Origin of the sequence: Bacillus sp. PS196, assembly GCF_037963555.1 — a bacterium.
GTDB lineage: Bacteria > Bacillota > Bacilli > Bacillales > Bacillaceae > Bacillus > Bacillus subtilis.
Genome location: NZ_CP150159.1, coordinates 2,012,945 through 2,243,630, shown reverse-complemented (window position 1 = coordinate 2,243,630; position 230,686 = coordinate 2,012,945). Strand labels below are relative to the sequence as shown.

225 protein-coding genes, 1 tRNA gene, 1 other RNA gene, 12 pseudogenes and 2 riboswitches (2 of these 241 cut by a window edge) are annotated in these 230,686 nt (G+C 41.4%); of the genes and pseudogenes, 167 read left to right on the top strand and 72 right to left on the bottom strand.

All coding sequences use genetic code 11. The features are described 5' to 3' along the window. The 12 genes from eda to exnP form a co-directional block, all read left to right on the top strand. Positions 1-517, top strand: the 3' portion of a protein-coding gene (gene eda / locus NST79_RS11490; protein ID WP_029726795.1) for a bifunctional 4-hydroxy-2-oxoglutarate aldolase/2-dehydro-3-deoxy-phosphogluconate aldolase. It extends 74 nt beyond the left edge of the window; the window shows 517 of its 591 coding nt (coding positions 75-591); the start codon falls outside the window, past its left edge; its stop codon occupies positions 515-517. Between the two features lie 44 nt (positions 518-561). After that, positions 562-1,554, top strand: a complete 993-nt coding sequence (gene kdgT, locus NST79_RS11485; protein WP_015714144.1) for a 2-keto-3-deoxygluconate transporter — start codon at positions 562-564, stop codon at positions 1,552-1,554. 112 nt (positions 1,555-1,666) lie between these two features. Beyond that, positions 1,667-3,172 (top strand): carboxypeptidase M32, encoded by a 1,506-nt coding sequence (gene ypwA, locus NST79_RS11480; RefSeq protein ID WP_212060683.1) that lies wholly within the window; start codon positions 1,667-1,669, stop codon positions 3,170-3,172. 140 nt (positions 3,173-3,312) lie between these two features. Then, positions 3,313-3,412: riboswitch (purine riboswitch) on the top strand. Positions 3,413-3,502: 90 nt separating this feature from the next. Further along, the gene (gene xpt, locus NST79_RS11475) at positions 3,503-4,087 is read left to right on the top strand and encodes a xanthine phosphoribosyltransferase (protein ID WP_015714142.1); all 585 of its coding nucleotides are present in this window, start codon (positions 3,503-3,505) and stop codon (positions 4,085-4,087) included. Then, positions 4,084-5,400, top strand: coding sequence for a xanthine permease PbuX (gene pbuX / locus NST79_RS11470; protein ID WP_015714141.1), 1,317 nt, complete (start codon positions 4,084-4,086; stop codon positions 5,398-5,400). The genes xpt and pbuX overlap by 4 nt, the downstream gene beginning before the upstream one ends. 72 nt (positions 5,401-5,472) lie before the next feature. After that, the gene (bpsA, locus tag NST79_RS11465) at positions 5,473-6,570 is read left to right on the top strand and encodes a type III polyketide synthase BpsA (protein ID WP_250629461.1); all 1,098 of its coding nucleotides are present in this window, start codon (positions 5,473-5,475) and stop codon (positions 6,568-6,570) included. A 3-nt stretch (positions 6,571-6,573) separates the two neighbouring features. Further along, entirely contained in the window at positions 6,574-7,080 is a 507-nt protein-coding gene (bpsB, locus tag NST79_RS11460; RefSeq protein WP_004398552.1) for an alkylpyrone methyltransferase, read from the top strand. Positions 7,081-7,150: 70 nt separating this feature from the next. Beyond that, positions 7,151-7,240, top strand: coding sequence for a Fur-regulated basic protein FbpC (gene fbpC / locus NST79_RS11455; RefSeq protein ID WP_100069434.1), 90 nt, complete (start codon positions 7,151-7,153; stop codon positions 7,238-7,240). Between the two features lie 175 nt (positions 7,241-7,415). Then, complete coding sequence (gene dynA / locus NST79_RS11450; RefSeq protein WP_212060681.1) at positions 7,416-10,997, top strand: dynamin family protein; 3,582 nt, start codon at positions 7,416-7,418, stop codon at positions 10,995-10,997. A gap of 64 nt (positions 10,998-11,061) precedes the next feature. Beyond that, positions 11,062-11,319, top strand: a complete 258-nt coding sequence (locus tag NST79_RS11445; protein WP_003230757.1) for a YpbS family protein — start codon at positions 11,062-11,064, stop codon at positions 11,317-11,319. A gap of 74 nt (positions 11,320-11,393) precedes the next feature. Beyond that, positions 11,394-11,540 (top strand): hypothetical protein, encoded by a 147-nt coding sequence (locus tag NST79_RS11440; RefSeq protein ID WP_003230761.1) that lies wholly within the window; start codon positions 11,394-11,396, stop codon positions 11,538-11,540. A gap of 99 nt (positions 11,541-11,639) precedes the next feature. Continuing rightward, entirely contained in the window at positions 11,640-12,530 is an 891-nt protein-coding gene (exnP, locus tag NST79_RS11435; RefSeq protein WP_003230763.1) for a 5'-3' exonuclease ExnP, read from the top strand. Between the two features lie 7 nt (positions 12,531-12,537). On the opposite strand, the gene sspL is transcribed toward exnP, so the two are convergent. From sspL to NST79_RS11420, 3 genes are read right to left on the bottom strand one after another with little or no spacing between them, the layout of a single operon-like run. Further along, positions 12,538-12,666 (bottom strand): small, acid-soluble spore protein L, encoded by a 129-nt coding sequence (gene sspL / locus NST79_RS11430; RefSeq protein WP_003218255.1) that lies wholly within the window; start codon positions 12,664-12,666, stop codon positions 12,538-12,540. A 41-nt stretch (positions 12,667-12,707) separates the two neighbouring features. After that, positions 12,708-13,106: a reverse transcriptase-like protein gene (locus NST79_RS11425; protein ID WP_015251853.1), complete on the bottom strand. Its 399-nt coding sequence runs from the start codon at positions 13,104-13,106 to the stop codon at positions 12,708-12,710. Beyond that, positions 13,106-13,795, bottom strand: coding sequence for a queuosine precursor transporter (locus NST79_RS11420; protein ID WP_014477139.1), 690 nt, complete (start codon positions 13,793-13,795; stop codon positions 13,106-13,108). The genes NST79_RS11425 and NST79_RS11420 overlap by 1 nt, the downstream gene beginning before the upstream one ends. 82 nt (positions 13,796-13,877) lie before the next feature. Here NST79_RS11420 and NST79_RS11415 point away from each other — a divergent pair, with 82 nt between their 5' ends. Both NST79_RS11415 and NST79_RS11410 read left to right on the top strand, forming a co-directional pair. Continuing rightward, positions 13,878-14,558: a ribonuclease H family protein gene (locus tag NST79_RS11415; protein WP_212060678.1), complete on the top strand. Its 681-nt coding sequence runs from the start codon at positions 13,878-13,880 to the stop codon at positions 14,556-14,558. Next, entirely contained in the window at positions 14,551-14,733 is a 183-nt protein-coding gene (locus tag NST79_RS11410; RefSeq protein WP_004399003.1) for a zinc-finger domain-containing protein, read from the top strand. The genes NST79_RS11415 and NST79_RS11410 overlap by 8 nt, the downstream gene beginning before the upstream one ends. Positions 14,734-14,760: 27 nt before the next feature. Here the strand turns inward: NST79_RS11410 and NST79_RS11405 are convergent, their stop codons facing one another. Then, complete coding sequence (locus NST79_RS11405) at positions 14,761-15,030, bottom strand: DUF2564 family protein (protein WP_004398863.1); 270 nt, start codon at positions 15,028-15,030, stop codon at positions 14,761-14,763. Between the two features lie 155 nt (positions 15,031-15,185). Here NST79_RS11405 and degR point away from each other — a divergent pair, with 155 nt between their 5' ends. Continuing rightward, the gene (degR, locus tag NST79_RS11400; protein ID WP_003230774.1) at positions 15,186-15,368 is read left to right on the top strand and encodes a transcriptional regulator DegR; all 183 of its coding nucleotides are present in this window, start codon (positions 15,186-15,188) and stop codon (positions 15,366-15,368) included. A gap of 51 nt (positions 15,369-15,419) precedes the next feature. On the opposite strand, the gene cspD is transcribed toward degR, so the two are convergent. The 4 genes from cspD to metA form a co-directional block, all read right to left on the bottom strand. After that, positions 15,420-15,620: a cold-shock protein CspD gene (cspD, locus tag NST79_RS11395; RefSeq protein ID WP_003230776.1), complete on the bottom strand. Its 201-nt coding sequence runs from the start codon at positions 15,618-15,620 to the stop codon at positions 15,420-15,422. A 15-nt stretch (positions 15,621-15,635) separates the two neighbouring features. Then, positions 15,636-15,782 (bottom strand): hypothetical protein, encoded by a 147-nt coding sequence (locus NST79_RS11390; RefSeq protein ID WP_123373170.1) that lies wholly within the window; start codon positions 15,780-15,782, stop codon positions 15,636-15,638. 79 nt (positions 15,783-15,861) lie between these two features. After that, entirely contained in the window at positions 15,862-17,010 is a 1,149-nt protein-coding gene (locus tag NST79_RS11385; protein WP_015483359.1) for a diglucosyl diacylglycerol synthase, read from the bottom strand. Between the two features lie 230 nt (positions 17,011-17,240). Next, on the bottom strand, positions 17,241-18,146 hold the full coding sequence (gene metA / locus NST79_RS11380; protein WP_004398721.1) for a homoserine O-succinyltransferase: 906 nt from the start codon (positions 18,144-18,146) through the stop codon (positions 17,241-17,243). Positions 18,147-18,488: 342 nt separating this feature from the next. Here metA and NST79_RS11375 point away from each other — a divergent pair, with 342 nt between their 5' ends. From NST79_RS11375 to NST79_RS11325, 11 genes are all read left to right on the top strand, one after another. Then, a complete protein-coding gene (locus NST79_RS11375) occupies positions 18,489-18,971 on the top strand; it encodes a glutathione peroxidase (RefSeq protein WP_212060670.1) in 483 nt (160 codons plus the stop codon). A 15-nt stretch (positions 18,972-18,986) separates the two neighbouring features. Further along, the gene (gene hdhQ, locus NST79_RS11370; protein WP_072173277.1) at positions 18,987-19,604 is read left to right on the top strand and encodes an Mn(2+)-dependent (deoxy)ribonucleoside pyrophosphohydrolase; all 618 of its coding nucleotides are present in this window, start codon (positions 18,987-18,989) and stop codon (positions 19,602-19,604) included. 59 nt (positions 19,605-19,663) lie between these two features. Further along, entirely contained in the window at positions 19,664-20,797 is a 1,134-nt protein-coding gene (locus NST79_RS11365) for a conserved virulence factor C family protein (RefSeq protein WP_042976329.1), read from the top strand. Between the two features lie 288 nt (positions 20,798-21,085). Further along, complete coding sequence (gene ilvD / locus NST79_RS11360; RefSeq protein WP_009967560.1) at positions 21,086-22,762, top strand: dihydroxy-acid dehydratase; 1,677 nt, start codon at positions 21,086-21,088, stop codon at positions 22,760-22,762. A gap of 106 nt (positions 22,763-22,868) precedes the next feature. After that, positions 22,869-23,303: a bacilliredoxin BrxA gene (brxA, locus tag NST79_RS11355; RefSeq protein WP_003230794.1), complete on the top strand. Its 435-nt coding sequence runs from the start codon at positions 22,869-22,871 to the stop codon at positions 23,301-23,303. 41 nt (positions 23,304-23,344) lie between these two features. Further along, complete coding sequence (locus NST79_RS11350; protein WP_003230795.1) at positions 23,345-24,118, top strand: class I SAM-dependent methyltransferase; 774 nt, start codon at positions 23,345-23,347, stop codon at positions 24,116-24,118. A gap of 259 nt (positions 24,119-24,377) precedes the next feature. After that, complete coding sequence (locus tag NST79_RS11345) at positions 24,378-24,989, top strand: YpjP family protein (RefSeq protein WP_009967559.1); 612 nt, start codon at positions 24,378-24,380, stop codon at positions 24,987-24,989. A gap of 17 nt (positions 24,990-25,006) precedes the next feature. Beyond that, positions 25,007-25,540 carry a phosphatidylglycerophosphatase A gene (locus tag NST79_RS11340; RefSeq protein ID WP_087961595.1) on the top strand — a complete coding sequence of 178 codons (534 nt, stop codon included), beginning with the start codon at positions 25,007-25,009 and terminating at the stop codon, positions 25,538-25,540. A gap of 83 nt (positions 25,541-25,623) precedes the next feature. Continuing rightward, a complete protein-coding gene (locus tag NST79_RS11335) occupies positions 25,624-26,418 on the top strand; it encodes a thymidylate synthase (RefSeq protein WP_024572096.1) in 795 nt (264 codons plus the stop codon). Further along, positions 26,415-26,921 (top strand): dihydrofolate reductase DfrA, encoded by a 507-nt coding sequence (gene dfrA, locus NST79_RS11330; protein ID WP_088326321.1) that lies wholly within the window; start codon positions 26,415-26,417, stop codon positions 26,919-26,921. The genes NST79_RS11335 and dfrA overlap by 4 nt, the downstream gene beginning before the upstream one ends. Further along, positions 26,922-27,542 (top strand): hypothetical protein, encoded by a 621-nt coding sequence (locus NST79_RS11325; protein ID WP_004398497.1) that lies wholly within the window; start codon positions 26,922-26,924, stop codon positions 27,540-27,542. 38 nt (positions 27,543-27,580) lie between these two features. On the opposite strand, the gene NST79_RS11320 is transcribed toward NST79_RS11325, so the two are convergent. Both NST79_RS11320 and NST79_RS11315 read right to left on the bottom strand, forming a co-directional pair. Continuing rightward, positions 27,581-28,222, bottom strand: coding sequence for a hemolysin III family protein (locus NST79_RS11320; RefSeq protein WP_004398522.1), 642 nt, complete (start codon positions 28,220-28,222; stop codon positions 27,581-27,583). A gap of 20 nt (positions 28,223-28,242) precedes the next feature. Continuing rightward, the gene (locus tag NST79_RS11315) at positions 28,243-29,238 is read right to left on the bottom strand and encodes a sigma-54-dependent transcriptional regulator (protein WP_004399025.1); all 996 of its coding nucleotides are present in this window, start codon (positions 29,236-29,238) and stop codon (positions 28,243-28,245) included. A gap of 248 nt (positions 29,239-29,486) precedes the next feature. Here NST79_RS11315 and ilvA point away from each other — a divergent pair, with 248 nt between their 5' ends. The 7 genes and pseudogenes from ilvA (at position 29,487) to NST79_RS11280 (ending at position 34,765) form a co-directional block, all read left to right on the top strand. Then, positions 29,487-30,755, top strand: coding sequence for a threonine ammonia-lyase IlvA (gene ilvA, locus NST79_RS11310; RefSeq protein WP_003230803.1), 1,269 nt, complete (start codon positions 29,487-29,489; stop codon positions 30,753-30,755). A gap of 85 nt (positions 30,756-30,840) precedes the next feature. Beyond that, complete coding sequence (locus NST79_RS11305; protein ID WP_004399020.1) at positions 30,841-31,092, top strand: DUF2535 family protein; 252 nt, start codon at positions 30,841-30,843, stop codon at positions 31,090-31,092. 147 nt (positions 31,093-31,239) lie between these two features. Beyond that, a complete protein-coding gene (scuA, locus tag NST79_RS11300) occupies positions 31,240-31,821 on the top strand; it encodes an SCO family protein (RefSeq protein WP_212060668.1) in 582 nt (193 codons plus the stop codon). 77 nt (positions 31,822-31,898) lie between these two features. Continuing rightward, on the top strand, positions 31,899-32,666 hold the full coding sequence (locus tag NST79_RS11295; RefSeq protein ID WP_003245956.1) for an SGNH/GDSL hydrolase family protein: 768 nt from the start codon (positions 31,899-31,901) through the stop codon (positions 32,664-32,666). Between the two features lie 9 nt (positions 32,667-32,675). Continuing rightward, positions 32,676-33,239 (top strand): YpmS family protein, encoded by a 564-nt coding sequence (locus tag NST79_RS11290; protein ID WP_015251867.1) that lies wholly within the window; start codon positions 32,676-32,678, stop codon positions 33,237-33,239. A gap of 12 nt (positions 33,240-33,251) precedes the next feature. Continuing rightward, entirely contained in the window at positions 33,252-33,446 is a 195-nt protein-coding gene (ypmT, locus tag NST79_RS11285) for a protein YpmT (RefSeq protein WP_003230808.1), read from the top strand. A 70-nt stretch (positions 33,447-33,516) separates the two neighbouring features. Beyond that, positions 33,517-34,765, top strand: a pseudogene (locus tag NST79_RS11280) (MATE family efflux transporter). A 49-nt stretch (positions 34,766-34,814) separates the two neighbouring features. Here NST79_RS11280 and NST79_RS11275 read toward each other — a convergent pair. Beyond that, positions 34,815-35,240, bottom strand: a complete 426-nt coding sequence (locus NST79_RS11275) for a MarR family transcriptional regulator (protein ID WP_004398634.1) — start codon at positions 35,238-35,240, stop codon at positions 34,815-34,817. A gap of 131 nt (positions 35,241-35,371) precedes the next feature. Here NST79_RS11275 and msrA point away from each other — a divergent pair, with 131 nt between their 5' ends. Both msrA and msrB read left to right on the top strand, forming a co-directional pair. Continuing rightward, a complete protein-coding gene (gene msrA, locus NST79_RS11270; protein ID WP_003230812.1) occupies positions 35,372-35,905 on the top strand; it encodes a peptide-methionine (S)-S-oxide reductase MsrA in 534 nt (177 codons plus the stop codon). Beyond that, the gene (gene msrB / locus NST79_RS11265) at positions 35,906-36,340 is read left to right on the top strand and encodes a peptide-methionine (R)-S-oxide reductase MsrB (protein ID WP_014480061.1); all 435 of its coding nucleotides are present in this window, start codon (positions 35,906-35,908) and stop codon (positions 36,338-36,340) included. Between the two features lie 43 nt (positions 36,341-36,383). Here msrB and NST79_RS11260 read toward each other — a convergent pair whose 3' ends face one another. Beyond that, a complete protein-coding gene (locus NST79_RS11260; protein WP_032722019.1) occupies positions 36,384-37,409 on the bottom strand; it encodes a nucleoside-diphosphate sugar epimerase/dehydratase in 1,026 nt (341 codons plus the stop codon). 370 nt (positions 37,410-37,779) lie between these two features. On the opposite strand from NST79_RS11260, the gene NST79_RS11255 reads away from it, so the two are divergent. Then, a complete protein-coding gene (locus NST79_RS11255; RefSeq protein ID WP_212060660.1) occupies positions 37,780-38,928 on the top strand; it encodes a phytase in 1,149 nt (382 codons plus the stop codon). 70 nt (positions 38,929-38,998) lie between these two features. On the opposite strand, the gene cgeB is transcribed toward NST79_RS11255, so the two are convergent. Both cgeB and cgeA read right to left on the bottom strand, forming a co-directional pair. Next, positions 38,999-39,952: a spore maturation protein CgeB gene (gene cgeB / locus NST79_RS11250; RefSeq protein WP_015251872.1), complete on the bottom strand. Its 954-nt coding sequence runs from the start codon at positions 39,950-39,952 to the stop codon at positions 38,999-39,001. 6 nt (positions 39,953-39,958) lie between these two features. Further along, complete coding sequence (gene cgeA, locus NST79_RS11245; protein WP_003230824.1) at positions 39,959-40,360, bottom strand: spore crust protein CgeA; 402 nt, start codon at positions 40,358-40,360, stop codon at positions 39,959-39,961. 204 nt (positions 40,361-40,564) lie between these two features. Here cgeA and cgeC point away from each other — a divergent pair, with 204 nt between their 5' ends. The 14 genes from cgeC to NST79_RS11175 all read left to right on the top strand — a co-directional run bounded on the left by cgeC (position 40,565) and on the right by NST79_RS11175 (position 50,995). Beyond that, positions 40,565-40,870 carry a spore maturation protein CgeC gene (cgeC, locus tag NST79_RS11240; RefSeq protein WP_033884741.1) on the top strand — a complete coding sequence of 102 codons (306 nt, stop codon included), beginning with the start codon at positions 40,565-40,567 and terminating at the stop codon, positions 40,868-40,870. Between the two features lie 64 nt (positions 40,871-40,934). Then, positions 40,935-42,215 (top strand): spore maturation glycosyltransferase CgeD, encoded by a 1,281-nt coding sequence (gene cgeD / locus NST79_RS11235; protein ID WP_015251875.1) that lies wholly within the window; start codon positions 40,935-40,937, stop codon positions 42,213-42,215. Positions 42,216-42,243: 28 nt separating this feature from the next. Continuing rightward, entirely contained in the window at positions 42,244-43,023 is a 780-nt protein-coding gene (gene cgeE, locus NST79_RS11230) for a spore maturation N-acetyltransferase CgeE (RefSeq protein WP_003230830.1), read from the top strand. A gap of 79 nt (positions 43,024-43,102) precedes the next feature. After that, positions 43,103-43,216 (top strand): YhzE/YjcZ family sporulation protein YoyG, encoded by a 114-nt coding sequence (yoyG, locus tag NST79_RS11225; protein ID WP_003218179.1) that lies wholly within the window; start codon positions 43,103-43,105, stop codon positions 43,214-43,216. Further along, a complete protein-coding gene (locus NST79_RS11220) occupies positions 43,210-43,365 on the top strand; it encodes a hypothetical protein (RefSeq protein WP_003230835.1) in 156 nt (51 codons plus the stop codon). The genes yoyG and NST79_RS11220 overlap by 7 nt, the downstream gene beginning before the upstream one ends. Beyond that, a complete protein-coding gene (locus NST79_RS11215) occupies positions 43,346-44,668 on the top strand; it encodes an aspartate aminotransferase family protein (RefSeq protein ID WP_212060658.1) in 1,323 nt (440 codons plus the stop codon). Before NST79_RS11220 ends, NST79_RS11215 begins: the two co-directional genes overlap by 20 nt. A 17-nt stretch (positions 44,669-44,685) precedes the next feature. Beyond that, complete coding sequence (locus NST79_RS11210) at positions 44,686-45,375, top strand: CoA transferase subunit A (protein ID WP_003230839.1); 690 nt, start codon at positions 44,686-44,688, stop codon at positions 45,373-45,375. Further along, positions 45,360-46,013 carry a 3-oxoacid CoA-transferase subunit B gene (locus NST79_RS11205; RefSeq protein WP_015251878.1) on the top strand — a complete coding sequence of 218 codons (654 nt, stop codon included), beginning with the start codon at positions 45,360-45,362 and terminating at the stop codon, positions 46,011-46,013. Before NST79_RS11210 ends, NST79_RS11205 begins: the two co-directional genes overlap by 16 nt. Before the next feature lie 8 nt (positions 46,014-46,021). Next, complete coding sequence (locus NST79_RS11200; RefSeq protein ID WP_015251879.1) at positions 46,022-47,332, top strand: peptidase; 1,311 nt, start codon at positions 46,022-46,024, stop codon at positions 47,330-47,332. Continuing rightward, positions 47,310-48,134: a putative beta-lysine N-acetyltransferase gene (gene ablB, locus NST79_RS11195; protein ID WP_212060656.1), complete on the top strand. Its 825-nt coding sequence runs from the start codon at positions 47,310-47,312 to the stop codon at positions 48,132-48,134. Before NST79_RS11200 ends, ablB begins: the two co-directional genes overlap by 23 nt. Before the next feature lie 28 nt (positions 48,135-48,162). Continuing rightward, positions 48,163-49,578, top strand: a complete 1,416-nt coding sequence (gene ablA / locus NST79_RS11190; RefSeq protein WP_004399420.1) for a lysine 2,3-aminomutase — start codon at positions 48,163-48,165, stop codon at positions 49,576-49,578. Next, positions 49,575-49,853 carry a YokU family protein gene (locus tag NST79_RS11185; protein WP_004399539.1) on the top strand — a complete coding sequence of 93 codons (279 nt, stop codon included), beginning with the start codon at positions 49,575-49,577 and terminating at the stop codon, positions 49,851-49,853. The genes ablA and NST79_RS11185 overlap by 4 nt, the downstream gene beginning before the upstream one ends. An 86-nt stretch (positions 49,854-49,939) precedes the next feature. Further along, positions 49,940-50,164 (top strand): YozE family protein, encoded by a 225-nt coding sequence (locus NST79_RS11180; RefSeq protein ID WP_003231160.1) that lies wholly within the window; start codon positions 49,940-49,942, stop codon positions 50,162-50,164. Between the two features lie 150 nt (positions 50,165-50,314). Continuing rightward, positions 50,315-50,995 carry a hypothetical protein gene (locus NST79_RS11175; RefSeq protein WP_014477102.1) on the top strand — a complete coding sequence of 227 codons (681 nt, stop codon included), beginning with the start codon at positions 50,315-50,317 and terminating at the stop codon, positions 50,993-50,995. On the opposite strand, the gene NST79_RS11170 is transcribed toward NST79_RS11175, so the two are convergent. Beyond that, a complete protein-coding gene (locus tag NST79_RS11170) occupies positions 50,992-51,135 on the bottom strand; it encodes a hypothetical protein (RefSeq protein ID WP_003231164.1) in 144 nt (47 codons plus the stop codon). The two genes, NST79_RS11175 and NST79_RS11170, sit on opposite strands and share 4 nt — an antisense overlap. 118 nt (positions 51,136-51,253) lie before the next feature. On the opposite strand from NST79_RS11170, the gene NST79_RS11165 reads away from it, so the two are divergent. The 3 genes from NST79_RS11165 (at position 51,254) to yodL (ending at position 52,493) form a co-directional block, all read left to right on the top strand. Then, a complete protein-coding gene (locus tag NST79_RS11165) occupies positions 51,254-51,430 on the top strand; it encodes a YozD family protein (protein WP_003231166.1) in 177 nt (58 codons plus the stop codon). Positions 51,431-51,506: 76 nt separating this feature from the next. Next, positions 51,507-52,118, top strand: coding sequence for a phosphatidylglycerophosphatase PgpB (gene pgpB / locus NST79_RS11160; RefSeq protein WP_004399336.1), 612 nt, complete (start codon positions 51,507-51,509; stop codon positions 52,116-52,118). A gap of 60 nt (positions 52,119-52,178) precedes the next feature. Then, a complete protein-coding gene (yodL, locus tag NST79_RS11155; protein WP_004399431.1) occupies positions 52,179-52,493 on the top strand; it encodes a shape determination protein YodL in 315 nt (104 codons plus the stop codon). Positions 52,494-52,532: 39 nt separating this feature from the next. Here the strand turns inward: yodL and NST79_RS11150 are convergent, their stop codons facing one another. Next, complete coding sequence (locus NST79_RS11150; protein ID WP_003231174.1) at positions 52,533-52,658, bottom strand: hypothetical protein; 126 nt, start codon at positions 52,656-52,658, stop codon at positions 52,533-52,535. 201 nt (positions 52,659-52,859) lie between these two features. Between NST79_RS11150 and deoD the strand changes: the two genes are divergently transcribed. Together deoD and ldcB are read left to right on the top strand one after the other, a co-directional pair. Beyond that, positions 52,860-53,561, top strand: coding sequence for a purine-nucleoside phosphorylase (deoD, locus tag NST79_RS11145; RefSeq protein ID WP_003241589.1), 702 nt, complete (start codon positions 52,860-52,862; stop codon positions 53,559-53,561). Between the two features lie 82 nt (positions 53,562-53,643). Next, on the top strand, positions 53,644-54,465 hold the full coding sequence (gene ldcB / locus NST79_RS11140) for a D-alanyl-D-alanine carboxypeptidase family protein (RefSeq protein WP_212060654.1): 822 nt from the start codon (positions 53,644-53,646) through the stop codon (positions 54,463-54,465). A gap of 70 nt (positions 54,466-54,535) precedes the next feature. Here ldcB and NST79_RS11135 read toward each other — a convergent pair whose 3' ends face one another. Continuing rightward, positions 54,536-54,787 carry a hypothetical protein gene (locus NST79_RS11135; RefSeq protein WP_003231182.1) on the bottom strand — a complete coding sequence of 84 codons (252 nt, stop codon included), beginning with the start codon at positions 54,785-54,787 and terminating at the stop codon, positions 54,536-54,538. 87 nt (positions 54,788-54,874) lie between these two features. Continuing rightward, complete coding sequence (locus NST79_RS11130) at positions 54,875-55,576, bottom strand: class I SAM-dependent methyltransferase (RefSeq protein WP_015251882.1); 702 nt, start codon at positions 55,574-55,576, stop codon at positions 54,875-54,877. Positions 55,577-55,728: 152 nt separating this feature from the next. On the opposite strand from NST79_RS11130, the gene ctpA reads away from it, so the two are divergent. Next, entirely contained in the window at positions 55,729-57,129 is a 1,401-nt protein-coding gene (ctpA, locus tag NST79_RS11125; protein WP_003231186.1) for a carboxy-terminal processing protease CtpA, read from the top strand. A gap of 33 nt (positions 57,130-57,162) precedes the next feature. Here the strand turns inward: ctpA and NST79_RS11120 are convergent, their stop codons facing one another. Both NST79_RS11120 and NST79_RS11115 read right to left on the bottom strand, forming a co-directional pair. Continuing rightward, complete coding sequence (locus NST79_RS11120) at positions 57,163-58,653, bottom strand: sodium:solute symporter (RefSeq protein WP_212060652.1); 1,491 nt, start codon at positions 58,651-58,653, stop codon at positions 57,163-57,165. Then, positions 58,653-58,853, bottom strand: a complete 201-nt coding sequence (locus tag NST79_RS11115; RefSeq protein WP_003231189.1) for a DUF3311 domain-containing protein — start codon at positions 58,851-58,853, stop codon at positions 58,653-58,655. Before NST79_RS11115 ends, NST79_RS11120 begins: the two co-directional genes overlap by 1 nt. A gap of 183 nt (positions 58,854-59,036) precedes the next feature. Between NST79_RS11115 and NST79_RS11110 the strand changes: the two genes are divergently transcribed. Both NST79_RS11110 and NST79_RS11105 read left to right on the top strand, forming a co-directional pair. Beyond that, entirely contained in the window at positions 59,037-59,948 is a 912-nt protein-coding gene (locus tag NST79_RS11110) for a ring-cleaving dioxygenase (protein WP_212059732.1), read from the top strand. Between the two features lie 15 nt (positions 59,949-59,963). Next, a complete protein-coding gene (locus tag NST79_RS11105) occupies positions 59,964-60,566 on the top strand; it encodes an alpha/beta hydrolase (RefSeq protein WP_014480039.1) in 603 nt (200 codons plus the stop codon). A 42-nt stretch (positions 60,567-60,608) separates the two neighbouring features. Here the strand turns inward: NST79_RS11105 and NST79_RS11100 are convergent, their stop codons facing one another. Continuing rightward, positions 60,609-61,217 carry a nitroreductase family protein gene (locus tag NST79_RS11100; protein WP_014477092.1) on the bottom strand — a complete coding sequence of 203 codons (609 nt, stop codon included), beginning with the start codon at positions 61,215-61,217 and terminating at the stop codon, positions 60,609-60,611. Positions 61,218-61,346: 129 nt separating this feature from the next. Between NST79_RS11100 and yodB the strand changes: the two genes are divergently transcribed. Then, complete coding sequence (gene yodB, locus NST79_RS11095; RefSeq protein ID WP_004399427.1) at positions 61,347-61,685, top strand: transcriptional regulator YodB; 339 nt, start codon at positions 61,347-61,349, stop codon at positions 61,683-61,685. Positions 61,686-62,072: 387 nt separating this feature from the next. On the opposite strand, the gene NST79_RS11090 is transcribed toward yodB, so the two are convergent. Further along, positions 62,073-62,462: a tautomerase family protein gene (locus NST79_RS11090; RefSeq protein ID WP_014477090.1), complete on the bottom strand. Its 390-nt coding sequence runs from the start codon at positions 62,460-62,462 to the stop codon at positions 62,073-62,075. Positions 62,463-62,826: 364 nt separating this feature from the next. Between NST79_RS11090 and NST79_RS11085 the strand changes: the two genes are divergently transcribed. After that, the gene (locus tag NST79_RS11085; RefSeq protein WP_212059734.1) at positions 62,827-64,161 is read left to right on the top strand and encodes a gluconate:H+ symporter; all 1,335 of its coding nucleotides are present in this window, start codon (positions 62,827-62,829) and stop codon (positions 64,159-64,161) included. Positions 64,162-64,245: 84 nt separating this feature from the next. Further along, a complete protein-coding gene (locus NST79_RS11080) occupies positions 64,246-64,482 on the top strand; it encodes a hypothetical protein (protein ID WP_004399366.1) in 237 nt (78 codons plus the stop codon). Positions 64,483-64,516: 34 nt separating this feature from the next. Here NST79_RS11080 and gerT read toward each other — a convergent pair whose 3' ends face one another. Beyond that, complete coding sequence (gene gerT / locus NST79_RS11075; protein ID WP_003231207.1) at positions 64,517-64,990, bottom strand: spore germination protein GerT; 474 nt, start codon at positions 64,988-64,990, stop codon at positions 64,517-64,519. Positions 64,991-65,088: 98 nt separating this feature from the next. Between gerT and rarD the strand changes: the two genes are divergently transcribed. From rarD to bshB2, 4 genes are all read left to right on the top strand, one after another. Beyond that, on the top strand, positions 65,089-65,985 hold the full coding sequence (gene rarD, locus NST79_RS11070; protein WP_015251889.1) for an EamA family transporter RarD: 897 nt from the start codon (positions 65,089-65,091) through the stop codon (positions 65,983-65,985). Positions 65,986-66,060: 75 nt separating this feature from the next. Continuing rightward, on the top strand, positions 66,061-66,339 hold the full coding sequence (locus NST79_RS11065) for a hypothetical protein (RefSeq protein WP_003231211.1): 279 nt from the start codon (positions 66,061-66,063) through the stop codon (positions 66,337-66,339). After that, positions 66,336-66,686: a YojF family protein gene (locus NST79_RS11060; RefSeq protein WP_003231213.1), complete on the top strand. Its 351-nt coding sequence runs from the start codon at positions 66,336-66,338 to the stop codon at positions 66,684-66,686. The genes NST79_RS11065 and NST79_RS11060 overlap by 4 nt, the downstream gene beginning before the upstream one ends. Before the next feature lie 18 nt (positions 66,687-66,704). Next, positions 66,705-67,370 (top strand): bacillithiol biosynthesis deacetylase BshB2, encoded by a 666-nt coding sequence (gene bshB2, locus NST79_RS11055; protein WP_003231215.1) that lies wholly within the window; start codon positions 66,705-66,707, stop codon positions 67,368-67,370. 25 nt (positions 67,371-67,395) lie between these two features. Here bshB2 and rsbRC read toward each other — a convergent pair whose 3' ends face one another. Together rsbRC and NST79_RS11045 are read right to left on the bottom strand one after the other, a co-directional pair. After that, positions 67,396-68,244 carry an STAS domain-containing protein gene (gene rsbRC / locus NST79_RS11050; protein ID WP_212059735.1) on the bottom strand — a complete coding sequence of 283 codons (849 nt, stop codon included), beginning with the start codon at positions 68,242-68,244 and terminating at the stop codon, positions 67,396-67,398. 15 nt (positions 68,245-68,259) lie between these two features. Next, positions 68,260-69,618: an MATE family efflux transporter gene (locus tag NST79_RS11045; RefSeq protein ID WP_212059736.1), complete on the bottom strand. Its 1,359-nt coding sequence runs from the start codon at positions 69,616-69,618 to the stop codon at positions 68,260-68,262. Between the two features lie 265 nt (positions 69,619-69,883). Between NST79_RS11045 and cdaS the strand changes: the two genes are divergently transcribed. From cdaS to odhB, 8 genes are all read left to right on the top strand, one after another. Beyond that, entirely contained in the window at positions 69,884-70,507 is a 624-nt protein-coding gene (cdaS, locus tag NST79_RS11040; RefSeq protein ID WP_072174170.1) for a cyclic di-AMP synthase CdaS, read from the top strand. Positions 70,508-70,742: 235 nt separating this feature from the next. Then, positions 70,743-71,960 (top strand): macrolide family glycosyltransferase, encoded by a 1,218-nt coding sequence (locus NST79_RS11035; protein WP_212059737.1) that lies wholly within the window; start codon positions 70,743-70,745, stop codon positions 71,958-71,960. A gap of 379 nt (positions 71,961-72,339) precedes the next feature. Then, entirely contained in the window at positions 72,340-73,584 is a 1,245-nt protein-coding gene (gene cwlS / locus NST79_RS11030; protein WP_004399265.1) for a D-gamma-glutamyl-meso-diaminopimelic acid endopeptidase CwlS, read from the top strand. A 92-nt stretch (positions 73,585-73,676) separates the two neighbouring features. After that, complete coding sequence (locus tag NST79_RS11025; RefSeq protein WP_015251895.1) at positions 73,677-74,267, top strand: superoxide dismutase family protein; 591 nt, start codon at positions 73,677-73,679, stop codon at positions 74,265-74,267. A gap of 63 nt (positions 74,268-74,330) precedes the next feature. Beyond that, on the top strand, positions 74,331-75,245 hold the full coding sequence (locus NST79_RS11020; RefSeq protein ID WP_010886530.1) for a MoxR family ATPase: 915 nt from the start codon (positions 74,331-74,333) through the stop codon (positions 75,243-75,245). A gap of 10 nt (positions 75,246-75,255) precedes the next feature. Beyond that, positions 75,256-77,172 carry a nitric oxide reductase activation protein NorD gene (locus NST79_RS11015; protein WP_116316642.1) on the top strand — a complete coding sequence of 639 codons (1,917 nt, stop codon included), beginning with the start codon at positions 75,256-75,258 and terminating at the stop codon, positions 77,170-77,172. Between the two features lie 228 nt (positions 77,173-77,400). After that, positions 77,401-80,235 carry a 2-oxoglutarate dehydrogenase E1 component gene (gene sucA, locus NST79_RS11010; RefSeq protein ID WP_049141172.1) on the top strand — a complete coding sequence of 945 codons (2,835 nt, stop codon included), beginning with the start codon at positions 77,401-77,403 and terminating at the stop codon, positions 80,233-80,235. A 15-nt stretch (positions 80,236-80,250) separates the two neighbouring features. Then, a complete protein-coding gene (gene odhB, locus NST79_RS11005) occupies positions 80,251-81,504 on the top strand; it encodes a 2-oxoglutarate dehydrogenase complex dihydrolipoyllysine-residue succinyltransferase (RefSeq protein WP_014477077.1) in 1,254 nt (417 codons plus the stop codon). Positions 81,505-81,553: 49 nt separating this feature from the next. Here the strand turns inward: odhB and NST79_RS11000 are convergent, their stop codons facing one another. After that, positions 81,554-82,519 carry a bile acid:sodium symporter family protein gene (locus tag NST79_RS11000; RefSeq protein WP_004399225.1) on the bottom strand — a complete coding sequence of 322 codons (966 nt, stop codon included), beginning with the start codon at positions 82,517-82,519 and terminating at the stop codon, positions 81,554-81,556. Between the two features lie 218 nt (positions 82,520-82,737). Between NST79_RS11000 and NST79_RS10995 the strand changes: the two genes are divergently transcribed. Continuing rightward, positions 82,738-84,075: a sodium-dependent transporter gene (locus NST79_RS10995; protein ID WP_014477075.1), complete on the top strand. Its 1,338-nt coding sequence runs from the start codon at positions 82,738-82,740 to the stop codon at positions 84,073-84,075. Positions 84,076-84,108: 33 nt separating this feature from the next. On the opposite strand, the gene NST79_RS10990 is transcribed toward NST79_RS10995, so the two are convergent. The 3 genes from NST79_RS10990 to dhaS all read right to left on the bottom strand — a co-directional run bounded on the left by NST79_RS10990 (position 84,109) and on the right by dhaS (position 88,430). Next, the gene (locus NST79_RS10990; RefSeq protein WP_003231240.1) at positions 84,109-84,954 is read right to left on the bottom strand and encodes a superoxide dismutase; all 846 of its coding nucleotides are present in this window, start codon (positions 84,952-84,954) and stop codon (positions 84,109-84,111) included. Continuing rightward, positions 84,944-86,842 carry a prenyltransferase/squalene oxidase repeat-containing protein gene (sqhC, locus tag NST79_RS10985; RefSeq protein WP_212059739.1) on the bottom strand — a complete coding sequence of 633 codons (1,899 nt, stop codon included), beginning with the start codon at positions 86,840-86,842 and terminating at the stop codon, positions 84,944-84,946. Before sqhC ends, NST79_RS10990 begins: the two co-directional genes overlap by 11 nt. Positions 86,843-86,942: 100 nt before the next feature. Then, entirely contained in the window at positions 86,943-88,430 is a 1,488-nt protein-coding gene (gene dhaS / locus NST79_RS10980; RefSeq protein WP_212059747.1) for an aldehyde dehydrogenase family protein, read from the bottom strand. Between the two features lie 229 nt (positions 88,431-88,659). Between dhaS and NST79_RS10975 the strand changes: the two genes are divergently transcribed. Together NST79_RS10975 and NST79_RS10970 are read left to right on the top strand one after the other, a co-directional pair. Beyond that, the gene (locus NST79_RS10975) at positions 88,660-88,863 is read left to right on the top strand and encodes a DUF6501 family protein (RefSeq protein ID WP_003231245.1); all 204 of its coding nucleotides are present in this window, start codon (positions 88,660-88,662) and stop codon (positions 88,861-88,863) included. Positions 88,864-89,216: 353 nt separating this feature from the next. Next, positions 89,217-89,561, top strand: a complete 345-nt coding sequence (locus tag NST79_RS10970) for a PH domain-containing protein (protein WP_003220141.1) — start codon at positions 89,217-89,219, stop codon at positions 89,559-89,561. 85 nt (positions 89,562-89,646) lie between these two features. Here NST79_RS10970 and NST79_RS10965 read toward each other — a convergent pair whose 3' ends face one another. After that, positions 89,647-89,880 (bottom strand): hypothetical protein, encoded by a 234-nt coding sequence (locus tag NST79_RS10965; RefSeq protein WP_003231251.1) that lies wholly within the window; start codon positions 89,878-89,880, stop codon positions 89,647-89,649. A 4-nt stretch (positions 89,881-89,884) separates the two neighbouring features. Continuing rightward, on the bottom strand, positions 89,885-90,148 hold the full coding sequence (locus NST79_RS10960) for a hypothetical protein (protein WP_004399338.1): 264 nt from the start codon (positions 90,146-90,148) through the stop codon (positions 89,885-89,887). Positions 90,149-90,214: 66 nt separating this feature from the next. Between NST79_RS10960 and yocM the strand changes: the two genes are divergently transcribed. Beyond that, positions 90,215-90,691, top strand: a complete 477-nt coding sequence (gene yocM, locus NST79_RS10955) for a salt stress-responsive protein YocM (protein ID WP_003231255.1) — start codon at positions 90,215-90,217, stop codon at positions 90,689-90,691. Here the strand turns inward: yocM and NST79_RS10950 are convergent. After that, positions 90,678-90,905, bottom strand: coding sequence for a hypothetical protein (locus NST79_RS10950; protein ID WP_015383862.1), 228 nt, complete (start codon positions 90,903-90,905; stop codon positions 90,678-90,680). The two genes, yocM and NST79_RS10950, sit on opposite strands and share 14 nt — an antisense overlap. A 77-nt stretch (positions 90,906-90,982) precedes the next feature. On the opposite strand from NST79_RS10950, the gene NST79_RS10945 reads away from it, so the two are divergent. The 6 genes from NST79_RS10945 (at position 90,983) to NST79_RS10920 (ending at position 96,110) form a co-directional block, all read left to right on the top strand. Further along, positions 90,983-91,315, top strand: coding sequence for a hypothetical protein (locus NST79_RS10945; RefSeq protein ID WP_003231257.1), 333 nt, complete (start codon positions 90,983-90,985; stop codon positions 91,313-91,315). A 74-nt stretch (positions 91,316-91,389) separates the two neighbouring features. Beyond that, positions 91,390-91,881, top strand: a complete 492-nt coding sequence (locus tag NST79_RS10940; RefSeq protein ID WP_212059749.1) for a TraR/DksA family transcriptional regulator — start codon at positions 91,390-91,392, stop codon at positions 91,879-91,881. 151 nt (positions 91,882-92,032) lie between these two features. After that, positions 92,033-92,659, top strand: coding sequence for an FMN-dependent NADH-azoreductase AzoJ (azoJ, locus tag NST79_RS10935; RefSeq protein ID WP_003231260.1), 627 nt, complete (start codon positions 92,033-92,035; stop codon positions 92,657-92,659). Positions 92,660-92,895: 236 nt separating this feature from the next. After that, positions 92,896-93,082: non-coding RNA, 6S RNA (gene ssrS / locus NST79_RS10930), on the top strand. 141 nt (positions 93,083-93,223) lie between these two features. Next, positions 93,224-94,999 (top strand): DNA helicase RecQ, encoded by a 1,776-nt coding sequence (gene recQ, locus NST79_RS10925; protein WP_212059751.1) that lies wholly within the window; start codon positions 93,224-93,226, stop codon positions 94,997-94,999. Positions 95,000-95,246: 247 nt separating this feature from the next. After that, the gene (locus tag NST79_RS10920; RefSeq protein WP_003231267.1) at positions 95,247-96,110 is read left to right on the top strand and encodes a 3D domain-containing protein; all 864 of its coding nucleotides are present in this window, start codon (positions 95,247-95,249) and stop codon (positions 96,108-96,110) included. A 610-nt stretch (positions 96,111-96,720) separates the two neighbouring features. On the opposite strand, the gene desR is transcribed toward NST79_RS10920, so the two are convergent. The 5 genes from desR to NST79_RS10895 all read right to left on the bottom strand — a co-directional run bounded on the left by desR (position 96,721) and on the right by NST79_RS10895 (position 101,328). Continuing rightward, on the bottom strand, positions 96,721-97,320 hold the full coding sequence (gene desR / locus NST79_RS10915; protein WP_004399356.1) for a two-component system response regulator DesR: 600 nt from the start codon (positions 97,318-97,320) through the stop codon (positions 96,721-96,723). An 18-nt stretch (positions 97,321-97,338) separates the two neighbouring features. Beyond that, positions 97,339-98,451 carry a two-component sensor histidine kinase DesK gene (desK, locus tag NST79_RS10910; protein ID WP_014477063.1) on the bottom strand — a complete coding sequence of 371 codons (1,113 nt, stop codon included), beginning with the start codon at positions 98,449-98,451 and terminating at the stop codon, positions 97,339-97,341. Positions 98,452-98,569: 118 nt separating this feature from the next. Then, complete coding sequence (gene desE / locus NST79_RS10905) at positions 98,570-99,628, bottom strand: fatty acid desaturase DesE (protein ID WP_003231272.1); 1,059 nt, start codon at positions 99,626-99,628, stop codon at positions 98,570-98,572. Positions 99,629-99,789: 161 nt separating this feature from the next. Continuing rightward, positions 99,790-100,767 (bottom strand): LD-carboxypeptidase, encoded by a 978-nt coding sequence (locus NST79_RS10900; protein WP_038429120.1) that lies wholly within the window; start codon positions 100,765-100,767, stop codon positions 99,790-99,792. Positions 100,768-100,830: 63 nt separating this feature from the next. Then, the gene (locus NST79_RS10895; protein ID WP_014477061.1) at positions 100,831-101,328 is read right to left on the bottom strand and encodes an N-acetyltransferase; all 498 of its coding nucleotides are present in this window, start codon (positions 101,326-101,328) and stop codon (positions 100,831-100,833) included. A 170-nt stretch (positions 101,329-101,498) separates the two neighbouring features. On the opposite strand from NST79_RS10895, the gene NST79_RS10890 reads away from it, so the two are divergent. Then, entirely contained in the window at positions 101,499-102,281 is a 783-nt protein-coding gene (locus NST79_RS10890; protein ID WP_212060162.1) for a VLRF1 family aeRF1-type release factor, read from the top strand. Positions 102,282-102,417: 136 nt separating this feature from the next. Beyond that, entirely contained in the window at positions 102,418-102,954 is a 537-nt protein-coding gene (locus NST79_RS10885; RefSeq protein ID WP_003231280.1) for a DUF420 domain-containing protein, read from the top strand. An 88-nt stretch (positions 102,955-103,042) separates the two neighbouring features. Here the strand turns inward: NST79_RS10885 and NST79_RS10880 are convergent, their stop codons facing one another. Continuing rightward, the gene (locus NST79_RS10880) at positions 103,043-103,720 is read right to left on the bottom strand and encodes a lysozyme family protein (RefSeq protein ID WP_003231283.1); all 678 of its coding nucleotides are present in this window, start codon (positions 103,718-103,720) and stop codon (positions 103,043-103,045) included. 193 nt (positions 103,721-103,913) lie between these two features. Here NST79_RS10880 and czrA point away from each other — a divergent pair, with 193 nt between their 5' ends. Further along, entirely contained in the window at positions 103,914-104,237 is a 324-nt protein-coding gene (gene czrA, locus NST79_RS10875; RefSeq protein ID WP_003231284.1) for a Zn(II)-responsive metalloregulatory transcriptional repressor CzrA, read from the top strand. 26 nt (positions 104,238-104,263) lie between these two features. Here the strand turns inward: czrA and csk22 are convergent, their stop codons facing one another. After that, positions 104,264-104,809, bottom strand: a complete 546-nt coding sequence (gene csk22 / locus NST79_RS10870) for a mother cell-specific sporulation protein Csk22 (RefSeq protein WP_212060160.1) — start codon at positions 104,807-104,809, stop codon at positions 104,264-104,266. Between the two features lie 205 nt (positions 104,810-105,014). Between csk22 and NST79_RS10865 the strand changes: the two genes are divergently transcribed. From NST79_RS10865 to csaA, 7 genes are all read left to right on the top strand, one after another. Then, complete coding sequence (locus NST79_RS10865) at positions 105,015-105,956, top strand: YafY family protein (protein WP_212060158.1); 942 nt, start codon at positions 105,015-105,017, stop codon at positions 105,954-105,956. Positions 105,957-106,009: 53 nt separating this feature from the next. Further along, the gene (locus tag NST79_RS10860) at positions 106,010-106,492 is read left to right on the top strand and encodes a GyrI-like domain-containing protein (protein WP_033884023.1); all 483 of its coding nucleotides are present in this window, start codon (positions 106,010-106,012) and stop codon (positions 106,490-106,492) included. A gap of 76 nt (positions 106,493-106,568) precedes the next feature. Next, positions 106,569-107,270 (top strand): MBL fold metallo-hydrolase, encoded by a 702-nt coding sequence (locus tag NST79_RS10855; RefSeq protein WP_003231294.1) that lies wholly within the window; start codon positions 106,569-106,571, stop codon positions 107,268-107,270. A gap of 5 nt (positions 107,271-107,275) precedes the next feature. Further along, positions 107,276-107,851, top strand: coding sequence for a TetR-like C-terminal domain-containing protein (locus NST79_RS10850; protein ID WP_004399277.1), 576 nt, complete (start codon positions 107,276-107,278; stop codon positions 107,849-107,851). Positions 107,852-107,928: 77 nt separating this feature from the next. Then, a complete protein-coding gene (locus tag NST79_RS10845) occupies positions 107,929-108,672 on the top strand; it encodes a GNAT family N-acetyltransferase (protein WP_128737940.1) in 744 nt (247 codons plus the stop codon). A 14-nt stretch (positions 108,673-108,686) separates the two neighbouring features. Further along, complete coding sequence (locus tag NST79_RS10840; RefSeq protein ID WP_128738621.1) at positions 108,687-109,412, top strand: helix-turn-helix domain-containing protein; 726 nt, start codon at positions 108,687-108,689, stop codon at positions 109,410-109,412. Positions 109,413-109,476: 64 nt separating this feature from the next. Next, positions 109,477-109,809 carry a chaperone CsaA gene (gene csaA, locus NST79_RS10835; RefSeq protein WP_014480003.1) on the top strand — a complete coding sequence of 111 codons (333 nt, stop codon included), beginning with the start codon at positions 109,477-109,479 and terminating at the stop codon, positions 109,807-109,809. Positions 109,810-110,058: 249 nt separating this feature from the next. Here csaA and NST79_RS10830 read toward each other — a convergent pair whose 3' ends face one another. Next, complete coding sequence (locus tag NST79_RS10830) at positions 110,059-111,495, bottom strand: flavin monoamine oxidase family protein (RefSeq protein ID WP_212060156.1); 1,437 nt, start codon at positions 111,493-111,495, stop codon at positions 110,059-110,061. A 128-nt stretch (positions 111,496-111,623) separates the two neighbouring features. Between NST79_RS10830 and NST79_RS10825 the strand changes: the two genes are divergently transcribed. The 11 genes and pseudogenes from NST79_RS10825 (at position 111,624) to NST79_RS10775 (ending at position 122,252) form a co-directional block, all read left to right on the top strand. Beyond that, a complete protein-coding gene (locus NST79_RS10825; protein ID WP_212060154.1) occupies positions 111,624-112,190 on the top strand; it encodes an SMI1/KNR4 family protein in 567 nt (188 codons plus the stop codon). An 87-nt stretch (positions 112,191-112,277) separates the two neighbouring features. Continuing rightward, positions 112,278-113,993, top strand: coding sequence for a ribonuclease YeeF family protein (locus NST79_RS10820; RefSeq protein ID WP_080529421.1), 1,716 nt, complete (start codon positions 112,278-112,280; stop codon positions 113,991-113,993). A gap of 8 nt (positions 113,994-114,001) precedes the next feature. Then, positions 114,002-114,499: an SMI1/KNR4 family protein gene (locus tag NST79_RS10815; protein ID WP_080530061.1), complete on the top strand. Its 498-nt coding sequence runs from the start codon at positions 114,002-114,004 to the stop codon at positions 114,497-114,499. A gap of 120 nt (positions 114,500-114,619) precedes the next feature. Beyond that, positions 114,620-116,068 carry a Cthe_2314 family HEPN domain-containing protein gene (locus tag NST79_RS10810; protein WP_080529420.1) on the top strand — a complete coding sequence of 483 codons (1,449 nt, stop codon included), beginning with the start codon at positions 114,620-114,622 and terminating at the stop codon, positions 116,066-116,068. 333 nt (positions 116,069-116,401) lie between these two features. Next, the gene (locus NST79_RS10805) at positions 116,402-117,514 is read left to right on the top strand and encodes a RapH N-terminal domain-containing protein (RefSeq protein ID WP_080529419.1); all 1,113 of its coding nucleotides are present in this window, start codon (positions 116,402-116,404) and stop codon (positions 117,512-117,514) included. Next, positions 117,514-117,645 (top strand): hypothetical protein, encoded by a 132-nt coding sequence (locus tag NST79_RS10800; protein ID WP_273796633.1) that lies wholly within the window; start codon positions 117,514-117,516, stop codon positions 117,643-117,645. Before NST79_RS10805 ends, NST79_RS10800 begins: the two co-directional genes overlap by 1 nt. A gap of 672 nt (positions 117,646-118,317) precedes the next feature. Next, a complete protein-coding gene (locus tag NST79_RS10795; protein ID WP_080529418.1) occupies positions 118,318-119,121 on the top strand; it encodes a septation ring formation regulator EzrA in 804 nt (267 codons plus the stop codon). 76 nt (positions 119,122-119,197) lie between these two features. Further along, on the top strand, positions 119,198-120,331 hold the full coding sequence (locus NST79_RS10790) for a hypothetical protein (protein WP_080529417.1): 1,134 nt from the start codon (positions 119,198-119,200) through the stop codon (positions 120,329-120,331). Continuing rightward, positions 120,324-120,599 carry a DUF2651 family protein gene (locus NST79_RS10785; RefSeq protein ID WP_059335910.1) on the top strand — a complete coding sequence of 92 codons (276 nt, stop codon included), beginning with the start codon at positions 120,324-120,326 and terminating at the stop codon, positions 120,597-120,599. The genes NST79_RS10790 and NST79_RS10785 overlap by 8 nt, the downstream gene beginning before the upstream one ends. 256 nt (positions 120,600-120,855) lie before the next feature. Then, the gene (locus NST79_RS10780; RefSeq protein WP_080529416.1) at positions 120,856-121,149 is read left to right on the top strand and encodes a YolD-like family protein; all 294 of its coding nucleotides are present in this window, start codon (positions 120,856-120,858) and stop codon (positions 121,147-121,149) included. Beyond that, a pseudogene (locus NST79_RS10775) lies at positions 121,142-122,252 on the top strand (Y-family DNA polymerase). The gene NST79_RS10780 and the pseudogene NST79_RS10775 overlap by 8 nt, the downstream one beginning before the upstream one ends. A 54-nt stretch (positions 122,253-122,306) precedes the next feature. Here NST79_RS10775 and phrK read toward each other — a convergent pair. The 3 genes and pseudogenes from phrK to NST79_RS10760 form a co-directional block, all read right to left on the bottom strand. After that, the gene (gene phrK / locus NST79_RS10770; RefSeq protein WP_212059429.1) at positions 122,307-122,429 is read right to left on the bottom strand and encodes a PhrK family phosphatase-inhibitory pheromone; all 123 of its coding nucleotides are present in this window, start codon (positions 122,427-122,429) and stop codon (positions 122,307-122,309) included. Continuing rightward, positions 122,426-123,541, bottom strand: coding sequence for a Rap family tetratricopeptide repeat protein (rapK, locus tag NST79_RS10765; protein WP_212059427.1), 1,116 nt, complete (start codon positions 123,539-123,541; stop codon positions 122,426-122,428). Before rapK ends, phrK begins: the two co-directional genes overlap by 4 nt. Before the next feature lie 143 nt (positions 123,542-123,684). Next, positions 123,685-123,858: pseudogene (locus tag NST79_RS10760) on the bottom strand (phage holin); the annotation flags it as partial. A gap of 612 nt (positions 123,859-124,470) precedes the next feature. Here NST79_RS10760 and NST79_RS10755 point away from each other — a divergent pair. After that, positions 124,471-124,574, top strand: a pseudogene (locus tag NST79_RS10755) (hypothetical protein); the annotation flags it as partial. A gap of 37 nt (positions 124,575-124,611) precedes the next feature. Here NST79_RS10755 and NST79_RS10750 read toward each other — a convergent pair. Further along, positions 124,612-124,872: a hypothetical protein gene (locus tag NST79_RS10750; RefSeq protein WP_010886526.1), complete on the bottom strand. Its 261-nt coding sequence runs from the start codon at positions 124,870-124,872 to the stop codon at positions 124,612-124,614. Positions 124,873-124,992: 120 nt separating this feature from the next. On the opposite strand from NST79_RS10750, the gene NST79_RS10745 reads away from it, so the two are divergent. The 3 genes from NST79_RS10745 to NST79_RS10735 all read left to right on the top strand — a co-directional run bounded on the left by NST79_RS10745 (position 124,993) and on the right by NST79_RS10735 (position 127,504). Continuing rightward, on the top strand, positions 124,993-125,394 hold the full coding sequence (locus NST79_RS10745; protein WP_250629446.1) for a hypothetical protein: 402 nt from the start codon (positions 124,993-124,995) through the stop codon (positions 125,392-125,394). A gap of 421 nt (positions 125,395-125,815) precedes the next feature. Next, positions 125,816-126,697: a hypothetical protein gene (locus NST79_RS10740; protein ID WP_337993164.1), complete on the top strand. Its 882-nt coding sequence runs from the start codon at positions 125,816-125,818 to the stop codon at positions 126,695-126,697. 117 nt (positions 126,698-126,814) lie between these two features. Next, positions 126,815-127,504: a hypothetical protein gene (locus tag NST79_RS10735; protein WP_250629445.1), complete on the top strand. Its 690-nt coding sequence runs from the start codon at positions 126,815-126,817 to the stop codon at positions 127,502-127,504. A 239-nt stretch (positions 127,505-127,743) separates the two neighbouring features. On the opposite strand, the pseudogene NST79_RS10730 reads toward NST79_RS10735, so the two are convergent. The 5 genes and pseudogenes from NST79_RS10730 to NST79_RS10710 all read right to left on the bottom strand — a co-directional run bounded on the left by NST79_RS10730 (position 127,744) and on the right by NST79_RS10710 (position 131,536). Then, positions 127,744-128,545 (bottom strand): annotated as a pseudogene (locus NST79_RS10730) (ATP-dependent DNA ligase). A 9-nt stretch (positions 128,546-128,554) separates the two neighbouring features. Then, a pseudogene (locus tag NST79_RS10725) lies at positions 128,555-129,117 on the bottom strand (SOS response-associated peptidase); the annotation flags it as partial. 180 nt (positions 129,118-129,297) lie between these two features. After that, the gene (locus NST79_RS10720) at positions 129,298-129,663 is read right to left on the bottom strand and encodes a hypothetical protein (protein WP_071577897.1); all 366 of its coding nucleotides are present in this window, start codon (positions 129,661-129,663) and stop codon (positions 129,298-129,300) included. Positions 129,664-129,693: 30 nt separating this feature from the next. After that, a complete protein-coding gene (locus NST79_RS10715; protein WP_339225753.1) occupies positions 129,694-130,611 on the bottom strand; it encodes an SAR2788 family putative toxin in 918 nt (305 codons plus the stop codon). A 19-nt stretch (positions 130,612-130,630) separates the two neighbouring features. Continuing rightward, positions 130,631-131,536 (bottom strand): S8 family serine peptidase, encoded by a 906-nt coding sequence (locus NST79_RS10710; RefSeq protein ID WP_212059728.1) that lies wholly within the window; start codon positions 131,534-131,536, stop codon positions 130,631-130,633. Positions 131,537-132,202: 666 nt separating this feature from the next. Here NST79_RS10710 and NST79_RS10705 point away from each other — a divergent pair. The 7 genes from NST79_RS10705 to NST79_RS10675 all read left to right on the top strand — a co-directional run bounded on the left by NST79_RS10705 (position 132,203) and on the right by NST79_RS10675 (position 137,338). Further along, the gene (locus tag NST79_RS10705; RefSeq protein ID WP_339225752.1) at positions 132,203-133,036 is read left to right on the top strand and encodes a DUF3895 domain-containing protein; all 834 of its coding nucleotides are present in this window, start codon (positions 132,203-132,205) and stop codon (positions 133,034-133,036) included. Positions 133,037-133,149: 113 nt separating this feature from the next. Further along, positions 133,150-133,320, top strand: a complete 171-nt coding sequence (locus tag NST79_RS10700; protein ID WP_212060364.1) for a hypothetical protein — start codon at positions 133,150-133,152, stop codon at positions 133,318-133,320. Between the two features lie 70 nt (positions 133,321-133,390). Beyond that, entirely contained in the window at positions 133,391-133,771 is a 381-nt protein-coding gene (locus NST79_RS10695; RefSeq protein WP_250629457.1) for a UPF0715 family protein, read from the top strand. A 78-nt stretch (positions 133,772-133,849) separates the two neighbouring features. Then, on the top strand, positions 133,850-134,293 hold the full coding sequence (locus tag NST79_RS10690) for a hypothetical protein (protein WP_212060361.1): 444 nt from the start codon (positions 133,850-133,852) through the stop codon (positions 134,291-134,293). Between the two features lie 91 nt (positions 134,294-134,384). Next, entirely contained in the window at positions 134,385-134,612 is a 228-nt protein-coding gene (locus tag NST79_RS10685; RefSeq protein WP_212060368.1) for a helix-turn-helix transcriptional regulator, read from the top strand. Between the two features lie 319 nt (positions 134,613-134,931). After that, positions 134,932-136,293, top strand: a complete 1,362-nt coding sequence (locus NST79_RS10680) for a hypothetical protein (protein ID WP_339225750.1) — start codon at positions 134,932-134,934, stop codon at positions 136,291-136,293. Positions 136,294-136,417: 124 nt separating this feature from the next. Further along, the gene (locus tag NST79_RS10675) at positions 136,418-137,338 is read left to right on the top strand and encodes a hypothetical protein (RefSeq protein WP_212060357.1); all 921 of its coding nucleotides are present in this window, start codon (positions 136,418-136,420) and stop codon (positions 137,336-137,338) included. 13 nt (positions 137,339-137,351) lie between these two features. On the opposite strand, the gene NST79_RS10670 is transcribed toward NST79_RS10675, so the two are convergent. After that, positions 137,352-137,531, bottom strand: a complete 180-nt coding sequence (locus tag NST79_RS10670) for a hypothetical protein (protein ID WP_103032419.1) — start codon at positions 137,529-137,531, stop codon at positions 137,352-137,354. A gap of 65 nt (positions 137,532-137,596) precedes the next feature. On the opposite strand from NST79_RS10670, the gene NST79_RS10665 reads away from it, so the two are divergent. The 6 genes and pseudogenes from NST79_RS10665 to NST79_RS10640 all read left to right on the top strand — a co-directional run bounded on the left by NST79_RS10665 (position 137,597) and on the right by NST79_RS10640 (position 140,113). Further along, on the top strand, positions 137,597-137,848 hold the full coding sequence (locus tag NST79_RS10665) for a hypothetical protein (RefSeq protein WP_212060355.1): 252 nt from the start codon (positions 137,597-137,599) through the stop codon (positions 137,846-137,848). 3 nt (positions 137,849-137,851) lie between these two features. Beyond that, a pseudogene (locus NST79_RS10660) lies at positions 137,852-138,064 on the top strand (hypothetical protein). 9 nt (positions 138,065-138,073) lie between these two features. Beyond that, positions 138,074-138,202 (top strand): hypothetical protein, encoded by a 129-nt coding sequence (locus NST79_RS10655; RefSeq protein WP_212060353.1) that lies wholly within the window; start codon positions 138,074-138,076, stop codon positions 138,200-138,202. Between the two features lie 806 nt (positions 138,203-139,008). Beyond that, positions 139,009-139,338 (top strand): HIT domain-containing protein, encoded by a 330-nt coding sequence (locus tag NST79_RS10650; RefSeq protein ID WP_029318060.1) that lies wholly within the window; start codon positions 139,009-139,011, stop codon positions 139,336-139,338. Positions 139,339-139,371: 33 nt separating this feature from the next. Then, entirely contained in the window at positions 139,372-139,656 is a 285-nt protein-coding gene (locus NST79_RS10645; protein ID WP_029727212.1) for a hypothetical protein, read from the top strand. 100 nt (positions 139,657-139,756) lie between these two features. Further along, the gene (locus NST79_RS10640; RefSeq protein WP_004399488.1) at positions 139,757-140,113 is read left to right on the top strand and encodes a hypothetical protein; all 357 of its coding nucleotides are present in this window, start codon (positions 139,757-139,759) and stop codon (positions 140,111-140,113) included. A gap of 33 nt (positions 140,114-140,146) precedes the next feature. On the opposite strand, the gene NST79_RS10635 is transcribed toward NST79_RS10640, so the two are convergent. Beyond that, the gene (locus tag NST79_RS10635; RefSeq protein ID WP_080529405.1) at positions 140,147-140,485 is read right to left on the bottom strand and encodes a helix-turn-helix transcriptional regulator; all 339 of its coding nucleotides are present in this window, start codon (positions 140,483-140,485) and stop codon (positions 140,147-140,149) included. 171 nt (positions 140,486-140,656) lie between these two features. Between NST79_RS10635 and NST79_RS10630 the strand changes: the two genes are divergently transcribed. From NST79_RS10630 to ppsA (NST79_RS10620), 3 genes are all read left to right on the top strand, one after another. After that, positions 140,657-140,896, top strand: a complete 240-nt coding sequence (locus NST79_RS10630; protein ID WP_326225622.1) for a TM2 domain-containing protein — start codon at positions 140,657-140,659, stop codon at positions 140,894-140,896. Between the two features lie 631 nt (positions 140,897-141,527). Then, on the top strand, positions 141,528-142,169 hold the full coding sequence (xynA, locus tag NST79_RS10625) for an endo-1,4-beta-xylanase XynA (RefSeq protein ID WP_015714073.1): 642 nt from the start codon (positions 141,528-141,530) through the stop codon (positions 142,167-142,169). A 458-nt stretch (positions 142,170-142,627) separates the two neighbouring features. Continuing rightward, the gene (ppsA, locus tag NST79_RS10620; RefSeq protein WP_212059613.1) at positions 142,628-145,228 is read left to right on the top strand and encodes a phosphoenolpyruvate synthase; all 2,601 of its coding nucleotides are present in this window, start codon (positions 142,628-142,630) and stop codon (positions 145,226-145,228) included. 299 nt (positions 145,229-145,527) lie between these two features. Here ppsA (NST79_RS10620) and NST79_RS10615 read toward each other — a convergent pair whose 3' ends face one another. Then, a complete protein-coding gene (locus NST79_RS10615) occupies positions 145,528-145,791 on the bottom strand; it encodes a hypothetical protein (protein ID WP_015251940.1) in 264 nt (87 codons plus the stop codon). A gap of 113 nt (positions 145,792-145,904) precedes the next feature. Between NST79_RS10615 and NST79_RS10610 the strand changes: the two are divergent. The 3 genes and pseudogenes from NST79_RS10610 to NST79_RS10600 form a co-directional block, all read left to right on the top strand. Next, positions 145,905-146,057 (top strand): annotated as a pseudogene (locus NST79_RS10610) (hypothetical protein); the annotation flags it as partial. A 418-nt stretch (positions 146,058-146,475) separates the two neighbouring features. Continuing rightward, a complete protein-coding gene (locus NST79_RS10605; protein ID WP_212059612.1) occupies positions 146,476-146,835 on the top strand; it encodes a DUF3221 domain-containing protein in 360 nt (119 codons plus the stop codon). 107 nt (positions 146,836-146,942) lie between these two features. After that, positions 146,943-147,032, top strand: a pseudogene (locus tag NST79_RS10600) (SMI1/KNR4 family protein); the annotation flags it as partial. Positions 147,033-147,294: 262 nt separating this feature from the next. Here NST79_RS10600 and bla read toward each other — a convergent pair. Then, positions 147,295-148,215, bottom strand: a complete 921-nt coding sequence (gene bla / locus NST79_RS10595; RefSeq protein ID WP_033883975.1) for a class A beta-lactamase — start codon at positions 148,213-148,215, stop codon at positions 147,295-147,297. 255 nt (positions 148,216-148,470) lie between these two features. Here bla and NST79_RS10590 point away from each other — a divergent pair, with 255 nt between their 5' ends. Together NST79_RS10590 and NST79_RS10585 are read left to right on the top strand one after the other, a co-directional pair. After that, on the top strand, positions 148,471-149,103 hold the full coding sequence (locus NST79_RS10590; RefSeq protein ID WP_015251945.1) for a type 1 glutamine amidotransferase family protein: 633 nt from the start codon (positions 148,471-148,473) through the stop codon (positions 149,101-149,103). Positions 149,104-149,366: 263 nt separating this feature from the next. Continuing rightward, on the top strand, positions 149,367-149,798 hold the full coding sequence (locus NST79_RS10585) for a hypothetical protein (RefSeq protein ID WP_038429093.1): 432 nt from the start codon (positions 149,367-149,369) through the stop codon (positions 149,796-149,798). A gap of 172 nt (positions 149,799-149,970) precedes the next feature. Here NST79_RS10585 and NST79_RS10580 read toward each other — a convergent pair whose 3' ends face one another. Continuing rightward, complete coding sequence (locus tag NST79_RS10580; protein WP_212059611.1) at positions 149,971-150,849, bottom strand: DMT family transporter; 879 nt, start codon at positions 150,847-150,849, stop codon at positions 149,971-149,973. A 100-nt stretch (positions 150,850-150,949) separates the two neighbouring features. Here NST79_RS10580 and NST79_RS10575 point away from each other — a divergent pair, with 100 nt between their 5' ends. Continuing rightward, positions 150,950-151,822: a LysR family transcriptional regulator gene (locus NST79_RS10575; RefSeq protein ID WP_004399248.1), complete on the top strand. Its 873-nt coding sequence runs from the start codon at positions 150,950-150,952 to the stop codon at positions 151,820-151,822. Between the two features lie 117 nt (positions 151,823-151,939). On the opposite strand, the gene NST79_RS10570 is transcribed toward NST79_RS10575, so the two are convergent. The 3 genes and pseudogenes from NST79_RS10570 to NST79_RS10560 form a co-directional block, all read right to left on the bottom strand. Beyond that, positions 151,940-152,734 carry a DUF817 domain-containing protein gene (locus NST79_RS10570; RefSeq protein WP_029318070.1) on the bottom strand — a complete coding sequence of 265 codons (795 nt, stop codon included), beginning with the start codon at positions 152,732-152,734 and terminating at the stop codon, positions 151,940-151,942. 105 nt (positions 152,735-152,839) lie between these two features. Beyond that, positions 152,840-153,093: pseudogene (locus NST79_RS10565) on the bottom strand (helix-turn-helix transcriptional regulator). 9 nt (positions 153,094-153,102) lie between these two features. After that, a complete protein-coding gene (locus NST79_RS10560; protein WP_015251949.1) occupies positions 153,103-153,585 on the bottom strand; it encodes a DUF2975 domain-containing protein in 483 nt (160 codons plus the stop codon). A gap of 354 nt (positions 153,586-153,939) precedes the next feature. Between NST79_RS10560 and NST79_RS10555 the strand changes: the two genes are divergently transcribed. From NST79_RS10555 to NST79_RS10545, 3 genes are all read left to right on the top strand, one after another. Next, entirely contained in the window at positions 153,940-154,851 is a 912-nt protein-coding gene (locus tag NST79_RS10555; RefSeq protein WP_015714063.1) for a VanW family protein, read from the top strand. Between the two features lie 100 nt (positions 154,852-154,951). After that, complete coding sequence (locus NST79_RS10550) at positions 154,952-155,449, top strand: hypothetical protein (protein ID WP_128992967.1); 498 nt, start codon at positions 154,952-154,954, stop codon at positions 155,447-155,449. A 102-nt stretch (positions 155,450-155,551) separates the two neighbouring features. Then, positions 155,552-155,791, top strand: coding sequence for a hypothetical protein (locus NST79_RS10545; RefSeq protein ID WP_010886525.1), 240 nt, complete (start codon positions 155,552-155,554; stop codon positions 155,789-155,791). On the opposite strand, the gene NST79_RS10540 is transcribed toward NST79_RS10545, so the two are convergent. Beyond that, complete coding sequence (locus NST79_RS10540) at positions 155,750-156,106, bottom strand: hypothetical protein (RefSeq protein WP_080265378.1); 357 nt, start codon at positions 156,104-156,106, stop codon at positions 155,750-155,752. The genes NST79_RS10545 and NST79_RS10540 overlap by 42 nt on opposite strands. A gap of 313 nt (positions 156,107-156,419) precedes the next feature. Here NST79_RS10540 and NST79_RS10535 point away from each other — a divergent pair, with 313 nt between their 5' ends. The 5 genes from NST79_RS10535 to NST79_RS10515 all read left to right on the top strand — a co-directional run bounded on the left by NST79_RS10535 (position 156,420) and on the right by NST79_RS10515 (position 159,717). Beyond that, entirely contained in the window at positions 156,420-157,175 is a 756-nt protein-coding gene (locus NST79_RS10535; RefSeq protein ID WP_029318075.1) for an N-acetyltransferase, read from the top strand. A gap of 39 nt (positions 157,176-157,214) precedes the next feature. Beyond that, positions 157,215-157,370: a hypothetical protein gene (locus NST79_RS10530; protein WP_128484048.1), complete on the top strand. Its 156-nt coding sequence runs from the start codon at positions 157,215-157,217 to the stop codon at positions 157,368-157,370. Between the two features lie 24 nt (positions 157,371-157,394). Continuing rightward, entirely contained in the window at positions 157,395-157,883 is a 489-nt protein-coding gene (locus tag NST79_RS10525; RefSeq protein WP_212059610.1) for a DUF4944 domain-containing protein, read from the top strand. Between the two features lie 122 nt (positions 157,884-158,005). Beyond that, positions 158,006-159,184: an oxalate decarboxylase family bicupin gene (gene oxdD / locus NST79_RS10520; protein WP_212059609.1), complete on the top strand. Its 1,179-nt coding sequence runs from the start codon at positions 158,006-158,008 to the stop codon at positions 159,182-159,184. A gap of 227 nt (positions 159,185-159,411) precedes the next feature. Continuing rightward, the gene (locus NST79_RS10515; RefSeq protein WP_151262287.1) at positions 159,412-159,717 is read left to right on the top strand and encodes a hypothetical protein; all 306 of its coding nucleotides are present in this window, start codon (positions 159,412-159,414) and stop codon (positions 159,715-159,717) included. Positions 159,718-160,024: 307 nt separating this feature from the next. On the opposite strand, the gene NST79_RS10510 is transcribed toward NST79_RS10515, so the two are convergent. Together NST79_RS10510 and NST79_RS10505 are read right to left on the bottom strand one after the other, a co-directional pair. Then, positions 160,025-160,705, bottom strand: coding sequence for an SOS response-associated peptidase (locus tag NST79_RS10510; RefSeq protein ID WP_151262286.1), 681 nt, complete (start codon positions 160,703-160,705; stop codon positions 160,025-160,027). Positions 160,706-160,961: 256 nt separating this feature from the next. Further along, positions 160,962-161,999, bottom strand: coding sequence for a polysaccharide lyase family 1 protein (locus tag NST79_RS10505; protein ID WP_004399365.1), 1,038 nt, complete (start codon positions 161,997-161,999; stop codon positions 160,962-160,964). Positions 162,000-162,171: 172 nt separating this feature from the next. Here NST79_RS10505 and NST79_RS10500 point away from each other — a divergent pair, with 172 nt between their 5' ends. Both NST79_RS10500 and exlX read left to right on the top strand, forming a co-directional pair. Next, the gene (locus NST79_RS10500) at positions 162,172-162,849 is read left to right on the top strand and encodes a YoaK family protein (RefSeq protein WP_038429085.1); all 678 of its coding nucleotides are present in this window, start codon (positions 162,172-162,174) and stop codon (positions 162,847-162,849) included. A gap of 269 nt (positions 162,850-163,118) precedes the next feature. Beyond that, the gene (gene exlX, locus NST79_RS10495; RefSeq protein ID WP_212059608.1) at positions 163,119-163,817 is read left to right on the top strand and encodes an expansin EXLX1 family cellulose-binding protein; all 699 of its coding nucleotides are present in this window, start codon (positions 163,119-163,121) and stop codon (positions 163,815-163,817) included. A 36-nt stretch (positions 163,818-163,853) separates the two neighbouring features. Here exlX and hpaB read toward each other — a convergent pair whose 3' ends face one another. Further along, positions 163,854-165,305, bottom strand: coding sequence for a 4-hydroxyphenylacetate 3-monooxygenase, oxygenase component (hpaB, locus tag NST79_RS10490; protein ID WP_212059606.1), 1,452 nt, complete (start codon positions 165,303-165,305; stop codon positions 163,854-163,856). Positions 165,306-165,629: 324 nt separating this feature from the next. Here hpaB and NST79_RS10485 point away from each other — a divergent pair. Next, positions 165,630-167,304: pseudogene (locus tag NST79_RS10485) on the top strand (methyl-accepting chemotaxis protein). A gap of 115 nt (positions 167,305-167,419) precedes the next feature. Here the strand turns inward: NST79_RS10485 and NST79_RS10480 are convergent. Together NST79_RS10480 and NST79_RS10475 are read right to left on the bottom strand one after the other, a co-directional pair. After that, positions 167,420-167,713 carry a YozQ family protein gene (locus NST79_RS10480; RefSeq protein ID WP_212059604.1) on the bottom strand — a complete coding sequence of 98 codons (294 nt, stop codon included), beginning with the start codon at positions 167,711-167,713 and terminating at the stop codon, positions 167,420-167,422. 42 nt (positions 167,714-167,755) lie between these two features. Then, complete coding sequence (locus tag NST79_RS10475; RefSeq protein WP_014477000.1) at positions 167,756-167,878, bottom strand: hypothetical protein; 123 nt, start codon at positions 167,876-167,878, stop codon at positions 167,756-167,758. Positions 167,879-167,946: 68 nt separating this feature from the next. Here NST79_RS10475 and NST79_RS10470 point away from each other — a divergent pair. Next, a pseudogene (locus tag NST79_RS10470) lies at positions 167,947-168,064 on the top strand (hypothetical protein); the annotation flags it as partial. Between the two features lie 88 nt (positions 168,065-168,152). Continuing rightward, the gene (locus tag NST79_RS10465) at positions 168,153-168,557 is read left to right on the top strand and encodes a UPF0715 family protein (RefSeq protein WP_015714052.1); all 405 of its coding nucleotides are present in this window, start codon (positions 168,153-168,155) and stop codon (positions 168,555-168,557) included. A 372-nt stretch (positions 168,558-168,929) separates the two neighbouring features. On the opposite strand, the gene NST79_RS10460 is transcribed toward NST79_RS10465, so the two are convergent. Both NST79_RS10460 and NST79_RS10455 read right to left on the bottom strand, forming a co-directional pair. Further along, complete coding sequence (locus NST79_RS10460) at positions 168,930-169,223, bottom strand: hypothetical protein (RefSeq protein WP_003231432.1); 294 nt, start codon at positions 169,221-169,223, stop codon at positions 168,930-168,932. Between the two features lie 66 nt (positions 169,224-169,289). Beyond that, positions 169,290-171,332 (bottom strand): molybdopterin oxidoreductase family protein, encoded by a 2,043-nt coding sequence (locus NST79_RS10455; RefSeq protein ID WP_212059602.1) that lies wholly within the window; start codon positions 171,330-171,332, stop codon positions 169,290-169,292. 148 nt (positions 171,333-171,480) lie between these two features. After that, positions 171,481-171,572, top strand: a riboswitch (SAM riboswitch). Positions 171,573-171,655: 83 nt separating this feature from the next. Between NST79_RS10455 and NST79_RS10450 the strand changes: the two genes are divergently transcribed. The 7 genes from NST79_RS10450 (at position 171,656) to NST79_RS10420 (ending at position 179,162) form a co-directional block, all read left to right on the top strand. Beyond that, positions 171,656-172,690, top strand: a complete 1,035-nt coding sequence (locus NST79_RS10450) for a 2-hydroxyacid dehydrogenase (RefSeq protein ID WP_015251962.1) — start codon at positions 171,656-171,658, stop codon at positions 172,688-172,690. Positions 172,691-172,707: 17 nt separating this feature from the next. Then, positions 172,708-174,171, top strand: coding sequence for an FGGY-family carbohydrate kinase (locus NST79_RS10445; protein ID WP_212059600.1), 1,464 nt, complete (start codon positions 172,708-172,710; stop codon positions 174,169-174,171). 93 nt (positions 174,172-174,264) lie between these two features. Continuing rightward, positions 174,265-175,509 carry an MFS transporter gene (locus NST79_RS10440; protein WP_212059598.1) on the top strand — a complete coding sequence of 415 codons (1,245 nt, stop codon included), beginning with the start codon at positions 174,265-174,267 and terminating at the stop codon, positions 175,507-175,509. A gap of 405 nt (positions 175,510-175,914) precedes the next feature. After that, the gene (locus NST79_RS10435) at positions 175,915-176,466 is read left to right on the top strand and encodes a MarR family transcriptional regulator (RefSeq protein WP_015251964.1); all 552 of its coding nucleotides are present in this window, start codon (positions 175,915-175,917) and stop codon (positions 176,464-176,466) included. A 15-nt stretch (positions 176,467-176,481) separates the two neighbouring features. Next, positions 176,482-177,420, top strand: coding sequence for an ABC transporter ATP-binding protein (locus tag NST79_RS10430; protein WP_014479987.1), 939 nt, complete (start codon positions 176,482-176,484; stop codon positions 177,418-177,420). 9 nt (positions 177,421-177,429) lie between these two features. Beyond that, positions 177,430-178,176, top strand: a complete 747-nt coding sequence (locus NST79_RS10425) for an ABC transporter permease (RefSeq protein ID WP_015251965.1) — start codon at positions 177,430-177,432, stop codon at positions 178,174-178,176. Then, positions 178,170-179,162: an ABC transporter permease gene (locus NST79_RS10420; protein WP_015251966.1), complete on the top strand. Its 993-nt coding sequence runs from the start codon at positions 178,170-178,172 to the stop codon at positions 179,160-179,162. The genes NST79_RS10425 and NST79_RS10420 overlap by 7 nt, the downstream gene beginning before the upstream one ends. A 140-nt stretch (positions 179,163-179,302) precedes the next feature. Here NST79_RS10420 and NST79_RS10415 read toward each other — a convergent pair whose 3' ends face one another. The 3 genes from NST79_RS10415 to NST79_RS10405 all read right to left on the bottom strand — a co-directional run bounded on the left by NST79_RS10415 (position 179,303) and on the right by NST79_RS10405 (position 181,025). After that, positions 179,303-179,836 carry a GNAT family protein gene (locus NST79_RS10415; protein WP_015251967.1) on the bottom strand — a complete coding sequence of 178 codons (534 nt, stop codon included), beginning with the start codon at positions 179,834-179,836 and terminating at the stop codon, positions 179,303-179,305. 43 nt (positions 179,837-179,879) lie between these two features. Then, positions 179,880-180,650 (bottom strand): hypothetical protein, encoded by a 771-nt coding sequence (locus NST79_RS10410; protein ID WP_015251968.1) that lies wholly within the window; start codon positions 180,648-180,650, stop codon positions 179,880-179,882. Positions 180,651-180,716: 66 nt separating this feature from the next. After that, a complete protein-coding gene (locus tag NST79_RS10405) occupies positions 180,717-181,025 on the bottom strand; it encodes a DUF948 domain-containing protein (RefSeq protein ID WP_212059596.1) in 309 nt (102 codons plus the stop codon). A 152-nt stretch (positions 181,026-181,177) separates the two neighbouring features. On the opposite strand from NST79_RS10405, the gene NST79_RS10400 reads away from it, so the two are divergent. The 4 genes from NST79_RS10400 (at position 181,178) to proB (ending at position 184,708) form a co-directional block, all read left to right on the top strand. Beyond that, on the top strand, positions 181,178-181,894 hold the full coding sequence (locus NST79_RS10400; protein ID WP_032721974.1) for a 3-ketoacyl-ACP reductase: 717 nt from the start codon (positions 181,178-181,180) through the stop codon (positions 181,892-181,894). A gap of 292 nt (positions 181,895-182,186) precedes the next feature. Continuing rightward, positions 182,187-182,555: a helix-turn-helix transcriptional regulator gene (locus NST79_RS10395; RefSeq protein ID WP_212059594.1), complete on the top strand. Its 369-nt coding sequence runs from the start codon at positions 182,187-182,189 to the stop codon at positions 182,553-182,555. Positions 182,556-182,702: 147 nt separating this feature from the next. Further along, on the top strand, positions 182,703-183,596 hold the full coding sequence (proC, locus tag NST79_RS10390; RefSeq protein WP_010886524.1) for a pyrroline-5-carboxylate reductase: 894 nt from the start codon (positions 182,703-182,705) through the stop codon (positions 183,594-183,596). After that, positions 183,593-184,708, top strand: a complete 1,116-nt coding sequence (gene proB / locus NST79_RS10385; RefSeq protein WP_212059584.1) for a glutamate 5-kinase — start codon at positions 183,593-183,595, stop codon at positions 184,706-184,708. Before proC ends, proB begins: the two co-directional genes overlap by 4 nt. Before the next feature lie 51 nt (positions 184,709-184,759). On the opposite strand, the gene gltC is transcribed toward proB, so the two are convergent. Further along, entirely contained in the window at positions 184,760-185,662 is a 903-nt protein-coding gene (gene gltC / locus NST79_RS10380) for a glutamate biosynthesis transcriptional regulator GltC (protein WP_004399246.1), read from the bottom strand. 146 nt (positions 185,663-185,808) lie between these two features. Here gltC and gltB point away from each other — a divergent pair, with 146 nt between their 5' ends. Together gltB and gltD are read left to right on the top strand one after the other, a co-directional pair. Continuing rightward, positions 185,809-190,371, top strand: a complete 4,563-nt coding sequence (gltB, locus tag NST79_RS10375; RefSeq protein WP_212059583.1) for a glutamate synthase large subunit — start codon at positions 185,809-185,811, stop codon at positions 190,369-190,371. A 16-nt stretch (positions 190,372-190,387) separates the two neighbouring features. Next, entirely contained in the window at positions 190,388-191,869 is a 1,482-nt protein-coding gene (gltD, locus tag NST79_RS10370) for a glutamate synthase small subunit (protein ID WP_014476983.1), read from the top strand. A gap of 56 nt (positions 191,870-191,925) precedes the next feature. Here gltD and NST79_RS10365 read toward each other — a convergent pair whose 3' ends face one another. Beyond that, positions 191,926-192,915, bottom strand: a complete 990-nt coding sequence (locus NST79_RS10365) for a zinc-binding dehydrogenase (RefSeq protein WP_014479971.1) — start codon at positions 192,913-192,915, stop codon at positions 191,926-191,928. Positions 192,916-193,042: 127 nt separating this feature from the next. Here NST79_RS10365 and yofA point away from each other — a divergent pair, with 127 nt between their 5' ends. Further along, positions 193,043-193,900: a LysR family transcriptional regulator YofA gene (yofA, locus tag NST79_RS10360; protein ID WP_003231468.1), complete on the top strand. Its 858-nt coding sequence runs from the start codon at positions 193,043-193,045 to the stop codon at positions 193,898-193,900. Positions 193,901-194,000: 100 nt separating this feature from the next. Here yofA and ggt read toward each other — a convergent pair whose 3' ends face one another. Next, positions 194,001-195,764, bottom strand: coding sequence for a gamma-glutamyltransferase (ggt, locus tag NST79_RS10355; protein WP_003231470.1), 1,764 nt, complete (start codon positions 195,762-195,764; stop codon positions 194,001-194,003). A gap of 182 nt (positions 195,765-195,946) precedes the next feature. Between ggt and NST79_RS10350 the strand changes: the two genes are divergently transcribed. The 3 genes from NST79_RS10350 (at position 195,947) to NST79_RS10340 (ending at position 197,164) form a co-directional block, all read left to right on the top strand. Then, positions 195,947-196,177: an excisionase family DNA-binding protein gene (locus NST79_RS10350; RefSeq protein WP_003231472.1), complete on the top strand. Its 231-nt coding sequence runs from the start codon at positions 195,947-195,949 to the stop codon at positions 196,175-196,177. A 316-nt stretch (positions 196,178-196,493) separates the two neighbouring features. Then, on the top strand, positions 196,494-197,039 hold the full coding sequence (locus NST79_RS10345; protein ID WP_003231473.1) for a site-specific integrase: 546 nt from the start codon (positions 196,494-196,496) through the stop codon (positions 197,037-197,039). Positions 197,040-197,091: 52 nt separating this feature from the next. After that, positions 197,092-197,164 (top strand) — tRNA-Arg (locus NST79_RS10340). A gap of 93 nt (positions 197,165-197,257) precedes the next feature. Here the strand turns inward: NST79_RS10340 and iseA are convergent. After that, a complete protein-coding gene (gene iseA, locus NST79_RS10335; RefSeq protein ID WP_004399558.1) occupies positions 197,258-197,803 on the bottom strand; it encodes a DL-endopeptidase inhibitor IseA in 546 nt (181 codons plus the stop codon). A 285-nt stretch (positions 197,804-198,088) separates the two neighbouring features. On the opposite strand from iseA, the gene NST79_RS10330 reads away from it, so the two are divergent. The 7 genes from NST79_RS10330 to ppsD form a co-directional block, all read left to right on the top strand. Continuing rightward, on the top strand, positions 198,089-199,480 hold the full coding sequence (locus tag NST79_RS10330) for an MATE family efflux transporter (RefSeq protein WP_212059582.1): 1,392 nt from the start codon (positions 198,089-198,091) through the stop codon (positions 199,478-199,480). A gap of 133 nt (positions 199,481-199,613) precedes the next feature. Continuing rightward, positions 199,614-200,591 carry an aldose 1-epimerase gene (galM, locus tag NST79_RS10325; protein ID WP_015714037.1) on the top strand — a complete coding sequence of 326 codons (978 nt, stop codon included), beginning with the start codon at positions 199,614-199,616 and terminating at the stop codon, positions 200,589-200,591. 33 nt (positions 200,592-200,624) lie between these two features. Beyond that, positions 200,625-202,100, top strand: coding sequence for a D-alanyl-D-alanine carboxypeptidase/D-alanyl-D-alanine-endopeptidase (gene dacB / locus NST79_RS10320; RefSeq protein ID WP_128441663.1), 1,476 nt, complete (start codon positions 200,625-200,627; stop codon positions 202,098-202,100). 381 nt (positions 202,101-202,481) lie between these two features. Further along, positions 202,482-210,167: a plipastatin non-ribosomal peptide synthetase PpsA gene (gene ppsA, locus NST79_RS10315; protein ID WP_339225835.1), complete on the top strand. Its 7,686-nt coding sequence runs from the start codon at positions 202,482-202,484 to the stop codon at positions 210,165-210,167. 24 nt (positions 210,168-210,191) lie between these two features. Continuing rightward, positions 210,192-217,874, top strand: coding sequence for a plipastatin non-ribosomal peptide synthetase PpsB (gene ppsB, locus NST79_RS10310; RefSeq protein WP_212060047.1), 7,683 nt, complete (start codon positions 210,192-210,194; stop codon positions 217,872-217,874). A 16-nt stretch (positions 217,875-217,890) separates the two neighbouring features. Further along, positions 217,891-225,558, top strand: a complete 7,668-nt coding sequence (ppsC, locus tag NST79_RS10305; RefSeq protein ID WP_339225834.1) for a plipastatin non-ribosomal peptide synthetase PpsC — start codon at positions 217,891-217,893, stop codon at positions 225,556-225,558. Positions 225,559-225,582: 24 nt separating this feature from the next. Beyond that, a protein-coding gene (gene ppsD, locus NST79_RS10300; RefSeq protein WP_339225833.1) for a plipastatin non-ribosomal peptide synthetase PpsD crosses the window boundary here: on the top strand, positions 225,583-230,686 show its 5' portion. 5,696 nt of this gene lie beyond the right edge of the window; 5,104 of the gene's 10,800 nt are visible here — the first part of the coding sequence; the start codon lies at positions 225,583-225,585; the stop codon falls past the right edge of the window.

Sequence of the window (230,686 nt, the reverse complement as noted above, 5' to 3'; positions counted from 1 at the left end):
GGAGGCCTGTCAGCAGATTGAGAGTTTATTAGATAAAGGGATTCGTGCAGTTGAAGTGACGTATACGACCCCCGGGGCATCAGATATTATCGAATCCTTCCGTAATAGGGAAGATATTTTAATTGGCGCGGGCACGGTCATCAGCGCGCAGCAAGCTGGGGAAGCTGCTGAGGCTGGCGCGCAGTTTATTGTCAGTCCGGGTTTTTCAGCTGATCTTGCTGAACATCTATCTTTTGTAAAGACACATTATATCCCCGGCGTCTTGACTCCGAGCGAAATTATGGAAGCGTTGACATTCGGTTTTACGACATTAAAGCTGTTCCCAAGCGGTGTGTTTGGCATCCCGTTTATGAAAAATTTAGCGGGTCCTTTCCCGCAGGTGACCTTTATTCCGACAGGCGGGATACATCCGTCTGAAGTGCCGGATTGGCTTAGAGCCGGAGCTGGCGCCGTCGGAGTCGGCAGCCAGCTGGGCAGCTGTTCAAAAGAGGATTTGCAGGCTGTTTTCCAAGTGTAAGTGGAATTGTTTTTTCATAACCGGAGGATGGGAGAATCCACAATATGAAAATCAAGGCGACAATTGAACGGGTACCTGGCGGAATGATGATTATTCCGCTATTTCTTGGAGCGGCGCTCAACACGTTTGCGCCTGGAACAGCGGAGTTCTTTGGAGGGTTTACGGGTGCTTTGATTACCGGAACGCTGCCGATACTGGGTGTTTTTATCTTTTGCGTAGGAGCAACGATTGATTTTCGTTCTTCAGGCTATATCGCAAGAAAAGGAATCACGTTATTATTGGGGAAGATCGGATTTGCGGCGCTGCTCGGCGTGATCGCAGCGCAATTTATACCTGACGAAGGCATACAATCCGGCTTTTTTGCAGGCCTTTCTGTTTTAGCAATTGTCGCGGTAATGAATGAAACGAACGGCGGACTGTATTTGGCGCTCATGAATCACATGGGAAGAAAAGAGGATGCGGGCGCTTTCGCCTTTATCAGTACAGAATCTGGTCCTTTTATGACCATGGTGACGTTTGGTGTGACGGGACTTGCCGCATTCCCATGGGAAACGCTGGCAGCGACAGTCATCCCGTTTTTACTTGGATGTATACTTGGAAATCTGGATCATGATCTCAGAGACTTATTCAGCAAGGTTGTGCCGGCGATCATTCCATTTTTCGCCTTTTCGCTCGGCAATACCTTGAATTTTGGAATGCTGATCCAATCAGGGCTGCTCGGCATTTTTATCGGAGTTTCTGTCGTCATTTTATCGGGCAGTTCTTTGTTTTTGCTTGATCGTTTTATTGCGCGGGGAGATGGTGTCGCGGGAGTGGCCGCTTCTTCTACGGCAGGGGCGGCTGTAGCCGTGCCATATGCATTAGCGGAAGCGAATGCCTCATTTGCGCCAGTTGCTGAGTCGGCAACTGCAATTATCGCGACAAGCGTTATTGTCACCTCGCTCTTAACCCCGCTGGCAACAGTGTGGGTAGATAAAAAAATCAAGCAGAAAAAGCGGAGAACACCTCCGCCAAAAAATCAAATGACGATCAACTGAATAAAAAGGCTGCCATAAAAACATACCGGCAGCCTTTTATACAAACAATTTGACTTTCATACCCCCTTCCATTAGCCTGTAATGGAACGGCTAGAATAGGGAGGGAATGGATATGGAGATACATACATATGAAAAAGAATTTTTTGATCTTTTAAAAAGAATCTCACATTACAGCGAAGCAGTTGCGTTAATGCACTGGGACTCCAGAACAGGCGCGCCGAAAAACGGCTCAGAGGATCGTGCCGAAAGTATCGGCCAGCTTTCAACAGATATATTCAATATCCAAACATCAGATCGAATGAAGGAGCTTATCGATGTCCTGTATGAACGATTTGATGACTTGTCGGAAGATACGAAAAAAGCAGTGGAACTGGCGAAAAAAGAGTATGAAGAGAATAAGAAAATCCCTGAGGCTGAATACAAAGAATACGTGATTCTGTGTTCAAAGGCAGAAACAGCGTGGGAGGAAGCGAAAGGAAAATCTGATTTCAGCTTGTTTTCTCCTTATTTAGAACAGCTGATTGAATTCAATAAACGTTTTATTACGTATTGGGGATATCAAGAGCATCCTTATGATGCATTGCTTGATTTGTTTGAGCCCGGCGTCACGGTAAAGGTGCTTGATCAGCTGTTTGCTGAGCTGAAGGAAGCGATTATCCCTCTTGTTAAACAGGTGACAGCTTCCGGAAATAAACCAGATACAAGCTTTCTTACAAAAGCGTTCCCGAAAGAAAAGCAAAAAGAGCTCAGTCTGTATTTTTTACAGGAGCTTGGCTACGATTTTGATGGCGGAAGACTTGATGAAACCGTTCATCCGTTTGCAACTACGCTGAATCGGGGAGACGTTCGGGTCACGACGAGATATGATGAAAAAGATTTCCGGACGGCGATCTTTGGCACCATTCATGAGTGCGGGCACGCGATTTACGAGCAAAATATTGATGAAGCACTCAGTGGCACGAACTTGTCAGACGGCGCATCAATGGGAATTCATGAATCGCAATCATTATTTTACGAGAATTTTATCGGTCGCAACAAGTATTTTTGGACACCGTACTATCAGAAGATTCAAGAAGCATCACCTGAACAGTTCAAGGACATCTCCCTGGATGATTTTGTCCGGGCAATCAATGAATCAAAACCTTCATTTATCAGGGTCGAAGCGGATGAATTAACGTATCCTCTTCATATCATCATCCGTTATGAAATTGAAAAAGCGATTTTTAGCAATGAAGTGTCTGTGGAAGATCTGCCGTCGCTTTGGAATCAAAAATACCAGGATTATTTAGGGATTACACCGCAGACCGACGCAGAGGGGATTTTACAGGACGTCCATTGGGCAGGTGGAGATTTCGGCTACTTCCCATCCTATGCGCTCGGCTACATGTATGCGGCTCAGCTGAAACAAAAAATGCTTGAGGATCTCCCTGAATTTGACGCTCTCTTGGAAAGAGGAGAGTTCCATCCGATAAAGCAATGGCTGACGGAAAAGGTGCACATTCACGGAAAACGGAAAAAGCCGTTAGACATTATTAAAGATGCAACAGGAGAAGAGCTGAATGTTCGCTATTTAATTGATTATTTATCAAACAAATATTCAAATCTCTATCTGTCATAATCAAAAGCCTGGCGGCGCGTCGTCAGGCTCTTTTATATCGAATCCCCTTGAAATACGAATGATATCTAAAAAAACAAAAATAAAGTTCGGGAATTTTTATTTTCAGCCTATGCAAGAGATTAGAATCTTGATATAATTTATTACAATATAATAGGAACACTCATATAATCGCGTGGATATGGCACGCAAGTTTCTACCGGGCACCGTAAATGTCCGACTATGGGTGAGCAATGGAACCGCACGTGTACGGTTTTTTGTGATATCAGCATTGCTTGCTCTTTATTTGAGCGGGCAATGCTTTTTTTATTCTCATAACGGAGGTAAGACAAGATGGAAGCACTGAAACGGAAAATAGAGGAAGAAGGCGTCGTATTATCTGATCAGGTATTGAAAGTGGATTCTTTTTTGAATCACCAAATTGATCCGCTGCTTATGCAGAGAGTTGGTGACGAATTTGCGTCCAGGTTTGCAAAAGACGGTATTACCAAAATTGTGACAATCGAATCATCAGGTATCGCTCCCGCTGTAATGACGGGCTTGAAGCTGGGTGTGCCAGTTGTCTTCGCGAGAAAGCATAAATCGTTAACACTCACCGACAATTTGCTGACAGCGTCTGTTTATTCCTTTACGAAACAAACAGAAAGCCAAATCGCAGTGTCTGGGACCCACCTGTCGGATCAGGATCATGTGCTGATTATCGATGATTTTTTGGCAAATGGACAGGCAGCGCACGGGCTTGTGTCGATTGTGAAGCAAGCGGGAGCTTCTATTGCGGGAATTGGCATTGTTATTGAAAAGTCATTTCAGCCGGGAAGAGATGAACTTGTGAAACTGGGCTACCGAGTGGAATCTTTGGCAAGAATTCAGTCTTTAGAAGAAGGGAAAGTGTCCTTCGTACAGGAGGTTCATTCATGAGAAATGGATTCGGCAAAACGCTGTCTTTAGGGATTCAGCATGTTCTTGCCATGTATGCCGGCGCTATTGTTGTTCCTCTGATTGTTGGAAAAGCAATGGGACTGACTGTCGAGCAGCTGACTTACTTAGTATCGATTGATATTTTTATGTGCGGTGTGGCTACCCTTCTGCAAGTGTGGAGCAACCGATTTTTTGGGATCGGGCTTCCGGTAGTGCTTGGATGTACCTTTACAGCTGTATCGCCAATGATTGCGATTGGATCTGAATATGGGGTTTCAACAGTTTACGGCAGCATTATCGCTTCAGGCATTCTTGTCATTTTTATTTCATTTTTCTTTGGAAAGCTCGTATCGTTTTTTCCGCCGGTCGTGACAGGCTCTGTTGTTACGATTATCGGTATTACATTGATGCCGGTTGCCATGAATAACATGGCCGGCGGAGAAGGAAGTGCAGATTTCGGAGATCTCTCCAACCTTGCTCTTGCTTTTACCGTGTTGAGTATCATTGTGCTTCTGTACCGTTTTACAAAAGGCTTTATCAAGTCCGTCTCGATTTTGATCGGTATTTTGATTGGCACCTTCATCGCTTATTTTATGGGGAAAGTTCAATTTGATAATGTTTCGGATGCGGCAGTTGTTCAAATGATTCAGCCATTTTACTTCGGCGCGCCGTCTTTTCATGCAGCGCCTATCATTACGATGTCCATCGTTGCAATTGTCAGCCTTGTGGAGTCAACTGGTGTTTACTTTGCTTTAGGTGACCTGACAAACCGCCGTTTGACAGAGAAAGATTTGTCTAAAGGCTATCGAGCTGAAGGACTGGCTGTGCTTCTGGGCGGTATTTTTAACGCTTTTCCTTATACGGCATTCTCTCAAAATGTCGGGCTTGTTCAGCTCACAGGGATCAAAAAAAATGCCGTCATTGTGGTCACAGGTGTGATACTAATGGCATTTGGGCTGTTTCCAAAGATCGCTGCTTTTACGACCATTATTCCATCCGCTGTTTTGGGCGGTGCAATGGTGGCGATGTTTGGAATGGTGATCGCTTACGGAATTAAAATGCTCAGCCGCATTGATTTTGCGAAACAGGAAAATCTGCTGATTGTTGCCTGCTCAGTGGGATTGGGGCTCGGTGTGACCGTTGTGCCGGATATTTTCAAACAGCTTCCGAGTGCCTTAACGCTGCTTACAACGAATGGCATTGTGGCGGGTAGCTTTACTGCAGTCGTCTTAAATATTGTATATAACGTTTTTTCTAAAGCTAAAAAAACAGAACAAGAAGCTGACCTCGCTGAACAAAAAACAGCAGTCTAACTCCGCCGCGGCGGAGTTTTTTTGCATATAAAAAAGATTGTTGCGGCACAATGTATGCAAAGAGGTGATCGCATGGCGTTTATTTTATCCATTGGAACAAGTCTTCCTGCGTATAATGTAAACCAAGAGAAAGCGGCCGAGTTCGCCCGCTATATGTTTCAGCATTCTTTTAAGGATATTGACCGGCTGTTATCCTCCTTTAAAAACGGGCAAATCTATTCGAGACAGTTTGTTAAGCCGATTGAATGGTATAAAGAGGGGCACAGCTTTGAAGAAAAAAATCAAATATACATAGAAGAAACACTTAAACACAGCAGAGCGGCTGTTCGTGAGTGCCTCTCTCATCCGGAATTTTTTCAAGAAGCCATTCCTTATGAGAAAGTGGAAGCTGTTTTTTTCGTCTCCAGTACAGGTCTTTCCACACCGAGTATCGAGGCGCGGCTTATGAATGAACTTCCGTTTTCTCCATATACGAAGCGGATTCCGATTTGGGGGCTTGGCTGTGCAGGAGGAGCCAGCGGACTTGCGCGTGCAGCCGAATACTGCAAAGCGTATCCTGAGGCTTTTGTGCTTGTCATTGCTGCCGAGCTGTGCAGCCTGACATTCCAGCCGGAAGATAAAACGAAAAGCAATCTGATCGGCACCTCGCTTTTTGGTGACGGCATTGCCGCAGCTTTATTATGCGGAGAGAAGGCGGACCGCAGGGTGTCAAAGCTGAAGCTTGCGCCGAAGATAATGGACGCCCAATCTGTTTTGATGAAACAATCAGAAGATGTCATGGGCTGGGACTTTACCGATCAAGGATTCAAAGTCATTTTTTCACGAGACATTCCGACCTTGGTGGAAAAATGGCTCAAAACAAATGTACAGATTTTTTTGGACAAACATAAGCTGTCATTCCATGATATCAGTGTTTTTTTGGCGCATCCAGGCGGAAAAAAAGTGATCGATGCATACATCAAAAGTCTCGGGCTGTCGTCAGAAAAGCTTTCATCTGCGCAAAGCATTTTGCAAAAGCACGGAAATATGTCTTCAGCCACAATCTTGTATGTGATCAAAGACCATCTGCAGAACGGACATAAAAAGGAAGCTGAACGAGGACTGATTGGCGCATTAGGGCCGGGTTTCTCATCAGAGTTGCTATTATTCAGCTGGGAAAAGGGGGCCTGACTCATGTTTTGGTTGTTGATCGCCATTCTCATTGTTCAAAGAGCAGCAGAAATGGCAGTGGCCAGGCAAAACGAACAAAAGGTAAAGAAGCAAGGAGCAATTGAATTTGGCGAGAGCCACTATCCGTATATCATTACGATGCATATCCTTTTTTTCCTGTCCTTAATTGCCGAGGTGCTGCTGATGAATAAACAGCCGTCCAGCTGGTGGCTCGGTATCGCTGCAGTGATTTTAAGCGTACAGATCGTACGGTATTGGGCGCTTTGTTCCTTAGGGGCATATTGGAATACGAAAATCCTTGTTGTTCCAGGTGTAGAGCTTGTAAAAAAAGGTCCATATAAATGGATGAAACATCCAAACTATGCCGTTGTTATCCTCGAAATTTTGCTGATTCCGCTGCTTTATCAAGCATACGTCACCATGTGTCTGTTTTCCATTTTCAATGCCGTGTTGTTAAGCGTCAGAATTCGCGCAGAAGACAAAGCATTACAGGAATACAGCGTAAAATAGCGATTGAAAATCATTCTCAACCATGTTAAAATGGATTTGAAAAAGATTCTCAATCAGGATGGTGAAGCAAATGACAATGCTGTTTTTGCTTGGAGCGGTTTGTACATATAGTGTATTAATTGGTTTTGTATTAAAAGGAATCTCTAATAAATCTGTTTGATGAATCTGGAACTTGTAAAAGTTGCAGATTTTCTTTTATAGAAGCTGCCGTAATGGCGGCTTTTTTCTATTCTCCTAAAGAAATTTGGTTTATTCTTGTGTAAAATGAAAAGGGAATGAATTCAGATCTTTCGAAAAAGGTTCACAATTGAAACGGCACAAAGGGGTTCAGACTTATGACAGATCAAAACAGAAAAGAGCTTTTGCATAAAACCGGGGAACTTTATAAGCAATTTATTGAGAATCAAGATGAACAAAGGGCTGCTAAACTGGCTGCGGTCATGAAAAAAGCGGCTGATGAAGAGGTTTATATCGCGTTTACCGGGCATTATTCAGCGGGGAAATCGTCACTGCTGAACTGCCTGTTAATGGAGAATATTTTGCCGACAAGCCCGATTCCGACAAGCGCTAACCTTGTTGTGATCAGAAACGGGGAAAAGCGAGTTCGGCTTCATACAACAGACGGAGCGTGTGCTGAGCTGGAAGGGGCTTACCAGAAAGACAAGGTGCAGCAATATTGTAAAGACGGGGAACAGATTGAAAGCGTCGAAATTTTTGACAGGTATACTGAGATCGATTCCGGGGTTGCGTATATTGATACTCCAGGGATAGATTCAACAGATGATGCTCATTTTCTATCGGCTGCTTCTATTCTTCACCAAGCGGATGCGCTGTTTTACGTCGTTCACTATAATCACGTGCACGCTGAGGAAAATGTAAAGTTTCTCAGATCAATAAAAGAAAGCATTCCGAATGTGTATTTTATCGTCAATCAAATTGACCGCCATGATGAGACGGAGACGAAATTTGGAGACTATCAAGCGCAGGTAGAGGAGATGCTTTGCAATGAAGGGATTTCAAGGGAAGCGCTCTATTTTACGTCAGTAACAGAACCGGATCACCCGTTCAATCAGATGGGGGCCCTGAGAGAAGAGTTAAGAAGAATAGAACAGCAATCAAAAAGCAATATGCAAGCTTTAACGGAACAAAAAGTCCGTAATCTGCTAAAGGAACATACGGAAATGCTGAAGAAAGACGAAGCAGGCGCTCCGAGTTTCGCTGAACAGCTTAATATCCAAACTGGACTGGTCCAATCGCTGCGTGATCAATTGGATGTGGCCGAAAAACAAACGACTGAGGCAGAGAAGAGGATGCAGGAAGAAATCAATCTTATTTTAAAAAACGCCAACCTGACGCCTTTTGAAATGCGTGAATTGGCGGCTGCATTTTTAGAATCACTAGAGCCTTCCTTTAAAACCGGCTTTTTCTTTTCTAAAGCGAAAACTGCACAGGAAAGAGATAAAAGGCGGAATGCTTTTTTCTCTGATGTGGCAAAACGAACAGAGGCCGAAGCGGATTGGCATATAATAGACACGCTTCATAAACTCGCCAAGGCATTTGATGTCTATACCGCTGAAAGTGAAAAGCTGATTCAGGCCTATCGCACACCGCTTGATATAAGCATCATTGAACGCGCGGTCAAGCATGGTGCAGCCTTTTCTTCTGAATATGTATTGCAATATACAAAAGATTTGGCAGAGCTCATCCGGAAAGAGGCGAAAAGAGAAGCCGCAGACATCATAAAGGTGCTCTCCGCTATGGTGAAAGAGCGTGTTTCCAAAGATGTGCAAACAATTAACGACCGGCTCGTCCAAGAATCAGAAAAACTTGTCTTTCTTCAAGAACAGGCGCGTTTAGAGAATAATGCCCGAGAGAAAACCGATCGCCTGTGGGCCATTTGGGAAGAAGAAGCCGCATGCCCAATGCATATAGACACAGAATGGTTTAAATCGAAGAAAACAAGAGTGGCGGCTCCAGAGCAGAAACAAGGCCGAAGCCAGCTGACGGCGCAGCCGATGCCGAAATCAGAAATCAAAATGGAACAAGAAATGCCGCTTCAAGACCAAATCAAACGCTTTTACACTTTGTCTGACCTTTTAAGCGAATGCAGCATGTTGTTAAAGCAAACTTCAGCGTTTCGTGAAAGGGTGAAAAGGCTTGAGGAACGGAAATTTACACTCGCTCTTTTTGGAGGCTTCAGCTCGGGGAAATCATCATTTGCCAATGCGCTTGTCGGCGAAAGAGTGCTGCCATCTTCACCAACGCCAACCACAGCGACAATTAACAAGATCACAAAGCCAATCAATGGCAACTTAAACAAAACAGCGGATGTAGTGTTTAAGACAGAGGATGACATAACGGCTGAAATTTTGCAGCTCACCGGAATACCAAAGGAACCGGCAGGCCGTTCTTTCACAGAGAAGTGGGAAAAGGCAGTCAAAAAAAACAGGCTGCAGGAAGAACACGTGAAATTGATCAGCAATTTCCTGCTTGCATATGAGAAGTATCAGCAGTATATACAGGAACAGAAGAAATTAACGATTCCGCTATCTGAATTAAAGCCGTATGTAGCAGAGGAAACAACGGCCTGTGCTGTGAAAGAGGTAACGGTCTACTATACATGCCCGCTCACTGAAAAAGGGATTACGATTGTTGATACACCCGGCGCGAGCAGCATGAATAAACGGCATACAGAACTGGCATTCCAATATATCAAAGATGCCGATGCATTTTTTTATATGACTTATTATCAGCACTCTTTTTCAAAAGGAGACCGTTCATTTTTGCGAAAGCTTGGACTTGTGAAAGAATCGCTCAGCATGGATAAAATGTTTTTTATTATTAATGCTGCAGACCTTGCAAAAGATAAAACAGAACTCGAAACAGTGACCGATTATGTCAGCGCAGAGCTTGTAAAAGAAGGGGTTTATGAACCGCAGCTCTTTACCGTATCAAGTAAGGAGGAACTGGTGGGAAAACCGGAGTCATTTTACAATCAGTTCTCAAAAGTAAGAAAACACTTAGACCGGTTTATCGAAGTGGACGTAAAAAAAGCGTCAGCAGCGCAGCTCAGTTCGGAGGCAGACAAACTATGCGAAACCGTTTTTCAGCTTCACCAATCCCAGCATCAGTCCCGAGAAGAGAAGGAAGCGCAGAAACAGCGCCTTATGCTGTCATTTGAGCGGACAGCGGCCGATATCGAGAAACGGCGGAACTCAAAAACCATCATTGAAAAAGTAAAAAAAGATACAAGAGAGCAGCTATATCACATTGCACAGCGATTATCATATTTTGCAAATGATTTATTAAAATCGGCATTTCATCCTGGACTGCAAAACGGGGATTGGAAAAAGAACGTCAGTAAAGCGATGACAACAGCCTTACATGAATATCAATTTGAATATATTCAGGAAATCAAAACGCTTGATGTTCGCATGAGCGGTTTCATCGAACGGCATATCAATGAAGAATGGCTGGATCAATTTCAAAAAACATTAAACGAGGACGGTTATTTTTCCGTTTATGCGGGTGATCAGCATTCGAACGGCATACAGTTGAAGGAAGTTGAACCGGAAATAGAAGAACGTGCTTTTGAGCAGGAACTAAAAGAGGTCAAATCACCGAAGCAGTTTTTTGAGCAGAAAGGAAAAGCGGCCTTTATCGAAGCTGTACGGATGAAACTTACGAAAATCACAGAGGCATGGATAAAAAATGAAGAAGAAAGCCTGATCTCTCATTACACAGCTCACCTCAGACGCTTACAGGAAGATATGGGTGAAAAAGCAATCGCGCAAATAACGGATCAAAAAGAGACATATTTAAGAGGATATGCGGAAGGGGAACATGCGAAAGAGATTGAAATGGCGTACCAGGCGTGCATCTCCTGGAAAAATTCAGACAATACAATAAAAATGTAAAATTCAGTTGGCTTGTATTTCAAGTCATGATAGACTAAATAGAAAAAAGCGAGATGAACGATTAATGTCAGAGGTACATAAAGCAATTTCAGCACATTCATCAAAACAGCACGAGCATATCAAAGCATTTATGCGTCTTGAAAATATGCGTGAATTGGCGATTGAAGAAGCTGTTGCTAAATGCAGAAACGATGAGCCTTATACTACAGATGCAATTAATGAAATTACCGAGCAAATGAATCAGCTCGCTAAAAAAGGCATCGTCCCGACAAGACGGCTTGTATCAAAAGAAATGGTCAGAGAATACGTAAGCCGCATGTAAGCTGGATGATCCTGTCGCGAGTGAACCTCCTGCCGGAAGCATATACTATATGCATCCGACGTAAGGGGGGATTCATGTTGGGCAGAACAAAGCTCGGAAACAGAAATGCACAGGCGAATAACAATGCCAAAAAGAAAAACGGATTTCAAACCCATTTTGACTCTTACGCAGGACGCGAAGCTGAAAAGCTGATCGCCAGCAACAAAAGACACAACGATTGATAAATATCCAAACAGTATCTCTAATTAAAGAGATACTGTTTTTTATTTTTGGGCTGCTTATGATAAAATAGAAGGAATGAAAGAAAAGGGAGTTATTTGATGAATAATAATAAACTATTGCTGGTTGACGGCATGGCTCTTTTATTCCGGGCCTTTTTTGCCACGGCCGTACATCGCAACTTTATGATAAATGACAGCGGGGTGCCGACGAATGGCGTCAACGGCTTTTTAAAGCATTTGATTACAGCTGTGGAAACATTCCAGCCGACACACGTCGTCTGCTGCTGGGACATGGGGAGCAAAACGTACCGAAATGACTTGTTCCAAGATTATAAGGCTAACCGCAGCGCGCCGCCTGTGGAGCTGATTCCGCAGTTTGATTTGGCAAAGGAAGCAGCCGCAGAGCTTGGAATTATGAATATTGGCTTTGCCGGCTATGAAGCGGATGACTGTATCGGTACTCTTGCCGATTTATTTGCGAATGAAGCGGACATTACGGTCGTAACAGGAGACAGAGATTTACTTCAGCTGTTAACGGATAAAGTAAGCGTTGCTTTGCTTCAAAAAGGAATCGGAAATTATAAAGTCTATACAAAAGAGACTTTTTATGAAGAAACAGGCGTAATGCCGAAGGCTTTGATTGATATTAAAGCGCTTATGGGAGATTCCAGTGATAACTATCCCGGAGTCAAAGGGATTGGAGAAAAAACAGCCTACAAACTGATTCGTGAATACGAAACGATTGACCGTTTATTGGAAAATCTTTCTCTTCTTCCAAAAGGACAGCAGGGAAAAATTCAGCAAGGTTTAAGCGATTTGGAGATGTCGAGGAAGCTTGCGGAAATTCATTGCTCAGTGCCGCTGGCCTGCACACTGAAAGACGCTTTATTTACTTTGCAAATGGAGCAGGCGGCTGACATGCTTCGCCGCCACCAAATCAAAGGAATTGAGCGTATGCTTGAAAAGCTGAACGCTAGAGAGATCGTTTAGATCTTCTCTAGCGTTTTGTATTGCTTTTTTTTGCTCTCTCCTCAAGCTCTGTTTTAGGGTCATTATGTGTATTGCCTTCCAGGTCGCCTTGCGGAGTAACACCGCCGGTCAGCCGGCCTTTATCTTTCTTTTTCATGTTAGTTCACCTCGCCATTAGGATGAACCAATGATCAAGATTTAATTCTTTTCATTCAGCCGAATCGCTTCTTTTGCCAGAAGATCGGCTTTTTGGTTTTGCTTGCCCGGTATCCATTTGATGAAAAAAAGAGGGAATGCCGCTTTTAATCGGATGATTTCTTCTACGAACGGTTGAAACGTTTTATTTTTAACCATTTCAAGCTCAGTGGCGCGTTCCACAATATCTGAATCGGTTCGAAAGGAAACCGATTGATACCCGCGCGTTGCACATAGCTTCATCCCTTCAATTAATGCAAGAAATTCCGCTTCTTGATTTGTATGCACTCCGATTGGAATAGAGAAGGATTCTGCTGTTCCCTCATGTTTGATAAAAATGCCGATACCGGAAGGTCCGGGATTACCAGCGCTTGCGCCGTCTACGTATATTTCTGTAGGCATTATGAACTCCTTTCATCTTTAGGTATCATTTTTTTGGCTGCATAAGCATAAGGCAATGAAATCAAAGATACCGCAAACTTAATCAAATATGTAGAAATAAAAATATGAAGCCACACGCCTGCCGGATAAATGCCGAGAAAGGCGACTGCAGTGAATATGAATGTATCAAACAACTGGCTGACTGCTGTACTGCCGCCGTTTCTGAGCCATAAAAGCCGATCAGAAGGAAATATCCTTCTAATTGCCGAATATACATAAACATCCAGCGTTTGGCTGAAGATAAAGGCAAGCAGACTTCCTAACGCAACTCGCGGAAGGAATCCGAAGATCGTTTCCAGCGCTGTTTGTGATATGTCGCTGGAAGCCGGTTCGAAAAGCAGCACGCCCTGCATGACAAATGTCAGCGTCAGGAGCGTTGAGAATCCGAGCCATACCGCTTTTCTGGCTTCAGCTGGCCCGTATTTTTCATTCAGCACATCTGTCGCAAAAAAGATTGTGCCATACATCACATTCCCAAGTGTCGCTGTTAAGCCAAACAGTTCGACTGTTTTGACGACTTGGAGGTTGGCGCAGACTGTCGCAAAACCGATCCAAACAAACAGCCCCATTTTGCCAAATCCTTTATAAAATAAAAGAACAATGATAAAATGAATGATCGCAAAAAAGATCCAAAACGAATTATTAAACAAGATGAAAAAGCTTCCTTTCCGGGGTAAGATTGGTTTGATTATAGCATATGCCCGGCAACTAATGAATGGTAAGGTGATTGTAATGAAGCTCAGACCGCATTTGAAAATAGAAGCAAAAGGAACGGGATCCGTCTCATTTTTTAGCGAAGACTGGCTGACAGCACAGCAGGCACGTATGCTTGCCAGAGAACTTGGCCGTTTTCCATCCATGAAGGAGCTAGAGTTCGAAGACGAGAAAGGCGGCAGCTGGACGCTGAAGGATTTGGAAAAGCTGACAGAGGAGCTTGCTCAAGAGCCTGATGACATTACTGTTTATTTTGACGGCAGTTTCGATAAGGAGAGCGAATTGGCCGGTCTCGGGATCGTCATCTATTATTCATTGGGAGGAACCCGGCATCGCTTGAGAAAAAATAAAAGCTTCCGGCTGAAAACCAATAATGAAGCTGAATACGCAGCGCTTTATGAAGCAATAAGAGAAGTAAGAGAGCTTGGGGCAAGCAGAAATTCAATTACAATCAAAGGGGACTCGCTTGTTGTGCTGAATCAGCTTGACGGCAGCTGGCCTTGTTATGATCCATCTCATAATGAATGGCTGGACAAAATAGAAGCACTCCTTGAATCGCTGAAGCTTACTCCAACCTACGAAACAATACAACGAAAAGACAATCAGGAAGCTGACGGCCTCGCTAAAAAAATTCTATCCCATCAATTCGTAGAAAGCCACACGAAATTAGACCGTAACGGAGATGACGATATTGGATAAGAAAATGATCTTTAAAGAACTGACAGAACTGCACGATGAATATTGCAAGGACTGTTTTATTAAGAAGCAGTTTCGCAAAGAATTTGGCAAAACTTATGCGCATTCATTTTGTATCAATAAATGTACGGTTGGTGAAAAGCTGAAACAATACGGAGATGTCTTAACCAATCACTAAAAATAAAAACCGCAGAAGCTGCGGTTTTTATTCTTTGAATTCATCGAGCTGATGCTCGCTGTCATCTAGCAGCTGCTGTTGCTGCTTTACAAATTCAGGATCATCGAGAGCTGCCAGCTCTTCAGATTGTGACAGTTCTCTAGCATCCTCAATGGCTTGGTATGCAGAGTCAACTAATGTTTTGCTTTGGCCTCTCGTCGCAGCTCCTGTTGTTTTCTGCGCTGTTTCCACCGCTAGTTCCAGCTGCCGCTTATCCGTAAAGCCAGTCTGATCCTCATTATGAAATTCTGAAGTCACCAAAAACACCTCCGCCATTATTTTGCAGAGTTTTTTTGAAATTTATGTACCAAAATAGAAAAGAAAATAAAAATAAGCCGATATAACTATTGAACCAGAATAAATAGGACTGTTTTACTATTTGAGGTATCTTGATAGAGAAGGGGAACGCAGCTATGGATGATAAAGACTTGAAGTTGATCCTTCACAAAACATTTATAGAAATATACAGTGATTTAGAAGAACTGGCGGATATCGCGAAAAAAGGAAAACCATCAATGGAAAAGTATGTTGAAGAGATTGAACAGAGGTGTAAACAAAACATTTTGGCGATTGAAATCCAGATGAAAATCAAATAGGAGAGGCGAATGCCTCTCCTCTATTTGTCATCTCATCATCATGTATTGAGTTTAGAGTTTTACAACATTAGAAGCTTGAGGTCCACGATTACCTTCGACAATTTCAAAAGAAACTTCTTGTCCTTCTTCTAATGATTTGTATCCATCTCCTTCGATAGCTGTGAAGTGAACAAATACATCGTCTCCGCCTTCAACTTCAATGAAGCCGAATCCTTTTTCGTTGTTGAACCATTTTACTTTACCGTTTTGCATATTGCTTAATTCCTCCTAGTACTGTAGCACCCATGTGCTAAAAAAAATTTTGTCATCATCTAACTTTGATTCATTGTTAAATGATGGTTCAACTATACACCATCTGGGAGCACCCGTCAAGTTTCGAAACGGCTTATTTTTCAAAAGAAGGGCAAGTTTCATAAAAAATGTAACCGCTTTTATTAATGGCTGAATATAAATAAAAAGAGCACACGATTTTCGTATGCTCTCAAGTACGCCATTAAGATAGTGCTTTGGCTTTTTGTTTGGCAGTCATCATTTCTGATTCCTTCAGGATATCCTCTAAAATCACTTCAGAGGAGTTTGCTAAATGAAGGTCCTTAATGTTTTTCTTCATGCGATGCAAGGTATCTTCATCTGCAAGAAGGGAAGTGACTGACTCGAGAATCTCTTCATGACGGTTCACAACGATGGCAGCTCCGCGGTCTTCAAAGAAGTTTGCATTTTCTTTTTCCTGGCCAGGCACGGGTTTGTACAGAATGACAGGCACTCCAATGGCTGTGGCTTCTGTCAAAGTAATGCCGCCGGGCTTGGTAATCATGCAATCTGTGATCCGAAATAGCTCATCAATGCGCTCCACATAGCCCAGAACTTTTAATTTGTCACCATTTTCCGCCTCAAGCGCACTCAAAGATTCTTTTAAAGCCGTATTTTTCCCGCACACGACAACCACTTGCACTTGGTCATCCTTGACAAGGTTTTCGCACAGCTCTTTTACGTTCTTTAATACACCGTGAGCACCTGCCATGATCAGAAGCACTTTTTTGTTTGGTGAAAGATTGTACTTTTTATATATCGGGCCAACCGGCATGGATTCTTCAAATTGCGGCCTGATTGGAATTCCTGTGATTTTTACGTTGCTTGGATGAGTGCCGATCTCCAGCAGTTTTTCCTTCACGTAATCTGTCGCCACATAATATTTATCCACGTTTTCGTGAACCCAAATTTTATGAAGACAAAAATCAGTCATAACGTTGAAGGTAGGAATGACTCTTCCAGTTCGGCGTCTGTATTCCGGCACGACGATCATCGGAAATGTATTAATAATAATATCGGGCTGATGTTCATCGACAAGTTCGCCCAATCTTTTATTACCCATTTTAAAGTAAATATTGAATTTACGTTTATTATAGATTTTGTCAACTCCGTAATAAAACAAACGATAAAACTGTTTCCCGATTGAGAAGCTTTTTAAATAAAGGTATTGAGTTACCTCTGAAACAATCGGATTTGACTCTTGGTACAAATTAGAAACTGTTACATGCTGAAAGCCGAGCCGTACACATTGTTCATAAAGTGTTTTGGCTACCTGCACATGTCCATTTCCGTAATTTGCAGTCAAAATTAATACTCTTTTATTGGTATTCAAGTAAATTCACCTCAATGTAATCAACAACAAGCAAGCTTCATGCATCGTAAGGAGTTATTGTCTATACATAAACATAACACAAATACATAATCGAATTATTAATGCAGTGAAAAAGTTAAGCTAATTTTAAATGATTTGGATTCCAGTATTTTAAATTTTTGTTATACGCAGACTGAATCAGATGTATTTTATCATATTTTTTGCTCAGCGTATCACTAAAAAAAGAAAAATTAGTCCCATTCATAAGGAGTTTCCTGGTAAACGTAATAATTCAGCCAATTCATAAACAATAATGTGGCATGCGCTTTCCAGCGATTCACTGGCTCGTTGCTGCCTTTTGCAAAATAATGTTTAGGCGCCTCGACAGTAGAAAGGTTTCGTTCCAAATCTCTTTCATACTCTTGAAGAAGCGTATTTGTATCATATTCAGGGTGCCCTGTCAAAAAGACTTGTTTTTCGTCTTTGGACACAATTAAGCAAACCCCGGCTTCCTTTGATGCGGTAAGAATGTTTAACTCGGGCACTGCTTGAAGCTGTTCCATATTTATATCTGTATGCCGGGAATGCGGCACGTAGTATAGCTCGTCAAAACCTCTTACCAATCTTTCGTGTTTTGAAAGAACGGTATGTTCGAACACACCGAAGATTTTTTTCGGCATTTGAATTTTTTCCACACCGTAATGGTAGTACAAACCTGCTTGAGCACCCCAGCAAATATGCAAGGTTGAAGTGACATTTGTTTTGCTCCACTCCATGATTTCCTTGAGCTCTTCCCAATATGAAACCTCTTCAAACGCCAAATGCTCGATCGGCGCACCGGTGATAATCATGCCGTCAAACCTCTTGTGACGGATATTGGAAAAAGTCGTGTAAAATTCGTCAAGGTGTTCTCTCGCAGTATTTTTCGGCGTGTGTGTGCTTGGGATTAAAAATGTGAAATGAACCTGTAAAGGCGAATTTCCAAGCAATCTGAGAAGCTGAGTCTCTGTTTGGATTTTTTTCGGCATCAAATTTAATATAATAATTTTTTGCGGCCGGATATCCTGATGAAATGCTCTGCTTTCATCCATTACAAATATATGTTCACTTTCAAGCACCTGTTTTGCCGGCAGGTGTGTTGGTATATTAATAGGCAACGTGCCACCTCCATTATTTCCCCGTTTAATTTTCTTCATTATAGGAATTTTCACGCCAATTTTCAATCTATCTATACGTGTTGAGGGGGAAACAACAGAAAACTCTTTAAATAAAACGCACTGACACGCCTTTTGGTTTCACAGTAAAATGATTTTCCATGATGTCAGAGGGAATTGTAATGTTTTATAGAATGATAAGATAAAAAATGAGCCATATGAATTGATAATGAACGGACGCTTATATCGTTAGGTTTCTTATGAGTTCTTAATTGATGTTTACATTTTGAATTGCGATTTAAAAAAGGTAAAATAATCAGCACCAGGGACATAGGAGGGACTTACATGTCTATTTATCATATGAAGGTACGTACAATCACAGGGAAAGACATGACACTTCAGCCTTTCGCGGGAAAGGTACTGATGATCGTGAATACAGCAAGTAAGTGCGGTTTTACTTCCCAATTGAAGCAGCTGCAGGAATTATATGATACATATCAGCAGGAGGGGCTGGAGATCTTAGGGTTCCCCTGCAATCAATTCATGAACCAAGAGCCTGGTGAAGAGGCTGACATACAGGAATTTTGTGAAACAAATTACGGTGTTACATTTCCTATGTTTTCAAAAGTGGATGTAAACGGGAAAAACGCCCACCCGCTGTTTGTGTATTTGACAGAACATGCGAAAGGGATGCTGGGAACTAAGGCGATCAAGTGGAATTTCACGAAATTTATAGTGGATAGAAATGGAGAAATCGTTGGCCGTTATTCACCAAATACAAATCCGAAAGAGCTGGAAAACGATATCGTGAAGCTATTAGAGCACTAAAAAGAGGGTGTTTTTGTGAAGGAATTGAAGCAGGCAGAGCAAATCAGGACATGGGTTCAATCTATCCTGACTGACGAAAGCTCTGGACATGACTGGCATCATGTATCAAGAGTAGCAGATCTTGCAGCGTATATTGGAGAAAAGGAAAAAGCGGATTTGTTCATTGTTGAAACAGCGGCTTTGGTTCATGATTTAATTGATGTGAAGCTGCCTGACACGGTCAGGCTTTCTGTGAGCGAAGTATATGATCAGCTCGTTTTTTTCGGAGTAGGAAAAGAGAATGCTGACAGGGTGATTCATATTATAACAAGGATGTCCTTTCGAGACAGGGAAAAGCTGGCGAAGGAGCCGCTCTCAATTGAGGGAAAAGCCGTACAGGATGCTGACAGACTTGATGCGATTGGTGCTGTCGGCATTGCGAGAGCTTTCATGTTTGCGGGCGCAAAAGGGCATGGCCTTTATGGAGATGAGCAAAGCGCATACGCTCATTTTTTTCATAAGCTGCTGCGGCTGAAAGATATGATGAATACAGACACTGCACGGGAACTGGCAGAAGAAAGACACAATTTTATGCTTCAGTTTGTCCGCCAATTAGAAAAAGACATACCCGGGATTGATGCCGAAACGTCGTAATAGAAGGCTTGGAGCGACTATGATAGAATAAGTCACAGATATGCTATAGGAGGACGATCATGAAGATAAAATCAATTGAACCTACACCAAGCCCGAATACAATGAAAGTCATCTTAACGGAAGAGCTTCCGGCGGGCAAAAGCAATAACTATAAACCTGAGCAAGCAGAAGGCGCACCGCCTGTTATAGCGGAAATCCTTAAAATAGATGGAGTTAAAGGGGTCTATCACGTCGCAGATTTTCTTGCTGTTGAACGGAATGCAAGATACGACTGGAAAGACATTTTACCGCAAGTCCGCACTGCATTTGGGATGGAAAGTGCTGAAAGCGCAGAAGAAAATCGTTCTGATCAAGAATCTTTTGGAGAGGTAAAAGTTTTTGTGCAGATGTTCAGCGGCATTCCTATGCAAGTTAAATTAACCGATGGAGAGCGGGAAGAACGCTTCGGCTTACCTGAACGCTTTCAGCAGGCGATCTTAAAACTTAGATCTGAAGCTTCCAATGTTGTGTTTGAGCGGGCTTGGAAAGAACAAGGTGTCAGATTCGGTGACTTTGATGAAATCGGCCATGACGTGACAGAAGAGCTTCAGGCGGCATACAGTGATGAACGGCTGAAACGACTGACTGAAGCAGCCGCTCAAGGAAAGGGCGAAGCAAAACAAGCTGTACAGCGCAAAGCGTATAAAGTAACGCTTGACATGCTGGATGATGAGGACTGGAAAAAGCGTTATGCACACTTGGAACAGATGGATCCGAAAGAAGAGGATATCCCGGTTTTACAGAAGGCATTGGATGATCCAAAGGTGTCCATCAGAAGACAGGCTGTTGTGTACTTAGGAATGATTGAAACACCTGATGTTCTTCCTCTATTGTATAAAGCACTTGAGGACAAAGCTGTATCAGTCAGAAGAACGGCCGGAGACTGCCTGTCTGATATCGGCGATCCTCAAGCCATTCCTGCTATGATCAAGTCGTTAAGCGACTCCAGCAAGCTTGTTCGCTGGCGTGCGGCCATGTTCCTGTACGAAGTCGGCGATGAAAGTGCAATTGAAGCTTTGCGCGCTGCCGAAGATGACCCCGAATTTGAGGTCAGCCTTCAAGTCAAAATGGCGCTTGAACGTATTGAGCATGGAGAAGAAGCAAAAGGTTCTGTTTGGAAACAAATGACGGAAAGCAGAAAAAAAGGCGAATAGAAATAAAAAAGGTGCAGATCATGCACCTTTTTTATGTGAATTCACTTTTTATAAAAATTATTTCGAATATTGTTGAAAAATATCCGAAAACTATTTATAGTAAGTAACAATATTAATAGTTGGAGGGTTCAAATCGAAAGAAAGCTATATAAATATAAAAACACGAAAGAACAAAACAAGGTGAGGGCGGCCTGTATTTATCTTATTTGCAAAAACAGCCCACAAATAAACTGAAAATTGTCAAAATAAAATCCAATCAAACAATTGAAAGAATTTAGGAGGATCACCATGGCAGAATTACGCAGTAATATGATCACACAAGGAATCGATAGAGCTCCGCACCGCAGTTTGCTTCGTGCAGCAGGGGTAAAAGAAGAGGATTTCGGCAAGCCGTTTATTGCGGTGTGTAATTCATACATTGATATCGTTCCCGGTCATGTTCACTTGCAGGAGTTTGGGAAAATCGTAAAAGAAGCAATCAGAGAAGCAGGGGGCGTTCCGTTTGAATTTAATACCATTGGGGTAGATGATGGCATCGCAATGGGGCATATCGGTATGAGATATTCGCTGCCAAGCCGTGAAATTATCGCAGACTCTGTGGAAACGGTTGTATCCGCACACTGGTTTGACGGAATGGTCTGTATTCCGAACTGCGACAAAATCACACCGGGAATGCTTATGGCGGCAATGCGCATCAACATTCCGACGATTTTTGTCAGCGGCGGACCGATGGCGGCAGGAAGAACAAGTGACGGGCGAAAAATCTCCCTTTCCTCAGTATTCGAAGGGGTAGGCGCCTACCAAGCAGGGAAAATCAACGAAAACGAGCTTCAAGAACTAGAGCAGTTCGGATGCCCAACGTGCGGGTCTTGCTCAGGCATGTTTACGGCGAACTCAATGAACTGTCTGTCAGAAGCACTTGGTCTTGCTTTGCCGGGTAATGGAACCATTCTGGCAACATCTCCGGAACGCAAAGAGTTTGTGAGAAAATCGGCTGCGCAATTAATGGAAACGATTCGCAAAGATATCAAACCGCGTGATATTGTTACAGTAAAAGCGATTGATAACGCGTTTGCACTCGATATGGCGCTCGGAGGTTCTACAAATACCGTTCTTCATACCCTTGCCCTTGCAAACGAAGCCGGCGTTGAATACTCTTTAGAACGCATTAACGAAGTCGCTGAGCGCGTGCCGCACTTGGCTAAGCTGGCGCCTGCATCGGATGTGTTTATTGAAGATCTTCACGAAGCGGGCGGCGTTTCAGCGGCTCTGAATGAGCTTTCGAAGAAAGAAGGAGCGCTTCATTTAGATGCGCTGACTGTTACAGGAAAAACTCTTGGAGAAACCATTGCCGGACATGAAGTAAAGGATTATGACGTCATTCACCCGCTGGATCAACCATTCACTGAAAAGGGAGGCCTTGCTGTTTTATTCGGTAATCTAGCTCCGGACGGCGCTATCATTAAAACAGGCGGCGTACAGAATGGGATTACAAGACACGAAGGGCCGGCTGTCGTATTCGATTCTCAGGACGAGGCGCTTGACGGCATTATCAACCGAAAAGTAAAAGAAGGCGACGTTGTCATCATCAGATACGAAGGGCCAAAAGGCGGACCTGGCATGCCGGAAATGCTGGCGCCAACATCCCAAATCGTTGGAATGGGACTCGGGCCAAAAGTGGCATTGATTACGGACGGACGTTTTTCCGGAGCCTCCCGTGGCCTCTCAATCGGCCACGTATCACCTGAGGCCGCTGAGGGCGGGCCGCTTGCCTTTGTTGAAAACGGAGACCATATTATCGTTGATATTGAAAAACGCATCTTGGATGTACAAGTGCCAGAAGAAGAGTGGGAAAAACGAAAAGCGAACTGGAAAGGTTTTGAACCGAAAGTGAAAACCGGCTACCTGGCACGTTATTCTAAACTTGTGACAAGTGCCAACACCGGCGGTATTATGAAAATCTAGATAGCTGGGGACACTTTCTTTTATTTTAAGGCGTGAACATTTGAAATCCGGCCCTCTCTATAGTATCCTTTACTTCAGATGAAGGATACTAGAGGGGGCTTTTTTTATGTCAATGGCTTATGAAGAATACATGCGCCAGCTTGTCGTACCGATGCGCCGCGAGCTGACTGGAGCAGGTTTTGAAGAGTTAACAACAGCGGAAGAAGTAGAAAACTTTATGGAAAAGGCAGAGGGCACAACTCTTGTAGTCGTTAACTCTGTATGCGGCTGCGCGGCAGGCCTTGCGCGTCCTGCGGCTACACAGGCAGTCCTCCAGAATGACAAAACACCTGACAATACGGTGACTGTATTTGCGGGCCAAGATAAAGAAGCTACTGCGAAAATGCGTGAGTATTTTACTGGCCAGGAGCCTTCTTCACCATCAATGGCTCTTTTGAAAGGCAAAGAAGTTGTACATTTTATTCCGCGTCATGAAATTGAAGGACACGATATGGAAGAAATCATGAAAAATCTGACTGCTGCCTTCGATGCGCACTGCTAAATGCCCGTTCTCCGGGCATTTTCTTTTTGGGAGTACAGAAGATGATAACAACAAGCTATAGACCGTCTGAACACACCATAAAAACTGCAAAGCAGCTTTCTAAAGAGCTAAATATGCCATACTGCGGCCGGAATAAACAAACGGTTGAGCACCTGCTGAAATCAGCTGAACGTGATTTGCTTGTGGTCGGCAAAGAGCGGTTTGAGCTGTATACGAAACAAGGTGCCAAATTCTTTTTTCATCCGAATACAGCGATGTTCAGAGCCAAACGCTTCTTACAGGGGGAGAAAGAACCTATGCTTCGGGCTGCCGGCTTATCTGAAGGGGATACGTTTTTAGATTGCACACTCGGGTTGGGGTCAGATGCCATTATCGCAAGTATGGCAGTAGGCGAAACGGGTTCTGTTGTTGGGATTGAAAAAAACCATCTTGTGTCTGTTTTAGTGAGGACGGGGCTGCATTCATGGGAAACGGGTATAGAAGAGCTTCAAGCTGCGATGAGAAGAATCCAGGTGAAGAATGGTGATTGCTTTGAACACATCAAGCAGCTCCCTGACAACTCTGTTGATGTGGTTTATTTCGATCCAATGTTTCATGAACCTGTAGAAACCTCTGACGGCATCGCGCCTTTACGTGATTTGGCAGAGGATTCCGTTTTGCACGAAGGATGTATCAATGAAGCGGTACGAGTCGCCAGAAAAAGCGTTGTGCTAAAAGACCACTGGAAAAGCCCGCGGTTTGAACAGTTTGGTTTTAACGTCATGAAAAGAAAAACAGCACTGTTCCATTATGGCGTCATTCAAACAAGCCCGTGATTCATATCACGGGCTTTCTGTTAATCGGTGACCTCCATGACGACAAAGTATAATAATGTTAAGAGTGAAACTGTGGCAAACAGAGCGTCAATCATGCGGAAAGCCTCCTTTCATGAAATATTGTAAGCGTTTTTACACAAAGTGCATAGCAACGAATCTCCTAATTTGCATATCAGTTTCATATAGTACATGACTTGCATGTTTTGGATGTGCTAAAATAAGAGAAACATGACAATAAAATAGAGAGGAATAAGCAGTCATGAAATTGTGGATGAGAAAGACCCTTGTGGTTTTATTTACCATTGTAACGTTCGGGCTCGTATCTCCTCCGGCTGCCCTTATGGCGGACAAGCCTTCCGGACAGCCGAGCAGTCTTGAGCAGAATGATTACACCGCTTTTTATGATGAGCATGACCTGTACGATGATGAGTCGGATGACAGGCGAGATCCTGAACTGCTTTTTCAATCGTACAAGGAACAGCTCCTTGACAGCGCTGAGGATCAGTCCTTTTTAAAATTCGGCAGCAGAATCGCTCCTGTCATTGAGGATGACTATCGGAAAGAGATCCTGCCAAAAATCGAAAATGTGATTAGTGATTATTTAGCGACATTGCAAGATGATGAGGCGTACCAAGATGTTGTGATCTCAAGCATGCCTTCAGCGGGCAAAACGGAAAAAATTTTCAACGTTTACAATCGGACAACTGGAGAAGATCTTCTCAGATTCCATGTGCGAAGAGACCACCCGCCTCATGACGGCTACTGGTTTAATTTTCATTATCATACAGCAGAAGATGGATTTCAATCACATCATGAGCTTGGGAGCATTTACTGGGACCGCAACACGCCTCCCAACTGGATGAGTGCCTAAAGGAGATGCCATTAGACATGAAAAAGTACACAATGAATGAAATGGTCGATATAACAAAGGATATGCTGAACAAACGGGGCGTTATGATAGAAGATATTGCACGGATTGTTCAAAAACTTCAGGAAAAATACAATCCAAATCTGCCGCTCAGTGTTTGCATGGAGAATGTAGAAAGAGTCCTGAACAAACGTGAAATTATTCATGCTGTTTTGACAGGCCTTGCACTCGATCAGCTTGCGGAACAGAAGCTTCTCCCCGAACCGCTGCAGCACCTTGTTGAAACGGATGAACCGCTTTACGGCATAGATGAAATTATCCCGCTTTCAATCGTTAATGTGTACGGGTCGATCGGTTTGACCAATTTCGGTTATTTGGATAAAGAGAAGATTGGAATTATTAAGGAACTTGATGAAAGTCCAGACGGTATTCACACCTTTTTGGATGATATTGTGGCAGCTCTTGCTGCAGCAGCGGCGAGCAGAATTGCCCATACGCATCAGGATCTGCAAGATGAAGAAAAAGAACAGGATGAAAAGCCTGTCGTCAGCTGACTATAAAAAAATCATTTCTGGGTTCAGAAATGATTTTTTATTGTGTTACACTACTAGAAGACTACTTTTAAAGGATGAAAAAAATGAAACAGTATAAGGATTTATGCAGACATGTTTTAGAGCATGGTGAGAAAAAGGGAGACCGGACAGGGACCGGAACAATCAGCACTTTCGGATATCAAATGAGATTTAATTTACGGGAAGGCTTTCCGATGCTCACCACTAAAAAACTCCACTTTAAATCAATTGCGCATGAACTGCTGTGGTTCTTAAAAGGAGATACGAATGTACGCTATCTGCAGGAAAACGGAGTGCGAATCTGGAATGAGTGGGCTGATGAAAACGGTGAACTTGGACCTGTATATGGCTCCCAATGGCGTTCTTGGCGGGGAGCTGATGGAGAAACCATTGATCAAATTTCCCGTCTTATTGAAGATATTAAAACAAATCCGAACTCCAGACGCTTAATCGTCAGCGCCTGGAATGTTGGTGAAATTGATAAAATGGCGTTGCCGCCGTGCCATTGCCTGTTCCAATTCTATGTGTCTGACGGCAAGCTGTCCTGTCAGCTGTATCAGCGCTCTGCCGATGTTTTCTTAGGTGTGCCGTTTAATATTGCATCTTATGCCCTCCTAACCATGATGATTGCTCATGTGACTGGGCTTGAACCGGGCGAGTTCATCCATACGTTTGGTGATGTTCATATTTATCAAAATCATATTGAACAAGTCAATTTGCAGCTGGAAAGAGATGTTAGACCGCTTCCGCAGCTTCGTTTCGCCAGAAAGGTTGATTCTATTTTTAACTTTGCATTTGAGGACTTTATCATCGAGGATTATGATCCGCATCCTCATATAAAAGGGGCGGTCAGCGTATGATTTCATTCATTTTTGCGATGGATGCCAACAGGCTTATCGGCAAAGACAATGATTTGCCGTGGCATTTGCCCAATGATCTTGCATACTTTAAGAAAATAACATCGGGCCATTCAATCATTATGGGCCGGAAAACATTTGAATCGATCGGACGTCCGCTTCCAAATCGGAAAAATATTGTCGTTACCTCAGCGCCGGATTCAGAATTTCCGGGATGCACGGTTGTCAGTTCATTAAAGGATGTACTGGACATTTGTTCAGGCCCTGAAGAATGCTTTGTGATCGGAGGGGCTCAGCTCTATACGGACCTGTTCCCTTATGCGGACAGACTGTATATGACGAAAATTCATCACGAGTTTGAGGGTGACCGTCACTTTCCTGAATTTGATGAATCCAATTGGAAGCTGGTTTCTTCTGAGCAGGGGACCAAAGACGAAAAAAACCCGTATGATTACGAATTTCTAATGTATGAAAAAAAGAATTCTTCTAAAGCGGGAGGATTTTAATTGGTTCGCTACAGCCTTCTAGTGGTTTATATTGTGTATATGCTGTTAAAAAATATGAAACAATTATTTAATCAAACAATGCTCGATCCCCGTCTGTCATACAAAAAACAGATGGCTCTTGTGTACGAACAGCCAAAGGCGTTTTTAGAAGGCTGTATCGGCATCTCCGGTTCAGTTGTGACGATCCATCAGCCAGAGCCAATACCACACGGTCCTGTTTTGTATGTGCATCCCCGTTTGCGTTTGGCTGAACTGGCCTTAATTGCTGGATATATTGAGGAACCGGCCGGCTTTATCGCTAACCCAAAAGTGTTCCGCTTGCCTTTTATCGGGCAATGGCTGGATCGGATGGATGTGATTTCAGACGGGGATTCAGAAAAGGTATATGAAGATGTGACAAAACAGCTGGAAAAGGGACAAAGCCTGATTCTTTCACTAGATGGTTCTATTGATCCTGTAGAACTTGCGGCCCGCTATCATCTTCCGTTGGTGATGGTGGAAACGAAAGGAACAGATAACATGCAAAATGGCTCGTTTTTTAAACGCTTAAAACCGGCAGACATTGAATTGTCCTTTTCAAAAGCTTATATACCTGCCAATGAAAAACAATTACGTGCATAAAAAAGCGCAGTCGTGAAGACTGCGCTTTTCTGTTACTGTTACGAAAGGAAAGGCACCTTTACACAATAGAAGAGCACGCAGAAAAACATGGCAGCGCTCCCGCCCAATACAAAGCTGTGCCAAATGGCGTGATGGAAGGGGATCTTTTTCCAAATGTAAAAGATGGTTCCGACAGAGTATAAAATGCCGCCGAGAAAAAGGAGGCTGAATCCCGCTCCGCTCAGTGAAGCATATAAAGGTTTAACTGCAATAATCATCAGCCACCCCATGACTAAATACACGAAGGTTGACAATAGGATAAACCGTTTCACAAAGAAAATTTTAAAAACGATTCCGCCTAGGGCAAGTGACCATACGATAACCAACAGGGTAAAGCCGAGTGTGCCTTTCAACGGCCCAAGCAAAAAAGGCGTGTAGGTTCCGGCGATGAGTACGTAAATTGCGCTATGATCAATAATCTCCAAAATGTCCTTCGTTTTTTTATGTGTGATGCTGTGAAGCAGGGTGGAGCTCAAATATAACAGCAGCATAGAGACACCGAATATTGTAAAGCTGACAATGTCCCATGCAGACCCGTAATTAGCCGCAAATATTATTAGAAACACTAATGCTGGGATGGATAAGAGGACACCGATGCCGTGTGTAATCGCATTGGCGATCTCTTCTTTGATTGTAAACAAGTACATTCTCCTTTCGATCGCTAGATCATTTGATTTTTTAACGTCTCTATAAAGCTCAAGCCCTCAAAGGTAATTTTTGTGCCTGCGCGTCCGCGGCTTTTGGTGACATAATCTTTTTTCTCCAAATAGTCGAGACGGCTTCTGACCTGCTGAGGAGTTAACGAGGTTTGGGTATTTTTGCTGTGTTCAGAAATGATCCGTCTGCTGGCAGGTTCTCCTTTTTCGTTCAATACTTTTATTGTTTCCAAAATAAACAAAAACTCAGCTTTTTCCATTAAAGTAAGCAGTTTCGCTTTTTTCTTCGACGTTTTTCCGTCTATCGTGCCTCTAATATACGGCGGCAGGTCATATGGCTGAATCGTTCCCCCGCTTGATACTGCCGCCATATAATCTGCAGCGTTTTTTAATTCCCTGACATTGCCTTCAAATGCATGCTTCTCAAGCACGGGAAAAACGGAGGGATCGATTAACAATTGCTGACCAGAATTTGAGAGAAAATGCTGTGTCAAAAGCGGAATATCGCTTTTTCGTTCCGATAATTCGGGCAGTGTGAGCGTTAAAATGTTCAGTCTGTAGAATAAGTCTTGCCTGAATGTATGTTCCACGGATCGGTCTGCAGAAGCACAGATCATTCGCGGTTTCTCCGTGTCTGAATCAAGCGCTTTTAACAGCTGAGCTTGTACAGAAGCAGGCATGCGCCATACATCATCAAGAAAAAGGGTTCCTCGTACCGCTTTTTGAAAAACACCTGTGTTTCCGTTAGGGCCAAAAAGCTCATGAATAAGGGTTTCTTCCGAATGGGTGCTGCAATTGACGCTTATAAACGGTTCATTGCTTCTCGAAGATTCCAAGTGTATGGCATGTGCGAAGTGATTTTTGCCTGTTCCGATTTTTCCTGTTATTAAGACAGGAAGCTCCGATAACGAGAACTGCTTGGCGATTCGCTTCGCTTCCAGAAAAGTTTGATGTTCTCCGATTAGATGTTGAAATGTATTGAGTTTTGGTGCACTATTCATCAATTGGCTCCTTTTGGTTCTAATTGGTTTCATTATATCATGCCTTTTGGTTGAAAACACCCTTTATTTTACGATCATCTTTTTTCTTGGCTCTGCAGGATAATGGTTGAACAGAAGTTACCACAAGATGTGGTGGACATAGTCTGTATTTTTTTAATTATTAAATAAAAATAATTGTCTTATTTTTTGAATATTCATGTTATAATGGCATATTAAATAGGGATTTAAAACAAGAAAGGAATCTGTACATGAAACCGTTGCTTAAAGAAAACTCTCTCATCCAAGTGAAAGACATTTTGAAGGCTCACCAAAACGTAAAGGACGTTGTCATTCACACACCTTTGCAGAGGAATGACAGACTTTCTGAGAGATATGAATGCAATATCTATTTAAAACGCGAAGACTTGCAAGTTGTCAGATCTTTTAAGCTCAGAGGGGCTTATCATAAAATGAAACAGCTTTCCAGCGAGCAGACAGAGAACGGAGTTGTGTGTGCAAGTGCCGGAAACCACGCTCAAGGTGTGGCATTTTCGTGTAAACATCTTGGCATTCACGGAAAAATTTTTATGCCGTCTACTACACCGAGACAAAAAGTATCTCAAGTTGAACTATTCGGAAAAGGATTTATCGATATTATTTTGACAGGCGATACGTTTGACGACGCGTATAAAAGCGCTGCTGAATGCTGTGAGGCGGAATCTCGGACGTTTATCCATCCGTTCGATGATCCGGATGTGATGGCCGGACAGGGAACGCTCGCAGTCGAGATTTTAAACGACATTGATACAGAACCGCATTTTCTTTTTGCAAGTGTCGGAGGCGGCGGCCTTCTCTCTGGGGTAGGTACATATTTGAAAAACGTGTCTCCTGATACAAAGGTAATTGCTGTTGAGCCGGCGGGAGCGGCATCCTACTTTGAATCAAACAAAGCTGGGCATGTCGTCACACTTGATAAAATTGATAAGTTTGTAGATGGGGCGGCTGTTAAAAAAATTGGCGAGGAAACCTTCCGGACGCTGGAAACTGTCGTTGATGACATTCTCCTTGTGCCTGAAGGAAAAGTATGTACATCCATTCTTGAATTATATAACGAATGTGCGGTTGTTGCTGAACCGGCTGGAGCTCTTTCTGTCGCAGCGCTTGATTTGTACAAGGATCAAATTAAAGGGAAAAACGTGGTGTGTGTGGTAAGCGGGGGCAATAACGATATCGGAAGAATGCAGGAAATGAAGGAGCGTTCCTTGATTTTTGAAGGCCTTCAGCATTATTTTATCGTCAATTTTCCACAAAGAGCGGGGGCGCTCCGCGAATTTCTTGACGAAGTCCTCGGGCCGAATGATGACATTACAAGGTTTGAATATACGAAGAAAAATAATAAAAGCAATGGACCTGCTCTTGTCGGCATCGAGCTGCAGAACAAAGCCGATTATGGGCCGCTGATTGAACGGATGAACAAAAAACCGTTTCATTATGTAGAGGTGAACAAGGATGAGGACTTGTTCCATTTGCTAATCTAATTTTTTTACACAACCGCGCAAAATGACAGACAGCCCGGCTGGCATCATATATAATAGAAGAAAAACAAAAAAGAGGATTGATAGCTTGTTACTCAAAAGCCTAGAGTTCAAACGCGGTGACGGGATTCAGGTGAAAGTGACAGAAATACCTGTATTAAAGGAAGATGAGCACTATTTCTTTATGTTACATCACCATTTGCAATTCTACTTAAAAGAAGTGTTTTCATCAAACAGCAGGGCAAAAGTGTATTCTTTCCGACATTATATGAAGCGGCGGATGAAGTGGGCAGATTATCAGGCTGTATTTCATCAAGAGGTGTTAAAGCACAACGCGTAACATGCCGTTTTTTACCTGCATGCCCTCCTTTGTAATCGTTAATGGGGAGGCATGCAGGATTTTTTTTGCTCAGTATCGAATACAAACATGGGACAGTAAGGACGGTTTTAGAAAGCGTTTTTATGCTGGCTGGAAAGGATGGATGTCATGAAGGTTATCAAGGGGTTAACGGCTGGGCTGTTTTTTCTGTTTTTGTGTGCATGCGGAGGACAGCAGATTAAAGATCCGCTCAATTACGAGGTGGAGCCTTTTACATTTCAAAACCAAGACGGCAAGAACGTTTCTTTAGAGAGTTTAAAAGGAGAAGTATGGCTGGCGGATTTTATTTTTACCAATTGTGAAACTATATGTCCGCCAATGACCGCTCATATGACCGATCTGCAAAAAAAACTGAAAGCCGAAAATATAGATGTCCGCATCATATCATTTAGTGTTGATCCAGAAAACGATAAGCCGAAACAGCTGAAGAAATTTGCCGCAAATTATCCATTATCTTTTGATAACTGGGATTTTCTCACGGGATACAGCCAGAGTGAGATTGAGGAGTTCGCACTTAAGAGCTTTAAAGCGATCGTAAAGAAGCCGGAGGGAGATGACCAAGTGATTCATCAATCTTCTTTTTATTTGGTAGGTCCGGACGGTAAGGTGCTGAAAGATTACAATGGAGTGGAGAATACACCGTACGATGATATCATTTCCGATGTGAAGTCAGCCAGTACACTCAAGTAAGCTAAGAGACTAGGCATTTGCAAATCTTCTAAAACATGATACACTTTCCACTAGTAGAATGGGAAGGAGCAACAAGATTGAAGCTGCGCATTTTTTCAATCATGGCCAGTTTGATTTTGCTTCTTACTGCGTGTACGAGCATACGTACATCATCTGAGGGAAAACAAAAAGCCCATGAAACGAAAACAAAAGAACACATTGTCATAGCGGCTGTCGGAGATTCGCTGACAGAAGGAGTCGGAGATCCCGACGGAAAGGGATATGTCGGCAAGGTGGCGGATTCTATCCGGTCAGATAAACAAGTCAAAACGGTCGACGTGAAAAATTATGCTGTAAAAGGGAACCGTTCGGATGATTTATTAGAAAAACTAAAAGATAAAAAGGTTCAAAAAGGCATAAAGGACGCAGATTATGTCTTTTTTACAATTGGCGGTAATGATTTGATGAAAATCCTTCGCCAAAACTTTCTGCAATTAACCGTTGAACCGTTTCAGGAAGCGGAAAAACCGTACGAAAAGCGCTTTGAAAAAATCATTTCTGAAATTCGCGAGCTGAATGATCACGCTGAGCTGATTTATGTCAGCATGTACAATCCGTTTACGTTTACATTATCAGAACTAAATGAAATAAATGGTGTCGTCACGGATTGGAACCATATTGCTGAAAAAGAGCTGAAAAAAGATAAACATGCAAAAATCGTCCATATCGAAGATTTGTTCAATCAAAAAAGTGACAGCAGCCGAATTTCTGAGGAAGATGATTTTCATCCTAATGGTACGGGTTATTCTCTTATCGCAAAGCGCGTCTATCAAGCCATTAAAAAAGAAGGATTACCGAAAGAGTAGGGTGACAGCATGAATAAGTGGAAGCGACTGTTTTTTATATTGCTTGCAATCAATTTTATCCTCGCCGCCGGGTTTGTGGCACTTGTTTTGCTCCCGGGGGAACAGGCTCAGGTGAAGGATTCATCTGAGAGCGAGTATGGATTTCAAGTGACAAGCACAAAAGAATCATTAGCTGCGTTTGTTAACTCATATTTAAACGACAAAGCATCAAACAAGCTTGATTATAAAGTAGAGATTGATGATGATGTTCATGTCGCAGGGAAAATCAAGGCATTTTCCACGTCTATTGATGCGTTTATCGCTTTTGAGCCGACCGTGAAAAAAAACGGTGATGTAGAGCTGAATGTCACGAAATTTTCGTTAGGGAAATTGAGTATACCAATTAGCTTTGTGTTAAATTATATGGACAGCTTTTATGAATTGCCGTCATTTGTCCATGTTCACCCCGGAGATAAAAGCATTGAAGTGCGTTTGTCAGAAATGCCTTTAACGAATGGAATGTATGTCAAAGCGGATAAGATAAATTTAGAAAAAGATGAAATTGAGTTTTCCTATTACCATCCTAAACAATAGAGGTGACTGAAAATGAAACGGATTTACCAGTATTTCAGTTTATTATCCTTTACGTTTTCCCTGTACTTCGGCTGGCTTGCTTATCATCATCTGGCCGCTGAAGACATGGATCAAATGTATTTGAATGTTTCCTATTGTGCCTTGTTCCTAAGTGTGATGGTGTTTACATTCGGTATGAGAGACCGAAAAAAAACCGATAAGTCATGAAAAAGAGACATGAAACAACGTCTCTTTTTTCGTGCGGTCCGAAGAAAATTTGAGAACACAAGGAGAAAAGATGAAAGCATACGATTTTACACAGGGGAACGTGCTGAAACAGCTTGTACTGTTTTCAATGCCTATTATGCTCGGAAACGCATTGCAGGTTTCCTTTCAATTTATAGACAGCTTGTGGATCGGCAATTTACTGGGGGCAAAGGCCCTTGGAGCAGCCGCGGTATCAAGCACGATTGTTTTGACCGTGCTGTCTTTTATTTTGGGCCTTAACAATGCGACGTTAACAATTTTATCTCAGCAAAAAGGAAAAGATGATGTAAAAGGAATGGCGTCGTATATTAACGCTTTTGTTGTTTTATTAACAGGCCTAAGCATCGGATTCGGCGTTGCCGGTTTTTTTCTCTCAGAGCTTTTGCTGCGTCTTCTAAAAACGCCGGAGTCAATGATTCCGCTTGCTGAGACGTATTTACAGATTCAATTTATCGGCATTTTATTTTTGTTTGGTTATAACTTTATCAGTACTGTGCTTCGTGCGCTGGGCGACAGCAAGACACCTCTCCGGTTTATTGCGTTTGCTGTTGTACTGAATACAGTGCTTGCGCCGCTCTTTATTTCTGTGTTCCGCATGGGAATAGCGGGAGCGGCTTATTCAACGATTTTGTCACAGGGCATTGCGTTTCTGTATGGGTTGTTTTATGTCATCAAACACAAGCTTGTGCCATTCTCGATTCCGAGAATGCCCAAGTGGGAAGAGTCCGCGCTGATTTTGAAACTCGGGATTCCGGCAGGTCTGCAGATGACGGTGATTACAGGCGGTATGATGGCGATTATGAGTGTTGTTAACTCATACGGGGATCACGTGGTATCAGGATTTGGCGCGGTGCAGCGGCTTGATAGCATCATCACGCTTCCAGCAATGGCTGCCGGTACGGCCGTCAATAGTATGGCAGGGCAAAATATTGGAATCGGAAACGAAAAAAGAGTGGGAACAATTGCAAGGCTAGGTGTGATAGCTGTTATTTCCTGCATGCTGGTGATTGCGGTTATGATTTGGGTATTTGGTAAATATCTCATAAGGTTATTTATCAGTGAGCCTGATGCGGTCGCATTTGGTGAACAATATTCTGGTATTAAATTTAATCTCGTTTTGGGTGTTGAGATATCCTTTCACAGCTCTATTTTCAGCTTGGCTTGGACAAAAAGGAATCGGGCTTGGAATCGGAATGAGTTTTTTATTTAGCAGCTGCGCGGCATTTTTGTATTATAGATATGGCCGCTGGAAAGCAATGAAGCTGTTTACTGAAAAATAAGTGAAGCACTGCGAAAAGCACATACCTATATATCGGTATGTGCTTTTTTTCACCGTTTTTTATCAAGTTTGCTGAAGAGCTCGATTAACGTGGCAAGTTCAGCATCAGTGTAGCAGTCAAAGCGTTTAAAGAAATATTCCGTTTTTTTCTCGTTAAAGTGCTGAAGGACTTTTTCGCCTGCTTCAGTGATATGAATGCGGATGATGCGTCTGTCTTCCTTCGATCTGATTCTCGTAATCCATTCCTTTTCTACCAGCGCATCGGTCACAGCCGTAATGTGGCTTGCCGATACCTCTAAAATAGGCGCAAATTCAGTGACTTTTTTAGGCCCTTGTTCACTAAGGATTCGAAGAATGGTGAATTCATTCCGCGACAGCTCTTTATCTAAAATTTCATTGATTTCATTGCGTATTTGTTTAAAGACTTTACGGAGTAAAGTTTCCATATCGTACATCATCTGTGTTCTTACTTTCAAATTTGTGAACCTCCATTACATAAGCATATTGCTTAAAACCTATAGATTTTATTGAAAAGCAGAATCATTTTCATTCTATTTTTACATGCTATAATATAATAATACCACGTATTAACAAAGGAGGCACCAGTATGTCTGAAAAAAAAGAAATCGCCACATTTGCAGGAGGCTGTTTTTGGTGTATGGTTAAACCTTTTGACGAACAGCCGGGAATTGAAAAAGTGGTGTCCGGGTATACAGGCGGCCATACTGAAAACCCTACGTATGAAGAGGTGTGCAGTGAAACGACGGGACATCGTGAAGCCGTTCAAATCACGTTTCATCCTGATGTATTCCCTTATGAAAAACTGCTTGAATTATTTTGGCAGCAAATCGATCCGACAGATGCCGGAGGGCAATTTGCTGATCGCGGCAGTTCCTATCGCGCAGCCATTTTTTATCATAATGATAAACAAAAGGAGCTTGCGGAAGCTTCCAAGCAACGTCTGGCGGAAAGCGGCATCTTTAAAGATCCGATTGTAACGGACATTTTAAAAGCTGAACCTTTCTATGAAGCGGAAGGCTACCATCAGCATTTTTATAAAAAGAATCCAGCACATTATCAGCGCTACCGGACAGGTTCCGGACGAGCGGGATTTATCAGCGAGCATTGGGGGGCTAAATAAATGGCGTACAATAAAGAAGAAAAAATAAAGTCATTAAATCGCATGCAATATGAAGTAACGCAAAATAACGGCACGGAGCCGCCGTTTCAAAATGAATATTGGGATCATAAGGAAGAAGGGTTGTATGTAGACATTGTGTCAGGCAAGCCATTGTTTACATCCAAAGATAAATTTGATTCCCACTGCGGCTGGCCAAGCTTTACAAAGCCGATTGAAGAAGAAGAAGTGGAAGAAAAACTGGACACGAGCCACGGCATGATTCGCACAGAAGTAAGAAGCCGAACTGCTGATTCTCATCTTGGCCACGTATTTAATGACGGACCTGGTCCAAACGGACTTCGTTACTGCATAAATTCAGCAGCGCTGCGGTTTGTTCCGAAGCATAAGCTAAAAGAAGAAGGATACGAAAGCTATCTGCATCTCTTTAATAAATAAACTGTTAAAAACAGGCCTGCCTAATGGATAGACAGGCTTGTTTTTATGCCTTTTTCTCTTGATGCAATTCTTCAATAATCTGTGCAATTCTTTCTTTCGTAATGAGCGGGGCTTGATCTGATTGATACCCAGGCAGATTGACTTTGCGAAAGTCAGGATGTTTTTCCGGCTCTGGAAGGATCGCATAAAGGTTGCCCCATTCATACAGTGATTCAATTTCATGTGGAGATGTTAATTCTTCGTGAAGCTTTTCACCTGGACGCTTGCCCACTTCTACTGCAGCCGGCCGCGGGAGCCCGTGCTGCGATGCATATTCTTCAAACCCATGAATCAGTTCTTCAAGTTTCAGTGATTCCATTTTGAAAATAAAGGTTTCTCCGCCTTTTGTAATAGCAGCCGATTGTAATGTCAATGTAGCTGCATCGTCTATTGACATGAAAAATCTAGTCATGTTTTTGTCTGTGATGGTCAGAGGTTCACCCTCCATCATCTGTTCAAATAATATGGGGATGACCGAACCTCTGGAACCGAGAACATTTCCAAAGCGGACCGAACAAAACAAGGTTCCTTTGTTTTGGACGTGGCGGTTTGCTTGATGAAACAGCTTTTCAGATAACAGCTTGGTGGCACCCATTGTGTTCACAGGAGATACTGCTTTATCTGTACTGATATTAATGACATGCTGCACTCGGTGTGAAAGGGCAGCTTCCACCACATTTTGTCCGCCGATGAGATTGGTCTGGATCGCTTCAAATGGATGGTCCTCACATGTCGGAACCTGTTTCAGCGCAGCCGCGTGAAAGACGATATCGACGCCTTTCATCACCTGATTCACCCTTCTGTGATCGCGTATATCTCCAAGTACAAATAATAGCCGCTTATCCTCCGCATACTTTTGGCTCATGACATACTGTTTACTGTCGTCTTTGCTGAATACAATCACCTGTTTAGGTGTAAGCATCAAAAGGCGTTTGACAATTTGACTCCCGATTGAACCCGTTCCGCCAGTGACTAAAACTGTTTTGTTATGGAAAAATGGTTTTAGTTCTGCTGTTTGCTGTTTAGGCATGGCTTATCCTCCAACTCTCGTTTCTCTACCATGCATCATATGTTCAACTTTGTAATCGAATTAATGAAAGCAACCAATAAAACAAAATTTAGGGGAATGATCATGTCACAAAGTGTTCTTTTTTAATAGAAAATGGAAAAACGGACGTAACTAGGGAACAACAAAACTAAATAAACAATGTACTAAATATTCAACATATTTTTATTTCGCTCCGCAAAAGCAAATCTGGCAAAGTCATCTCACGTACCTCTTTGGAGAATAAGTTGTTTATGAGTCAGAAACCCTATAAAAAAAGGTTCATTTTCCTCACGGTAATCACCTGTATATATTTTACAATAGTAGTGTTAGTGATAAAAGAGGAGGGTACCAAATGAAGGTTTCAAAAACAATGCTGCTAAGCACTGCCGCGGGTTTATTGCTTAGCCTGACAGCAACCTCGGTGTCGGCTCATTATGTGAATGAGGAACATCATTTCAAAGTGACTGCACACACGGAGACAGATCCGGTCGCATCTGGCGATGATGCAGCAGATGACCCGGCCATTTGGGTTCATGAAAAACACTCGGAAAAAAGCAAGTTGATTACAACAAATAAGAAGTCAGGGCTCGTTGTGTATGATTTAGACGGAAAACAGCTTCATTCTTATGAGTTTGGCAAGCTCAATAATGTCGATCTGCGCTATGATTTTCCATTGAACGGCGAAAAAATTGATATTGCTGCCGCATCCAACCGGTCCGAAGGAAAAAATACAATTGAAGTATATGCAATAGACGGGGATAAAGGAAAATTGAAAAGCATTACAGATCCGAACCATCCTATTTCCACCAATATTTCTGAGGTTTATGGATTCAGCTTGTATCACAGCCAGAAAACAGGAGCATTTTACGCATTAGTGACAGGCAAACAAGGGGAATTTGAGCAGTATGAAATTGTTGATGGTGGAAAGGGTTATGTAACAGGGAAAAAGGTGCGTGAATTTAAGTTGAATTCTCAGACCGAAGGCCTTGTTGCGGATGATGAGTACGGAAACCTATACATAGCAGAGGAAGATGAGGCCATCTGGAAATTTAACGCTGAGCCCGGCGGAGGATCAAAGGGGCAGGTGGTCGACCGTGCGACAGGAGATCATTTGACAGCTGATATTGAAGGACTGACAATCTATTATGCACCAAATGGCAAAGGATATCTCATGGCTTCAAGTCAAGGAAATAACAGCTATGCAATGTATGAACGGCAGGGGAAAAATCGCTATGTAGCCAACTTTGAGATTACAGATGGCGAGAAAATAGACGGTACTAGTGACACGGATGGTATTGATGTTCTCGGTTTCGGACTTGGCCCAAAATATCCATACGGGATTTTTGTGGCGCAGGACGGCGAAAATATCGATAACGGACAAGCCGTCAATCAAAATTTCAAAATTGTATCGTGGGAACAAATTGCACAACATCTCGGCGAAATGCCTGATCTTCATAAACAGGTAAATCCGAGGAAGCTGAAAGACCGTTCTGACGGCTAGAATAGAAAGCAGCTTGTGCAGCTGCTTTTTTCTATGAATAAAAAAATCGTTCATAGCAATGAACGATTTTTCAAGAAAGCGCCAGATGAATCGCTTTTAGTTTTGCAGGAAGCTCATCAAACGTAAATGCGGGTACGGTCTCTTTATAATTGGCTGCTGCAGCTTTTTGCCGTTCTTCAGGGTGGTAGATATAGAAAGCGGCTTTTTCCTTAAAGTCGTTCATGCCGTGATAAGAAATAAAGGATGAAAAAGGATGTGCCGCGGGTAAATCTGTTAATTGAAATGCTTCGCATGCAGCGATATCAAACGTTCGGTTATTAAAACTGGTATTTTTGATGCGCATAGTATTTTGGTTGAAAGCAAAATGATAGGGACGATGCGCATTAATTACGATGTCTGCCCCATTATAATAATGAACGGCCTGTTCGGGTGGAACCCATGTGCTGACGACATCAATATGCGGCTGTTTGAGCACTTTTTTAGGCAGATATTTTCCCCATTCCTTGCCGATTACCCGAACCGTGAATGGCAGATGGACCGCTTCTTTCATAAGCTGAACCCGATTAGGGTAAGGATAGCCGATGATTAACAGATTTGAATGATAGGAATGTTCGGTGCCCATTTTTTTAAACAGCCGATGGTTAACTGGTATCGGAACATAATAGACGTTCTGGTAGCCGAGCTCTTGATAGTAGAGAGCTGCATTTTGTTCTATCGTTAATATGGCGTCAGCAAGCTTAATTACCTGAAGGCTGATATCCATATAAAATGGGTCTTCGGTCAGCCAAACATACACGGGGATATCCTTACCCTTTAACCAGGTCAGCCAGTCGTGAGGAACGCGGTCTCCAACCATCATAAGTGTGAAATCCGGCTGAAACGCTTCGATCTTCATCAAAGATTCTGCTTCAGGTTTATCTGCAATCATATACTCTGTATGAGTGTTCTGAAAACATTCTTCAGCCCAGCGATCAAAATAACTGTATATTCCTCCGTATCCCGACTGGATATACAAGACTTTCATCGGATGTTATGAAAAGAACGTAACGCTTTCTACTTTGTCTACATCAATTAATGTTGTAGCTTGGCCTGCCGGAGTGACGGAGCTTTCCTGTGTTACAAATACGATCCCGTGAACCTGATCGAAAGCAACGAAAACAACCGGTCCGATCATGTCACCTGAATCAGTCACAATGCTGATTGTCGTGCCTGGCGTAATTCTGGCAAAAATCCATCTTGCCGGAAGAGAAGGGTCTAAAATAGATTCTGCCGTAACCGTTTCACTTTCATCTACTTTTTGATCGATGGCAGCATCAAGCAAGGCTTTAAGATTACTATCCATATTTTCTCCTCCTTCTGTTGCAGTTGGAAATAAAGGGCTTAAAACGGCTTTAATTAAATCCTTTTTTAACTGTGCATTTTCAGAGCTCATTACACACACCTCCTATTCGATAGTGAACTCACGTTATTCATATTCTTCCGGCTGTTATTTGGTATGAGTCGAACGCCGTACCTGATCTATTTTTCATCTATTTAAGGAAAATGCTGATTTTTTAATGGAGTGGACATAGCCTATACCATAAATCGAAGTCGCACATATTGTGAAACAGAGATAAGGATAAGGGAGAGGGATGATTTGGATTTAGAGAAACAAGTGGATCGAGAAGAAAACCAAGATGATCTGCATTTTATTTTGCTTTTGCTGATTCTGCTGATACGTCAATCGTCTTCTGAAGGAAATCCATCTGACCTCAGACGCCAGCTTGTTTTTGCAAAAGAGCTGGGCGTACCGGTTTCAAAAGTCAATTTGATCAACGGAGATACACTTCAAAATGTCATCGTAAAAGAAGTTCTGACTGATTTGGTTATTTTCCAAAACCCGTTAAATAACACGAGAGCTCATGTTTCACTCTCAAGTGTTGTAAGCTGGGGTGCTTTTTAAATGATGACAGAGGCTCTGCTTGCTGCGGAGCCGTTTTTATGTTTGACGGTGGGAGGCGGTATAGATGGGAGAGAAAGTGTCTATTATTTTAACAAGTTACAACAAACCCGATTATTTGCAAAAAGCGATCGAAAGCGTGATACAGCAAACGCATGATCTTTGGGAGCTTTTTATCATGGATGATCATTCGAATGCAGAAACAACTGCGGTGATTCACAAGTATCTCCATGACCGGCGCATTCAATATCATAACAGTTTCGTGCATCCTGCAGATCGATTAAAAACAGCCCGTTATGCCACATTAATTAACAGTGCGCTCCCATTTGCAGACGGCGATTACATTTCCTATCTTACTGACGACACTGTTTATCATCCTGAGCGGCTGAGCCGTATGGTGCAAGAGTTTTCACATAAGCCTGAAGCGCAGGCGGTCTATTCAAAACAAAAAGTTGTACATGTAAACGAAAGGGGAGAGGAAATCTCACATTTCTACAGAAATGCCAATGCAGTGCTTGATCAGGCCGCTTTTCAAGTTGATCATTGCTCAGTTATGCATCGCCGTTCGTTACTTAATCTCATCCATCATAAATTTGGAGGCTACTGGGATGATGATATGAAGCATTGGAATCATGGCGACGCAATTTTTTGGGCGAGACTCAACAACTTTACCCCATTTCTGCCGATAAATGAAGTATTAGACACAACCTATAAAACCCCAGATTCATTTCAAAATGCATATCGGTTTCTGCCCGCCGATTTGATTGACGGCTCTTTTGTAAAAGGTTCAGATCAAAATGTGTATTTTTTTGATCAGGGTGTAAGGCATCCTGTTGGAGAAAAGTGGGGTTTTTTGTATCTAAATCGGACTGTCGCTGTTCCAGACCCATATTTATTCCAATATAGGATTGGCAAAATTTTAAACATTCCGAATTATATTTTAGTAAAGGAAGCTGACCATCCTGCAATATTTTATATCGAAGCCGGAAAAAAAAGGCGAATTGTGGACCAGTATGCGTTTCAATTTTATCAATTTCAAAGAAAAGACATAGTGACAATTGGAAAAGAAGAAATGGAGGCGCTTCCGGAAGGACCGCCGATTACGTGGAAACGATCTGAATTGATCAAAAATCCGCCTGGCCGACGTCTGTTTTTCATCGAACGCGAGCCGTTTTTGTTTCTAAACGGCGTCTTTCACCCGATTAGTGAACAAGTAACAAGGAAGTTTTTTTTACATCAGAAGCCAATCTCCGCTTCTTTCCTAAATATTCAGCAATTTCCAATTGGAAAGCCGTTTTATCCGGTGTACGATGAGATTATAAAGAAATTGAATATTGCAACAGAGTAAAGGTATAGGTCATAAAAAGGAGACGTTCATGACAGGACATTATTCAAAAACGGAACATCAATATATATTGTTAACGTCTGAATCGGCATCGTTTGATCATTACAGCGTATACAGAGATCCGCAGCTTCCGCAAATTTTTTCTCATAACTTTGTTCAGCTCCATGATACGTTTCCATTGGAGCGGTTACTTAACTTTTTACCCTCCGTACCAAAGCTGCTTGATGCGAATTATCTCCATTTAAAAGCGTCGCCGCAGCATGTTTTTCCGCTCGGTTTGAAGCAGTCACTTGTAAAAAGCGGTTTTGTCGTCGAGGATGAGCTACTATATGACATGAAGCTTAGTGACTGGAAGGGGCAGATGGGACATCCTTTAACCGCATGGGGGACGGCAAAAAGTCTTAGCGACGGATCTTCTATTATGAAAATTTACGATTCCATTTATATTGGAGAAGCAATCGCTGAACAAAAATTAAAAAGAAAATATCCTTTCTATGAAGCAGATATAATCATTCTTGTTGTTTGTTACAGCGACCAGGCACAGAAAGTTCCCATTGGGTGCGGCGAGCTGTTTATCGATCATCAAGAGAAAACGGCTAAAATCGAAGAAGTGGCAATTTTAGATCAGTTTCAAAGGAAGGGCTACGGCAGTATCTTAGTGAAAGAAATGCTGTCCATCGCCAAATCACTAGGAATGGAAGCAGCCTACTTAGTGGCTGCAAGCACTGACGGTGCAACTCAGTTTTACGAAAAGCTGACGTTTAAAAAATATGAGCGGGTGCATACTGTATTTCATTATTTCCTTACATGAAATAGGCGTTTGCACAAACCATTTGGGACTTGGCCCGCATAAAATGCCGTATATCGTGATAAGAAAGGATGAAAACAGCATGTATGGATACTCTGGGTACGGTTACGGATTTGGCTGCGGGACAAATACATTTGTGTTAATTGTTGTCTTGTTCATTTTATTAATTATTGTTGGAGCCGCTTTTATTTGCTAGATGCTGAAATTTCAAAAGAGCCTTCCTTATTAGGAAGGCTCTTTTTATGTGAAAAAGTTTTTGCGGGGAACGTCATGCCGCCATTTGGACACTCATACAATATGGTAAAAGGGGTTTTGAGGTGGGAGCATGAGCAGTTATTTGATTAAGCCAGAGCTTAGCTCGGCCTATCCGGTTGTCAGTTATGCGAAGGGTTCATATGTTTATGATCAGACCGGAAAAAAATATCTCGACGGCTCGTCAGGTGCGGTGACATGTAATATCGGCCACGGAGTTCGTGATGTGACTGAGAAGCTGAAAGAACAGCTTGATCAGGTGTCTTTTGCTTACCGCTCACAGTTTACGAGTGAGCCCGCCGAGCAATTAGCCGCTCTCTTGGCACAGGAGCTGCCCGGAGATGTGAATTGGTCTTTTTTTGTCAACAGCGGATCAGAAGCGATAGAAACAGCTATGAAAATCGCCATTCAGTATTGGCAGGAAAAAAAGCAAACACAAAAATCCATCTTTTTGTCTCGATGGAGCAGTTACCACGGAATAACTTTGGGAGCGCTTTCATTGTCTGGTTTTTATGAAAGGAGATACCGGTTCACCCATCTCATTGAGCGGTATCCAGCTATCTCAGCTCCACATATTTATCGGCTGAATCACGAGACGGAAGAAGACTTTGTTCAGACTGCAGCTGATGAACTGGACACCATGATTAAAAGAATCGGAAGCCAATTCATCGCCGGCTTTGTGGCTGAGCCTATTATTGGTGCTGCAGGAGCAGCGATTACTCCGCCTCCGGGATATTATGAGAGATTAAGTGAGGTATGCCGCACACACGATGTGCTTTTTATTGCAGATGAAGTGATGACGGGGCTTGGGAGAACAGGAAGGATGCTCGCGACAGAGCATTGGGATACCGTACCTGATATTGCTGTACTGGGGAAGGGACTCGGTGCGGGGTATGCACCTATTGCTGCTGCCGTCGTATCTGATTCTATTATTGAAACCATAAAACAAGGGTCAGGTGTGATTATGAGCGGTCACACATATAGTGCACATCCCTATTCAGCCAAAGCTGCTCTTGAAGTTTTGCGATATGTGTTAAAGCACGGCTTGATCAAACAATCAGAAAAAAAGGGCGCTGTGCTGAAGAAGAAGCTTGATGAGGCGGCATCTCAAAGCGGCATTATAGGTGAGGTGCGCGGAAAAGGACTGCTATTAGGCATTGAATTTGTGGCAGACCAAAAAACGAAGAAAGTGTTTCCGCCAGAGCAGGCGATAACCCAGCTTATTGTCAGCGAGGCGAAAAAACGCGGGCTGATTGTTTATCCTTCCAAAGCTGGAATAGACAGTGGAGAAGGAGATGCTGTCATTATTGCTCCTCCTTTTACTATTTCAGACGGTGAAATGGAAGAGCTTATCTCTATTTTTTCAGAAACAGTTGCAGCGGTCGAAAAAACTTAAAAAAGGATTGACATTAAATGGCGCCATTTCAAAAAGCAATCAGCATTGACACAGCAATTGCAGATGTTCGGGATGGATCGGTTCTGATGTTTGGCGGTTTTGGGGGAGTCGGGTCGCCTCCTTCATTGATTGAAGCGATATTGGACAGCGGTGTAACGGATTTAACTGTGATTTGCAATGACGCCGGTTTCCCGGATATCGGGATCGGCCCGCTTATTGTTAATCAACGGGTCAAAACCCTGATCGCCTCGCATATCGGTTCCAATCCTGTAGCCGGAAAACAGATGACAGAGGGGACGTTAGAGGTTCAATTTTCACCTCAGGGAACGCTTGCGGAACGGATTCGCGCCGGCGGAGCGGGGCTTGGCGGTATTTTAACCGACGTGGGCATTGATAATCAAATGGTTTGCGAAAAAAAGGACATTGTAACAGTGGCGGGAAAACGATACTTGATTGAAGAGGCGCTGACGGCTGATTTTGCTTTCATCAATGCTTACATTGCAGATGAATTCGGCAATCTAACGTATGACAAAACCGCGCGCAATATGAACCCGCTTATGGCAATGGCCGCCAGGAGAACCTTTGCCGAAGCTGAGCGTATCGTTCCGATGGGTGAGATTTCTGAAGAAATGATTGTCACACCGGGGGTTTTTGTTGAGGGAGTTGTACGAAGCGAGGGAGTGAAGTGGAAATGGGCTTGGGAGTAGCAGAAAGAGAACAGATTGCAAAACGGGCTGCTGCTGAAATTAAGCAGGGCATGATTGTGAATCTCGGTATCGGTATCCCATCCTTGGTACCGAACTTTTTGCCGCCTGACATGCAGGTCATGTTTCAAGCGGAAAACGGTGTCCTTGGCATTGGAGAAAGTCCCGAAAAGGGAGAAGAGGATGCGCATTTATGCAACGCCGCGGGCTATCCTGTCCGCGCTGTAAAAGGGGCGTCTTATTTTGATACAACCATGTCTTTTGCGATGATCAGAAAAGGCAAAATTGATATTACGATTTTAGGCGCCCTGCAGGTGAGCCAATCAGGAGATTTGGCAAATTGGCTTGTTCCGGGAAAAAAGGTGCCTGGTATGGGCGGGGCGATGGAGCTTGCCCAAAAAGCGAAAAAAGTGGTTGTCGTCATGAGTCATACAGATCAAAAGGGAAGGCCTAAATTAACAGAAAGATGTACGCTGCCATTAACTGCTGCAGGCTGTGTAGATTTGATTATTACCGAAAAAGCGGTTCTTGAGGTCGATAGCCATCACTTCATTTTAAAAGAGCTGATGAATGGCTCGACAATCGATGAGGTGACGAGGCTGACAGAAGCTGAAATCAAAATAGATATGCCTTTTTCTTAAGAGGGGGAATGAGGATGCAAGACATTGAAAGAAAAGTAATCGGGTGGCTTGATCAGCATTCGGCCAAAGCCATTCGTCTTCTCAAAAGGCTGATTGGGGAAAAAAGCACATTGGGGTCAGAGTTTAACGCCCAAGCTGTTGTGCTTGAAAAGCTGCGGCAATTTCATATGGACATTGATGTATGGGAGCCAAGCATAAAGCAATTAAAACAGCATCCCTACTTTAAATCTAACCGATCCGATTTTCATGAGAGCCCGAATATCGTGGCTAAAAAAACGGGAGCCGGCGGAGGCAGGTCCCTGATTTTGAACGGCCATATCGATGTTGTGCCTGAAGGAAGCGTAAAGGATTGGAAGTATGAACCGTATCAAGCTGTCGAAGAAAACGGTAAAATATACGGCCGCGGCTCAACGGATATGAAGGGAGGCAATACAGCCCTTCTTTTTGCTTTAGAAGCCCTGCACGCCTGCGATGTCAAACTGAAGGGAGATGTATTGTTTCAGAGTGTTGTAGATGAAGAGTGCGGCGGCGCCGGTACACTTTCCGCCATCATGAGAGGCTATCGTGCTGACGGGGCGCTGATTCCTGAACCGACGAATATGAAACTATTTATTAAGCAGCAGGGTTCGATGTGGTTTCGGATCACTGTGAAGGGATTATCCGCACATGGGGGCACACGCTACGAAGGGGTAAGCGCGATTGAAAAAAGCATGCACGTTATCACAGCGATACAAGAGCTGGAGAAAGTCCGCAATGCGAGAATTTCAGATCCGCTGTATGACAATATCCCAATACCGGTACCGGTGAATATCGGCACCATCTCAGGCGGTGCCTGGCCATCTTCAGTTGCAGACCGTGTCGTCATAGAAGGGAGATGCGGAATTGCTCCCCATGAGAAACCAGAAGCTGTAAAACTTGAATTGGAAAACTGGCTGAAGGATTTAGAATACCATGACGAATGGTTTAAACGTCATCCCGTACAAGTAGAATGGTTTGGCGCTCAATGGCTGCCGAATGATTTACCTGATGATCACCCTTTAATTTCTGTGCTGCAATCAGCCTATCAAAAAATGAAACAGACAGAGCCGATTATTGAGGCTTCCCCGTGGGGAACGGATGGAGGGCTTTTGTACCATGCAGGAGATACACCAGTAATCGTTTTCGGGCCGGGGGAAACAAAAACGGCTCATCAGGCCAATGAATACATTGAGGTTGAAGCCATGATAGAATCTGCTAAAATTATTGCACTTTTTGTCATGGATTGGTGCGGGCTTCATACAGATGGGGAGGATGCGGATGCTCAAGTCAATAAAGAGTAGCGGTGTCACAGCAGTTTTGGACCATGACGGTTTTAATAAACGAATCAGAGTGGTCCGTTATGACGGAGCCATTGAGAAGGCCCTGCCGGATATCGTGGCAGCGGCAAAAGAAGAGAATGCAGAAAAAATCATCGTCTATGCGAAGCAGCATGATGAGCCAATGCTTGCCAAACAATTATTTGCGCCGGAGGGCTATCTAAAGGGCTATTATCTCGGCCATTCGGCTTGTGTCATGGTACGTTACCTTTCAGAAAGCCGGAGACAAACAGATTCTTATACAGAGGAACAGGAGATCATCGAAGCCATATATCGCACAGCGCCCCGTCTTCGCAACGACAGTACACCCGTTTTTACGAGAAAAGCAGAAACAAACGACATGTACCAGCTATCGATGCTGTATAAAAAAGTATTCCGCACGTACCCAACCCCGGTATTTGACCCCGCTTATATTGAAAAGACGATGAATGCAAATACGGTGTATTATATCATGCTTGATCATGACCGCCTGATCAGCGCAGCAAGCGCAGAAATCAATCCAGAGCTTGGGCATGCAGAAATAACCGATTGCGCTGTGCTGCCGGAATATCGCGGCCATTCGTTAACAAGCTTTTTAATCGAGGCGTTAGAAAAAGAAATGGCTGGAAAGGATATCTTTCATGTATTTTCTCTCGCCCGTGCTTCGTCTTTTGGGATGAATGCTGTGTTGTACCATTCAGGTTATCAGTATGGCGGAAGGCTGATCAATAATTGCTTTATAGCCGAAGGCCTTGAAAACATGAATATTTGGTGCAAGCAACTGTAAGTCAAAATAAGCGCGAGGAGGAGTTCGTTTGAAAAACAAATGGTATAAACCGAAACGGCATTGGAAGGAGATCGAGTTATGGAAGGACGTTCCGGAAGAGAAATGGAACGATTGGCTTTGGCAGCTGACACACACTGTAAGAACGTTAGATGATTTAAAAAAAGTCATCAATCTGACCGAGGATGAAGAGGAAGGCGTCAGAATTTCTACCAAAACGATCCCCTTAAATATTACACCTTACTATGCTTCTTTAATGGACCCCGACAATCCGAGATGCCCGGTACGCATGCAGTCTGTGCCGCTTTCTGAAGAAATGCACAAAACAAAATACGATCTGGAAGACCCGCTTCATGAGGATGAAGATTCACCGGTACCCGGTCTGACACACCGCTATCCCGACCGTGTGCTGTTTCTTGTCACGAATCAATGTTCCATGTACTGCCGCTACTGCACAAGAAGGCGCTTTTCCGGACAAATCGGAATGGGAGTCCCCAAAAAACAGCTTGATGCTGCAATTGCTTATATCCGGGAAACACCCGAAATCCGCGATTGTTTAATTTCAGGCGGTGATGGGCTGCTCATCAACGACCAAATTTTAGAATATATTTTAAAAGAGCTGCGCAGCATTCCGCATCTGGAAGTCATCAGAATCGGAACAAGAGCGCCCGTCGTCTTTCCGCAGCGCATTACCGATCATCTGTGCGAGATATTGAAAAAATATCATCCGGTCTGGCTGAACACCCATTTTAACACAAGCATCGAAATGACAGAAGAATCCGTTGAGGCATGTGAAAAGCTGGTGAACGCGGGAGTGCCGGTCGGAAATCAGGCTGTCGTATTAGCAGGTATTAATGATTCGGTTCCAATTATGAAAAAGCTCATGCATGACTTGGTAAAAATCAGAGTCCGTCCTTATTATATTTACCAATGTGATCTGTCAGAAGGAATCGGGCATTTCAGAGCTCCTGTTTCCAAAGGTTTGGAGATCATTGAAGGGCTGAGAGGTCATACCTCAGGCTATGCGGTTCCTACCTTTGTCGTTGACGCACCAGGCGGAGGAGGTAAAATCGCCCTGCAGCCAAACTATGTCCTGTCACAAAGTCCTGACAAAGTGATCTTAAGAAATTTTGAAGGTGTGATTACGTCATATCCGGAACCAGAGAATTATATCCCCAATCAGGCAGACGCCTATTTTGAGTCCGTTTTCCCTGAAACCGCTGACAAAAAGGAGCCGATCGGGCTGAGTGCCATTTTTGCTGACAAAGAAGTTTCGTTTACACCTGAAAATGTAGACAGAATCAAAAGGAGAGAGGCATACATCGCAAATCCGGAGCATGAAACATTAAAAGATCGGCGTGAGAAAAGAGATCAGCTCAAAGAAAAGAAATTTTTGGCGCAGCAGAAAAAACAGAAAGAGACTGAATGCGGAGGGGATTCTTCATGAAAACATGCGAATGGTGCGGCGAGCTCGAAGCGGTGCCCGGCAGGAACACGGTGTACTGGGAGCTCCCTGATGGAACGAGGGCTATAGAACTGACAGACACCCCTGCCATGGTATGTTCTTCCTGCGGTATGACCTATCAAGAGGAAAACACGGTTAAAGAGATTGAGGATCAGCTGCTTTTAATTCAAACAAAAAAACTGCCTGAAAGCCTGACATATCAGCAGCTCATGGAGACAGAAAGAATTTTGAAACGCAACTATTTTGACTTCTCCTGAGTCATGTTTCAGTATTCTTTTGTTGTAATTTTACACTTGAACTGTATAATAGAACAACAAAAGACAGACACCAGGAGGGGAAACCCATGAAATCCTTTTATCACTATTTATTGAAATACAGACACCCTAAGCCGAAGGACAGCATCAGTGAATTTGCCAATCAGGCGTATGAGGATCACAGCTTTCCAAAAACATCAACCGATTATCATGAAATCAGTTCATATTTGGAGCTGAATGCTGATTACCTTCACACGATGGCGACGTTTGATGAAGCTTGGGATCAATACGAGTCTGAAGTGCACGGCAGATAATAGCTGTTTCATCCGCAGATCACTGCGGATTTTTTTATGTCCATACCCATACCATAATTGGATATTTCCTTTGGTTTTCATGCCCATGCGAATTGGCTTCACCCGGCATACGATAGCGTATGAGAAATGTTGCGGCGAGGGGGAGACACCATGAAGCAAAATAAACCGAAATTCCAAGTAGGGGATATCGTAGTCGTCATTATGTATGGAACAGTCGGCACCATCACAAAAGTACACCAAATTGATAAACACTATCTTTATGAAGTCAATCATAACGAAGTTTTATACTTTGAATCATCTATTCAGCTTTATAAAGATTATGAGGGTGTCATTGTCGACATGGAGAAGCTTGATATTGAGTATGAATTCCTTATTGGGGACGTTGTTTATGTTAAAGATTATGGAAAAGAACTCTTTCGCATTATCGGCCATAGAACAGAAATTTGGAGATATTTAGAAGATGGCTGGGAAGATATCATTTATGAGCTGACCCGTTTAAAGGATGGAGAGTGGCTTGAAACGGAGGAAGAGGATCTCACGCTGGTGCTTAGAAAATATGAAATGGACCAGTTTGTGCATCAGCTGTTGTTTGTCCATTATGTCGGAGAAACTGGCCATGAGATCGGCGAAGATATCGCATCGTCTGCTCTTCTTCAGTTTGAAGGCGATGATGAAGATCAAGATACCCTTCACATCCTTGCTGTGTCAATTGTTGATGAGCTTCTGGATATTTATAATGACTACAAAATTCTGTACGAAATGTTTCAGGATGAAGAATATAAAGACATGATGATGTTTGTTTTGGAAAGTTTAAAAGAGCATTTCAGTTAGTTTGTGAACATACGGATCAAGACATATAAAAAATATGGCAGACAGCCCCAAATCATCACACGCGTCATTCCTTTGAGCGTTTTTTCCATTATGATATCAAATCTTTCTCCGTCCAGTGCTTCCATCATTTTAGCAATCATAGCGTCAGCCTCCCATGGCTCGTTTTTTATTCAATATATGACTGAAAGAATTGTTTAGAACACCGGGTATAATTCAGCCTGTTTTTTCATAAAACATAAAAAAGGAGGCGGTACGGAGATGAAAGAAATAGATCTTGTGATTGATACGGAAGAAATCGCTGAATTTTTTTACAGAGAGCTTGCAAGACGGGGCTACATACCGAGTGAGGATGAGCTGTTTGAAATCGCTGATATTACCTTTGATTATTTGATAGAAAAATGTATGATAGATGAAGAGCTGGATGAAGATGAGTGAGGCTTAAAACCGGAGCGGTCAGCTCCGGTTTTATTATTCGTGTTCTATGACTTCTGTGAAAATTGAGGTGGTTAAATTGTACAAGCCCGTTAGCTTGTTTCTTTTCTTTCTCATTCTAGCTGCGGCCATTCATACAAATGCTGTTCAATCTGCAGATGAAGCAATAAGCAAGGCAGCTGTTTTGATCCGTCAGCCATGGCTTAATGAAGTCATGACGGGGATCACGCATCTTGGTGCTTCTTCTTTTCTGCTCCCTCTAATTGTCATCATTGGAGCAGGCATGTTTTTCTACAGAAAAACATGGGACGGCCTGTTGATGCTCTTAGTATTCGGCACAGATCGGCTGTTAAACAAAGTCTTAAAAGAATGGATCGAAAGAGTGAGGCCTGATTTTGCACCGCTGGTTCATGAATCATCCTTCAGTTTTCCGAGCGGCCATTCCATGAATGCTGCTTGTGTCTATCCTGTTATTGCTTACTTTTTAGTGAAACACCTCCCGTTTTTGTCCAAGCATAAAAAAATGGTATATATCATAGCCGGTGTAATTGCTGTTTTAGTCGGCATAAGCAGAGTGTATCTGGGGGTTCATTTTGTGACGGATGTGTTAGGCGGCTTTAGCCTCGGCTTGCTTCTGTTTTTCCTAGTAAAAGGTTTTGACGAAAAGATTAAGCGGTTTCGACAAAAATAGAGAGAGGAAAACACAGCAAAAACGCCAATATGTTAAAGAAATAAGAGGGAGGGGATCTTGATGATGTTATCCGTGTTTAAAAAGAAGTCTTGTTCCTATGACGTGACAATATTTCAGACACCCCGGTTTGGCGAAAAAAAGGGCTACAGAGCCGTCTATCGAACTGAACTGAACGGGAGCGATCATCAAGACGTGCTGAAAAGAGCATTCTCTTTGTTTAATGTATTCGACACTGTTCCGAGTGATTATGATGCAAGATTCATGGCCACAGGGGACGTGATCCTGATTGACGAGGGCAGAAAAGGGAAAACATATTATCAACTGCTTCCCGCCGGCTGGAGGAAAATCAATCGTCTGATTGTACAAACGACATAATGAAAAGAAAACTGCGGAAACCCGCAGTTTTCTGCAGTTTTAAGGCTTGCGTTTGGCAGCAGAATATTCTTTCCCGTGTGCTTCTTCAGCTGCAATGATATCTTTTTCAGGTATATGATTGTTCTTTTTTTGGCCGGTGATCCGGTTACGATGTTTTTTACCCATGTCCTACCCCTCCTTCCTGCGGTTAGGTTTTCAAATTAACACCCCGATTATCCGTTTTTCTGAGGAAGTGCCTAACAGATCCTCGAACATTTCTTTTTTCGACATATTCCTTTATAATCAATGCTGAAGTTTGTTTCATCATGACATTCGTTGTAAAATGGACGGGCTGGATGATAATTTAGATTTACAGGAGGATATGAGATGAGTGTACATATAGGTGCTGAAAAAGGACAAATTGCGGATACTGTGCTTTTGCCGGGAGATCCTCTCAGAGCAAAATTTATTGCAGAAACGTATCTTGAAAATGTAGAATGCTACAATGAAGTCAGAGGCATGTATGGATTTACGGGTACATATAAAGGTAAAAAAATCTCAGTACAAGGCACGGGAATGGGCGTTCCGTCTATTTCAATTTATGTGAATGAATTAATTCAAAGCTACGATGTGCAAAATCTAATAAGAGTCGGTTCCTGCGGCGCTATTCGTAAAGATGTCAAAGTGCGAGACGTCATTTTGGCGATGACCTCCTCAACTGATTCACAAATGAACAGAGTCGCTTTCGGAAGCATTGATTTTGCGCCTTGCGCAGATTTCGAGCTTTTAAAAAATGCCTATGATGCCGCAAAGGATAAAGGTGTGCCGGTGACTGTAGGAAGCGTATTTACAGCTGACCAGTTCTACAACGACGATTCGCAAATTGAAAAACTTGCAAAATACGGTGTGCTTGGCGTTGAAATGGAAACAACTGCATTGTATACATTAGCAGCGAAGCACGGAAGAAAAGCCCTGTCAATTCTCACCGTGAGTGATCACGTATTAACAGGAGAAGAAACGACAGCGGAAGAGCGTCAAACGACATTTCATGATATGATAGAAGTGGCTTTACATTCCGTATCACAATAAAATATATCAAGAGGCGTGCTGGGTGCCGGCAGCCTCTTCTTTATGAATGCGGAAACGATTGATAAAAGGAAGGTAATGTAATATGAAAAAGTCCGGTAAATGGTTCTCACTGGCTGCCGCTCTGAGTGTAACGGCAATAGTCGGAGCCGGCTGCAGCATGTCGAACGGAGATGCTCAAAAGGATACGAAAACCACAGCAGAAACAAAGCAAACAGAACAAAAAACAGCTGACAGCAAAAAATCAAACACTCAAAACAGTGAGTTTTCATTGAAAAGCCAGTATTTCAATGATATTAAAAAAGTCGATGGTCTGGAAACCATTCAAAATCCAGAAAATATACTCGCGCTTGTCAATAAACAATATGCACTGCCCGGAAACTATGAACCTAGCGATCTTGTCATACCTGATGTAGAGTTTTCTTTTGAAGAAAAGATTCAAAAACGTTACATCAGAAAAGAAGTGGCCGACGCATTAAAAACAATGTTCGATGCTGCCAAAAAGGAAGGCTATGAACTGGCAGCTGTCTCAGGGTACCGTTCGTATGACAGACAGAAAGTCATTTTTGACAATGAAGTAAGCCTAAAAGGGGAAAAGAAGGCAAAGGAAGCGGTTGCTTACCCGGGTGAAAGCGAGCACCAAACAGGCCTTGCGATGGACATTTCGAGCCGCAGCAATGGCTTTGAGCTAAATGAAGCGTTCGGAAGCACGGCAGACGGGAAATGGGTGCAGGACAATGCTTATAAATATGGCTTTATCATTCGCTATCCGAAAAATAAAGAAGATATCACGAAATATGAATATGAGCCATGGCATCTGCGCTATGTAGGCAAAAAAGCCGCAAAGGTCATCCAAGATAATGATTTAACGCTTGAAGAGTACTTTGAAAAAGTGAAGAAAATTTAAAATGAAAAGCCCGCTTACACTAGATAAGCGGGCTTCATTGTGTCTGGTGAATCTAGCATTTGTTCTATGCTTACCAGAAGAATAAACCAGCAAGAGCCACTCCTGCAATTAAACCGAGGGAAATCCCGTAAGCCGCTCCATATCCCCAATAACCGCCCCAATATCCGTAACCGAAACCTCTTGGCCCTCCGCCGACCGGAGCTATAAAAACTCTGTCTCTTGTTACACGGGTAATTCTGCCGACGTGAACTCTCCCGCCTCTCTCTGTAATTCTGACGACTTTACCTTGATGGTTTTTGCAAAGATGATAATATCTCTCCAATATTGTTCCCCTCCTATCCTGACTTTCTATCAGCATATGATAGATAGGAAAAAAAGGTTGGACGAAAACAGGGGGCGATACGCCGTTTTACTTGTACGCGATAAAAATACAATGACCCATGTACTCACTATATAACTGCATGAGCTGATAATGTGTTTGAAGCGTATCGTAATAGATGGGATCAATCGTTTGCGATAAATCCATTTCTGTGGTTGGTTCAAATTCCATGTCTTCCGGAAGAAGTGTCATCGCTTCTGTTTTTTGAAAGCCATAGGATCTTAGGAGTTTATGCCATTCGCTTTCTTCATGTAAGCAAGTAAATCCGTAAAAATCCATCATTTGCTTCTTTTCTGCAGGGGGCATCGGTTTTTTTAAAGCAGCTTCGATACCAATCAGCATCCCGCCGGGTTTTAAAACTCTTGAAATTTCTTGAAGAGAGGATGTCAGGCGTGAAAAACTGAGGACCGATTCTGACAGGACGCAGGAAAAGGACTCAGCAGAAAACGGGAGATGTTCCAGCTCCGCCTGATATGCAGGGATGGCAAGCCCTTCATTCGCAAATCTTTTTTTCGCTTTCTCAAGCATAATAGGATCTTTATCAACGACTGTTACAGGATACAGCAAATGTCCTAAATAAGCCGCCGTTTGCCCTGTTCCGCATCCGGCATCAAGAATCGGCTGATCCGGGGAGGGCGCAGCCTTTTGCAAGACCGCTTTTGAAAAAGCCAGCCCGCCTGGGTGCGCCCCTGCGACACCGAATAAGGACAGCATTTCTAAATATCGGCTCAATATCGAATCCTCCTTTTTCCTTATCATATGTCGTATAAAGACATAGGTTTATGAAAAGCAAAAGAAGGGCGTTTCTCTTTCATTTCTGCTCCGAGTTGACGAATAAGAATTCGTCCATGATAATAATGTAAGAAGAAAAAGGTGGTGTTTAATTGAAACGGCAATTAAAACTGTTTTTTATTGTGCTGATCACTGCAGTTGTCGCTTCGGCGCTTACTTTATTTATTACGGGCAATTCCAGTATCCTGGGCCAAAAATCAGCAAGCACAGGAGACAGCAAGTTCGACAAATTAAATAAAGCGTATGAGCAAATCAAAAGTGATTATTACCAAAAAACAGATGATGACAAATTAGTAGACGGAGCAATTAAAGGAATGATTCAATCACTGGATGATCCGTATTCTACATATATGGATCAAGAGCAAGCGAAATCATTCGACGAGACGATTTCAGCATCTTTTGAAGGAATCGGAGCCCAAGTAGAGGAGAAAGACGGAGAAATCCTTATTGTATCCCCAATTAAAGGTTCACCTGCTGAAAAAGCCGGTATCAAACCGAGGGACCAAATCATTAAGGTAAATGGAAAAAGCGTAAAAGGCATGAATGTAAATGAAGCCGTCGCTTTAATCCGAGGCAAAAAGGGCACAAAGGTGAAGCTTGAACTGAACAGAGCGGGAGTGGGGAATATCGATCTTTCCATTAAGCGCGATACCATTCCTGTAGAGACTGTCTATTCAGAGATGAAAGACAACAACATCGGAGAAATTCAAATCACTTCTTTCTCTGAAACAACAGCTAAAGAGCTGACAGATGCGATTGACAGTTTAGAGAAAAAAGGCGCCAAAGGCTATATTTTAGACTTGAGAGGCAACCCGGGCGGCTTAATGGAACAGGCGATTACGATGAGCAACCTGTTCATTGATAAAGGGAAAAACATCATGCAGGTTGAATACAAAAACGGTTCAAAAGAAGTCATGAAGGCCGAAAAAGAACGGAAAGTGACCAAGCCGACCGTCGTTTTAGTAAATGACGGTACAGCAAGCGCAGCCGAAATTATGGCCGCTGCCCTTCATGAATCGTCAAACGTACCGTTAATCGGCGAGACGACATTCGGCAAAGGTACAGTACAAACGGCAAAAGAATATGATGATGGCTCTACCGTCAAACTGACAGTTGCCAAATGGCTGACTGCTGATGGCGAATGGATTCACAAAAAAGGCATCAAGCCTCAAGTGAAAGCAGAGCTGCCTGATTACGCGAAGCTGCCGTATTTGGACGCAGATAAAACGTACAAATCAGGTGATACAGGCACAAACGTCAAAGTGGCTCAGAAAATGCTCAAAGCACTTGGTTACAAGGTAAAGGTTAACAGTATGTATGACCAGGATTTTGTATCTGTCGTCAAACAGTTCCAGAAAAAAGAGAAGCTGAATGAAACAGGCATACTGACTGGCGATACAACAACGAAATTAATGATAGAACTTCAAAAGAAGCTGTCTGATAATGATACGCAAATGGAAAAGGCAATTGAAACACTGAAAAAAGAAATGTAAAAAAACCATACGCGGCTGCCGCGTATGGTTTTTTTATGCGCCCTTTTGATTTGGATTAGCGTCTTGTTTTTTGCCAAATAAACCTTCAATGACAGGATTGGATCCCGCGTTTTTAACGAACAGTGGATTCAGGATGACCACAGCGATCATGTTGGCGGCCAATCCCCAGAATCCTTCATAAATGCCATGTGCGGATTGAGTGATATACACAATAAACGTTACCGCTAGGCCGGCTAATAATCCGATAACCGTTGCTTCTTTCGTTTGGTTTTTCCAGAACAGGCTGACAGCAATCGCAGGGAAGATTTGCACCATACCGGATACACCTAATAGCTGAAGTGTCACTAAGGCAGTCGGGAACAGCATTCCAAACAGCAGCGCAAGACCGATGACAACAAAGACCATTGAACGTGTGACGAGGGTCAGCTTGTTTTGCGACACATTCGGATGAATCAAATCCCGGTATAGGTTGTTGGCGAATAAATTCGATGCGCCGATTGCCATAATGGAACAAGGTATTAATGAAGCAAGAGCGATAGTGGCATATGCAAAGCCTTGTGCCACGCCGCCGTAAGATGTTTGAATCAAATGCAGCAGCGCCAGCCTTGGATTTGTATCTTCCGGCAGGACAAGAAAGGCGATAAAGCCAAGAAAAATAACCAATATTAACACAATATTGTAAAGCGGCAAAAACATGCTGTTTTTTCTTACTGCATCAGCGCTTTTCGCCGTGAAAACACCTGTAGCGGCATGCGCCCACATAAAAAGTGCCAGAGCGGAAACAATAGATGCTGTGATAAACCAAGGGATGCCTTTTGGCCCTTCTGCAGGTATCGTCAGCATTTGCGGCGCTTCCTTCACTAACGTGTCAATCATCGGTGTCCAGCCGTTAAAATGAATGAGAGGGAGGGACACCACCATAAACAGCATAATGACCCATACTAAAATGTCCTTAATGATGGCTGTATATGTGGGCCCTTTAATCCCGCTGAAGAATGTGTAAAGAGCAACAAGAATAAATGAAATGATCACAACGAATTTTACGTTAATATATCCAGTGCCGGCAACCTGAAGCGTGTCTTGAATGCCGCTCAGCTGAAGGCATATGTACGGAATAAGCATGAGTACCCCGACGATGGCAACGAGGCTTGCCAAAAGCTTACTGTTAAAACGTTCCCGGGCATAATCCGCGAGTGTTGTTAATTTATGAATTTTCGCAACTTTCCAAAGTTTCGGCAAGAAGAAGTAGGCGATAAAGTAGGCCAACACAGAATAAGGAATGGCGAAAAATGCAACACTTCCGCCTGTAAAAGCAGTACTGGTCAACCCTAAGAAAGTATAGGCCGTATAAAGGTCAGCGCCTACTAAAAACCAGACGAGAAGACCGCCGAAGCGTCTGCCGCCGACAGACCATTCTTCCAAAGAAGTGCGTGAGGATTTGTCTCTTCCGGCGAGAAAGCCGATACAGACAACGGTTAAAACAATAATAGCAGTAATGAGAAGTGCAGTCAGATTCCCTTGCATTATTCAAGTCCTCCATCTTTTTTTTGCATCTGATAAATGCCAAACGAGCATAACGGCGTAACAATAATCCACAGCAGCAGCCAAAAGTGGAAAAACGGCAGGCCGAACATAATCGGTTCTATTCGATTCACAAGCGGCAAAAGCGCGAGCTGAACGAATGGCAAAAGAATGAGAATAACAATAAGTGCTTTTTTAACCATTTACTTTCCTCCTGAAACATGATAATGCTCACTATAATAGCAGTTGTAAGAAAAGATCACAAGATAATTATTAGAAAAAAATGATTTTTTCAATTATTTAATCAAAACACATGGTTTGCATCCTTTTCAATAAAGGTTTAAAATAATAAATATCTTGAAATCGAGATAAATAGGAGTGAGAAAATGAAAACAGAAGGATTGCACCATGTCACAGCATTCGCCAGAGATCCGCAAGAAAACTTGCGTTTTTATACAGAAGTGCTTGGGCTCAGGCTTGTTAAAAAAACAGTAAACTTTGATGATCCCGGAACGTATCATTTTTACTTTGGGAATCAAAACGGAGATCCCGGTACAATAATGACCTTTTTTCCGTTCCAAGGAAGCGGACAGGGAACGGTAGGAAAAGGCCAAGCGGGCCGGGTGTACTTTTCAGTTCCCTCAGGCTCCCTGTCTTTTTGGAAGGAACGTCTTGAGAAAAGCGGGCTGAGCCTAGAGGAAAAAACGTTGTTTGGTGAAAAAGGTCTTATTTTTGATGATACAGAAGACCTTCCGCTGGCGATCATGGAGGATGCGAAAAGCGGCAAAAGCGAGTGGACGCCTGACGGGATCACAACAAATGAAGCAATTACGGGAATGAAAGGTGTGCTGCTATATTCCTACGACCCGCAGGCGACCATACAATTGTTAATGGAAAGCTTTGGATACACCAAAGTGGCCGAAGAAGACCAGATTGTCAGACTGGCAACCTCAGCGGCCGTCGGCGGTGTCATTGATGTCCATTTATACCCTGAAAAAAGAGGAGTCGGAGGATATGGTACGGTACACCATGTAGCGTTTCGGACAAAGAAAACGGAACAGGCGAAATGGCTGCCGATTATTGCTGAAAACCATCTGCCTTCGTCAGAAATTCTCGACAGGGAATACTTTACATCAGTTTATTTCAGGGAGAAAGGCGGTATCTTATTTGAAATTGCCACAGATGAACCGGGCTTTATGACAGATGAAACGTTTTCTGAGCTAGGGACTTCCTTAAAACTGCCTGAATGGCTGGAGAAACATAGACACCAAATTACAGACATTTTACCTGAACTTTAAAAGGGGGAATTTATAATGAAGCATATTTATGAAAAAGGAACATCTGACAACGTACTTTTGCTGTTGCATGGCACGGGCGGTAATGAACACGATCTGCTTTCATTGGGGCGGTTTATAGACCCTAATGCCCATTTGCTTGGTGTCAGAGGATCGGTGCTTGAAAATGGAATGCCGCGATTTTTCAAACGTCTGAGTGAAGGAGTTTTTGATGAAAAAGATCTTGTGGTGCGGACAAGAGAATTGAAAGATTTTATCGACGAGGCTGCAGAAACGCATCAGTTTGATCGCGGCAAAGTGATTGCAGTCGGTTATTCAAACGGCGCAAACATTGCGGCAAGCCTGCTTTTTCATTATAAAGATGTGTTAAAAGGGGCTATTCTGCATCATCCAATGGTTCCGATTCGGGGTATCGAGCTGCCTGATATGGCGGGGCTCCCTGTTTTTATCGGTGCCGGGAAATACGATCCTCTTTGCACGAAGGAAGAATCAGAAGAGCTTTACCGCTATTTGCGTGACAGCGGGGCATCAGCCTCCGTTTTCTGGCAGGACGGGGGCCATCAGCTGACTCAGCATGAAGCTGAACAGGCTCGTGAATGGTACAAAGAGGCGATTGTATAAAAAAACCTTAGTCCGGATTTCGGACTAAGGTTTTTCATATCCTTACAGCCAAGTTGATACTTTTGAAAGCGGCAGACGGTTGCTTTGATGCGCAGGCTTCACTGCTTTTCCGATTGAAATTAGCATAACCGGAACATAGCGCTCACTGATATCAAATTGCTTTTGGAACTGCTCTTTGTTAAATCCGCCAATTGCGCAAGTGTCATAACCTTTTGCTTTTGCGGCAATCATAAGCTGCATAGCAGCTAAAGAAGCATTTAAGAAAGCGGAATCACGTGCGAATTGCTCGCTTTGGTAAGCACCGTTGATTTGGCCGAGCAATGTTTGTTTGATTTCATCCGTAATATAGCCTTGGCTTGCTAATTCAGCATAAACTTCTTCACCGTTTTCATTTGCCTTTAAATCGCCTAAAATGGCAACAACAGCAGAAGACTCAACGATTTGTTTTTGATTATACGCTACAGGAAGAAGCTCCGCTTTTGATTCATCGCTGTGGAATACTGTAAAATGCCAATGCTGAAGGTTCCAAGCAGAAGGCGCTTTAGCGGCAAGGTCTAATAGCTCAGTCAGCTCCTCCTTAGAGATCGGGGCATTTGTATCATATTCCTTTACAGATGCACGTGCTTTTAAAACATCCAGAGTATTCGTCATAGTGTTTCCTCCTTCGGATAAACGTGGTATGATAATAGAAAAGTTAGAAGCTTACTAAATGTAACTTGAAAGATTATTGTAATGGATCATTGAATACATGTCAATCAATAGATGAAGGGATGAAGACTTGTGGGAAATACGATGTGCCCTAAAATGGAATCCGCATTCTCATTGCTGGGAAAACGATGGAACGGTCTGATCATCCATGTGCTAATGGATGGGCCGAAACGGTTTAAAGAGATAACGGAAACAATACCGATGATCAGCCAAAAAATGTTGGCAGAGCGCTTGAAGGAGCTTGAACAAAACGAGATTGTCGAACGGCAGGTTCTCCCTGAAACGCCGGTCAAAGTCATCTACACGCTAACTGAAAAAGGAACAGCGCTTCAAGCTGTATTTCAAGAAATGCAGGCATGGGCCGATCAATTTTGCGAGCCTGGTGACACAGTGTGTGAAGAAGAGAAATAAGGAAAGCGGCGTCTGAAAAAGAGCCTTTGTTTCCATGGTGAGTCATGTAAGTACGGTTCACACCCCGTTTACATGACTTTTTATATTTGTCAGACTGACATTTCCGGATTGGCAAAAGTGTCATGTTCATGGAAATGATCAATAAGTTATAGCATCCAACCTGTTGTAAATGGGGATTATGAGTTATCTTATTATGCAAATCAGCAAAATTTTATATTTTCGGCCAAAACCCAGTCAGCATCCAATTGGCGTTTAAACCGGATCTAATAAGGAGATCCAGGTTTTTCGTATTGCTGGATGCTTCTATACTGATGACTTCCGCATTTATGAAAAAAAGAGAGAGCTTCTTGGAGCTCTCTCTTCTTTTTTTTGTGGGGAGACGAAATCTTATAGTTTTCCATTCAAAAATTGCGCCTCACCAAGACCGAAACTCCAGTCTGCGTCACCATTCTCAGTAATAGATACCATGAGGTCTTCAGGGGAAATTCCGCATTTTTCTTCTAGCCTTTCAGCAAGCAGAGCATACAATTTTTCCTTTTGGCTTTCGGTTCTTGCTTTGCTTGTCATACTAATGATGACCAGATCCTTGGTTCTCTGAAACCCTAATCCCGTATCTTGGATTATAAGCTCGTTTGCGGGATGCTGATGGACAATTTGATAACGGTCTCTTTCCGGAACACCAAATGCTTCAACCATCGCTTGGTGAGCAGTATCTAATAACAATTGCAGCGATTTTTCATCACGGCCCTCAATTACATCAAAACGCAATAATGGCATGTGTACTCCTCCTCTTATGAAGTTGTTATCCGTCTGTTCTCATATTGTCTCATTTGCTTCCAGACAATGGATAGATATAATGATTGGCAGTCAACTTTAAAAAACATAACATATAACCAAAAGTTAATCAACATATAACTAATAAATCATTGGGTTAGGCGGTAGGTAATCGAGACAAGCTCATAAAAACGATTGACAGTCATTGATTAGGAGATTAGTATGAACATATTAGTTGATCAAAAGATAACAATCATATAACCAAGACATTTTTAGTTATTAATGAAAGCGCTTTCTATTCATCTAGGCATGAAAAGCGCCAAAACATTGTCGCGAGAATCATATAAAACACTTTTGGAGGGGTACCATGCCGATTTTAATTGTAGCTGTCGGAGTGCTGATTCTGTTATTTCTCATTATTAAAGTAAAATTAAATACCTTTGTCTCACTGATTGTCGTTTCATTTTTAGTAGCCATCGGACTTGGAATGGATATCAATAAAATTGTTCTTTCAATTGAGACTGGAATTGGCGGGCAGCTGGGGCATTTAGCTTTAGTGTTTGGACTTGGCGCGATGCTTGGGAGGCTTGTCTCTGATGCTGGGGGCGGCTACCGGATTGCCATTACGCTGATTGACAAATTCGGGAGGAAACGAATACAGGCGGCGGTTGTAGTTGCCTCTTTTATCATCGGTATTGCGCTGTTTTTTGAAGTGGGTCTTGTTCTGTTGATACCGATTGTTTACGCGATTGCTAAAGAATTAAAAATGCCTTTTCTGTATCTGGGAATCCCGATGGCCGCCGCCTTAAATGTTACTCACGGATTTTTGCCCCCGCATCCTGCTCCAACTGCTATCTCAGTTGCATACGGTGCCCATATTGGCCAGGTGCTGCTTTTTGGAATCATCATCGCTGTTCCGACAACTGTGATTGCCGGGCCTTTATTTAATAAATTTGCGATGAAACGGTTTCCTGGTGCGTATCAAAAGCATGGAAACTTATCGGGGTTAGGACCGAGGAAAGAATTTCAGCTGGATGAAACACCGGGCTTTGCGATCAGTGCTGTCACGTCTTTATTCCCGGTTATCTTTATGGCAATGGCAACAGTTTTTTCTTTATTATTGAATGAACATTCAAAAGGAAAAGACATTATAGAATTTATCGGCACTCCGGGAACGGCAATGCTCATTTCGCTGTTGCTTGCACTCTATACGATGGGATATGCCCGTAAAATACCTATGCAGGAAATCAGCAGATCTATTTCAGAATCAATTTCGCAAATTGCGATGATGCTGCTCATCATAGGAGGGGGAGGAGCGTTTAAACAGGTGCTGATTGACGGCGGGGTCGGCGATTATGTCGCTGATTTTTTCCGTCAAACAAACATGTCGCCGCTATTCGTTGCATGGACCATCGCCGCGGTTCTGCGTCTGTGTCTAGGCTCTGCTACCGTGGCTGCGCTTACCACAGCGGGAATGGCAGCTCCGCTTATGGAGGCTGGCAGTGTAAACCCCGCGTTAATGGTGCTTGCAACAGGAGCCGGCAGTGTCATTGCGTGTCATGTAAATGATGCAGGATTTTGGATGGTAAAGGAATTTTTCGGCTTGAGCATGAAAGAAACATTTCAAACCTGGACGCTGCTTACAACAGTTCTTTCGGTTACAGGGCTCGGCTGTGTGTTATTGGCAGGGCTTGTGATGTAACAATCATAGACAGTCCGTAGCCCAATCGTTTTTCTTCCTTGCTGAATACTTTACGTATAGGCAGACATAAAGGAGGAAAAATTCATGTACCCTCATCATTCGTATTTACGCGGAATCCCAGGTCCAGCCGGATATCCGGCGCGTAGTCCTTTTTTGTTTGGCGCTCCTCTAGTCGGCGGTTTATTAGGCGGTTTTCTCGGGAGTGCGCTGTTTAACTATTCTCGTCCCTATGCCTATCCTCCTGGCCCTTATGGATATGGAGGCGGACCGTACGGTTTTGGTGCCGGCGTGCCATACGGGGGATATCCCGGCTTCTATTAATAAAAAACGGCCTGCATCGATTGCAGGCCGTTTTTTATCGGATGATTTCTACCTCGGACATATTGTAGTCTTGCTGCTTTTGAAACATGACTTCCAGAAGGCCATCCTTATAGACGGCTTTTGTTCCTTTGCGTTTGACTAAACAAGGAAGGTTTACTTTTTTCGGATGATCTGCTCTTGGGAGGTTTTCCAACCATAATTCGTGAGATGTGTGTTTGATTCTCACTTGTTCCAGCCATTCTTCGCTGATTGGCACCTTTACAAACACATGGTCTGCTGTTTCGAATATATCAATATCAGGTTTGACATCAGGTTTTGCATCAGGTTTGGCGGGATGTTCTTTTTGGGGGAGAGGATCGCGGAAAGGAAATTGAGCCGCATAATCACTGCCGAACACACTTTCCATCACACGATTGACATACGTTTCAACTTCTTTCGGATCAGCTTTTTTTAATGCTTCTTTAGAAAATTGATTGTGGAAAGGAAAGTACTTGTTCCACTCAAACATTGTCTTCACATCCTTTCTTCACGGACAAAATAGTATATGCCCGCCAGATCTTTCACGTGATATAATATAAGATGCTCTAAAGAAAGGCAGGGATATAAATGCAACATTCAGAAACAAAAAAAGGCGTTATTTACACAGCCGTTTCCTTTATCATGTGGGGCCTGTTTCCGCTCTATTGGAAGCTTCTCGAACAGCTGCCGGCTCTTGATATTTTGGCTCATCGTATTATATGGTCTTTTGTTTTTATGTGTATCGTACTTTTTTTCTTGCAGCAATGGAAAATAGGATGGCAGGAGCTGCGCTCTCTGAAAAAGAACGGAGGGATCCTCTCTTTATTTCTTGCTTCTATCCTGATTTCGATCAACTGGTTTGTATACATATGGGCTGTAAACCATGGCTTTTTGCTTGAGGCTAGTCTTGGCTATTACATTAATCCGCTTGTATCAGTGCTCCTTGGGATTTTATTTTTAAAGGAAAAACTGAATCGCCTGCAATTAGTGGCCGTTTCGATTGCGGCAGCCGGTGTCATCATCTCGGCGTTCCAATACGGCTCCATTCCTTATGTTGCGCTTCTCCTCGCATTCAGCTTTGGGCTGTACGGGTTAAGCAAAAAAAGAACAAGCCTGCCGAGCGCCATCGGCTTAACGCTGGAAACATTCATGATTATGCCCATTGCATTGGGGTATTTGCTGTTCAGCGGACATGGTCAGCCAGCGGGTGCAGAAAGCGGAGGGACGTGGCTGCTTCTCTTTTTGGCCGGTGTGTTTACGGCTTTGCCGCTCTTATTGTTTGCGGAAGGAGCGAAACGGCTGCCACTGTATCAAGTCGGTATCTTACAATATATTGCGCCGACCATTACCCTGCTGATCGGGCTGTTTGTTTACCATGAGCCATTTTCAAGCTCGAAGGCTTTTACATTCAGCTGTATATGGGCTGCGCTGCTCTTGTTTACGTTTTCACAAGTGAAGTGGAAACGGGCGTCAAAAAGCCATTGAGGCCTTTGGCTTTTCAGCTGATGCATATATTATGTATAATCATTTCATGTATGTAAGACATAAAGGAGCAAGACGATGGACAATGATAAAGAGATAGTGAAAGCCTATGCTTCACTTTGGAATAACCGATCTCTCGCACATGATGACGCAGAAGCGGTAGCAGAGGCGATTGATCTTGAGCTCTTGGATAAACGAACACATCCAAGACTCCGAAAACCGATGCTGGAAAAATATTTTGCCGCGATTCAGCGCATTGTGAATTCACAGCTCGAACCGGCTGTGAAATATCAGCTGGTCAAATTACATACAGAACGTGCAGAGTATTTAAAAGAAGAAAGAGGGGAGCAATCATGAAAGCGATCATAAAAGAAGATGTGCAAGCATCTTTAGAACGATATGCGGACCGCCCTGTATATATCCATTTAGAAACCACCACAGGTTCTTATTCAGCGCACTTAAATGAAAAGAACATGACGGTTGTTGCGTATATTCGCAATGCAAAAGTCACTTATCATCAGGCAAAAATCAAAGGCAACGGGCCTTACCGCGTTGGCTTGAAAACAGAAGAAGGCTGGATTTATGCTGAAGGCTTGACTGAATACACGGTAGATGAAGAAAACCGTTTATTAATGGCGGGACACCTGCCGGGCGGTAAACTGGCTATTTCTCTGCAAATCAGCGAAAAACCGTTCACAGTTTAAAGAAAAGGGTGAATAATAATGAAAGAACATGTACTAGTAATCCTGCCTCACCCTGATGACGAATCATATGGAGTGGCAGGCCTCATTGCCTTAAACAGAAAAAAAGACATTCCCGTTACGTATGCCTGCGCCACTTTAGGTGAAATGGGCAGAAATATGGGCGATCCATTTTTCGCGAATCGGGAAACGTTGCCGCTGCTAAGAAAACAAGAGCTCATCAATGCTTGCAAAGAAATGGATATCAATGACCTTCGGATGCTTGGACTCCGTGACAAAACGCTCGAATTTGAAGACGATGAGTATTTAGCTGATATCATGGAAGAGATCATAGATGATGTAAAACCAAGTTTAATTGTCACATTTTATCCCGGACACGGTGTGCACCCTGACCATGATGCATGCGGGGAAGCGGTTATCCGTGCATTATATCGCAAAAAGAAAGAAGACCGTCCGCGTACAATCTGCATGGCCATTACCCGCAACAGAGAAGAGGTTCTCGGCGAAGCTGATGTCGTACTTGATATCAAAGAAGTAGCTGATATTAAAATGAATGCGTTAAGAGCTCACCGCACACAAACAGAAGGCATGCTCAGAGAGCTTGAAGAGAAATTGAAAAATAATGAACCTGTTATGGCAACATGGTTTGAAGAAGAAATATATTGGACGTATCAATGGAATGATTAATCAAAAAGGTATAAGGCCTTAAGCCTTATACCTTTTTTAATTTTAAGTCCGATGCAATTGCTGAAGCGAGAGTGGATCTCAAGGCAATATCTTCGAAAGACAAACCTAGCTGAACCGCTGTTTGCGCGATTTCCGGACGGATTCCAGACAAAGTTGAAGAAACACCGATTAAACGAAGTGCCTCAATCAGACTGAACAGCTGATGGGCAACCATCGTATCAATCACAGCTACTCCTGACAAATCAATATACAGTTGTGTCACCTTTTTTTTCGCACATTGATGCAGTGTGTTTTCCATAATCAGCTTGGCGCGGACTGTATCAATATCTCCGATTAAAGGCAGCAGTCCGACGCTGTGAAACAGCACGATGACCGGAGCGCTCAATTCAGTAATCATATCTTTTTGGGCCTGAAGCTGAAGGCTTGTGTTTTTGTACATTTCTTCTATAAAAATATGAATCACAAGATCAAACGCTTTTATAAGGGCGTGATACAGGTCTTCGGCTTCTTCGCTTTTCACAGTATCCTGATTGAGATGGACAAATTCTTTCACATAAGAAACATATAAATCTCTCACTCTGACAAACTCCCGAATAATATAGTGGATAGGAGTTTTTAAATGCTCTTGATCCTGTGTGACTTCAAAGGCCCATTCTTTCAGTATAGGCAAGTATACGTCCTCATCATCTATAAAAATACGGTTTATTTTATAGTTAAAGGCAAGATTCTGGCTCTTTAAATTGTGAATGACAACAGGATCTGTTGAGGCATAAATGGAATTGGGATCAGTCTCCTCGATTGTTTCATACCACGTTGAACTGATGGTTTCCGCATGCTGGGAAAGATACTCGAATAATTTTTTGTTTTTTGCCATGATTGATCACCTCTTTTAAATGTGTTGTTTTTGCGAATAACGTTTTTGCAGTTTTGCCAGCCTGAAAAACAGCCCAACTGCTCCGGCGGCGAGTCCTGCTATTAATCCAATCCAATAGCCGAATGCACCGAGGCTTGTAAACGTACCGACCATATAACCGACCGGAAGGCCAATGACCCAGTAAGAGACAAAAGCGGCCGCAAGCGTATAGTTCACATCTTTGTACCCTCTGAGTGCTCCCTGGATCGGTGCGGCAACAGCATCGGAAAGCTGAAAAAATAGCGCATAAATTAAAAAGTGCTGTGTCAGCCGGAGCACATCGGGGTCAGAAGTGTACATGCCCGCAATTTGCTCTCTGAATAAAAGGATACAGGCGGCAGTGAACAAAGAAAAGCCGATCGCCATCATGATGCCGATTAAGCTATATGAGCGCGCATCCTTAAAACGGGCTGCACCCGCTTCAAACCCGACAACAATTGTTAGAGCCATGGACACGCTAAGCGGCAGCATATATAAAAGAGACGCAAAATTCATGGCTGCCTGGTGGGACGCGATGGTCACTGTATGAAAATGGCTCATTAGAAGCGTGACAGCTGCGAAAATGCTCGTTTCAAAAAACACGGCGAACCCAATAGGCAGCCCGATTTTGAGCAAATTTTTGCATGCTTTCCAAGAGAACTTATACAAGGTAAGGAAAATCCCGTATTCAGAAAACGGTGCGTTTTTATGAATAATGAAAAAACTGATGATGCAGATACACCAATAAGTTAACGCGGATGCCAGCCCCGCGCCGACACCCCCAAGTGCCGGCATTCCGAACTTCCCGAAGATAAATACATAATTCAATACAAAATTGATTGGAAGAGAACTGAGTGTAATCATCATGGTGACTCTCGTTTTTCCTAATGAGTCGATGAATGATCTCAACACGGTGTAAACAAATAAAGGGAAAATTCCCAGTGATAAAAAGCCTAAAAAGTGTTTAGCAATCTGATGCACGTGAATATCAAGGTTCAATCGGCCAAGAATAAGGTCAACTGCAGCATATCCAATCAATAAAACGGCGATGCTAAGTAGCGCGGCCACGTATACAGCCTGTAAAACAGTAAAGGGAATCTTCTGTTTTTTCTCTGCGCCTAATAACTGAGCGACAATCGGGGTGACCGCCATTAATATACCTGCAAGTCCTGTGTAAACAGGGGTCCAAAGGCTTGAGCCAATCGCGACACCCGCTAAATCAGCGGGGCTGACTTTCCCTGACATCACCGTATCTAGAAAAGTCATAAGAGAAAGCCCCGCCTGGGTAATGAATATCGGTATTAAAATGTGCAAGAGCTGTTTGATTTTTTTCCGGGCATTTTGAGTTTCTTTCATACATTGATCTCCGTTTCTTTTTCATAACGAGAGAAATTATAACATTTTATGTATAAAAAGCAATGAACGCCGGGCCTATTCTTTTTTTGTCGGTTTCGTTTTTCTAAACATTTGGGCATAAATAAAAGAAAGCGAAATCACGCCTAAAAAGGTGCAAATATACTGAATGATTCTTTCGATTTCCATTCTTTACATCCCTCCTTTACCAATAGAATGTGCATCAATAAGATAAGCATTCGTGAAAAGTTGGAAATTTGAACAGGAGATGAAGATTATGCGCTATGAGCAGATATCAGAAAATGCGTTCAAGGGGAAAATACAGGTGTACCTAGAGCAAATATTAGGTGATGCATCTCTAATCTTGAAAACGCTTCACGAAAAAGACCAGTGTCTCCTTTGTGAATTAGATGAATTAGGGCACATTTTTCAGGACATGCAGGGGATTGCATCCTCCTTTTATTTGCAATCATACATTGAGGAATTTACGCCGGCATTTATTGAGCTGGCCAAGGCGATTAAAGCCTTATCGGAACATAAGCATGGAGCTTTAATTGTGATTGAAAGAGCGGACCCGGTTGAACATTTTATTCAAAAAGGCACCTCACTACACGCCGAGATCAGCTCTTCATTAATTGAAAGCATCTTTTTTCCTGGAAACCCTCTTCATGACGGCGCTTTATTGGTGAGAGAAAATAAACTCGTGTCAGCAGCCAATGTGCTCCCTTTGACGACGAAGGAAGTGGATATTCATTTGGGAACCCGGCACCGGGCGGCTCTTGGTATGTCGGGCTATACGGATGCACTGGTGCTCGTGGTTTCAGAGGAAACAGGGAAGATGTCGTTTGCCAAAGACGGTGTATTATATCCGTTAATTTCACCAAGAACGTAAAAATAATAAAAAGGGCCTGATTAAGAATCCTATCATGAGACAAAATGACTGAATTCGTATCTTTATTAAAGCATTCGCTTCAAGCTGAATGCTTTTTGTCTTGAAGACAGGGAATATAAGCTGGTAGAAAAGTTATATGTAATGAATATTAATAAAGTGAAATACTTTACCTGTTTATGTATTTATAGTACCGTATAAAATATTATATAAATTTTCAAAGGAAGGGTGCTGCCGCATGGCAAATGTATTAATGATCGGTTTCCCCGGTGAAGGGCATATTAATCCCTCTATCGGTGTGATGAAGGAGCTGAAATCCCGGGGAGAAAACATTACGTACTACGCAGTGAAGGAATATAAAGAAAAAATCACAGCTCTTGATATAGAGTTTCGTGAGTATCATGATTTCAGGGGAGATTACTTCGGGAAAAACGCAACCGGCGATGAAGAAAGAGATTTCACAGAAATGCTCTGCGCTTTTTTGAAAGCCTGTAAGGATATCGCGACTCATATTTATGAGGAAGTCAAACATGAATCGTATGATTATGTCATATATGATCACCATCTTCTCGCGGGTAAAGTCATTGCCAACATGCTGAAGCTGCCAAGATTTTCATTGTGTACAACCTTTGCGATGAATGAGGAATTTGCGAAGGAAATGATGGGAGCGTACATGAAAGGATCACTTGAAGATTCGCCTCATTATGAATCATACCAGCAGCTTGCAGAAACGTTAAATGCTGATTTTCAAGCAGAGATCAAGAAGCCATTTGATGTTTTTTTAGCTGATGGTGACTTGACAATCGTCTTTACATCAAGGGGATTTCAGCCACTGGCTGAGCAATTTGGCGAGCGATATGTATTTGTCGGTCCTTCCATTACAGAAAGAGCCGGAAACAATGATTTCCCATTTGATCAGATTGACAATGAAAACGTGCTGTTTATTTCAATGGGAACCATTTTTAACAATCAAAAGCAGTTTTTTAATCAGTGCCTTGAAGTGTGTAAGGACTTTGACGGTAAAGTTGTGCTTTCCATCGGCAAGCATATTAAAACAAGTGAGTTAAACGACATTCCGGAGAATTTCATTGTACGCCCGTATGTCCCTCAGCTTGAGATCTTGAAAAGAGCCAGCTTATTTGTGACCCACGGCGGAATGAACAGCACAAGTGAAGGTTTGTATTTTGAAACCCCGCTCGTTGTCATTCCGATGGGAGGCGACCAATTTGTTGTCGCAGATCAGGTAGAAAAAGTCGGCGCAGGAAAAGTAATTAAAAAGGAAGAATTGTCTGAAAGCCTACTGAAAGAGATGATACAAGAAGTAATGAATAATCGTTCGTATGCTGAAAAGGCAAAAGAAATTGGACAATCACTGAAAGCGGCAGGCGGCTCTAAAAAAGCAGCCGACAGCATTCTTGAAGCTGTAAAACAAAAAACTCAATCAGCAAATGCATAGTGTAAAAGCCTGTTCTTATCGAAAGAACAGGCTTTTTGCCATTTCATAAGAATGCAGAGGAAGGGATTTGACACGCCGATAGAGAATTGATTAGAAAAATAGACAAGAAAGGAGGAGAAACTGCTTCGTTCATCAATAGAAAACCATCATTTTTACCCTCGCTTAAATAGTTCCTTAGACTTTCGAAAAACATATCGTGCTTATGTAAAATGTGAGGTGTTTATTTAAAGGTTAAAAGGTCGAATGATGCTGAAAATGCTGCCAAATGTTTGAAAAGGGTTTAACTTGCTGAAAAATTGACGATAAAACAGTTGTGTGCCATTTTTGGAAACAAAATACTAGCTGTTTTTGCAAAAAAACAGTTTAGGAGGTTGAATGAATGAAAAAGAAGATTGTAGCCGGCTTGGCTGTTTCTGCAGTTGTTGGGTCGTCGATGGCCGCAGCACCCGCGGAAGCAAAAACGATAAAAGTAAAAAGCGGTGACTCTCTTTGGAAACTTTCCCGCCAGTATGATACGACAATATCAGCTCTGAAATCCGAAAACAAATTGAAATCAACGGTGCTTTATGTCGGACAAAGTCTTAAGGTTCCTGAAAGCAGCAAAAAAAGCACGACATCCCCATCTAATTCAAGCAAAACATCAACATACACAGTTGCATATGGTGATTCCCTATGGATGATTGCTAAAAATCATAAAATGAGTGTTTCTGAGCTTAAAAGCTTAAACAGCCTGAGCAGTGACCTGATTCGTCCGGGGCAAAAGCTTAAGATCAAAGGGACAAGCAGTTCAAGCGGATCAAATGGATCAAAGAAAAACAGCGGTTCCAATTCTTCAGGTTCTTCAAAAAGTACATATACGGTCAAGCTTGGTGACTCACTGTGGAAAATCGCAAACAGCTTAAATATGACTGTAGCCGAATTAAAAACCTTAAATGGCTTAACATCAGATACACTTTATCCTAAACAGGTGCTCAAAATAAAAGGAAGCAGTTCACCTAAGAACGGAAACAGCGGTTCCAAAAAGCCGTCAAACTCCAATCCCTCAAAAACAACGACGTACAAGGTAAAAGCAGGCGATTCGCTGTGGAAAATTGCAAATCGGCTCGGAGTCACTGTCCAAAGCATCCGTGATAAAAACAATTTATCATCGGATGTGTTGCAAATCGGGCAGGTTCTGACTATTTCGGGAGCATCAAAATCTAATCCTTCAAATCCGACAAAGCCAACAAAGCCAAAAGATAACTCAGGGTCAAACATTCAAATAGGTTCGAAGATTGACAGAATGATAACGGAAGCGAAAAAATATGTCGGAGTGCCTTACCGATGGGGCGGAAACACGCCTGCCGGTTTTGATTGCAGCGGCTTCATTTATTACCTCATTAATAATGTATCATCTATATCAAGATTGAGTACGGCAGGGTATTGGAATGTCATGCAGAAAGTCAGCCAGCCGTCAGTAGGAGACTTTGTCTTCTTTACCACATATAAATCCGGCCCGTCTCACATGGGGATTTATCTAGGCGGCGGTGATTTTATTCATGCAAGCTCATCGGGCGTCGACATTTCCAATCTCAGCAATTCGTATTGGAAACAGCGGTACTTGGGCGCAAGAAGTTATTTTTAAAAATGAGTATGACAAAAAGCCTTTTATAGGCTTTTTTGTTTATACCAGACAATGATTGACCACACTGTTAGAAAAAACAAGGGGGAGACAGTATGTACCGTCTCTTGCTGTTGATGATGCTGACGGCACTGGGAGTTGCCGGATGCGGACAAAAAAAACCTCCAGACCCTCCTAACCGGGTGCCGGAAAAAAAAGTGGTTGAAACGTCAGCGTTTGGTCATCATGTCCAGTTGGTCAATCGTGAAGGGAAAGCAGTCGGCTTTATAGAGATCAAAGAATCAGATGATGAAGGCCTCGATATTCATATTTCCGCAAACAGCCTGCGTCCAGGTGCTTCTCTCGGTTTTCATATTTATGAGAAAGGTTCTTGTGTCAGGCCGGATTTTGAATCAGCGGGCGGTCCCTTTAATCCACTGAACAAAGAACACGGCTTCAATAATCCGATGGGGCATCATGCCGGAGATCTGCCGAACCTTGAAGTCGGTGCTGATGGAAAGGTAGATGTCATAATGAATGCGCCTGACACTTCACTGAAAAAAGGAAGTAAACTAAATATTCTCGACGAGGACGGAAGTGCATTTATTATTCATGAACAAGCGGACGATTATCTGACAAACCCAAGCGGCAATTCCGGTGCGCGTATTGTCTGCGGAGCCCTTTTGGGAAATAACGAGAAGCAGTAATATCATCCAAGCCCTTTTGTATTGAGCATACAGGGGCTTTTTTAGTATACTCGTTAATGGAATATGAATAGGAAAGGGAATCTGTCTATGACAACTCAACTACAGCACTTAACATTGCCGGAAGATATACAACAAAAGCTTTTATCATATAAAGAGCAGCCTATTTCCCCGGAGTTTCAATCGCTTATAGGAACATCAGGCTATGAGGCGGAGGATGAAGCCATTCTATTTGACGCCATTATTGCATTAGCCATGGGGAAAAATGTCCTGCTGAAAGGGCCTACAGGTTCAGGAAAAACAAAGTTGGCAGAAACATTGTCCAGCTATTTTCATAAACCGATGCACAGCGTCAACTGTTCAGTCGACTTGGATGCTGAGGCATTGGTCGGTTATAAAACGATTGAAAATCAATCTGGCCAGGCGACAATCGAGTTTGTTTCAGGACCTGTTACAAAGGCAATGAAGGAAGGCCATTTTCTTTATATAGATGAAATCAATATGGCGAAGCCAGAAACACTGCCTATTTTAAACGGTGTATTAGATTACAGAAAAATGATGACAAATCCGTTTACAGGCGAGGTCATACGGGCTAAAAGCGGTTTCGGAGTCATTGCAGCCATCAATGAAGGCTATGTCGGAACTGTTCCTCTGAATGAAGCGTTGAAAAACCGTTTTGTCATCATTGATGTGCCTTATATTAAAGGCGAGCTGCTGAAACAAGTGCTCATGTCTCAGTCAGCCCTGAAAGACGAGAAATTGATTGACAGATTTATCACGCTTTCCTCTGACTTGATCGTTCAGGCCAATAACGGACAGGTGTCTGAAGAAGCGGCATCCATCAGAGCTTTAATCGATACATGTGATTTAGCTGCTTATATTCCGCCGCGTCGTGCCATTGAGCGGGGAATTGTAGAAAAGCTTGATGATGATCGGGAAAAAGCGGCCGTCCGAAATATTGCAGAAACTCTGTTTGAATGAGGGGGCTGCGATGAAATTTATCAAATTTAACGACAGCACGATTGATTCATTTTTATTTATGATGCTGACTGATTTGGCCAAAACACTCACCAAGAGTGAAGCGGTAGAAGTGGAGTATGGCGTTCAGTCCTATTACAATCCATTTGAAAAGAAAATCTATATGAGCCACTTTTGGAAAGACAGGGCAGCTGAGGACATGGAAGCGGGTCTGAAAAGCGACGTCTACCTGCGTTCAGTCGGAACAAGATATAGCTCGCTGCATGAGTTTGCGAACTTTTTGAATGATATCCATCGTCATCTCACCTTTAAAAGTTTTGCCAAGCAGCTCTTTATGCTGCTTGAAGACATTAGGATCGAAGAATGCATCAAACATGAGCGTCCGGGTACGAAACATGTATTTGCGAAGCGAAAAGACATGTACAGAAAACATTTCTCAACTCAGCTGACCTTAAATTTGGAACGAAGCATTTTTACCGATGCGCTCTTTTGCGCGATCTATGTCAAGCTCACAGCGGAATCGCCGCTTGAGACTCTTCCGTCCATGCGTGAAGATATCGATCTGATGCGCCCGTTTATTGAGCAGCAGCTCTTGCGTGTGTATGAAGCAGATTCGACATGGCAGGTTCTGAAAATTGTTGAGGACCTCATGGACGGACTTGAAGAGGTGCTCGATAAAGACATGTTGAACACCTACTTCTTTTTGCCTGAGCTTGACTACGCAAAAGCTGCAGAACAGCCTTTATTTGAAGAAGAGAAAAAAGCGCCGAAGCTGAGTGATGACGTCACGCTTCCAAAACAATCAGACGGTGATGAGGATATCCATGAAGAAGAAATGCCGACATGGCACAGGGAAACAGAAGCACCGTCTAAAAGCTTCCTTCAATTTGATATTGAACACGGCGCAAAATCAGATTTAGGAAAAGATGCTTCAAGGGAAGGCGACGATGGAGATCAGGCCCTTGGCTCTGTTCAAGGATCAGCCAGACAAACGAAACGGAAAGACTATTCCAAGCTGGAAGCGCTGGAGTCTCAAAAAGACCAGCCGAACGGAGCGGGTATGGCTGACGGCAAAGAAAATAAATATGCATTTCCAATTTATAAAGAACCGCAGCCGGCAACCAGTGAAGAAGAGCTTTCTTATAAACAGCAGGCAAAAACGATTGAATCGTATCAAAAGCGTTTGAAACAAATGATTCAAAAAACGCTTGAACATAAAAAAACATTGCCGAGAACAGACCTTCATGCCGGGAGACTGAACAATAAGCTTCTTCGCTACTTCACTGAGCGAAATCCGCGCCTGTTCTACAAAAAGCAAGAACCATCTTCAGAAATCGATGCAGTTTTTACTTTGCTGGTCGATTGTTCAGCCAGCATGTTCGACAAAATGGACGAAACAAAACGAGGAATCGTGTTGTTTCACGAAGCGCTGAAATCGGTAGCGGTTCCGCATCAGATTGTCGGTTTCTGGGAAGACACAAATGATGCAACCGAAACAAGCCAGCCAAACTATTTCAATACGGTTATTCCCTTCCAATCATCATTAAGACAAGAGTCTGGACCGGCCATTATGCAGCTTGAGCCAGAAGAAGATAACCGTGACGGGTACGCAATTAGGCAGATGACGAAAAAAATGCTGCATCGCAGCGAGGCGCAAAAGTTCTTAATTGTTTTCTCAGATGGAGAGCCGGCCGCATTTGGCTACGAACAAAATGGGATCGTCGATACAAGTGAGGCGGTTATCGAAGCCCGAAAAAGAGGAATAGAAGTGATAAATGTTTTTCTCTCCAACTCAGAAATAGAAGAATCGCAAATGAAGACGATCCAGGATATGTACGGAAAATTCAGTATATTTGTCCCGGATGTTGATCAGCTACCGGATGTTTTGTATCCGCTGCTGAAAAAACTGCTTCATAAAAGCATAGGATAGCCCTTAATCCTATGCTTTTTGGCGTTTGTTTTTTCGAATGATTAAATTTTTTGTTTTTTATAAAGGTTTTTTACTATTTTGTGAACAATCAAGGTAGAATCAAATTGCAAACAGTGGTAAAATATCGTTGGAAGCGTTTTTATTACATAATTTTGGACACAGCGTTCGAAAGTTATTTCAAGATAGTGAATCAATCACTTGATTATCTAAGTTGGGGGTAATATTCAAATGTTTCAAAATAGTATGAAACAACGAATGAATTGGGAAGATTTTTACGGTCCGAACCTCGGCTATGCGCTGGAGCTTTACGATCAATATACCCAGGATCCGAACAGCATTGACCCGGATTTGAAGGAAATGTTCGACGAGCTCGGTGCTCCGCCAAGCGATATAAAAGAGGCCTCGGGAACAAAAGAAAAGGGACGTGTTACAGCCGATCTGATTCAAAAGATCGCATCCGCAGTCAGACTTGCAGAAGATATCCGAACCTATGGCCATTTGAACGCTTCCGTCAATCCGCTCAGAAAGGATGAGAAAAAGAGCGAACTTTTTCCATTATCCGATTACGGGCTAACAGAAGAGGAAATAAAAGCAATACCTGCGTCTGTCATCTGCAAAGACGCTCCTAAAAACATTTCGAACGGTTTAGAAGCCATTCAGTATTTACGAAATACGTATAAAAGAACGATCTCATTTGAATTTGACCATGTGCATGACTTCAAAGAGCGCGAGTGGCTGACAAGAAAGATTGAATCTGGCGAGCTGTTCCAGAAGAACTCAGCTGAAAAGCTGTCAGCTGTGCTGGAAAGATTGACAGAAGTAGAGGGCTTTGAGCAGTTTTTGCACCGCACATTCGTCGGGCAGAAGCGCTTTTCCATTGAGGGTCTAGACGCTCTTGTTCCAGTGCTTGATGACATTATTGCACAATCTGTCAAATCAGGCACGACAAGTGTCAACATCGGGATGGCGCACAGGGGACGCCTGAATGTCTTGGCACATGTGCTCGGCAAACCGTATGAAATCATCTTCTCTGAATTCCAGCATGCGCCGAACAAAGATCTTGTACCGTCTGAGGGATCCATTGGAATCAGCTACGGATGGACAGGGGATGTCAAATACCATTTGGGGGCGAATCGGGAGCTTCAAGACGCTGAAACAAAATCAGCGCGCATTACGTTAGCGAACAACCCGAGCCACTTGGAATTTATCAATCCGATTGTTGAAGGCAGCACAAGAGCGGCACAGGAAACGCGAACACAAAGCGGATACCCGGTACAAGATGAAACAAAATCGCTGGCCATTTTAATCCATGGAGATGCTGCATTCCCTGGGGAAGGAATTGTAGCTGAAACATTGAATTTAAGCTCTTTAAAAGGGTATCAAGTAGGCGGTGCGATTCATATTATCGCCAATAACATGATCGGATTCACAACAGAAAGCGCTGAATCCAGATCGACAAAATATGCCAGTGACCTGGCCAAGGGTTATGAAATTCCGATTGTTCACGTGAATGCGGACGATCCTGAAGCTTGTCTCTCAGCTGTTAAGTTTGCGGTCGAATACCGAAAAACATTCAACAAGGATTTTCTGATTGATTTGATCGGGTACAGACGCTATGGACACAACGAAATGGATGAACCGTCAACCACTCAGCCAATGCTGTATGATGCTGTCAGAAAGCATCCGACAGTCAAACAAATTTTCGCTGAAAAGCTGGTAAAAGAAGGCGTGCTTACCGAGGAAGTCGTTCAAAACATCGAAAAATCGGTAACGAAGCGCATTGAGGATGCATATCAGAAAGTTCCGTCTAAAAAGGAACACACTGCCTGTGAAATTGAACTTCCAGAGCCTGTATCAAACGGTTTCCCAGATGTGGACACTTCGATTGATTTTGATGTGCTCCGCAAGCTGAATGGCGAATTGATCAACTGGCCGGAGTCATTTAATGTTTTCGGCAAGCTAAAACGCATTTTAGAAAGACGCGCCAAGGCGTTCGATGATGACAGAAAAGTGGAATGGTCTTTGGCAGAATCACTCGCGTTTGCTTCAATTTTGAAAGACGGAACACCGATTCGTTTAACAGGACAGGATTCCGAGCGCGGAACGTTCGCCCAAAGAAACCTTGTGCTTCATGACAGTGAGACGGGCAAAGAATTTGTGCCGCTTCATCACTTATCTGACTGCAGCACATCATTTGCTGTTCATAACAGCCCGCTGTCTGAAGGATCGGTTCTCGGTTTTGAATACGGCTATAACGTGCATTCACCGGAAACGCTTGTTTTGTGGGAAGCACAGTACGGAGATTTTGCCAACGCTGCTCAAGTGTATTTTGACCAATTTATTTCTGCCGGACGCGCGAAATGGGGCCAAAAATCCGGATTAGTCATGCTACTCCCGCACGGTTACGAGGGACAGGGGCCTGAGCACTCAAGCGGAAGAATCGAGCGATTCCTGCAGCTTGCAGCGGAAAACAACTGGACGGTTGCCAACCTGACAAGCGCGGCACAGTATTTCCATATTTTAAGAAGACAGGCTAAAATGCTGCTTCGTGAAGAAATCAGACCGCTCGTCATTATGACGCCGAAGAGCCTTCTTCGCAACCCAAATACGGTGTCGGAAGTGCAGGAGCTCAGCGAAAGCCGCTTCCAGCCTGTTTATGAACAGTCGGGACTTTCTCATGACTATGAAAAAGTAACCAGACTTGTATTATCCAGCGGTAAAGTGTCTATAGACATCAGTGATCATTTTAATAAGTTAGAAGACGGTAAAGAGTGGCTTCACATTGCGAGAATCGAACAGCTGTATCCATTCCCAGCAAAAGGAGTCAAAGAATTATTTGCAAAACTTCCGAACCTGAAAGAAATCGTTTGGGTGCAGGAAGAGCCGCAGAACATGGGGGCTTGGGGTTATATCAGCCCGTATTTGACAGAGATTGCACCAGAGGGAGTAAGCGTTCAATATATTGGACGAAGAAGACGATCCAGCCCTGCAGAGGGAGATCCGACAGTTCATAAAAAAGAACAGGAACGTATTGTATCTGATAGCTTGACTCGCAAAAACTAAGGGGGAAATGAAAAAATGGCGGAAATTAAGGTACCTGAATTAGCAGAATCAATCTCAGAAGGAACAATAGCCCAATGGTTAAAGCAGCCTGGTGACTATGTAGAACAGGGTGAATATCTGCTTGAACTAGAAACGGATAAAGTGAATGTTGAATTGACAGCAGAAGAATCGGGTGTACTTCAAGAGGTATTGAAAGATTCGGGTGATACCGTCCAGGTCGGAGAAATTATCGGTACGATTTCAGAAGGCGCGGGTGAAAGTTCTGCCCCTGCTCCTACAGAGAAAGCAGAAAGCAAGGAAAGCGTAAAAGAAGAGAAACAGGCTGAACCAGCTGCACAAGAGGTGAGCGAGGAAGCACAATCTGAAGCAAAATCAAGAACAATTGCTTCTCCGTCGGCCCGTAAGCTGGCGAGAGAAAAAGGAATTGACCTGTCTCAAGTTCCAACTGGAGATCCGCTTGGAAGAGTGCGCAAGCAGGATGTCGAAGCGTACGAAAAACCGGCATCAAAACCGGCTCCTCAGCAAAAGCAGCAGCCTCAGGCTCAAAAAGCACAGCAAAGCTTTGACAAACCTGTTGAAGTGCAAAAAATGTCACGCCGCAGACAAACGATTGCAAAACGCCTTGTAGAGGTACAGCAAACATCAGCGATGCTGACCACATTTAATGAAGTGGACATGACGGCTGTCATGAATCTCAGAAAACGCCGCAAAGATCAATTCTTTGAGCAAAATGAAGTGAAGCTCGGCTTTATGTCTTTCTTCACGAAAGCGGTCGTGGCTGCATTGAAAAAATATCCGCTGTTGAATGCAGAAATTCAAGGCGATGAGTTGATCGTTAAAAAATTCTACGATATCGGAATCGCTGTTGCTGCTGATGAAGGCCTTGTCGTTCCGGTTGTGCGGGATGCGGATCGCCTGACATTTGCAGGAATCGAAAAAGAGATCGGCGAGCTTGCGAAAAAAGCAAGAAACAATAAATTAACCCTTAGCGAGCTTCAGGGAGGCTCCTTCACGATTACAAACGGAGGGACTTTCGGTTCATTGATGTCAACTCCAATTTTAAACAGCCCGCAAGTCGGTATACTAGGCATGCATAAGATTCAGCTGCGCCCTGTAGCCATTGATGAAGAGCGTTTCGAAAACCGTCCGATGATGTATATCGCTTTATCTTATGATCACCGAATTGTAGACGGTAAAGAAGCGGTTGGTTTCCTCGTGACAATCAAAAATTTACTGGAAGATCCTGAACAGCTTTTATTAGAAGGATAATAAAAAAGGGTACATCACGATAAAGTGATGTACCCTTTTTGATGCATATTTAAAGTGATAGATTGCTGCTTTTGGATCCAGCTTGCTTCTTTTTCACTTTTTTTGACCAATATGTTGCAAGCATAGAACCTGAAAGGTTATGCCACACACTGAATATTGCGCTGGGTACGGCAGATAACGGTGAGAAATGAGCCGTGGCAAGTGCAGCCCCGAGCCCGGAGTTTTGCATGCCGACTTCGATTGCGATCGCTTTTTGAGACGGGTAATCCATTTTTAAAAGCTTTGCACAAAGAAACCCCAGTAAATAACCGATACCGTTATGCAGGATAACAACTGAAAAAATGAGCAACCCCGATTGAAGCAGATTTTCCCGATTGCCGCTGACGACAGCTGAGACAATCGCAACGATGCCAATGACAGAAACAAGCGGAAGGGCATGTACGGCTTTTGCCACTTGTTTTCTGAAAAACATTTTGACAATCAGACCTGCAATGATCGGAAATAAAACCGCCTGTAAGATTGAGATAAACAAAGACCCCGGCGAGACAGGAAGCCATTCTTTGGCAAACAGCATAATCAACAACGGTGTTACAACAGGTGCCAATAAGGTAGAAATTGTCGTAACCGCAACAGAAAGGGCAGTATTTCCTTTTGCTAAGAATGTCATAACATTAGATGCAGTTCCCCCGGGACAGCAGCCGACAAGAATAACACCAACTGCGATTTCAGCTGGAAGATGAAGCCCAAATGCGAGGCCGAAAGCAACGAGCGGCATGATCGTATACTGAGCTATTACTCCAATAATAACTTGCCAAGGCTTTCTGACCAGCTCTTTGAAATCATCGGCTTGCAGTGTAAGGCCCATCCCAAACATGATAATGCCGAGAAAAATCGTAATATAAGAACTGATCCACGTAAATAAAGATGGGAAAGAAAATCCCAGCACTGCAAAAACAATGACCCATATGCCAAAGGTTTGTCCTGCAAAATGACTTATTTTTCTAATGATGTCCATAAAAACACTCCTAACACACTTATCAAGAACTTCAGCAGAAATTCTTACAAATTTCATAACATTCTCTTATTATAAATAATTTTCTGAATAATTCAATATTAGTTTTTGGCAGATGTCTATAGATATATGATGTAAACTAATTAAAATGTTCTTGACTATATAGGAAGATATTCTTACAATGAACCTTTATAATGGTTAGATCAAATAGGAGTGATACGGTGAAGGAAGCAAATCAATGGTCTTCGAAGCTCGGCTTTATTTTAGCCGCGGCAGGATCAGCTATCGGGCTTGGTGCGATATGGAAATTCCCATATGTTGCCGGAACCAGCGGAGGAGGCGCATTTTTACTTATTTTTATTTTATTTACGGTTTTAATCGGACTGCCTTTATTGTTAGGTGAATTCATCATAGGCAGAAGAACACAGAAAGATGCCGTTCAGTCCTATAAAACACTTGCTCCAGGAACGAAGTGGCATTGGATCGGTTATTTAGGCATGGTGACGTGCTTTATTCTTCTATCTTTCTACAGTGTCGTAGGCGGATGGATTTTAATTTATATTATAAAAGGCTTCACTGGCGGTTTATCGCAAACATCTGGTTTTGATACGATATTTGCAAGTACCATTTCAAATCCTTATTTGGCTGTAGGAGGCCAGCTGCTCTTTATGGTGGTAACAATTTTAGTTGTTGCAAAAGGGGTAAGCAGCGGAATTGAAAAAGCAAGCCAAGTATTAATGCCGGCGCTTTTTCTATTATTCATCATTTTAATGGTGCGTTCGGTTACACTTGATGGCGCGATGGAAGGAATCAAATTTTTCCTGATGCCTGATTTAACTGCAATTGATGCCAATACCATTTTATATGCAATGGGACAATCCTTTTTCTTATTAAGTGTCGGTGTATCTGTCATGGTAACGTATAGCGCTTATTTAGAGAAACAGGAAAATCTGGTACAGTCCGCTGTATCTGTAACTGTTATGAACATGCTTGTTGCTGTAATGGCCGGAATTGCGATTTTTCCAGCTGTCTTTTCATTCGGCCTCAAACCAGACCAAGGCCCGGTTCTGTTATTTAACGTGCTGCCGACTGTGTTTAATCAAATGCCGTTCGGAATTATCTTTTTATTAGCATTTTTACTTCTATTTTTATTTGCTGCATTGACATCTGCTTTTTCAATGCTGGAAATTTTGGTCGCAGTACTTTCGAAAGGCGATGTCAATAAGAGAAAACGATTCGCTTGGTTAGGCGGAATTGCTATTTTTATTGTCGGTGTGCCGTCTGCATTATCATACGGTGTCTTAAGTGACGTCACTATATTTCATCTGTCTATTTTTGATGCGGCCGACTATCTTGTGAGCAATATTTTAATGCCGTTAGGTGCGTTACTGATTTCGATTTTTGTCCCGCTAAAAATACCGAAACAGGATTTGTTTGACGAGCTGAAAAGCGGTTCTAATCTCAAACGAAAGTGGTTTGCTGTTTGGCTGCTGCTCATTCGATATTTATCTCCTGTTGCCATTATCATCGTGTTTTTGCATGTGGTAGGGATTTTTTAAAACACGAAGCCCCCGGAGAAAGGGGGGCTTTTTTTAATAGAGCTTCCAAACGACTTCTTTTGCCTGCTCAAAACGTTTTTCAGCCTCGCGCCAATCCACGACATTCCACCAGTGATCGACATAGCTGGCCCGGTCATTTTTGTATTGCAAATAGTAGGCATGCTCCCATACGTCAAGCGGTAAAAGGGGGATCACATCCCATTGGCTAAAGAGCTGGTGTTTTTCTGCCGTTAAAATCTCCAGCCGTCCTGATCGAGGTGCCCAGACCAGAATGGCCCAGCCGACGCCTTCCACTTTTTTAGCGGCCTGGGTAAAATGTTCTTTAAAAGCGGAATAGCTTCCAAATGAAAGGTCTATCATTTGGAACAATGCCCCTGTAGGACGCCGTTTTCCGTTTGGATGCATAGAAAACCAAAAAATACTGTGCAAATAATGGCCTGCTCCATGGAACGCAAGCTCTCTTTCCCAATGAGTGATTAAGTCATAATTCTTTGTCGCTCTCGCTTTTTTAAGCTCTGATTCTGCTTTGTTCAGGCCATCGACATAGCTTTGATGATGTTTTGTATGATGAAGGACCATAATATCGCGTGAAATATAAGGTTCTAAGGCGGAGTATTTGTAAGGAAGCTTTGGCAGCACGTGTTTCCCTATAGGGACATAAGCGCGTCTTTCACTTGTATCATCTGATTCTGTAATATCCCGATAAAGGGCAGCGGCCTGTTTATACCAATCTTCTTCTGTTGTTTGGTCATCTTCCAGAGCCTCAATCATCTTGTCGATTTGATCTTCAAACTGGTCAAGCTGACCTCGCTTTTGAATCTGATCTTTCAGGGCTTCACACCAATTGAACATCTCAGCTTGATAAGATTCACGTTTCATTTGCTGTCTCCTTTTCAATAGAATCTAAATACTTCCCGACAGCCAGCAAAGAGAATACATATGGATAACTGTGATAGCGAATATAAAATTGCTTCGGCAATCCGATCCCTGCTGGATACGCGAGGCTATCGAAGCTATGCGAATTGCTGTCGGTAAGGTATTGCATGCCTTTCACAACTGACGGGTGTTCGGAATTTTCATATGTGAGCAAAGCGTCTAAAGCCCAGGCCGTTTGTACAATGGTTCCTCTATGAAGCGGTACATATGTTTTGATTTCGGCGCTTTTGCAGGATTCTCCCCAGCTTCCGTCATCATTTTGTATGGATTTGAGCCAACGCAGAGCCTTTTGTATACCGGGATGCTTTCGGTCAACCCCGCATGCATGCATACCAGTAAGAGCAGCCCAAGTGCCGTAAATGTAGCAAACACCCCATCTGCCGTACCAAGACCCATTTTGTTCCTGATGTTCGAAAAGCCACTTCACTGCGCGTTGAATATGTTGATGTTTTTCTGTGAAGCCAACTTTCTCGCCTAAAAAGTGCAGTACACGTCCGGTGAGGTCGGTGGTTGAAGGGTCAACTGCAGCGTCCTCGGCGGATTCAAGCGGCAGAAGGCGGATCAGTGGATGGTTCACGTTTTTTTCGAAAGCAGAAAATCCGCCGTCATTGTTTTGCATCGATAAAAGCCAAGATACCCCTCGCTCCCATGCTGCAGGAGAATGATTGCGGGGAATCGCCTTTAAAACGGCTGCAGTGTCGTCACAGTCAGGGTTATTTGTATTAATGTTTGAAAACCCCCAGCCGCCAGGAACTGAATTTGGATTTTTGACAGACCAATCTGCTATTTTGGTATGCTGGCGTTCTAGCAAAAAGTCGGCTGCTTTTGTAACGGAGCTATCCGTTTCAGTCACACCATTTTTTTGAAGGGCATAGCTGATTAGAGCTGTATCCCAAACAGTTGAAGTAGAGTTTTCCAGATAAGGAATCCCGTTGCATTTAGTCACCAGTGATTTAATGCCGGTAATCGCCCTCCTGATAATAGGAGAATAGCGTGACACACCAAGTGACAGAAGGCTGTAAACCATAAATATGGTTGCGCTCGCATAGCTGTATAATGTTCCGTCTTTTTCAATCCGGTCCAGCATATACGTTTTAGCTGTCTGTAGGCCCAGCTGCTGAAAAGCAAATGGTGCATGAAAAATGCGTTTCCAATGTGACAAAATAGACGTGAGATCTCTTTCTTCGAAAGCATCAGACCGAAGCCAAGTGAAAGGATTTTTTGTCATGTGCGGATCGAGATGGCGAAGAGATGAAATATTGCGGTTAATAAGGACAAATCGCTGATTGAGTGTTACAGCCATTGGAGCAAAATGAATACGGGCATATGAGCTGAACTGATAGAAATGAATCGGCAATGTTGGGGGGAGCGCCATGAGTGATAATGGTAAATACAAAGCAGGCCAAGGATAAAGCCCGTTCGCGGCAAGCATCCATTTTGTCATAAAATGAACATGTCTCAAACCGCCATGTGAGATGATAAATTGTTCAGCTTTCTTCATGTGCGGCTCAGATCTGTGAAAACATCCTGAAGCCAGCATCCCGACATATCCTTGGACGGTAGCCGTTAGATTTCCGCGCGTTTCATCGGGATAGTTGATAAATGTGCCGTCTGGCTGCTGTTTTGCATGAATGCCGGCTGCAAGGGATGATATCAGTTCTTTTTCATTTTCGCCTTCATCTAGTGAGGTAAGGAGCAAAATAAAAAAGGAATTTGTCATGATTGGTCCTTCAAAGCAAAATGTCCATGAACCATCAGCATTTTGCCTGTCTCTTAACTCGGTAATGGTTTTCTTTTGAAAACGCCTCACTTTCTCCTGAAGTGTGCCCATCACGCTCAACTCCTTCAGAAGCATATATATTCAGCGTCTTTTACTGCCATTACAGAAAGAAAAAAACTGCTGGCAGGCAGCAGTTTTTTAAACATACATGTTAGTCTTCAAGGTTTATCCATACACTTTTGACTTCTGTGTAATTATCCAAGGCATATGATCCCATTTCTCGTCCGAGTCCTGACTGTTTATAACCGCCAAATGGAGACGCCGCGTCAAACACATTATAGCAGTTCACCCAAACGGTTCCGGCTTGAAGTCGGTCCGCGATATAATGAGCCTGCTTGACGTTCTCTGTCCATAGTCCGGCCGCAAGCCCATATTCTGAATGGTTTGCCCGTTCAATAACTTCATCGACAGTTTCGTACGGAATTGCAGTCAGCACGGGTCCGAAAATTTCTTCTTTTGCGATGGTCATTTCGTCTTCAACATTCGCAAACACAGTCGGTGCGACAAAATATCCTGCTTCAAAAGGACAGCTTCCGCCGGTCACTACTTTTGCTCCTTCATCTTTTCCTTTTTGAATATAGGAAAGAACGCGCTCATGCTGTTCCTTGCTTACGAGAGGCCCGATTTGAGTATCTTTATGAAGTCCCGCTCCTTGGCGGAGTGACTCAGCATAGGACGCCATTTCATCAACAACTTCATCATATTGGTCTTTATGAATGAAGACACGTGAGCCCGCACAGCAGACTTGGCCCTGGTTAAACATCACACCGTTTAAAGCGCCCGGGATGGCTTTTTTCAAATTAGCATCCGGCAGAAGAATATTAGGCGATTTTCCGCCCAGCTCCAATGTAACACGCTTAATGCTTTTCGCTGCGGTGGACATGATTTTCTTTCCGATTTCAGTGGAACCGGTAAAGGCAATTTTATCAACCGCTTCGAGGTTCGTCAGCGCTTCTCCCGCATCTTCACCGAATCCTGGGATGATGTTGATTACACCGGCAGGGAAACCGGCTTGGTCAATTAATTCTGCCAAATAAAGAGCTGAAAGCGGTGTTTGTTCAGCCGGTTTGAGGACGATTGTACAGCCTGTTGCAAGTGCCGCGCCCATTTTCCACATCGCCATCAGGAGCGGGAAATTCCATGGAATGATCTGGCCGACGACACCGACAGGCTCATGACGCGTATAATTAAAGTAAGCGCCGGAAACCGGAATCGTCTGTCCTGTTATTTTTGTACACCAGCCGGCGTAATAGCGCATATGCTCAATAGCCAGCGGAATATCTCCATTAGTCGTTTCATTGATCGGTTTCCCATTATCAAGTGTTTCAAGCTGAGCAAGCTCAGTTTTATGCTCTTCCATTAAGTCCGCCAGCTTATACATCAGTCTGCTTCTCGAAGCTGGAGACATTGTTCTCCATTCACCTTGGTCAAAGGCTTTCCGGGCAGCTTTAACCGCTTTGTCCACATCCGCAGCCTGGGCTTCATACAGCGTCATCAAGGTTTCGCCGGTCGCCGGGTTTGGAGTGTCAAAGGTTGCCCCTGAGGCACTCGGAACAAACTTTCCGTCAATATAAAGCTTCTTTGTTCCCTGCAAAAATGTCTCCAGCCTTTTCGTCACTTGCATCGTTAAAGAACTCATCCGTAACAAACCTCCAGTCATTTTTTATGGTCTGTTCTGAGATTCTTGGTGATAGCACATTGATTCTTGGGTTGAATAGCAGAAATAAGCTGTGATAGTTGCTTCAAACGTAAGCGTATACAAACATTCTATAATAGAAATCAAGGCAAAATCAATGAATAACCGATATTGCAATTTACAAAAGAAAAAAGCTACAATAAGCTTATAGATAAGAAAAGGAGATTTCATCATGATTCATAAAAATTGGCTTGAAAAAGAAACAATTAAAAAAGTAAAGTGTGTGCAGACAAACGCAAAAAAATATATCGTAAACCGCGTTTTAACGCCGGGAAAAGAATATGAAGTAAAAAATGAAACAGAGGAGTTTCTCTTTGTGGTCGACAATACGAATAAAGTCGGCGGCTATTATAAAGAATACTTCGAAGAGATGTAATGTTTCCTTGAAGCATCAGACAGATTTTGTTAAAACATCGATACATAATCCGCAGCTCAGCTGCGGTTTTTTTGTGGTTAAAACAGGAAATATAAAACAAAATTAAAAAAATCATTAAAAACCACTTTTTTATAAAAACATTGCTGAATATTGAAACTTTTTTCTCTATATGTGCGTATTACTTGATGACAACAGCTTAAAAGCCAAAAAACAAATCAAAAATTTGAAAAATGTAATCTGTTCGTAATGGTTTAAATGTCTTCTATGTCGTATTCTTATATAGGGATAAAGGACTTATTTTTATGTAGTGAATGATAAAACAAATAGATAAATGCAGAAAGAGGGGTTCTTCATTGGGTATTTTTTCTGTTAGCAGATCAACGGACGCAAAGAAGCTTGAGGCTTTGCTCGTTGAAGGGGAAAGAATAGAATCGATTTATAAGCTCCGAGTGGACCAAATTTGCTTTACAAATAAGCGGATCATTTTCTTTGACAATAAAATGTTTTCCAAAAAGAAGGTTCGTGTATTTCTTCCATATAAAACAATTGAAAGCTTTGCCATCCAAGAAGCGGGAATGTTTGATCCGGACACTGGGCTTTTATTGATGACAAGAAGCAAAACGTTCGAATTAGAATTTGCGAAAGACACCGATTTAAGCGAGGTTCAGGCGGTGCTGACAAAGCATTTGTGCAGCTGAATATTTGATGAGCCAGCCGTTCAAAAAATGGTTAGGCTTTTTTTATATATATATAAAAGAACAGGGCATGTGCGCCCTGTTCTTATTACACCACACTGTTTTTCGCTGAGTTCGAATCAACAAGATCTGCATCTAATACATTTGAAATCGGTACGACAAGAGGAGTAAAGTCGCCATTTTCTTCTCCAAACCCTTGATTTATTTTAGCTGATAAAAAGTAATCGACCTGCTGATACGGACCGAGTGTTAAAGAGGAACCTCGATCCATCGTATTGATTTTAAATCCGCCGACATTTACGACGGAGGGTGAAAAGAACATCTCATCACTTCCTTTTGATTGAGGAGTTAACCGCTTCACTTTCAAAAGAGGCCGGAGAATCAATTTGGTCTCTGTCATCCACATGGCTTCTCGTGCCCATAAATCCGCTCGCATCTCCAAAATTCTGTCCGTAGCCTTGATTTTTTTTATCTGAATTTTGCCATTCTGCCAATAAATTTTGTCCTACGTTAACCGCTGAAGCATTTTCAAAGGAATTAATTTTCAGCATGAAAATATTAATATTGATATACGGAGTTGGTTGAACCACAGGCAAACCTCCTTTCTATAGTTGTATGCTGGCGGTTATAAAGTATGTTAAGACAGGGGGCTTCAAATGGATTTCGAAAAGATGAAGCAGTGGATGGAATTCGCACAGCAGATGTACGGCGGTGACTTTTGGAAACAGGTATTTGATGAAGACCAAAAAACCCCTTTTATGACAAATGGCCAATCTCCGTTTCCGTTTGCGCAGCAAGATCAGCGAGGGAAAGGAGATGCTTCATTTCCGAGCATGGATATTGTAGATACCGTTGCGGAAGTGCAGTTTTTAATTTATCTTCCAGGCTACCGTAAACAAGACGTTCACATATTATCGTACGGAGATTATTTAGTGGTGAAGGGGCAGCGCTTTTCCTATTTTAATGAACAGGACTTTCGCCAAAAAGAAGGGAAATACGGAAGTTTTGAAAAGAAAATTCCGCTTTCCGATCATCTTCATGGAAAGATGAATGCCATTTTTAAAGACGGAATCCTATACATCACCATTCAAAAAGACGAAGGTCAAGCGAAAACCATTGTTATTGATGATTGATTTTCATACTGAGTGCATCTGCCCCATCACGGTCATCAATTGATTCAATCGGAATGACCATAACAATAACATCTGCATTTTGTTCCCCAAAACCGTTATTTCTTTTGATAGCAGAGCACCTGTTCCTTAACTCCGCAGAACCAAAGGTAAGGGATGAGCCGGTGCCTATCGAGTTAGTCTTGAGATGAGAAATATTGATGTTAGTTGGAAGCATGAAAACCTCTCCTTTCTATGGGATATACCTCATTATATATGTAGACGAAAGAGGAGTATGCAAAGGGTCGTGATGTCATGAAAAAAATGTTCCGGTCGCTGATCAGGCATTGCTTGAAACCAGAACTTGACAAACTGCGTGAATGTGAAGAAAGACTCTCAGTGATTGAGAAACAAAAACAAAGCAGCAAACAAGAGTCTGAAGAAACCTATATACATATTGAAACGCTGAATGTCGAAAAGGTTGACTATCATCTTGAATTCGGCGAGCTGACCATTGATGAACTGAGCGGCAGATTAAATATAGGCGCAACCTATTATATACCGCCAGAAGAGAAGGACAAAAAGTGCCAACGAAAACCCGAAGCACCATCGACGCCAGCGGTCACGATCCGTTCAAAAAGGCAGTAGCTCATCTTTCCATCGATGTTTCCATGTTTGACAGAAGGCAAAACGGGAAACAGGATAGAAAGGAGAGGATATACATGGCACTGACAAAAGAACAAACACAGCATCTCTATCATAAATTGCTCGATATGCAAAAAGAATTGTCTGGCGAGAAAAAGGAAACAGAATCAATGACGGAAGAAGTGGGGGAGCTTTCCAACGGGGTTGACAACCATATGGCAGACCACGGGACGCTCGTCACAGACCGGATGACAGACCAAACAGTGAAAGAGATTGACCGGGAGCTGTTAGAGGAGGTCAACCGTGCATTACAAAAGATGAAAGACGGAACTTACGGCGTGTGTGAAAAAACCGGCCAAGAGATTCCTTACGAAAGACTTGAAGCTGTTCCTTATGCAAGAATGACAGTTGAGGCCCAAGCTGATGTGGAGGATGATCTGGAGACAGATGCTCCTTCTTATGAAAGAGAGTTTCATGAACAGGTAAAAGACTTATCCAACAAAGAAACAATTGATCAAAAAGGCTCGCAGACGTATGAAATCTTGGATCGTGAACAAGATTCGAAGTAAAAATGGCAAGCAAGTACACCGATATTAGATGTACTTGCTTTTTTTTTGAAAAAAAATCTCATATTCAAAATAAAGTGATTGACTTTGCGTAAAAAAGAAAGTAACATACTATTTGTAAGTAAATATAAAAAGTTTACCGGGAGGAATACAAATGTCTACAGTTTTATTTGTAAAATCAAGCGACCGTACAGCTGAAGAAGGCGTTTCAACTAAACTTTACGAAGCTTTCTTAGCTGCTTATAAAGAAAACAACCCTAATGATGAAGTGGTTGAATTAGATCTTCATAAGGAAAACCTTCCTTACCTTGGCAGAGATATGATTAACGGAACATTTAAAGCAGGTCAAGGAATGGAAATGACAGAAGATGAGAAAAAACAAGCAGCAATTGCTGACAAATATCTGAACCAGTTTGTAAAAGCTGACAAAGTTGTTTTCGCATTCCCGCTTTGGAACTTCACAGTGCCAGCAGTGCTTCATACTTATGTTGATTATCTGTCTCGCGCAGGCGTTACATTCAAATACACACAAGAAGGACCAGTCGGTTTAATGGGCGGCAAAAAAGTTGCGCTTCTTAACGCTCGCGGCGGTGTCTACTCAGAAGGACCAATGGCTGCACTTGAAATGTCATTAAACTTCATGAAAACAGTTCTTGGTTTCTGGGGTGTTCAAGACTTGCACACAGTTGTCATCGAAGGACATAACGCAGCACCTGATCAAGCGCAAGAAATCGTTGAAAAAGGTTTACAAGAAGCAAAAGATCTTGCTGCAAAATTCTAATAAAGCCAAGACTCCTATCGTTACAAATAGGAGTCTTTTTGTATATACACATTAATATAGAAGAAAATAATCATTCGCTTTTAGCAATAAAGGCTATTTTTTTTATTGTAATATATTTTTTGTTTGTCGAATTGTCAGGTATTTTGGAGAAAAAACAGTTTTATTCACTGGAAAAAGTTTTTCTAAACAATTGTTCTGACCTCTTGATTAAAAGCGCCTGATGGTGTACTATATTAAAGAAGCTACTTTGTGCGTATTGTTAATTAAGTTTTAACCTTTAAGCTGTAATAGGGAGTTTTATATCGAAGCCGGAATGTCATGCCTCCATTGCAGAGGACGACAGGAACGTTTCTGCAAACACCCACTTTGAGGAGTGGTGGTTTAAAACTTTCTTACTTGCATACGGCAAGACGTAGCGAAAGCCATTTCCTTTTCGGAAATGGCTTTTTATTTTATCTAAAAAGGTTTGGTATAGTGAATATTCCATTTTTGTGTGAAAGAAATGAAGGCCGCTTTTTTATGATATGATGGGAGAAATTCAAGGAAAAGCGAGGTTTACACGTTATGTTACATAGAGCCCAATCCCTTCTGGCTCATTATTTTGGTTATGAGAAGTTTCGGAGCGGCCAAGATGAAGCGATCCGCTTGGTGACGGAAGCGAGGCAAAATACGGCCTGCATTATGCCGACGGGAGGCGGCAAATCGATTTGCTATCAAATTCCGGCATTAATGTTTGAAGGGACGACGATCGTCATATCACCGTTGATTTCCTTGATGAAGGATCAAGTTGATGCGTTAGAAGAAGCGGGGATTAACGCCGCCTACATTAACAGCACACAATCCAATCAGGAAATATATGAGAGGCTGAACGGACTCAAAGAAGGGGCTTATAAGCTTTTTTACATTACACCAGAGCGACTAACGTCCACAGAGTTTATCCGGATTTTGCAGGGCATAGATGTTCCTTTGGTCGCAATAGACGAGGCGCACTGTATTTCTCAATGGGGCCATGATTTCAGGCCAAGCTACAGGAATATTGAAATCTTGTTCCGTGAATTACACGACAAGCCTGTCATCATGGCGTTAACAGCAACAGCCACACCCGAGGTTCATGATGATATTTGCAAACAGCTGCATATTCAAAAAGAAAACACGGTATATACCGGATTTTCCCGAGAGAATTTAACCTTTAAAGTAGTAAAAGGAGAAAATAAAGATCGGTTTATAGACGAATATGTGCAAAACAACAGGCATGAAGCAGGAATTGTCTATACCGCGACCAGAAAAGAAGCTGATCGGATATATGAGAGATTGAAACGAAATCAAGTCAGGGCAGGTCGGTATCACGGAGGTTTGGCTGATGATGTGAGAAAAGAGCAGCAGGAAAGGTTTCTTAATGATGAGCTTCAAGTGATGGTGGCAACCTCTGCTTTTGGAATGGGTATTGATAAATCAAATATCAGATTTGTTCTGCATGCACAAATTCCGAAAGATATGGAAAGCTATTATCAAGAGGCAGGACGAGCTGGACGGGACGGTCTTGCCAGTGAATGTGTTCTCCTGTTTTCACCGCAGGATATTATGGTACAGCGCTTCTTAATTGAGCAATCAGAACATGAAGAGAAACAAAAGCAGGATTTAAAAAAGCTGAGACAAATGGTCGACTACTGCCATACGGAAGATTGTCTGCAGCGTTTTATCCTTATGTATTTCGGAGAAAAGGAGCCTGATGCGTGCGGACAGTGCGGAAACTGTACCGATACAAGAGCGGCCCATGACGTGACGCGGGAGGCGCAAATGGTCTTATCTTGTATCATTCGCATGAAAGAACGGTTTGGCAAGACGATGGTTGCACAGGTGCTTGCCGGCTCCAAAAATAAAAAAGTTCTTGAAAACGGCTTTTCCGACCTTTCAACATACGGGATATTAAAACACCAATCCGTTGGCGAAATCAGTGAATTTATCGAATTTCTTATTTCTGACGACTTCATCAGGATGTCCGACGGAACGTTTCCGACTCTTTTTGTCAGCAGTAAAGGAAGGAATGTGCTGAAAGGAGAATTATCAGTAGCGAGAAAAGAAGCGTTAAAAGCGGCAGCGATTACTGAAAATGACGAGCTATTTGAACGATTGCGCATGGTTCGGAAAGAAATTGCGGCTGAGCAGGGTGTTCCGCCATTTGTTGTTTTCTCTGACCAAACGTTAAAAGAAATGTCAGGAAAACAGCCCGTAAATGATGATGAACTTTTGTCTATAAAAGGAGTCGGAGAACAAAAAAGAGCAAAATACGGCCGGCTTTTTTTACAAGAAATACAAGCTTATGCAAGGATGACAGACTAAAAAAACAGAAAAACAATCTTTTTTTCTATAAAAAACACATTTTATTTTCTCTGTTTCGCCTCAAAATAAAAAGACCTGCGAAGCCTATTATATCAAGGGTTCAGCAAGTCTTTCCATCAGAGAGAAATCCTTCATGTAAAGGAACTGTAATCTAAATCATATCTTTTTGTTATTGATTTGACATTTACGTGTGTTACGATATCACCTGTTAGCCGCCAATAAAAAGCTAACAAGGGAGGATTTACTTATGAAGAAGACGATTATGTCCTTTGTGGCAGTTGCTGCACTTTCAACAACTGCATTCGGAGCTCACGCTTCTGCAAAAGAAATTACGGTGCAAAAGGGTGATACGCTCTGGGGAATCTCTCAGAAAAATGGAGTGAACCTAAAGGACTTAAAAGAATGGAACAAGTTAACTTCTGATAAAATCATTGCAGGAGAAAAACTGACCATTTCTTCAGAAGAAACAACCACGACTGGGCAATATACAATTAAAGCGGGAGATACGCTTTCTAAGATTGCTCAAAAATTCGGCACGACAGTCAACAACCTGAAAGTTTGGAATAACTTAAGCTCTGACATGATCTATGCTGGATCAACTCTTTCAGTAAAAGGTCAGGCAACAGCAGCAAACACAGCTACTGAGAATGCGCAAACAAACGCACCTCAAGCTGCGCCAAAACAAGAGGCTGTGCAAAAAGAGCAACCTAAACAAGAAGCTGTACAACAGCAACCTAAACAAGAAACAAAGGCTGAGGCAGAAACTTCTGTTAACACAGAGGAGAAGGCTGTTCAATCAAATACAAATAATCAAGAAGCTTCAAAAGAACTAACAGTTACTGCTACTGCTTACACTGCTAACGACGGCGGCATTTCCGGCGTTACAGCTACAGGCATTGACTTAAATAAGAACCCGAATGCGAAAGTTATTGCGGTTGATCCTAATGTAATTCCGCTAGGTTCTAAAGTCTATGTTGAAGGCTACGGGGAAGCAACAGCAGCAGACACTGGCGGCGCTATTAAAGGAAATAAAATCGACGTATTTGTACCAAGTAAAAGTGATGCTTCTAATTGGGGCGTCAAAACTGTAAGTGTTAAAGTCTTAAACTAATAATATAGATTGTGATAAAAGACATGAGCTTTTGGCTTGTGTCTTTTTTTTGTTCTGCTTAGAGCTGTTTATATCATATGCTGATAAAAGAAAGTGGTCCCGTTTTTCTCTTTATGTGCGATTCAGGGGCTCTCGGGTTAAAAGATTGGTTCCACATTACAGAGACATTCGGCATCATGACATTTATAGCTGGTTGTTACTATCTTTGATCAGCGAAACGAGCTGGTGTTGTATCTTTTTTGGCAGATAATAAGCAGTTGGATGTAGCAGATGCCATTTACGGAACGGAATCGGATTGATTTCAGACGGTTTTTTATTGTGATATTAGGCTCTTGCAGTTGGGCATGGCAGCTTCGGGAGCGAAGTGGCACAACTTTGTCATACTGAAAATACAAAATAATCAATATCAGAAATTCTGCTGATGTGCAATGGCCGACCATTTTAACAGGGATATCATTCAATCCAGTCTTTTATTGGGCTGTTAACCAAGCAATCGTTCAGCGGGTATAGGAGCGAGGATATCGATCAATTTAATTCTGGTTGCGGCGAGGTTCTCAAACTGGAATTTCAGGTTAACAAAAAGGATCCTGGCAGATGCCAAGATCCTTTTTTATTTAAACCAGCCTTTTTCCTTTGACCGGGTAATGGCTTCAATTCGATTTTTCACTTCAAGCTTTTCTAGAATCATTGAGATATAATTCCGCACCGTCCCGCTTTTGATGCTGAGTTCCTGAGCGATTTCTTTTGTGTTTTTACCGTCAGCCACAAGTTCAAGCACTTCTTTTTCTCTATCTGTAAGAGGGTTAGCTTCGCTGTATAAGTCCTCCATCAGCTCAGGTGCATAGATGCGTTTTCCATTCATGACGCTACGGATGGCGTTGGCCAGCTCTTCACTAGGACTGTCTTTTAACAAATAGCCTTTAACGCCAGCTTTAATAGCTCTCTGAAAGTAACCGGGTCTGGCGAAGGTGGTTAAGATGATAATTTTGCAGCCTGTATCTTTTAGCTCCTCAGCAGCTTCAAGCCCTGTTTTTCCGGGCATTTCAATGTCCATAATACATACATCAGGCTGGCGTTTTTTGACAAAATCAACAGCATCTTGGCCGGTTGTACCTTTGCCTACGACTTCCATATCGTCTTCTAGGTTTAAAAGTGATCCTAAAGCGCCCAGCAGCATTTGCTGATCTTCTGCAATAAATATACTAATCATATAAGCCATCCTTTATATTTATTTTGAATTATTAGGAATTGCCATGGTAAGCTTGGTTCCGTTTTCGGTATCGATGTGAAGGCTTCCGTTTGCAAACTCAAGCCGTTCTCTCATCCCGAGTAAGCCATGTCCTTTTGAAAAGGAATTTTCTTCTCCTTTGAATGTTCCATCGTCAGACACTGTAATCACAACTTCCTTCCAGAGCTGCTGAATGTCTACTCGGCAAGTTTTAGCCTGGCTGTGTTTGACGACATTTGTGACAGCTTCCTTTAAGCACATGCTCAAAATGTTTTCATTCAGCAATGAGATATTTTCAGGCCATTTCTCTTCTTCATAGATAAACATAATGTCAGCTGCTTCGAGAATTTGTTTGATGTTGATCAGTTCATCCTTGAGCCGGATGCCCTTCATAGAGGAAACGATTTTTCTTACTTCATTTAAAGAAGTTCGCGCTGTTTGCTGAACACTTTTCAGTTCACGAGCTGCTTGTTCGGGATCTTTGTATATCAATTTTCTTGCTAAGTCGCTTTTTAACCCGATAAGAGAAAGCTTTTGCCCAAGCGTGTCATGGAGATCGCGGGCAATTCGCTGACGCTCTTCTAATTTTACCAGTTCTGCAATCCGTTCATTTGCATCCTCGAGCTTTTCTTCAAGCCGCTCGCGTTCCTTGCGGCTTTTTATACTAAAGGGCAATAAAATCGCACTGATGAGGGTAATGACGACAAAAGGAATTTGAGTCAGAAAGAATTCCTTTTTCAAAACGAGACTGAAATTGGCTGCGACGGCTGCGCTTATTAAATGGACATAATATAAAATATGAAAAGGGACACGTTCCTTAATGTTTCCAATAAAATATGCGATAAAAAAAGCAAAATAAATATAACTGAACAGGGTAATGGAGGCGGTTGAAATGCCAATTAATAAAAATCCCCACAAATAAATGGTCCAGCCTTTTGAGACAAAAGCAAATCGATATACTGAAAAAAATAAAAGCGTCAAAATGATGCCGACAATAATAACAAATGTAGATGATGATTTCCATATAAAGTAGAAGGGGAGGATGAAAAATATCGTCCATATATAGGGCGTAATCCCGTTTAGTTTTTGAAATGTTAAATGCTTTTTAATCATGATCTTACCTCATTTTCAGCTTTTCATCTTACATGTAACTTTATCATTGTGAAAGCCAGAATGCACCCTCCAACAATAAAAAGGAAGCCTTCTAGTAATTAGAAGACCTCCTTTAACATCAGGCGTTCTTCCGCAGCTTCTGTTTTTCTGGTGAATCAGGCGGAAGGTTTACAGGTATATGTTTTATAGCCCGAAATGACACAAACTGTTTGTTATCTTCATCCCAAAGACGGAACGCGAGTGATTGCAGGCTTGTTTTTAAGGTGATTGTCGGTACGTTTTTTAATGGTTCGTGATGTTCATGAGCAACTTCAAGCTTATAGTTAGGCACCTTTGGACTCAAATGATGAACATGGTGGTAACCGATATTGCCTGTTAGCCATTGAAGCAGTTTCGGGAGTTTATAAAATGAACTGCCTTCAACAGCAGCCTGAACGTAGCTCCAGTTTTCATCCGCTTCAAAATAAGAATCTTCAAAGGTATGCTGCACATAAAACAGCCAAACACCGATTGAACCTGAAATCAGAAATATTGGGCCTTGCACCAGTAAAAACGATTGCCAGCCAAAGATCAGACAGCAAGCGGCAGCCAACGCGACAATTGCCAGATTCGTAAGGTATGTGTTTACACGTTCCTTGCGTCTTGCGCCTTTTTTGTTAAAACGGTTCGTGATCAGAAAAACATAAATCGGTCCGAGAATAAACATGATAAACGGGTTTCTATAAAGTCTGTATGCAAGCTTTGTTCGTCTGGATGCAGCTTTATATTCGTTTACTGTTAACATCCAGATGTCTCCTGTTCCGCGTTTATCCAGATTGCTGCTAGTCGCATGATGAATCGAATGGCTGTGCTGCCATTGAAGATACGGGAATAAAGTCAGGACACCTGTCAGAAAACCGAGAATGTGGTTATAGCGTTTTTGTTTGAAAAAAGATTGATGGCAGCAGTCATGGAAGATGATAAAAATTCTTGTCAGAAAACCTGCGGCAATCACCGTTAATGCTAACGTAAGAAGATAGGAGACATCGAGGCTGAGATAAGCAAGAAACCATAGGCCGAAGAATGGGATAAACGTGTTTAAAAGCTGAATCAGGCTGTTTTTTGTTTCAGGCTGAGCAAATGCAGCGACTTGCTTTGTCAGCTGTTTTTGTTTATGTGCAATGGTTTGTTCAGTCATAGTAAGTATCCTCTCATTGTGTGTCTCGGTTCAGTATACGCTAATGAGAGAAGTCTTTTGTAGTAGCACACATCATGCCTCCTATATGACATTTGTCATGTCTCGTGCGGCATGCATAACCGATTGCGCTAAAAAAGCTTGTAAAAAAATTTACAAGCTGATTAATGTTTATCAATCCATATGCGTGATGTACCCGAAATAGCTTCAATCCTGCATGTTCCTCCTATAGGGAACGTGGCAATTGGCGAGGTATGTCCGGCATTTATATTTGCGATGATCGGGATGCCGGATAATTCTTTTTTTGTTTCGATCATGGCTTTTACAAGATCCATTGATACGTTTGATGCTTTCTGAAATCTGCCGATCAAAATCGCCTTTACATGTGAAAAAGCGGGGAGGTGGATGAGTGATTGCAGATCGCGGTCAAACATATGGATGTCTGACATATAATCATCTTCAATCAATAAAATAGTATGTTCTGTTTCGGGAAAATACTCCGTTCCCTGCAGCAAATTAAGCGTGCATAAGTTTCCGCCAATTAAAGTACCTTCCGCATAACCTTCTTGGATTACAACAGGGCCGTTATTAGGATAAAAACGCCTGTTTTCTTGATCCAAAAACCAGCGGTCATCGCTCCACTCACTTGAAGGAAGAATTTCAAACGGGTCGTCCGAAGCGCAGCAAGAAAGAAAATACTCTTGTGTATAATCAAGCCCTTTTTTCATTGCAAATGTTGAGAAGTGGGGGCCTGAATACGTAACAAGACCCGTTTTTCGATAAATTGCGTTGCAAAGAGCGGTTATATCGGAATAGCCGCACAGAATTTTTGGATGTCGTTTGATTTTCTCGTAATCAAGATAACGCAGCAGCTGATTTGAATTAAACCCTCCGAGTGTCGTTAAAATCGCTTTGACGCCTGGATCAAAAAAGGCAGCGTGCAGATCATGGACTCTTGACTCGATAGAGGATGAATCAAATTCATTACATTCATTTGCGTGTTCAGCGATGGTTACCCGATAACCTAAGCGTTCTAACGCCGTTTTTGCTTGGATTTTTGCTTCATTTGATAATATAGACATGCTGGTCGCGGGAGACACGATCCGGATTTCGTCTCCCTTTTTCAGTTTTGAGGCGTACATAGAACCCTCCATCAATGGTTTTATACCATTACAGCATATATTGGCTCTTTCTTCCAGACTTTTTTACAAATCAACCCACTTAATGCTGCCGGATTGGGTATCATGATCGATACATACTTTGAATTGATGTTTTTCATAAAAGTGAATCAGCCGGTCTACATGATTCCAATCCCGTTTGGCGATGTCTCCGGTGACTTTCGGTATATTGTGGTCTCTTGCAATATCTTTTAAATATTTCATGCAAATGGAGCCAAACCCGTGATTCGGAGGGCCTTTTATATCGCCTATATGAATGGCATCGTCCTTGTAAGACGCTACAAGTGAAAAACAGCCTTTTCCTCGGTAAGCCGTTTTACAATCAGTTAGCATAATTTTGCATGTTTGGCCATCATCAATCGAGGAAACAATCATCCACTCATCATGTTTCGATTGATCAATACCAAGCACTTTGGCATCTTTAGATAAATCCTTCATATTCTCCTGCATGCGATAAATTTGAAATTCTAAATCATTTAATTCTTCTTCAAGCTCTTGACGATTTTTTTCTTTAATAGTAAACAAGATCAAACTCCTTTCAAAAATCAGCTTAGAAACACAGTTACCAATTGTATTAGAAGAGAGGCGTATTGTAAACAACAATTCCATTATTACTAGAAATTAGCGGAAAGTCAGGTTTGATCGTTTTTAAGAGAGGAAAAAGAAAACTAACCTGTGAAAAAGGAGGAATCGGAATGGCGATTGATTCATTGATTAACAAATTACAGTATGTCCAATTGGAACCGCCGGATAAAATTCTCTCTCTGTATCTCAATACAGACATGAGAGATCCAGAGCAGCAGGGGGGAGAATGGAAGATTGCCCTAAAGTCAGGATTCAGCCGATTAAAAGAGTATTTGGCAGCTAGTGATCCAGAGGAGGAAAAGTGTCTGGATGGAATCAGGGCTAAAATGAATCAATACTTGAATGCAATGGGAAAAGACATGCCCCGCAGTCTCGTGTTTTTTGTTTCCGACAGCGGCATATGGGAGCCTATTAAGCTTCAAGTCCCTGTAGATACAAGATTTTACTGGGAAGAAACAGCTGTCCTGGATCAGCTGAAGGGTTTGCGCCAGGCATACCCAAGTACGGCGTTTATTTTAACTCAGCAGCATGAAGTGAAAATTATTGAAACCGTTTTAGGAAAAATTGAGGCGGTGGAGTGTTATGAGTATGATATGATCAATGAGTCTTGGAAGAATTTCCATTCCGCTGTAGACAAAGCGGCACCAGTTGAAGAGAATCGGATGAGGGAACATGTAACAGAGAACCAATCAAGACTGTATAAGCGGCTGGCTGCCAGCCTTGATCAAAAAGCTGCCGCGAAAAGATGGGAACGAATGGTTATTGCCGGGGATAAAGAAACGGCCGATATCTTGGATCAGCATATGAATAAACCCATTCATTCGAAAATTCAAAAGAACCTGCTGAATGAAAATGAACATAAGGTCATTGAACATTTGATAAAAGAGGCGTAAACCTAACAGGCCGGGGCTAATAGCCTCCGGCCTTTGAAGTGTGTCTAATTTCTGACGAAGCAATCGAAACCGTTGACATCTTCTTTGAATTTGCATACGATTTGGATAGCCAGTACAAATTAGGAGAGGTCACCAAATGAACCAAACAGAAAATAAACCGAAAAATTACACGGGGATTGTCCTAACGCTGACAGTTCTGATTAACGGTTTAATCGCAGTGCTGTTTTTTATGCCTAAATTAGATCAGTTCAGCCATGCGAATATTCACATTTTGCCAATGCTGAATGCGATATTCAACAGCTTTACGTTTATCTTCTTATTGGCCGCGCTGATTATGATTAAACAAAAAAATATCAAAGCTCACAAACGCTTTATTTTGGCCGCATTCACCACAACATTACTATTTTTGATTTGCTATGTGACGTACCACTCGATTGCGGAAAACACGCTCTATGGCGGAGAAGGTATTATGCGCCCGATTTATTTCTTTATTTTAATTACACATATCTGCCTTTCTGCAATTATTGTGCCGCTTGCGCTGTTTACGCTGATCAGAGGCTTCAGCATGCAGGTGGAGCGCCACAAAAAAATTGCGAGATGGACAATGCCTCTATGGCTGTATGTAAGCCTTACAGGCGTTATTGTATATTTGATGATTTCACCGTATTATTAAAAGCCATACTCAGTATGGCTTTTTTACGTGTAAACATGGCAAAAGCCCAAATTCATTTTTGGGCTTTTGTCAGTAAATTGATAGACTCTTATTCATGAGCCTTGGATTCCATGGTTTCAAGTGTTGCAACCTGCAAAGATTCTTCAACAGTTTTTGTTTTTTCTTTTACTTTTTCTGCATACGTATAATCACCGTAGCAATACGGATAGCGGAAATTTTTCGCATTTCCCCCGCAAGTATACAGATCAGGATTTTTTTTGACTTGCTGCTCGGAGTATTGTTTTGCCAATTCCTCAGTATGCGTTCCTCCATGTTCAGCTACAAAATCAATGTAACCTGCCCCCATGTTGTAGCTTTGAATAATGGTATCCAAATCCACGCCTTTTTCCTTACCGGTCTTGTACATGAGGGTAAATTGCTTGATGCCTTGTTTAACACTGAGTTGAGGGTCTGTTATCTCATTGCGTTTTAACCCCAGAGATTCAGAGGACTGCATGGGATCATTGCCTTTTCCTTTTGACTCCTGATACATCATGCCTAATATGAGTGATGTATAATTAGAGAGTCCTTGGCTTTCAAGCTCTTCTTCCACCAAAGGTTTGTAATCGGTTAAACGTTCCAAAACAATCGTTTTCGTATCGATCGGAAGTTTTTTGATTAAATCCCGGTTGAAAAAAAGCAGGACCAATAAAAAAGAGGCGATGACAAAGACAAAAATCATCATAAAACCCGCAGCAGCGAAACAGCCTTTTCTCTTTTTCTTCACTGTGTTTCACCCTCAATGTTTGGAGCAGTATGACCTTTTTTATTATGACATAAGACGGTATATCAGACCAAGTAAAAACCTGATTTGAAACATAAATTTAAACTATGAGATTGAAATGGAATACAAGCAGGCTGGTTTGCACTCAAGCGCATTTGTTATAAGATAAAACTATGAATAAAGAAAGGTGATACATATGACTGAATTTAGAGAAACGGAACAATCGGCTGCTGATCTGGACGAGGAGACGCTGTTTCTAGTCGCGCAAACATTCAAAGCGCTTTCAGATCCTACCCGAATCAGAATTCTCCATTTATTGTCCCAAGGTGAGCATGCAGTAAACGGAATTGCAGAAAAGCTGAATTTACTGCAATCCACCGTGTCCCACCAGCTTAGATTTTTGAAAAATCTCCGGCTTGTCAAATCGCGCAGAGAAGGAACATCGATTTATTACTCTCCGGAGGATGAACATGTTTTAGATGTTCTTCAGCAAATGATCCATCATACACAGCATGATTGAAAAAGACATCCTTGCTTAACTCGCTGTTAGCGGGCAAGGATGTCTTTTTCTTTATTGTATTCGTGCTGTTCGAGTTCGTTTCTGCTGAGCTTGATGACATAAGAAGAAAAACCGATATAATAAACGGCTATCAGAAAACAGACGCCAATTGTCAGAGGGTCCGTTCCGATTGACTGACTGTATGATCCAAGGCTGTTTAGATCAGGTGAAGTAAGATAAAGCTCCGTCACTCGATACAGAAATCTTGATAGAAATAAAGTTAAGAGAATCACCTCTACCCAAATATGAGTCCGAAAATAGATCTTTCCTCTGCGTTTTTCAAAGGAGATGTTTTTCTTAGCGAAAAAGACAAGGAGCCATCCGCCAAGAATGCCCAAAATGAGATATCCATATAAAAAAGGGTGAATGGCGCTGAAGATTGAAAGGCCAAAAGCAAACAGCGAGAAAAGAATGGTACGGGTGAACAGCCAGCGGGGCTTCAGCGGCTGGTATCCGATGGACCTTTTAATTTTTTTATACAGAAAAAAGATGATGATCATGGCAGGATAAACGCTCTGAAGTGTAAGATGCATGATGTGAAATCCCCTCCGTTGAGAAGTGTATGCTTATCCGGTCAGAAATAGTAGCTGAAATAAATACTGAACACAAAAAAGAAGGGGAAACCCCTGTTTTCATAGCATATGCAAGGTGTATTCCGCCGCATAATAGATATGCCCAAGCTTTATCAAAATGTTATGATTGTTTTGTTGGAAAATACAAGAAGAAAAGGTGCGCAGAATGAAACTGGAACGTTTGTTAGCGATGGTTGTGTTATTGATCAGCAAAAAACAAGTGCAGGCTGCAGAGCTTGCTGAGCTGTTTGAAGTATCTGTCAGAACAATTTACCGTGATATTGAGACGATCAATAGGGCTGGTATTCCGATTGTGACCTCACAGGGTTCCGGGGGCGGAATTGGCATCATGGAAACGTATCGGCTTGAAAGAGAGTGGCTGAAGGAGGAGGAATTGTTTGCAATTGCTTCCGCTTTGCAGAGCGTTTCATCTATGTATGAACCCGTTTCTCACAGCACAGCCTATCAAAAAATCAAACACCTTATACCGGAGCACTCTGCTCAAGCATTTAAGCACCAAACAGAAAAATGGTTTATTGACATGACAGCTTGGGGCCATACTGAGGATCAAAAGACGCTGCGCGAGAAAATAAGCGCTGCCATCGATCGGTTGTCAACGATATCTTTTACATATACAAGCGCAAGCGGGGAAACACTACTTCGGGAAACTGAACCTTATACATTGGTTTGCAAGGCGGGGCACTGGTATTTATACGCTTATTGCTTGGTGAGAAATGATTTTCGTTTTTTTAAACTAAACCGGATGAAAGATCTGGCCATCTTACATCAGACCTTTATCAGAAAAGACATTCAGCTGGACACTTTGCCATGGGATAAGAGTTGGTACCAAAAGGACCGTTTAACTGAATTGGTTATTCTTGTTCAGCCGGCAGCACGTCAGCGCATAGGTGAATGGTTCGGATATGATGTCCTTCACTGTTGTGAGGAAGATAAAATCTGCCAGGCGGTGATTTCACTTCCAGAAGATCAATGGCTGATCGGTTTTTTGCTCCAGTTCGGAAAGGATATTGAGGTTCTGCAGCCTCTTCATATAAGGGATAAAGTAAAAGAAACCATTCATCATATGCAAAAAATATATGAAACCTGACACACTGCTGTCAGGTTTCTTTGTCTATAATCTTAAAAAAAGGAGGAGATCGTATGGGCTTTTCACATATAACACACTTAGACCTGAAACGATTTGCCGGACTATCACAACGGACAAGCAACGCACTGGAAATGACGGAAGAAAGGAGGATTCCGGCACTGTGGGATCAATTCTGGAAGCAGGATATGAGCGCTCTTTTATCACAGGCTGAAAAAGACAAGAGCATTATTGCCTTATATTCGAATTATGAACAAGAGACGAATGGGTTTTATACGTTTTCAGTCGGAACGTTTCAGGAATACGACGACATTCTTCCGGGACCATATGAAAATATTGATTTGCCGGCTTCCGCTTACGCCGTTTTCACTTCCAGAATCGGTCCTATTGAAGAGATTGTGCTTGAAACGTGGAAGGAAATTTGGACTTGGGATAAGCGGCATCTGCGCACGTTTACAGGTGACTTTGAGATGTATGATCAAAATGCCGCAGTGCCACAGCGAGCACAAGTTAACATTTATGTAGCGATAAAAAAATAATAAACTCTTGAAAAACTAATGGTGTTAGTTAATAATAAAACTAACACCATTAGTTTTTGTTAGGAGGAATAAAAAGATGAGAATTACTCAGTACCAAACGGTTTGGCAGCTGACTTTTTTTCCAGCATTGTTTCCGGTTAATTGCTATTTAGTAGAGGAAGAAAACGAAGTCACCCTTATTGATGCCGCACTGCCAGGCAGCTATAAAGGGATTATTCAAGCTGTGAATCAGCTTGGAAAACCGCTTCAGCATATTTTACTGACTCATGCACATGGGGACCATGTCGGATCACTGGATACATTGGCACAAACATTTCCGCATGCAAAGGTCATGATCTCGGAACGGGATTCATTCTTGCTCCAAGGTGACACATCTTTGCGGCAAGATGAGCCGCAGACGCCTATAAAAGGAGGTATTCCGAAACACATACAAACAAAGCCTCACCAACTGCTGACGGGCGGTGAAACAATTGGTTCTCTGCTTGCCATTCCAACACCGGGCCATACACCGGGCAGCATGTCATTTCTTGATACAAGAAACGGCACTTTAATAGCAGGAGATGCGTTTCAGTTGCGCGGAGGAATCGCTGTATCAGGTCAGATAAAATGGGCGTTTCCTTTTCCCGCTTTCGCCACATGGAATAAGGAGGAGGCCATCAAAAGTGCACAATTGCTCGCCGATAAGGCGCCTTCCTGTCTCGCTGTCGGACATGGAAAATTCCTGCGATCACCTTCAGAGCGGATGAGACAGGCGATCCAAAAAGCAAAGAAAGGATGATGAGCATGTCACCGAGAATAGGTTTGACCCAAAAAATGATTGTAGACGCTGCAGCAGAGATTGCCGATCAGGAAGGGGTAAATGGTGTCTCACTTGCCGCACTTTCTAAAAAAATGAATGTTCGCCCCCCGTCATTGTATAACCATATCAACGGGCTGCAAGCGATCAGAGCAGAACTTGCTGTCAGAGGACTGACAAAGCTTTTTGATCAAATGGCGGACTCCGTAACCGAACGAAAGGGAGATTCCGCGATGCTTTCTTTAGCTCATGCATATGTTGATTTTGCAATTGAAAATCCCGGATATTATGAAGCGGCTCTTCTTAAGGTTCACGACAAACGGACGGAAATCGTCTCTGACCAAATTGTCTGTCTTGTGACGAAGCTGCTCATTGAAAACGGCTATGCAAGTGAAAAGACTGCCATTCATGCGACAAGGGGGCTCAGAAGTCTGCTGCATGGCTTTACTGTTTTAATCGCAAAAGAAGCATTTGAACGTGAGGAGGACATTTTAGAAAGCCTGTCATTTTCAATTCGGACATTTTTGTCAGGATTATTAATAAACAATAAAAATATTATGTAAACAAATAAATGGATGTCTTATATTTCTGAATATTGTATAATATCAAGGGAGTATACATAGGGGAGAGGCATTATGCAATGGATGACATTCGCAAGATTGAACGATTAGCGGCAGCTTCATGGCCGGCTTATTTTCAAAAAAGCATAGGGAAATGGCTTCTCAGAGCGAATTTTGGCGTAACCAAAAGGGCAAATAGCGTATGGACGTCTGCGGATATGCCTGAAGGGGATTTTCAGCTAGAGGCCGAACTTTTTTATCAAAGTTTAGGCTTACCTGTTTGTTTTCATATTAGCAACGCATCACCGAAAGGGCTTGATGACGCATTGGCAGACAGCCGTTATGAAAAGGTAGACGAGTGCTTCCAGATGACAGCGTTGTGCCGGTCAATTATGAGCCGAACAAATGACAACAGCCGATTTACATACAAGTGGGAACAAGAGCCATCATCTGTTTGGATAGATGAATTTATTCAATTAGAAGGGTTTTCACCCGAACGTCACAAAGGTTACAAACACATATTCGAACGCATGCCGCCGTGTAAAACTTTTTTCAAGATGTATGACAAAGAAAGCCTGACAGCGCTTGGCACGGTTTCTGTCATTGATGGTTATGGCGGACTTAGTAATATCGTTGTAGCTGAGGAGCACAGAGGAAAAGGGGCAGGAACCCAAGTGATCAGGATGTTGACTGAATGGGCAAAAAACAACGGAGCGGAACGCATGTTTTTACAAGTGATGAAAGAAAATCTGGCGGCAGTTTCTTTATATGAAAAAATCGGATTTTCGCCTATATCGGAACACCATTACCGGATTAAAAGATGACCAAAGGAAGGGGGTTGCTGATGGATTCGCTTCAAGAGATGATTTGCGAAAAACGGACATACACACGCCTTTATCATTCACATAAGCATGCGTACAGCCAATTTCTTTTTCCGCTTGAAGGGAGTATAGATCTTGAGACTGAGGGGCGCCAGGTGAAATTAAATCCGGATCATTTTTTATATATTCCGCCGCAGTGCGAGCATCGCTTCCGTTCTATCGGAAGAAATGAATGTCTTGTACTGGATGTTCCGCTTCACGCAATGAAAATTGATGAGTATCGTGCAGGATCGGGAATTGAAGCTGCACTCGATCCTTTCTGGTCTTCGATCAGGTACTTGCTGACAGAGGAAGCAAAGGCCGGAACAGCCAACTCGCTTCATATGCTAGTACAATACATAAAAGAAAAGCTTCAATCCCATAGCTATGCCTCAATTGCATACATTCACAGCCATTTATTTGAGCGGCTGACGATTAAGAAGCTGGCAGAAATCGAGCATTATCACCCAGCTTACTATTCAAGCTGGTTCAAAAAACAGACAGGGAAGTCCCCGCAGAACTATATTGCCGACCTTCGCCTTGAGGAAGCAAAACGAATGCTGATGGAGAGAAATGAAAACCTTACCGTCGTGAGCGAGGCGCTGGGCTTTCAAAACCTTTCTTCTTTTACAAGATGGTTCACGAAAAGCACAGGAATGCCGCCCCGCCTGTATCGAAACACCTTATATTCGGATAAAAAATGATGGCTCTTTAGTTAAAAGAATATTGTATATCTCCTTTACAATAGGAGAAAAAGGAGTTATTGATATGGCAGTTATTGAAGACTTTGAGAAATTGGATATCAGAACGGGAACAATTGTAAAAGCGGAAGAATTTCCTGAAGCAAGGGTACCGGCAATCAAGCTTGTGATAGATTTTGGGACTGAAATCGGCATAAAACAATCGAGCGCACAAATCACGAAGCGTTACAAGCCGGAAGGTCTCATCAACAAGCAAGTCATAGCAGTCGTGAACTTTCCGCCCCGCCGGATCGCCGGATTTAAATCGGAAGTCTTGGTCCTCGGCGGCATACCCGGCCAGGGCGACGTCGTCCTTTTGCAGCCGGATCAGCCTGTTCCAAACGGCACAAAAATCGGATAACGCAAAAAAAGACGTTTGCCTAAGGCAAACGTCTTTTGCGTATTGAGGCGATGCACCACACGCCACATTCGTGTGTGCCGTAAAGGCATGTACATCGGCTTACACAATTCAGCTCATCGCTATATGAATATAGCATGGAGGGCGAAGGATTGCAAGGATTACTTTGTTTTTGTGATTGAATTTGTCCGTCTAATCAAGATCTTATTATATGAAATGTAATAATCTTTTAGTACAGAAGGTGAGCATGATCTAAGGTAAGCGATTGACCTCATAAGCAACACGTATTCCAGATTCAATCGCGCCTTGCATCCACGCATGAGTGAGTGAGGCGTGTTCTCCGGCGAAATGAATTCTGCCCTCAGGGACAGGAATATAGGGATACAGCTCTAATTCTTGTCCTGGTTCGAAAGCTGTAAAACCTCCCGCAGAATACGGGTACTGGCTCCAGCTAAAAGAAGTGCCAGACACAAATTCAGACCACACAATATCACCATAGATTTCAGATAAATTCAGTAAAGTATACTGGATTCGCTCTCCTTCTGAAAGACTGTCCCATATCAGTGCCTCATCGGCCCATGTATAGCTGGCCAGAATGACAGCATGTCCATTTGCTCCAATATTTCTGCTTGGATAATATGAAAAACGAATCGGAAGATCAGTAATAGATTTGCCGCCGCGCTGCCCGGCTTTTTCCCAAAATCGGCTTTTAAACTCTATGCCGATTTTTGTTGCACTGATATAGTTTAGCTCACGGATGGCCCTCCGTTTATAGTAAGAGAATGAATGGTATGGTTCGACTTTTACAAATCGCAATGTTGAAAAAGGAATGGTTACAATAGCGAGATCAGCTGTGAATGATGTGAATTCTGCCGTTTGTTGATGCTGACAATGGATCGTAACACGATTTTCACCCTGAGACATTTTCATCATTTTTTGATGGTATAGAATGTTTGTTTTTAATTGAGGAAGAAACGCGTGAGGCAGCAGATCCATACCGCCAGTTATCTCATAGAAGTGAGCGGGCGAAGAAAAAAAGATAGATTCCCGCAATACTTCAACAAGGGACATCCCCATATACGCTTCCATATCCAAAAGCACACCGATCATATCGATCGCGCCATATGAAAAATACGTGTTTAAAAAAGAGCTTAACGAATGATTTTTGTATTGTTCTTCGACAATCCGCCAATTTCTCGCTGGATTTTGATTAATAAAATTTAGAATAGGCTGCAGTAAAGAAAGCATCAGCTCTTCAGACGTTTTCCCTTGTTCATTTGGTGCAACTGGGTATCTCAATATTCCAGGAGCTCGTTCGAAAATTTGGAGACGTGTTTTGATGCCATTTGCATAAATGATGTCCATAGGGGTTCTGTTGATAAATACACTTGTTGGCAATTTGAATTTTTTTATATATTCTAAGGTTAACGAATGGTTATTCGGTATGCGCATCGGGCCAGCGTTGAAATACAAATCATCACTAAAGGGAGATCTCAAAGTGCAGACCCGGCCGCCCGTTCTGCCGCTCGCTTCGAGAAGCGTTACTCTGTGGCCGGCATTTTTCAGCAAAGATGCTGATACAAGCCCGGACAATCCAGCTCCTATAACAAGAATGTGCTTTGGATGCTGCGATGCGCTAAGGCCATTTCTAATGATCTTTACCATGTCATCATTCATTAGAGAATTCAATTTTTGGTGGCACCTCTTTTTAGAATTTATTGCATTATATTCATTGAAAAGAGCGCCTATCACGATCTGTTCACATCTTTTGGGATTTGAAAGGGTTATTGTTAAAAGGAAATAAAGGAGTGTTGTATGTGACTAACTTTGTTCATAAGACTGTAAATGGTTTGAAAAGTCTCTTAGATGAAAAAGGAGCGATTAAATTGTTTTGTTCTGAAGGGGATATCATGGAGTTCCTTGTTACTTTTTCACCGGACAAAGCAACCCTGAATGACATTCAAAGCTTTGAGGCTAAACACCAGCTTACCCTTCCAAAGGATTATCAGAAGTTCTTGACACTACATAACGGCGCGAAAATTTTTGAAATTCTTTCTGATGGGGAGAATATAGGTGGAGGACTTTATTTATTTAGCCTTGAAGAGATTGAAGAAGAATTAAAATATGAGGCTTTGTTTGAGGGTATCAATGGTATCCCAATTGGTCACTTATTAGAAGGGTGCCATTTGATGATCGACAAAGATAAATTGGATAAAGGGGATCCCAACTATCTGTTTATATTAGCAATAGGAGAGTATACACCATTAAATTTAAATTTTGAGATATTTTTAGATCGGTATATAGAATCCAATGGGGCAACTTTTTGGGAATGGCGCTACTATACCGCTGAAAATTATTATAGAACACGATCGCACGATGTATAAGACAGTCAGTTCTGGTTGTCTTTTTCTGTTATTCAAGCAAATAATTGTAGTAAAATTTACATAGAGTAGGCTTGAAAGGAGAATGAAATGAAGGTATTTGAAGCTGATTCATTGCTCTCTGAAGCGGACAAAAGAACCAAAGAGTACAAGGAACTACGATCACAAATGGTGAAGCTCAGAAAAGCGTTTAAGGACGTAGCTGACCTAGATGATAGCGAGTTTTCCGGTAAGGGTGCAGACAACATTAAAGCGTTTTATCATGATCATGTCGGTGTTACAGATCAATGGATTGATCTTATTGATATGAAGATTGCTTTCTTAAGCAGCGTTTCTGCAAAACTTGAAGATGCCAAGATGTCTGATGCTTACATAGAAGAATCTTTTTTAGAACATGAACTTGTAAATGCATACACAAAATCAAAATCCATTATGTCTGAACAGAAAAAAGCAATGCAAGACATTCTGAATGACATCAATGACATCCTTCCACTTGAAATATTCTCAACAGAAGACTTCAAAGACAAACTTTCTTCTGCAGATGACAAACGTGAAAAAACAATTGATAAGCTAAACAAGCTTGATGAGAATTTGAAAACAGAATATGCTGAAACAGAGCCTAACGAACAATTCATTCAGCAAGATTTTAAAAAGCTGCAGGAATCTACAGGCAAAGGGAAGAACGCCACTCCGATTCACTATAACGCTAAAGCGTACAGAGAAAGTGACATACATAAGAAAAAAGGCGATATTGAGAAGCATTCTGAATCTTATTTAAACGTGAAGCAAGAAGAAGCTAAAGAACGTGAAATTAAAGAATTAAAGAAAAAACTTAATGATGGTGTATCTGACCCTGATGAATATTTAGAGATTGCTAAGAAAGTAGGGTACGAGAATCTGGAGCCAGCTCAAGTACAGCTTGCAGTGCAAGTTGAACAAGCGAAGCAGCTAGAAGGAGCAGGAGAAATCACTTGGGATATCGTAAAAGGTGTAGGAGTAGGCTTATATGATGTAGGAAAAGACACTGTAACCGGCATATGGGACTTCATCACCGATCCAGGAGAAACACTATCAGCACTGGGAAATGCAGTTATTCATCCAGTGAAAACATATGACGCTATTTCAGCAGCAATAGAAGAGTCATATCAAAAAGATATGGTGAATGGGGATGCCTATTCTAGATCAAGGTGGGTAACCTACGCTGTTGGTTCAGTGGCTGTAGCTGTTTTTGGAACCAAAGGTGCAGGAGCCATTAACAAAGCTGATGCAGCAGGCAAGGTAATAAATAAAGCTAGTCAAGCAGGTAAGAAAATTAAGGACGTCAAGATTCCAGATTTGCTGCCTTACAACCCTAAATACGACCTTGCTACTGTAGGGGACGTGCCATACAATGTAGTGGATGGAGAAAACTTAAAAAATCAATTAATGAGTTTTGCTAAAGGGACAGATAAGGAAGTAAAACCTTTTGATGTTGTTGATTATAGACCAAGTAACAGCCCTTTAGAGAATCATCATGGTGTAATGGATGTATGGGCTAAACATAATGTTCCGAATTATGTGAGTAGAGGTAGTAATACGCCAACAGTAGCTTTAACAAAAGAGCAACACAATGCTACCAAGAAAGTTTATAGAGAATGGTTGTACGAAAAAACAGGGAAAAAAGTTGGCGGTAAAGTAAATTGGAAAGAAGTATCACCTAGAGAAATACAAGAACTTACTGAGAAGATGTTTGATGCTGCAAATGTTCCTAAAGAAGCTAGACAGCAATATTATAACGCATTTAATCAATACAACTTTAGAAAGTAGGTATGGGCATGAGCATTGATATGTTAGTCAAGAAGATTGCTGCAACATCAGACTGTCGGCTGTTTGAAGCTGATGGTCTTCCAGTAATAGACGAGAAGCATCAACTACCAAAAGATATTAGTGAGTTTTATGAACAATGTGGTGGAGCAGTTTTGTATGAAAATGCGGATTATCCAATATACATAGTACGACCAGCTGAGTTTAAATTGGCTAATCCTATTATTGTTGGGGAGCTCTGTGAGGAAGACATTTCATCAGAGTGGTATATTGTTTGCACGGATGGAAAAGGAGAATACCTAACAATTGACTTAAACGAAGAGCGCAAAGGAAAATGCTATGACAGCTTTTTTGATCGACATGGGATTGTCGGGGAAACACAGGTGATAGCAAGTTCATTTACTGATTTAATACAGCGACTGCTTGAGAATAAGGGGAAGCATTGGTATTGGTTAAGGGATGATTTTATATCAATAGGCGATGCATATGATGGTGTTGAAATTGAATAGTCTATTAAACAAAAGTATTGCAATTGTTCATTGATAAAGAGATACAATACGGTAGATGCTCTGTTATTATTTTGCAGAAACAATAATTGGTTAAAATAATAGAATGGAGACCTTACACAGATGGAGAAACACAAAATAGATTCTTTATTACAAGATTTAGATGAACTAGATGCTAGAGAATATAAGCGGACCTTAGAGATCTACAAAAATAAAGAGCATAAAGATGAGTACTTTAAACTTATATATAACGGTTTTATGCAGCATTTTATAAAACTTGGATTTTCTCATTTAAAGTATGCTGTTTTATGTGGAGAATATAAAAGTAAACGTTTGAAATTTAATAATGAGCCATGGATAAATTTGTATTTTTCTCCAAGTTTCTTTAACTTTAACAGAGTTTATTATTTGTCAATAGCTATAAACAATATTGCAACACTTGTAAAATTTAGATTTACTAAACCGGATAATTATATCTCCGCAAATTTCGAGAGAATTCAAAAAGAGGCAAAAAAGGTAGCGGAATATAGAACTCATAAAGTATACAGTCTTATAAATGATTTATTGGGGAACCATAATTATAATTTACTCATGAAATTTAGAAAAAATATAGACCATGGTTTGAATCCTGAGTATGGTAATGTATCTTTGTTGGATACTCTAAATTTTTCGGTTATTGAAGATAAGATTTTTGAAATATTAGAGGCATTTTATTACGATATTCTTAATACAGAGATAAACATATCTAATATTGATATAGATAAGTACAGAATAAAAGAATTCCCAGTTGTTAAGTTACCTTCAGTTCAAGAACAGGAAATTTTTGATTATATTGTTTATAATAATAAAGCGCATGAGGGCTTCATTAATGTAATAAATAATTACTATGATTATTTATTACCTTTTATGAAACAGAAAAATCAAATTAAACCTCTATTAAACATACTTAGCGATATTGTGTTTAGGTTTCATGAAGTATTCCGTGCTTTTTCTTATTTCTTTTTATTATACAGGGTGGAAAATGTAGAAGATCACTTGCCTACTGAAATATTAGAGATCATCAATTTAGATGATTACCAATATTTTATGAATTTATGTTTAACAAGAACATATTCTGTTCATGATAAACTAGGTTTGTTTTTCACTAAAACTTATTCTTTACATGGGAACAAAACTTATTTTAAAAATGTTTCTGAACTTTTGATAAAAAATGAAGAAGATCATTTTGACGAGTTACTAACAGATAAGTTAAATAAAATTATTAGTTCCCCTTCGTTTAAATCTTTGGATTTTTTAAGACAGCAGTTTATGCATGGAACCGATTTTAGTTTCAAACAAACTGAAGGGACTGTTGTATTTGACGATTATTTTTTAATTTGTTTATATCTAAATAATAAAGACTTGTTAGCGTTGATTAAGTATATGGTTTATAATTTTTTCCCTGCCGTAGTTAAAGAATTTCTTGATAAGGATCTTTATAAACAGTTTGATGATTTAATATATAGGATGACTACTACCATTAATCCTCATATGGCAGCGCTTATAAGCAACTTTAACTTGAACACTAAATAAAATAATGGTTTTAACCATAAAACAAAGTCTGGAAATTAGGGAAAGAATCGTGATTAATGCAGGTTCTTTTTTATTTCAAATCTTAAACAATTTATTTTGCCAATATTTCTAGAGCGGGTACTCCATTTTCGGAGCCCGCTTTTATTTATTTCAAGACAATAATGCAATCAGTAGGCGGACTGATTAAAAGAAATAGGGACTTTTTTAGTCTCCAAAAGGTTATTGCGGTATGACGAAAACTTACCGAAAATCACTTTTAAATTATTCCAAATATTGCAAATATCTGTTATATTGTTTAATAATTCGAAACATTTTAGAAAAGAGGGGTTGTAAATGGGTACGATCGCACACGAGGTAGTCGCTAATACTCTGAATGAACTTCATGTTGCTATTAAGAAATGTGAGATAGATTTGGCAGAGCAACTTCTTAAGAAAGCTAAGGAATCCTTGAAGCATATGGAGGAAGACGATAAGGTTATCATTTATTATCAGCTTTTAGAGTCTAGGTACAAGATGATGCTCTTCAAAAACAAAGGTAAGGGACTGCCTCCAAACGACTGGAAAGTGAAGAAGAAAGAGCTACAGGGTTACAATATTGATAACTTGATTGACTACTATTTTTACCTTTACGAAGCTGAGTACATGTCCTATACAAAGAATTATGAGCGAGCTATCAGTTTGCTAAAAATTGCTGAAAAGAAGCTCTCTAAAATTGAAAGCGATATTGAAGCAGCAGAGTTTTATATGAAAACGGCTTCTCTCTATGTGACACTTCATCAAAGTGCAGTGTCGTTAGGTTATATTAATGAGGCAATCAATATATACAGTCAACATGAAGATTATAAAAGACACCTTACAATTTGTTATGTCATTAAGGCAACGAATTATATGCATTTAGGGAAGTTTGAAGAATCAGAGGAATACTTTCTCACTGCAATCAAGACTGCTAAGGAACTTAAAGATGAGTTTTATGAAGCAATGCAATATCACAACATCAGTATTCTTTATTCCAATTTTGATAAATCTCAAGAATGCATAAATGCAATTAAGAAAGCTGTTAGATGCAATGAATGGCGTGAATCTGTTTACTACATTAACTCCATTTATATGATTGTCCGAGAGAGGTTTAAAATAGGCGACAAGGATAATGCCATGTATTATCTCAAGAAAGGACAAGAGGAGCTAAAGTTTAGATCGAATAAAATTTATGAAACCAAAATAAATATTATTCATGACCTATATTGTAAAAGGGTAGATGAAAGCATTGACAAATGCAGGGAAAACGTACAATACTTAGAAGAGAAAGGTGACTTAGATGGAGTAAGTGACCTTTCCTTGGTTATTTCAAGGTATTATGAAAAGGGCGAGTATTACAAAGAGGCTTTGGAATTTGCTAATAAAGCAATCAAAGTCAAAGAGAAAATGAGAAAACTGGAGGGAATTTGATGAAGAAGTTTATCCTTGGCTCGATCTTAGCGGTAACATTCTTTGGATTATCTTTAAGTGTTGGTACACACGTTAATAGTAGTACAGCATCTGGTGACATGCAGGTCGCAGAGCTTCCGGTAGGAATCTAAGTATAAAAGTTTAGTTGGTAAAAAAGGATCAGACTGTTGAATAAAGTCTCGACAGTCTTTATTTTTCTCATCTTAAATGGAATGAATAAAGGACAAAAACGTGGTGTAAATCAGCCTCGTTTTTTTTTGTTGTCAAAAGTGGTTCACAGAGGGAAGACCAAAACCAAGTATGAAGTGTGTTCAAAAAATTAAGCACTAATTTTCTCAATATGAAGTGAAAATGTGACTTAGGTCACTATTTACGGAGAGGTGCTTTTATACCAGTTTTATGAATCTTGACGAGATATTGGCACTTTAAAATCCAGAAAACGTGACATAAAGAACAACTTGTGTGTTTGTTAAAGATTAACTACGCACAACTTTTTTCAAATATTGGAATAATTGGTGATTTTGATCTGTTTATAGGACAAGGTATTCAATACAGCCTAATATTGTGATAGGGTCTGGGTAGGGGGTGATTTGGTACATAAAAAGGGTTTAAATAACTTTTGTTGCTGTGGAGCATCGTCAATGTAGGAAGCTTTAGTGAGAAAGGGAGTTATTGGGATAACGCGCAATTCATTTCTATAACTCTCGATTAAAGCACACAAATCCTTTGGTGTGCTGCTTCAAAAGTGTTGTCGCTTCTATATTTTTGAAAAAAAGTTAACAATTGATAAGGAGGATGTTACAATGAAAAGGAGTAAGTATTTATTAGCGACCATGTTCTCTACAACAATGTTAATTTCTGGTCTGGGGTTTAGTCATAGTGCAAAAGCGGATGGATTCCCGAGTCTTGCCGATCAAAGAGTTCAAACTGAAATCCAAGAGTTAAAAGCAGAAGGCTTGACCGATGAGCAGATTAATAAGTTTTATGAAATGAGCAAGGAAGAATATCAATTTGTGCAAAAACATGCAGATGACTTATACAATGAGTCACAAGAAGAAATAAAAAAATTGAAAGAATCCGGTGAAATTGATGAAGTTTTACACAAGTGGAACGAACCTGAATATCAACCAGAAAACAAAGTCTCAGGGTCATTGGGCACCAAAGGCGATGTCTTAGTTAGTTATGAGATTAACTCTGGAAGCTGGTCTATTGGTGTAGGACATGCCGCTATTGTATCTAGAAATAAGGCAAAAACAGTTGAAGCCTGGCATAAAGATTGGAGCCCAATTAAACAAGATGGGGTCCGTAGATATACTAATAACTGGGGAAGTAAAAAGAAAGTTTATGGGCTATGGGTTAGAAAATCAAACAATGATAAATATATAAATGCTGCAAAATATGCAGAGAAACAGGCTGACGACAAAAAGAAATATAATTTAAACTTCTTTGACAAAAAAACAACAAAAAAATTCTACTGCTCTCAACTAGCATGGCGTTCATGGAAAAATCAAGGACATGACATTGACAATATTAAATGGGACACTCTTGTAACTCCAATGGAACTGGTTAAATCAGATAATACGGTGATATTCCACCACAGAAAATAATGATTTTAAACAAATGATCAAAGCCAAAACAATCGGATTATAACCGATTGTTTTGTTGCTTCATAAGGAGGAAAAAATGAAAAGACTAAAGACCCTTTTTATTCTGGTGAGTATGCTTATAGTCACTTGCTCATGTGATTTACAACCGACAGGAAATAAGACAGAAAGGAACAATAATAATAAAACTGCATTAAAAAATATAAGCAAAGGCGATTTTATTGTTGGCTTTTCACACACATTAGACAGAGGTGCTGAGTTAGCTATATACAAAGAGAATGGGGCAGTACAGGATAGCGTCATAATAAAGGATGGCATTAATCTTAGTGTATCATCATATAATAAAGACGATACTTTTTTTTCTTCAAACAGAAGCAATAACCATTTTATGATTAATAACAAAACTGGACGTATTAAGAAATTTAATGATAAAAGCTTATCTAAAGAAACCGAAGATGAAGGAGCTTTTTTCATTAACACTTCAGATAAGTATGTGTTACATGATATAAACGTTGGATACACTGATTCAGGGTTACAAGGTGAATTGGTTTATTGGAAAGATGACAAACAAAAGAAAAACCAAATTAAGCTTGATGGAGAAATTGTTTCAGCGCAAGTCCTAGATAATAAAATTTACGCAATTACTAGTGATGAAGAGAATATGTTCATCATTTCAATTGATCCAAAAACGAACAAGCAGGAAAAGAAAGCCTCTATTCCAAATAAAACTGTTTATTTTACAGATGATAAAGATGCATTCCAACCTTTTGATGAAAAAACATTTATGTTAGCTATTAATGATAATGTAAATGAAAAAGAACCTTCAAAAATATTATTGATTGATAAGGAGACATTAAAAACAAAAAAAGAAGTTGTAATGGAGAATGGATTCATCCCAACAAAATTAAAGAGAATAAATGATGAGATCGTTGCTGTCTCATACAATGGAAAAGTTAGCTTTTTTGATGAAAATCTAAATAAGAAAAAATCTTTCAAATTCTATGCAGGAAATAGTGAAAAGTTATTGAATGATGTTAAATTTGGTGATAGTAACATGTACGTCCTTATCAAAGGGTTTGACATGCAAAAAGAGAATGTCTTAGGGGAAATAACCTCCTATGACTTAAAATCAGGGAAAAAGGTTAATACAACACCATTAAAAGCGAAAAAAGAATGGGAAATTGCACGTTTTGAATTATTGCATAATGAATAAGATTAGGAGGATATCTCATTTGGGTGGTCCTGCATTTTTAATACTACTTGTACTGCCGGCTGTATCATTTATCTTAGGGATAATAGGATACTTTATTTTCAAAAGAGTATGGGTAACAACTTTGATTATATTCGTACTCTCTTTAGTTTTTATGCTAATTGAAATAGGGTTAGAGCCGACTTTTTTAATCTGGGTGACTATCATGACAGTTGTATGTTTTATATCTGGAATTCTAACTAAATCCATTGCAACTTTAATTAGAGGATGATAGCAGAAGCGAAGCGTTGCGATCACTTTGACAGCATATTTGTCGTACATTTCTTTCAATGAAACCCTAAGTAATATGGCAACTTGATTTGCTCCTAATTAACTCCCTTTTATAAGGGGGTTTTATTTATTACCAACATTTACATTGAACATTTGTTCTTGTTTAATTGAGTTGGGAACATTCGTTCTGTTAATATTAGATCAATAAAGGAGTGAGTCTATATGCTTAGGGATCGAGGAACAATCAATGGACATCAATGATGCTAGAACATTTAATACAGCTTAAACAAGATTTGATTGATGGATCAAAAGTTGAAAAGCCATCTTTAGATGACAAACAAATTGATGAGATGGATATTCTCGTTTCTGAGGCACTTGAATTTAATAAAGAGTTGAAATTCAAACTCTTTAACAATGGATTCATTGAAAATGTCACCGGCAGAGTCCATTACATTAATTTTGAACAACAAAAGCTACACGTAAAAGACCAGAACGACAATACAGTTTATATCAACATGAATAACATCATAGGAGTTACATACAATGATTGATTACCCACAATTTCCACGTAAGAATATACTTTGTGTCGATATGAAATCCTTTTATGCTTCTGTATCGGCTGTAGCAATGGGGTTTAATCCTTTAACATGTTATCTTGCCGTTGTAGGGAATACGGATAGACAGGGAAGTGTAGTATTAGCCGCATCTCCTGCACTTAAAAAAGATTTTGGAATCAAAACAGGATCGAGACTATTTGAGATACCTGAAGATCCAAGAATACACATTGTAAATCCACAAATGAAGCTTTTCATCAGAGTTTCAACTGAGATTACAAAGCTGTTTTACAGATTTATTCCTGAAAAATGTGTCCACACGTATTCAATTGATGAATCTTTTTTAGATGCAGGAAAAGAGAATCCTGAAGAAATGGCCAAAGCAATCCAAAGCAGCATGTGGAGAGAATTTGGTTTGATGTGCACAGTTGGGAGTGGTGACAATATGTTGCTTAGTAAGCTTGCACTAGACCTGGAGAGCAAGGACACAAAGAGTGGTATTGCACGTTGGAGATATGAAGATGTACCAAATAAACTCTAGAAGGTTCGCCCTTTGTCTAAGATGTGGGGGATAGGAGGGAGGATGGAAAGAAATCTGAATCGAATGGGTATATCAACTGTAGGTCAGTTAGCTAAATTTCCTTTAGAACTGCTTGAAAAGAAGTTCGGAATAATGGGGAACCAGTTGTATTATCATGCCCATGGAATCGATTTATCGGAAATAGGCGCTCCATTGATTGATGCAAGGTCAGATTAGTTTTGGTAAGAGTCAGATTTTACTTAGGGATTATACAAGGAGAGAAGAGATTAAGGCTGTTCTTTTGGAAATTTGTGAGGAAGTCGCAAGAAGGGCACGTATACATAATAAAGTTGGTCGGACAATCAGCCTGGGAATTGGGTACAGTAAGGACGAGCTTGGTGGTGGATTTCATCGATCCAAAACAATTGATCTTCCCACAAATATCACAATGGACATTTATAGATGCTGCTTGATGCTCTTTAATAAGTTTTACTCGGATAAAACAGTGAGAAGTATCTCAGTTACGTTTGCAGGTACAGCGCTTCACAGAGCTGGGTTGACTGGTGGACATAAATCATAAAATAAAAGCCCACTCAAATGTATGAGTAGGGCTAAATTAATTAATCAACCTTTTTTAACCTCCGACAGGCCTTTCAGCTACCTGGATGTTAGATGGTGAATCTGTACTCAATTGCGTTAAAGCTACTCCACTTAAAATCACAGCTAAAATAAATACGCAAAGCACAAGTTTTTTCATAAGATTCCCTCCACCTGATTCATTTTCTGTTCAGCCCAAATTTTCGCATTGAAAAAGCGCGTTGCTTCTTCAAAAGCACCTATTAATTCAAACCTTTTTGCAGCTATGTAGGACAATTCATCTACACTTTCAAGTTCATTTTGTTGCTTTAAAAACTCAATATTACTAATACAATTATTGAAATTATTTTTTAATTCACCACAATAAAGGTTGTATAAGATGCTAATTTTGGCTTCGTATACTTTATTCTCCATTACTATGAGTCTTTCCTGTGCTTTATTGTAAAAATTAATGGCTTTCATTTTTTCGTCAATTTTAAAGAGTTCTTTAATCATCATGAATAAAGAATTTATATAATAAATTGAATGTAACCAAGATTCATTTCCTATTGCTTTTTCAAGAGATTCGATGCATTTATCAGGTTTATTCCAATCAGAATAAACGATGCTGAGATTGTGAAATAATTGAGCTTTTAAAAATTCATCTTTTGTTTCTTTTGCAATATCAATTGCTTCTAAGTAATATTGTTCTGCTTCCTCAAATCGATTCATATCAGCATAGTTTGCTGCTGCAATCATTGTTGATGTAGCTAGTTTGCATTTGTAATCAGGGTGTCGCTTATATATTGAAATTGCATTTTTTATATAATGTTGTGCCACAATGCTTTGTTTAACAAGAGTGTATAAGTAAGAGACTTTAGAGTAAAATTCAGCTGCTTCAATTTCATCTGGAATTTCTGCAAGCTTTTTTTCAGCTAATCCATATAAGTTAATTGCTCGATCGTAGTTTTTGTTGTATGCCTCATACATTGCTTCAAATAAATAAAAGTTGTATTCTAATTTATCATTTGTTTTTTTAATGAAGTTTTGATTGTCTTCAGTAAAATAGGTATGCTTTTGCAAAGGCTCTCCTCGTGAGGAATGCAGCAACATTTTATGTCTTTCTTCTAATAGACTATAATACGCAAGAACTTCTTGATCTTCTTCCATTTCATCAAAAAGTTTCTTTATCTCTGAATAATATTTTATTGACTCATCAACCTTTTGCTTTTTTATAGCAATGTACCAGTCATTCAGTGTAGTAGCGACAACTTCTGAAGCGATCTTACTCATCCAAACCCCTCTTTCTGAAAATTTCAAAAATCTCTCGAAAACAATCATAACATAGTCATTGAAAAAATTGTAAAAGGATGTAATGTTTTCTGCAATTTTTTCATTACGAAAAAAATACCCTCCTCAATTAAGAGAAGGGGAGGGGGTTTATCATAATCCATTGCTTGTTCACTATCAGAAATACCTTGAGTTGTTGGGTCAACAATGATGCCCATTGCAGATAAAAAAGTCAGAAGGGCATTAAATTTCTCTGTTAAGTCGTCACCAAATACAGTCAAGTCGTACCCAAAAGCAGAGGCAATTGCTTATCGTAAAAATTTATAATGAGCTAAAAAAGACAGTAAACATAAGGATTTTTGATACTTTAATTAGTGAATAGGGGACAAACGATCGTAAAACGTAAGTGGGAGTAGGGGAAAGGGGGCGTTTCAAGCAAATATTGATGAAAAAAGGGAAATTTGAAGAGGGAAAAACATTGATAATATAGGCTTTTACGATAGCGATTACGATGTGAAAAAGGACGATTTAATGTGAAATTGGGAAAATGTAAATTTGGAAAGGATGTGGAAATGGAAGTGCTATGGGTACATTTGTTCTTGCTTTTGAGTATTTGGATGTTAATATACCCCCATATAATGGTAGTTTAATCCCTATATAATAACTCTTATACCTGCATTTCAGTTACATATAATGGTTATGCTCGAATGCTTTATGGATGCATATAAAAAGGGAAAATCAAGAATATTTTTTTGAAAAGCAGAATAACTTCTGTCTTAAAATGGGATAAATTATTTTGTTTTTGATCGTTATCGTAACAGGAAAAATTAATACGAACACTTATTATGTCCTTAATAAGCAAAATGTTCTGAGTAAAGTACTATATATTCAATGATTTCGACTGACTAAACCTTAGATGCAATATAAGATATGGCCAAGTAATTGTTATTACTCAGCGGTAACAGAAGAGAAGGAATTAGGGAAAGCATTTGATTTCATACATAAAAGACTGCATAGAAAGAAATATCTTGCTTAAAAAGGTGAAAAAGGAGCTAAAAAAGCTCCCTATAAGTTTAAACAACTTTTGTATAAATAGCCGTATAAAACTGAATTGAGTAATCGAAATAATAACGTGTAAGAGTATAAGTATATCCATTGTATTCAATAGAAGGCTTGAAGTTTGGTAGGGGGCTAAGCTGATATATGGTGTCATAATCATATTCATCACTTTTTACTATCACTTCAGACGAAGAACTTGTTGCCAAGACAGGAGCAGCAGATACCAGCATACCTAATGATAAAGCAGAACTCAATAAAATTTTTCGAAGGTTCAAATATATCAACTCCATTTACATTTTATATATTAATTATGAGTTAAATGGAAGTTGCTTTGGAAGTGACTAATGGATCATAAATAGTTAAAATCGTGATTTTAAACAGATAGGAGGAAACGAATGAATCAAGATATTCAGTTTTTAAAAGAACTTCAGCAAGAGTTGAAAACTCAAGATACCGACGGTCAAGCTGCACCACGATTTTGGACAGTCGGTGATTATGAATGGGTCGAAGTCCGGGAGGAAAACGCAGAGCGCTATTCTGTTTACCTGCCATATATTGCAGAAGCATACGTTTTAGATGATTATCTAGAAGAAATTAGAGAAGATAGTGAGCTGGCTAAGGAAGCTTTAACAGAGCTGCAAGAAATTGAGGACGACTATGACGAAGCTATTGAGTGGATTAAAAAATACATTGATGAAGAAGCAGAATTAATTCCAGAAAGAAAGGTTCACATTATACATTCCAAATACAATGTTTTTGACCAAAGCAGAAGCGAAGAGACATATCAAATTGAATAAGCACCACTATACTTCAGAAGCCCATACTTACGCTATGACAGCTTGGAGAGCGCCGAAAGTTGAAAGGCTGATTACTATTCTTGAAACATTTGATTGGGATTCAATAGAGACTTCTAAATAAAAGATAGTTTTTAACTAAACATCTAAGGAGGGATCGTTATCGATATAGGTACACGCATCGATAACGATCGCAGAGGGGGATGTTAATCTCTATAGCGGCGTCTTTCTTCAAAGTCATCGAGATTTTCATTCTGCTTTGACTTGGACTTGAATACAAACCAAATTACAGCAGCTAGTGAATAATCCATGACTTTATCAAAAGTCCAATTTGCAAAAAAGTCTAGAAGAAATTTCATTAGATTCCACCTCCGAGAATATGGGCATCTGTCTTTTGTGATGCCTCTACAATATAAAGAGTGAAATGCAAAGTGAAAATCTAAAAAGAATTGAAAAAAATATAAAAATAATAAGAGAGGATGGAAATATGACCAAAACTAATGAGAAGATTCATGTGCTTGTCGACGAAAAATTAGGAGGCATTAAACGCGAATACATGGAGATCGATCGGAAGGCGGAGGTTGGCGAGAAGATCGTAATTGTGGAGAAGGCTGATTGTGATGATTGGTACGAGAACGGCGCCATTTTTACAGTTAATCGAGACCGCCCGGGAAAGTCGCACATAGAAAGTGACGCAGCTAGATGTGGTGGCAATAATAACGGATTTATCCTACGCGAAGAATATCACGTACTCGAACCGACCGACATCGTTCACATTGACGGTCAGCGCTACGAAATGGTCGATCGCAATGCAGAAGTCTGCGAGAAGGTTATCGTTGTTAGGCCTGACGAAGTAATCGGGGGCGCCCATGATGCAGGGAGAGTTGGAAGGGTAAAAGCACGCCTTTCTGATGGAGATGTAAGCGTAGAAACTATTGGGATGATGTTTGGCGAAGAATATCGCGTTCTCGTCCCACTAGATAAACATCAAAAGATGCACAAAAATAAAAACAGTGGATATAAAGATATGAAAAACTTCATACATAACGAATTAGGTATCACACGGCAAGATATTCAAGAAATGATTAGTGCTGCGGTTTCTAATGAAGTTCAAAAGATGTTTGAATCAGGAAAGCTGGATCGTATTGCGGGAGCAAAGATTGGTAAACTTATTGAAGAAGGGTTTAGAGATAGAGGTCGGTTGCTTTATGGATTTAAAGAAAGGGTTTCTCAAATAGTTTCCGATGAGGTGGGGAAACGTATTGCAAATAACCTCAATATAAGTGTGGAGCTGAAAAGTCAATAAGATCTTCATTTTATTTTAAATTGAATGAAAAAGATAAGAAGTTGACAATATCCAGCATCGGCCTAAACTGTTTTATGTTTCAAAAGATTCTTGTAACATAAAGAATGTTAATGGAAATTGAATAAGGGTGAAGAAATGTTATCCAATAACTGGTTATATGTTAAAAATCCGTATCTTGATCATTTGATTTTTGGAAGTGACTATGAAGAGATTATAAATTTTTTTGAAAAAATAACATCATGGGTCAATACCAACTTAGTCAATGAGCATGAGTCCAAATTTTTATTAACTAAGATGGTTAATGAGGTATTCAATATAAAAACAGAGGTATCTTTCAACTATAGACTTAAGGTTATTGAGAAAATAATCAGAAAGCCAGCCTATTCTTTAATTGAGAAAACTATGAAAGCAGAAATAATGCGTATTTATCGGGAAACTCAAGCAAAGCTCCAAAGTGAGAATGATTCACAAACATTGTTGCTCTATAGGGGATTAACTCGTAATGAACTAGACAGTTATTATAAAAATCCATCTTTATTAAAAACGAATACTCTAGTTTCTTTTACAACAGATGAAAACAGGTATCAACGAGAAGTTCAAGTTGCAGTCGAAGTTCCAATTGAAAATGTATTGTTTTATCGAGATCTGTGCCCTTTTAATGAACAAGGTTATGGTATGTGTTGGTTAGGGCTACATATTGAAGAGGAAGTCATCGTAATAAATCCGAATCAGCATTTCAAAATTAAAGACGTAAAAATAAACCATCGTTTCAGAAGAATGAGAGAAGCCGAAGAAAAATATCTTTGATTAGGGATTTTTTATATAGGAAGTGGGCGATCTAGTTATGCCAAGAAACAAGGATGGATTTTACTTATAGAAGCTGTAATGAAATGATTTTCAATGCATCTTAAATTGAAGCGACTGTTTCATGTCCAAGATGCAATCAAAACACCTATAATACCGTTAAAAAAACTAAACGATCTATGTGCTTAATATTCATTTGTTATTTTAATTGCTGGGCAATAAGGAGTTATGTAACGGAGAGTTTATACTCTCCATGATTCGAAGAAAGGTATACGGAGTTTACCGTGTTTAGTCTTAAATCTGTGCTTAACTTTACATAAAATAGGTTCAATAAATACATAATCATCAGATTCAGACTTTACTTGTTTCATAGAATGAAATTTGCCACGTTTCGCATGGGGCATAAATTCCATAAATCCAGCTGCAGTTCCATCAGGATAAGACAGAAGGAATTTTATATCCTCTTTGGTGTAGCCGGTAATAAGAACTTCAGTGTTATCGTAATTGATCACTTTCAGCCAATTATGTGAACGTTTATTGATCTCATAAGGGGAGTTAGCTTTCTTGAGTACGATTCCCTCTAAGTTCTTTTCTTTGGCCAGATTGAAGTAAGCGAGTCCGTTACCTTCATTCCTTCGATTACACAAACATTTGGATGATTCAGTTCAAGTGAGTTCAGAGCTGTCTTACGCTCGGTGAGTCGCTTAGCTGCAATTGACTGACCGTCTTTGTAGATAACATCAAAGACACAGTAAACGATATTGTGGGGACATGAAATGTTCCATTACAGCCTCAAAGTCAGGGGCGCCGCCTGGGGGCAGCTACAATAACTTCACCGTCGAGCACTGTTCCATCTGGAATATCTAAGTCCAAGAGTTCTGGAAACTTGCTTGTTACTTCGTTGTTGTGACGAGTGTATAACTTAATCTGATTATCAAATTTAGAAAGGATGAGTCTGATTCCATCAAATTTAAGCTCAGTGATATAGCTCTCGTCATCAAAAGGCTCTTTTATTGAATGTAATAGCATTAGCGATACAAACAAAATATCACCGTCATTAGGATCGTATGCTGCAGTAAGCTTTGCAGATAGTCAGAATCAGTATTTTTAGGGTTGAGCCATTCTTTTTCGTTCACATCAGTTAGGATAACTGGCATCCGATCATGAATGTCTTCCATAAGCTCATTAGGCTTTGTTGTGATGAGTGTGCAAGTGTACAACGGATTGTCTTCTGGCGTGTTCCACTTTTCATATAAGCCGGCAAAAGCAAAGAGATTCGACGATTTAAGCTTATTCCGCATAGGAATCTTTGTCTTTGGATCAAGACGCTTCCATTCGTAAAAACTGTCAGCAGGGATGATATAACGTTTGCTGACAAGTGGCTTTCGAAAGCTTGGTTTCTCGGCCAGTGTTTCGGCACGAGCATTAATCATCTTGTATCTATCTTTTCAACTTTAGCAGGGATAAGGCCCCATCTAAGCTTGCCCAAGGTTATTGGATCCATCGTTAATGATTGTCAGGATGTTTTGTGAAGGAGCGACATTATAGTTTGGGTGATATTCACCTTCAGGTAAGAATTGATCTATGTTGAATTGCTTGATGATGTCATTGTACAAGCTTGATACACGAAAAACAAAAAGGAGGGAAGTGATGAAGCAAACAGTTGAGGTTAAAGAAGTTGAAGTGTTGGTCAGGGGAATATGGAGAAAGAATAATCAATGATATTAATACTTAAACAGTCTTCTGATAGTCTTTACAATAATAAGAAAGCCCCCATACCGGGGGCTTGAAGCTGCCTAATAACCATTAAATCCCTTGATTTCAAAGTTTTCTGTATCGAGATTTAGGCTATTCAATTGCTTTAACAACACCTCAAATTTTAAGCAGTCACCGTTTCTTAATTCATCTGGAATATATTTAGGATTTGCAATTTTCATGCCATTCTCAATCCACTGTTTTCGGTATAACTGAATTGCAGCTTCGATTAAGTAATCTGGCGTTACAATAAAACCTAAGCTTACTTCATGATCTTCACTGTAGCCGTATTCAAAATCGCAACAAGGGCAGATTTCAAATGTTTTTTGATACTCCCCATCATTGTTTAATGGGTTTTCACTTAATCCTTTATATCCGCAAATTAAACATGTATATAATTTAGTCATAGCAATCCCTCTTTAATATATATATAGTTCTTATTGATTTTTATAATAATTATAACCAGCTTTTTTATTTGGATGTTTTGGCTTAAAGTACGTTATTATAGTATCTTTATTCCCTTGTCGTTCTACAGATAAGAATTCATTGGTCTTCTTATTATACTTATAATAACGATAATTGCCACCAAATTTTTTCTTGCTTCTTTTTTCAAGAACAGTTTTGCTAGTTGCTTTTCCTAAAAAAGTTCGAGCTTTATTTAGATATTGGGATTTCGTAATGTTGCCAAATTCTTTTTTGTGCTTACGGTAGTGGTCGTCTAAATTTTTCATACTAACTTTACGGACAGCTTTTGAAGCAGATGTTTTAGTTCCATACTTTTTGGTTGCTTGTTTAACACTTGTTTTGCCGAATTTTTTAATAGCTTGTTTTATACCTATACGTGCAACCACGATAGCAATCCAAACTAGTGGGTACCAAGATGCATGCACTTCAGCAGTATTTACATTAAACTCTTCCCCAGTTTTCGTATCAGTTACAGTTGCAATGAAATCTCCATCATCATTTATATCTTGTAATTCAACATTAAATTCTCCATTGAAAACTTCTCCAGAATCATCTTCTGCTTCTGCAGAAACAACCATACTACTTGTGTCTAAATCTAGTTCTAACTCACCATCGACAGATAAACCATCTGTTTCAATATTTGTTTGGATTGTTGCTTCATTACCATTTATGTCGCTTTCTAATTCAACATTACTGTCATCAATAGATTCCCCAAATATCTCTTCAGTTTCTGAATCAATTTGGTCACTGTCAATTGTTTCTGTTGGTGTTTCATCAGTATCAATTAATTCTTCTTCATTGATATTTTGATTTGTTGTTGCAGAAACAAACTCTGTTCCTACGCTATAAAATACAAAAACTGCGAGTAAAAAGCTAATAAAATATTTCAATTTATTTCTCCTTTTTATTTTATTGTGAGTGGAATTGTATTAAACCATAACCATATTCTTGATCAGGGCCTATTTTTCCTAAATCTTTGGCTGTGCTCTTTAAGCTTTTAATTACATCTTCTCTTTGAAAATGTGGATTTTCAGAAAGAATATTTGCTACAACACCTGTTGCAAAAGCTGTTGCAAATGATGTTCCATTAACGGTTTTTACTTCACCTTTGTCAGTGTAAACAGGAATTTGAACGCCTGGTGCAACAAAGTCAATCTTACCTTTTGCTGCAAATGGATCTCTTTTAAGGTTTTTATCAATAGAGGAAACAGAGATAACATTTTTATATTTTGCCGGATAATCCGTTGAAAGACCTAACGTATTGCCAGCAGAAGCGATTACTATTATGTCCTTCTCAATTGCTTTGTTGATAGCATTTCTTAATCCCTTGTCGTCTTTTTGAAAGCCAAAGCTGAGATTGATAATGTCAACATCCTGTTTAATACACCAATTGATACCGTTAATTACATCATTGACTTCACCACCCCCTTTATCATTAAGAACCTTAACATCGAATAATTTCACTTGAGGAGATATTCCTTGAACTGTTTGTTTATTTAAAGGAGCCATAATAACACCCGCTATGGCTGTACCATGCCCCAAAGAATCTTTTGTAGTGGAATTATTTTTTATAGCATCATATGAGGTGATTGAACTATTTTCAAAAATAGACATGGAGCTATTAATCCCACTATCTAATACAGCTACCTTTATAGGACTCTTTGGAGAATAAAGTTTAACTTCTTTACTTGGGAACACAGTACATAGGCCCCAGTTTGTTTTGCAGTCACCATTTGACAAGGTAACTAGAGAATACTTACTCGTGCAACCTGTTAAGGAGAATAGCACAAGAAAAGTAACAAAAAACTTTTTCATTTAATAACCTCTTTCAGCTACTTTTTAACTATTTTTCATTTAGGTAAATAATACTTTGTTTCCATATGTAAGTAAAGATGGGAAAAATAAATTTTGAATATTGAAATTTCTAAATGTGGAAGGGTTGAATAAACAAGAGAATGCTAGGAGTCGTTTTATGTTCATATATTAAGAAAGAAAGCGTACCAGCATCTGAAGTTAGGAAGCTTTTTTTATTATGGCATCTAATTAAGTAAACAACAATTTCACACAGAATGGAGAGATTAAAGTGTCATCTAAAAAAGACGTTACCAGAGAGAATGGTTAGGCAATGAAACAAAAACTTGGAATATAGAGAATGGAGAATGTACTAAAACGCCCGTGGAAATTTTTAAAATGTTGAGGGGGCGTGCAAGCGGGCAAAAAATCACCTTGTCTCATGAAGCTTATTATTAAAACTATATTAAAGAGACTATGAAGTGGCTAGCACCTTCAATGGATGGAAGAGGGAAAGGAACAATGAACATTAAGTTCTGAATAAAACAGCAGTTTTAAATAGATAAGATCTCACTGTATAATAAAGGGAATAGGGGATGTGCATATAACTGTTTTACATTAGAGCATTCTGTTTTTAGAGTAAGTACTGCTACACACTTCCGTAATAAATTGAGAAAAGGGGGAGAGGACTTGGTTAAAGACATTTCGTTTCTTAATGAAGAACAGAAAAAGTTTTTAATGGATTATGTTAAAACAAAAAAAGTCGATGCTTTTAATAAGGTTCAAAAAGTAGCAGCTATTGGATACGAAGGACTTGAGAATGCTTCAAGTGAAGATATGCAATTACTAATAGACGAGTGGGTCTTAATCGACTATATTGACAATGGTTTTGTAAATAACAACACACCATGTGAGTGTGGAAGGCCACTAAGATATCAATACATCGTAAAAAACAACAAGAGTGGTGAGATTAAAAGGTTGGGGGTCAATCACTTTGAAAAACATATCTCTTTAAAAAAACATGTTGTCAAACAAATAAAAAAAGAGTTCGACCTAATAGATAAAGAAATAACTGAAATATTAGATAAAACAAAAGCGAAATGGTCAATTGAAAATGAAATTAGTTATATTCCTAATGATTATAAGTTCAATAAAGCAGACAATATAAAGAAGCAATTAGATATGGGTCTAGCTTTATCAGCTAGACAAATTAATTATTTATTAAAGGAAGTTAACCAAAAGATTCTTTCGGATAACAAGACAGTTAATTTGCCTACCCACGAAGTTTCAAATATTGACGTATATAATTATGAAGAGAAAAAAATTACTTCAACAGATTTCTCTCTTACTAATATTCAAAAAGAAAGGATAAGAGAATTATATAACAGAGGCGTAAAAAACCCAGAGACTATCTGTGAATTCTTAATAAAAAACAAGATCGCTCCATCGCATCGATACTCTACAGGGAAACCGAAAATATTCCCATCTGTTTGTATTTTCCTTGAAAATATTAATGGCAGCTAAGTATATACCGGATTTGATTAAGAAATAACTCAATTTCGATAGGGTATGAAGTTTTGGTTGATTTAAAGAGAGTTTATTGAATAATAAGCGAAATAAAAAAGGAGGATGAGTGAATGTCTATGAATGTAAAGCAGCTAATAAATTCATTACAGACCATGTTAGAGAGAGGTCAAATAAAAGAGGATACAACTGTGCTTCTTAATACTTGTGACGACTGTATGTACGAAGTAACAGGTGTTGAACCATTAGGAGAATTTTTGCAAATTGAAGCTGTGATTAAATAGAACAGGGATTTTAAAGTGATTTTAAGGGGGGATCTAGACAGAAGCTTCTACATGAAAGGGAGTAATAAACATGCAAGTTTTAAGGATCTTTATTGTGCATGTCTTTTCTGCATTATCAGCTGCTGTTGTTTATGTTTTTGGCATTGATTATGATGGCTATATTCCGTACTTCTTAATAAGTGCCATTCTCTTTATCTTCTATTTAATCTTTGCTACACCTGTTCAATATTTCTTGAATCGCAATCCAAAAAGATTTAACTTGAGATATTTACTCATATACATAATCTTTTCTTTCTTAGTGTGGTTAATCTTTGCTATAAGTACTGATCCAAAGACCACCATAGACTTTCTAATGGGATACGAAATTTACTTATTTAGCATTTCATTTGCTGTAATCTTTTTGGGTCTGGGACTCAGTTTTTCTGCAAAACAAGGCAAAGGTAGCAGCTAAGTAATCTAAGTTATCTGAGAAATCACCAACCTCCGAATTACCAGATTATGCTATAATTAGGTGAGGGGAGGAGATGGAATGAAAAGGGCAATCGTTTTGACTTTGATTTGCTTTGGATTTATCTCAGGTTTTTATGATAGCAGTGCCACTGCTAAGATAACTACTGATTACAAGAAAGTGAGTTTTACTATGACAGAGGAATCCACTGGGTTTTCGATGGCTGATTATGACAACGAGAACTACTTTCCCACTTGGTTGTGGTACAAGTTTACGATTTTTGATGCCGAAGGTTGTACTCTAACAATGACAATCAACAGAATAACTCTGGGTGGATGGGTTTTCCCAAGGAGTGTAAAAGAATTCACAGGAAACCACTTTGATTTTACTGCAACAGACAGAGTAGAGGGAGATCCATATAAAAATCACTCTCTAGAGATTACAAAAAATCCAGGATGTGGGAATGTGAAAATAAAAGGCACTTATGGATTTGACCATGAAGAGCCGGACGACTATCCTTTTTAATGTTCCACAAGGCCAAGGCAGATTTAAAGCCTTGGCCATTACTACAAATTTAATGATCATTTTAAGTGATCAAGACTGAGAGGTGAGAACACTGATTAAATCAAATTTAAAGCACATATTAGACGAAAGGAAGATCAGTATCAGGCAGCTATCCAGAGATATTGATCATGAGTATCCGACTGTCAGGAAGCTATACAGAGATGAAATGGAGCGGTATCCAAGAGAGCTGTTAGATAAAGTCTGTACATACCTAAGCATCGAGCTGCAGGAATTGCTTATATTCCAAAAAGACAATAACCATATCGATCACTCAGGATGAAAATGGTATACTAAAGTTATAAGGTTAGGAAAGAATTACAAGTTTTCTAGGTCTACATAAAATCGTACTTTTATTTAAAATCAACATTTAGAGGGAGCCACATGATAAAAATAAAAAACCCATATAGTAGTAAGAGATTAAGCTATAAAGATAAATTCAATAAAAAATTTACTGACTTACTTGTACCGTATATTAAAAAAATACATTTAGAAGAGGATTGGAGCTTTAAATCAAAGTACATTCCTCAAGTCTTGAAAGGATAAGTATTGAAGGGTGGGACAGAAACTTTTGGACAAATGAAAAACCGAATAACATTGAGTTGGATTTACTATCATTATACGTAGCGGAATATATACCAACTGAGAATCTAGATAATTTAAACAAAGGACTAAAGAAACTTATAAATAAATTTCCTTCAAAACATGAATATGGACAATTTGAACAATTTGAACGGATCGATAATTTTTGCAGTGAAGTAAAACAAAGTATTCATAGTGGGCGTTGGAGTAACTTTGGTTTTATTGATATCGGTAAAGAACCAAGACTATCAAAGTTTGTTGAAAATATATATGTGGAAGCTTCACATGTTACTTCTTCATCTGTTATTTTACAATTTTTAATAAAACCTTCAGATGAATTTCTAAATGAATACAAATGCATAGTAGAGAAGAACGTAAAAGGAAGTTCTGTTTTTACTCCGTCTCTCAAGAAATTTTTTAAATTTTGGGGTGCAAAAGGATTAGCTGAACCAATCATCAAGAACCAAATGTTAGAAGACTTAATAATCGAATTAAAATGGATAACAATGAACGAAATCAGCAAATTTTTTGATTTGTATTTTACAAATAACAGAATAATTCCACCAAGCATTGAGGTTTATAAATTAAAGCAACTTTCTTGTGAAATTAAGGAAGAGAAAAAAGGCTTAAAAAATGATTTTTGGCGTTCTGTTGGAATGGATAATTTTTATGATGTATCTAAGGATGGCTATTGGCAGTTATTTTCAGAGGAGACAAGCCCTCACTTTTTAGATTGCTCCTTGAAAGTTACTTGCAATACGGAAATACAAAAGCAATCAATGTACCCTACTTATGATTTTCAAATTGTGTATTCATTACAAGAATTCACTAAAAGGCTGCTTCCGATATTAGCTATTAGAGAATATGCTTTTGATGTAAGTAAAAAAGTAGCTATTCAACAGAATAAAACTTTTTTATCTATAAAAAAAGAAAATCCAAAATATAAAAGTCTAATAAATGTAAGGCATGAGTTAGAACGAGATTTACAAATACTTAAACGTTTCAAAAATGAAATTGGTGATAACTATTTTGATAATGTTAAATCTACATTAAAAAAGATAAGCGAATTCGAGCCTTCTAGACCCCAATATAGAGAAAAGGCAGTAACTGATATGATTGTTGATAATACAAGCTATCTAGTTGAAAAAACATTTAACCATTCACAATATTTCGCTAAGATGATAGATGAAGCAACTAAATTATTGGAAATTAAAACGAATAATTCATTAAGAGCTTCAACTTTTTTTCTCACAATCACCACGGTGATATTTTCTATTATCGCCACAGCAATTGCTGCAGCCTCATTTTATTTTCAACTAAATGAGAATACAAAAGATGAATTACAAAATTTAATCTCTAATATTAATAGCTTCTTTTCTTAACGGGATAGGGTAAGTAAAGTGGAAGTTATGTTGCTAATAAAAGAAGTGCTTTATAAAGAAGTTTGCAACTTTTCCCATCCTTATTCGTAATTAAAAGAAAATTTAATGGAGGTAAGTAACTACAATGGGGAGAGGAAGATCAATTCAAAAAGCACATATAGAGGTAAATGGAACTTTAAAATCGATTTATGCAAGAGATGTTACAAAAATAATGAAGGATAGAAGCCAAGTTTTTTATTGTCCAAATACAAATTGCAACGCTAAATTAAGTCATAATAAGGGGTGTGGTAAGAACCCTAAACCATATTTCTTTTTGCGGAGACTACCAAACGGTAAGCCAAACAACCATATAAATGGTTGTAGTTATCTAATCCCTGATGAATATGTGGATGTAATTGAAGTAAATGAAAAAAGGACAAAATACAATGTAGTAAAGTGGGTTGTGCCACTAGAAGAAGAGCAAACTTATTTTAATAATAGCGGGTCTTCTAATACAGTAATTTCCAAGCGTGCCGCTGTAACTGTAAATAAATCAATAAAGGAAATTACTAAACCATATATTCAAAAGCTTATTAGTGTGAGATCTTTCTTTACTTTGAAAAAAGAACTTGCTGCATATGATAAGGAGATTCAAAGAAAGATATATGGAGAATTGCAAGATCAGTGTGTTCTTTACTTGATACAGGATCGAGGGAAATTAATTAATGATATTGAAAATAAAAAACTTGGTCATGCTTTTTATTTGATAGGTTATCTATGGATGTCAGAGTGGAGACATCTTAAATTGGCTAACCCTTATTTTCTTTTAAGAGATGCAAACAAAGGCATTATAAAATGTTATATCGGGAAAAAAACTGTGAAAAGTGATGTTGGGAGTATAACCTGGGAATTAAAAAAACAAATTGAAGCAGGCACTTCTGAAAAAAGATCTGTTCTTGTTGGTGTTAAAGCAACTGCGATTGGAATGGAGACTATCGAAACTTTTGATGGTGAAACAGTTGTTCCTACTATTAAAATTTATGAAATAGACACAGAGTTTTACTGAAAAGAGCATTAAACTAAATGCTCTTTTTCATACCGCATCGCCGGCATTCACGTAAGAATATTCCACTCTTCACAGAGCTTTTGAACAATGTGTAATCGCAATTGTCGCAGCGGCCGTATTTTACATCAGGATATTCTTTGTAATCATAAACGATTGAAGTATCATACCCGTTTGTATTTCTCTTCCACAAGATCACCTACATAACTTATTCAACATACTCAAGAATACCAAATTTCGTTCGATATAGGGAAGGAAACAATGATTGGATTAGCTTATTTTTTAATTATCTGGCTTGGAGTTGGATTGTTGACTGGCATTAAGTTTATTTTTGTTGATCAGGTCTATGATGAAGAGTTTAACAAACTCATGGATAAAGAAACAGCGGCGGGCATGGAAAGGAATTTGGCCAGCCTGTTTTTCAAAAATAAGCTTAATGCAATTGCCTTTTTCATGATAATTGGTTTGCTGCCATTAGCAATGAGGATTACAAAATTATTTAAAAGAGGTTGATTTATACCTTTGCTTGATAATTTTTATGTACTGCAGTTTGAAAACAAGGAATACTTCAAATCATAGTTAGATGAGGAAGGTTATTTGACATCTAGCTACCGCCACGGAACATCTAAATTGCAAACAATGTATGAAATCATTGAGGTAGCAAATGAGCTCAAATCAAAGTGTAATGTGCAATGTGAGGTAAGGGAAATTCAAGTCGTAAAGTGTTAGGGGGTTTAGGTGTATTGGATAGAGTGGATTGAGAACGGGGAAAAAAGTCTTATTGCGGAAGGATGGATTGAATGGGCTGCTATACTGGAAGACCGGTATCAAAAGCGGTTTGGGTATGTTGAATGGAAGCGGCTTTAAAAAGGGGTGAAATGCCATTAAAAATTTAGTTTTATTGTCCAGCTTTTTCGGGATTGTGCTATCGATTATAGGGCTATTATTTGGAGTCCTAACAGATTTCTTTATTTCAGGTATTGCACGGCTTATGGGTGTTTTAGCTGGTCTCCTCGTATTACTTAGCTTGAAGTCAAGAAACACAGAAATGCAGGCATTTATAGTGAGTTCTAGTACCGCGTTAGGAATAATGGGTGCAGGAATTTTATATCTTCCAGCAGCTATTGTCAATGTCTTAATCGGTTTCAAACTAAACAAAAATTTAAAAGAAGAAAACACTAAGGAGCAGATCTGAATAGACTGCTTTTTGTTTAGTATGACCATGGGTAATTGTAGTATAATAGTAATAAAATAATCATTTTATTGTGAGGTTTAGAGGGTGCTTAAAGAAAGAGGACAAATAGGTCAAGAATTTGGCGCGGAAGAAATTGCCGACTATTTAAAATCAAAGAGTTATAAACCAAAAATTTAAGTTAGTCACTATCGAGATCACTTTGGTGGCTCTATAACCTTTTGGTACAGACTTAGGAAATACTATATAGCTCTTATACAATTTGATACCCCCGAGATGGAGATCCGTTAAGCACTAAAAGTGGCTTTACCCAATTAGGTATGGATTCTAAAGGACAAGCAGAAAAATAATGATTCATTTGATTGCCCACTTTAACGGCTGGTACATAACTAACAAAGAGCCAAATCCTCGAGAAGAGCATTGGATTAATTTATATATTGACTATGAGGATCGAAGCTAAACGCTGTTGGGAGGATTAATAATGACTGAAGATTTTTATTGCGATGAAGTATTAAGTGGAAAAACAAAAGTAAATAAAGTCTTTGAAACCGAGAATGTCTTAGCGTATCATCATACAAGACCTTTTTGGCCAGTCCATATAGTTGCAATTCCAAAAAAGCATATTTCTTCTTTAATAACTTTGGAAGAAGGGGATAACGAGCTACTACTTGAGTTGCTTGGTGTGATAAAAAAGGTTGCAGCTATGGTAACAAAAGAAAACGGTTCTTGTAGAGTACTTACAAACTTGGGAGAATATCAGGATTCGAAGCATCTACATTGGCATATAGCTTCGGGAGAGCCATTAAGATAAAAGAATCCTTTTAATCAAAAGGTGTGAAACTAAATGGATTTGTACATATTTATAATAGTTATTAATTGTTTAGCAGCTATAACTACCATTGTACTTACCTTTTTTAAATCAAAACTTACAATTGTACCTATATTAAACTTTTTGTTTTCTTTGATAACAGCAATAACAACAGAGTATAACGCCTGGACAATCACTTTAATAATTATAAGTTTAATTCTTTTGGGAGTTTTTTCAGCTGTTAAAAAATATGCTCAAGTTGAATACCATTGCTCACAAGCATCTGTCCTATTTGGAGGAGTTCCAACCATAAAAGAATGAATTAGAAAAGCAACTGCAGAAAGAAATCCTAAAGCAATAATCCTCTAATGTTCTCTAAAGGGATTGAAACAGTTGCAAGGAATGGTGAACCGTCACAGTTTTGAACGATTTGCTGTTTGCGGCAGGCAATTTACATATTGGTCTGGGGCACGATTATTTAAAGTGCATTGCCTTACTAATCAATGTCAAAAGATTTTTTAGTTTAACAGAGTCATATGGAAATATTTCAGATAAATTAGCTGTTGTTGCTATGAAAGGTGTGCAATTTGATCAGTTTGAAGAAGCTTACAAAGCTTATAAAGAAACAGTTGCAATAAATCAAAATAGCTTAGTGGACTTTTTAAGTGCTTTAATTACTCTGATAAAAGCAGGTGAGAAGCTACAAAAAGCTGGTGAAAGTTTAGCTATCATCATGAATAAACTTCTTGAAATGAGTCCAGAAAATTCAATGAAATAATTGTTTTATGCAAAAGCCCTTATGAGGGCTTTTTTAATTGTTGTTTGCAGTAACCAACTTCAAAATTTTCCGTATAGGATCTAACATCTCAGGGGTAAGTTTATATCCATCCCAGTGAATATCTGGTTTTTCTAAAAACTCTTTTAGGTTTTTTCTTTCCATTTTAGGATCAGGATCATCTGTTAACCCAAGTATGTAATCAACTGAAACATCGTATAGTTTAGCTAAAATAATCAACTTGTCCAATGGTGGTTTTTTGCTTTCAGCTTCATACCCGCCGTAACTTGATTTTGCAATTCCAATTTTCTCGCCTAACTGTTCCATTGTTAATTTGTGTGCCTTTCGTAATTGACGTAATCTTTTGCCATACATTTTGAATAAACGCCTCCCAAAACCATCTAGTTCAATTATATGAGCTTTCATTTCTCAATTAAATAAAAAAATCTCAAAAGAATTTCTAAATTTTCGCGATTTCTGGTGGAAAATGCATTATAATGTGAAAGCATTATTTTAAAAATGGCAGCAATGAGCTAAGAGGAAGTCATGGTAAGCAAGAAGAACAAAATTGTAGCGGCATTATTAGCATTTTTCTTCGGGGGTCTGGGAATACATAAGTTTTATTTAGGAAGAGTAGGACAAGGTATTCTATATATTTTGTTTTGCTGGACTGGTATTCCGTCTATTATCGCATTTATTGAATTCATTATTTTTCTATACGGAAGCGAAGAAGCGTTTGATCAAAAGTACAATTTTTATTACTTCCAGCAACAATCTAAAGCTTAATTTTAAAGAGGGATACACAGTCCCTCTTTAGATAAAATAAGTATTTTAAAGAAATTTATTTTGAATTGGAGGCTCGGTTACATTCCCAGTTACCCTGATTGTCAATTCTTATTTTTCTTTTTCAGAGTCCATTCAAATAACAATCTTGCAACTTCTTTGTAAAACTGATCTAAGCTATCATCCTCAAATTTTTGGTCAATAATTCTAATTGAGCAGTTCTTTCTTAGTATAACCTTAATTGTTTTCTTCTTCAGTTCTTCATATTCTTCATAAATTTGCTTCCCTTCATTAGACAAGCGGCAGCTACAATGATTTCACAATCTCTACTGTATATCTCCTTTATACGAAATGGTCCGAATGGGGATTTATTACAAATATTACTCCATCTGAATTAGAAACAATAATTGTGATTCTGCGAAAAAAGGATCAGGATATGGCGGAAGAAGACCACTTATAATGTGTTTCTAGGAATTTGTAATTAAATTACAAATACTTTTAATATTCGCTCATGAATTCGTGGTATTATACTGAAGGGGACGATCAAAAGCTTTGGCGTTAGTAATGAAGAATGTTTTAAATATATACGGGTGCTACCTCAAAGTCGGAAAAAAATATTATAGGAGGTAATCATATGTTTAAGTTTAAAAAGAATTTCTTAGTTGGATTATCGGCAGCTTTAATGAGTATTAGCTTGTTTTCGGCAACCGCCTCTGCAGCTAGCACAGACTACTGGCAAAATTGGACTGATGGGGGCGGTATAGTAAACGCTGTCAATGGGTCTGGCGGGAATTACAGTGTTAATTGGTCTAATACCGGAAATTTCGTTGTTGGTAAGGGTTGGACTACAGGTTCGCCATTTAGGACAATAAACTATAATGCCGGAGTTTGGGCGCCGAATGGCAATGGGTATTTGACTTTATATGGCTGGACGAGATCGCCCCTCATAGAATATTATGTGGTGGATTCATGGGGTACTTATAGACCTACCGGAACGTATAAAGGTACTGTAAAGAGTGATGGAGGTACATATGACATATATACAACTACACGTTATAACGCACCTTCCATTGATGGTGATCGCACTACTTTTACGCAGTACTGGAGTGTTCGCCAGACGAAGAGACCAACTGGAAGCAATGCTACAATCACTTTCAGCAATCATGTTAACGCATGGAAGAGTCATGGAATGAATCTGGGCAGTAATTGGGCTTACCAAGTCTTGGCGACAGAAGGATATCAAAGTAGTGGAAGTTCTAACGTAACAGTGTGGTAGCAGATCATCTTTAATCAGGGGTAGCTAACGGGCTGCTGATCGTTCCTTGAGAAGTTTTATAATCAATGATTATTAAAATCGTTAGTAATGGTTAAAGGTCGTTTTCTACTAGGTGAACGGCCTTGGCGTGCTGGAGGTAGGGTATTCTCCATCACTTTATACTAGGTAGGACTGTTAAGAACAGAGCAGGTTAGTTCCAAAAAGAACCCAACTTTAGGATACCCTTAGAGGATTGTATCAGATCGAACCAAGTTTTTTAATGTGACTAGTTATGTAAATTAAGAAAGAACCTGGTGAAATTGCCCAGGTTCTTTTTATATTGCACAAAAACAGACACGGTGATATAATCACACTACGTGCGTTTTCCAGTTAAAAAGTTATAGATATCCATATTATAATTTTATTATATCCTGCTAGGAAGCTCTTGTCAATATTTTTTTTTGAAGGGGAGATGTAGAATGAGTTCTTTGGTTCTCGGTTTACATGAAATTGAAAAAACACAGTTTTCGCTCGTTGGAGGAAAAGGGTTACATTTAGGGGAATTATCAAAAATTCAAGGTATACAAGTACCAGAAGGATTTTGTGTCACAACAGTAGGATATCAAAAAGCCATCGAACAAAACGAAACGTTACAAGTGTTGTTGGATCAGTTGGCGATGCTAAAAGTTGAGGACCGAGATCAGATTGGTAACATCAGCCGGAAGATTCGGCAAATCATTATGGAAGTAGACATTCCTTCCGATGTTGTGAAAGCAGTGGCTCACTATCTCTCCCAGTTTGGCGAGGAACATGCCTATGCCGTGCGTTCTAGTGCGACTGCTGAAGATTTACCACATGCTTCTTTTGCCGGTCAACAAGACACCTATTTAAATATTATTGGCGTCGATGCAATCTTGCAGCATATCAGTAAATGCTGGGCGTCCCTATTTACGGATCACGCGGTTATTTACCGTATGCAAAATGGATTTGGCCACAGCCAAGTTTATTTATCCGTTATCGTTCAAAGGATGGTTTTTCCTCAGGCTTCAGGGATTTTATTTACCGCTGATCCGATTACCTCCAACCGAAAGGTGTTATCCATAGATGCCGGTTTTGGACTTGGTGAAGCACTGGTTTCCGGATTGGTGTCTGCCGATTGTTATAAAGTACAGGATGGGCAAATCATCGATAAGAGAATAGCAACTAAAAAATTGGCTATCTACGGACGAAAAGAAGGCGGAACAGAAACACATCAGATCGATTCTGATCAGCAAAAGGCTCAAACACTGACTGATGAACAAATTTTACAGCTGGCACGCATTGGAAGAGAGATCGAAGCTCATTTCGGCCAGCCGCAAGATATCGAATGGTGTTTGGCCCGCGATACTTTTTATATTGTACAGAGTCGTCCAATCACTACTTTATTCCCCATCCCTGAAGCGAGTGACCAAGAAAATCACGTCTATATTTCTGTTGGTCATCAACAAATGATGACGGATCCCATAAAACCACTGGGATTGTCTTTTTTTCTGTTGACGACTGCTGCACCCATGCGTAAAGCCGGTGGAAGGCTATTTGTTGATGTCACACATCATCTGGCATCCCCTGACAGCAGAGAAGTTTTCTTAAAAGGCATGGGGCAGCACGATCAGCTCTTAAAAGACGCACTTATGACCATAATAAAGCGACGAGATTTCATAAAGTCGATACCAAATGATAAAACAGCACCAAATCCCAGCAGAGGCAATGCAGATATGCCGGCTCAAGTTGAAAACGATCCGACAATCGTGTCTGATTTGATTAAGAGCAGTCAAACATCGATAGAAGAGTTAAAACAAAACATCCAAACGAAATCAGGATCAGATTTATTTCGTTTTATTCTAGAAGATATCCAGGAATTAAAGAAGATTTTATTTAACCCAGAAAGTTCGGTTGTGATTCGAACTGCTATGAATGCTTCATTATGGATTAACGAAAAAATGAACAAGTGGTTAGGTGAAAAAAACGCAGCAGATACGCTTTCTCAATCTGTACCCCATAATATTACTTCAGAAATGGGTCTTGCGCTATTAGACGTCGCAGATGTGATTCGTCCTTATCCAGAGGTAATTGATTACTTACAACATGTAAAAGATGATAACTTTTTGGATGAACTGGCTAAGTTTGATGGCGGAAGCAAAACCCGAGACGCAATCTATGATTATCTCAGCAAATACGGAATGCGATGTACCGGAGAAATTGATATTACAAGAACTCGATGGAGCGAAAAACCAACTACACTTATCCCAATGATTCTTAATAATATCAATAACAGTGGGCCTAATGCCAGCCATCGGAAATTTGAGCAAGGGCGACAGGAAGCTTTGAAGAAAGAACAAGAGTTATTAGATCGATTGAAGCAATTACCGGATGGTGAACAAAAAGCCAAAGAAACAAAACGAATGATAGATATCATCCGGAATTTCAGCGGGTTTAGGGAATATCCGAAATATGGCATGATTAATCGATACTTCGTTTATAAGCAGTCTTTACTGAAAGAAGCCGAACAACTCATAGAAGCGGGCGTTATTCATGAAAAAGAAGATATATACTATCTCACTTTTGAAGAACTTCACGAAGTCGTACGCACACATAAACTGGATTATCAAATCATCAGTACACGAAAAGACGAGTACACATTATATGAAAAACTATCTCCACCACGTGTTATCACGTCTGATGGTGAAATCGTTACAGGTGAGTATAAACGAGAAAATCTCCCAGCCGGAGCGATTGTAGGTCTACCTGTTTCCTCCGGAGTTATAGAGGGGCGAGCGCGTGTCATTTTAAACATGGAAGATGCTGATTTAGAAGATGGAGATATATTAGTTACCTCCTTTACCGATCCAAGCTGGACACCATTGTTTGTATCCATAAAAGGCCTAGTCACCGAAGTTGGGGGTCTGATGACCCATGGAGCTGTTATAGCCCGTGAATATGGCTTACCTGCAGTTGTTGGCGTTGAAAATGCTGCCAAGCTGATAAAAGATGGGCAACGAATTCGCGTTCACGGTACAGAAGGCTACATTGAAATCTTATAATGTCTGATGTGTGTAGAGAGCCATCAGATATCCCCCCATCAGCCCTAACTAGAAGTTGGGAGGCTGCATTTGTACCGAATGATTAAGTTCCCGTTGAACTAACGAAGATCGATAGCACATTAAGAAAAGCTGGAACCTCTTGGAGGAGGTCTGGCTTTTCTATATAAAATTGGCGTAGTGTGCAAAAGCCGCATTTTGCGGGCGGCGCTTCTTTAAAGTGAATTTTTTATTACCAGCATTTAAACTTGTATTTGTGCTTAAAACAAGAGAAAAAGGAGCTAAAAAGCTCCTTTATAAATTTAAACAACTTTTGTATAAATAGCCGTGTAAAACCCGATTGAGTAATCAAAATAATGTCGTGTAAGCGTATAAGTATAACCGTTGTATTCTATTGTTGGCTGGAAGTCCATTGGCAGAGGACTAATGCGGTATATAGTGTCATAATCATATTCATCACTTTTTACTGCAACCTCAGACGAAGTGCCAGCAGCCAATGCGGGAATCGCGGATATGAGCATGCCAAAGGATAAAGCAGAACTCATTAAGATTTTCCTAATCTTCAATTACATCAACTCCATTTACAATTTATACATATATTATGTTGTAATTGGAAGTTATTTTGAAAGTGAATAATGGATCATAAAAAGTAAAAATCTCGATTTTAAAGGGAGCAAATATATGTATAGTAGACGACAGTAATGATAAGTATATTTATGCTGGAACCCAAAAAGAAGCAGCATACAATAATGAGTTTGAAAGCGGAATAAGAGTAAGGGTATGGTTCGAAGGCAACCACATACGAACATTTGAGAAAGAACAAAAAGAAGTAGATCCGTTTGGTGAATGTCCCTTACATATTAACTAAAGTGTAAGTCAATGAAACAATGAATAAAAAATACGAAATATAAGATATTGCTTTTGAAGAACTTGTTTTATGTTTTTCGAATGTATAGATAAGTGCAAAACCCAAGAAGAAAACTGTTACAAACCAAGAAGTGTATTGTGGAAAGATGGCGACCGCCAATACCATGATTGTTGAAAAAATAAATGAAGAGTAATGAGTTACTTTATGATCATCATTCAATGAAATCACCTCTACGAATTTTTACCCGATTTAGTCTGTGTATTACCAGCTTGTAAAAGATTCAATATGAGAAAATGAAGAAGTTTCTGGATAGATTTACACTACAGTTTATTGATATGTAGTTATGGAGTGAGATTGTTAAACATGACGGGAGGGAGAAAGGTTGCCGAAATTCGGAGTAAGCTTGATAGTGCTCATTATTTTCCTTGCAGGCTGCAATAAAAATGAACAAAACGGAGACGAAACAAAGATGCAGAGCCTAGTAGGCTATGTCGTGCTTAAAGACAATAATAGGGCAATTCTCATTACCACTACAGAAACTCCAGTAAAAGAAGATTACGATCTTTCTGAAGGACAACTTATGAACAAGTTTAAAAATAACATAGTAATTGTAGGATTAAGTGAGATTGAGATTGATAACACAGATGATCTCAAAAGAGGTGAAAAAATAAAAGTGTGGTTCCATACACTAAAAGAGTCAAATCCACCAAGTGCAACGATACAAAAATATGAATTATTATAAAAAAAATTGTTGAATTCTCATATAGATAACCTCTGAGACAACAAATGTTGTTCTATTGCATTGAAACTGCCAGTGACCAATATCAAGTTCAGTTATGTTAATTCAAGTGGTTTGATATGTTAGTGTCTTCGAACGAGACGAAATATTGGGAAGAGAGTCCGAATATCAATGAGTATTACAAATTGGTCACAGAATAAGAGACTTAAGAGAGTTGTCTGCATTGTATGTTTACTTGAAGGAGAAGAAAACGGATTTTAGGGTGCTTAGTCTTAATTCTTGTCAGGTCAAACTTTACTTGTTCCATAAAATGAAAACTTGCCGTTAATTATAATAACGTTTAATTTTGTGGCGTTTAAATATATGATTCTAGAGGTCTTATGAAAGAACCGTTCATCAAAAAATGAACGGTAGGAGTTAAAAAAGTAATGTCTTTTCCTTTGTGGCAAAAGGCTAAACATATTATTTGAGATCGTTAAGGACGATTTTTGCAGCCTCAGCGATAAGAGCATTATCATAATTAGCATCTTTCGTAAAGCGGTTTGACAGAATTGCCAAAACAATAGGAGCTCTGTTAGGCGGCCAAACGATAGCAATGTCGTTACGTGTCCCGTAGCTTCCGGCTCCAGATTTATCGCCGACTTCCCATCCTATTGGAGCGCCTGCCCGAATCAGTTCGTCACCAGTAGCATTGCCTCGCATCCAATCGGTTAAGATCGTGCGTTTGTCAGTCGTGAGAGTGTTATCTAAAGTGAAAGCTTTAAGATCGGTTGCCAGTGCTTTTGCGGTGCTGGTGTCACGAATATCACCAGGAATCGCAGAGTTTAGATCCGTCTCGAATCGTTTAGCTTTCGTTACATGATCCCCAATCTGTTTCAGTGACTTTTCAAAACCTTTAGGGCCGCCAAGCTGTTGCAGCAAGATGTTCCCAGCGGTATTATCGCTGTAACGGATAGCCGCTTCCGAGATTTCTTTTAGGCTCATGCCTGTATCTAGGTGTTTCTCTGTGATAGGAGAATATGTAACAAGATCGTCCTTGCTGTAGTGGATGACTTCATTAAGTTTTTCAATTGAGTTTTTCTTCAGGACAGCAGCTGCGGCTAGAACTTTATAGGTTGATGCGTAAGCAAATCGCTCATTCGGCCGATAGGCGATTGTCTTGTTTGAACCTGTATCAATTGCATAAACACCAAGCCTGGCATCAAATTTTTTCTCAAGTTGAACAAATTTTTTATTCGTTATACAGCTTGCCATGTTTGTGTCTTCTATGGATTTTGCTTCGGCATGCGTTGAGCTGTAAAAAGGTGTGAAACCAGTAATGCTTAAACATAAAAGCCCAACACATATTCCGAATTTTATTGACGCTTTATTTTTCAACTTCATCAAGCCTCCTCATTCAAATGATTTTGTATTACCTTTGAAATGTTTCCCATGACAGTTAGTGTAACAAACCCCTTTGCGCTAGTAAACATAGAATCAATTGATCTTATATTTTTAATAAGTTGGGAGAACAAGGGCAATTGCCCACCTACATGGTATTATATAAGAATAGGCAAATCAGAATACATATGCTGACAATGGCTGTCAGCAAAGTCATCTATTAGAAAGCTTTATCAATTGTGATTGGAGTGTTATTGGATGCAAACGAGAAAAGTTTATCTCTACGTATTTCACACAATGTCAGACTGGGAATATGGATATTTAATTGCGGAACTAAACTCAGGGAGATACTTTAAACAAGATGCAGCATCTTTAAAAGTAGTTACAGTAGGGGTTAATAAAGAAATGATAACTACGTTGGGAGGATTAAGCATAAAACCAGATATTTCTCTTGATGAGTGTACTCTTGAGAGTCAAGATCTTATCATTTTACCCGGAGGAAACACTTGGGGAGAAGATATTCATCAGCCGATCTTGAAAAAAGTTGGCGACGCTTTAAAGCTCGGCACGACTATTGCTGCAATTTGTGGGGCAACCTTAGGCCTCGCGAATGAAGGATACTTAAATTCGAGAAAGCACACAAGCAATGACCTAGACTATATGAATATGGTCTGCCCTAATTACAAAGGAGAAACATTATATGAAAAGGGGCCTGCAGTATCTGATGAAAATTTGGTTACTGCATCAGGAATTGCTCCTCTGGAATTTGCGGTAGAAGTATTGAAAAAATTAGATGTATTTGCACCAGATACATTGCGTTCATGGTATAAGCTATATAAGACTCAAAAGCCTGAATACTTTTTTGAGCTAATGAATACAATAAATCGATAGAAAACACTTTAGCAGTTTTTTGTAGTGCTCCTGAACTTATGGGAGCATTTTTTATATGTGTCTAGGAGCTATATAAAGAAATGCAGAAACTTTTAAAAAGAATATAGATTGGTAGGCCTTATTTCGAATAGAGTTTGATTTGGGTTAAAACTGTTCTTATTAAGGCTCATTTCATGGTGCTATAGATTCATTTGGAGAAGACTGTCTTGATCAGAAAAGACCCTTCCAATATATTGAAGTAAAAGATATCGGGAGGAACTCTTTTGAAAAAGATGATGATGTTAGCTTTTACATTTCTTTTGGCTTTGACTATCCATGTAGGGGAAGCTTCGGCCGTTATCGTGAAAGATGAGGAGAAAGTGAGTTTTACAATGACAGAGAATGAAAAATGGTTTATGAAGTCTGATGACCTAAATTCAAACCATTGGACATCTCACTTTGGGTACAGATTCACCATTTTCGATACTGAAGGATGTACAATTAACGCAAGAATCATGCGAATGACTTTGTCAGGATATGAAATAACCGTTAGTGAAAAAAACTTCTCGGGGGATCATTTTGATTTTAGTGCAACTGATCGAGTTGAGACGATGCCTTATAAGACTCATTATTTGATTTTGACAAAAGATCCAGATTGCGGAGATGTTAAAGTAAAAGGTCTATACGGTTTTCAGTTTGATCAGCCAGAATGGTAATAAAAAAGTATCTGGATTCTCACCAGCCTAAACGCCAGCCAAGCTAATGTCTACATGCAGACATTAGCTTTTTTCATTGTTTAATAGGCTGTCGTCACGATTCTAGAAGACTATCTCGTAATAGTCGTCTCCTGTCACATGAAGCCCAAATGACAGGGGAAATGTATATCATTCACACTTTCCGTCGTGAAAATGTAAATGTATTCATAAAAATCCCGCAACATATCAGCAGTGCGCCGAGGATAATATTGATGGTGATCTGTTCGTGCAATTGCAGCCATCCAAAGAATAGGGCCAATACGGGAACAAACATTAATGCCATGGATGCTTTTGACGCTTGGATTTGATTGAGCACCCAAAACCATACGACAAAGGTAAAGCCGGTGGAAAGCAAGCCATTAAACAGCAATGACCACACCGCTTGATATGTCCACTCGGCTGAAGGGACCGGCTCAAATATAAAGGAAAACACCAATAACATGACGGCTCCCATCATAAGGTGCCAGGCATTCATGTGAATAATATCGATATGCTTGAATTGTAGCTTGCTGAACACATTCGCGATTCCCCAGCTAAGCGCTGCTGCAAGGACGCACAGCTCCCCAAATAAAGCGCTTTGATCGATATTGAGCATTTCCTTTCCAAATATAAATAACAGTCCGAAGAGGCCGCAGACCAGTCCCAGCGTTTTATACACATTCATGTTCTCGTTTAATGTAAAATAGCTGATCACCGTAACAAATATAGGCATTGTATATACCAAAACAGAGGTTTTCCCTGAATCGACAAACTGCATTCCATACGTCAAGATCCCCATATAGCCCAGCCCCATCAAGAGGCTCATGATGATATAGCTTTTGAGATGTTCTTTTTGAATTGTAAGCTTTTTTCTTTGGATGAAGAGAATGAGAAATAAAGGAACCGCTCCGATGAACAGGCGCAAACCCGAAAATAAAAGCGGGGGGATGTCATGAATTCCTACTTTCATCGCAACCCAAGTATAACCCCAAATAAGTGTGACAGATATGATTCCCAGCATAACTTTTACCATAATGAAGCCTCCTTTCTTGTTTAAATATCGTGCTGGTTTCTATCATATGTTACATTTATGTATAACTGAAATACATTTTTATTATTGGGGGTATAACCAAATGGTTATGAACATGAACCATCTTCACATATTTGTAAAAGTCGGGGAGAAATTGAATATTACAGAAGCTGCAAAAGAATTGTTCATCTCTCAGCCGGCGGTAAGTAAAGCGATAAAAAACCTGGAGAGCTCACTGCAGCTCAAATTATTGATCAGGGATAAACATCATGGTTTAATGCTGACGGACATTGGAAAAGAAATTTTGCTGCTGGCGAGGCAAATGAAGGGAATTGAAAGCAAAATATATCAAGTAGCCAACCGGGAAAACAAGCTGTTAAACGGGAAGGTGAAAATTGGTTCATTTCCTGCAGTTTCAACAAATATCATGCCACAGGCGATTGCGGCATTCAGATCAAACTACCCGCTGATCCGCATAGAATTGATCGAAGGAACCTCTGACCAAATAAAAGGATGGGTTGAAGATCGTACGGTTGATATCGGGATCGCAGCATCTCCATTTGAACCGTTTGAAAATCAGCTATTGTGTAACGACTATATGGTGGCCGTCATCCCGCCGCAGCGTGACGAATTAAAACTTGAAAAGCATGTCGACCTTGAAACTTATCAAGATGACCTCATTTTTTGTAAAGGCGGTCATGAAATCGCGATGTCAAACGCATTTTCGCAATACAACATCGAATTAAAGGAAAACTTAACTGTGCAAAATGCCGAAACCTTGATTAATATGGTCAAAAATAACTTGGGTATCGGCATCATTTCAAACTTTACACTTTCATCCGTCCCGCATCAGTTGATTAAAAAGGACATCTTTCCTAGGGTCACACGCGATATTGGCGTCATCGCACATTCATTTGAAGAGATAACGCCGGCGGCGCATGAGTTTGTCAAAGTGTTGAAAGCAGTTGTAATCTGAATCAGTTATCGTGTTGCGATGAAATTTGAAGAAGATGAATACTCACCGGCAGAGTTACATAAAAGAAAAAAGCAACCATTTGAACGTTGCTTTTCACTCTATTTGGGACCTTGTATGCTAAGAAAAAGATTCATCCATCTCTGCCTTTGTGGGACTCTGCTCCTTAACTTGTTTTAATGATGCTACTATAAGAAAGCTAACAATCACTAGCAAGAGCCATGAACTTACCTTTCCAAGGTGTACAAGACTCCATGTATCGATTTGGTTTGGATATTTCCAAGCTCCAAAAAACGTAGCGATATTTTCCGCTATCCATATAAAAAATCCGATGAGTACAAAAGAAAGTGCGAGCGGCATACGGTAACGAGCTCCATTCACCTCGTATGTAACCCATGTTTGCCAAAAGACAATGATGACAAGCCCAGATAACCACCATCGAAAGTCTATAGAAAAATGGTGGGTGAAAAAATTCAAATAAATCGCTGTGGCAAGCGGAACAACTGCAAAAAAAGGCGGCCACTTAACCAGTTCAACATTAAGCCTTCTCCATGCCTGGCACAAATAACTGGCTACACTTGCGTACATAAAGCCGCTATACAAAGGTACTCCAAATATTTTGGAGTATCCTTCTTCTGGATAAGACCAGGAGCCCATATGGACTTTAAAAAGTTCCAGAGCAAGCCCAATAAGGTGGAATAATGTGATCACTTTTAATTCATCCCGTGTCTCAAGACCGGAACGCACCATCCACAATTGCATGAGAACGCAGATAATGAGCAGCCAGTCATACCGCGGCAAGAAGGGCAGTGGGATGATTTGCGTAATAGCCAAAGAGGCAAAAATAACGGCAGGAAACAAACATGAAAGGGCTTGTTCCCAGCCAAAATGGACGATTTGTTTTATGGCTCTCATGATGTATGCCTCCTCCATAGTTGTGTTCTTCGTGTATGAAAGGGACGCTTAGTATAGCAGCTAGATGGATATAAGTTTATGTCCATAAGCTCACCGCCAATCACTTTATTTTTCTGTTGATCCTTCATATTTTTTCTTTACGAATCTGTGTCTTCATCACTTCGGTATTCCAATATATCCCCGGGCTGACATTCTAAAGCCTTGCAAATCGCTTCTAAAGTTGATAATCGAATAGCCTTTGCTTTTCCGTTTTTTAATATCGAAAGATTAGCCATGGTGATGCCAACTCTCTCTGAAAGCTCTGTTACGCTCATTTTCCTCTTAGCAAGCATCACATCAATGTTGATAATAATCGCCATGTCATCACCTCAGACCGTTAAGTCATTTTCTGATTTTATATCAATCGCTTCTTTTAACAGTTTTTGAAGAACAGCAGCAAAGACCGCAATCACCATTGAAGCAAAAATAATAACCAATCCGATCACAATGATACCCGGGGCGTCGTCTATCTCGGCCATCAGATAAAAGACAGGCATGCCTGCTGCGTAAAAGATACTGATAGTGACTGCGCAATATTTTATATTCTTCAAAGCTCTTACAGACAAACCCGAGAAAGCTTTGTTTTTGTCAATATAGCTTAAAAGTTTGAACGCTTGATAAAGAGCAAAGTAAAAAGGTATCGCCGTTACATACAAATAGATGAAAACGAGATATTTTATATAAGCGATATTTGGAAATAATTCTGCTGAATAGTTGGCTATCTTAGGCACTAAAAAAATGCATAAAGCAAGAATTGGAATTCCAATAAGAACCAAAGCTATCTTTAAAAAAATTGTCGACATTCGATTCATAACAAGCACCTCATTTATTTGTTGTCTAATTGAATGTAACAAAAAATTTATCGTTTCTCAATAAAAAAATATTGAAATGTATTGATTTGTTATTGTTATAGGAGACCCTTTTCATTTTTGACAAGACAAAAAAGCATCCCTCATCACTGGGAGATGCTGAACTACTTCAAACTTGCCGACTGAATGAACCGTGTCCCTCAGTGAGCTCAGGGATCTCAGGGATCGGTGTGAACATAAAGCTAAGCTCTTTTATGAAGGCTTTTATCAACGTCAAAGATTCAAACAAACGATGGGAAGAAATACATCAAAGGATAAGCGGCTGTTCATACTAATGATCGGGAGGTAAACCGACTTATGATACAAATTTTGATCACTGGTCTTTTTTTATTGGCTCAGCCGAGTGAGCCGCAGGACAGTTTAACGGTCACACAGCAAGGACGGACGATTGCCACTGTTAACCGTGAAGACTTTACAATGCCTCTTCCCGGCACTCCAATGGTTGACTATGAAAAATACAGTAAATTCATCAAACAGCTTGATCAGAAAGTGTACCGTGAGCCGATAAATGCTGTCCTTAACGATCATGGAAGCATCGTCCCGGGCAGGGTTGGCTACAAACTGTATCAACAGGCGTTTATGGAAAAGTTTTATGCGTATTTTTATGGGCAAGGTCCCTCCAAGATAGAAGTGCCGGAAATGAACATTTATCCGAAAGTTGACAGCGAGCTGCTAGCTCACATCAGTACGCAGCAGCTTGGTCAGTACGTGACGTATTTTAACTCAAGCAATAAAAGCCGCTCACACAATATTTCTCTTTCTGCAAAAGCAATCGACAATCACGTTGTTTTCCCTAATGAGACGTTTTCGTTTAACCAAGTTGTGGGAATGAGAACTCGGAACAAAGGATATAAAAGTGCACCCATTATTGTAAAAGGGGAGTTGTCTGAAGGTGTAGGAGGAGGAATTTGTCAGGTGTCCTCAACTCTATTTAATGCAGTCGATCGTGCAGGACTGCAGATCGTTCAGCGCTATTCTCATACTAGAAGTGTACCATATGTACCGCCCGGACGGGATGCGACGGTAAGCTGGGGAGGTCCTGACTTTCGCTTTCAAAACCAATATAACCAACCAATCTTAATTCGGGCAAAAAGGTATGGGGGAAGTATGATTATTACGCTATACTCTTCTGATGTGATTAACAGCAAATTAAGAAAAATCCCCAAAGCTCCATCTCGGATACCGAAAGAAATAAATGCAGAGCAGTAAAGACAAAATCTCAGGTAAGGTTTTTGTTAAGAGAGCTTGTGGATTGCTCAAAATCAATTCTTTAAGGAGCGGCCAGTGAAAGGAAGGAGGGATAAATGAAGTGAAAAGGGTATTATTTTCTGTAATTGTTTTTACAGCAGTTGGATTTACGTTTTGCCAAGCAAAAGCGCATGCCCTGACTTTTACGGTGTTGCCTATTACACAAAAAACAGAACAGTGGTCAGTAAAAGTAAGTGAAGCAAAAAATGTAAAGGAATTTACGAGACCTCAAAAAGGAGAATATCAAGTATATTCCTTGGAAGTCAAAAATATAGGGGAAAAAGCAGCTACAGTGGATGTGCAATTGTATAGAAATGACCCTAATTCAATCACAAGGTTTTCGCTTTTTGGATGTCCCGATGAAAATTGTGTCAAACCAAAAGAAGATTCTAAAATGTTAGCTGAAAGTTTAAATGATGGCTCACCGCTGAAGTTCAATCATTTTATGCTGGCAGATAAGGCCTCTGAATTAGAGGTTGTTATAATTTGGACACAGAAGGGGCAAGAAGGACGCAATTTAAAACAGACCTTTAAATTCACTGAAGATGGCATTAATTAGACAGTAAAGATGGAATGGCTTTGATGATTCGATCTCTTACTTTGCCTGAGGAAAAAACGAAAAATTGTTGGAAAACCAATCATAGCTGAGTCAAATGTCAAAGTGACTGTGATTAATGACTATAGAGAAGAACCAGAGGAGGCCTTTTGGATACTTTATCCGATGGGAGTGAAATGTTTGTCGATGATCACAAAGTCTTTATTGAATACGAATAGAGACTTTGTGACTGACTGCGCATTTCAACTTAACATTTTACTGATAATGACAGTGAAACCTAAACAAGTGCAACCTGTATCATCATTAAAAACCGCTAATTTCAAAATTTTCTATGTCAAGATTTAGTTTTTTCAATTGTTTCAACAAAACTTCAAATTTTAAGCAATTGCCATTTTTCAATTCTTCTGGAATATCTTCCGGATGAGCAATTACCATCCCGCTCTCAATCCATTGTTTGCGATACAATTGAAATGCAGCCTCAATTAAATGATCAGGAGTTACAATAAAACCTAACCTCACATCATGATCCTCACTGTAGCCAAATTCAAAACCGCAACATGGACAAATGTCAAACGTTTTTTGATACTCGCCTTTATACAAAGGATTTTGAATTAATCCTTTGTATCCGCAAATTAAACAAGAATAACATTTTTCCACCAAGTTTAATTCCCCTTTTATCACTTATTTACTATTGCTGTCCCGTAACAAATATTACTTCAAATATAAACTTCGTGTACTGTATTTATAGCATAAGCAGTGCATCTAATCCTCAAAGATGAACACACTTTGGATTTGAAATGGGTGATATAGGAATCAAGATAATATCTGAATAAAAGAAGGGTTTTACAGTTAATTGGCAAAATGGAAAAGAAAAAGTATTTAAGTTGGAACGGGTATTTATTCTATTAGGCATGTAAAGTGTGCCAGCGAAAGTTGAATTCCATGAAATTATGTTAAAGGGGGAAAAGAGGAGATGTGCTACATTGAAATCACAAAGGACAATATTGAAGACAATCATATTTGCTGTGCATTAGGCGCGAAACAATATGAGCATGCAGTTAATGAAAAGAAGAGATGGCTCAAAGCTCGAATGGATGAAGGATTGGTGTTCTATCGCTTACATGAACGGGCAAAAGTCTTTATTGAATATCTACCTGCGAATGAGGCATGGGTGCCTGTCAATGCGCCTAATTTTATGTACATTAATTGTCTGTGGGTGTCTGGCAGATATAAAAATAACGGTCATGCGAAACGATTGTTGGACAAATGTATAGCAGATGCGAAAGCGTGCGGCATGGATGGCATTATCCATATCGCAGGCAAGAAAAAACTGCCCTATTTAAGTGATAAGCATTTCTTTGAGCATATGGGGTTTACTCTACAAGATGAAGCTGCCCCTTATTTTCAATTAATGGCTTTGACTTGGAATGGCCTTGCAGCTTCTCCTGCATTTAAGAGCCAGGTGAAAAGTGATTCTATCAATGAAAAGGGGATTACGATATACTATACAGCTCAGTGTCCGTTTGCAGTGGGCATGATAAATGATTTGCGGGAATTGACTGAAAAGAAAGGGGTTCAATTTCAGTCAATTCAGTTATCATCGAAAGAAGAGGCACAAAAGTCACCAGCTATTTGGACAACTTTTAGCGTTTTTTTTGATGGGAGATTTGTGACTCACGAGATCATGAGTGTAAATAAATTTGAAAAGTTACTTAATACACTAGCTTGATTTTTAATAATAAAAACCCATTTTAAGGTTCTTGACTCAATGAAACAAAAAATGCATTTAAGAGCTGTTATACGTTTTAATCTTGTCTTTAGGGAGCACTTTAATTTAAGTCAAAAGTTTAGACAGTCATCTGTTAGATCATTAGCCCTTTTTTATTTTCTTTTCGGTAACATTTTGATCATATTTTCCTACTAAAAAGTTAGGAAAGTGGGGAAAAACATGAGAAAAAAGAACAATATTAAGAAATGGCTATTGATCATTGCTGGATTCTTGATCATCTGCATCACCACATTATTTGTAATAGTGTCAGGAAACGAAGTGAAATATGAGGGCAGCGGGAAAAGCGGACTGTGGATGTCTAACCTTGAAAAATCAGACAAAACTTCAATTGGACCCAATTATTTTCTAAATCTATATTGGCAGGGGAGTAAGAAGGAAGAAAAGAGGACTGTTGTTGAAAGAATTACTCTGTATGTAGATGGCAAAAAGTATCAAGATGATAACGTAGATGAGTACGACTTATCAGAGTACACAGGTGATGAAATGCCGGGTGGGGGACGCATGGAGGACCATATCGCCACCTTTGATTATATGCCTGAAGATGAAGTGATAGGACATGATGTATTAGTAAAAGTGGAGTGGAGGACAGGCCAGAAAAAACAGACAGAAGAAATCAAATTACATAAGAAGCCATGGTATAAAAAATAGCTTATTCGCTGTATTTGTGATCACATTGGTTGTCACTTTTTTATTTGCGGATTCCTAGGCACAGCAATCTAAGATTCTGCATAGGCTGAAATAAAATCTTGTTCATTTCTAAAACGAGGTGCATGCTGTTGGAACAACAACCAATCAATCATGATGACAGAAACGTGCCGCAGCCTATTCGAAGTGATGGAGCTGGAGCTATTGATGCAGGCCCGCGAAATATGATGCGGGATATTCAAAATCCGAATATACTTGTTCCGCCTGTTACAGATGAAGGTATGATTCCTAACTTGAGATTTTCATTCTCAGACGCTCCCATGAAATTAGATCATGGCGGCTGGTCAAGAGAAATCACCGTCAGACAGCTTCCGATTTCGACTGCGATTGCAGGTGTAAACATGAGCTTAACTGCGGGAGGTGTCCGTGAGCTTCATTGGCATAAGCAAGCGGAGTGGGCTTATATGCTTTTGGGACGGGCACGCATCACCGCTGTTGACCAAGACGGACGAAATTTTATTGCTGATGTTGGCCCCGGTGACCTTTGGTACTTCCCGGCAGGAATTCCACATTCCATACAGGGATTAGAACACTGCGAATTTCTGCTCGTTTTCGATGATGGAAACTTTTCTGAGTTCTCAACGTTATCCATTTCTGATTGGCTTGCGCACACACCAAAAGATGTTCTCTCTGCGAATTTTGGTGTCCCGGAGAGTGCTTTCAACTCTCTTCCTTCAGAGCAAGTCTATATTTACCAAGGGAATGTACCGGGATCAGTCGACAGTGAAGACATTCAGTCACCATATGGAAAAGTACCCAAGACCTTTAAACATGAGTTGCTAAATCAACCCCCAATTCAGATGCCAGGGGGGAGCGTACGAATTGTGGATTCATCTAACTTCCCAATTTCAAAAACGATAGCTGCTGCACTTGTTCAGATTGAGCCTGGCGCGATGAGAGAGCTTCATTGGCATCCCAATAGCGATGAGTGGCAATATTATCTAACAGGACAGGGACGAATGACGGTATTTATCGGAAATGGGACTGCCCGCACATTTGATTATAGAGCAGGCGACGTTGGATACGTGCCTTCTAATGCTGGCCACTATATACAAAATACTGGTACAGAAACATTATGGTTTTTAGAAATGTTCAAAAGTAACCGCTATGCAGATGTGTCACTCAATCAGTGGATGGCATTGACGCCTAAAGAATTAGTGCAAAGCAACTTGAATGCTGGATCTGTCATGCTTGATTCTCTGCGTAAGAAGAAAGTGCCTGTTGTGAAATATCCCGGTACGTAAAAGACGAACAGATCACACAGCTGCCTTTCATATCTTTTTAAAGTAAATAGACCTGAATTTTGGCCAGTGTTTTATTAAATCCCTATGTATACGTTATGTAGGGTTTTTCTGCTTGAATCGTATTGTAATGAGCTTTAAAAAGTTAATGTGGAAATGATAACCATTCGATAATGGGAATTCAATGGCCGATTTCTACCAGTTTGATTGGCTTTAAAGGAGGACAAGAAATGAAAGTACTCATATTTTTATCCAGTTTGACTGCCATTGGGAGCTCTATATTGGGGCGATGGTTAGGGATTCTGGATGATTCTTATGCTGTTGGCGATGCTTGGTTTATAGGTGTTTTAGCTGGATTGATTTCACTTCTAATATTGATTGACAGTCAAACAATGACAAAGAATTACATAGTAAGTTTAAGTACGATACTAGGCATTCTTGGAGTGGGGTTCATATATTTTCCAGCTGCATTCATCAACATATTATTAAGTATTACACTGGATAAACAAAAGAAAGAAGACCTTCATGTAAGATGAAAGAAATGTCATTTAATTCTTAGGAGGGAAAGTGTATGGATTTACCTCTATGGGCTTATATCATATTTGCAATCAAATGTGGTTCAGTTTTTTTGCTGACAAAATAGAAAAGTGAAGCTATAAGCAATGTAAACTATTTTATATGAAAGGGATAACATTGCTTATTTATGTTTACATAATAAAATTATTTAAAACTAATACTGAAAATAACTAATTGATCTATGTACTAAAAATTCATAATTACTAGAAGGATTGGCACCTAAGGAACAAAGCTATTTGACAAGTTCTTGCTAGAGAATTTCAATCACTACATATGATTTTCTGCAAGAAGCTCAGATGAATTATTTTTAGGTGAATTTACTAATGATGAAACCTGGTATGCTTCCATGTCATCAGCATCATAAGGCAGCAGCAAGCTTCGCAGATAATCAGGGCTTGTATTTTTGGGGTTAAGCCACTCTTTTTCATGATCATGGGCCAATATAACCGGCATTCGGTCGTGTATATCTTTCATGAGCTCATTAGGCTTAGTTGTTATGATTGTGCAGGTATAAAGAGGGTATCCTTGATGTGTGCTCCACTTTTCATATAAGCCAGCAAACGCAAAAAGAGCAGATGATTTCAATTTGATCCGCATTGGGATTTTGGTTTTGGAATCAAGCCGTTTCCATTCATAAAAACTGTCTGCTGGTATGATGCAGCGTTTGCTGACAAGCGGTCTTCGAAAGGTCGGTTTCTCGGTAATTGTTTCGGCTCGAGCATTGATCATTTTATAACCGATCTTTTCATCTTTTGCCCAAGGTGGAATAAGTCCCCATCTAAGCTTGCCTAAGCGATTATTTGATCCATCATTGATGATTGCAAGGATGTTTTGTGATGGTGCGACATTATAGCTTGGCTGGTATTCACCTTTAGGAAAAAATTGATCGATGTCAAACTGGTCAATAATATCATCAAATGCAGAGTACAAAGTAAACCTGCCGCACATATCCATCATCCTTTTTAGGGGTTTTTGAATAGTTTGTGGGACGAACGTTCATTTAATACAGGTTCAGAACAATGATTTCTTTTTACTTGCGATAAACTGGTATAATAAGAAAGCCATTTAAGAAGTTATGTAGAAAAAAACATATGCTTTTTAGTTTGACCGACGCTGGATCTTGAAGGAGTTACAAGGATCGCTTAAAAATAGCCTATAAGTATAAAATGAGGCACAGCGTTTTTAACGCAGGGCCTCTTTTATATCAGTAGCCAAATACCAGAGTTGTACTTTGTGATCCGGCATATTTCGTGACAAATTCTTTTGTATATTCCGGCGTTTGGACACGATAGCTATAGTTTGACCCGGGATTCCAAGAAGTCAGCGGAGAGGTTTGTTTGTTGAGTGATGGATAGCTGCCTATGTCTTTGAAATAACCAGTGCCCTTGTCGTCAAGGATGCCGCCTTTTTCACTGCCTTTCCCAAAGTAATTATATTCGGAATATATTTTTGCTTTTGTAGCAATTGTAATCGCCTGGTTAAAATTATTGCTGTAATTGTTTTTAACATGAAAGTAACCGTATCTCATCAGACCTGGGCCTCTAACATACAAGTTCTCAAAATAATTATTGGCGATTGTCATGTGGGGGTAGCCGTCATATTGATGCTGGGAATCATCCGGGTATCCTAAAATCAAACCGTATTTATGATTCGCAAATTTTGAGTTGCTGATCGTGATATAATCTGCGGATTTTCCGATATACACGAGTTTGTCCAAATCGCTTCCGCTTGCATTATAGCTATGACCTGAGAATGTGACGTGATCAATCCAATAGTTCATACCGGAATCTAAATAAAGCTGGATATCATTATTTCCGTTAATCTGCGGACTGTGTTCAAACGTTAAATTTTGAAAAATGACATTTCCAGAAGCTGATGAAGTTGTTAAATAAATATTTTTCAGCGTTTTTTTCGCGTAAGAGCCCACGAGTGTTTTATTTGAGCCAATGGTAACTGTTGTTTTCGCAGATGCGGAAAGATCATTTTGAAGCACTAAAATTTTCGGAGTGGATCCTCCTAGATGGGTTTTTAAATCATTTACGCTTTGAATGTAAACAATCTGCCCGTTTTTTCCACCCGTTGTGCCCGTTTTAGAGATGCCTTTTTCATTTTTGGCATTTCCGGCAAAACCTAAAAGGCCATTTGTTGAGGTATTCGGAAAATCGACTGCACCTAATGCTTTTCCAGGCAAGAGAACCAAAAACAAGCTAAAGACGGTGAACCATAAACAAAGTCGTTTCATCACAATATGCTTCCTTTCAATTTTAATCATTTCCTTGCGGGGATTATTATTACAGTTAATGGAAAGGAATGATAGGTTCTATCTTCCTAATTAATGTTGGGTTACTTAAAAAATAGAGATTGCGCCAAAAGACATACTAACAATTGAAATAGAAGAAAGGATTGATACACCGTTGACTGCAGCAGCTTATCGAAACACCTTGCTATCACTTTTATGTTTAACAGCTGGAATCGTGGATGTAATCGGGTATTTAAGCCTGGGACATGTGTTCACAGCTAATATGACTGGAAACATTGTATTATTGGGGTTAGCTATCGGCAAATCCATTCAGGTCACTGTTTTTAATTCCTTGACTGCGCTAATCGGATTTATATGCGGCGTGATCATTGCTACATTGATGGTCGGAAAGGCGGAAAATACCCTTTGGCCTTCTGCTGTGACAAAAGCCCTCGCACTTGAAGCATTCATTTTGTTTGTCTTTGCTTGTCTTTCTTTTTACCGGGCATTTGTTCCTGTGCACATTCTAATTATACTCATGAGCATTTCTATGGGGATTCAAACTACAGCAGCAAAAAAACTGGGGATCGCAGGTATTTCTTCAACTGTGTTGACCGGCACTTTGGCTTCTCTTTTAGAGGATATATCCGGCCGTTTGTTTTTTAAGAAGCAAAAGAAGACTTTCTTAAGAGATACTGTGTTAAGAGCACTGGCTATTATTTTATATTGTGTGGGGGCTATTATTGTTGCTCTGGCTGAGCCTGATTTTTATCACTTCATTATTTGGGTTCCGATTGTGCTGATCTTTGGCATCATGATGACAGCTAAGTTGAAACTGAGCCGGGAAAAATAGCTTTTCCTGTATAGCTGTTATCAGGCCAACAGCCTGTTTCATTTCGTTATTGAAATGCGAATTTTGAGAGGGGAAAATAAGACATTCGGCTGAAGTGCACATTCGTTCATTTGTATTGGCTTTTTCATAACTACCTACATTTGATATATGAATGATAGTGAATTTGCCTTAAAATCATCTATGAATCTATTTCCTCTTTCAAACCAGATGGATTGAGTCTTATAATGATAATGATTCTCATTTGAAGTCTGGTTTGAGGAGGACCAAATATGAAAAAGATCATGAGTGCATTTGTTGGTATGGTTTTGTTGACGATCTTCTGTTTTTCCCCGCAAGCTTCGGCAGCATATGACGACCTGCATGAAGGTTATGCAACGTATACAAGGTCAGGTTATTCAGGAGGAGCTTTCCTGCTGGATCCCATTCCTTCCGATATGGAGATTACTGCAATAAATCCGGCGGATCTCAATTACGGAGGAGTAAAAGCGGCACTTGCCGGCTCTTATTTGGAAGTTGAAGGGCCAAAAGGGAAAACAACCGTATATGTTACTGATCTTTATCCCGAAGGCGCTCGGGGAGCTCTTGATCTGTCACCTAATGCCTTCCGTAAAATCGGCAATATGAAAGACGGAAAAATCAATATTAAATGGCGTGTTGTCAAAGCCCCAATCACCGGCAATTTCACGTACCGGATCAAAGAAGGCAGCAGCAGGTGGTGGGCAGCAATCCAAGTCAGAAATCACAAGTATCCTGTTATGAAAATGGAATATGAAAAGGATGGTAAGTGGATCAACATGGAGAAAATGGACTATAACCATTTTGTGAGTACGAATTTAGGTACTGGCTCTCTCAAAGTCAGAATGACTGACATCCGCGGAAAAGTTGTGAAAGACACCATTCCAAAGCTGCCTGAAAGCGGAACGTCCAAAGCCTATACAGTACCGGGCCATGTTCAGTTTCCTGAATAAAAAATACGAAACAGCGGATCTTTTCCCGCTGTTTTTTCATTGTTCTGCATCTGCATGTAAAAATGTTTTAATCATGTTCAACTGCTCCTGCTTTGGATAATTGGTATACAGCCTGCTTGAAATCCGAATAGGATCTCCGAAAAAATATCTTTCGTAGTGAGTTTGTCTAGTTCCGAATGAACTCATTGTTAAATCCCATGCCAAACGGAAAATTTTCACACGTTCTTCAGCATTTGTATTGGTTGCTTGAAGATATTGGTCAAGATCTTCCCGTATCTCTGAGTCAAATGCATTTTCGGTAGGCAGTGTCACCATTCCGCTAGCTCCAATTAATTGTATGATTTCAGTAAATCGAGGATATAGCTTAGGAATGATTGTACTGATGACTTGAAGAGGAATTAAACAGGGGCGCATATAGCCGAATTCATCTAACTGAGCATCATTTTCCGATTTGTCAATGAGCGCTTTGATTGTTTCCAATCCCACAATGATTTCTGAGAGCTTTTCTTGGATGTGCTGATATTCGGAAACATTAATGGTGTCGACAAGAAGCTGTGCAACACCTAATAGAAATTCAATTTTTATCATTTGCCTAATGACAACCTGGTGAAAGGTAAAGGCATGAAAAGAGCTTTTTGTCATAAAATCTTTAGCTGCTTCCGCATTATCGTAAAAAAACACACGATTCCACGGCACTAACACATGATCAAAAACCACAATTGAATCCATTTCTTCATACCTTGAGCTTAAGGGATGATTAAAGGAAGAGTCGCTTAATACAAATGATTCTCTTGTGATGAATTTTACGCCTTTTGTATTAGAAGGGATTGAAAAAGCATAAGCTTCATCTGTTTCAAAGAAAAATTTAGGCGCTGAAAAAACCAAGATTTCATCGGTCAACCCGCCTTGTGTTGCAAGCAGTCGTGCTCCATGAATCATTAAACCTTTTTCGGTTCTATCAATGACTTTAGCAGATATCGGTTTTTCACTTAGCCCAAAATAGGACTGTGACCGGTTCACTTGCGGAGTAATGAATGTATGGGTAAAGGAAAGGTCATGCTTAGCAGCTTGTTCATACATATCTAGTATATGTTCAGGAAAGCAATTCTCTTTATCTTTTAGAAGCTCCGCTGACGAAGCAAAGCTCATCATAACCGTATTCATGTAATCCGGACTTCTCCCCATCATTCCGTGAGTATGTCTAGCCCAATGTTCAATCATGTTCCTTCTTTTTTTTAAATCATTTTTGGTTTTAGGCTGGAGATAGGAAAGGCCGATTCGATTATGATCTCCAGGAAGGCAATAAGTCATTTCATGTATTAACTCATCCTTTGTTTGCAATTCATAAAGTGAGCTTTTTGTTTTGATTATTCCTTTAAATGCAGGATGCTCAGAAATGTTACCCTTTATTTTTTCGCCATCATACCATATTTCGTTTTCTAGTTTATTCAATCGGTCAATGAATTCTTTACCATTGATGATCCCCATTTAAGTTTCGCTCCTTCATATTATGCTGCGTATTGTATTATATTTTCGAGAAAACAGCCGGTTCAGCCAATTTGAGGTGGGAAAAGCCTTTTTTAGAAAAACGAATAAGAGTGACTTACATACCGCAAAAGACTGCAAATTTTACTTAAGGTTTTTCTGTAAGTTCAGAGACGTAAAGAATTTGCTTATTCATATAAGAATATCACTATAAAACTTGATAACACGTGTCGATATTATGGACATGAGCGTAAGCGAATTGGATTCAAACGCGCTTGAACATATTTTATTTCAGCCATTACATTGTGCGGAAAGGGAAAACGACACATGAAAGTGAAAACAAAATTGCTGGGGATTATATCAATATTAGTTGTTTCAATTATTGGAATTGGAGGCTCCTCAGTATTTATGATTTCTTCTACTGTGAAAAAGAATGAAGAACTTAAAGACAAAATGGAATTCCAAAAAGAGATAAAACACATCCAATATGAATTGACCGGGTTATCAAATGATGAAAGAGGCTTCTTGATTACCGGAGACAAAGAATACGACGAGGGTATGAAGGAAAAAGCAGACGATGTCTTAAAGAGCCTTGACCGGGTTAATGACTTGATTGATGAAGAGAAGTATCAATCCAATATTGAAGACATTAAGACAAGTTTTACTCAGTATAGAGCTTTGAATCAGCAAGTAGTAACAGCCTACTCTTCAAATCCTAAAAAAGCAGAAACCATCCATTTTGGAGAAGAAAGAACAATAAGAAAAGAAGGCGTAGATCCGGCTGTCAATAAGCTGTCTGATCACCTGGATCAAGAGGTGGAGGATCTAAAAGATGAAATACGAGGCAATGGGAAAATGAGTCAATGGCTCATCATCATTGTCACCGGGATATCAGTTATATTAGGCGTTGTTTTAAGCATAATGCTGTTAAAGTCCATAATGGTGCCCCTAAGAAGCATAAATAAGCAGCTGGAGGAAATTGCACACGGCGACGCTGATTTAACCAAAAAAGTCATTGTGAAAAATAAAGATGAATTTGGCCAGCTTGCCCAATCTTTTAATTCTTTTACTCATTCATTAACTCAAATTGTGAAGCAGATCAGCAGCTCATCTGAACAAGTCGCCGCTTCCTCTGAAGAATTATCGGCAAGCGCGGAAGAATCGAAATCAACATCTGAACATATTTCACGAGCCATGCAGATGGCTGCCGACAGCAATGTGAAGCAAAGCTCAATGACAGAAAAGAGCGCAGAATCCATCACTGAATTATTAGACAGTATATCATCAGTCGCTTCAAATACAGGGAACATAGCGGATCTTTCTTCTTCGATGAGAGACAAGGCTGAAATAGGCTCTAAGTCCGTCAACAAGATGTTAGACCAGATGAAATTCATTGATAAATCTGTAGATTCAGCCGGCAATGGATTGCAAACATTGGTAGCGAGCACAGCAGAAATCAGCGATATCTCTTCGCTTATCACGACGATTTCAGAGCAGACAAATTTGTTGGCACTAAATGCAGCGATCGAGGCGGCCAGAGCCGGAGAGCAAGGAAAAGGATTTGCTGTGGTGGCAGAAGAAGTTCGGAAGTTGGCGGATGAAACAAATAAATCTGCAAACCACATCCAATCGGTGGTAGCGACCATCCAAAATGAATCGATAGAAACGGTAAATAATATTAAGGTTGTTCAAGAAAATGTGAGCTCAGGTATTGTTGGCAACAGGAAATTTCAATGAAATACTGAACCTTGTGGAACAGGTCACTTCTCAAATACAAGAAGTCGCAGCGGCAACTCAACAGCTTACATCAGGCGTTGAAGTGATTCAGCACACAGTTCATACATTGGCCGCTGGAACAAAAGAAACGTCTGCAAATACAGAAGCGGTTGCAAATTCATCACAGGAACAGCTTCATTCAATGGGGGAAATCTCCTATGCCGCAGAATCTCTATCTCAGTTGGCAGAAGAACTTCAAACCGTCATTAATCGTTTTAAATATTAAACAGGCTACTTACGTGCAACCCCCATCTTATTCGGTGGGGGTTGGCTACTTTTACTGTGGTTGTTTCTAAAAACAGAGTTAACTGACTTCTTTTAAGTTAGTTCCGTTTGTATGGCTAGTCCAAATTTTGATCGATTGTCCCTTCAAAATAGTCATCGCTGACCTGTTCATGAGTTTCAGCCAATCCTTTTTCTAATTGCGTGCTTCCTTTATAAGCTGAGGGCTCAAAGTATTTCCCGGCAACATCTGTTGTGTCATTTTTGTTTTCTTTGTTATGAGTTTGTGTTTCAGTGTTTACACTTTCTGTCTCAGTATTGCTGCTTATAGATTGCTGAAAATCATATTCCTTGTCTAATGAAGAAAATCTTTTATAATCATCAGGTCTGTCTGCACCGTTTTTTTGAGTCACTTTACTTCCTCCAGATTATTGATATTTTAGTGGGGTAAGAACTTATTTCGTTCTTTTAGGATCAGAACCATGTTTTTTAGGATCATCTGCTTTAAAAGCTGTTTCAGTCTCATGGTCATTTCTCATTTGTTCAATACTTGAATTTTGAATTCCCTTTTTACTCATTGGTTTCACTCCTTTACGAAAAGTGTTGAATATCAACTCTTCTTATTTTGTCTGTTGATCAGGTATTCATTCACTTTTTTCATTCGCGCTTTCGCCAATCAGGAGAGGCGTTTTCATGCCAGCGTATTATCTAATAAAAGAACGTCATTTTTGAAACCTTTTATTAGCGCATTGCGTATAGCCCGTTGGGGAAGACATCTCGATAAAAGAAATACAAAGGTTGTGAATTTATACTAACAGCACTGTGAATAAATCAAACAAGGGGGGTGAAAAAATGAAAAAAATCGCATCATATTATTTAATGACATTAGGGCTATCCAGCCTTACATTTGGTTTGTTTTTAGGGTTTTATTCTTTCGTTATGTATGGCGATATGATAATTGCATTGTTTACGGCAGCAATTGCTTTATTATACGGTTTTGTGGTGTATGGCCTTTTTGCTGTTCCGCTCCAAATGAAGTTGCAGAAAAAAGCGAGAACTTTCAATGTCATGTACCTATTGATTTACAGTGTGGTTGCTTTTATCGCAGCTTTCCTGTTTTTTGTTATCAATGAACCTGCGTCAATAGCATGGACATTGCAATCGTACTTTTATTATATGTTAAGTATTGCGGCTGCAGTGATTTACTGGTTATGGGATTCTCTGATCCTTTATAAACGTACAGCTTCCGGTGTATAGGCTAATTTTTACCAATCGGAGAAATATGGAGGTTCAATAAAAATTCAGGATCTAAAAGCTTTAGGTTTCATATTTTTTTAAAAAAATCCTCCGCGGATAAAGGCGCAGTATGGGGGCATAATGAGAGCACACATTCAAACCGAATAGGTTTTCTAAGTGTTTTACGATACATACGTTCATCAAGAACATCACGTCATCAAAGGAATATAAAAACTATTGTTGTGGAACGGGCATCTTGAGTTGTTTGAGGAAAGAACATAGATGGTGGTTTATCGTTTTATCAGCGCTTATAGAACAAAGTTTTGGTGGCAGGATCCATACAGCTAAACAGAGGAGAGCGTGACAATGAATCTCGCTCTCCTCAGATTTGTTTTATTCACCCTGATGTTTTTCAACTAATGTGAATGTCCAATCTTTTAACATATGTTTCTGGACATATTTTTTTCCGTTTATTTCGATGTAAGGCAGGTCTGCCATGTCTCCAGCTAACTGTTTTGCTTCAGTCGTTGTTATTCCTAAAAAAAGTCCAATGTAAAAGTAAATATCCCGTTCTTTTATTAGGAAGATATCATTTTGTTCATTACCTTTGGTTTGGTTCCTCTGCTTTAAGCCTTCACCGATAAAATATCCAGCCAAAGCAATACCAATTCCTAAAAAAACGTCCATGTGTATGCCTCCATTATGTCGATGTTATGTTATACGGGCTTGGCATACTCCGGGTTTCATTATTTTTCAAACCTTTTCAATCTGTACACGGCCTGAAAAAAAGGTGGCGCCGCCGCCCATATCGGACAAGCGATCTGGGGTTAGCGCGTTTACAAGCTGTTTTTTTCCTTGTTCATCCGCCCATAATCCTTGGCTGACAACGACACCTGGCAGCACTTGTTCTCCAACTGCAGCGGTCAGCTCGCATTCTCCCCGGCTGTTCCAAATTCGTACAGGTGCCCCATCAACGATTCCGTGTTTTTCAGCATCTTTTGTGTTGATAAAGAGCTTTGGCGTCTTTTCAAGCTTGATGTGTTTTTCATTATTGGAAAATGTTGAGTTTAAGAAATTATGGTTTGGCCCCGGAACATACATAAACGGATGTTCATTATCGGTTACAAGAGGTGTATATGTCGGTAAAGCAGGGAAGCCGTCTTGTTTCATTTTTTCTGAATATAATTCTATTTTTCCGCTTGGCGTTGGAAGTTCGCCCGGAAACAGCGGCTTTTCACGTTTCGCTTTCATAAATGAATTCTTAGTAAGTGAATCGTAATCAATCTCTGCCAAATGCGGATTATCTGGATGGTCAAGCGCCTGGCGGATTAATTCTTCATCTGAATCTTTAAGCTCCTGATCTGTGAATCCCATTGCTTCAGCCATTAATCGGAACACCTCAGTGTTAGACTTGCTTTCCCCATATCTCTCAATCACCGGCTGCTGAAGCTGAATGTAATGGTGCCAGTAGGAGGTGTAAAAATCAGTATTTTCAAAAGCGGATGTTGCAGGCAGTACAATGTCCGCATATGCAGCCGTTTCCGTTAAAAACAAATCATGAACCACAGTAAACAAGTCTTCCCGCAGCAAGCCCTGTCTGACTTTGTTTGCTTCCGGCGCAACGACGGCCGGGTTCGTTCCGTAAATAAAAAGCGAGCGAATAGGCGGATCTGTTTCCAAAAGCACCTTGCCAAGCTGATTCATATTAAACGACCTCGGGGTGCGCCCTTTCAATAAGTCGGGCCGCTGCAAGGCATTTGTGTTATATTCTAAAATTCCGCTGTTATGCTTAATTGCGCCGCCCCCTGTGTGCAGCCATTGGCCGGTGATCGCCGGAAGACAGGCAATCGTCCTTACAATCATCCCGCCGTTATCGTGATGCTGGGGTCCGTTTCCGATTCTGATAAAAGAAGGGGAGGTTTCCCCGTACATTTTTGCCAGTCGGTAAATATCTTCGGTACTGACACTGGTGATCGTCGATACCTTTTCAGGATCATATTGTTTCACGTGTTCACGGAGCTCTTCATAGCCAACCGTGTACTCGGACAGAAATGCTTCATCATGAAGGTTTTCTTTAAATAAAATGTGCATGATGCCAAGAGCAAGTGCACTGTCGGTTCCCGGTTTTATTGGGATAAACCAATCTGCAAGACGTCCTGTTTGATTTTTATGCACATCGATCACGACAATTTTGGCACCTTGTTTTCGCGCTTTTTGGGCGATCGTAATTTGGTGCATGTTTGTACTGACCGCGTTGATTCCCCAAAAAATAAATAGTTTTGTATGAATGGTTTCCTCAGGATCGATTCCCGCGCTTATGCCCATTGTATATTTATAGCCTTCAGATCCCGCTTTGCTGCAAATCGTCCGTTCAAGCTGGCTTGACCCCATGCGGTAAAAAAAGCGGCGGTCCATTCCTTCAGCTGTCAATTTCCCCATATTTCCGTAAAAGCTGTAAGGAAGTATGCTTTCAGCTCCCTCTTCATCAATCAGCTGTTTCCAGCGGGAGGTGATCGTATCGATTGCCTCTTCCCAGGAAATCGGTTCAAATATCGCTTGGCCTTTCGCACCTGTTCGTTTGAGCGGTGTTGTCAGCCGCTTTTCATCATAGATGCGCTCCGTCATATTCCGGACTTTGTTGCATATGTTTCCGGCTGTGACAGGATGATCAGGGTCTCCTTGCACTTTTACGATTTTCCCGTCTTTTTTATGTATTAACAATCCGCACTGATCCGGGCAGTCCAGCGAGCAAACGGATTTGAAAATGCCGTTTTGTTGTGTGGCAAAAGATTTCATGGCCCAGTTCCTCTCTCTAGTTAGATATTTTGTAAGAATTATAACATTTCGGATCATAACGTCAATTCTGAAAAAAAGAGATTGACATCAATCTGAGACTTCTTTATGATAAACGTATTCTTTATTCTGAAAATTACATACTCAACATTTTCTATCCAGAGAGGTGGAGGGACTGGCCCTATGAAACCTCGGCAACATTATTGTGCCAATTCCAGCAAGCGTCAGCTTGAAAGATAGGAAAGCAAGGTTTATACCGGCGTCTGCCTGTAACAGAGCGCGCCTATATATGAATCTCTTTCCATCTTCGGAAAGAGATTTTTTTTATGAAAAATACGATGAAAAGGATGTTTTGCACCATGACGGTTTTGGTTACAGCACCGTACAACGAAGAAGGACGAAAAGAGCTAGAAAACTTGTTTGGCTCAGTTGCTTATCAATCTTGGAAGGAACAAGGCCGGGCATATCGGGAAGATGAACTCATTCAGCTGCTAAAAGCAACAAATGCGACAGGCTTGATTACTGAGCTTGATCAGGTAACAGACAGCGTATTTGCTTCTGTTCCCGAACTTTCATTTGTCGGTGTTTGCAGGGGAATGCCCTCCAATGTGGATGTGGCAGCTGCCTCAAAAAGAGGCATACCTGTTTTTTATACACCAGGGCGGAATGCACAAGCCGTTGCTGAAATGTTTATTGGAAATGTGATTTCCTTTCTCCGCCATACCAGCGCCTCGAATCAATGGCTGAAGGATGGAAAGTGGAACAGTGATTACCTGCAGGCTTATGTCAAATTTAAAGGAAATGAATTATCAGGAAAAACGGTTGGCATGATTGGGTTCGGCGCCGTTGGTCAAAGGATTGCAAAACTGCTGACTGCGTTTGACTGTAAAATAAAGTATTACGATCCATACATTCAAGACGATCATCCGCTGTATGAAAAAGTATCTCTTAAAACGGTGTTTTCAGACAGTGATATCGTTTCTGTACATCTGCCTCGTACTGAGGAAACACTTGGACTTATTGATCGGAAGTATTTTGATCTGATGAAACAGAGTGCGATTTTCGTCAATACTTCAAGAGCAGTTGTTGTAAACCGTGAAGATCTTTTATCTGTATTAAAAGAACATAAAATCAGAGGTGCGATATTAGACGTTTTTTATCATGAACCTCCAGAGGAATCAGATTATGAATTGATTTCATTGCCTAATGTTCTGGCAACACCGCATCTCGCTGGAGCAACATTTGAAGTGGAGGATCATCACGTGACGATACTGAATAAAGCCCTCAAAAAGTGGAAGGGTGAAAAAACTCTTAATATTCCGACAATGTATAACAAGGACGAACTGAAAACAGGGGGATAAGAAAGGAGGCTAACAGAATGAAAAAACAAAAAGGCTATCTCGTTTTTGATATTGGCACAGGCAATGCGAGGGTAGCGGTCGTGAGTGTAACCGGCAGTGTTTTAACAGTTGAACGGGAGGACATCGTGTATTCCACAGAGACGCTTTACCCGGACAGCCGTTATTTTTCTCCTCAGGTGCTGTGGAATCAGGTGATGAATTTGGCAAAACGTGTGCTATCCCGTTCGTGTGATATTGACATCATTGGTTTGACATCGACGAGCCAAAGACAGGGGATTGTTTTGATTGATCAAAACGGCAATCCTTTTCTCGGGCTGCCGAACATCGATAATCGCGGCCGAGAGTGGGAGGCGGGCATTCCCGATCGGGAAGAGATATACAGCAGCACAGGCCGCCTGCCAACTGCACTTTTTTCTGCGCTCAAGCTTTATGGATTAAAACAGCGCCAGCCCTCTTTATGGGAAAAGACTGCAAGCTTTACTAGCATCAGTGATTGGGTGACGTACCAACTGAGCGGAATATTAACATATGAACCATCACAGGCAACAGAAACCCTGCTGTTTGATGTGAAGCAAAACACTTGGTCAGAAGAGATGTGCGACATATTCGGCTTTTCTCCATCTATCCTTCCTCCTCTTGTAAGAGCGGGAACAGCAATTGGAACGATAGCAAATGAATATGCATCCGAATTAGGCCTTTCAATAAATGCTAAGGTTATAGCAGGGGGCGGGGATACACAGCTGGCTGTCAAAAGCACCGGAGCTGGACTTGAGGACATTGTCATTGTATCAGGGACAACAACGCCAATAACCAAAATTACTGAGGATCATGGCGACACAAAACATAAAGCCTGGCTGAACTGTCATACGGATCAAGGGCATTGGCTTGTGGAAACGAATCCGGGAATTACCGGCTTGAATTATCAAAAATTAAAACAGATTTTTTATCCGAATGAAACGTACGAAGTAATGGAGGAGGAGATTTCTGCACTTGCAAAAGAAGACCATGCATGTGTAGCGGCTCTCGGCTCTTATTTATCGGCTGAAAAGAATGCGTTAACGAGAGGCGGTTTTCTTTTTGATGCCCCGCTGTCAGCACATTTAAAGAGGGCACATTTTGTACGTGCAGCGCTAGAAGAGATCGCATTTTCAATCAAATGGAACTTTGACATTTTAACAGAGGTTACTCCGTTTGAACGTGATTATGTTTGGGTGTGCGGAGGGGGATTCCAAAGCAAAGCGCTCACTCAATATATCGCGGATCTTCTTCAAAAAAAGGTCTATGTCCAAGAGGGATATCATCAGGCATCTGTCGTCGGTGCTGCAGTCATTTGCAATGAAACCTTTCAATTAACGGAGGAGATGTCAGCAAATGTCCGGGTGATCGAACCGAAGGACTGTCAGATAGAATTGGCTTTATATGAGGAATGGAAGCAAACACAGCGCTTTTTTTCAGGATCAGAAAGCAAAGTATTAATTTAAGACGGAATTTCTGCTGTTTTGAGGAATTATTTAATTTTCAACTTTAATAAGGTAATACGGTAATGAATAATAGCATCTAAGGAGGAGACAGATATGTTGGATAAAATAGGAATACCGAAGCGGCTTGCCTGGGGATTTTTAGGGGTTGTTTTGTTTATGATGGGAGATGGCCTTGAACAAGGCTGGCTCAGTCCTTTTTTGATCGAAAACGGGCTCACCGTTCAGCAGTCCGCTTCCATTTTTAGTATATACGGAATTGCGCTTGCCATAGCTTCCTGGTTTTCGGGTGTATGTCTCGAAGCATTTGGCGCAAAACGAACGATGTTTATGGGGCTGTTGTTTTATGTGATCGGTACAGCTGCTTTTATCGTATTTGGATTTGAACAGCTGAACCTGCCAGTGATGTATGTGACTTACTTCGTAAAAGGGTTAGGTTACCCGCTTTTTGCTTATTCTTTCTTGACATGGGTCATTTACAGAACACCGCAAAGCAAACTGAGCACTGCTGTCGGCTGGTTTTGGATTGCATATTGCCTCGGCATGTTTGTGTTCGGCGCTTGGTACTCAAGCTACGCGATCAAAGCGTTCGGTTATTTGAATACGCTTTGGAGCTCTATTTTCTGGGTATGTCTCGGTGCATTCTTTGCATTGTTTATCAATAAAGACCGTTTTGAAAAGAAGAAAAGAAAAAGATCAGAAACAGCCGAGGAGCTTTTAAAAGGGGTTACGATTCTATTTACAAATCCGCGCGTGCTTACAGGCGGAATCATCAGAATCATCAACAGCATTGGTACATATGGTTTTCCAGTCTTTTTGCCGATGCACATGGCCCAGCATGGAATTTCAACCAATGTGTGGCTGCAAATTTGGGGAACGATTTTCCTGGGGAACATTGTGTTTAACCTTATCTTCGGTATTGTCGGCGATAAATTCGGCTGGAAAAATACTGTTATTTGGTTCGGCGGAGTCGGCTGCGGCATTTTCACCGTCTTATTATACTACGCACCTGTTTTCTCCGGCGGAAGTTTAGCGGTTGTCAGCGTGATCGGCTTTATTTGGGGCGGTTTGCTGGCAGGCTATGTGCCGATTGGTGCAATTGTGCCGACGGTGGCAGGAAAAGATAAAGGGGCAGCCATGTCTGTATTGAATTTAGCTGCAGGTTTATCAGCGTTTGTCGGCCCTGCACTCGCTTGGCTGTTCATCGGTCTCGTCGGCGCGCAAGGTGTCGTCTGGATCTTTGCGGCCCTTTACCTTGCAAGTGCGGTCTTGACAAAATGTATTCATATACCTGAGGAAAAAGCAGTTAAGGAGGATACATCTCCTCAATATGCATCTTAATTAGAAAGCGCCCATTTTCCGGGGCGCTTTTTATCATTTGTTCAGCAATGTAAGGATTTCCGATACGGAATGACGCAAAAATGATTGATCTGGACGGGATTTCACCATAACAGTCAGCTGATAAGAAACAGAATATAAGTCTGAGCCGTTTGTTCCACGTTAATTTCACGTCTTAGCTCGCCCGAATGTTCTCTCAAAACAAATTCATAACGGTCTCCAATGCTTTATTCTTCATTGAATTCTCGATGACGAGCCATCAACATTACCTCTTTCTGAATCGATCAGTATATAACTATTCTATAAATTATCGAGGGAGTCTAAAGAAAAATAGACAACATATTGACAATGTAATGAGAAATGTTAAGATGTATAGACAATAAGTTGTCCATTCAAGGAGGGAACATCGTGGATTATTCTAAGGAACTGAAAGATTTATTTTTAATGCAACAGTCTTACGCTACATTTTTTTCCACTTTAAACAAAATCCAATCACGCGGAGACGATTATTATGAAAGCTTAACGTCGAGGCAATTTATGACGATGGTTGCCATACTGCATTTACCGGAAGAGGAAACGACATTCAACAACATTGCAAAAAAATTAGGCACTTCAAAACAAAACATCAACAGACTTGTCAGCGGTATTGAAAAAAGAGGTTATGTCATCACTGTACCAAGTAAACGCGACAAGCGTGCAGTTAATGTGAAGATTACTGATTCAGGAAAGCGTGTCATGGAGGAATGCGGTGAAAAAGCGGTGTATTTTATGGCCGATCTATTTAAAGGCTTTTCGACGGAAGAGCTGGAAACATTATGGGTTTTATTGAAGAAACTGTACAGTTTTGACGGAGAAGAACAGGATGGTTTTGAAGAAGACGCTGCTGATTTTGACATTGAACAAAATCGAGACAATTTGAAAACAAATTTATTGCAGGAATTCGCAAAACGGAGAAAGTAAAAAGGAGAACCAACTATGAACAACGTAGCAACAGTAGAAAACTTGAAAATGCAGTATGAAAACAAAACGGCAGTAGATGGGATTTCGTTCGAAGTGAGAGAGGGGGAAGTGCTTGGCTTACTAGGTCCAAATGGTGCAGGGAAAAGCACAACCATTCATATTTTATCAGGAGTATTGTCGGCCAGTTCCGGAAATGTTTCGATATTGGGCCATAGTGTGAAAAAAGGGTCCAAGGAAATGAAGAAAGGCATCGGGATTGTGCCTCAAGATATCGCGATTTATGAGGAGATTTCCGCTGAGAAAAATGTTCGTTTTTTTGCCAGTCTTTATTCTCTTAAAGGAGAAGAACTGAAAGCCCGAGTCAAAGAGGCTTTGGAGCTCGTACAGCTATATGACCGGAAAGATGACAAGCCAAAGACGTTTTCAGGCGGGATGAAAAGAAGATTAAACATTGCGTGCGCCATTGCCCATCAGCCGAAACTGATTATCATGGATGAGCCCACGGTAGGAATCGATCCGCAATCCCGGCATCACATTTTGGAATCGATAAAAGAGCTGAAAACAAAAGGCGCAAGCATCATTTACTCTACACACTATATGGAAGAAGTCGAGGCAATTTCAGATCGTATTATGATCATGAATGAAGGAAGAATTATTGCCAATGGAACAAAAGAAGAGCTGTACAGAGAAGTCAATAAAGAAATAACATACGCTTTTCAACTGGCGCATGTTCAGCGATTAAATAAAAACTCGATTAGAGAAATCATAGGAGTGACAGGAGTTGATTTCTCTGACCATCAACTAAATGTTACTGTTCAAAAGAACCAAGATCACCTGAGTGAAATCATATTAGAATTGAGTGCCCAAGGCTGCAGCATCCTAAACATGAACAAAAAAGAGGCATCGTTAGAAACGGTATTTTTAGAGCTGACGGGAAGAAATTTAAGAGATTAGGAGAGCAAAATGAGTTTGTTAAAATTAATAACATTTGATTTTATGAATATTTTAAGGAATCCGGTTCTTGTAATAGCCAATACGGTCTTTCCTTTTGTTCTGATTCTGGTCATGGGCTTTGTTACGAAAAGCAGCTTTGGAGCAGGCGGGGTCAGTTCTTATGATTATTACGGAGTGAATATGATGATTTTCACTGCAGCTCTGATTGCTATGACGACCTCTAATACGTTTATGGAGGAAAAGGTGAAGAAGGCGAACCTTCGTATTGTGTATGCGCCGGTTTCGACAACTAGTATTTATCTTTCTAAATTACTATCAACCTTTATATTCAGTGTCATTATGTACAGCATGAATGTGTTGATAGCCCAAACGATTTTTCATTTGAACTTTGGAGGACAATATCTTACGTATTTCATGCTTTTATTGTATGTATTTTTATTTTTCGGTTGCTGTTTTGGCACAATGTTCTGCAGTTTGTTCAAGAATGAAGAACAGGCGAATGGGATTATGCAAATTCCGATAGCTTTTTTTGTTTTCTTTGGTGGCGTATTTTTCGGAATTCATAGATTTGGAGATACCGTCAATCAGATATCGATTCTTTCTCCGATTAAATGGGTAACAGAATGTTCATTTCGTCTCATTTATGATCATGATTTCAGTATGCTGCAGCCTGTTATGTCAGGACTAATATTGGCTTCAATCATTTGTATTGCCGTTTCTCATGTTGTATTTAAGCCGGAGGGATATATATGCTGAGTTTATTCCAAAACAGGTGGGAGCGAATCCTGACCAAAAAAGCCATTATTATCATTGCATTAATCATTATCCCTCTGATGATTGGCGTTGCGATTATGTTTTCCGGGAAGCCGGTTTTCAAAGAAACAATCGCTTTTGTTACAGAACTGGACGAAGTTCATCATTTGCCGAGTGATTCTGCATTTAGAGTGGTAACGGTAGATCAGAAGCCGAAGTTTTCTGATCTGATGTTAGGGAAATATGCAGCCATTGTAGAAAAAAATCAACTTGATTACAGCGTAACCACGTTGAAAAGTAAAGCGGATCAAAAAATGATTCAGCAATTTTTTGAGACTGGAGAAATGCCAGGCAGCTACCGGGGAGAGGATGAATTAAGGATGGAACGGGGAACGGGAACGAATATATTAGGCTTTATCATGATGCTTGTATTGATGCAAGGTGTGGCATTAGCTGCGTTATATCCAGAAGACCGGATGCTCAAAACCTTCAAAAGGATTTTAGTGTCTCCCGTGCATGTGGGGAAATATTTGTTGGTTCAGTTTATCTTTACTTTTTTATGTTTATACATACCCACTTACTTGGCCATCCTAATTACAAATGTACTCTTTCATGCTGAAATTGGTTTCCGTTTAAATATTCTTGCTGGGTTACTGGGTGTTCTTACAGTGCTTGCAACAGCATTCGCTATCTTTATGGCTTCTGTGATGGATCGAAACATCAGTTTGATGACGAGTGGTATCAGTGTGATCACGTGTGTATTGTCAGGCTGTTTTATTTCTTTTGCTCCACATCATCCAATATTAAATGCCCTTTGTGCGATACTGCCACAAAAAGCGTATATGACTTTCATTCACGGGGTAGAAATGGGGGATTCAATGTGGGAATACAAAACTCAGGTTATTTATATTTTGATGTGGTCGGCTACGTTTTGTTTCCTTGGGGATTTTATCACAAGAAGAAGAACCAATAAAGGGATTTATGAGTAGGGGAAAAAAGTTATTAGCATTGTTTTAAGAGATGAAAATCTTGTAGGGATTGATCAAGAATCAAAACGTCATAGCTGATGCAGGTCATGAATCGGACATTTTAAAGGAAAAGGGATGTGGCACAGACCAAGAGAATACCGTCATTCTCTTGGTTTCACAATAGAATACACATTTGTATCATATGGAGTACCATTTTGATACATGTACTGTCTTAAAACACCTTCTTTTTGAAACCCCATTTTTAGGAGCAGACGATTTGATGCATCATTAGCAGTAAATACAACTGCGCCAATACGCGACAGTCCAAGGGCAGAAAATCCGTAAGATACGACCTTTGAAATGACTTCTGATGCAAAACCGTTTCGCCAATGCTCCGGGATGATTTCATAACCGATTTCCGCGCGCCTATGCTTTTGGGCCAGAGCGTGAAAGCCTATTGTTCCGATCAGTTCTTTAGTGTCCCGTCTTTCAATTCCCCACCGTATACCGCGTTTTTCTTGATAGAGGGCAGCAAACGTTTGAATCATTGAAATGGCCTGTTCTATAGATTCCATGTTTTCAAGCCCATAATAGCGTGTCACCTCATCGTTTGAGAAACAAGCAAAAATGGCTTCCGCGTCCTGATCTGTGATTTGCCTAAGTATAAGCCGATCCGTTTCTAATATAGGAAACATTCAACCACTCCCCACGTTTGTGTTTTTGTTTATCATATCCCTTTTATTTCCTCTTTTCTATAGCGAAATCAACCAATGCAGCAAAGGAACGAATTTGTGTTTCTAGTTGCTCTTTGTTTTTGCTGAATTGTTTCAAACGATGGCCGTTCGCGCCTGATGGATGGGGAAAGCCGTTAAGGCAAATCAAATTCTGGAGGCTGTGTTGTCTGATCAATGTTTCACATACTGTTTCGGCCGCTTTTCCTAACGGAATGAGAAGAGCTGGTCCCGTCACATGGTTAAGCTCCGCAGGGAAGTGCCCAAAAGCATAGGTGCTTAGGATAGGAGAATGAGTGATAGCCGGTTTGTATCCGGTATAGTTTTTTTGCTGGATAAAGACAGGATATTTAATAACGGAAGTTGTATGGAGCATATACCGTAATTCTCCAAAAAGCTTTGCGGCGCTTTGAATGCCGAAAGCTTGCGGCAGCCCGCATAAATCCAGCATGGTGATAAGGTTATGTCTCATCGACCCGGAGAAACCCGCTGCTATTTTTGTATCTACCGCCATTTGCTCAAGAGTGCGGCCTTGCCGCAGACTTTCGACTGCTGTTTCGTACGCTGTTTTCATCTGGGAAAAACCCGGCGTGATCCCGGCAATCACAATCGTAGCAGTCCGATTGATATATTCATTATGAGGTGAATAGTAGATGTCAAGTTCATTTTCTTGATGGAGATGAAATGGAGAAATAAGTAAATCCGACTTTGTAAGTGAAGAGGGAAGAGAATGTAGTTTTTCTGCGAACTCCTTTAAGCAACTGTGGTTTACAATCATGCGAAAGCCTCCTCAAAAAATGATATCCCATTGTCCATTCTGATCGAAACAACGGGATATCATTCATCATGACCTGCTATTTAAATGACCAGCCTGCCACACCTCTTTAACAGCTTTAGGAACTTCTTTTACTTCAGCTGCGGTCTGCTGAAACGCGGATTTTTTCATTTGGACATCCTGCTGAATCTTCTTTTGTTTTTGCGTCAGCAGATCTGTTTCTGTTTTTAATCCTTCGATTTGTTTTTGCATAGCCTGCGTAACAGAGGAAAGCTCCTTTAGTGCAGGGTCCATTTTTTTCTTGTTTTGAATCACGTTAACTCCTAAGAAGATAATAGAAACTGCTAATACTGCCAGGCTGATATAAACAATAACCATATGTTCACTCCTTTTTTCTTTTGTCATTACCCTGTTTCCGCTTTTTTAATCCAAAGAAATGATGATTGCACAGTTCGTTTGATTTGCGTATTGGATTTATTCTACTTATAATGTGATATCGTACATAGGTAAACAAAGAAAGGGTGCTTCAATTGCAAAGTTTACAAAATAAAACCGCTTTAATCACAGGCGGAGGCAGAGGGATCGGCCGTGCTACAGCTCTTGCTCTTGCGAAAGAAGGCGTAAATATTGGGTTAATCGGCCGGACTGCCGCTAATGTTGAAAAAGTGGCAGAAGAAGTCAAAGCGCTTGGTGTAAAAGCTGCATTTGCTGCTGCAGATGTAAAAGATGCCGAGCAGGTTAACCAAGCCGTCGCTCAAGTGAAAGAACAGCTTGGTGATATCGATATTCTCATTAATAACGCGGGAATCAGCAAATTTGGCGGTTTCTTAGATCTGTCAGCCGATGAATGGGAAAATATTATACAAGTCAACCTAATGGGTGTGTATCATGTGACTCGCGCGGTGCTTCCGGAAATGATCGAACGCAAAGCCGGAGACATCATTAATATTTCATCTACAGCGGGCCAAAGAGGAGCTGCTGTAACAAGTGCTTACAGCGCTTCTAAATTTGCCGTTCTCGGGTTAACAGAGTCTCTTATGCAAGAAGTGAGAAAACATAATATCAGAGTCAGCGCGTTAACGCCGAGCACTGTCGCTAGTGATATGTCTATCGAATTGAACTTAACAGACGGTAATCCTGAAAAAGTGATGCAGCCTGAGGATCTTGCTGAGTACATGGTGGCACAATTGAAATTAGATCCTCGTATTTTCATCAAAACAGCGGGATTATGGTCAACAAATCCTTAAAAATGAAAACCTGTCTTTCGACAGGTTTTTTTATTTGAATGAAATTCATACCGGCATATGCAAATCTGACAATCGTTTTAAATTGAAGCTGGCAGTGAATGCAGGCTATAATAGAACTAAGAAAACTATGTACCAAATGTTCAGTCAGAATTTATTTTTTCCGCTACACCTATAATCAGTAAACATGAAATGAATTGGACTATCAGTCTTTAATATAAAAAAGGAAAACAATAAAAGAAAATTGAATATTTAGTACATAGTGTTGTCAGTGACAGAAGAAGGAGTGCATATGATGAAAGAAGAAAAAAGGAGTTCAACAGGCTTTTTAGTGAAACAGCGCGCATTTTTGAAGCTTTATATGATAACAATGACAGAGCAAGAGAGACTCTATGGGTTAAAGCTGCTTGAAGTACTTCGGTCTGAATTTAAAGAGATTGGTTTTAAACCAAATCATACAGAAGTATACCGGTCTCTGCATGAGCTTCTTGATGACGGGATATTAAAACAAATTAAAGTAAAAAAAGAAGGGGCTAAACTCCAGGAAGTCGTCCTCTATCAATTTAAAGATTTTGAAGCTGCCAAGCTATATAAAAAACAGCTGAAGGTAGAGCTGGACCGCTGTAAAAAACTGATTGAAAAAGCTCTCTCAGATAATTTTTAATAGAAACAAACACCCGGCGCAGCAGTGTGAACCGGGTGTTTTCTGCTTTTCATTATACATATTTGTCGAAAAGAAACAATACAAATCAATGATGACCTTCAAACTTGACATCATTTCCTCACGTGGTAACATTTTAAACGTGTGAAAATGCGAACAAAAAAGCGAACAAAGGAGATGTTACCGATCTTTGATCAAAAGAAAGTAGCCTTTATAGGAGCAGGATCTATGGCGGAAGGAATGATATCAGGTATCGTTCGTGCCAACAAAATCCCGAAACAAAACATCTGCGTTACAAACCGCAGCAATACAGAGCGATTAACTGAACTTGAACTTCAATATGGCATTAAAGGCGCCTTGCCGAACCAACTATGTATTGAAGACATGGATGTGCTCATTTTGGCAATGAAGCCAAAAGACGCCGAAAACGCTCTGTCATCACTAAAATCACGTATTCAACCCCATCAATTAATATTGTCGGTCCTTGCCGGCATAACTACCTCTTTTATTGAACAATCATTGCTTAATGAACAGCCGGTTGTCAGAGTGATGCCCAACACTTCCAGTATGATTGGCGCTTCTGCAACAGCTATTGCCCTTGGCAAATATGTGTCGGAAGACCTGAAGAAGCTGGCCGAAGCATTGCTCGGATGCATGGGCGAAGTCTATACAATCCAAGAAAATCAAATGGATATATTCACCGGAATTGCAGGCAGCGGCCCCGCGTATTTTTATTATTTAATGGAATTCATTGAAAAGACAGGCGAGGAAGCGGGCCTCGATAAACAGTTATCTCGAAGCATCGGCGCACAGACACTTTTAGGTGCCGCAAAAATGCTCATGGAAACAGGAGAACATCCTGAGATCTTAAGAGATAATATCACGTCACCGAACGGAACGACAGCAGCGGGGCTGCAAGCCTTGAAAAAAAGCGGCGGCGGAGAAGCGATTTCTCAAGCGATAAAGCATGCGGCTAAGCGTTCAAAGGAAATCAGCGAAGATATCGAAAAAACTGCAGCGCCGCTATCAGGAGTGATAAAGTGATGCCTGATACAAGCATGAAAAGAGTCGTTGTGAAGATTGGAAGCAGTTCATTAACAAGCCTTCATGGAGAAATCAGCATTCGTAAATTAGAAGCGCTGGTCGACCAGGTCGTCAAACTCAAAGACGCCGGAAATGAAGTGATTTTGGTTTCCTCAGGCGCAGTGGCGGCGGGATATCGGAAGCTCGGATTTATCCAAAGGCCCGAGAAGCTTCCAGAAAAACAAGCATCAGCTTCAATCGGCCAGGGATTGCTGATGGAGGCTTATTCAAAGCTGTTTTTGGCACACGGCTATGTCGCATCCCAAATTTTAATTACGAGAAGCGATTTTTCTGATGAATATCGATACAACAATGTCAGGAATACAATGAATGTACTGCTCGAGCGCGGCATCATCCCGATCATAAACGAAAATGACACAGTTACCGTCAATCGGCTCAAGTTTGGCGACAATGATACGCTCGCAGCAAAAGTCGCAGGATTGATTGATGCAGATATGCTTGTGATTTTATCAGATATCGACGGATTATATGACGGCAATCCGCGCACAAATCCAGAAGCGAAAAGGATACAGCGGGTGAGTGAAATAACACCTGACATCGAAGCATGCGCAGGTGACACTGGAAGCATCGTTGGCACCGGCGGCATGCGCTCTAAGCTTGATGCGTTTAAAATCGTAATGGCGTCTGGCATTAAAGGTTTCCTAGGTCAGGCAGATGTCGGCGATATTTTATATCACGCCGTTCATGAACAGGCGGAAGGCACCTATTTTGAAGCAGAAGGAACGCTTCCGTTGAATCAAAAGGAGCAATGGATCGCTTTTAATTCCGGTCCGGAAGGTGAAATGATTTTATCAGATGATTGTTCACGAAAAATAACAAACGGCCAATCGAGTTTATACCTAGACGGTGTACAGAAGATTAAAGGGAAATTTAAAAGCGGTTCAGTTGTTCGGCTAATGGATTCAAAAGGGACGGAAATCGGCCTTGGAATCGTCAATTACTCTTCTGTACAGCTTCAAGAACCGGAAAAGAACAAGGAACTGACAAACAGAGCTCTAATTGATCAAGAAGCATTTGTTTGCCATGTGGATTTTTCTTTACCTGTAAATTAATTTGCAGAAAAAAACCCGAAGCTTCTATATAGAAGCTCGGGTTCATTTTTTTTATTGATACTGCTCCAGCTTAGAGAAAAATTGAATGACAAACTCATAAAAATCATTCGCGGAAGGCGCAAGCTCTCTATTTTTCGGTTTAATGATTCCGACAGTCCGTTTTACTTGAGGGAACTCAATTGGAATTTTCACAGTAAAACGAGGTGTTGTTTCAGCAAAAGTACTTTCAGGCAGAAGGGTAACGCCCATTCCTGCGGACACTAACCCTTTGATCGCATCCAAATCCTCACCCTCCGTGGAAACGAGAGGAGCAAAGCCTGCTTGTTTGCAAGTATCGATTGCCATCTCTCTAAGTACAAATCCTTCCGGGAACAATACAAATTGGTCGTTGCGCAAATCAATTAAATGAACCGTTTTTTGTTTAGCAAGCGGATGATTTAATGGAACAAGCGCGTAAATTTTTTCAGTAAATAATATTTTTCCCGTTATGTCAGAGAAATTCGTCGGCACCGGTCCTAATAAGGCCAGATCAATATCGCGGTTTCTGACAGCTTCAATCAGAAACTTATAGGAGCCTTGGCGCAGCAAAAATTCGACGTGCGGATATTCTTCTTTAAACGCTGAAATGACAGTCGGCAAAAGCTGGCTGGCGAGGCTTGTAGGAAAGCCGATCTTTACCGTTCCGCGATGCGGGTCAAGATACTCATCAATTTGCTCTTTCGCATAATCAATGGCTTTCATCGCCGTTTTCACATGAATCAAAAATTCTTTTCCGATTGGCGTGAGTTTGATATTTCTCCCTTCACGCTCAAATAAGGTCACATTTAATTCTTCTTCAAGATTGGCAATTTGTCTGCTGATTGCTGATTGGGCCACATGCAAATGATCAGCGGCTTCTGAAACGTGTTCTCTTTCAGCCACCTCCATAAAATAACGCAGTTGGCGCAGCTCCATGTTTGTCTCACATCCATCTATCTCATTTTGAGATTCTTTTGATCTAAATTATATATTGTTTATATCGTTTTGAAAACCTACAATGATTATAGAGTTGTTAGATTTTATGACCGGTATTATCGGAAATTGATCGGGGGAGAGGAATTATGACGTACAATCAAATGCCAAAAGCTCAAGGTCTCTACCGTCCTGAATTTGAACATGATGCATGCGGAATCGGCCTATATGCACACTTAAAGGGCAAGCAGACTCACGACATTGTCAAACAAGGACTTAAGATGCTTTGCCAGCTAGACCATAGAGGAGGGCAAGGCAGTGATCCGGATACAGGAGACGGAGCCGGCTTACTGGTTCAAATCCCTGATGCTTTCTTTAGAAAAGAGTGCAAAGACATCAATCTGCCAGAAAAAGAACGTTACGGGGTAGGAATGGTCTTTTTCTCACAGAAAGAAGATGAAAGAAAAAAAATTGAAAAGCAAATCAATGCACTGATTGAACAAGAAGGCCAAGTCGTTCTTGGATGGAGAACTGTACCTGTAAATGTCGGAAAAATCGGAACAGTGGCGCAAAAAAGCTGTCCGTTTGTCCGTCAGGTATTTATCGGCGCAAATTCTGATCTAAAGGACAATTTATCTTTTGAACGAAAATTGTATGTCATTCGTAAACAGGCTGAAAATTGGGGAGTAACGGAAGGTCTTGATTTTTATTTTGCCAGTCTTTCAAGCCAGACCATTGTTTACAAAGGCCTTTTAACACCTGAACAGGTTGATGCATTTTATTCTGATCTGCAAGACGAAGCATTCGTTTCTGCTTTTGCGCTTGTTCATTCACGCTTCAGTACCAATACATTCCCTACATGGGAAAGAGCGCATCCTAACCGCTATTTGGTTCACAACGGTGAAATTAACACCCTTCGCGGAAATATCAACTGGATGAGAGCACGTGAGCAGCAATTTGTTTCTGAAAGCTTCGGTGAGGACTTAAACAAGATTTTGCCGATTCTCAATGCTGATGGCAGTGACTCTTCCATTTTGGATAACGCATTTGAGTTTTTTGTGATGGCTGGACGCAAACCGGCACATACGGCAATGATGCTCATTCCAGAGCCTTGGACGGAAAATACGCATATGTCCAAGGAAAAAAGGGCGTTCTACGAGTACCATAGCTCCCTGATGGAGCCTTGGGACGGACCGACAGCTATTTCATTTACTGACGGTAAACAAGTCGGGGCGATCCTTGACCGGAACGGTCTCCGTCCGGCCCGTTATTATGTCACAAAAGATGATTATATTATTTTCTCATCTGAAGTAGGCGTTATTGAAGTTGAACAGGAGAACGTTTTATATAAAAACCGCCTTGAGCCTGGGAAAATGCTTTTAATCGACCTGGAAGAAGGCCGTATTATCTCCGATGAGGAAGTCAAAACACAAATTGCAACTGAGTATCCGTACCAAAAATGGCTTGAAGAAGAGCTTGTACAAGTAAATCCTGATCCGGAGTCAAGAGAAGAAGAACAATTTAGTGATCTTCTTACTCGCCAGAAGGCATTCGGATACACATATGAGGATATCCAAAAGTATCTAATTCCTGTTATTAAAGAAGGCAAAGATCCCCTTGGTTCAATGGGGAATGACGCTCCGCTTGCTGTACTTTCTGACCGAGCGCAATCGCTGTTTAACTACTTTAAACAGCTGTTTGCACAAGTAACGAACCCGCCAATCGACGCGATTCGTGAGCAGCTTGTCACTTCAACGATGACTTGGCTCGGTGCGGAAGGCGATCTTCTTCATCCAAGTGAACGAAATGTTCGCCGGATTAAACTGTATACACCTGTTTTATCCAATGAACAGTTTTACGCATTGAAAACGATTGTTCATCCTGATTTAAAAAGCCAAAAAATTGATGTGCTGTTTTCAGAGGATCTTGAACGCGGTTTAAAGGACATGTTCACACAGGCAGAGAAAGCCATCAGCCAAGGCGTAAGTTTGTTAATTTTATCAGACAAAAAGATGAACGAACGACTGACACCAATTCCGCCGCTTCTGGCAGTAAGCGCACTGCACCAGCACTTAATCCGCAAAGGGCTGCGTACGAAGGTCAGCATTATTGTGGAATCGGGAGAAGCACGTGAAGTGCATCACTTTGCAGCGTTAATCGGTTATGGCGCAGATGCGATTAACCCTTATCTCGCTTATGCGACCTACAAGCAGGAAATTGATGAAGGCCGTTTGGATATCAGCTATGAGGAAGCGGTCAGCAAATATGGAAAAAGCATTACTGAGGGCGTCGTAAAAGTGATGTCCAAGATGGGAATTTCAACTGTGCAAAGCTACAGAGGCGCACAAATCTTTGAGGCGGTAGGAATCAGCCGCGATGTGATCGACCGCTATTTCACAGGTACTGCATCACAGCTAGGCGGCATCGATTTACAAACAATTGCAGAAGAGGCACAGCGCCGCCACCGGGAAGCGTATCAGGATGATTACAGCAAAACGCTTGAACCGGGAAGTGACTTCCAATGGAGAAATGGCGGAGAGCATCATGCGTTTAATCCGAAAACGATTCATACTTTGCAATGGGCGTGCCGCAGAAATGATTACAATCTGTTTAAACAGTATACAAAAGCGGCTGATGAAGAACGCATCGGGTTTTTGCGGAACTTGTTCGCATTTGACGGAAACCGCAAGCCTTTGAAGTTGGAGGAGGTTGAATCCGCTGAATCGATTGTCAAACGTTTTAAAACGGGTGCGATGTCATTCGGGTCCTTGAGTAAGGAAGCGCACGAAGCTTTAGCAATCGCAATGAACCGTCTTGGAGGAAAAAGCAACAGCGGTGAAGGCGGAGAAGATCCCAAACGCTTTGTTCCAGATGAGAACGGCGATGATAGAAGAAGTGCGATCAAACAAATTGCATCCGGACGGTTTGGTGTCAAAAGCCATTACCTCGTCAATGCTGATGAGCTGCAGATTAAAATGGCTCAAGGTGCTAAGCCGGGTGAAGGCGGGCAGCTTCCTGGCAACAAGGTATATCCATGGGTTGCCGATGTCCGCGGGTCAACGCCAGGTGTCGGATTAATCTCACCTCCGCCACACCATGACATTTATTCGATTGAGGATTTAGCCCAGCTGATCCACGATTTGAAAAATGCCAACCGTGACGCAAGAATCAGCGTAAAGCTGGTGTCAAAAGCAGGTGTAGGAACAATCGCTGCAGGTGTTGCCAAAGCGACTGCAGATGTCATTGTGATCAGCGGCTATGACGGAGGTACAGGCGCTTCTCCGAAAACCAGTATTAAACATACAGGGCTTCCGTGGGAGCTTGGCCTTGCAGAAGCACATCAAACACTAATGCTGAACGGACTTCGTGACCGTGTTGTATTAGAAACAGACGGAAAGCTCATGACGGGCCGCGACGTTGTGATGGCTGCCTTGCTCGGCGCCGAAGAATTTGGTTTCGCAACGGCTCCGTTAGTTGTACTCGGCTGTGTCATGATGCGTGCCTGCCATTTGGATACATGCCCTGTCGGTGTAGCGACACAAAACCCAGAGCTTCGCAAAAAGTTCATGGGGGATCCTGACCATATTGTGAACTATATGCTGTTCATTGCTGAAGAGGTTCGTGAGTACATGGCTGCGTTAGGCTTCAAGACATTTGATGAAATGATCGGCCGCACTGATGTACTTCATGTAAGTGAACGGGCGAAGGGGCACTGGAAAGCAAGCCAGCTTGATTTGTCTACACTTCTTTATCAGCCTGAAGGGGTGCGGACGTTCCGATCGCCGCAAAATCATAAAATTGATCAATCGCTTGATATCACAACAATTCTCCCGGCTGTACAAGAAGCCATCGAATCTGGAAAAGAAGCTGATATTTCGATTGAAATCAATAATACAAATCGTGTAGCCGGAACGATAACCGGCAGTGAAATCTCAAAGCGTTACGGAGAAGAAGGTCTTCCTGAAGATACAATCAAGCTGCACTTTACCGGATCAGCCGGCCAAAGCTTTGGAGCTTTCGTTCCTAAAGGGATGACGCTTTATTTGGACGGAGACTCAAATGATTACGTCGGAAAAGGGCTTTCTGGCGGAAAAATCATCGTCAAGTCACCAGAAGGATTCAACTCTGCTTCGGATGACAATGTCATTATCGGCAACGTGGCTTTTTACGGTGCGACAAGCGGAGAAGCATATATTAACGGACGTGCTGGTGAACGCTTTGCCGTTCGAAACAGCGGTGTGAACGTAGTTGTAGAAGGTATTGGCGACCACGGCTGTGAATACATGACTGGCGGCAGCGTTGTCGTTCTCGGTGATGTAGGCAAAAACTTTGCGGCAGGTATGTCCGGCGGAATCGCTTATGTACTGGCCGAAGATGTCAAAGCGTTTAAACGCAAATGCAACCTTGAGATGATTTTATTTGAATCATTAGAGGACGAGAAAGAAATCCAGCAAATCAAAGCAATGCTTGAAAGACATACTGCATATACAAACAGCCAAAAAGCAGAAGATTTGCTTGATCAATGGGAAGACAGTGTGAAAAAATTCGTCAAAGTCATTCCGAAAAACTATAAACAAATGCTCGCAAGCATCGAAGAGCAAAAAGCTGCAGGTTTATCAGATGAAGAAGCCATCATGTTCGCTTTTGAGGCCAACACGAAGCCAAAGCAGAATACAGCAGCATCGGGACAAAAACAAGCGGTAGTACAGTAAGGAAGGGGAGAGGAACATGGGGAAACCAACTGGATTTATGGAGATCAAACGAGAAAAACCTGCGGAGCGGGACCCTCTCACTCGCTTAAAGGATTGGAAAGAATATTCTGCTCCTTTTTCAGAAGAAGCATCGAAACGGCAGGGGGCGCGGTGCATGGATTGCGGTACACCGTTTTGCCAGATCGGTGCGGACATTAACGGATTTACATCCGGCTGTCCGATTTACAACTTAATTCCTGAATGGAATGATCTTGTCTACCGGGGCAGATGGAAGGAAGCATTGGAACGCCTGTTGAAAACAAACAACTTTCCTGAATTCACAGGGCGGGTATGTCCCGCTCCTTGTGAAGGATCATGCACTTTAGCGATTTCAGACCCGGCCGTTTCAATTAAAAATATCGAGCGAACCATTATCGACAAAGGATTTGAGAACGGCTGGATTCAACCTAGAATTCCTAAAAAACGAACAGGCAAAAAAGTGGCCATCGTCGGGTCAGGCCCAGCCGGACTGGCGAGTGCTGACCAGCTGAATCAAGCGGGACATTCCGTCACTGTTTTTGAACGAGCAGACAGAGCGGGCGGCCTTTTAACATACGGCATTCCAAACATGAAGCTTGAGAAGGGCATTGTAGAACGCCGAATTAAATTGCTGACGCAAGAGGGAATTGATTTTGTAACGAACACAGAAATCGGTGTTGACATTACAGCTGATGAGCTAAAGGAGCAATTTGATGCTGTGATCTTATGCACAGGCGCTCAAAAACAGCGGGATCTCTTAATTGAAGGACGCGACTCAAAAGGAGTCCATTACGCGATGGACTACCTCACACTTGCAACAAAAAGCTATTTAGATTCTAATTTTAAAGACAAGCAATTCATTGATGCCAAAGGGAAAGATGTCATCGTAATCGGAGGCGGAGATACAGGAGCTGACTGTGTGGCTACCGCTCTGCGTCAAAAAGCCAAAAGTGTGCACCAATTCGGCAAACACCCGAAACTTCCGCCAGCCCGCACGAATGACAATATGTGGCCTGAACAGCCACACGTCTTTACGCTTGAATATGCATACGAGGAAGCAGAAGCAAAATTCGGAAGAGATCCGAGAGAATACTCCATTCAAACGACAAAAATGGTCGCGGATAAAAACGGAAAGCTGAAAGAGCTTCATACCATCCAAATGGAAAAAGTGAAAAATGAGCATGGTAAATACGAGTTCCGCGAGCTGCCTGGAACGGAAAAAGTATGGCCTGCTCAGCTTGTCTTTATCGCTATCGGCTTTGAAGGCACAGAACAGCCGCTGTTGAAACAGTTCGGTGTTGATTCAGTAAATAACAAAATCAGTGCAGCATATGGGGATTATCAAACAAATATCGATGGTGTATTCGCCGCAGGGGATGCAAGAAGAGGGCAAAGCTTAATCGTATGGGCGATTAATGAAGGCCGTGAAGTGGCGCGGGAAGTGGATCGATATTTGATGGGGAGTTCAGTTCTTCCGTAAATAAAGGGGATTATCATATAAGAGAAACCGGTCTGGCTGCCAGCCGGTTTCTTTTTTTATTCCATTACGATCCCGATGTTTCCAAACTGTCTGCCTTCCTGCATTCTTTTATATGCTTCACATGCTTTTTCTAAAGGATATATCCGGTCAATTACAGGCCGCAGCTTATGTTTGTCAATGAAAGCGAGCATAGCTTGAAATTCCTCACCGCTTCCCATCGAGGTTCCCAAAACATTGACCTGAGGAAAGAATAGAGAACGCACCGGAAAACTGAGATTATCCCCTGAGCTTGCCCCAAAGCTGACAATACGGCCATTTGGTTTTACATGGCGGAAGTATTCCGAAAAGAGGGCAGGTCCTATGCTGTCAAGAACAACATCCGCCTTTTTTCCCTGCAACTGCTCATCCCAATTGCTGTAGCTGTCAAATGCGTAATCAGCACCTAATTTCAGCGCCTTTTTTCTTTTCTCCTCACTGCGGGAGGTCACGCTTACTGTTGCCCCAATCGCCTTAGCCATAAATAAAGCGTAGGTTGCTACACCGCTGCCGATGCCGGGTATCAATAGATGCTCGCCTTTTTTTAATTGCCCCTTTGTAAACAGAGCCCGATATGCAGTTAAAGCGGATAAAGGTAAAACGCCCGCTTCTTCCCAAGATAAATAAGCAGGTTTTTTGATTGCATTTTGTGAAGGAATGATCACATATTCAGCAAGTGTTCCGTCCGAAGGACCTCCCAGAATCTCAGGTACAGGTGGAACATTTTCTGTCAAATCCCAGTTCAATGTCGGGAAAATGACTACTTCTGTCTGAACAGTAACATTTTTCACGCCTTCACCAATCTCTTCGATGATACCCGCGCCGTCAGAACCCAGTATCATGTGAGGATCTTGTTCAGATTTGTTTTTCATAAGAAACAAGTCACGATGATTCAGGCCTGCAGATTTTAATTTAACCTTTACCTCTCCGTATCCAGGCTTTGTTGATGGAACGTCCTGAACTGATAACCCCAGAAGACCGGCTTTTCCGTTGTGAATTACAGCTTTCATGCTGTCTGCCTCCTCATTAATTGTATTTTCATATCTTTACATATTTTACATAGCGGTTTTCTTCGAGTAAAATGAACAAATATGATAGCCAATATCACTTTTCATCATAGCAAGCAGGTGAGAGCGCGTGGAAAGCGGAGATTTAAAGATTTTTCAGGCTGTTGCTCGCGAAGGAAGCATAACGAAAGCAGCCCAAATGCTGAATTATGTTCAGTCGAATGTGACAGCCAGAGTGCATAACCTTGAGGAAGATTTGAATATCAGGCTTTTTCATCGAACGAATCGGGGAATGAAGCTGACTGCTGCAGGAGAAAATCTTTTACAATATGCAGATCAAGTATTATCGCTGTTAGACCAAGCTGAAAAATCGACCCGAATGAGCAGGCAACCAAAAGGGCCTTTGCGGATCGGATCACTGGAAACAATGGCGGTAACGCATCTGCCTGAGCATGCAGCATCCTTCCTCAGGCGTTTTCCTGAAGTGGATTTATCAGTGAACACAGCTGATACGCATCATTTGATTCAACAGGTTCTTGATCATAAAGTTGATGGCGCTTTTGTATATGGGCCGGTTGAACACGCTGCAGTTAGACAACTCCATGTCTCCCATGATGAATTAGTTTTGATTTCATCACGAGAAGGGACGGCAGAAGACATGCTTCAGCAGCCGATGCTCTTTTTTGGGGCTGGCTGTTCTCATCGTGACAGGGTCAAAAGATTACTAGAGGAAGCAGGCATACACAATCAAAAAATCATAGAGTTTGGCACATTGGAGGCTATTATAAAAGGTGTTTCCGCCGGGATGGGTACGGCGCTGCTCCCAAAGTCCGCTGTTGACGGCTCCGAGCATCGTACAAATGTATGGATTCATCAGCTGCCACCATCATATCAAGACTTAGAGATCGTCTTTATATACAGGAAAGACTTTTTTATTACGAGTGCGTTTCAGACATTTCTTGATGAGATAAACGAAATGAAAAGATGAAGATAGACGTGCATTAGCAGAATAAAGACGTTTGTCAGTTTTTATTTTAAAGATCTGCATGAAAAAACTGTACTCATTTGAAGCGAGTACAGTTTTTTATTTATTTACGTTTTAAATTAATGCCGATCGCCGCGCCGTTTCTGCTTGAATCAGCTACACCTTTAAAGGTGCCGTTTTCATGGTCGATCGATATACTTTGCACGTTTCCGATATCCACCGGACTTGTGCCGAATTTGTGGCCCATGCCGTTTAGCTTGCTGAGGACATCTTTAGGAACTCCGTCTTCGTAACGGTAAGAGCTCATGCTGTTTGTGTAAATTCTCGGCTCTTCAACAGCTGCTTTTAATTCCATACCATATTCAATGTGGTAGAGAATGGTTTGCAAAACGGATGAAATAATTGTGGCCCCGCCAGGAGATCCAACCGTGAGGACAGGCTTGTCATCCTTAAATAAAATCGTCGGGGTCATGCTGCTTAAAGGCCGTTTGTTTGGCTGTACTTCGTTAGCTCCGCCTGGTATCGCATCAAAATCCGTTAATTCATTGTTTAAAATAACACCGTAATCAGGGACCATAATACCCGTTCCGAATAGCTGTTCGATTGTTGTTGTATAAGAAACAACATTTCCCCAACGGTCAGCAACTGTAAAGTGGGTTGTTTGGCCTTCTACTTTGTCTTTCGGCTGTTCAACTTGTTTATAGTTTGCTGATCCTTCTTGGTATTTCCAAGGGTCACCGGCTTTCGGTTTTTTATTCACTTGATCTAGGTTGATTAATTGCTGGCGTTCTTTAATATAATCGGGGTGAAGCAGGCCTTTGAGAGGAACATTTACAAATTCGGGATCACCTGCGTAAGACGCACGGTCGGCATATGACAAATGCATCGTTTCAGCAAGCAGCTGATATTTTTCCCATGAGCGGACATCGTATTGTGAAAGGTTAAAATGATCAAGGATTTTCAGCATTTGCAATAAGAAAATACCGCCGGAGCTTGGAGGAGGAGTAGTAGCGATTTGATAGCCTTGATAATCTCCCCAAATCGGTTCATCAATTGTAATGTCGTAATTTTCTAAATCTTTTTCTGTCATTGATCCGCCGAAATCCTGGACAGTGTCAGAAAGCGTCTTGGCGAATTTTCCTTTATAAAAAGCGTCAGTGCCTTTGGAGCGAATAAGCTTAAATGTTTTAGCCAAATCCTTTTGAATAAGGGTATCTCCTTCTTTAAGCGGTTCGCCATTTGGTAAAAATACATCTTTTGCGGCAGTCCGTGAAAGCTTTTCCTGATAATCAGAAATGGCCTCTGCCAACACCGAATCAATCGGAAAGCCTTTTTCAGCGAGTTTAATAGAAGGGGTAATTAATTGCTTCATCGAACGGGTTCCCCATTTATCCAAGGCTTCTTCCAGCCCTTTCAGAGTGCCTGGAACACCAACGGCAGTACCTTTTGTTACACGTTCAGAGAAAGGAATTGCTTTGCCGTTTTCGTCCAGAAACATATCAGGAGTTGCGCCTGCTGGAGCACGCTCACGGCTGTCGATTATCGTTGTATCCTTCGTTTTTCCGTCATACACCATCATAAAACCGCCGCCGCCAATACCTGACATCATCGGCTCTGTTACATTGAGTGCAAATTGAATGGCAACCGCTGCGTCAATAGCATTTCCTCCTTTTTTCAGCACATCAGCACCGATTTCAGAAGCAAGAGGATGTGCGGTCGCAACCATGCCGTCTTTTCCAACATCTACTTGTTTGTACTCATCGTAGCTTTTGGGCGGTTTTTTAGCTTCCGCGTGAAAAGGGACACTTCCAGCGACTAACAGAACACTAAGCAGAGCTGTTAAACAGACGTTCCACGTTCTTTTCATGTTCTCCCTCCTATATGAAGCTGTATTGTTACAATCTTAGCGTAAAAAAATTACAGCGTTTTCACAAGTGACAAATGGTATATTATATAGTGCATAATGCCGTTTTTCTGTGCAAAATTGATTATATTGATATGAGCCATGTGCTATATTAGAATCAGCATACGGATTAAGAAGGGACTGCTATGTATTTAACGATTGAAGAAACAGCAGAATATACAAATCTTTCAGAGGATTATATTAAAAGCTTGGTGCTCGAAGGGAAAATCAGAGCCGTTCATGACGGAGAGCAATTTTTGATTTATAAAGAGCAGTTCAAAACGCATCTCGAACAGCTGGAGAATTACAAAGCACTTGTGCAGGAAATATTAAATGAACCGATCCCGGAAGATATTGATGTAAAGGATGAGGATTAGGACACAATTTGAAATTGTGTCTTTTTTTGTATGTTTTTTGCGGAAGCTCCAGAAAATTGGGAGCGTCAGATTTCATTTTAAGAGGATTTTTGATGATTAGTAGGGGGATAAGTATCCAAGAGGTTAAAAGCTTTATAATAGGCTTTAAAGCTTATTTTATAGGGTGAAGGTTGGAAGAAGCTTTTTTAAAAGCTTATGTAACACTATGTATATTATGTTACATAAATGCCGCCGCACTTTGACATTCAACGTTTTTCAGCTATAATAGTAACATAAACCTCAAAATGTTACATAACGGTTTTTAAGGAGTTTTTTGATGCATATTGTACAGCCGATTCGCAGTCTAGAGAAAATCCAAGAAGTCAAACAGTATTTGCTTAACAAAAACAAGCGGGATTATTTTCTGTTTATTTTCGGCATCAACAGCGCGCTCCGCATTTCTGATATTCTGCCGCTGCAAGTGAAGGACGTTCAAAATAAAGATCATTTATGGGCGACTGAAAGCAAAACGAAAAAGAAAAGAAAGATTCTTATTTTAGAATCGCTGAAACAGGAAATATACGAGTATACGAAAGACATGAAGGAAAACGAATATCTTTTTAAATCAGTGCGGACCAGGAAGCCGATTTCCCGCATACAGGCCTACAGAATTTTAAGAGAGGCCGCTGCGGCGTGCGGACTTGAGGAGATAGGGACGCATACACTCCGGAAAACGTTTGGCTATCATTTTTATCAGCGAACGAAAGACATCGCCGAGCTGCAGAGAATACTGAATCATTCATCACCATCCATTACAATGCGGTATATCGGTATTGATGAAGATACGACAAGAGCCGCATATAAGGTTTTTGGAGGGCTTTAATACAAATCGCTTGAAAATATTGATCATCAGAGCTACTATATAAATACTAAAAGCTCTAGTAGCACAGCGGATAGTGCAGCAGTTTCCTAAACTGCAGGTCGGGAGTTCGAATCTCTCCTAGAGCGTTATATTCACAAAAAGACAACAGGCACTTTTCGCCTGTTGTCTTTCTTTATGCAGACCAAATAAAAAACGCCCGCTTATACCGGGCGTTATTCTTATATAACTGCGTCAAATTGATTGACTTTCCATTTTTTATTTTCTTTCACAAATGTCACTTTCCGTTTTGCAGAAGGGGATCCGTCTAATGTAGGGACGGTAAATTCGTATGTGATTGTGCTGCCTTTTTTAGAGATCAGTTTAGCAGTTGATTTTTTCCAATTCAAAAGATTGTCTCCGTCACCGATTGGAACAGCAAGTTTTCCTTTTGAAACAGTGAAATGATAATCTTTAAAGCCTTTTTCGATTGCTGTTTTTGTAAAAATAGGAGTTAAATAATTCACCGCTTTTGCTTTAGTGCCTAGATCACTGCACATGTATACATATTGAAGATTTTGATACTCGAATGTGCCTGATGGGCAAACTGCTTTTTTCACCTTCGGATTGTGGCCGCTCATGGTGTTCCAAAAATGTTCTCTAGCGGATAATGCCAACTGTAATGCTTGTTTTTGTGATAAATCGCCTGATGTATTTTTCGCAAATGCATTTGTGCTTAATGACAGAATAAGTGCAATGGTTGTTAGAAATAGAAGACATTTTTTCATTATCGCTCTCTCCTTCAAAATCTCTTTCTCTTATGTTACAAATGTTACAATAATTACGTATAGATTACAATACTTTTGCATAAATTATTTTTTATTCTTTTACTCACAAAAAATACGCCATTACTTGCTAGTTTATTCTTCATAAGCTAAAAAGATGTGTAAAATTAGAAGAATCGGGAAGGGTTTCATAAGTGCAGTGATGAATAATAACATGTTACATATCCTGTTTTTGTCAAAAAATGAGGGCATGTTTAAAAACGATTTCAAATAAAGGAGTCCTTTAATATGGAAACATCACAAGAACCTCTTGTAACTCAAAAGAAAAGCAAACCATCAGTTTGGCGGTCGATGTCACTCTTTTTAGTGCCGCTTCTGCTGAGCAATGTGCTGCAATCAGTCGGCCAGCTAGTCGGGATGATGGCTGTAGGCAGATGGCTAGGTGTTGATGCAGTGGCAGCTGTATCATCCTTTTTCCCGTTATTTTTTCTTTTAATCTCATTTACAATTGGGATCGGTTCAGGAAGTTCGATTCTGATCGGACAAGCTTACGGAGCGAAAAATGAGGAACGGCTAAAGGCTGTTGTCGGGACGACGCTCACCTTTACATTTTTATTAGGCGTTGTGTTAGCCGTCATCGGCAGTATGTTCACCCTGGATATCCTTCGTTTAATGGGAACACCTGAAAATGTCATTCATGTCAGCGCTAACTATGCACGTATTTTATTTTATGCTATGCCATTTATGTTTTTATATTTTGCATATACTACCTTTTTGCGCGGAACAGGAGATTCCAAGACACCGTTTTATACGCTGATTGTGAGCACGGTCATCAACATCGCGCTTTTGCCTGTTTTAATCCTTGGCATGTTTGGTTTTCCGAAACTGGGCATATACGGCTCGGCATATGCAACTGTCATTTCCACGATTGCGACTTTTCTCGTGTTAATGGTGTATTTACGAAAGCGAAAACACCCGCTGCAATTTGATAAAACAGTGCGTCGTTATTTGAAAATGGATAAGGAACTGCTGGTTCTTCTGCTGCGTCTTGGGGTCCCAGCAAGCATCAATATGATTCTTGTCTCATTATCAGAGATAGCGGTTATTTCATTCGTCAATCATTACGGCTCTAATGCAACAGCTGCATACGGAGTGGTCAACCAGGTGGCCAGCTATGTACAGATGCCGGCCGTCAGCCTTGGTATTGCGGTTTCTATTTTCGCTGCGCAATCGATCGGAGCGAACGAGTTTGACCGCTTAAAGCAGGTCATTCGCGTGGGGATTTGGCTGAATTATATCATTGGCGGCGTACTGATCATTCTGATCTATGTTTTTTCACATCAGATTTTATCGTTATTTTTAACCGAGCAAGAGACGCTTTACATTGCGCACCGTCTTTTGATGATTACACTGTGGAGCTATTTGCTGTTTGGAAATGCCCAAATTATTTCTGCAACGATGCGGGCAAGCGGAACGGTTTTATGGCCGACCGTCATCAGTATTTTTGCAATCTGGGGAGTAGAGGTGCCTGTTGCTTTCGTCCTTTCTCACTATACAAAGCTTGAAATACTCGGCGTCTGGGTTGGTTATCCAGCTGCGTTTGCCGTCAGCTTGCTGTTGATTTATGGGTATTATCAATTCGTCTGGAAAAAGAAACAAATCACCCGTCTCATCCAATAGCCTCCGAATCACACCGTTCATAAGTTTGAACGGTGTTTTTTTATTTGATAGGGGAAAATATAAAATGGAGGAAATATGGTACAGTACATTGAATTCTTATACTAGCAATGAATCAAGGAGAGGTTGAGTAAACATGGCAAACTTTATTGAGAAAATCACGTATTTGGGAACGCCGGCCATCAAAGCGGGCAACGAACATCTAGAAATGATTGTTGTCCCTGAGTGGGGGAGCAACGTCATTTCTCTCGTGGACAAAACAACAAAAGTCCAGCTTTTGCGTGAACCGGAAACAGCAGAAAGTTTTCACGACACACCAACATTGTATGGCATTCCAATCCTGTTCCCGCCTAACCGCATAAGTGACGGTACATTCAGTTTCCGGGGCAGAACGTATCATTTTGATATCAACGAGAAGGATAAACACAACCATCTTCATGGGTTTCTTTACCATGAAAAGTGGAATGTCGTGACCACGAAGCAAACTGATGAAGGAGTGATTGTTGAAACAGAAATTGATCTTTCTGAGCTTCCCCATGTGCAGAAGCAATTTCCTCATCATGCCGTCGTTCGGATGACATACACGATCAAGGAGAATACCCTATTTAAACATGCGACGGTCATGAACAAAGGAAAGGAAGCGTTTCCTTGGGGAATTGGGTATCATACTACATTTGTGTTTCCGGCAGAAAGCTCGTTATTCTCCCTGACAGCAGATCAGCAATGGGAGTTGGATGAACGCCTGCTGCCGACCGGGAAACTGATGGATGTACCGAATAAAGAAGCTTTGCATGAAGGAATGGATTTGCGCCACAAGCAGCTGGATGATGTCTTTTTATCTTCCTATCAGAAGAGGGGCGGAGAAAACCAGGCAGTCATTTATCATCAGCATGCACATATCAGCATTATTTATAAGGCAGATGAACAGTTTAACCATTGGGTTGTATACAATGCGGACGGAAAACAAGGGTACTTATGCCCTGAACCTTACACATGGGTGACAAACGCTGTGAATCTTGATTTACCTTCGTCACTCACTGGTTTACAAGTGCTGGAGCCGGGAGAAGAAACGACAGCTAAAAGCAGTATCACCATTGAACTGAATCATCAATAGCCAATGATGAAGCGCAGAGAGGCGGGGAAATTAATGAAAAAAAGCATAAAGCTTTATGTTGCTGTTTTACTGCTTTTCGTCGTTGCTTCGGTGCCTTATATGCATCAGGCTGCGCTTGCCGCTGAAAAACAAGATGCACTTTCCGGGCAGATCGATAAGATTTTAGCTGATCATCCTGCCCTCGAAGGCGCAATGGCCGGCATCACCGTTCGCTCTGCGGAAACAGGTGCTGTTCTATATGAACATTCAGGAGAAACCCGAATGAGGCCTGCCTCTTCTCTAAAGCTTTTGACAGCGGCCGCGGCACTTTCTGTCCTTGGCGAGAACTATTCTTTTACAACCGAGGTCCGGACGGATGGAACACTGAAAGGGAAAAAGCTGAATGGTAACCTTTATTTGAAAGGGAAAGGCGATCCGACACTTTTACCATCTGATTTTGACAAAATGGCTGAGAAATTGAAACATTCCGGCGTAAAAGTAATTAAAGGCAATCTGATCGGTGATGATACGTGGCATGATGACATGCGATTATCACCTGATATGCCTTGGAGCGATGAATACACATATTATGGCGCGCCAATCTCCGCTCTAACAGCGTCTCCGAATGAAGACTATGATGCAGGCACTGTGATTGTTGAGGTCACCCCAAATCAAAAAGAAGGGGAAGAGCCTGCCGTGTCTGTCTCTCCGAAAACCGATTATATAACGATAAAGAACGATGCTAAAACGACTGCTGCCGGTTCAGAGAAAGACCTCACAATCGAAAGAGAGCATGGAACAAACACGATTACAATTGAAGGGAGCGTACCGGTTGACGCAAACAAGACAAAGGAATGGATTTCTGTCTGGGAGCCTGCCGGATATGCCTTAGATTTATTTAAGCAGTCACTAAAAAAACAAGGTATTACTGTGAAAGGGGACATCAAGATGGGTGAAGCACCTAGTTCTTCAGATGTGCTGCTCTCTCATCGCTCAATGCCTTTATCGAAACTTTTTGTGCCGTTCATGAAATTAAGTAATAACGGACATGCCGAAGTGCTCGTAAAAGAGATGGGGAAAGTGAAAAAAGGAGAAGGGAGCTGGGAAAAGGGGCTCGAAGTGTTAAACAGTACGCTTCCGGAATTTGGTGTTGATTCTAAATCACTCGTCTTAAGGGACGGATCAGGAATCTCACATATTGATGCTGTATCCTCAGATCAACTTTCACAGCTGTTATATGACATTCAGGATCAGAGTTGGTTCTCGGCTTATCTAAATTCTTTACCTGTTGCGGGCAATCCTGACAGAATGGTGGGCGGAACGCTGAGAAACCGCATGAAAGACACTCCTGCACAAGGAAAAGTAAGAGCAAAAACCGGATCGCTCAGTACGGTAAGCTCTCTATCGGGGTACGCAGAAACAAAGAGCGGAAAAAAACTTGTTTTCTCTATTCTTCTAAATGGATTGATTGATGAAGAGGATGGAAAAGATATTGAGGATCAAATCGCTGTCATTTTGGCAAATCAATAATAGCGGGAGACCTGTTTTCCAAGAGAAAACAGGTTTTTTTATGTCTGTAATAACGCTTTGTCGAACCTTCCAACAATTAGAAGAATGATGCACAAAAGAAAATTAGTCCGATTAAAAAGTAGTGTATAAGACCTTATGTAAAACAATACTTTTATCACTTTATATCCGGAAATTTGATAAAAAAAGAAACGAAAAATAAAGAAATAATACTATATTCAAAAAAATGTTATAAAAATTTAATGTTTTTTATTGTACTTTAAAAAATATCCGTTAATATAGTGCATATATGGATTATATAGTCATATAATTTCTTTTATTGTCATTTTTCTGCTTTTTTCTACATTTTCTTATCCTCTTATTATGAGAACTGGAGGGAATCCGTTGAGCGAACATACTTATTCTTTAACCCATGCCCAAAGGAGAGTGTGGTTTACCGAACTGCTGGAGCCAGATACCAGCATTTGCAATCTTACAGCTTGTGTGAAATTCAAAGGCAATATTGAGCTTGATACTCTAGAGGGAGCGCTGAATCATTCCATCTCCCGCAACGACGCCATCAGATTTCAGCTGTTAGAAGGAGAAGAGCTTGAGCCGCGATTGCACCTTACTGAATATAAATATTATCCACTTAGAATAATTGATTTTTCAAATGTTGAAATGATAGAAATAGAGCAATGGATTCAGGATCAAGCGAGCATTCCATTTAAACTGTTCAACTCGCCCCTTTTTCAATTTTACCTCCTTAGAATTGACTCTCATGAAGTTTGGCTATTTGCGAAATTCCATCATATCATAATGGATGGAATCTCTTTAAATGTAATGGGAAATCAAATTATAGATCTTTATCAAAAAATGAAAAAGAAAGATCCTTTACCTGATCAGCCGGAACCTTCTTACTTGAGCTACATCGAAAAAGAGAGTCAATATCTACAATCTCCGCGGTTTGCAAAGGACCGTTTATTTTGGACACAAACCTTTGAGCACCCGTTGGAATACCACTCGTTAGCCGACCAGACGTCCTTACAAAAACAGAGCACATCTGCATCCAGAGACACCATCATTCTTTCACCTGATCTAGAGCAAACGATTCGAATCTTCTGCGAAGAACACAAGATCAATATCATATCCTTATTTATGGCTTCATTTTACATATGCATCAGCCGAATCACTTCTAAAAAAGATCTTGCCATTGGCACCTACTATGGCAACAGAGGGTCAAAGGCTGAAAAAGAAATGCTCGGCATGTTCGTTAGTTCTCTTCCAATCAGAATAACGGTTGATCCTGACACAGATTTTCTTTCCTTTGTCCGCACAATAGGCAGGGAACAGCTTTCTGTTATGCGTCATCAACGGTTTCCTTATAATTTGCTTGTAAATGAATTAAGAAATGAACAGAAGGATTTACACAACCTTATCGGTATATCTATGCAGTATCAGCCACTTCAGTGGCATAATGCAGATGATTTTGACTATGAAACAGCGCTTTATTTCAGCGGATACACCGCGAACGAGCTTTCAGTTCAAATACAAGAACGGATAGACAATGGAACCATTCAATTAAATTTCGACTATCAAAATACCTTGTTTTCTCTTGAGGATATTAAACGAATACAATCTCATCTGCTTACCATACTGGAAAACGCCCTTCACCATCCGCACAGCTTTATAAGAGAATTAGATATGACGAATACAAGAGAAAAGCAAAAATTGTTGTATGAGTTTAACAAGACGGAAGCTGTTTCGCCTAAAGCTTTCACCCTGCATGGGCTGTTTGAGCGACAGGCAGCTTTCACACCGGAGCGGCTGGCCATTCGCTTTTCAGGCGGTTCGCTGACATACGCTGAGCTTGATATGTACGCCAGCCAGCTGGCTGCGCACCTTGCGGCACGCGGCGTCACAAACGAAAGTATCGTCGGTGTCCTGTCTGAACGGTCACCTGACATGCTGATCGCTGTCCTTGCTGTATTGAAGGCCGGAGGGGCGTATTTGCCGCTTGATCCTGCGTATCCAAAGGAGCGGTTGAGCTACATGCTGAAAGACAGCGGGGCATCGCTCATGCTGACACAGCCGGGATGCTCCGCACCGAGCTTTTCTGGAGAGACGCTTGAAGTTGACATGACATCTCTGGCAGGCGAAAAAGCAGAAAACCATGAGTTTACTCCTGCTGACGGCGGTTCTCTCGCCTATGTCATCTATACATCGGGCTCTACCGGGCAGCCGAAAGGAGTGGCCGTTGAGCACCGTCAGGCTGTTTCCTTTCTGACCGGCATGCAGCACCAGTTTCCGCTTTCGGAAGATGACATTGTCATGGTGAAAACCTCTTTTTCCTTTGATGCGTCTGTGTGGCAGCTGTTTTGGTGGTCGCTTTCCGGTGCTTCGGCGTATCTGCTTCCGCCCGGCTGGGAGAAAGATCCGGCATTGATCGTAAAAGCCATTCATCAGGAAAACATGACAACGGCTCATTTTATTCCGGCTATGCTGAACAGCTTTCTGGATCAAGCGGAAATCGAAAGGCTGCGTGACAGCACAAGCCTGAAGCGTGTATTCGCCGGAGGTGAACCGCTTGCGCCGCGTACGGCAGCCCGTTTTGCTTCTGTATTGCCGCAGGTATCATTAATCCATGGTTACGGGCCGACAGAAGCAACGGTAGACGCGGCATTTTACGTATTGGATCCAGAACGGGACAGAGATCGTTTGCGGATTCCGATTGGGAAGCCCGTACCCGGTGCGCGTTTGTATGTTTTAGATCCGCATTTAGCCGTACAGCCTTCTGGTGTCGCCGGCGAACTGTACATAGCCGGAGCGGGTGTTGCCAGAGGTTATTTGAATCGGCCGGCATTAACGGAGGAGCGTTTTCTTGAAGACCCGTTTTACCCGGGTGAACGCATGTACAAAACCGGGGATGTGGCGCGCTGGCTCCCTGACGGGAATGTTGAATTCCTCGGGCGCACGGATGATCAGGTGAAAATCCGCGGCTACCGGATTGAGCCGGGAGAAATTGAAGCGGCACTAAGAAGTATAGAAGGTGTAAGAGAGGCGGCCGTTACCGTACGGACAGACAGCGGGGAGCCGGAATTATGCGCTTATGTAGAAGGGCTCCAAAGAAACGAAGTCCGAGCGCAGCTTGAGAGACTGTTGCCGGGCTACATGGTCCCAGCCTATATGATAGAGATGGAACAGTGGCCGGTTACGCCAAGCGGAAAGCTCGACCGAAACGCCCTGCCAGCTCCTGGCGGAGCGGCAGATGCGGAGACCTACACAGCGCCGAGAAACGTGACTGAGATGAAGCTTTCTCAGCTGTGGGAGGACGTGCTGAAAAATGGCCCTGTCGGGATTCACGACAACTTTTTTGACCGCGGGGGACATTCCTTAAAAGCAACGGCGCTTGTCTCACGGATCACCAAAGAATTCGATGTACAGGTGCCGCTAAAAGATGTGTTTGCCCATCCGACGGTAGAAGGACTGGCTACTGTTATCCGTGAAGGAACGGACAGTCCATATGAAGCGATTAAGCCCGCTGAAAAACAGGAAACCTATCCGGTTTCCTCTGCCCAAAAGCGGATTTATGTCCTTCAGCAGCTGGAGGACGGAGGGACAGGCTACAATATGCCGGCTGTGTTAGAGCTCGAAGGGAAGCTCAACCCTGAAAGGATGGACAGAGCTTTCAAAGAGCTGATCAAGCGCCACGAGTCGCTTCGAACCGCCTTCGAACAGGACGCAGGAGGCGATCCGGTGCAGCGCATCCATGACGAGGTGCCGTTTACGTTACAGACTACAGTTCTCGGCGCACGAACCGAACAGGAGGCCGCAGCCGCATTTATCAAACCGTTTGATCTCAGCCAAGCGCCGCTGTTCCGTGCCCAAATCGTAAAGGTATCAGATGAGCGGCACCTGTTGCTGGTCGATATGCATCACATCATTTCAGACGGTGTTTCCGTCAACATTCTGATTCGGGAATTCGGCGAGCTGTACAATAATCGGAATCTTCCGGCGCTGCGCATTCAATATAAAGATTATGCCGTATGGCAAGAAGGATTCAAAACAGGAGACACGTACAAAACGCAAGAGGCGTACTGGCTGAAGCAGCTCGAGGGCGAGCTGCCTGTGCTGGATCTCCCCGCTGATCATGCCCGCCCGCCGGTGCGAAGCTTCGCGGGTGACAAGGTCTCATTTACGCTGGATCAAGAGGTTGCATCAGGCCTTCACAAGCTGGCACGAGAAAACGGAAGCACACTGTACATGGTGCTCCTTGCGGCTTACACCGCGTTCTTGTCACGCTTAAGCGGACAGGAAGATATCATCGTCGGCTCGCCAATCGCCGGCCGGCCGCACAAGGATCTTGAGCCGATACTCGGCATGTTTGTGAACACGCTGGCGCTTCGGACGCGCCCGGAGGGCGGGAAGCCATTCGTACAGTATTTGCAGGAAGTGCGTGAGACAGCATTGGAAGCCTTTGAGCACCAGGATTACCCGTTCGAAGAGCTTGTCGATAAGCTTGAATTGACACGAGATATGAGCCGGAACCCAGTGTTTGATGCGATGTTTATCCTTCAAAATGTGGAAAAACAGGACATAGATCTGAGAGAAATAAAAGTCCGGCCTGCCAATTTCGCACATCACATTTCTTTATTTGATATCACATTAATAGCTACGGAAATAAGTGGATCTATTTGCTGCGAAATGGAATTTAGTACAGAAGTATTCCTAAAAGCTACGATTGAACGGTGGGCTGATCATTTTATCGAATTTCTGCATGCGGCACTTTCAACCCCTGAAACAAGCCTTGCACAAATAAACATACTTAGTGATAAAGAAAAACAAAAAATAGTCTTTGAATTTAACAAAACTCAGGTTGAATTTGCTCAAAAAGATGTTCCTTTTCATCGCATATTTGAAGTGAAAGCTGAAGAAATTCCAGAACATATAGCTGTTATTGATAACGAAACAGAGATTAGCTATCGCCTTCTAAATGGAAGAGCCAATAGTCTGGCACGAACATTGCAAAACAGAAAAGGACCGAAGCCAACTGTGGCTGTTTTAGCCAAGCGGTCCATTGATGCAATTGTTGGGGTGCTGGCAGTGATGAAAGCTGGCGGAGTGTATATCCCAATCGATTCACATTATCCAAAAGCCCGTATTGAATACATTCTTCGTGATAGCGGGGCAGATATTCTTCTTTTACAGAGAGAGTTGAAGCATTTGATTTCGAACTCGCCTGAATCTAAAATGTCTCACATCTTCCTTGACGATGAGGGCTCTTTTGAAGAAAGTAACTGCAACCTTAACTTATCTCCTGCTCCTGAAGAGCCGGTATATATCATTTATACGTCAGGAACGACGGGTGCGCCTAAAGGTGTTATTGTCACCTATCAGAACTTTACTCATGCTGCTCTTGCTTGGCGTCAAATTTATGAACTGGATCGGAAGCCTGTCAGACTGCTTCAAATCGCGAGCTTTTCATTCGATGTCTTTTCAGGAGATTTGGCGAGATCATTGACAAATGGCGGGACGCTAATCGTTTGTTCAGATGAAAAGAGGCTGGAACCTGCTGAAATATATAAAATCTTGAACTCTCAGAGAATCACGGTGATGGAGTCGACACCGGCTCTCATTATCCCGGTGATGGAGTATGTATACCGTAACCAATTCAAGCTTCCTGACTTAGACATACTGATTCTTGGTTCCGACATGGTGAAAGCTCAAGATTTCAAAACATTGACAGATCGCTTTGGCCAAAGCATGCGCATCATTAATAGCTATGGTGTCACAGAGGCAACCATTGATTCGAGTTTCTATGAAACCAGTATGGGTGGAGAGTGTACGGGAGATAACGTGCCAATCGGCAGCCCGCTGCCGAATGTACACATGTACGTACTCAGCCAGACTGATCAAATTCAGCCGATCGGTGTTGCCGGCGAGCTGTGCATCGGCGGGGCAGGTGTTGCGAAAGGCTATCATCATAAACCTGACTTAACGCAAATGAAATTTACAGAAAATCCATTTGTCTCTGGAGAAAGGCTGTACAGAACCGGTGATCGAGCATGCTGGCTTCCAAACGGGTCGATCCTGCTTCTTGGCCGAATGGATTATCAAGTAAAGATAAATGGATACAGAATTGAAACAGAAGAAATTGAAAGTGTTCTGCTTCAAACAGGGCTTGTCAGAGAAGCTGCTGTTGCCGTTCAGCATGATAAAAATGGACAGGCTGGTTTGGCAGCATATATTGTGCCTTCAGACGTCAATACGAATGCTCTACGGGCTGCTTTAACAAAGGAGCTGCCAGCGTATATGATTCCTGCACATCTGATTCCTTTAGAAAACATGCCGCTGACCCTAAACGGAAAGCTGGACAGAAATGCCTTGCCGGCTCCAAATAATGTGTTATCGCGTCCATATACCGCACCAGTTAACGACATACAAAAAACGATGGCGTATATATGGGAAGATGTACTGAGCATGTCACGAGTCGGCATTCACGATTCCTTTTTTGAGCTTGGCGGAGACTCAATTAAAGCATTACAAGTGGCAGCACGTCTGGCAGCTGAAGGCTGGAGCATGACAATACGCGACTTATTCCGTTATTCAACGATTCAGGAACTATGCGGACATATCACACCATTGGCATCTCAAGCGGACCAGGGACCTGCGGAAGGTGAAGCTGAACTCACCCCGATTCAGCGAAGATTTTTCGGACAGGTACATGCTTTTCACTATCATTACAACCAGTCCGTCATGCTTTTCGGTGAAAAAGGATTCAATGCTAACGCGCTTCATCTAGCGCTGCGTAAAATAACCGAGCATCATGATGCCATTCGCATGATTTTCCAACGTGACCAAAACGGCCATGTCATTCAGTTTAATCGCGGAATCAATCACAAGGATCATGAACTGTTTGGCCTTTATATTTCAGATTGGACAAAAGCATCGCTGGAAAGGGCTCACCTTGATGAAAAACTTGCCGCTGAGGAAACCGTCATTCAAAGCAAAATGAATGTAGAAAAAGGGCCCTTGCTGCAAGCAGGTTTGTTTAAAACGGCAGAAGGGGATCATTTGCTGATTGCACTTCATCATCTTGTGATAGATGGCGTTTCTTGGAGAATTCTGCTTGAGGATTTAGCTGCAGCATATCAACAGGCTTTAGAAAAGAAAGAAATCCAATTACCGCCAAAAACGGATTCTTATTTATCCTACGCCGATGGTCTTACCCAAATAGCTGAAAGTAAACAATTGCTTTCAGAGAAAACGTATTGGCAAACGATTTTAGACGCTCACACTGCTTTTCTTCCTAAGGACATAGAAAATGTGCCAGACAAACTCCAAATGAACAGCGACGCAGCAGCGTTTGTACTATCCGAGGACTGGACTGAAAAATTGCTGTTTGAAACCCAGCAAGCCTATGGTACTGATGCCAACGAACTTTTGCTTACGGCTTTAGGAATGGCGCTTTCTGAATGGACTGGGCATGACCAAATCGTGATCAGCACTGAGGGACACGGTAGAGAAGGGCATGTGCCAAACTTTGATATTTCAAGGACAGTTGGATGGTTTACCTCCATTTATCCTATTCTGCTAGACATGGGTATTCCCGAGCCTTTCGAGGATCAGCTCGCATACCGAATTAAGACGACAAAAGATATGCTGAGAAGAGTACCGAACAAAGGAACTGGATACGGATTGTTAACACACATAGGAGAACTGCGGCATAAAGAGCCTGAGGTCAGCTTTAATTATCTCGGTCAATTTAGCGAAGAGAAGGAAGTTGAAACGTTTCAATTATCATATTACCAGCCCCGTTACGAAATAGCGGGTGAGAGAGAACGAGAGTATGAGCTGGACATCAATGCTCTCATTACGGACGGACGGCTTCACGTAAAAGCGGTATACACACAAGTGTTCAGCAAACACTCAATTGAGTGCTTTATGGATCGTTTTCACAGGCATCTTATCGAGACGATTGAGCATTGTTCGCAGAAAAAAGCACGCGAAAAAACATTGAGCGATTTCAGCAATAAGGAATTAACGTTGTCTGCATTATCTAGCATCGAAGATCTCGTGAAAGATCTTTAACTTTTGAAAAGGTGTGTGGAATTGATGGCACAATCGGCACAAATTCAAGATATTTATCCGTTATCGCACATGCAGGAAGGAATGCTGTTTCATTCATTAATGGATTTCAGCTCGAAAGCATATATCGAACAGACCTCGTTTACGATCACAGGGAATCTATGCGTCGACTCGTTTCAAAAGAGCTTAAACCTTCTTGTTTCTAGATATGATATTTTCAGAACGATTTTCATTAAAGAAGTACCAGATCTTACAGGTCCGCAGCAGGTAGTCTTATCAAACCGGGAATTGACAGTATATAGAGAAGATATTTCTCGCCTGGCTGATCAAGAACAGCAGACGCTGATTGATGCTTTTATGACTAAGGATCGGGAAAAAGGATTTGATTTGCAAAAAGATCCTTTAATGCGTCTTGCCCTTTTTGATAGAGGAGACAGCCAATATACATGTGTCTGGACACATCACCATATCATCATGGATGGGTGGTGTCTCGGCATTATTCTTAAAGAGTTTTTCAGCATGTATGATTCGCTCAAAAACAACTCACCTGTACAGCTTGGCAGCACGGTGCCGTACAGCCGTTATATTGAATGGCTCGGAGAACAAGATCAAGAAGAGACTGCTGCCTACTGGAGCGAATATTTGAAGGAGTACGGCAATACTGCTTCTATTCCCCGAATAAAGCGCCGCACGGCAGACGGGAATTATAAAGCCGACCAGGTCAGCTTTTCATTAGCGTCGGATATGGTTGAGAAACTGACAGAGGCTGCCCAAAACTGGGGAGTGACATTAAACACGCTGTTTATGAGTATTTGGGGCGTGCTGCTCCATCGATATAATGCTGCAGATGATGCCGTTTTTGGCTCCGTCATTTCGGGACGCCCGTCAGCGATTGACGGGATTGAATCAATGGTCGGCTTGTTTATCAATACTGTTCCAGTGCGAATCCGATCTGCGGAAGGCATAACGTTTTCTTCGCTGGTCAAAGCCGTGCAGGAGGATATTTTATCATCTGAACAGCATGGGTATTATCCGCTTTATGAGATTCAAAACCATAGTCCATTGAAGCAAGGGTTGATCGATCATATTTTTGTTTTTGAAAATTACCCTGTACAGCTTCATCAGGCGTTAAGCGTGGAGAGTGAAAATGATGAAGGCGCTCTGAAGCTGAGTGACATTTCAATGTCGGAACAAACCAATTACGACTTTAATATCGTTATCGTTCCGGGAGAATCATTTTATATCAAATTCAGCTACAACGCAGACGTTTACGAGCGGGAGGAGATGCTGAGGATTCAGGGGCATCTAAAGCAAGCACTGGATTGCATTTTGACAAATCCCGATGTTGCCGTCAGTGACATCAATATCGTGCCGCCGGAGGAGCAACAGGTTATCCAATTGTTTAACGAAACTGAGCGTCCTTATGTGAACAAAACGATACCCCAATTGTTCGAGGAACAAGCTCACAAAACACCTGAAGCTGCTGCATTGAAAATGGAAGACGAATGCTGGACCTATCGCCAGTTACAAGTAAGAGCCAATCAGATTGCGCACGCTCTGATAGAAAAAGGCGTTGGATCTGGAGATATCGTTGCTGTAATGATGGGCCGGTCAATGGAAATGCCTGCAGCTCTGCTTGGGATTTGGAAAGCAGGCGGCGCTTATATGCCGCTTGATCCACATTTTCCAGCAGAACGTCTTTCTTTCCTGCTGAAGGACAGTCAAGCGGCTCAATTGCTGATAGAAGAAGACCTTATTTCCTTGATCCCTCCGTCCTATGAAGGAAATACGATAACGATAGAACATACAGAAAGTTACCAAACAGAAGCTCCAAATATGTCGCCAGGTGATCTAGCCTACTTGATCTATACGTCGGGAACGACGGGGCGCCCTAAAGGCGTTTTAGTTGATCATCACGGTATTGCCAATACATTGCAATGGAGACGGGAAGAGTATGGCATGGCCGAACAGGATATATCCCTCCATTTGTTTTCGTACGTGTTTGACGGCTGTGTAACGAGCTTATTTACCCCGCTTTTGTCTGGTGCGTGTGTGCTGCTGACAACAGATGACGAAGCGAAGGATGTGCTGGCCCTTAAGCGAAAAATAGCCCGTTATAAGGTCAGCCACATGATCATTGTTCCTTCCCTGTACCGGGTATTATTGGAAGTGATGACTGCTGACGATGCAAAAAGTCTTCGTATTGTGACATTTGCGGGTGAAGCGGTCACGCCTGATCTGCTTGAGTTGAGTCAAATGATTTGTCCTTCTGCTGAACTGGCAAATGAATACGGGCCCACAGAAAACAGTGTGGCAACAACAATATTGCGGCATCTGAATGAAAAAGAGAGGATCACGATCGGACACCCGATCAGAAACACAAAAGTATTTGTTTTGCACGGAAATCAAATGCAGCCGATCGGCGCTTCGGGTGAACTGTGTATTTCCGGCGCGGGTCTTGCGAGAGGATACTACAAACAGCAAGAGCTGACACAGAAAGCATTCTCCGATCATCCATTCCTTGAAGGGGAGCGTTTATACCGAACAGGTGATGCAGGCCGCTTTTTGCCTGATGGAACGATTGAATATATTGGGCGTTTTGATGATCAAGTAAAAATTAGGGGTTACCGTATTGAACTGAGAGAGATTGAAACAGTTCTTCGACAAGCACCGGGGGTAAAGGAAGCCGCGGTACTGGCCCGTGATGTTTCTGCTGAGGAAAAGGAGCTCGTTGCTTATATCGTTCCAGAAAAGGGAAACAGCCTCCCAGATTTATATCAGCATCTTGCCGGGACATTGCCGTCCTATATGATCCCAGCAAGTATTATCAACATCAGCCGGATGCCATTAACATCCAGCGGCAAGCTTGACAGGTTTGCGCTTCCTGAACCAGAAAACAATAAGAGTGTCACATATATGGCGCCCCGAACCTTAATCGAAGCTGATCTCGCACATATTTGGGAAGATGTGCTGAATAAACAGCACATCGCCATTCGTGATGATTTCTTTCAGTTAGGCGGACAGTCCTTAAAAGCGGCCGCACTAGTATCAAGAATACATAAAAAGCTTAATGTCGAGCTGCCGCTCAGTGAGGTGTTTTCATATCCGACGGTTGAAAGCATGGCGGTCAAATTGATGAGCTTAAAAGAACACGCTTTTACACAGATTGAACCTGCGGATCAAAGAGATGTCTATCCGCTGTCTTTCTCGCAAAAACGATTATATGCTCTTCATCAGCTGGCAGATGACAGCACAGGCTACAACATGCCAGCTGTACTTGAATTACGCGGTAATCTGAATCGCCAGCGGTTGAGAAGCGTTCTCACAGAACTAGTGAATCGGCATGAAGCATTACGGACTGTTTTTGTGCTTGACAGAGACGAGCCTGTGCAGATCATTTATCCAGAGATAGCTTTTGATCTAAAAGAGCTTGAAATGGAATCAGAACAAATGCTTGAGTCTGCAATCGAGACCTTTATCAAACCGTTTGATCTATCATCCGGTCCGCTTTTTAGAGCATGTGTCATTACAATGGGCAATAATCGCGGATTTTTGCTGCTCGATATGCACCATATTATTGCCGACGGTGTCTCGATGAGCACTCTTGTCCAAGAATTTACTGACTTATATTGCGGAAAAGAGCTGCCAGCTTTAAACCTGCATTATAAGGATTTTGCTGTTTGGCAGCAAGAGAACTACCCGAAAGAGCTATACAAAAAACAGGAGGCCTACTGGCTCGGTCAGCTTGGCGGGAGTCTTCCTACACTAGAATTACCGCTTGATAAAACAAGGCCGCGTCTCCCTGATTTCAGCGGTGGAACAATTGAAGTCAACATTGATAAAGACATGACTGATGAGCTGCACCGTTTAATGGCTGAAACGGGAACAACATTGTATATGATTCTTCTGGCTGTCTATTCTATTTTGTTATCTAAGCTAAGCGGGCAAGAGGATATTGTTGTCGGTTCGCCTGCTGCCGGAAGACCGCACGCCGATCTGGAGCGCGTCATCGGGATGTTCGTCAATACATTGGCGATGCGCAGCAAGCCCGAGGGCCACAAAACGTTCAGCTCCTATTTGCAGGACATTCGCCACTTGGCTCTGACCGCTTATGAGCATCAGGATTATCCTTTTGAGGAGCTGGCAGATAAGGTCGATACAAATCGAGAGGTAAATCGCAACCCGCTGTTCGATGCGATGCTTGTGCTTCAAAGCAGTGAAGATTTCCGGTTCGAAGTGCCTGGTCTGTCGATTTCGTCTGTCACTCCTAAACATGATATATCCAAATTCGATTTAACATTACACGCTGAGGAGCATCCGAGTGGAATACGCTGCCGTTTTGAATACAGCACTGCTCTTTTTGAAGAAGAAACCATTACGCAGTGGGCATCCTATTTTATTGAATTGGTGAAAGGGGTAACGGCGGATACCGAGATGAGAATTTCGGACATGCAATTGCTTCCTGCTGCAGAGCGTAGGTTGCTCCTTGAAAAAATGGGGCAGTATGCGGCTTATCCGAGAAATGAAAACATAGTAAGCTTATTTGAAAAGCAAGCCGCTCAGTATCCGGAGCATATCGCAGTGGTGTGCGGCCATTCTCAGCTTACGTATCGAGACCTGAATGAAAAAGCCGAGCGGGCAGCTGCTATGCTGATCAAACAAGGGGTCAGAACTGGCGATATCGTCGGTCTGATGCTCGATCGGTCACCTGATATGATCATTGGCATTTTATCGATTTTAAAAGCTGGAGGGGCCTATTTGCCGATTGATCCTGAATATCCCAAGGAGCGTATCAGCTTTATGCTCAATGACAGCGGAGCAAAACTGCTGCTGACAGAGCGCGGTCAAAACAAACCTGCAGACTACACCGGGCATATTTTGTATATCGATGAATGTGAAAACGACTCATTTCCGGCTGATGTAAACATTCAAGAAATAGTAACAGATCAGCCCGCATACGTGATATACACATCTGGAACGACTGGCCAGCCAAAGGGAGTCATTGTCGAGCACCGCAATGTGATCAGTCTCTTGAAGCATCAAAACCTGCCTTTTGAATTTAACCATGAAGACATCTGGACGTTATTTCATTCTTATTGCTTTGATTTCTCTGTATGGGAGATGTTCGGTGCGTTATTGAACGGAGGTACATTAGTCGTGGTCTCTAAAGAAACAGCCCGTGACCCCCATGCATTCCGTTTATTATTAAAAAAAGAGCGCGTCACTGTACTCAATCAGACCCCGACTGCTTTTTACGGCTTGATGCTTGAAGATCAAAATCATACAGATCATTTAAACATCCGCTACGTGATTTTTGGCGGCGAAGCCTTACAGCCCGGCATGCTTCAAAGCTGGAATAAAAAATATCCTCATACTGATTTGATTAATATGTACGGTATTACAGAAACAACGGTCCATGTAACATTCAAAAAATTGTCCGCAGCAGACATTGCAAAAAATAAAAGCAATATCGGCCGGCCGCTTTCAACTCTGCAGGCTTATGTGATGGATGCTCATATGAATCTGCAGCCTATCGGAGTTCCAGGGGAGCTGTATATAGGCGGAGAAGGTGTGGCACGGGGATATCTCAACAGAGATGAGCTGACCGCTGGCCGTTTTGTATCCAATCCTTATCTTCCGGGAGACAGATTATACCGAACAGGAGATCTTGCTAAGCGCCTGTCAAATGGCGAGCTGGAATATTTAGGCCGCATTGATGAGCAGGTGAAAGTCAGAGGGCACCGTATTGAGTTAGGCGAAATCCAAGCGGCACTTCTTCAGTATCCAATGATTAAAGAGGCGGCTGTCATTACCAGAGCAGACGAGCAAGGGCAAACAGCTATATATGCTTATATGGTGATAAGAGATCAACAGGCTGCGAATATATCAGACATCCGGGCTTACCTAAAAAACGCCTTGCCTGACTTTATGCTGCCTGCCCGTATGATACAAATTGACAGCATCCCGGTGACTGTTAATGGAAAGCTCGATCAGAAAGCCCTGCCAGAACCTGAAAAACACGCTTATACAGCTGATGATATCAGTCCTAGAAATGAGATTGAAACGGTGATGGCTGAAATTTGGGAGGAGCTTCTTAATGTGAATGAGTTGGGTGTAGGCGCCAATTTCTTTGAGCTTGGCGGAGACTCTATTAAAGCGCTGCAGGTTTGTGCCAGACTGAAGCAGCGCGGATTTGAAACGACAGTACGTGAGATGTTTGAATATCAGACTCTTGGTGAACTGTCCGCCCGGGTTCGAAAAGACGTACGCGCCATTGACCAAGGCCCGGTCGAAGGCGAGATTACTTGGACACCTATCCAGCAGTGGTTTTTCTCGCAATCTCTGGAAAGCCATCATTTTAACCAGTCCGTTATGATCTACCGGGCTGAACGATTTGATGAGGCTGCGCTTAGAAAAGTACTAAAAAGCCTTGTGACTCATCATGATGCACTGAGAATCGTATGCCGGCATGAAGATGGCAGGCAGGTGCAGATAAACAGAGGGATAGATCTTTCAGATGAGGAGCTATATGCACTTGAACTGTTTGATGTAAAGGATAGCCTAACAGAAGCACGGTACACGATTGAGGAAGCAGCCAGCCGGATGCAAGAACATATTCGTTTGGAAACCGGCCCCTTGCTTCATGCTGGATTGTTTAGAACCGAGAATGGTGACCATTTATTTCTGACGATTCATCACTTAGTTGTTGATGCGGTTTCCTGGCGAATTTTGTTCGAGGATTTTTCAGCTGCTTACAAACAGGCAGTCTCAGGAGAATCTATTAAACTGCCGCAAAAAACAGATTCATATTTAACGTATTCTCAAAGAATAGTTGACTACTCTAAAAGCCGCCAGATGCAGCGCGAAGCAGCGTACTGGGATGAGTGCGAGAACCGTCACATCCAGCCTGTTCCAAAAGACAATGACGCAGCATCTAACACATTCATAGATACTGAAGTGATTGATTTTGAGCTATCTCGCCATCACACAGAATTACTATTAACGGCTGCACATAAAGCTTACAGCACGGAGATGAATGATATCCTTCTGACAGCTTTAGGTCTTGCTTTGCAGAAATGGACGGGAAATAACCAATTTAAAATCAGCATGGAGGGCCATGGAAGGGAATCATATCTTGAGGACATCGATATTAGCAGAACTGTTGGCTGGTTCACCTCCATTTATCCTGTGTGGCTTGATATGAGAGATTCCGATCATAAGGACAAAGAAGAGCGGCTGGGCCACCTTATTAAACAGACAAAAGATATGCTGCACCGTATACCGCATAAAGGCGCGAGCTACGGCGTGCTGAAATATATCAGCAAAAGATGGGGCTCTGAGAAAAACAGCCCAGAAATCAGCTTTAATTATTTAGGCCAGTTTGATCAGGATATTCAATCAAATGCCTTTGAGGTGTCTGACATCAAGCCAGGAAATGAGATCAGCCCGAACTGGGAGCGTCCTTATGCACTGGATATCAGCGGCGCGGTTTCTTCGGGGTGCCTGAACATGCACATCATCTATAACAGGTTTCAATTTGAGGAAAAAACAATCCAAACATTTTCCAGGCATTTTAAACAGACTCTGGAAAACATCATTGAGCATTGTACCGGCAAAGAAAACCGAGAGTGGAGCGCATCTGATTTCACTGATGAAGACTTAACGCTTGATGAATTGAGTGAGATCATGGGAGCCGTCAACAAACTATAGGAGAGGAGATTCACTGATGCCGCAGCAACCTGAAATACAGGATATATACCCTTTGTCATTTATGCAGGAAGGGATGCTTTTTCACTCACTGTATGATGAACAGTCAAGAGCTTATTTTGAACAGGCTTCTTTTACGATCCATGGACAGCTTGACTTGGAGCGTTTCCAAAAAAGTATGGATGCTGTTTTTGACAGGTACGATATCTTTCGAACAGCATTCATCTATAAAAATGTAGCCAAACCTCGTCAAGTCGTGCTCAAGCAACGTCATTGCCCTGTTCATGTTGAAGATATTTCCCATCTCAATGAAAGGGATAAAGAACATTGTACCGAGGCATTCAAAGAGCAGGACAAATCCAAAGGCTTTGATCTCCAAACGGATGTACTGATGAGAATATCTATTTTAAAATGGGCGCCTGATCATTATGTCTGTATCTGGAGCCACCATCATATTTTAATGGATGGCTGGTGTTTAGGCATCGTCATTAAAGACTTTCTCCATATTTATCAAGCGCTTGGAAAAGGGCAGTTTCCTGATTTGCCTCCCGTACAGCCGTACGGGACGTATATTAAATGGCTGATGCAGCAAGACCGGGAAGAAGCAGCTGAGTATTGGAAAAAGAGGCTTCAGCATTTCGAAAAAGCTTCACCTCTGCCTAAAAGAACAGATCAAATGTCGGATGGGACATTACAGCAGATCACGTTTACCATTCCTGAAAAAGAAACCTCCGAATTACAGAAAATCGCTGCAGCATGTGGTGCGACACTTAACACTGTTTTCCAAGCTTTATGGGGAATCATGCTCCAAAAGTTCAATCGTCGCGACGATGCTGTATTCGGATCAGTTATATCAGGCAGACCTTCTGAGCTAAAAGATGTGGAAAACATGGTCGGACTTTTTATCAATACCATTCCTATTCGAGTCCAAAGTGATTTTCTGTCTTTTTCTGACCTAGTCAGCGGAATGCAAAAGGACATGACTGAAGCAGAAGCGTATAGTTACTTCCCTTTATATGACATTCAGGCGCAGAGCGCTCTTAAACAAGAGCTGATTGATCATATTATCGTCTTTGAAAATACACCTACTCAACAAGAGATTGAAGAGCTGAATCAAGCTGGATCATTTGATTTCTCCGTGAAAGATTTTGAGATGGAAGAGGTAACTAATTATAGATGCAGTGTCAAAGTGATTCCAGGGCGTACTTTGTACGTTCGGATTCATTTTCATACAGGCGCTTATCAACCAAATATGATGTCTGAGATAAAAGATTATTTACTGCACATGATCTCTGACGTCATCTCTGATCCATCTCTTCCTGTGTCAAAGATGACGTTGCTAGATGAGGACAAAACACGGAAAATCGTTTCTCAAAATAACAGGACAGTATCTGTTTCACCTGAAGCGCCAACCCTGCATGGCCTGTTTGAGCAACAGGCGGCAGTCACACCGGAGCGGCTGGCCATTCGCTTTTCAGGCGGTTCGCTGACATACGCTGAGCTTGACATGTACGCCAGCCGGCTGGCTGCGCACCTTGCGGCACGCGGCGTCACAAACGAAAGTATCGTCGGGATCCTGTCTGAACGCTCACCTGACATGCTGATCGCTGTCCTTGCTGTATTGAAGGCCGGAGGGGCGTATTTGCCGCTTGATCCTGCGTATCCAAAGGAGCGGCTGAGCTACATGCTGAAAGACAGCGGGGCATCGCTCTTGCTGACACAGCCGGGATGCTCCGCACCAAACTTTTCTGGCGAAACGCTTGAAGTGGACATGACATCTCTTGAGTGTGAAGAAGTAAAACGTCATGTGTCTGCTTCTGTTAGCGACGGATCTCTCGCCTATGTCATCTATACATCGGGCTCTACCGGGCAGCCGAAAGGAGTGGCCGTTGAGCACCGCCAGGCTGTTTCTTTTCTGACCGGCATGCAGTACCAGTTTCCGCTTTCGGAAGATGACATTGTCATGGTGAAAACCTCTTTTTCCTTTGATGCGTCTGTGTGGCAGCTGTTTTGGTGGGCTCTTTCCGGTGCTTCGGCGTATCTGCTTCCGCCCGGCTGGGAAAAAGACTCCGCATTGATCGTACAAGCCATTCATCAGGAAAACGTGACAACGGCTCATTTTATTCCGGCTATGCTGAACAGCTTTCTCGATCAAGCGGAAATCGAAAGGCTGAGTGACAGGACAAGCCTAAAGCGTGTATTCGCCGGAGGTGAACCGCTTGCGCCGCGTACGGCAGCCCGTTTTGCTTCTGTATTGCCGCAGGTATCATTAATCCATGGCTACGGGCCGACAGAAGCCACGGTAGACGCGGCATTTTACGTGTTAGATCCAGAACGGGACAGAGACCGTTTGCGGATTCCGATTGGGAAGCCCGTACCTGGTGCGCGTTTGTATGTTTTAGATCCGCATTTAGCCGTACAGCCTTCCGGTGTCGCCGGCGAACTATACATTGCCGGAGCGGGTGTTGCCAGAGGTTATTTGAATCGGCCGGCATTAACGGAGGAGCGTTTTCTTGAAGACCCGTTTTACCCGGGGGAACGCATGTACAAAACCGGGGATGTGGCGCGCTGGCTCCCTGACGGGAATGTTGAATTCCTCGGGCGCACGGATGATCAGGTAAAAATCCGCGGCTACCGGATTGAGCCGGGAGAAATTGAAGCGGCACTAAGAAATATAGAAGGTGTAAGAGAGGCGGCTGTTACCGTACGGACAGACAGCGGGGAGCCGGAATTATGCGCTTATATAGAAGGGCTCCAAAGAAACGAAGTGCGTGCACAGCTTGAGAGACTGTTGCCGGGCTACATGGTCCCAGCCTATATGATAGAAATGAAACAGTGGCCGGTTACGCCAAGCGGAAAGCTCGACCGAAACGCCCTGCCAGCTCCTGGCGGAGCGGCAGATGCGGAGACCTACACAGCGCCGAGAAACGTGACTGAGATGAAGCTTTCTCAGCTGTGGGAGGACGTGCTGAAAAATGGCCCTGTCGGGATTCACGACAACTTTTTTGACCGCGGGGGACATTCCTTAAAAGCAACGGCGCTTGTCTCACGGATCGCCAAAGAATTCGATGTACAGGTGCCGCTAAAAGATGTGTTTGCCCATCCGACAGTAGAAGGACTGGCTGCCGTTATCCGTGAAGGAACGGACAGTCCATATGAAGCAATTAAGCCCGTTGAAAAACAGGAAATCTATCCGGTTTCCTCTGCCCAAAAGCGGATTTATGTCCTTCAGCAGCTGGAGGACGGAGGGACAGGCTACAATATGCCGGCTGTGTTAGAGCTCGAAGGGAAGCTCAACCTTGAAAGGATGGACAGAGCTTTCAAAGAGCTGATCAAGCGCCACGAGTCGCTTCGTACCTCCTTCGAACAGGACGCAGGAGGCGATCCGGTGCAGCGCATCCATGACGAGGTGCCGTTTACGTTACAGACTACAGTTCTCGGCGCACGAACCGAAGAGGAGGCCGCAGCCGCATTTATCAAACCGTTTGATCTCAGCCAAGCGCCGCTGTTCCGTGCCCAAATCGTAAAGGTATCAGATGAGCGGCACCTGTTGCTGGTCGATATGCATCACATCATTTCAGACGGTGTTTCCGTCAACATTCTGATTCGGGAATTCGGCGAGCTGTACAATAATCGGAATCTTCCGGCGCTGCGCATTCAATATAAAGATTATGCCGTATGGCAAGAAGGATTCAAAACAGGAGACACGTACAAAACGCAAGAGGCGTACTGGCTGAAGCAGCTCGAGGGCGAGCTGCCTGTGCTGGATCTCCCCGCTGATCATGCCCGCCCGCCGGTGCGAAGCTTCGCGGGTGACAAGGTCTCATTTACGCTGGATCAAGAGGTTGCATCAGGCCTTCACAAGCTGGCACGAGAAAACGGAAGCACACTGTACATGGTGCTCCTTGCGGCTTACACCGCGTTCTTGTCACGCTTAAGCGGACAGGAAGATATCATCGTCGGCTCGCCAATCGCCGGCCGGCCGCACAAGGATCTTGAGACGATACTCGGCATGTTTGTGAACACGCTGGCGCTTCGGACGCGTCCGGAGGGCGGGAAGCCATTCGTACAGTATTTGCAGGAAGTGCGTGAGACAGCATTGGAAGCCTTTGAGCACCAGGATTACCCGTTCGAAGAGCTTGTCGATAAGCTTGAATTAACACGGGATATGAGCAGAAATCCGCTGTTTGACGTAATGTTTGTTCTTCAAAACATGGATCAGGAATCGTTGGAGCTGAATGAACTTTGTCTCAAACCTGCAGCACACAATGGGCTTCAAACGTCCAAATTTGATTTAACCCTATATACACAGGAACAGCCCCACGGTTTGCTGACGTTCCAAATGGAGTTTAGTACTGACTTATATAAGAAAAAAACGATAGAAAAGTGGCTTCAATACTTCATCAATATGTTACTCTCCATCATCAAAGACAACAAAGCCGCTCTCGGAACAATAAATATCCTGAATGAGGATGAGACCCATTACCTTATCCACGAGCTCAATCGTACAAAAATAGATTATCCAAGAAATGAAACCATCAGCAGACTCTTTGAAATGCAGGCAGAACAAACGCCTAATGCTGTAGCAATTGTCAGCGACACCCAAGTATTCACTTACGAGGACCTGAACAGCTGGGCAAATCAAATTGCCTCAGTTCTACAGATAAAGGGCGTAGGGCCTGATAGTGTTGTAGCCTTGTTGACAGGCAGAACACCAGAACTCATTGCAGGAATGCTGGGCATTCTAAAAGCCGGGGGAGCCTATCTGCCTATTGCTTCTGATCTGCCTGTTGAACGAATAGCTTATATGCTGTCAGACAGCGGGGCGGCATTACTCCTTCAATCTGAAAAAACAGAAAAACAACTATTAGACATTGAATGTGAACAAATCATAATCGAAGATATTCAAAAGCAAGGAAAAACGAAGAACGTTGATTCTTCAGCAGGGCCACATTCACTCGCATATATTATTTATACCTCTGGATCAACCGGTAAACCAAAGGGTGTCATGATTGAGCAGCGAAGTGTAATTCGTCTTGTTAAAAACAGCAATTATATTACATTTACACCTGAAGACCGCCTTCTGATGACATCATCAATCGGTTTCGACGTTGGGTCATTTGAAATTTTCGGACCGCTGCTAAATGGTGCCGCTTTGCATCTGTCCGATCAACAAACATTTCTCGATTCCCATCAGCTTAAGAGGTACATAGAACATCAAGGAATCACAACGATTTGGCTGACATCTTCTCTATTCAATCATTTGACAGAACAAAATGAACAAACATTTTCACAGCTGAAACATTTAATTATAGGCGGAGAAGCTTTGTCGCCGAGCCACGTCAATCGAATCAGAAATGTCTGCCCTGAAGTATCTATATGGAATGGATATGGCCCTACCGAAAATACAACTTTTTCGACATGCCTTCACATTCAAAAAACATATGAACTTTCCATTCCGATCGGGCGGCCGGTTGGTAATTCCACCGCTTATATCTTAAATCAATGGGGAGTGCTGCAGCCGGTCGGAGCTGTCGGTGAACTTTGTGTCGGCGGAGATGGCGTCGCCAGAGGATATTTGGGCCGTCCTGATTTAACGAAAGAGAAATTTGTCCCACATCCATTTGCACCTGGCGATCGACTGTATCGCACAGGTGATCTGGCGCGCTGGCTTCCTGACGGCACAATTGAGTACGTTGGCCGTATTGATGATCAAGTAAAAGTCAGAGGCTATCGTGTGGAGCTGGGTGAGATCGAATCAGCACTTCGTCAAATAGACGGGGTCAAAGAAGCCGCAGTGTTAGCACGTACAGCCCAGACCGGGAGCAAAGAGCTGTTTGGCTATATCAGCGTAAAAGCAGGCACGAATGCTGAACAAGTGCGTTCTCTTCTCGCGCGTTCGCTGCCAAACTATATGATCCCGGCGTACATTATTGAAATGGAGACTCTTCCGCTCACATCAAACGGCAAATTGAACCGAAAAGCACTTCCTGAACCAAATTTCACATCTAAACAAACGTACGCTCCACCTCGAAATGATCTTGAAGACCAACTTGTATTGATCTGGCAGGAGGTTCTCGGCATCCAGAGGATTGGAATAGAGGATTCGTTTTTTGAATTGGGCGGAGATTCAATCAAAGCCCTTCAAGTTTCTGCACGCCTTGGGCGCTATGGACTAAGCTTGCAGGTAAGTGATTTATTCCGTCATCCAAAGATAAAGGACTTATCACCATTGATCCGTAAGTCAGAGAGAATCATAGAGCAAGGACCCGTTCAGGGAGACGTTCCTTGGACGCCTGTTCAGCAATGGTTTTTTTCACAAGATATTGAAGAAAGACACCATTTCAATCAGTCTGTCATGCTATTCCATTCTGGACGTTTGTCTGAAAACGCCATTAGACCAGCCTTGAAAAAACTGGCGGAGCATCATGATGCGCTTCGGATGGTTTATCGCAACGATGATAGGCGATGGATTCAAATCAACCAAGGCATTCATGAGTCACAGCTATACAGCTTAAGAACCTCTGATCTTTCACAGTCAGAAAGCGGCTGGGAGACGCAAATCAAACAAGAAGTTGCAGATCTTCAGCAAAGCATCAATTTGCAGGAAGGACCATTGTTGCACGCCGCTTTGTTTAAAACACTGACCGGAGATTACTTGTTCCTTGCGATCCATCACCTTGTCGTTGATGGTGTCTCATGGCGGATTTTGCTTGAGGATTTGTCAGCCGGATATCAACAAGCTGCTGCAGGCCAGACGATCCAGCTTCCGCCTAAAACGGATTCCTACCAGGAATACGCAAGACGCATACAGGAATATGCCCAAAGCAGTAAGCTGATTCGCGAAGAGGCGTATTGGCGAACTGTAGAAGAACAGCAAGCCGCAGAACTGCCCTATGAAATACCGCATCATGTGAACATCGACTTCAGCAAAAGGGACTCATTAAGCTTTTCACTGACTGAAGCAGACACCGCCGTCTTGCTGCAAAACGTCAATCACGCCTATGGCACAGATACACAAGATATTCTGTTAACCGCAGCATCCTTGGCGATTTGTGAATGGACAGGAGGAAGCAAGCTCTGTATCGCTATGGAAGGACACGGGAGAGAACACATTCTGCCAGAGTTAGATATAAGCAGGACGGTCGGCTGGTTTACATCCATGTACCCGGCCCTCATAAGCTTTGAAAATCATAGGGATGAGCTCGGAACCTCAGTAAAAACCGTTAAAGATACACTGGGCCGGATACCAAACAAAGGGGTAGGTTACGGTATGCTGAAATACCTTACACACCCTGAAAATAAAAGCATTACGTTTTCAAAAACACCTGAAATCAGCTTTAACTATTTGGGCCAGTTCAACGACATCGAAAGACAGGACACCTTCCGCCCATCAAGCCTTGGTAGCGGAAAGGATATCACTCATACATGGAAGCGTGAGCAAATCATCGAGATGAGTGCAATGGCAGCAGACAAAAAGCTCCATTTCAATCTTAGTTATCCGCCAGCCCGCTTTCACAGAAACACAATGGAACAGCTTATTAACAGGATTGAACACTTTTTGCTGGACATTATGAAACACTGCGCCGGTCAACAGAAAGCAGAAAAGACACTGAGCGATTTCAGCAGTCAATCATTAACGGCAGAGGACTTGGACAGCATATCCAGCTTGGTGGAAGAATTGTAGAAAATCGTGACAGGAGACATGAACATGACAAAAGCGAATTCAATTCAGGATATTTATCCGCTGTCTTACATGCAGGAAGGGATGCTTTTCCATTCCCTCCTGCAAAAAGATTCACAGGCGTATGTTGAGCAAGCTTCTTTTACAATAGAAGGAAAAGTCAACCCGCAGTTTTTTCAAAACAGCATCAACGCTCTTGTAGAAAGACATGATATTTTCAGAACGATTTTTATCAGCCAAAATGTTTCCTCCCCCCAGCAGGTTGTTCTGAGAGAACGAAATGTCATCGTACTGGAAGAAGACATTACTCATTTAAACGAGGCGGAGCAATCACAGTTTATCGAGCAATGGAAAGAAAAGGACCGGGACCGGGGGTTTCATTTGCAAAAGGATGTGCTCATGCGCATCGCTCTGATTCAAACAGGAGAGAGCCAGTACTCTTGCATTTGGACCTTTCATCATATCATGATGGACGGTTGGTGCCTCAGCATTGTGCTAAAGGAGTTTCTGCATATTTACGCATCTTATGTAAATGCATCCCCAATAACATTGGAGCCGGTCCAGCCATACGGAAAGTATATCAAATGGCTGATGGAGCAAGACAAAGAGCAGGCGGTTTCTTATTGGGACCATTATCTTTCCGGCCACGAACAGCAAACCGTGCTCCCTAAGCAGAAAAAAACAAAGGGAAAAAGCAGGCAGGAACACGTTACATTTTCATTCTCTAAGGAAGAAAGCAGCAGGCTTTCAGAGCTTGCTGCTAGAGAAGAAGTGACACTCAGTACGATTTTCCATACCATTTGGGGCATTCTGCTACAAAAATATAATAATAACGATGACGCCGTATTCGGTTCTGTCATTTCAGGAAGGCCTGCGGAAATCGAAGGCATTGAACATATGGTAGGTCTTTTCATTAATACGATGCCGGTTCGAGTGCAAGGGGCAAAAACGCCATTTCTTCAACTTATAAAAGATATGCAAAAAGACCGTCTTGCCGCTGAAGCGTACAGCTACCACCCTTTATATGAGATTCAATCCCGCTCAGCTGTTAAGCAAGGGCTGATTGATCATATTCTCGTATTTGAAAACTATCCGGTGCAGCAAGAGATTCAAATGCTGAACAAACAGGAACATGCTTCTGATCTTTTTCAGATTCATAATTTCACTGTCGCAGATGAAACCAACTACAGCTTTTATCTTATGGTGGCGCCAGGGGAAGAAATTCATATCAAAATGAACTATGATGCGGAGCGGCACGATCGGTCTTTTGTGCTTTCTGTCAAAGAGCATCTTCTGAATGCTGTATCACAAATCTTAAATAATCCGAATCTTCCACCTGAAGAAATCGATATCACGACAGATACTGAAAAGCGGCAGCTGATTGGAGAAATCACAGATCGAACACCAGTTTACGAAACCATCCATGCCATGTTTGAAAAGCAAGCGGAAAAGACACCAGATGCTCATGCGGTAATTGATCAAGCCTGCTCATTAACATACAGAGAACTGAATAAAGCGGCTAACAGATTGGCACGGCATTTACGAATGAAAGGCGTTGCGAGACAGGAACCCGTTGCGATTATGATGGATCGCTCTGCGGCGTTTATCACCGGCGTTCTTGGAATCTTAAAGGCAGGCGGCGCCATTGTTCCGGTTGATCCGCATTACCCGGCTGACAGAATCCATTATATTCTGCATGATAGCGGCTGTTCGCATGTTGTTTCACAAGCGCATCTTTCCTCATCGTTAGAAGACAATTACATTATCACTCATCCAGAAGATATCGAAAGCAAAGTAGACGGCAGTAACATAAAGTCAGTCAACAATGCTGACGATCTGCTGTATATGATTTATACATCAGGCACAACAGGTAAACCAAAGGGTGTTCAATTTGAGCATCGAAACATGGCTAACTTGCTGAAGTTCGAATATACTCACTCCGGCATTGACTTTGAAGCAGATGTTCTGCAATTTGCTACACCTTCCTTCGACGTCTGCTATCAAGAAATATTTTCTGCGCTTCTGAAAGGCGGCACACTCCACATCGTGCCAGAAGCCATAAAAAGAGATGTGCCTCAGCTGTTTGCATTTATAAACAAGCAACAGACGAATATTGTGTTTCTCCCAACTGCTTTTATCAAAATGATTTTCAGCGAGCAGCAACTGGCGAACTCGTTTCCTGATGGCGTCAAACACCTGATCGCAGCCGGGGAACAATTAATGATTTCAGACCTTTTCCAAGATGTGTTGCGTGAACGCGGCATACACCTGCACAATCATTACGGACCTTCAGAAACTCATGTGGTATCTACGTATACCATTCATCCTGGAGACCCTATTCCTGAGCTTCCGCCAATCGGTAAACCGATAGGCTGTACTGATCTATATATTTTGAATCATCAAAAACAGCTTCAGCCATGCGGCGTACCAGGCGAACTCTATATTTCCGGCGCAAGTGTTGCCAGAGGATATGTCAATCACGATAAACTGACAAGCGACAAATTTTCATCCGATCCATTCAAGCCTGGTGTGATCATGTACCGGACAGGTGATTTGGCCAGACGGCTTGAAGACGGCAACATCGAATATATCGGACGGGCAGACAATCAAGTGAAAATCAGAGGTTATCGAATTGAGCCGCAAGAAATCGAAGTCACGTTAATGAATCACCCGGACATTAGTGAGGCTGCCATTCTCATCTGGCAAGATCAAAACGGTGAACATGAATTATGCGCTTACTATTGCAGTGTACAAAAGCTGAACGCAATAGATTTACGCAGTTATATGGCTAGTGAGCTCCCAGAATACATGATTCCGGCGAAATGGATATGGGTTGACAGCATACCTCTTACCCCAAATGGAAAAGTAGATCGCGCAGCACTTCCGGGGCCAGATGCTTCAATCAGCGGAAACCCATATACTGCCCCTCGAAATCTGTTAGAGGCAAAGCTTTCACAACTATTTGAAGATGTACTGAATAATGGCCATATAGGCATCCAAGACAACTTTTTTGACCATGGCGGCCACTCGTTAAAAGCAACAGTGCTTATGTCACGGATCGCAAAGGAATTCCATGTGCAAGTTTCGCTTAAGGACATCTTTGCTCATCCGACTGTTGAAGGATTAGCTTCAATCATTCGAGAGGCAGAACAAAATCCGTATGCAGCAATTGAACCAGCAGAAGAAAGGGGTACATATCCTGTATCTTCGGCCCAAAAACGAATGTATGTGCTTCAACAGCTTGATGAGGGTGTCGCCTATAACATGCCTGCGGTCTTAGAACTGGAAGGTGCACTGGATGTCGCCAAACTGTCTGCTGTATGTAAAGAACTGATCAATCGGCATGAGCCGCTTCGAACTTCCTTTGTATCCGGAGCTGATGACGAGCCGGTTCAGCGTATCCACACCGAAGTGCCGTTTACGTTAAGTAAAGAGACCACTATCGAGGGATTTGTCCGTCCCTTTGATCTCAGCCAGGCGCCATTATTTAGAGCAGGCCTTATAGAAGTGTCAAACGAGAAGCATGTATTGCTGGTGGATATGCACCATATCATTTCAGATGGCGTATCCGTTCAGCTCCTAATCCGAGAATTTACCGATCTTTATGCAAACCGGCAGCTTAAGCCATTGCGGATCCAATATAAAGATTACGCCGTATGGCAGCAGAAATTTAAAAAGGGAGACTCGTACCAAAAGCAGGAGACTTACTGGCAGCAGCAGTTTAGCGGGGATCTTCCTATACTGGAGCTTCCAACAGATAAACGACGTCCGGCAGAACGGCAATTCATAGGCGGAAAAGTAACCTTTCAATTGGACAAAGAGATCACGGCCCGCATAAAGCGGCTCGCCCATAAAAACAGAAGCACGCTTTATATGACGCTTCTCGCTTTGTATTCAGCCTTTTTGTCTCGGTTAAGCGGTCAGGATGATATCGTGATTGGTTCACCAATCGCCGGACGGCCCCATGCCGACCTTGAAGCTGTTCTTGGGATGTTCGTCAATACACTGGCTCTCCGCACACGCCCAGCGGGTAATAAGACATTTGAGGAATTTCTGAAAGAAGTCAGACAGACGGCATTAGAAGCGTATGAGCATCAGGATTACCCGTTTGAAGAGCTTGTGGACAAACTCGGTGTGCAGCGGGAAATGAGCCGGAATCCTTTGTTTGACACAACGCTAGTCCTTCAGAATATGGAACAGCAAAAGCTAAAAATGAATGATGTACAGCTTCAGTGGAACGACTTGGAGCACCCAATATCAAAATTTGATATTTCCCTATACGTTACAGAGCATGATTCCGAGCTTTTCTGTCAGTTTGAATACAGTACAGCTTTGTTTGAGAAAGAAACCATCCAAAGGTGGGCCAGCCTTTTCACCACGCTTGTGGAACATACAGCTGCCAGCCCTGAAACAGAATTGGACGATATTCCAATCTTAACAAAAGAAGAAGAGAGAGATTTCATTGAATCATGCCATCCGTTTGAGGAGACGGGCTATTCAATGAATCAAACGCTCCACTATGCACTCGAACAGCAGGCAGCAAAAACGCCTGATCAGGCGGCCGTTATCTTCGAAGATGGAGTGATGACCTATAAAGAATTGAACGAACAGGCTAACCGTATCGCCTGGGAGCTAATTGGACGGGGGGTAAAACCCGAAACGACTGTTGCCATTATAGGAAAGCGTTCACCTGAAATGCTGCTTGGCATTTATGGCATTCTTAAAGCTGGCGGCGCTTATCTGCCCATCGACCCGGATTATCCGGAAGAACGAATCAGCTTTCTGCTGGAGGACAGCGGTACAAACATTCTCCTGCTTCAGTCTGCCAGCCTTCATATTCCGGCATTTACAGGAGAGATTGTCTATCTCAATCAGACAAATAACGGACTGGCACATCGTTTGTCCAATCCGAATGTGGATGTTCTCTCGCAATCTTTAGCCTATGTCATCTATACATCCGGCTCTACCGGGATGCCTAAGGGTGTTGAAATTGAACATCGATCAGCGGTGAATTTTTTGAATTCCCTACAGTCCCGCTATCAGCTAAAGCATTCAGATATGATTATGCACAAAACATCATATTCATTCGATGCTTCAATATGGGAGCTGTTTTGGTGGCCTTATGCCGGAG

Excerpts from the sequence above, each read along its gene's own strand:
- kdgT (WP_015714144.1), top strand. The coding sequence starts at position 562 with ATGAAAATCAAGGCGACAATTGAACGGGTACCTGGCGGAATGATGATT.
- ypwA (WP_212060683.1), top strand. The coding sequence starts at position 1,667 with ATGGAGATACATACATATGAAAAAGAATTTTTTGATCTTTTAAAAAGA.
- xpt (WP_015714142.1), top strand. The coding sequence starts at position 3,503 with ATGGAAGCACTGAAACGGAAAATAGAGGAAGAAGGCGTCGTATTATCT.
- pbuX (WP_015714141.1), top strand. The coding sequence starts at position 4,084 with ATGAGAAATGGATTCGGCAAAACGCTGTCTTTAGGGATTCAGCATGTT.
- bpsA (WP_250629461.1), top strand. The coding sequence starts at position 5,473 with ATGGCGTTTATTTTATCCATTGGAACAAGTCTTCCTGCGTATAATGTA.
- bpsB (WP_004398552.1), top strand. The coding sequence starts at position 6,574 with ATGTTTTGGTTGTTGATCGCCATTCTCATTGTTCAAAGAGCAGCAGAA.
- fbpC (WP_100069434.1), top strand. The coding sequence starts at position 7,151 with ATGACAATGCTGTTTTTGCTTGGAGCGGTTTGTACATATAGTGTATTA.
- dynA (WP_212060681.1), top strand. The coding sequence starts at position 7,416 with ATGACAGATCAAAACAGAAAAGAGCTTTTGCATAAAACCGGGGAACTT.
- NST79_RS11445 (WP_003230757.1), top strand. The coding sequence starts at position 11,062 with ATGTCAGAGGTACATAAAGCAATTTCAGCACATTCATCAAAACAGCAC.
- NST79_RS11440 (WP_003230761.1), top strand. The coding sequence starts at position 11,394 with ATGTTGGGCAGAACAAAGCTCGGAAACAGAAATGCACAGGCGAATAAC.
- exnP (WP_003230763.1), top strand. The coding sequence starts at position 11,640 with ATGAATAATAATAAACTATTGCTGGTTGACGGCATGGCTCTTTTATTC.
- sspL (WP_003218255.1), bottom strand. The coding sequence starts at position 12,666 with ATGAAAAAGAAAGATAAAGGCCGGCTGACCGGCGGTGTTACTCCGCAA.
- NST79_RS11425 (WP_015251853.1), bottom strand. The coding sequence starts at position 13,106 with ATGCCTACAGAAATATACGTAGACGGCGCAAGCGCTGGTAATCCCGGA.
- NST79_RS11415 (WP_212060678.1), top strand. The coding sequence starts at position 13,878 with ATGAAGCTCAGACCGCATTTGAAAATAGAAGCAAAAGGAACGGGATCC.
- degR (WP_003230774.1), top strand. The coding sequence starts at position 15,186 with ATGGATGATAAAGACTTGAAGTTGATCCTTCACAAAACATTTATAGAA.
- cspD (WP_003230776.1), bottom strand. The coding sequence starts at position 15,620 with ATGCAAAACGGTAAAGTAAAATGGTTCAACAACGAAAAAGGATTCGGC.
- NST79_RS11390 (WP_123373170.1), bottom strand. The coding sequence starts at position 15,782 with ATGAAACTTGCCCTTCTTTTGAAAAATAAGCCGTTTCGAAACTTGACG.
- NST79_RS11375 (WP_212060670.1), top strand. The coding sequence starts at position 18,489 with ATGTCTATTTATCATATGAAGGTACGTACAATCACAGGGAAAGACATG.
- NST79_RS11365 (WP_042976329.1), top strand. The coding sequence starts at position 19,664 with ATGAAGATAAAATCAATTGAACCTACACCAAGCCCGAATACAATGAAA.
- ilvD (WP_009967560.1), top strand. The coding sequence starts at position 21,086 with ATGGCAGAATTACGCAGTAATATGATCACACAAGGAATCGATAGAGCT.
- brxA (WP_003230794.1), top strand. The coding sequence starts at position 22,869 with ATGTCAATGGCTTATGAAGAATACATGCGCCAGCTTGTCGTACCGATG.
- NST79_RS11350 (WP_003230795.1), top strand. The coding sequence starts at position 23,345 with ATGATAACAACAAGCTATAGACCGTCTGAACACACCATAAAAACTGCA.
- NST79_RS11345 (WP_009967559.1), top strand. The coding sequence starts at position 24,378 with ATGAAATTGTGGATGAGAAAGACCCTTGTGGTTTTATTTACCATTGTA.
- NST79_RS11340 (WP_087961595.1), top strand. The coding sequence starts at position 25,007 with ATGAAAAAGTACACAATGAATGAAATGGTCGATATAACAAAGGATATG.
- NST79_RS11335 (WP_024572096.1), top strand. The coding sequence starts at position 25,624 with ATGAAACAGTATAAGGATTTATGCAGACATGTTTTAGAGCATGGTGAG.
- dfrA (WP_088326321.1), top strand. The coding sequence starts at position 26,415 with ATGATTTCATTCATTTTTGCGATGGATGCCAACAGGCTTATCGGCAAA.
- NST79_RS11315 (WP_004399025.1), bottom strand. The coding sequence starts at position 29,238 with ATGAATAGTGCACCAAAACTCAATACATTTCAACATCTAATCGGAGAA.
- ilvA (WP_003230803.1), top strand. The coding sequence starts at position 29,487 with ATGAAACCGTTGCTTAAAGAAAACTCTCTCATCCAAGTGAAAGACATT.
- scuA (WP_212060668.1), top strand. The coding sequence starts at position 31,240 with ATGAAGGTTATCAAGGGGTTAACGGCTGGGCTGTTTTTTCTGTTTTTG.
- NST79_RS11290 (WP_015251867.1), top strand. The coding sequence starts at position 32,676 with ATGAATAAGTGGAAGCGACTGTTTTTTATATTGCTTGCAATCAATTTT.
- ypmT (WP_003230808.1), top strand. The coding sequence starts at position 33,252 with ATGAAACGGATTTACCAGTATTTCAGTTTATTATCCTTTACGTTTTCC.
- msrA (WP_003230812.1), top strand. The coding sequence starts at position 35,372 with ATGTCTGAAAAAAAAGAAATCGCCACATTTGCAGGAGGCTGTTTTTGG.
- msrB (WP_014480061.1), top strand. The coding sequence starts at position 35,906 with ATGGCGTACAATAAAGAAGAAAAAATAAAGTCATTAAATCGCATGCAA.
- NST79_RS11260 (WP_032722019.1), bottom strand. The coding sequence starts at position 37,409 with ATGCCTAAACAGCAAACAGCAGAACTAAAACCATTTTTCCATAACAAA.
- NST79_RS11255 (WP_212060660.1), top strand. The coding sequence starts at position 37,780 with ATGAAGGTTTCAAAAACAATGCTGCTAAGCACTGCCGCGGGTTTATTG.
- cgeB (WP_015251872.1), bottom strand. The coding sequence starts at position 39,952 with ATGAAAGTCTTGTATATCCAGTCGGGATACGGAGGAATATACAGTTAT.
- cgeA (WP_003230824.1), bottom strand. The coding sequence starts at position 40,360 with ATGAGCTCTGAAAATGCACAGTTAAAAAAGGATTTAATTAAAGCCGTT.
- cgeD (WP_015251875.1), top strand. The coding sequence starts at position 40,935 with ATGGGAGAGAAAGTGTCTATTATTTTAACAAGTTACAACAAACCCGAT.
- cgeE (WP_003230830.1), top strand. The coding sequence starts at position 42,244 with ATGACAGGACATTATTCAAAAACGGAACATCAATATATATTGTTAACG.
- yoyG (WP_003218179.1), top strand. The coding sequence starts at position 43,103 with ATGTATGGATACTCTGGGTACGGTTACGGATTTGGCTGCGGGACAAAT.
- NST79_RS11215 (WP_212060658.1), top strand. The coding sequence starts at position 43,346 with ATGAGCAGTTATTTGATTAAGCCAGAGCTTAGCTCGGCCTATCCGGTT.
- NST79_RS11210 (WP_003230839.1), top strand. The coding sequence starts at position 44,686 with ATGGCGCCATTTCAAAAAGCAATCAGCATTGACACAGCAATTGCAGAT.
- NST79_RS11205 (WP_015251878.1), top strand. The coding sequence starts at position 45,360 with ATGGGCTTGGGAGTAGCAGAAAGAGAACAGATTGCAAAACGGGCTGCT.
- NST79_RS11200 (WP_015251879.1), top strand. The coding sequence starts at position 46,022 with ATGAGGATGCAAGACATTGAAAGAAAAGTAATCGGGTGGCTTGATCAG.
- ablB (WP_212060656.1), top strand. The coding sequence starts at position 47,310 with ATGCTCAAGTCAATAAAGAGTAGCGGTGTCACAGCAGTTTTGGACCAT.
- NST79_RS11185 (WP_004399539.1), top strand. The coding sequence starts at position 49,575 with ATGAAAACATGCGAATGGTGCGGCGAGCTCGAAGCGGTGCCCGGCAGG.
- NST79_RS11180 (WP_003231160.1), top strand. The coding sequence starts at position 49,940 with ATGAAATCCTTTTATCACTATTTATTGAAATACAGACACCCTAAGCCG.
- NST79_RS11175 (WP_014477102.1), top strand. The coding sequence starts at position 50,315 with ATGAAGCAAAATAAACCGAAATTCCAAGTAGGGGATATCGTAGTCGTC.
- NST79_RS11170 (WP_003231164.1), bottom strand. The coding sequence starts at position 51,135 with ATGATTGCTAAAATGATGGAAGCACTGGACGGAGAAAGATTTGATATC.
- NST79_RS11165 (WP_003231166.1), top strand. The coding sequence starts at position 51,254 with ATGAAAGAAATAGATCTTGTGATTGATACGGAAGAAATCGCTGAATTT.
- yodL (WP_004399431.1), top strand. The coding sequence starts at position 52,179 with ATGATGTTATCCGTGTTTAAAAAGAAGTCTTGTTCCTATGACGTGACA.
- NST79_RS11150 (WP_003231174.1), bottom strand. The coding sequence starts at position 52,658 with ATGGGTAAAAAACATCGTAACCGGATCACCGGCCAAAAAAAGAACAAT.
- deoD (WP_003241589.1), top strand. The coding sequence starts at position 52,860 with ATGAGTGTACATATAGGTGCTGAAAAAGGACAAATTGCGGATACTGTG.
- ldcB (WP_212060654.1), top strand. The coding sequence starts at position 53,644 with ATGAAAAAGTCCGGTAAATGGTTCTCACTGGCTGCCGCTCTGAGTGTA.
- NST79_RS11120 (WP_212060652.1), bottom strand. The coding sequence starts at position 58,653 with ATGCAAGGGAATCTGACTGCACTTCTCATTACTGCTATTATTGTTTTA.
- NST79_RS11115 (WP_003231189.1), bottom strand. The coding sequence starts at position 58,853 with ATGGTTAAAAAAGCACTTATTGTTATTCTCATTCTTTTGCCATTCGTT.
- NST79_RS11110 (WP_212059732.1), top strand. The coding sequence starts at position 59,037 with ATGAAAACAGAAGGATTGCACCATGTCACAGCATTCGCCAGAGATCCG.
- NST79_RS11105 (WP_014480039.1), top strand. The coding sequence starts at position 59,964 with ATGAAGCATATTTATGAAAAAGGAACATCTGACAACGTACTTTTGCTG.
- NST79_RS11100 (WP_014477092.1), bottom strand. The coding sequence starts at position 61,217 with ATGACGAATACTCTGGATGTTTTAAAAGCACGTGCATCTGTAAAGGAA.
- NST79_RS11090 (WP_014477090.1), bottom strand. The coding sequence starts at position 62,462 with ATGCCATTATTGCGTTTTGATGTAATTGAGGGCCGTGATGAAAAATCG.
- NST79_RS11085 (WP_212059734.1), top strand. The coding sequence starts at position 62,827 with ATGCCGATTTTAATTGTAGCTGTCGGAGTGCTGATTCTGTTATTTCTC.
- NST79_RS11080 (WP_004399366.1), top strand. The coding sequence starts at position 64,246 with ATGTACCCTCATCATTCGTATTTACGCGGAATCCCAGGTCCAGCCGGA.
- gerT (WP_003231207.1), bottom strand. The coding sequence starts at position 64,990 with ATGTTTGAGTGGAACAAGTACTTTCCTTTCCACAATCAATTTTCTAAA.
- rarD (WP_015251889.1), top strand. The coding sequence starts at position 65,089 with ATGCAACATTCAGAAACAAAAAAAGGCGTTATTTACACAGCCGTTTCC.
- NST79_RS11065 (WP_003231211.1), top strand. The coding sequence starts at position 66,061 with ATGGACAATGATAAAGAGATAGTGAAAGCCTATGCTTCACTTTGGAAT.
- NST79_RS11060 (WP_003231213.1), top strand. The coding sequence starts at position 66,336 with ATGAAAGCGATCATAAAAGAAGATGTGCAAGCATCTTTAGAACGATAT.
- bshB2 (WP_003231215.1), top strand. The coding sequence starts at position 66,705 with ATGAAAGAACATGTACTAGTAATCCTGCCTCACCCTGATGACGAATCA.
- rsbRC (WP_212059735.1), bottom strand. The coding sequence starts at position 68,244 with ATGGCAAAAAACAAAAAATTATTCGAGTATCTTTCCCAGCATGCGGAA.
- NST79_RS11045 (WP_212059736.1), bottom strand. The coding sequence starts at position 69,618 with ATGAAAGAAACTCAAAATGCCCGGAAAAAAATCAAACAGCTCTTGCAC.
- cdaS (WP_072174170.1), top strand. The coding sequence starts at position 69,884 with ATGAAGATTATGCGCTATGAGCAGATATCAGAAAATGCGTTCAAGGGG.
- NST79_RS11035 (WP_212059737.1), top strand. The coding sequence starts at position 70,743 with ATGGCAAATGTATTAATGATCGGTTTCCCCGGTGAAGGGCATATTAAT.
- cwlS (WP_004399265.1), top strand. The coding sequence starts at position 72,340 with ATGAAAAAGAAGATTGTAGCCGGCTTGGCTGTTTCTGCAGTTGTTGGG.
- NST79_RS11025 (WP_015251895.1), top strand. The coding sequence starts at position 73,677 with ATGTACCGTCTCTTGCTGTTGATGATGCTGACGGCACTGGGAGTTGCC.
- NST79_RS11020 (WP_010886530.1), top strand. The coding sequence starts at position 74,331 with ATGAATAGGAAAGGGAATCTGTCTATGACAACTCAACTACAGCACTTA.
- NST79_RS11015 (WP_116316642.1), top strand. The coding sequence starts at position 75,256 with ATGAAATTTATCAAATTTAACGACAGCACGATTGATTCATTTTTATTT.
- sucA (WP_049141172.1), top strand. The coding sequence starts at position 77,401 with ATGTTTCAAAATAGTATGAAACAACGAATGAATTGGGAAGATTTTTAC.
- odhB (WP_014477077.1), top strand. The coding sequence starts at position 80,251 with ATGGCGGAAATTAAGGTACCTGAATTAGCAGAATCAATCTCAGAAGGA.
- NST79_RS11000 (WP_004399225.1), bottom strand. The coding sequence starts at position 82,519 with ATGGACATCATTAGAAAAATAAGTCATTTTGCAGGACAAACCTTTGGC.
- NST79_RS10990 (WP_003231240.1), bottom strand. The coding sequence starts at position 84,954 with ATGAAACGTGAATCTTATCAAGCTGAGATGTTCAATTGGTGTGAAGCC.
- sqhC (WP_212059739.1), bottom strand. The coding sequence starts at position 86,842 with ATGGGCACACTTCAGGAGAAAGTGAGGCGTTTTCAAAAGAAAACCATT.
- dhaS (WP_212059747.1), bottom strand. The coding sequence starts at position 88,430 with ATGAGTTCTTTAACGATGCAAGTGACGAAAAGGCTGGAGACATTTTTG.
- NST79_RS10975 (WP_003231245.1), top strand. The coding sequence starts at position 88,660 with ATGATTCATAAAAATTGGCTTGAAAAAGAAACAATTAAAAAAGTAAAG.
- NST79_RS10965 (WP_003231251.1), bottom strand. The coding sequence starts at position 89,880 with ATGTTCTTTTCACCCTCCGTCGTAAATGTCGGCGGATTTAAAATCAAT.
- yocM (WP_003231255.1), top strand. The coding sequence starts at position 90,215 with ATGGATTTCGAAAAGATGAAGCAGTGGATGGAATTCGCACAGCAGATG.
- NST79_RS10950 (WP_015383862.1), bottom strand. The coding sequence starts at position 90,905 with ATGCTTCCAACTAACATCAATATTTCTCATCTCAAGACTAACTCGATA.
- NST79_RS10945 (WP_003231257.1), top strand. The coding sequence starts at position 90,983 with ATGAAAAAAATGTTCCGGTCGCTGATCAGGCATTGCTTGAAACCAGAA.
- NST79_RS10940 (WP_212059749.1), top strand. The coding sequence starts at position 91,390 with ATGGCACTGACAAAAGAACAAACACAGCATCTCTATCATAAATTGCTC.
- azoJ (WP_003231260.1), top strand. The coding sequence starts at position 92,033 with ATGTCTACAGTTTTATTTGTAAAATCAAGCGACCGTACAGCTGAAGAA.
- recQ (WP_212059751.1), top strand. The coding sequence starts at position 93,224 with ATGTTACATAGAGCCCAATCCCTTCTGGCTCATTATTTTGGTTATGAG.
- NST79_RS10920 (WP_003231267.1), top strand. The coding sequence starts at position 95,247 with ATGAAGAAGACGATTATGTCCTTTGTGGCAGTTGCTGCACTTTCAACA.
- desR (WP_004399356.1), bottom strand. The coding sequence starts at position 97,320 with ATGATTAGTATATTTATTGCAGAAGATCAGCAAATGCTGCTGGGCGCT.
- desK (WP_014477063.1), bottom strand. The coding sequence starts at position 98,451 with ATGATTAAAAAGCATTTAACATTTCAAAAACTAAACGGGATTACGCCC.
- desE (WP_003231272.1), bottom strand. The coding sequence starts at position 99,628 with ATGACTGAACAAACCATTGCACATAAACAAAAACAGCTGACAAAGCAA.
- NST79_RS10900 (WP_038429120.1), bottom strand. The coding sequence starts at position 100,767 with ATGTACGCCTCAAAACTGAAAAAGGGAGACGAAATCCGGATCGTGTCT.
- NST79_RS10890 (WP_212060162.1), top strand. The coding sequence starts at position 101,499 with ATGGCGATTGATTCATTGATTAACAAATTACAGTATGTCCAATTGGAA.
- NST79_RS10885 (WP_003231280.1), top strand. The coding sequence starts at position 102,418 with ATGAACCAAACAGAAAATAAACCGAAAAATTACACGGGGATTGTCCTA.
- czrA (WP_003231284.1), top strand. The coding sequence starts at position 103,914 with ATGACTGAATTTAGAGAAACGGAACAATCGGCTGCTGATCTGGACGAG.
- csk22 (WP_212060160.1), bottom strand. The coding sequence starts at position 104,809 with ATGCATCTTACACTTCAGAGCGTTTATCCTGCCATGATCATCATCTTT.
- NST79_RS10865 (WP_212060158.1), top strand. The coding sequence starts at position 105,015 with ATGAAACTGGAACGTTTGTTAGCGATGGTTGTGTTATTGATCAGCAAA.
- NST79_RS10860 (WP_033884023.1), top strand. The coding sequence starts at position 106,010 with ATGGGCTTTTCACATATAACACACTTAGACCTGAAACGATTTGCCGGA.
- NST79_RS10855 (WP_003231294.1), top strand. The coding sequence starts at position 106,569 with ATGAGAATTACTCAGTACCAAACGGTTTGGCAGCTGACTTTTTTTCCA.
- NST79_RS10850 (WP_004399277.1), top strand. The coding sequence starts at position 107,276 with ATGTCACCGAGAATAGGTTTGACCCAAAAAATGATTGTAGACGCTGCA.
- NST79_RS10845 (WP_128737940.1), top strand. The coding sequence starts at position 107,929 with ATGGATGACATTCGCAAGATTGAACGATTAGCGGCAGCTTCATGGCCG.
- csaA (WP_014480003.1), top strand. The coding sequence starts at position 109,477 with ATGGCAGTTATTGAAGACTTTGAGAAATTGGATATCAGAACGGGAACA.
- NST79_RS10820 (WP_080529421.1), top strand. The coding sequence starts at position 112,278 with ATGAAGGTATTTGAAGCTGATTCATTGCTCTCTGAAGCGGACAAAAGA.
- NST79_RS10815 (WP_080530061.1), top strand. The coding sequence starts at position 114,002 with ATGAGCATTGATATGTTAGTCAAGAAGATTGCTGCAACATCAGACTGT.
- NST79_RS10810 (WP_080529420.1), top strand. The coding sequence starts at position 114,620 with ATGGAGAAACACAAAATAGATTCTTTATTACAAGATTTAGATGAACTA.
- NST79_RS10805 (WP_080529419.1), top strand. The coding sequence starts at position 116,402 with ATGGGTACGATCGCACACGAGGTAGTCGCTAATACTCTGAATGAACTT.
- NST79_RS10800 (WP_273796633.1), top strand. The coding sequence starts at position 117,514 with ATGAAGAAGTTTATCCTTGGCTCGATCTTAGCGGTAACATTCTTTGGA.
- NST79_RS10795 (WP_080529418.1), top strand. The coding sequence starts at position 118,318 with ATGAAAAGGAGTAAGTATTTATTAGCGACCATGTTCTCTACAACAATG.
- NST79_RS10790 (WP_080529417.1), top strand. The coding sequence starts at position 119,198 with ATGAAAAGACTAAAGACCCTTTTTATTCTGGTGAGTATGCTTATAGTC.
- NST79_RS10785 (WP_059335910.1), top strand. The coding sequence starts at position 120,324 with ATGAATAAGATTAGGAGGATATCTCATTTGGGTGGTCCTGCATTTTTA.
- NST79_RS10780 (WP_080529416.1), top strand. The coding sequence starts at position 120,856 with ATGATGCTAGAACATTTAATACAGCTTAAACAAGATTTGATTGATGGA.
- phrK (WP_212059429.1), bottom strand. The coding sequence starts at position 122,429 with ATGAAAAAACTTGTGCTTTGCGTATTTATTTTAGCTGTGATTTTAAGT.
- rapK (WP_212059427.1), bottom strand. The coding sequence starts at position 123,541 with ATGAGTAAGATCGCTTCAGAAGTTGTCGCTACTACACTGAATGACTGG.
- NST79_RS10745 (WP_250629446.1), top strand. The coding sequence starts at position 124,993 with ATGAATCAAGATATTCAGTTTTTAAAAGAACTTCAGCAAGAGTTGAAA.
- NST79_RS10740 (WP_337993164.1), top strand. The coding sequence starts at position 125,816 with ATGCAAAGTGAAAATCTAAAAAGAATTGAAAAAAATATAAAAATAATA.
- NST79_RS10720 (WP_071577897.1), bottom strand. The coding sequence starts at position 129,663 with ATGACTAAATTATATACATGTTTAATTTGCGGATATAAAGGATTAAGT.
- NST79_RS10710 (WP_212059728.1), bottom strand. The coding sequence starts at position 131,536 with ATGAAAAAGTTTTTTGTTACTTTTCTTGTGCTATTCTCCTTAACAGGT.
- NST79_RS10700 (WP_212060364.1), top strand. The coding sequence starts at position 133,150 with ATGTCTATGAATGTAAAGCAGCTAATAAATTCATTACAGACCATGTTA.
- NST79_RS10695 (WP_250629457.1), top strand. The coding sequence starts at position 133,391 with ATGCAAGTTTTAAGGATCTTTATTGTGCATGTCTTTTCTGCATTATCA.
- NST79_RS10690 (WP_212060361.1), top strand. The coding sequence starts at position 133,850 with ATGAAAAGGGCAATCGTTTTGACTTTGATTTGCTTTGGATTTATCTCA.
- NST79_RS10675 (WP_212060357.1), top strand. The coding sequence starts at position 136,418 with ATGGGGAGAGGAAGATCAATTCAAAAAGCACATATAGAGGTAAATGGA.
- NST79_RS10665 (WP_212060355.1), top strand. The coding sequence starts at position 137,597 with ATGATTGGATTAGCTTATTTTTTAATTATCTGGCTTGGAGTTGGATTG.
- NST79_RS10650 (WP_029318060.1), top strand. The coding sequence starts at position 139,009 with ATGACTGAAGATTTTTATTGCGATGAAGTATTAAGTGGAAAAACAAAA.
- NST79_RS10645 (WP_029727212.1), top strand. The coding sequence starts at position 139,372 with ATGGATTTGTACATATTTATAATAGTTATTAATTGTTTAGCAGCTATA.
- NST79_RS10635 (WP_080529405.1), bottom strand. The coding sequence starts at position 140,485 with ATGTATGGCAAAAGATTACGTCAATTACGAAAGGCACACAAATTAACA.
- NST79_RS10630 (WP_326225622.1), top strand. The coding sequence starts at position 140,657 with ATGGTAAGCAAGAAGAACAAAATTGTAGCGGCATTATTAGCATTTTTC.
- xynA (WP_015714073.1), top strand. The coding sequence starts at position 141,528 with ATGTTTAAGTTTAAAAAGAATTTCTTAGTTGGATTATCGGCAGCTTTA.
- ppsA (WP_212059613.1), top strand. The coding sequence starts at position 142,628 with ATGAGTTCTTTGGTTCTCGGTTTACATGAAATTGAAAAAACACAGTTT.
- bla (WP_033883975.1), bottom strand. The coding sequence starts at position 148,215 with ATGAAGTTGAAAAATAAAGCGTCAATAAAATTCGGAATATGTGTTGGG.
- NST79_RS10590 (WP_015251945.1), top strand. The coding sequence starts at position 148,471 with ATGCAAACGAGAAAAGTTTATCTCTACGTATTTCACACAATGTCAGAC.
- NST79_RS10580 (WP_212059611.1), bottom strand. The coding sequence starts at position 150,849 with ATGGTAAAAGTTATGCTGGGAATCATATCTGTCACACTTATTTGGGGT.
- NST79_RS10575 (WP_004399248.1), top strand. The coding sequence starts at position 150,950 with ATGGTTATGAACATGAACCATCTTCACATATTTGTAAAAGTCGGGGAG.
- NST79_RS10570 (WP_029318070.1), bottom strand. The coding sequence starts at position 152,734 with ATGAGAGCCATAAAACAAATCGTCCATTTTGGCTGGGAACAAGCCCTT.
- NST79_RS10560 (WP_015251949.1), bottom strand. The coding sequence starts at position 153,585 with ATGAATCGAATGTCGACAATTTTTTTAAAGATAGCTTTGGTTCTTATT.
- NST79_RS10555 (WP_015714063.1), top strand. The coding sequence starts at position 153,940 with ATGATACAAATTTTGATCACTGGTCTTTTTTTATTGGCTCAGCCGAGT.
- NST79_RS10535 (WP_029318075.1), top strand. The coding sequence starts at position 156,420 with ATGTGCTACATTGAAATCACAAAGGACAATATTGAAGACAATCATATT.
- NST79_RS10530 (WP_128484048.1), top strand. The coding sequence starts at position 157,215 with ATGAAACAAAAAATGCATTTAAGAGCTGTTATACGTTTTAATCTTGTC.
- NST79_RS10525 (WP_212059610.1), top strand. The coding sequence starts at position 157,395 with ATGAGAAAAAAGAACAATATTAAGAAATGGCTATTGATCATTGCTGGA.
- oxdD (WP_212059609.1), top strand. The coding sequence starts at position 158,006 with ATGCTGTTGGAACAACAACCAATCAATCATGATGACAGAAACGTGCCG.
- NST79_RS10515 (WP_151262287.1), top strand. The coding sequence starts at position 159,412 with ATGAAAGTACTCATATTTTTATCCAGTTTGACTGCCATTGGGAGCTCT.
- NST79_RS10510 (WP_151262286.1), bottom strand. The coding sequence starts at position 160,705 with ATGTGCGGCAGGTTTACTTTGTACTCTGCATTTGATGATATTATTGAC.
- NST79_RS10505 (WP_004399365.1), bottom strand. The coding sequence starts at position 161,999 with ATGAAACGACTTTGTTTATGGTTCACCGTCTTTAGCTTGTTTTTGGTT.
- exlX (WP_212059608.1), top strand. The coding sequence starts at position 163,119 with ATGAAAAAGATCATGAGTGCATTTGTTGGTATGGTTTTGTTGACGATC.
- hpaB (WP_212059606.1), bottom strand. The coding sequence starts at position 165,305 with ATGGGGATCATCAATGGTAAAGAATTCATTGACCGATTGAATAAACTA.
- NST79_RS10475 (WP_014477000.1), bottom strand. The coding sequence starts at position 167,878 with ATGAGTAAAAAGGGAATTCAAAATTCAAGTATTGAACAAATGAGAAAT.
- NST79_RS10465 (WP_015714052.1), top strand. The coding sequence starts at position 168,153 with ATGAAAAAAATCGCATCATATTATTTAATGACATTAGGGCTATCCAGC.
- NST79_RS10460 (WP_003231432.1), bottom strand. The coding sequence starts at position 169,223 with ATGGACGTTTTTTTAGGAATTGGTATTGCTTTGGCTGGATATTTTATC.
- NST79_RS10455 (WP_212059602.1), bottom strand. The coding sequence starts at position 171,332 with ATGAAATCTTTTGCCACACAACAAAACGGCATTTTCAAATCCGTTTGC.
- NST79_RS10450 (WP_015251962.1), top strand. The coding sequence starts at position 171,656 with ATGAAAAATACGATGAAAAGGATGTTTTGCACCATGACGGTTTTGGTT.
- NST79_RS10445 (WP_212059600.1), top strand. The coding sequence starts at position 172,708 with ATGAAAAAACAAAAAGGCTATCTCGTTTTTGATATTGGCACAGGCAAT.
- NST79_RS10440 (WP_212059598.1), top strand. The coding sequence starts at position 174,265 with ATGTTGGATAAAATAGGAATACCGAAGCGGCTTGCCTGGGGATTTTTA.
- NST79_RS10430 (WP_014479987.1), top strand. The coding sequence starts at position 176,482 with ATGAACAACGTAGCAACAGTAGAAAACTTGAAAATGCAGTATGAAAAC.
- NST79_RS10425 (WP_015251965.1), top strand. The coding sequence starts at position 177,430 with ATGAGTTTGTTAAAATTAATAACATTTGATTTTATGAATATTTTAAGG.
- NST79_RS10420 (WP_015251966.1), top strand. The coding sequence starts at position 178,170 with ATGCTGAGTTTATTCCAAAACAGGTGGGAGCGAATCCTGACCAAAAAA.
- NST79_RS10415 (WP_015251967.1), bottom strand. The coding sequence starts at position 179,836 with ATGTTTCCTATATTAGAAACGGATCGGCTTATACTTAGGCAAATCACA.
- NST79_RS10410 (WP_015251968.1), bottom strand. The coding sequence starts at position 180,650 with ATGATTGTAAACCACAGTTGCTTAAAGGAGTTCGCAGAAAAACTACAT.
- NST79_RS10405 (WP_212059596.1), bottom strand. The coding sequence starts at position 181,025 with ATGGTTATTGTTTATATCAGCCTGGCAGTATTAGCAGTTTCTATTATC.
- NST79_RS10395 (WP_212059594.1), top strand. The coding sequence starts at position 182,187 with ATGAAAGAAGAAAAAAGGAGTTCAACAGGCTTTTTAGTGAAACAGCGC.
- proC (WP_010886524.1), top strand. The coding sequence starts at position 182,703 with ATGCGAACAAAAAAGCGAACAAAGGAGATGTTACCGATCTTTGATCAA.
- gltC (WP_004399246.1), bottom strand. The coding sequence starts at position 185,662 with ATGGAGCTGCGCCAACTGCGTTATTTTATGGAGGTGGCTGAAAGAGAA.
- gltB (WP_212059583.1), top strand. The coding sequence starts at position 185,809 with ATGACGTACAATCAAATGCCAAAAGCTCAAGGTCTCTACCGTCCTGAA.
- gltD (WP_014476983.1), top strand. The coding sequence starts at position 190,388 with ATGGGGAAACCAACTGGATTTATGGAGATCAAACGAGAAAAACCTGCG.
- NST79_RS10365 (WP_014479971.1), bottom strand. The coding sequence starts at position 192,915 with ATGAAAGCTGTAATTCACAACGGAAAAGCCGGTCTTCTGGGGTTATCA.
- ggt (WP_003231470.1), bottom strand. The coding sequence starts at position 195,764 with ATGAAAAGAACGTGGAACGTCTGTTTAACAGCTCTGCTTAGTGTTCTG.
- NST79_RS10350 (WP_003231472.1), top strand. The coding sequence starts at position 195,947 with ATGTATTTAACGATTGAAGAAACAGCAGAATATACAAATCTTTCAGAG.
- NST79_RS10345 (WP_003231473.1), top strand. The coding sequence starts at position 196,494 with ATGCATATTGTACAGCCGATTCGCAGTCTAGAGAAAATCCAAGAAGTC.
- iseA (WP_004399558.1), bottom strand. The coding sequence starts at position 197,803 with ATGAAAAAATGTCTTCTATTTCTAACAACCATTGCACTTATTCTGTCA.
- NST79_RS10330 (WP_212059582.1), top strand. The coding sequence starts at position 198,089 with ATGGAAACATCACAAGAACCTCTTGTAACTCAAAAGAAAAGCAAACCA.
- galM (WP_015714037.1), top strand. The coding sequence starts at position 199,614 with ATGGCAAACTTTATTGAGAAAATCACGTATTTGGGAACGCCGGCCATC.
- dacB (WP_128441663.1), top strand. The coding sequence starts at position 200,625 with ATGAAAAAAAGCATAAAGCTTTATGTTGCTGTTTTACTGCTTTTCGTC.
- ppsB (WP_212060047.1), top strand. The coding sequence starts at position 210,192 with ATGGCACAATCGGCACAAATTCAAGATATTTATCCGTTATCGCACATG.
- ppsC (WP_339225834.1), top strand. The coding sequence starts at position 217,891 with ATGCCGCAGCAACCTGAAATACAGGATATATACCCTTTGTCATTTATG.